Annotated in this window: 226 protein-coding genes, 3 tRNA genes, 1 other RNA gene and 1 pseudogene (2 of these 231 running past the window's edge); 114 read left to right on the plus strand and 117 right to left on the minus strand. The window is 66.8% G+C overall.

Going from position 1 to position 219561, the window contains the following annotated elements; all coding sequences use genetic code 11:
- The 7 genes in view from AQZ52_RS05650 to AQZ52_RS05680 are tightly spaced (at most 21 nt apart) and all read right to left on the minus strand, a layout consistent with a single transcriptional unit that may run on beyond the window.
- A protein-coding gene (locus tag AQZ52_RS05650) for a hypothetical protein (protein WP_067907150.1) crosses the window boundary here: on the minus strand, nucleotides 1-167 show its start. It extends 265 nt beyond the left edge of the window; the window shows 167 of its 432 coding nt (coding positions 1-167); its start codon is at nucleotides 165-167; its stop codon lies off the left edge, out of view.
- Nucleotides 164-1486: a FliI/YscN family ATPase gene (locus AQZ52_RS05655; protein ID WP_067907152.1), complete on the minus strand. Its 1323-nt coding sequence runs from the start codon at nucleotides 1484-1486 to the stop codon at nucleotides 164-166. Before AQZ52_RS05655 ends, AQZ52_RS05650 begins: the two co-directional genes overlap by 4 nt.
- 21 nt (nucleotides 1487-1507) lie before the next feature.
- Nucleotides 1508-2116, minus strand: coding sequence for a FliH/SctL family protein (locus AQZ52_RS05660; protein ID WP_067907154.1), 609 nt, complete (start codon nucleotides 2114-2116; stop codon nucleotides 1508-1510).
- Entirely contained in the window at nucleotides 2109-3125 is a 1017-nt protein-coding gene (gene fliG, locus AQZ52_RS05665; protein ID WP_067907157.1) for a flagellar motor switch protein FliG, read from the minus strand. The genes AQZ52_RS05660 and fliG overlap by 8 nt, the downstream gene beginning before the upstream one ends.
- On the minus strand, nucleotides 3122-4858 hold the full coding sequence (fliF, locus tag AQZ52_RS05670; protein WP_067907160.1) for a flagellar basal-body MS-ring/collar protein FliF: 1737 nt from the start codon (nucleotides 4856-4858) through the stop codon (nucleotides 3122-3124). Before fliF ends, fliG begins: the two co-directional genes overlap by 4 nt.
- Before the next feature lie 3 nt (nucleotides 4859-4861).
- Complete coding sequence (fliE, locus tag AQZ52_RS05675; protein ID WP_067907162.1) at nucleotides 4862-5227, minus strand: flagellar hook-basal body complex protein FliE; 366 nt, start codon at nucleotides 5225-5227, stop codon at nucleotides 4862-4864.
- Nucleotides 5224-6510 carry a sigma-54 interaction domain-containing protein gene (locus AQZ52_RS05680; protein ID WP_082697574.1) on the minus strand — a complete coding sequence of 429 codons (1287 nt, stop codon included), beginning with the start codon at nucleotides 6508-6510 and terminating at the stop codon, nucleotides 5224-5226. The genes fliE and AQZ52_RS05680 overlap by 4 nt, the downstream gene beginning before the upstream one ends.
- Before the next feature lie 232 nt (nucleotides 6511-6742).
- On the opposite strand from AQZ52_RS05680, the gene AQZ52_RS05685 reads away from it, so the two are divergent.
- A complete protein-coding gene (locus AQZ52_RS05685) occupies nucleotides 6743-7624 on the plus strand; it encodes a flagellin N-terminal helical domain-containing protein (RefSeq protein ID WP_067907164.1) in 882 nt (293 codons plus the stop codon).
- 139 nt (nucleotides 7625-7763) lie between these two features.
- Here the strand turns inward: AQZ52_RS05685 and alr are convergent, their stop codons facing one another.
- The 15 genes from alr to flgB form a co-directional block, all read right to left on the minus strand.
- Nucleotides 7764-9038, minus strand: a complete 1275-nt coding sequence (alr, locus tag AQZ52_RS05690) for an alanine racemase (RefSeq protein WP_067907166.1) — start codon at nucleotides 9036-9038, stop codon at nucleotides 7764-7766.
- A gap of 106 nt (nucleotides 9039-9144) precedes the next feature.
- A complete protein-coding gene (locus tag AQZ52_RS05695; protein ID WP_067907168.1) occupies nucleotides 9145-9858 on the minus strand; it encodes a CPBP family intramembrane glutamic endopeptidase, BDIM_20840 family in 714 nt (237 codons plus the stop codon).
- Between the two features lie 105 nt (nucleotides 9859-9963).
- Nucleotides 9964-10803 (minus strand): flagellar motor protein MotB, encoded by an 840-nt coding sequence (locus AQZ52_RS05700; RefSeq protein WP_067907170.1) that lies wholly within the window; start codon nucleotides 10801-10803, stop codon nucleotides 9964-9966.
- 140 nt (nucleotides 10804-10943) lie between these two features.
- Nucleotides 10944-11807 carry a flagellar motor stator protein MotA gene (gene motA / locus AQZ52_RS05705; protein WP_067907172.1) on the minus strand — a complete coding sequence of 288 codons (864 nt, stop codon included), beginning with the start codon at nucleotides 11805-11807 and terminating at the stop codon, nucleotides 10944-10946.
- Between the two features lie 29 nt (nucleotides 11808-11836).
- A complete protein-coding gene (locus tag AQZ52_RS05710) occupies nucleotides 11837-12763 on the minus strand; it encodes a flagellin N-terminal helical domain-containing protein (RefSeq protein WP_067907174.1) in 927 nt (308 codons plus the stop codon).
- Nucleotides 12764-12771: 8 nt separating this feature from the next.
- Complete coding sequence (gene flgK, locus AQZ52_RS05715) at nucleotides 12772-14112, minus strand: flagellar hook-associated protein FlgK (protein WP_067907176.1); 1341 nt, start codon at nucleotides 14110-14112, stop codon at nucleotides 12772-12774.
- 5 nt (nucleotides 14113-14117) lie between these two features.
- Nucleotides 14118-14432: a rod-binding protein gene (locus AQZ52_RS05720; RefSeq protein WP_067907178.1), complete on the minus strand. Its 315-nt coding sequence runs from the start codon at nucleotides 14430-14432 to the stop codon at nucleotides 14118-14120.
- Nucleotides 14429-15553, minus strand: a complete 1125-nt coding sequence (locus AQZ52_RS05725) for a flagellar basal body P-ring protein FlgI (RefSeq protein ID WP_067909517.1) — start codon at nucleotides 15551-15553, stop codon at nucleotides 14429-14431. Before AQZ52_RS05725 ends, AQZ52_RS05720 begins: the two co-directional genes overlap by 4 nt.
- 173 nt (nucleotides 15554-15726) lie before the next feature.
- Nucleotides 15727-16476: a flagellar basal body L-ring protein FlgH gene (locus AQZ52_RS05730; RefSeq protein ID WP_067907179.1), complete on the minus strand. Its 750-nt coding sequence runs from the start codon at nucleotides 16474-16476 to the stop codon at nucleotides 15727-15729.
- Nucleotides 16477-16490: 14 nt separating this feature from the next.
- Entirely contained in the window at nucleotides 16491-17279 is a 789-nt protein-coding gene (flgG, locus tag AQZ52_RS05735) for a flagellar basal-body rod protein FlgG (RefSeq protein ID WP_067907181.1), read from the minus strand.
- Between the two features lie 18 nt (nucleotides 17280-17297).
- Entirely contained in the window at nucleotides 17298-18038 is a 741-nt protein-coding gene (locus AQZ52_RS05740) for a flagellar basal body rod protein FlgF (protein ID WP_067907183.1), read from the minus strand.
- Between the two features lie 12 nt (nucleotides 18039-18050).
- Nucleotides 18051-18860 (minus strand): flagellar hook-basal body complex protein, encoded by an 810-nt coding sequence (locus AQZ52_RS05745; RefSeq protein WP_067907185.1) that lies wholly within the window; start codon nucleotides 18858-18860, stop codon nucleotides 18051-18053.
- Nucleotides 18861-18887: 27 nt separating this feature from the next.
- Entirely contained in the window at nucleotides 18888-19163 is a 276-nt protein-coding gene (locus tag AQZ52_RS05750; RefSeq protein WP_067907187.1) for a flagellar hook assembly protein FlgD, read from the minus strand.
- On the minus strand, nucleotides 19163-19576 hold the full coding sequence (flgC, locus tag AQZ52_RS05755) for a flagellar basal body rod protein FlgC (RefSeq protein ID WP_067907189.1): 414 nt from the start codon (nucleotides 19574-19576) through the stop codon (nucleotides 19163-19165). Before flgC ends, AQZ52_RS05750 begins: the two co-directional genes overlap by 1 nt.
- A 2-nt stretch (nucleotides 19577-19578) precedes the next feature.
- A complete protein-coding gene (flgB, locus tag AQZ52_RS05760; protein ID WP_067907191.1) occupies nucleotides 19579-19926 on the minus strand; it encodes a flagellar basal body rod protein FlgB in 348 nt (115 codons plus the stop codon).
- Nucleotides 19927-20141: 215 nt separating this feature from the next.
- On the opposite strand from flgB, the gene AQZ52_RS05765 reads away from it, so the two are divergent.
- The 10 genes from AQZ52_RS05765 (at nucleotide 20142) to AQZ52_RS05810 (ending at nucleotide 28210) form a co-directional block, all read left to right on the plus strand.
- Entirely contained in the window at nucleotides 20142-20795 is a 654-nt protein-coding gene (locus AQZ52_RS05765) for a MotA/TolQ/ExbB proton channel family protein (RefSeq protein WP_240481459.1), read from the plus strand.
- Entirely contained in the window at nucleotides 20795-21241 is a 447-nt protein-coding gene (locus AQZ52_RS05770; protein WP_082697577.1) for a hypothetical protein, read from the plus strand. Before AQZ52_RS05765 ends, AQZ52_RS05770 begins: the two co-directional genes overlap by 1 nt.
- A 71-nt stretch (nucleotides 21242-21312) precedes the next feature.
- Nucleotides 21313-21819, plus strand: coding sequence for a flagella basal body P-ring formation protein FlgA (locus AQZ52_RS05775; RefSeq protein ID WP_067907195.1), 507 nt, complete (start codon nucleotides 21313-21315; stop codon nucleotides 21817-21819).
- A gap of 117 nt (nucleotides 21820-21936) precedes the next feature.
- On the plus strand, nucleotides 21937-22254 hold the full coding sequence (flgM, locus tag AQZ52_RS05780) for a flagellar biosynthesis anti-sigma factor FlgM (RefSeq protein ID WP_067907197.1): 318 nt from the start codon (nucleotides 21937-21939) through the stop codon (nucleotides 22252-22254).
- Nucleotides 22251-22628 (plus strand): flagellar protein FlgN, encoded by a 378-nt coding sequence (locus AQZ52_RS05785; RefSeq protein WP_240481460.1) that lies wholly within the window; start codon nucleotides 22251-22253, stop codon nucleotides 22626-22628. Before flgM ends, AQZ52_RS05785 begins: the two co-directional genes overlap by 4 nt.
- A 65-nt stretch (nucleotides 22629-22693) precedes the next feature.
- Complete coding sequence (locus AQZ52_RS05790; protein ID WP_240481461.1) at nucleotides 22694-23500, plus strand: lysozyme family protein; 807 nt, start codon at nucleotides 22694-22696, stop codon at nucleotides 23498-23500.
- Nucleotides 23501-23506: 6 nt separating this feature from the next.
- Complete coding sequence (locus AQZ52_RS05795; protein ID WP_067907201.1) at nucleotides 23507-25603, plus strand: flagellar biosynthesis protein FlhA; 2097 nt, start codon at nucleotides 23507-23509, stop codon at nucleotides 25601-25603.
- Complete coding sequence (locus AQZ52_RS05800; protein ID WP_067907203.1) at nucleotides 25600-26331, plus strand: sigma-70 family RNA polymerase sigma factor; 732 nt, start codon at nucleotides 25600-25602, stop codon at nucleotides 26329-26331. Before AQZ52_RS05795 ends, AQZ52_RS05800 begins: the two co-directional genes overlap by 4 nt.
- Before the next feature lie 90 nt (nucleotides 26332-26421).
- Complete coding sequence (locus AQZ52_RS05805; protein WP_067907204.1) at nucleotides 26422-27225, plus strand: COG4705 family protein; 804 nt, start codon at nucleotides 26422-26424, stop codon at nucleotides 27223-27225.
- Nucleotides 27226-27424: 199 nt separating this feature from the next.
- Complete coding sequence (locus AQZ52_RS05810) at nucleotides 27425-28210, plus strand: SDR family oxidoreductase (RefSeq protein WP_067907206.1); 786 nt, start codon at nucleotides 27425-27427, stop codon at nucleotides 28208-28210.
- A 146-nt stretch (nucleotides 28211-28356) separates the two neighbouring features.
- Here AQZ52_RS05810 and AQZ52_RS05815 read toward each other — a convergent pair whose 3' ends face one another.
- The 3 genes from AQZ52_RS05815 to AQZ52_RS05825 all read right to left on the minus strand — a co-directional run bounded on the left by AQZ52_RS05815 (nucleotide 28357) and on the right by AQZ52_RS05825 (nucleotide 30459).
- A complete protein-coding gene (locus tag AQZ52_RS05815) occupies nucleotides 28357-28965 on the minus strand; it encodes a LysE family translocator (protein WP_240481462.1) in 609 nt (202 codons plus the stop codon).
- The gene (locus AQZ52_RS05820; protein WP_067907208.1) at nucleotides 28966-29658 is read right to left on the minus strand and encodes a VIT1/CCC1 transporter family protein; all 693 of its coding nucleotides are present in this window, start codon (nucleotides 29656-29658) and stop codon (nucleotides 28966-28968) included.
- A gap of 66 nt (nucleotides 29659-29724) precedes the next feature.
- Nucleotides 29725-30459 carry a L,D-transpeptidase family protein gene (locus AQZ52_RS05825; RefSeq protein ID WP_067907210.1) on the minus strand — a complete coding sequence of 245 codons (735 nt, stop codon included), beginning with the start codon at nucleotides 30457-30459 and terminating at the stop codon, nucleotides 29725-29727.
- 200 nt (nucleotides 30460-30659) lie between these two features.
- On the opposite strand from AQZ52_RS05825, the gene AQZ52_RS05830 reads away from it, so the two are divergent.
- Nucleotides 30660-31346, plus strand: coding sequence for a retropepsin-like aspartic protease family protein (locus AQZ52_RS05830; RefSeq protein WP_082697578.1), 687 nt, complete (start codon nucleotides 30660-30662; stop codon nucleotides 31344-31346).
- Here the strand turns inward: AQZ52_RS05830 and AQZ52_RS05835 are convergent.
- Together AQZ52_RS05835 and AQZ52_RS05840 are read right to left on the minus strand one after the other, a co-directional pair.
- Entirely contained in the window at nucleotides 31288-32526 is a 1239-nt protein-coding gene (locus AQZ52_RS05835) for a DUF418 domain-containing protein (protein WP_067907212.1), read from the minus strand. The genes AQZ52_RS05830 and AQZ52_RS05835 overlap by 59 nt on opposite strands.
- A 6-nt stretch (nucleotides 32527-32532) precedes the next feature.
- The gene (locus AQZ52_RS05840) at nucleotides 32533-33723 is read right to left on the minus strand and encodes an SPOR domain-containing protein (protein ID WP_067907214.1); all 1191 of its coding nucleotides are present in this window, start codon (nucleotides 33721-33723) and stop codon (nucleotides 32533-32535) included.
- A 296-nt stretch (nucleotides 33724-34019) separates the two neighbouring features.
- Here AQZ52_RS05840 and AQZ52_RS05845 point away from each other — a divergent pair, with 296 nt between their 5' ends.
- Genes AQZ52_RS05845 through AQZ52_RS05855 form a run of 3 tightly spaced genes read left to right on the plus strand, consistent with a single transcriptional unit; the run spans nucleotide 34020 to nucleotide 36712 of the window.
- On the plus strand, nucleotides 34020-34748 hold the full coding sequence (locus tag AQZ52_RS05845) for a ParA family protein (protein WP_067909527.1): 729 nt from the start codon (nucleotides 34020-34022) through the stop codon (nucleotides 34746-34748).
- 16 nt (nucleotides 34749-34764) lie between these two features.
- Nucleotides 34765-35319 (plus strand): hypothetical protein, encoded by a 555-nt coding sequence (locus AQZ52_RS05850; protein WP_067907216.1) that lies wholly within the window; start codon nucleotides 34765-34767, stop codon nucleotides 35317-35319.
- A gap of 28 nt (nucleotides 35320-35347) precedes the next feature.
- Nucleotides 35348-36712: an SPOR domain-containing protein gene (locus tag AQZ52_RS05855; RefSeq protein WP_169793718.1), complete on the plus strand. Its 1365-nt coding sequence runs from the start codon at nucleotides 35348-35350 to the stop codon at nucleotides 36710-36712.
- A 97-nt stretch (nucleotides 36713-36809) separates the two neighbouring features.
- Here AQZ52_RS05855 and AQZ52_RS05860 read toward each other — a convergent pair whose 3' ends face one another.
- Nucleotides 36810-38039, minus strand: a complete 1230-nt coding sequence (locus tag AQZ52_RS05860) for a dihydroorotase (RefSeq protein WP_067907219.1) — start codon at nucleotides 38037-38039, stop codon at nucleotides 36810-36812.
- On the minus strand, nucleotides 38036-39076 hold the full coding sequence (locus AQZ52_RS05865) for an aspartate carbamoyltransferase catalytic subunit (RefSeq protein ID WP_067909529.1): 1041 nt from the start codon (nucleotides 39074-39076) through the stop codon (nucleotides 38036-38038). The genes AQZ52_RS05860 and AQZ52_RS05865 overlap by 4 nt, the downstream gene beginning before the upstream one ends.
- An 84-nt stretch (nucleotides 39077-39160) precedes the next feature.
- On the opposite strand from AQZ52_RS05865, the gene sppA reads away from it, so the two are divergent.
- The 4 genes from sppA (at nucleotide 39161) to AQZ52_RS05885 (ending at nucleotide 44071) form a co-directional block, all read left to right on the plus strand.
- Nucleotides 39161-41062 (plus strand): signal peptide peptidase SppA, encoded by a 1902-nt coding sequence (gene sppA, locus AQZ52_RS05870; RefSeq protein WP_067907221.1) that lies wholly within the window; start codon nucleotides 39161-39163, stop codon nucleotides 41060-41062.
- 87 nt (nucleotides 41063-41149) lie between these two features.
- A tRNA-Leu gene (locus AQZ52_RS05875) sits at nucleotides 41150-41234 on the plus strand.
- A 96-nt stretch (nucleotides 41235-41330) separates the two neighbouring features.
- Nucleotides 41331-42902 (plus strand): trigger factor, encoded by a 1572-nt coding sequence (gene tig / locus AQZ52_RS05880; RefSeq protein WP_067907223.1) that lies wholly within the window; start codon nucleotides 41331-41333, stop codon nucleotides 42900-42902.
- A gap of 263 nt (nucleotides 42903-43165) precedes the next feature.
- Nucleotides 43166-44071 carry a hypothetical protein gene (locus AQZ52_RS05885; RefSeq protein WP_169793719.1) on the plus strand — a complete coding sequence of 302 codons (906 nt, stop codon included), beginning with the start codon at nucleotides 43166-43168 and terminating at the stop codon, nucleotides 44069-44071.
- Here the strand turns inward: AQZ52_RS05885 and AQZ52_RS05890 are convergent.
- The gene (locus tag AQZ52_RS05890) at nucleotides 44052-45548 is read right to left on the minus strand and encodes an amidase (RefSeq protein WP_067907227.1); all 1497 of its coding nucleotides are present in this window, start codon (nucleotides 45546-45548) and stop codon (nucleotides 44052-44054) included. The two genes, AQZ52_RS05885 and AQZ52_RS05890, sit on opposite strands and share 20 nt — an antisense overlap.
- Before the next feature lie 196 nt (nucleotides 45549-45744).
- On the opposite strand from AQZ52_RS05890, the gene clpP reads away from it, so the two are divergent.
- Nucleotides 45745-46455, plus strand: coding sequence for an ATP-dependent Clp endopeptidase proteolytic subunit ClpP (gene clpP / locus AQZ52_RS05895; protein WP_067907229.1), 711 nt, complete (start codon nucleotides 45745-45747; stop codon nucleotides 46453-46455).
- Nucleotides 46456-46613: 158 nt separating this feature from the next.
- Nucleotides 46614-47870, plus strand: a complete 1257-nt coding sequence (gene clpX / locus AQZ52_RS05900) for an ATP-dependent Clp protease ATP-binding subunit ClpX (protein ID WP_067907231.1) — start codon at nucleotides 46614-46616, stop codon at nucleotides 47868-47870.
- 41 nt (nucleotides 47871-47911) lie between these two features.
- On the opposite strand, the gene AQZ52_RS05905 is transcribed toward clpX, so the two are convergent.
- From AQZ52_RS05905 to AQZ52_RS05930, 7 genes are all read right to left on the minus strand, one after another.
- Complete coding sequence (locus tag AQZ52_RS05905) at nucleotides 47912-48613, minus strand: superoxide dismutase (RefSeq protein ID WP_082697579.1); 702 nt, start codon at nucleotides 48611-48613, stop codon at nucleotides 47912-47914.
- A 155-nt stretch (nucleotides 48614-48768) separates the two neighbouring features.
- The gene (locus AQZ52_RS18430) at nucleotides 48769-48921 is read right to left on the minus strand and encodes a hypothetical protein (RefSeq protein WP_156424788.1); all 153 of its coding nucleotides are present in this window, start codon (nucleotides 48919-48921) and stop codon (nucleotides 48769-48771) included.
- 99 nt (nucleotides 48922-49020) lie between these two features.
- Nucleotides 49021-50004: a cation diffusion facilitator family transporter gene (locus AQZ52_RS05910; protein ID WP_067907233.1), complete on the minus strand. Its 984-nt coding sequence runs from the start codon at nucleotides 50002-50004 to the stop codon at nucleotides 49021-49023.
- 58 nt (nucleotides 50005-50062) lie between these two features.
- Nucleotides 50063-50493, minus strand: an RNA gene (gene rnpB / locus AQZ52_RS05915) — RNase P RNA component class A.
- Between the two features lie 8 nt (nucleotides 50494-50501).
- Complete coding sequence (locus tag AQZ52_RS05920; protein ID WP_067907235.1) at nucleotides 50502-51206, minus strand: N-acetylmuramoyl-L-alanine amidase; 705 nt, start codon at nucleotides 51204-51206, stop codon at nucleotides 50502-50504.
- Nucleotides 51207-51222: 16 nt separating this feature from the next.
- Nucleotides 51223-51879, minus strand: a complete 657-nt coding sequence (locus AQZ52_RS05925; RefSeq protein ID WP_067907237.1) for a histidine phosphotransferase family protein — start codon at nucleotides 51877-51879, stop codon at nucleotides 51223-51225.
- Nucleotides 51880-52022: 143 nt separating this feature from the next.
- Nucleotides 52023-52418, minus strand: coding sequence for a Mov34/MPN/PAD-1 family protein (locus AQZ52_RS05930; protein ID WP_082697580.1), 396 nt, complete (start codon nucleotides 52416-52418; stop codon nucleotides 52023-52025).
- Between the two features lie 87 nt (nucleotides 52419-52505).
- Between AQZ52_RS05930 and AQZ52_RS05935 the strand changes: the two genes are divergently transcribed.
- The gene (locus AQZ52_RS05935; protein ID WP_067907241.1) at nucleotides 52506-53459 is read left to right on the plus strand and encodes an RluA family pseudouridine synthase; all 954 of its coding nucleotides are present in this window, start codon (nucleotides 52506-52508) and stop codon (nucleotides 53457-53459) included.
- 224 nt (nucleotides 53460-53683) lie between these two features.
- Nucleotides 53684-54586: an RNA polymerase sigma factor RpoH gene (gene rpoH, locus AQZ52_RS05940; RefSeq protein ID WP_067907243.1), complete on the plus strand. Its 903-nt coding sequence runs from the start codon at nucleotides 53684-53686 to the stop codon at nucleotides 54584-54586.
- Between the two features lie 73 nt (nucleotides 54587-54659).
- Here the strand turns inward: rpoH and AQZ52_RS05945 are convergent, their stop codons facing one another.
- On the minus strand, nucleotides 54660-55436 hold the full coding sequence (locus AQZ52_RS05945; protein ID WP_067907245.1) for a transporter: 777 nt from the start codon (nucleotides 55434-55436) through the stop codon (nucleotides 54660-54662).
- A 72-nt stretch (nucleotides 55437-55508) separates the two neighbouring features.
- Between AQZ52_RS05945 and mtgA the strand changes: the two genes are divergently transcribed.
- The gene (gene mtgA, locus AQZ52_RS05950) at nucleotides 55509-56237 is read left to right on the plus strand and encodes a monofunctional biosynthetic peptidoglycan transglycosylase (protein ID WP_067907247.1); all 729 of its coding nucleotides are present in this window, start codon (nucleotides 55509-55511) and stop codon (nucleotides 56235-56237) included.
- Nucleotides 56238-56289: 52 nt separating this feature from the next.
- On the plus strand, nucleotides 56290-56646 hold the full coding sequence (locus tag AQZ52_RS05955) for a putative quinol monooxygenase (protein WP_067907249.1): 357 nt from the start codon (nucleotides 56290-56292) through the stop codon (nucleotides 56644-56646).
- On the opposite strand, the gene AQZ52_RS05960 is transcribed toward AQZ52_RS05955, so the two are convergent.
- Nucleotides 56643-57773, minus strand: coding sequence for a hypothetical protein (locus tag AQZ52_RS05960; protein WP_156424789.1), 1131 nt, complete (start codon nucleotides 57771-57773; stop codon nucleotides 56643-56645). The two genes, AQZ52_RS05955 and AQZ52_RS05960, sit on opposite strands and share 4 nt — an antisense overlap.
- 142 nt (nucleotides 57774-57915) lie before the next feature.
- Nucleotides 57916-58701 (minus strand): metallophosphoesterase family protein, encoded by a 786-nt coding sequence (locus tag AQZ52_RS05965; RefSeq protein ID WP_067907254.1) that lies wholly within the window; start codon nucleotides 58699-58701, stop codon nucleotides 57916-57918.
- A 239-nt stretch (nucleotides 58702-58940) separates the two neighbouring features.
- On the opposite strand from AQZ52_RS05965, the gene AQZ52_RS05970 reads away from it, so the two are divergent.
- Nucleotides 58941-59762 carry a TorF family putative porin gene (locus AQZ52_RS05970; protein ID WP_067907256.1) on the plus strand — a complete coding sequence of 274 codons (822 nt, stop codon included), beginning with the start codon at nucleotides 58941-58943 and terminating at the stop codon, nucleotides 59760-59762.
- 78 nt (nucleotides 59763-59840) lie between these two features.
- Here the strand turns inward: AQZ52_RS05970 and AQZ52_RS05975 are convergent, their stop codons facing one another.
- Nucleotides 59841-60563, minus strand: a complete 723-nt coding sequence (locus AQZ52_RS05975; RefSeq protein ID WP_067907258.1) for an SIMPL domain-containing protein — start codon at nucleotides 60561-60563, stop codon at nucleotides 59841-59843.
- 165 nt (nucleotides 60564-60728) lie between these two features.
- Between AQZ52_RS05975 and AQZ52_RS05980 the strand changes: the two genes are divergently transcribed.
- Nucleotides 60729-61166: a VOC family protein gene (locus AQZ52_RS05980; RefSeq protein WP_067909535.1), complete on the plus strand. Its 438-nt coding sequence runs from the start codon at nucleotides 60729-60731 to the stop codon at nucleotides 61164-61166.
- 9 nt (nucleotides 61167-61175) lie between these two features.
- Here the strand turns inward: AQZ52_RS05980 and AQZ52_RS05985 are convergent, their stop codons facing one another.
- The 3 genes from AQZ52_RS05985 to AQZ52_RS05995 form a co-directional block, all read right to left on the minus strand.
- A complete protein-coding gene (locus AQZ52_RS05985) occupies nucleotides 61176-64247 on the minus strand; it encodes an efflux RND transporter permease subunit (protein ID WP_067907261.1) in 3072 nt (1023 codons plus the stop codon).
- The gene (locus tag AQZ52_RS05990; RefSeq protein WP_067907263.1) at nucleotides 64244-65326 is read right to left on the minus strand and encodes an efflux RND transporter periplasmic adaptor subunit; all 1083 of its coding nucleotides are present in this window, start codon (nucleotides 65324-65326) and stop codon (nucleotides 64244-64246) included. Before AQZ52_RS05990 ends, AQZ52_RS05985 begins: the two co-directional genes overlap by 4 nt.
- A gap of 86 nt (nucleotides 65327-65412) precedes the next feature.
- Complete coding sequence (locus AQZ52_RS05995; protein WP_067907264.1) at nucleotides 65413-66045, minus strand: TetR/AcrR family transcriptional regulator; 633 nt, start codon at nucleotides 66043-66045, stop codon at nucleotides 65413-65415.
- A gap of 47 nt (nucleotides 66046-66092) precedes the next feature.
- Between AQZ52_RS05995 and AQZ52_RS06000 the strand changes: the two genes are divergently transcribed.
- Both AQZ52_RS06000 and AQZ52_RS06005 read left to right on the plus strand, forming a co-directional pair.
- Nucleotides 66093-67556 carry an efflux transporter outer membrane subunit gene (locus AQZ52_RS06000; RefSeq protein ID WP_067907266.1) on the plus strand — a complete coding sequence of 488 codons (1464 nt, stop codon included), beginning with the start codon at nucleotides 66093-66095 and terminating at the stop codon, nucleotides 67554-67556.
- 73 nt (nucleotides 67557-67629) lie between these two features.
- The gene (locus AQZ52_RS06005) at nucleotides 67630-68559 is read left to right on the plus strand and encodes a L,D-transpeptidase family protein (RefSeq protein WP_082697583.1); all 930 of its coding nucleotides are present in this window, start codon (nucleotides 67630-67632) and stop codon (nucleotides 68557-68559) included.
- On the opposite strand, the gene AQZ52_RS06010 is transcribed toward AQZ52_RS06005, so the two are convergent.
- The gene (locus tag AQZ52_RS06010; protein ID WP_067907269.1) at nucleotides 68556-69446 is read right to left on the minus strand and encodes a LysR family transcriptional regulator; all 891 of its coding nucleotides are present in this window, start codon (nucleotides 69444-69446) and stop codon (nucleotides 68556-68558) included. The two genes, AQZ52_RS06005 and AQZ52_RS06010, sit on opposite strands and share 4 nt — an antisense overlap.
- Nucleotides 69447-69543: 97 nt before the next feature.
- Here AQZ52_RS06010 and AQZ52_RS06015 point away from each other — a divergent pair, with 97 nt between their 5' ends.
- Genes AQZ52_RS06015 through AQZ52_RS06035 form a run of 5 tightly spaced genes read left to right on the plus strand, consistent with a single transcriptional unit; the run spans nucleotide 69544 to nucleotide 75999 of the window.
- The gene (locus AQZ52_RS06015) at nucleotides 69544-71640 is read left to right on the plus strand and encodes a malate synthase G (protein WP_067907271.1); all 2097 of its coding nucleotides are present in this window, start codon (nucleotides 69544-69546) and stop codon (nucleotides 71638-71640) included.
- A 16-nt stretch (nucleotides 71641-71656) separates the two neighbouring features.
- A complete protein-coding gene (locus AQZ52_RS06020) occupies nucleotides 71657-73150 on the plus strand; it encodes an FAD-linked oxidase C-terminal domain-containing protein (protein ID WP_067907273.1) in 1494 nt (497 codons plus the stop codon).
- A complete protein-coding gene (locus tag AQZ52_RS06025) occupies nucleotides 73150-74277 on the plus strand; it encodes an FAD-binding protein (protein WP_067907275.1) in 1128 nt (375 codons plus the stop codon). Before AQZ52_RS06020 ends, AQZ52_RS06025 begins: the two co-directional genes overlap by 1 nt.
- On the plus strand, nucleotides 74255-75571 hold the full coding sequence (glcF, locus tag AQZ52_RS06030) for a glycolate oxidase subunit GlcF (protein WP_067907276.1): 1317 nt from the start codon (nucleotides 74255-74257) through the stop codon (nucleotides 75569-75571). The genes AQZ52_RS06025 and glcF overlap by 23 nt, the downstream gene beginning before the upstream one ends.
- A gap of 5 nt (nucleotides 75572-75576) precedes the next feature.
- Entirely contained in the window at nucleotides 75577-75999 is a 423-nt protein-coding gene (locus tag AQZ52_RS06035; RefSeq protein WP_067909538.1) for a GlcG/HbpS family heme-binding protein, read from the plus strand.
- A 4-nt stretch (nucleotides 76000-76003) separates the two neighbouring features.
- Here the strand turns inward: AQZ52_RS06035 and AQZ52_RS06040 are convergent, their stop codons facing one another.
- Together AQZ52_RS06040 and AQZ52_RS19040 are read right to left on the minus strand one after the other, a co-directional pair.
- On the minus strand, nucleotides 76004-77731 hold the full coding sequence (locus AQZ52_RS06040) for a PQQ-dependent sugar dehydrogenase (protein ID WP_067907278.1): 1728 nt from the start codon (nucleotides 77729-77731) through the stop codon (nucleotides 76004-76006).
- A 215-nt stretch (nucleotides 77732-77946) separates the two neighbouring features.
- Complete coding sequence (locus tag AQZ52_RS19040; RefSeq protein WP_240481463.1) at nucleotides 77947-78441, minus strand: hypothetical protein; 495 nt, start codon at nucleotides 78439-78441, stop codon at nucleotides 77947-77949.
- 55 nt (nucleotides 78442-78496) lie between these two features.
- Between AQZ52_RS19040 and AQZ52_RS19045 the strand changes: the two genes are divergently transcribed.
- The gene (locus tag AQZ52_RS19045; RefSeq protein ID WP_240481464.1) at nucleotides 78497-78799 is read left to right on the plus strand and encodes a VOC family protein; all 303 of its coding nucleotides are present in this window, start codon (nucleotides 78497-78499) and stop codon (nucleotides 78797-78799) included.
- Nucleotides 78800-78819: 20 nt separating this feature from the next.
- Here the strand turns inward: AQZ52_RS19045 and AQZ52_RS06055 are convergent, their stop codons facing one another.
- Genes AQZ52_RS06055 through AQZ52_RS06065 form a run of 3 tightly spaced genes read right to left on the minus strand, consistent with a single transcriptional unit; the run spans nucleotide 78820 to nucleotide 82293 of the window.
- Nucleotides 78820-79185 carry a response regulator gene (locus AQZ52_RS06055; protein ID WP_067907284.1) on the minus strand — a complete coding sequence of 122 codons (366 nt, stop codon included), beginning with the start codon at nucleotides 79183-79185 and terminating at the stop codon, nucleotides 78820-78822.
- Complete coding sequence (locus AQZ52_RS06060) at nucleotides 79182-81062, minus strand: ATP-binding protein (protein WP_082697584.1); 1881 nt, start codon at nucleotides 81060-81062, stop codon at nucleotides 79182-79184. The genes AQZ52_RS06055 and AQZ52_RS06060 overlap by 4 nt, the downstream gene beginning before the upstream one ends.
- A 16-nt stretch (nucleotides 81063-81078) precedes the next feature.
- Nucleotides 81079-82293 (minus strand): PP2C family protein-serine/threonine phosphatase, encoded by a 1215-nt coding sequence (locus AQZ52_RS06065; RefSeq protein WP_082697702.1) that lies wholly within the window; start codon nucleotides 82291-82293, stop codon nucleotides 81079-81081.
- Nucleotides 82294-82489: 196 nt separating this feature from the next.
- Between AQZ52_RS06065 and AQZ52_RS18115 the strand changes: the two genes are divergently transcribed.
- Complete coding sequence (locus tag AQZ52_RS18115) at nucleotides 82490-82897, plus strand: STAS domain-containing protein (protein WP_169793720.1); 408 nt, start codon at nucleotides 82490-82492, stop codon at nucleotides 82895-82897.
- A 13-nt stretch (nucleotides 82898-82910) separates the two neighbouring features.
- Nucleotides 82911-83369 carry an ATP-binding protein gene (locus tag AQZ52_RS18120; protein ID WP_082697586.1) on the plus strand — a complete coding sequence of 153 codons (459 nt, stop codon included), beginning with the start codon at nucleotides 82911-82913 and terminating at the stop codon, nucleotides 83367-83369.
- Here AQZ52_RS18120 and AQZ52_RS06070 read toward each other — a convergent pair.
- The 6 genes and pseudogenes from AQZ52_RS06070 to AQZ52_RS06095 form a co-directional block, all read right to left on the minus strand.
- Nucleotides 83366-83689, minus strand: coding sequence for an STAS domain-containing protein (locus AQZ52_RS06070; protein WP_082697587.1), 324 nt, complete (start codon nucleotides 83687-83689; stop codon nucleotides 83366-83368). The two genes, AQZ52_RS18120 and AQZ52_RS06070, sit on opposite strands and share 4 nt — an antisense overlap.
- A 14-nt stretch (nucleotides 83690-83703) precedes the next feature.
- Complete coding sequence (locus AQZ52_RS06075; RefSeq protein WP_067907292.1) at nucleotides 83704-84366, minus strand: GOLPH3/VPS74 family protein; 663 nt, start codon at nucleotides 84364-84366, stop codon at nucleotides 83704-83706.
- A 222-nt stretch (nucleotides 84367-84588) separates the two neighbouring features.
- Nucleotides 84589-84744 (minus strand): annotated as a pseudogene (locus AQZ52_RS06080) (IS5/IS1182 family transposase); the annotation flags it as partial.
- A 235-nt stretch (nucleotides 84745-84979) separates the two neighbouring features.
- Nucleotides 84980-85321, minus strand: a complete 342-nt coding sequence (locus tag AQZ52_RS06085) for a cupin domain-containing protein (protein ID WP_067907296.1) — start codon at nucleotides 85319-85321, stop codon at nucleotides 84980-84982.
- A complete protein-coding gene (locus tag AQZ52_RS06090; protein WP_082697588.1) occupies nucleotides 85288-86565 on the minus strand; it encodes a tyrosine-type recombinase/integrase in 1278 nt (425 codons plus the stop codon). The genes AQZ52_RS06085 and AQZ52_RS06090 overlap by 34 nt, the downstream gene beginning before the upstream one ends.
- 198 nt (nucleotides 86566-86763) lie before the next feature.
- Nucleotides 86764-86837, minus strand: a tRNA-Gly gene (locus AQZ52_RS06095).
- 138 nt (nucleotides 86838-86975) lie between these two features.
- On the opposite strand from AQZ52_RS06095, the gene AQZ52_RS06100 reads away from it, so the two are divergent.
- The 7 genes from AQZ52_RS06100 to AQZ52_RS06130 all read left to right on the plus strand — a co-directional run bounded on the left by AQZ52_RS06100 (nucleotide 86976) and on the right by AQZ52_RS06130 (nucleotide 94207).
- A complete protein-coding gene (locus tag AQZ52_RS06100; protein WP_067907298.1) occupies nucleotides 86976-87677 on the plus strand; it encodes a glutathione binding-like protein in 702 nt (233 codons plus the stop codon).
- Nucleotides 87674-88294: a 2-hydroxychromene-2-carboxylate isomerase gene (locus AQZ52_RS06105; RefSeq protein ID WP_067907300.1), complete on the plus strand. Its 621-nt coding sequence runs from the start codon at nucleotides 87674-87676 to the stop codon at nucleotides 88292-88294. The genes AQZ52_RS06100 and AQZ52_RS06105 overlap by 4 nt, the downstream gene beginning before the upstream one ends.
- Nucleotides 88295-88371: 77 nt before the next feature.
- Entirely contained in the window at nucleotides 88372-90069 is a 1698-nt protein-coding gene (gene bchE, locus AQZ52_RS06110) for a magnesium-protoporphyrin IX monomethyl ester anaerobic oxidative cyclase (protein WP_067907302.1), read from the plus strand.
- A complete protein-coding gene (gene bchJ / locus AQZ52_RS06115) occupies nucleotides 90066-90650 on the plus strand; it encodes a bacteriochlorophyll 4-vinyl reductase (RefSeq protein WP_067907304.1) in 585 nt (194 codons plus the stop codon). Before bchE ends, bchJ begins: the two co-directional genes overlap by 4 nt.
- An 83-nt stretch (nucleotides 90651-90733) precedes the next feature.
- Nucleotides 90734-91909: an iron-containing alcohol dehydrogenase gene (locus AQZ52_RS06120; protein WP_067907306.1), complete on the plus strand. Its 1176-nt coding sequence runs from the start codon at nucleotides 90734-90736 to the stop codon at nucleotides 91907-91909.
- The gene (locus AQZ52_RS06125) at nucleotides 91909-92583 is read left to right on the plus strand and encodes a TetR/AcrR family transcriptional regulator (RefSeq protein ID WP_067907308.1); all 675 of its coding nucleotides are present in this window, start codon (nucleotides 91909-91911) and stop codon (nucleotides 92581-92583) included. Before AQZ52_RS06120 ends, AQZ52_RS06125 begins: the two co-directional genes overlap by 1 nt.
- Complete coding sequence (locus AQZ52_RS06130; protein WP_067907311.1) at nucleotides 92576-94207, plus strand: AMP-binding protein; 1632 nt, start codon at nucleotides 92576-92578, stop codon at nucleotides 94205-94207. The genes AQZ52_RS06125 and AQZ52_RS06130 overlap by 8 nt, the downstream gene beginning before the upstream one ends.
- On the opposite strand, the gene AQZ52_RS06135 is transcribed toward AQZ52_RS06130, so the two are convergent.
- Both AQZ52_RS06135 and AQZ52_RS06140 read right to left on the minus strand, forming a co-directional pair.
- Nucleotides 94208-95440, minus strand: coding sequence for a cytochrome P450 (locus tag AQZ52_RS06135; RefSeq protein WP_067907313.1), 1233 nt, complete (start codon nucleotides 95438-95440; stop codon nucleotides 94208-94210).
- Between the two features lie 28 nt (nucleotides 95441-95468).
- Nucleotides 95469-97736 carry a TonB-dependent receptor gene (locus AQZ52_RS06140; RefSeq protein WP_082697589.1) on the minus strand — a complete coding sequence of 756 codons (2268 nt, stop codon included), beginning with the start codon at nucleotides 97734-97736 and terminating at the stop codon, nucleotides 95469-95471.
- A gap of 111 nt (nucleotides 97737-97847) precedes the next feature.
- Here AQZ52_RS06140 and AQZ52_RS06145 point away from each other — a divergent pair, with 111 nt between their 5' ends.
- The 3 genes from AQZ52_RS06145 to AQZ52_RS18435 all read left to right on the plus strand — a co-directional run bounded on the left by AQZ52_RS06145 (nucleotide 97848) and on the right by AQZ52_RS18435 (nucleotide 101302).
- On the plus strand, nucleotides 97848-99809 hold the full coding sequence (locus AQZ52_RS06145; protein ID WP_082697590.1) for a flavin-containing monooxygenase: 1962 nt from the start codon (nucleotides 97848-97850) through the stop codon (nucleotides 99807-99809).
- Complete coding sequence (locus tag AQZ52_RS06150) at nucleotides 99806-101023, plus strand: serine hydrolase domain-containing protein (RefSeq protein ID WP_067907316.1); 1218 nt, start codon at nucleotides 99806-99808, stop codon at nucleotides 101021-101023. The genes AQZ52_RS06145 and AQZ52_RS06150 overlap by 4 nt, the downstream gene beginning before the upstream one ends.
- Before the next feature lie 105 nt (nucleotides 101024-101128).
- Entirely contained in the window at nucleotides 101129-101302 is a 174-nt protein-coding gene (locus tag AQZ52_RS18435; RefSeq protein WP_156424792.1) for a hypothetical protein, read from the plus strand.
- 114 nt (nucleotides 101303-101416) lie between these two features.
- Here AQZ52_RS18435 and AQZ52_RS18855 read toward each other — a convergent pair whose 3' ends face one another.
- The 4 genes from AQZ52_RS18855 to AQZ52_RS06170 all read right to left on the minus strand — a co-directional run bounded on the left by AQZ52_RS18855 (nucleotide 101417) and on the right by AQZ52_RS06170 (nucleotide 106392).
- A complete protein-coding gene (locus AQZ52_RS18855) occupies nucleotides 101417-101902 on the minus strand; it encodes a hypothetical protein (protein WP_205626415.1) in 486 nt (161 codons plus the stop codon).
- A gap of 320 nt (nucleotides 101903-102222) precedes the next feature.
- On the minus strand, nucleotides 102223-103746 hold the full coding sequence (locus AQZ52_RS06160; protein WP_067907321.1) for a DHA2 family efflux MFS transporter permease subunit: 1524 nt from the start codon (nucleotides 103744-103746) through the stop codon (nucleotides 102223-102225).
- Nucleotide 103747: 1 nt separating this feature from the next.
- Nucleotides 103748-104920: an HlyD family efflux transporter periplasmic adaptor subunit gene (locus AQZ52_RS06165; protein ID WP_082697591.1), complete on the minus strand. Its 1173-nt coding sequence runs from the start codon at nucleotides 104918-104920 to the stop codon at nucleotides 103748-103750.
- Nucleotides 104921-104934: 14 nt separating this feature from the next.
- Nucleotides 104935-106392 carry an efflux transporter outer membrane subunit gene (locus AQZ52_RS06170; RefSeq protein ID WP_067907324.1) on the minus strand — a complete coding sequence of 486 codons (1458 nt, stop codon included), beginning with the start codon at nucleotides 106390-106392 and terminating at the stop codon, nucleotides 104935-104937.
- A gap of 84 nt (nucleotides 106393-106476) precedes the next feature.
- On the opposite strand from AQZ52_RS06170, the gene AQZ52_RS06175 reads away from it, so the two are divergent.
- The 3 genes from AQZ52_RS06175 (at nucleotide 106477) to fghA (ending at nucleotide 108491) form a co-directional block, all read left to right on the plus strand.
- Nucleotides 106477-107130, plus strand: a complete 654-nt coding sequence (locus AQZ52_RS06175) for a TetR/AcrR family transcriptional regulator (RefSeq protein ID WP_067907327.1) — start codon at nucleotides 106477-106479, stop codon at nucleotides 107128-107130.
- Between the two features lie 116 nt (nucleotides 107131-107246).
- A complete protein-coding gene (locus tag AQZ52_RS06180) occupies nucleotides 107247-107621 on the plus strand; it encodes a VOC family protein (RefSeq protein ID WP_067907329.1) in 375 nt (124 codons plus the stop codon).
- Nucleotides 107622-107633: 12 nt separating this feature from the next.
- On the plus strand, nucleotides 107634-108491 hold the full coding sequence (gene fghA, locus AQZ52_RS06185) for an S-formylglutathione hydrolase (protein ID WP_067907333.1): 858 nt from the start codon (nucleotides 107634-107636) through the stop codon (nucleotides 108489-108491).
- A gap of 135 nt (nucleotides 108492-108626) precedes the next feature.
- Here the strand turns inward: fghA and nusB are convergent, their stop codons facing one another.
- From nusB to hisG, 3 genes are read right to left on the minus strand one after another with little or no spacing between them, the layout of a single operon-like run.
- Nucleotides 108627-109079 (minus strand): transcription antitermination factor NusB, encoded by a 453-nt coding sequence (nusB, locus tag AQZ52_RS06190; protein WP_067907336.1) that lies wholly within the window; start codon nucleotides 109077-109079, stop codon nucleotides 108627-108629.
- Complete coding sequence (hisD, locus tag AQZ52_RS06195; protein ID WP_067907339.1) at nucleotides 109076-110362, minus strand: histidinol dehydrogenase; 1287 nt, start codon at nucleotides 110360-110362, stop codon at nucleotides 109076-109078. Before hisD ends, nusB begins: the two co-directional genes overlap by 4 nt.
- Complete coding sequence (gene hisG, locus AQZ52_RS06200; RefSeq protein ID WP_067907342.1) at nucleotides 110362-111033, minus strand: ATP phosphoribosyltransferase; 672 nt, start codon at nucleotides 111031-111033, stop codon at nucleotides 110362-110364. The genes hisD and hisG overlap by 1 nt, the downstream gene beginning before the upstream one ends.
- Before the next feature lie 54 nt (nucleotides 111034-111087).
- Here hisG and AQZ52_RS06205 point away from each other — a divergent pair, with 54 nt between their 5' ends.
- From AQZ52_RS06205 to AQZ52_RS06215, 3 genes are all read left to right on the plus strand, one after another.
- The gene (locus tag AQZ52_RS06205; RefSeq protein WP_240481466.1) at nucleotides 111088-112128 is read left to right on the plus strand and encodes a DUF2332 domain-containing protein; all 1041 of its coding nucleotides are present in this window, start codon (nucleotides 111088-111090) and stop codon (nucleotides 112126-112128) included.
- Nucleotides 112129-112203: 75 nt separating this feature from the next.
- Entirely contained in the window at nucleotides 112204-112875 is a 672-nt protein-coding gene (locus tag AQZ52_RS06210) for an HD domain-containing protein (RefSeq protein WP_067907348.1), read from the plus strand.
- A 2-nt stretch (nucleotides 112876-112877) separates the two neighbouring features.
- Complete coding sequence (locus tag AQZ52_RS06215; protein ID WP_067907352.1) at nucleotides 112878-113369, plus strand: GNAT family N-acetyltransferase; 492 nt, start codon at nucleotides 112878-112880, stop codon at nucleotides 113367-113369.
- 134 nt (nucleotides 113370-113503) lie between these two features.
- On the opposite strand, the gene AQZ52_RS06220 is transcribed toward AQZ52_RS06215, so the two are convergent.
- From AQZ52_RS06220 to AQZ52_RS06240, 5 genes are read right to left on the minus strand one after another with little or no spacing between them, the layout of a single operon-like run.
- The gene (locus AQZ52_RS06220) at nucleotides 113504-114397 is read right to left on the minus strand and encodes an alpha/beta fold hydrolase (protein WP_067907355.1); all 894 of its coding nucleotides are present in this window, start codon (nucleotides 114395-114397) and stop codon (nucleotides 113504-113506) included.
- Complete coding sequence (locus AQZ52_RS06225) at nucleotides 114394-115245, minus strand: SDR family NAD(P)-dependent oxidoreductase (protein ID WP_067907357.1); 852 nt, start codon at nucleotides 115243-115245, stop codon at nucleotides 114394-114396. The genes AQZ52_RS06220 and AQZ52_RS06225 overlap by 4 nt, the downstream gene beginning before the upstream one ends.
- Before the next feature lie 26 nt (nucleotides 115246-115271).
- Nucleotides 115272-116177: a pirin family protein gene (locus tag AQZ52_RS06230; RefSeq protein ID WP_067907360.1), complete on the minus strand. Its 906-nt coding sequence runs from the start codon at nucleotides 116175-116177 to the stop codon at nucleotides 115272-115274.
- Nucleotides 116178-116182: 5 nt separating this feature from the next.
- Nucleotides 116183-116635, minus strand: a complete 453-nt coding sequence (locus AQZ52_RS06235; RefSeq protein WP_067909552.1) for an NUDIX hydrolase — start codon at nucleotides 116633-116635, stop codon at nucleotides 116183-116185.
- The gene (locus AQZ52_RS06240; protein ID WP_205626416.1) at nucleotides 116628-116900 is read right to left on the minus strand and encodes a BolA family protein; all 273 of its coding nucleotides are present in this window, start codon (nucleotides 116898-116900) and stop codon (nucleotides 116628-116630) included. The genes AQZ52_RS06235 and AQZ52_RS06240 overlap by 8 nt, the downstream gene beginning before the upstream one ends.
- Nucleotides 116901-116941: 41 nt before the next feature.
- On the opposite strand from AQZ52_RS06240, the gene AQZ52_RS06245 reads away from it, so the two are divergent.
- Together AQZ52_RS06245 and AQZ52_RS06250 are read left to right on the plus strand one after the other, a co-directional pair.
- Nucleotides 116942-117547: a J domain-containing protein gene (locus AQZ52_RS06245; protein ID WP_082697592.1), complete on the plus strand. Its 606-nt coding sequence runs from the start codon at nucleotides 116942-116944 to the stop codon at nucleotides 117545-117547.
- Nucleotides 117548-117679: 132 nt separating this feature from the next.
- Entirely contained in the window at nucleotides 117680-119674 is a 1995-nt protein-coding gene (locus AQZ52_RS06250) for an NAD(P)-binding protein (protein WP_240481467.1), read from the plus strand.
- A 77-nt stretch (nucleotides 119675-119751) separates the two neighbouring features.
- Here the strand turns inward: AQZ52_RS06250 and AQZ52_RS06255 are convergent, their stop codons facing one another.
- Together AQZ52_RS06255 and AQZ52_RS06260 are read right to left on the minus strand one after the other, a co-directional pair.
- Entirely contained in the window at nucleotides 119752-120201 is a 450-nt protein-coding gene (locus AQZ52_RS06255) for a hypothetical protein (protein WP_240481468.1), read from the minus strand.
- An 80-nt stretch (nucleotides 120202-120281) separates the two neighbouring features.
- Entirely contained in the window at nucleotides 120282-121886 is a 1605-nt protein-coding gene (locus AQZ52_RS06260; protein ID WP_067907365.1) for a phosphoenolpyruvate carboxykinase, read from the minus strand.
- A 403-nt stretch (nucleotides 121887-122289) separates the two neighbouring features.
- Here AQZ52_RS06260 and AQZ52_RS06265 point away from each other — a divergent pair, with 403 nt between their 5' ends.
- The 7 genes from AQZ52_RS06265 (at nucleotide 122290) to AQZ52_RS06295 (ending at nucleotide 127777) form a co-directional block, all read left to right on the plus strand.
- On the plus strand, nucleotides 122290-123006 hold the full coding sequence (locus tag AQZ52_RS06265; protein WP_067907368.1) for a response regulator transcription factor: 717 nt from the start codon (nucleotides 122290-122292) through the stop codon (nucleotides 123004-123006).
- Nucleotides 122975-124591: a sensor histidine kinase gene (locus AQZ52_RS06270; protein WP_082697594.1), complete on the plus strand. Its 1617-nt coding sequence runs from the start codon at nucleotides 122975-122977 to the stop codon at nucleotides 124589-124591. Before AQZ52_RS06265 ends, AQZ52_RS06270 begins: the two co-directional genes overlap by 32 nt.
- Nucleotides 124588-125016 carry an HPr kinase/phosphorylase gene (locus tag AQZ52_RS06275; RefSeq protein WP_082697595.1) on the plus strand — a complete coding sequence of 143 codons (429 nt, stop codon included), beginning with the start codon at nucleotides 124588-124590 and terminating at the stop codon, nucleotides 125014-125016. Before AQZ52_RS06270 ends, AQZ52_RS06275 begins: the two co-directional genes overlap by 4 nt.
- Nucleotides 125017-125127: 111 nt before the next feature.
- Entirely contained in the window at nucleotides 125128-126057 is a 930-nt protein-coding gene (rapZ, locus tag AQZ52_RS06280; protein ID WP_067907371.1) for an RNase adapter RapZ, read from the plus strand.
- Nucleotides 126058-126235: 178 nt separating this feature from the next.
- Nucleotides 126236-126640: a PTS sugar transporter subunit IIA gene (locus AQZ52_RS06285; RefSeq protein ID WP_067907374.1), complete on the plus strand. Its 405-nt coding sequence runs from the start codon at nucleotides 126236-126238 to the stop codon at nucleotides 126638-126640.
- 2 nt (nucleotides 126641-126642) lie between these two features.
- Nucleotides 126643-126960: an HPr family phosphocarrier protein gene (locus tag AQZ52_RS06290; protein WP_067907377.1), complete on the plus strand. Its 318-nt coding sequence runs from the start codon at nucleotides 126643-126645 to the stop codon at nucleotides 126958-126960.
- Nucleotides 126961-126973: 13 nt separating this feature from the next.
- Complete coding sequence (locus AQZ52_RS06295; protein WP_067907379.1) at nucleotides 126974-127777, plus strand: TrmH family RNA methyltransferase; 804 nt, start codon at nucleotides 126974-126976, stop codon at nucleotides 127775-127777.
- A gap of 123 nt (nucleotides 127778-127900) precedes the next feature.
- Here the strand turns inward: AQZ52_RS06295 and AQZ52_RS06300 are convergent, their stop codons facing one another.
- The 3 genes from AQZ52_RS06300 to recR form a co-directional block, all read right to left on the minus strand.
- Nucleotides 127901-129421 (minus strand): DNA recombination protein RmuC, encoded by a 1521-nt coding sequence (locus tag AQZ52_RS06300; protein WP_067907383.1) that lies wholly within the window; start codon nucleotides 129419-129421, stop codon nucleotides 127901-127903.
- A 70-nt stretch (nucleotides 129422-129491) separates the two neighbouring features.
- Nucleotides 129492-130058, minus strand: coding sequence for a peptide deformylase (gene def, locus AQZ52_RS06305; protein ID WP_067907386.1), 567 nt, complete (start codon nucleotides 130056-130058; stop codon nucleotides 129492-129494).
- Nucleotides 130059-130097: 39 nt separating this feature from the next.
- Nucleotides 130098-130694 carry a recombination mediator RecR gene (recR, locus tag AQZ52_RS06310; protein WP_067907389.1) on the minus strand — a complete coding sequence of 199 codons (597 nt, stop codon included), beginning with the start codon at nucleotides 130692-130694 and terminating at the stop codon, nucleotides 130098-130100.
- 51 nt (nucleotides 130695-130745) lie between these two features.
- Between recR and fmt the strand changes: the two genes are divergently transcribed.
- From fmt to AQZ52_RS06325, 3 genes are read left to right on the plus strand one after another with little or no spacing between them, the layout of a single operon-like run.
- A complete protein-coding gene (gene fmt, locus AQZ52_RS06315) occupies nucleotides 130746-131651 on the plus strand; it encodes a methionyl-tRNA formyltransferase (RefSeq protein ID WP_067907392.1) in 906 nt (301 codons plus the stop codon).
- A gap of 4 nt (nucleotides 131652-131655) precedes the next feature.
- Nucleotides 131656-132408, plus strand: coding sequence for a tRNA pseudouridine(38-40) synthase TruA (gene truA / locus AQZ52_RS06320; protein WP_067907395.1), 753 nt, complete (start codon nucleotides 131656-131658; stop codon nucleotides 132406-132408).
- Nucleotides 132409-132457: 49 nt separating this feature from the next.
- Nucleotides 132458-133585 carry a zinc-binding dehydrogenase gene (locus tag AQZ52_RS06325; protein ID WP_240481470.1) on the plus strand — a complete coding sequence of 376 codons (1128 nt, stop codon included), beginning with the start codon at nucleotides 132458-132460 and terminating at the stop codon, nucleotides 133583-133585.
- A gap of 42 nt (nucleotides 133586-133627) precedes the next feature.
- Here AQZ52_RS06325 and AQZ52_RS06330 read toward each other — a convergent pair whose 3' ends face one another.
- The gene (locus AQZ52_RS06330; RefSeq protein WP_067907401.1) at nucleotides 133628-134620 is read right to left on the minus strand and encodes an AAA family ATPase; all 993 of its coding nucleotides are present in this window, start codon (nucleotides 134618-134620) and stop codon (nucleotides 133628-133630) included.
- Between the two features lie 88 nt (nucleotides 134621-134708).
- On the opposite strand from AQZ52_RS06330, the gene AQZ52_RS06335 reads away from it, so the two are divergent.
- From AQZ52_RS06335 to AQZ52_RS06350, 4 genes are all read left to right on the plus strand, one after another.
- Entirely contained in the window at nucleotides 134709-135368 is a 660-nt protein-coding gene (locus tag AQZ52_RS06335) for a glutathione S-transferase family protein (protein WP_067907404.1), read from the plus strand.
- A 78-nt stretch (nucleotides 135369-135446) separates the two neighbouring features.
- Nucleotides 135447-136241 (plus strand): VOC family protein, encoded by a 795-nt coding sequence (locus AQZ52_RS06340; RefSeq protein WP_067907406.1) that lies wholly within the window; start codon nucleotides 135447-135449, stop codon nucleotides 136239-136241.
- 3 nt (nucleotides 136242-136244) lie between these two features.
- On the plus strand, nucleotides 136245-136883 hold the full coding sequence (locus tag AQZ52_RS06345; protein WP_067907409.1) for a glutathione S-transferase family protein: 639 nt from the start codon (nucleotides 136245-136247) through the stop codon (nucleotides 136881-136883).
- A complete protein-coding gene (locus tag AQZ52_RS06350) occupies nucleotides 136880-137335 on the plus strand; it encodes an SRPBCC domain-containing protein (RefSeq protein ID WP_067907412.1) in 456 nt (151 codons plus the stop codon). Before AQZ52_RS06345 ends, AQZ52_RS06350 begins: the two co-directional genes overlap by 4 nt.
- A gap of 10 nt (nucleotides 137336-137345) precedes the next feature.
- Here AQZ52_RS06350 and AQZ52_RS06355 read toward each other — a convergent pair whose 3' ends face one another.
- Nucleotides 137346-139202: a DUF885 domain-containing protein gene (locus AQZ52_RS06355; RefSeq protein ID WP_067907415.1), complete on the minus strand. Its 1857-nt coding sequence runs from the start codon at nucleotides 139200-139202 to the stop codon at nucleotides 137346-137348.
- 149 nt (nucleotides 139203-139351) lie between these two features.
- On the opposite strand from AQZ52_RS06355, the gene AQZ52_RS06360 reads away from it, so the two are divergent.
- The 6 genes from AQZ52_RS06360 to AQZ52_RS06385 all read left to right on the plus strand — a co-directional run bounded on the left by AQZ52_RS06360 (nucleotide 139352) and on the right by AQZ52_RS06385 (nucleotide 144437).
- Complete coding sequence (locus tag AQZ52_RS06360; protein WP_067907418.1) at nucleotides 139352-140488, plus strand: acyltransferase family protein; 1137 nt, start codon at nucleotides 139352-139354, stop codon at nucleotides 140486-140488.
- Between the two features lie 235 nt (nucleotides 140489-140723).
- On the plus strand, nucleotides 140724-141320 hold the full coding sequence (locus AQZ52_RS19205; RefSeq protein WP_067907421.1) for a calcium-binding protein: 597 nt from the start codon (nucleotides 140724-140726) through the stop codon (nucleotides 141318-141320).
- Nucleotides 141321-141461: 141 nt separating this feature from the next.
- Entirely contained in the window at nucleotides 141462-141821 is a 360-nt protein-coding gene (locus AQZ52_RS06370; protein WP_067907424.1) for a hypothetical protein, read from the plus strand.
- A gap of 43 nt (nucleotides 141822-141864) precedes the next feature.
- On the plus strand, nucleotides 141865-142077 hold the full coding sequence (locus AQZ52_RS06375; RefSeq protein WP_205626417.1) for a hypothetical protein: 213 nt from the start codon (nucleotides 141865-141867) through the stop codon (nucleotides 142075-142077).
- Nucleotides 142074-142910: an SDR family oxidoreductase gene (locus AQZ52_RS06380; RefSeq protein WP_067907426.1), complete on the plus strand. Its 837-nt coding sequence runs from the start codon at nucleotides 142074-142076 to the stop codon at nucleotides 142908-142910. Before AQZ52_RS06375 ends, AQZ52_RS06380 begins: the two co-directional genes overlap by 4 nt.
- A 765-nt stretch (nucleotides 142911-143675) precedes the next feature.
- Complete coding sequence (locus AQZ52_RS06385) at nucleotides 143676-144437, plus strand: SDR family NAD(P)-dependent oxidoreductase (RefSeq protein WP_067909569.1); 762 nt, start codon at nucleotides 143676-143678, stop codon at nucleotides 144435-144437.
- Nucleotides 144438-144480: 43 nt separating this feature from the next.
- On the opposite strand, the gene AQZ52_RS06390 is transcribed toward AQZ52_RS06385, so the two are convergent.
- Nucleotides 144481-145137, minus strand: coding sequence for an alpha/beta hydrolase (locus tag AQZ52_RS06390; RefSeq protein ID WP_067907429.1), 657 nt, complete (start codon nucleotides 145135-145137; stop codon nucleotides 144481-144483).
- 133 nt (nucleotides 145138-145270) lie between these two features.
- Between AQZ52_RS06390 and AQZ52_RS06395 the strand changes: the two genes are divergently transcribed.
- The 6 genes from AQZ52_RS06395 to AQZ52_RS06420 all read left to right on the plus strand — a co-directional run bounded on the left by AQZ52_RS06395 (nucleotide 145271) and on the right by AQZ52_RS06420 (nucleotide 152570).
- Entirely contained in the window at nucleotides 145271-146320 is a 1050-nt protein-coding gene (locus AQZ52_RS06395; RefSeq protein WP_067907431.1) for a cysteine desulfurase family protein, read from the plus strand.
- Nucleotides 146317-147390: a cysteine desulfurase family protein gene (locus AQZ52_RS06400; RefSeq protein ID WP_067907434.1), complete on the plus strand. Its 1074-nt coding sequence runs from the start codon at nucleotides 146317-146319 to the stop codon at nucleotides 147388-147390. The genes AQZ52_RS06395 and AQZ52_RS06400 overlap by 4 nt, the downstream gene beginning before the upstream one ends.
- 2 nt (nucleotides 147391-147392) lie before the next feature.
- Nucleotides 147393-147725 carry a 2Fe-2S iron-sulfur cluster-binding protein gene (locus AQZ52_RS06405; RefSeq protein ID WP_067907436.1) on the plus strand — a complete coding sequence of 111 codons (333 nt, stop codon included), beginning with the start codon at nucleotides 147393-147395 and terminating at the stop codon, nucleotides 147723-147725.
- A gap of 56 nt (nucleotides 147726-147781) precedes the next feature.
- Nucleotides 147782-149425, plus strand: a complete 1644-nt coding sequence (locus AQZ52_RS06410) for a DUF11 domain-containing protein (RefSeq protein ID WP_156424793.1) — start codon at nucleotides 147782-147784, stop codon at nucleotides 149423-149425.
- Between the two features lie 86 nt (nucleotides 149426-149511).
- Complete coding sequence (parC, locus tag AQZ52_RS06415) at nucleotides 149512-151806, plus strand: DNA topoisomerase IV subunit A (protein WP_067907442.1); 2295 nt, start codon at nucleotides 149512-149514, stop codon at nucleotides 151804-151806.
- Nucleotides 151806-152570, plus strand: coding sequence for an SDR family NAD(P)-dependent oxidoreductase (locus AQZ52_RS06420; RefSeq protein ID WP_067907445.1), 765 nt, complete (start codon nucleotides 151806-151808; stop codon nucleotides 152568-152570). Before parC ends, AQZ52_RS06420 begins: the two co-directional genes overlap by 1 nt.
- 397 nt (nucleotides 152571-152967) lie before the next feature.
- On the opposite strand, the gene AQZ52_RS06425 is transcribed toward AQZ52_RS06420, so the two are convergent.
- On the minus strand, nucleotides 152968-155055 hold the full coding sequence (locus AQZ52_RS06425) for a protein-disulfide reductase DsbD family protein (protein WP_067907448.1): 2088 nt from the start codon (nucleotides 155053-155055) through the stop codon (nucleotides 152968-152970).
- 195 nt (nucleotides 155056-155250) lie between these two features.
- Between AQZ52_RS06425 and AQZ52_RS06430 the strand changes: the two genes are divergently transcribed.
- Nucleotides 155251-156954, plus strand: coding sequence for an alkaline phosphatase family protein (locus tag AQZ52_RS06430; protein WP_067907451.1), 1704 nt, complete (start codon nucleotides 155251-155253; stop codon nucleotides 156952-156954).
- Nucleotides 156951-158174 (plus strand): UbiH/UbiF/VisC/COQ6 family ubiquinone biosynthesis hydroxylase, encoded by a 1224-nt coding sequence (locus AQZ52_RS06435; protein WP_067907454.1) that lies wholly within the window; start codon nucleotides 156951-156953, stop codon nucleotides 158172-158174. Before AQZ52_RS06430 ends, AQZ52_RS06435 begins: the two co-directional genes overlap by 4 nt.
- Here the strand turns inward: AQZ52_RS06435 and AQZ52_RS06440 are convergent.
- The 3 genes from AQZ52_RS06440 to hemC all read right to left on the minus strand — a co-directional run bounded on the left by AQZ52_RS06440 (nucleotide 158171) and on the right by hemC (nucleotide 160776).
- A complete protein-coding gene (locus AQZ52_RS06440) occupies nucleotides 158171-159010 on the minus strand; it encodes a hypothetical protein (RefSeq protein WP_156424794.1) in 840 nt (279 codons plus the stop codon). The two genes, AQZ52_RS06435 and AQZ52_RS06440, sit on opposite strands and share 4 nt — an antisense overlap.
- Before the next feature lie 105 nt (nucleotides 159011-159115).
- Nucleotides 159116-159817 (minus strand): uroporphyrinogen-III synthase, encoded by a 702-nt coding sequence (locus AQZ52_RS06445; protein WP_067907457.1) that lies wholly within the window; start codon nucleotides 159815-159817, stop codon nucleotides 159116-159118.
- 2 nt (nucleotides 159818-159819) lie between these two features.
- The gene (gene hemC / locus AQZ52_RS06450) at nucleotides 159820-160776 is read right to left on the minus strand and encodes a hydroxymethylbilane synthase (protein ID WP_082697598.1); all 957 of its coding nucleotides are present in this window, start codon (nucleotides 160774-160776) and stop codon (nucleotides 159820-159822) included.
- Between the two features lie 45 nt (nucleotides 160777-160821).
- Here hemC and tsaD point away from each other — a divergent pair, with 45 nt between their 5' ends.
- From tsaD to AQZ52_RS06470, 4 genes are all read left to right on the plus strand, one after another.
- Nucleotides 160822-161871 carry a tRNA (adenosine(37)-N6)-threonylcarbamoyltransferase complex transferase subunit TsaD gene (tsaD, locus tag AQZ52_RS06455; RefSeq protein ID WP_067907460.1) on the plus strand — a complete coding sequence of 350 codons (1050 nt, stop codon included), beginning with the start codon at nucleotides 160822-160824 and terminating at the stop codon, nucleotides 161869-161871.
- Nucleotides 161868-162908 (plus strand): NAD(P)H-dependent glycerol-3-phosphate dehydrogenase, encoded by a 1041-nt coding sequence (locus tag AQZ52_RS06460; RefSeq protein WP_067907464.1) that lies wholly within the window; start codon nucleotides 161868-161870, stop codon nucleotides 162906-162908. Before tsaD ends, AQZ52_RS06460 begins: the two co-directional genes overlap by 4 nt.
- A complete protein-coding gene (locus AQZ52_RS06465) occupies nucleotides 162901-164436 on the plus strand; it encodes a lipopolysaccharide biosynthesis protein (RefSeq protein ID WP_420806442.1) in 1536 nt (511 codons plus the stop codon). The genes AQZ52_RS06460 and AQZ52_RS06465 overlap by 8 nt, the downstream gene beginning before the upstream one ends.
- Nucleotides 164437-164510: 74 nt before the next feature.
- Complete coding sequence (locus AQZ52_RS06470; RefSeq protein WP_067907470.1) at nucleotides 164511-164987, plus strand: hypothetical protein; 477 nt, start codon at nucleotides 164511-164513, stop codon at nucleotides 164985-164987.
- 18 nt (nucleotides 164988-165005) lie between these two features.
- On the opposite strand, the gene AQZ52_RS06475 is transcribed toward AQZ52_RS06470, so the two are convergent.
- Both AQZ52_RS06475 and uvrB read right to left on the minus strand, forming a co-directional pair.
- The gene (locus AQZ52_RS06475; protein WP_156424796.1) at nucleotides 165006-165575 is read right to left on the minus strand and encodes a hypothetical protein; all 570 of its coding nucleotides are present in this window, start codon (nucleotides 165573-165575) and stop codon (nucleotides 165006-165008) included.
- Nucleotides 165576-165659: 84 nt separating this feature from the next.
- On the minus strand, nucleotides 165660-167849 hold the full coding sequence (gene uvrB / locus AQZ52_RS06480) for an excinuclease ABC subunit UvrB (RefSeq protein ID WP_067907476.1): 2190 nt from the start codon (nucleotides 167847-167849) through the stop codon (nucleotides 165660-165662).
- Between the two features lie 101 nt (nucleotides 167850-167950).
- Between uvrB and AQZ52_RS06485 the strand changes: the two genes are divergently transcribed.
- The 3 genes from AQZ52_RS06485 (at nucleotide 167951) to AQZ52_RS18445 (ending at nucleotide 170160) form a co-directional block, all read left to right on the plus strand.
- Entirely contained in the window at nucleotides 167951-169018 is a 1068-nt protein-coding gene (locus AQZ52_RS06485; RefSeq protein WP_067907479.1) for a DUF481 domain-containing protein, read from the plus strand.
- 76 nt (nucleotides 169019-169094) lie between these two features.
- Nucleotides 169095-169661 (plus strand): DUF3617 domain-containing protein, encoded by a 567-nt coding sequence (locus AQZ52_RS06490; RefSeq protein ID WP_067907482.1) that lies wholly within the window; start codon nucleotides 169095-169097, stop codon nucleotides 169659-169661.
- 184 nt (nucleotides 169662-169845) lie between these two features.
- A complete protein-coding gene (locus AQZ52_RS18445; protein ID WP_156424797.1) occupies nucleotides 169846-170160 on the plus strand; it encodes a hypothetical protein in 315 nt (104 codons plus the stop codon).
- Between the two features lie 80 nt (nucleotides 170161-170240).
- On the opposite strand, the gene AQZ52_RS06495 is transcribed toward AQZ52_RS18445, so the two are convergent.
- The gene (locus AQZ52_RS06495; protein ID WP_067907485.1) at nucleotides 170241-172307 is read right to left on the minus strand and encodes a molybdopterin-dependent oxidoreductase; all 2067 of its coding nucleotides are present in this window, start codon (nucleotides 172305-172307) and stop codon (nucleotides 170241-170243) included.
- A gap of 183 nt (nucleotides 172308-172490) precedes the next feature.
- On the opposite strand from AQZ52_RS06495, the gene AQZ52_RS06500 reads away from it, so the two are divergent.
- The 5 genes from AQZ52_RS06500 (at nucleotide 172491) to AQZ52_RS06520 (ending at nucleotide 177424) form a co-directional block, all read left to right on the plus strand.
- On the plus strand, nucleotides 172491-173924 hold the full coding sequence (locus AQZ52_RS06500) for a circularly permuted type 2 ATP-grasp protein (protein WP_067909578.1): 1434 nt from the start codon (nucleotides 172491-172493) through the stop codon (nucleotides 173922-173924).
- 16 nt (nucleotides 173925-173940) lie between these two features.
- A complete protein-coding gene (locus AQZ52_RS06505) occupies nucleotides 173941-174888 on the plus strand; it encodes an alpha-E domain-containing protein (protein WP_067907487.1) in 948 nt (315 codons plus the stop codon).
- A gap of 29 nt (nucleotides 174889-174917) precedes the next feature.
- Nucleotides 174918-175730 (plus strand): transglutaminase family protein, encoded by an 813-nt coding sequence (locus AQZ52_RS06510; protein WP_067907489.1) that lies wholly within the window; start codon nucleotides 174918-174920, stop codon nucleotides 175728-175730.
- Nucleotides 175731-175780: 50 nt separating this feature from the next.
- Complete coding sequence (locus AQZ52_RS06515) at nucleotides 175781-176545, plus strand: proteasome-type protease (protein WP_067907492.1); 765 nt, start codon at nucleotides 175781-175783, stop codon at nucleotides 176543-176545.
- A gap of 258 nt (nucleotides 176546-176803) precedes the next feature.
- Nucleotides 176804-177424 (plus strand): response regulator transcription factor, encoded by a 621-nt coding sequence (locus AQZ52_RS06520; protein ID WP_067907495.1) that lies wholly within the window; start codon nucleotides 176804-176806, stop codon nucleotides 177422-177424.
- 84 nt (nucleotides 177425-177508) lie between these two features.
- Here the strand turns inward: AQZ52_RS06520 and AQZ52_RS06525 are convergent, their stop codons facing one another.
- The 4 genes from AQZ52_RS06525 to AQZ52_RS06540 form a co-directional block, all read right to left on the minus strand.
- On the minus strand, nucleotides 177509-178717 hold the full coding sequence (locus AQZ52_RS06525) for a hypothetical protein (RefSeq protein WP_067907498.1): 1209 nt from the start codon (nucleotides 178715-178717) through the stop codon (nucleotides 177509-177511).
- Nucleotides 178718-179533, minus strand: coding sequence for a phosphate/phosphite/phosphonate ABC transporter substrate-binding protein (locus AQZ52_RS06530; RefSeq protein ID WP_156424798.1), 816 nt, complete (start codon nucleotides 179531-179533; stop codon nucleotides 178718-178720).
- On the minus strand, nucleotides 179530-180459 hold the full coding sequence (locus AQZ52_RS06535; RefSeq protein WP_067907504.1) for a fatty acid desaturase: 930 nt from the start codon (nucleotides 180457-180459) through the stop codon (nucleotides 179530-179532). The genes AQZ52_RS06530 and AQZ52_RS06535 overlap by 4 nt, the downstream gene beginning before the upstream one ends.
- 233 nt (nucleotides 180460-180692) lie before the next feature.
- The gene (locus tag AQZ52_RS06540; protein ID WP_205626418.1) at nucleotides 180693-181376 is read right to left on the minus strand and encodes an extensin family protein; all 684 of its coding nucleotides are present in this window, start codon (nucleotides 181374-181376) and stop codon (nucleotides 180693-180695) included.
- A 159-nt stretch (nucleotides 181377-181535) separates the two neighbouring features.
- On the opposite strand from AQZ52_RS06540, the gene AQZ52_RS06545 reads away from it, so the two are divergent.
- The 5 genes from AQZ52_RS06545 (at nucleotide 181536) to AQZ52_RS06565 (ending at nucleotide 186601) form a co-directional block, all read left to right on the plus strand.
- Complete coding sequence (locus AQZ52_RS06545) at nucleotides 181536-182672, plus strand: phosphoserine transaminase (protein ID WP_067907510.1); 1137 nt, start codon at nucleotides 181536-181538, stop codon at nucleotides 182670-182672.
- A gap of 68 nt (nucleotides 182673-182740) precedes the next feature.
- Nucleotides 182741-184327, plus strand: a complete 1587-nt coding sequence (gene serA, locus AQZ52_RS06550; protein WP_067907513.1) for a phosphoglycerate dehydrogenase — start codon at nucleotides 182741-182743, stop codon at nucleotides 184325-184327.
- Between the two features lie 160 nt (nucleotides 184328-184487).
- The gene (locus tag AQZ52_RS06555; RefSeq protein ID WP_067907516.1) at nucleotides 184488-184904 is read left to right on the plus strand and encodes a nuclear transport factor 2 family protein; all 417 of its coding nucleotides are present in this window, start codon (nucleotides 184488-184490) and stop codon (nucleotides 184902-184904) included.
- Between the two features lie 64 nt (nucleotides 184905-184968).
- Nucleotides 184969-186279: an NAD(P)/FAD-dependent oxidoreductase gene (locus AQZ52_RS06560; protein WP_067907519.1), complete on the plus strand. Its 1311-nt coding sequence runs from the start codon at nucleotides 184969-184971 to the stop codon at nucleotides 186277-186279.
- A 103-nt stretch (nucleotides 186280-186382) separates the two neighbouring features.
- On the plus strand, nucleotides 186383-186601 hold the full coding sequence (locus AQZ52_RS06565) for a hypothetical protein (protein WP_067907521.1): 219 nt from the start codon (nucleotides 186383-186385) through the stop codon (nucleotides 186599-186601).
- A gap of 18 nt (nucleotides 186602-186619) precedes the next feature.
- On the opposite strand, the gene AQZ52_RS06570 is transcribed toward AQZ52_RS06565, so the two are convergent.
- Nucleotides 186620-186850, minus strand: coding sequence for a hypothetical protein (locus AQZ52_RS06570; RefSeq protein WP_240481471.1), 231 nt, complete (start codon nucleotides 186848-186850; stop codon nucleotides 186620-186622).
- 355 nt (nucleotides 186851-187205) lie between these two features.
- Here AQZ52_RS06570 and AQZ52_RS06575 point away from each other — a divergent pair, with 355 nt between their 5' ends.
- On the plus strand, nucleotides 187206-188336 hold the full coding sequence (locus tag AQZ52_RS06575; protein WP_067907528.1) for an ATP phosphoribosyltransferase regulatory subunit: 1131 nt from the start codon (nucleotides 187206-187208) through the stop codon (nucleotides 188334-188336).
- Here AQZ52_RS06575 and arsC read toward each other — a convergent pair.
- From arsC to AQZ52_RS06595, 4 genes are all read right to left on the minus strand, one after another.
- Nucleotides 188333-188743 carry an arsenate reductase (glutaredoxin) gene (gene arsC, locus AQZ52_RS06580; protein WP_067907531.1) on the minus strand — a complete coding sequence of 137 codons (411 nt, stop codon included), beginning with the start codon at nucleotides 188741-188743 and terminating at the stop codon, nucleotides 188333-188335. The genes AQZ52_RS06575 and arsC overlap by 4 nt on opposite strands.
- A complete protein-coding gene (locus tag AQZ52_RS06585; protein WP_205626451.1) occupies nucleotides 188740-189396 on the minus strand; it encodes an aquaporin in 657 nt (218 codons plus the stop codon). The genes arsC and AQZ52_RS06585 overlap by 4 nt, the downstream gene beginning before the upstream one ends.
- A gap of 5 nt (nucleotides 189397-189401) precedes the next feature.
- Complete coding sequence (locus AQZ52_RS06590) at nucleotides 189402-189752, minus strand: ArsR/SmtB family transcription factor (protein WP_240481472.1); 351 nt, start codon at nucleotides 189750-189752, stop codon at nucleotides 189402-189404.
- A 95-nt stretch (nucleotides 189753-189847) separates the two neighbouring features.
- Complete coding sequence (locus tag AQZ52_RS06595; RefSeq protein ID WP_156424799.1) at nucleotides 189848-190960, minus strand: hypothetical protein; 1113 nt, start codon at nucleotides 190958-190960, stop codon at nucleotides 189848-189850.
- 91 nt (nucleotides 190961-191051) lie between these two features.
- On the opposite strand from AQZ52_RS06595, the gene AQZ52_RS06600 reads away from it, so the two are divergent.
- Both AQZ52_RS06600 and AQZ52_RS06605 read left to right on the plus strand, forming a co-directional pair.
- Nucleotides 191052-192341, plus strand: a complete 1290-nt coding sequence (locus AQZ52_RS06600) for an adenylosuccinate synthase (protein ID WP_067907540.1) — start codon at nucleotides 191052-191054, stop codon at nucleotides 192339-192341.
- A 269-nt stretch (nucleotides 192342-192610) separates the two neighbouring features.
- Nucleotides 192611-193657 carry a winged helix DNA-binding protein gene (locus AQZ52_RS06605; RefSeq protein WP_082697599.1) on the plus strand — a complete coding sequence of 349 codons (1047 nt, stop codon included), beginning with the start codon at nucleotides 192611-192613 and terminating at the stop codon, nucleotides 193655-193657.
- Between the two features lie 14 nt (nucleotides 193658-193671).
- Here AQZ52_RS06605 and AQZ52_RS06610 read toward each other — a convergent pair whose 3' ends face one another.
- The 4 genes from AQZ52_RS06610 to folE form a co-directional block, all read right to left on the minus strand.
- Nucleotides 193672-194079, minus strand: a complete 408-nt coding sequence (locus tag AQZ52_RS06610; RefSeq protein ID WP_067907543.1) for a winged helix-turn-helix domain-containing protein — start codon at nucleotides 194077-194079, stop codon at nucleotides 193672-193674.
- A gap of 439 nt (nucleotides 194080-194518) precedes the next feature.
- Entirely contained in the window at nucleotides 194519-195802 is a 1284-nt protein-coding gene (locus tag AQZ52_RS06615; protein WP_067907546.1) for a calcium-binding protein, read from the minus strand.
- A gap of 193 nt (nucleotides 195803-195995) precedes the next feature.
- Entirely contained in the window at nucleotides 195996-196952 is a 957-nt protein-coding gene (locus tag AQZ52_RS06620) for an NAD(P)/FAD-dependent oxidoreductase (RefSeq protein ID WP_067907549.1), read from the minus strand.
- 13 nt (nucleotides 196953-196965) lie between these two features.
- Nucleotides 196966-197580 (minus strand): GTP cyclohydrolase I FolE, encoded by a 615-nt coding sequence (folE, locus tag AQZ52_RS06625; protein ID WP_067907552.1) that lies wholly within the window; start codon nucleotides 197578-197580, stop codon nucleotides 196966-196968.
- Between the two features lie 220 nt (nucleotides 197581-197800).
- Here folE and AQZ52_RS06630 point away from each other — a divergent pair, with 220 nt between their 5' ends.
- Nucleotides 197801-198391 (plus strand): LuxR C-terminal-related transcriptional regulator, encoded by a 591-nt coding sequence (locus AQZ52_RS06630; RefSeq protein WP_067907555.1) that lies wholly within the window; start codon nucleotides 197801-197803, stop codon nucleotides 198389-198391.
- Nucleotides 198392-198856: 465 nt separating this feature from the next.
- Here the strand turns inward: AQZ52_RS06630 and AQZ52_RS06635 are convergent, their stop codons facing one another.
- The 4 genes from AQZ52_RS06635 to AQZ52_RS06650 form a co-directional block, all read right to left on the minus strand.
- Nucleotides 198857-200011: an outer membrane beta-barrel protein gene (locus AQZ52_RS06635; RefSeq protein ID WP_067907558.1), complete on the minus strand. Its 1155-nt coding sequence runs from the start codon at nucleotides 200009-200011 to the stop codon at nucleotides 198857-198859.
- A gap of 219 nt (nucleotides 200012-200230) precedes the next feature.
- Nucleotides 200231-201547 (minus strand): ATP-binding protein, encoded by a 1317-nt coding sequence (locus AQZ52_RS06640; protein WP_240481473.1) that lies wholly within the window; start codon nucleotides 201545-201547, stop codon nucleotides 200231-200233.
- 35 nt (nucleotides 201548-201582) lie between these two features.
- Nucleotides 201583-202296, minus strand: coding sequence for a response regulator transcription factor (locus tag AQZ52_RS06645; protein ID WP_067907561.1), 714 nt, complete (start codon nucleotides 202294-202296; stop codon nucleotides 201583-201585).
- A gap of 76 nt (nucleotides 202297-202372) precedes the next feature.
- Nucleotides 202373-202663, minus strand: coding sequence for a hypothetical protein (locus AQZ52_RS06650; RefSeq protein ID WP_067907564.1), 291 nt, complete (start codon nucleotides 202661-202663; stop codon nucleotides 202373-202375).
- A gap of 479 nt (nucleotides 202664-203142) precedes the next feature.
- Between AQZ52_RS06650 and AQZ52_RS06655 the strand changes: the two genes are divergently transcribed.
- The 4 genes from AQZ52_RS06655 (at nucleotide 203143) to AQZ52_RS06670 (ending at nucleotide 204295) form a co-directional block, all read left to right on the plus strand.
- On the plus strand, nucleotides 203143-203322 hold the full coding sequence (locus AQZ52_RS06655; protein WP_067907567.1) for a Flp family type IVb pilin: 180 nt from the start codon (nucleotides 203143-203145) through the stop codon (nucleotides 203320-203322).
- Nucleotides 203323-203408: 86 nt separating this feature from the next.
- On the plus strand, nucleotides 203409-203702 hold the full coding sequence (locus AQZ52_RS06660; RefSeq protein WP_156424800.1) for a hypothetical protein: 294 nt from the start codon (nucleotides 203409-203411) through the stop codon (nucleotides 203700-203702).
- Nucleotides 203699-204046, plus strand: a complete 348-nt coding sequence (locus AQZ52_RS06665) for a PilZ domain-containing protein (protein ID WP_082697600.1) — start codon at nucleotides 203699-203701, stop codon at nucleotides 204044-204046. Before AQZ52_RS06660 ends, AQZ52_RS06665 begins: the two co-directional genes overlap by 4 nt.
- Nucleotides 204047-204219: 173 nt before the next feature.
- Nucleotides 204220-204295, plus strand: a tRNA-Val gene (locus AQZ52_RS06670).
- Nucleotides 204296-204373: 78 nt separating this feature from the next.
- Here the strand turns inward: AQZ52_RS06670 and AQZ52_RS06675 are convergent.
- Nucleotides 204374-204967: a TlpA family protein disulfide reductase gene (locus AQZ52_RS06675; RefSeq protein ID WP_067909590.1), complete on the minus strand. Its 594-nt coding sequence runs from the start codon at nucleotides 204965-204967 to the stop codon at nucleotides 204374-204376.
- On the opposite strand from AQZ52_RS06675, the gene argH reads away from it, so the two are divergent.
- The 4 genes from argH to AQZ52_RS06695 are packed head-to-tail and all read left to right on the plus strand — an operon-like array spanning nucleotide 204966 to nucleotide 208718.
- On the plus strand, nucleotides 204966-206381 hold the full coding sequence (gene argH / locus AQZ52_RS06680) for an argininosuccinate lyase (RefSeq protein ID WP_240481474.1): 1416 nt from the start codon (nucleotides 204966-204968) through the stop codon (nucleotides 206379-206381). The two genes, AQZ52_RS06675 and argH, sit on opposite strands and share 2 nt — an antisense overlap.
- Entirely contained in the window at nucleotides 206381-206623 is a 243-nt protein-coding gene (locus tag AQZ52_RS06685; protein WP_067907579.1) for an argininosuccinate lyase, read from the plus strand. Before argH ends, AQZ52_RS06685 begins: the two co-directional genes overlap by 1 nt.
- Nucleotides 206624-206671: 48 nt before the next feature.
- Nucleotides 206672-207931, plus strand: coding sequence for a diaminopimelate decarboxylase (lysA, locus tag AQZ52_RS06690; protein WP_067907583.1), 1260 nt, complete (start codon nucleotides 206672-206674; stop codon nucleotides 207929-207931).
- Between the two features lie 10 nt (nucleotides 207932-207941).
- Complete coding sequence (locus AQZ52_RS06695) at nucleotides 207942-208718, plus strand: precorrin-2 dehydrogenase/sirohydrochlorin ferrochelatase family protein (protein ID WP_067907586.1); 777 nt, start codon at nucleotides 207942-207944, stop codon at nucleotides 208716-208718.
- Here the strand turns inward: AQZ52_RS06695 and AQZ52_RS06700 are convergent.
- The 14 genes from AQZ52_RS06700 to pyrE form a co-directional block, all read right to left on the minus strand.
- The gene (locus AQZ52_RS06700; protein WP_067907588.1) at nucleotides 208715-208972 is read right to left on the minus strand and encodes a hypothetical protein; all 258 of its coding nucleotides are present in this window, start codon (nucleotides 208970-208972) and stop codon (nucleotides 208715-208717) included. The two genes, AQZ52_RS06695 and AQZ52_RS06700, sit on opposite strands and share 4 nt — an antisense overlap.
- Entirely contained in the window at nucleotides 208973-209176 is a 204-nt protein-coding gene (locus tag AQZ52_RS06705; protein ID WP_067907591.1) for a hypothetical protein, read from the minus strand.
- 96 nt (nucleotides 209177-209272) lie between these two features.
- Nucleotides 209273-209482 carry a cold-shock protein gene (locus AQZ52_RS06710; protein WP_067907594.1) on the minus strand — a complete coding sequence of 70 codons (210 nt, stop codon included), beginning with the start codon at nucleotides 209480-209482 and terminating at the stop codon, nucleotides 209273-209275.
- Nucleotides 209483-209846: 364 nt separating this feature from the next.
- On the minus strand, nucleotides 209847-210254 hold the full coding sequence (locus AQZ52_RS06715; protein ID WP_156424801.1) for a PaaI family thioesterase: 408 nt from the start codon (nucleotides 210252-210254) through the stop codon (nucleotides 209847-209849).
- A complete protein-coding gene (locus AQZ52_RS06720) occupies nucleotides 210251-210742 on the minus strand; it encodes a PaaI family thioesterase (RefSeq protein WP_067907599.1) in 492 nt (163 codons plus the stop codon). Before AQZ52_RS06720 ends, AQZ52_RS06715 begins: the two co-directional genes overlap by 4 nt.
- Nucleotides 210743-210798: 56 nt before the next feature.
- Nucleotides 210799-211266: a Holliday junction resolvase RuvX gene (gene ruvX, locus AQZ52_RS06725; RefSeq protein WP_067907602.1), complete on the minus strand. Its 468-nt coding sequence runs from the start codon at nucleotides 211264-211266 to the stop codon at nucleotides 210799-210801.
- Nucleotides 211263-212387 carry a DUF3089 domain-containing protein gene (locus AQZ52_RS06730; RefSeq protein ID WP_067907604.1) on the minus strand — a complete coding sequence of 375 codons (1125 nt, stop codon included), beginning with the start codon at nucleotides 212385-212387 and terminating at the stop codon, nucleotides 211263-211265. Before AQZ52_RS06730 ends, ruvX begins: the two co-directional genes overlap by 4 nt.
- A gap of 5 nt (nucleotides 212388-212392) precedes the next feature.
- Nucleotides 212393-213505: an AI-2E family transporter gene (locus tag AQZ52_RS06735; protein ID WP_082697602.1), complete on the minus strand. Its 1113-nt coding sequence runs from the start codon at nucleotides 213503-213505 to the stop codon at nucleotides 212393-212395.
- A complete protein-coding gene (lepB, locus tag AQZ52_RS06740; RefSeq protein ID WP_067909596.1) occupies nucleotides 213502-214371 on the minus strand; it encodes a signal peptidase I in 870 nt (289 codons plus the stop codon). The genes AQZ52_RS06735 and lepB overlap by 4 nt, the downstream gene beginning before the upstream one ends.
- A 41-nt stretch (nucleotides 214372-214412) precedes the next feature.
- The gene (gene acpS / locus AQZ52_RS06745; RefSeq protein WP_067907605.1) at nucleotides 214413-214829 is read right to left on the minus strand and encodes a holo-ACP synthase; all 417 of its coding nucleotides are present in this window, start codon (nucleotides 214827-214829) and stop codon (nucleotides 214413-214415) included.
- Nucleotides 214826-215101: a hypothetical protein gene (locus AQZ52_RS06750; protein WP_156424802.1), complete on the minus strand. Its 276-nt coding sequence runs from the start codon at nucleotides 215099-215101 to the stop codon at nucleotides 214826-214828. Before AQZ52_RS06750 ends, acpS begins: the two co-directional genes overlap by 4 nt.
- Complete coding sequence (locus AQZ52_RS06755; RefSeq protein ID WP_067907611.1) at nucleotides 215098-215853, minus strand: pyridoxine 5'-phosphate synthase; 756 nt, start codon at nucleotides 215851-215853, stop codon at nucleotides 215098-215100. The genes AQZ52_RS06750 and AQZ52_RS06755 overlap by 4 nt, the downstream gene beginning before the upstream one ends.
- Complete coding sequence (locus AQZ52_RS06760) at nucleotides 215850-216941, minus strand: serine hydrolase domain-containing protein (protein ID WP_169793721.1); 1092 nt, start codon at nucleotides 216939-216941, stop codon at nucleotides 215850-215852. The genes AQZ52_RS06755 and AQZ52_RS06760 overlap by 4 nt, the downstream gene beginning before the upstream one ends.
- A 62-nt stretch (nucleotides 216942-217003) precedes the next feature.
- Nucleotides 217004-217585, minus strand: a complete 582-nt coding sequence (pyrE, locus tag AQZ52_RS06765) for an orotate phosphoribosyltransferase (protein WP_067909599.1) — start codon at nucleotides 217583-217585, stop codon at nucleotides 217004-217006.
- A gap of 293 nt (nucleotides 217586-217878) precedes the next feature.
- Here pyrE and coxB point away from each other — a divergent pair, with 293 nt between their 5' ends.
- Complete coding sequence (coxB, locus tag AQZ52_RS06770; protein WP_067907617.1) at nucleotides 217879-218922, plus strand: cytochrome c oxidase subunit II; 1044 nt, start codon at nucleotides 217879-217881, stop codon at nucleotides 218920-218922.
- 27 nt (nucleotides 218923-218949) lie between these two features.
- Nucleotides 218950-219561 carry the 5' end (the start) of a cytochrome c oxidase subunit I gene (gene ctaD, locus AQZ52_RS06775; protein ID WP_067907620.1) on the plus strand. It continues 1074 nt past the right edge of the window, so only the first 612 of its 1686 coding nucleotides appear in the window; the start codon lies at nucleotides 218950-218952; its stop codon lies off the right edge, out of view.

The raw sequence follows: 219561 nt of genomic DNA on the forward strand, positions 1-219561 counted from the left end.
CGCTGGCGATAGGCTTCGATCAGGGCGGCGGTGCGCGCTTCGAGATTGGTGACCTGGGCCAGCGTCGCTTCGGCGCGGGCGGCTTCGGCGAGCGCGGACTGGCGGGCAATGCCGCGCAGCCGTTCGAGGCGGCGCAGGCGCTTGAGCCTGGTCTTTTCGTTGGTCATGCGGCCATCAGGGCGGCCAGTTCAGCCACGCTGCGCTCCATCGGCACGACCTCGCGCTGGGGCTGGCTGAGAAACGCGGTGAGCGCGCCGTGCATCGCGATGGCGCGGTCGAGCTGCGGATCGGCCCCGGCCCGGTAGGCGCCCATGAGCACGAGATCGCGGTTGGCTTCATAAGTGGCGATGAGGGCGCGGAAAGCGCGGGCATCGGCCTGGTGCAGCGGATCGACGATATCGTTCATCACGCGGCTGAGCGAGGCGGCGATGTCGATCGCCGGGTACTGCCCGCGCTGGGCCAGATCGCGGCTGAGGACGACGTGGCCATCGAGAATGGCGCGGGCGGTATCGACGACGGGGTCGTCCTGGTTGTCGCCATCGGCGAGCACGGTGTAGAGCCCGGTGACCGAGCCGCCGCTCGCCGCGGAATTGCCGGCGCGTTCGACGAGCTTGGTGATCGTGGCAAGCGCGGAAGGGGGATAGCCGCGCGCCGCGCCGGGTTCGCCGAGCAGCAGCGCGATTTCGCGGCCCGCGTGGGCAACGCGGGTGAGGCTGTCCATGATGAGCAGGACCTGATGCCCGGCGGCGCGGAAATATTCGGCCATCGAGGTGGCCAGCATCGCGCCGCGGATGCGCAGGTTGGGGGCGTGATCGGCAGGGACAGCCACGACGACCGAGCGCGCCCGGCGCGGACCGGACATATGCTTCTCGACGAAATCCGAAACTTCGCGGGCGCGCTCGCCGATCAGGCCGACGATCACGATTTCGGCTTCGGTGCCGTGAGCGATCATGTCGAGCAGCACCGACTTGCCGACGCCCGAGCCGGCCATGACGCCGATCCGCTGACCGACGCCGAACGTGGTGAGCGCGTTGAGCGCGCGGACGCCGACGTCGAAGGGTTCGCGCACCGGGGCACGGTCCAGCGCGCCCGAGCGCACGCCACCCGAGGGCCATTCGGCGCGGGCGGCGATGGGTAGTCCGCCGTCGATGGGCAGGCCCTCGCCATCGACCGCGCGGCCAAGGAACGCCTCCCCGACGGGGAGCATTCCGGGGCGGCCCTCGGGGCGGACCCGTGCGCCGGGGCGCAAGAGGACGGTATCGCCGAGCAGCATCATCAGCATCCGCCCGGCGCGAAAGCCGATGGTTTCGGCCAACAGCGAACCGCTTCCGTGGGCGATGCGGCACTGCGCGCCGATGGGAAGCGAGAGGCCGCTGACTTCGAGCAGGCCGCCATCGCAGGCGGTGACGAGGCCGTAGCGGCGTGGGGCGAAATCGGGCTGGGCTTCCTCGCAGCGGGCGAGGAGGGGGAGGGCGCCATTCAGCATGATGGGGTCAGCATGATGGGGTCAGCACGCGGCGAGCGCATCGGCGAGGGCGCGGGTCCAGGTGGCGGGGCCATCCTCGACCCCGCCAGCGCTGCCTTCGATCCGCAAACCGCCGCGTTCGAGCGCGGGGTCGGGTTCGAAGTGCCAGTCCTCGGGTAGACGGGCGGCGAGGAGCGCAAGGTCTTCGGGGTGGAGGCGGATCACGCGTTCATCGGCCGCGCGGGCGAGCATGCCGGCGGCGACCTTGACGCGGGCGGCCAGCGCGTCCTCGTTCGCGGCATATTCGCCGAACAGCGGGGCGCACAGGGCAAGCACGGTATCGCGCAGGCGGGCTTCGAGTTCGCGCATGAGGTCCGCATCGAGACGGGCGAAGGCGAGCTCGATCTTCGTCCGGGCGGCGTCTGCCTCCGCGATGGCAGCGGCAAAGGCGGCTTCGGCATCGGCGGCCCCTTGCGCATAGCCGGCGGCGAAAGCGCGGGTTTCGGGGGCCTCCTCCGGCTCGGGCGGCGGCGGAGGCGGTTCGGACGCGGCTTCGCGCAGGAAGCGCTGATCCTCGCGGAAGCCGCCGGGGACGAGGCCGAGTTCGGCGAGCGAGAGCGCGCGCATGGTGGCGGCGACCGGATCAGACATAGTCGTCGTCGCCCGCCCCGAAGACGATCACGCCTTCTGCGGCGAGTCGGCGGGCGGCGGTGACCACGGCCTTTTGTGCCTCGACCACTTCGGCCATCTTCATGCGGCCGCGCGCCTCGATCTCGTCGCGCACGCCTTCGGCGGCCCGGCTCGACATCGCGCGGAAGAAGCATTCGCGGGTATCGGGCGCGATGCCCTTGAGCGCGGCGATGAGCGTATCGGAATCGACCTCGCGCAGCAGCGAGCCCATCGACTTCTCGTCGAGCACGAAAAGGTGCTCGAACTTGAACATCTCGTTCTCGATCGCCTTGGCGAGCTGTTTGTCCTGCTTGGCGATCTCGGGCATGACGCGCTTCTCGACCGCGCGGACCGAGGCGTTGATGATATCGGCCGCCTCGCGCGGGCCGCCCATGGTGAGCGCGGCACCGCCGTGGCATTCGGTGATGCGCTGTGCGAGGAGATCCTCGAGCATGGCGATGGCTTCGGGCGCGACGGGGCCGAGCGTGGCGATGCGCTGGATGACTTGCGGCTGGAGCGCCTCGGGCAGGGCATGGAGCACGCCGGCGGCGACATCCGGATCGAGCTGGACGAGCAGGACGGCCAGCGCCTGCGGATGCTCGCCCTGGACCAGCGGCACCAAGGCATGGGGCGTGAGCCAGCGCGCGAGTTCGAGACTGGAGCCGGGGCGCGGCGCATCCGGGGCTATGCGCTGCATGAGGTTGTCCGCCTTGAAATCGCCCACGGCGCTCGTCATCAGCTGGCGGACCTGACCGACGCGGTCGGTGGCGCCGATGGTGACAGTCGCGGCGTTGTCGACGAAGCCCTGCAAGGCTTGCGTGATGGCATCGGCGTCGATCTCGCCGATCTCGCACATCTTTGCGCCGAGCAGGCGCAGTTCGGCAGGTTCGAGCTGGGCGAGCAGCGACGCCGCGTGATCATCGTCGAGCAGCATCATCATGACAGCCGCGCGGACGGGGCCGGGAATGTCGGCAGAGGCTTCGGCGCTCATTCGGTTCCCTCGGGCGCGGGTTCGTTGAGGAGCTGGCGCAAGGCATTCAAGGCATTGTCGGGCTGTTCGACGACGATGCGCTGCGCGACCCCGACCTGGCGGCTCAGGGCATCAGGGTCGATCTCGCCGGTTTCCGGATCGATGATCGGCTCGATCTGCTGGATCTTCTTGCGGCGGCGGCGGGCCGGGGCGTCCTCGCCGCCCTCGCCGCCTTCGCCCTCTGCACCGGCCTCGCCCGCTTCGCCTTCGGCCGTGCCTTCGCTCTTTTCCGCGCTGTCCTTGGCGATGGCCGGGGCCGGATCGCGCTTCAAGGCCTTGATCAGCGGGCGAACACCGAGGAGCAGGGTGAGGAGCACCGCGAGGAGCGCCACGACATTGCGCACGACCATCGCGAACCACGGGGTTTCATAAAAGGCAGGCGGGGTGACGGTGACGGGGCTGAAATTGCGCACGACAACCGCGACCTGATCGCCGCGTGCGGGATCTGCGCCCACAGCCGCGGTGACGAGCTGCTTGATCTGGTCGATCTCGGCAGGCTTGGCCTTGGCCATGATCGCGCCCGACAGCGCAACGGCCACGGACAGCCGCTTGATCTTGCCGGGGGTGGCATTGGTGACGGCGACTTCGCGGCCGAGTTCGTAAGTGCGTGCGGAGGAGCTTTCGCCGCCAGCGGGGGCGCTGGGGGTGGCGGCCGGGGACGGCGACGCACCGGGCGTGGGGGCGGCACCGGGCGCGCCGGGCTGGGCCGTGGTGGGCGGCGGCGGCGTATTGGAGAGAACGCCCGGAACGCCCGAGGCCGTGCCCGGACCCGGTGTCTGGCTGGCGGACTGGGTTTCGGAGCGCACGACGCCCTGCTTGTCATAGCTTTCGCGCGCGGAGGTGAGCTGGTCCATATCGAGATCAACCTGGATCTCGCTGGAGAAGTTGCCCTCGCCGAGCATCGGGGTGAGCAGCTGCGCGACCTGGGTGCGCAGCTTCTCTTCCATGCGCGATTGCAGATCGAGCCGGTCGGTATCACCGTCCTTGCCCGAGGAGAGCAGGCGGCCGTGCTGGTCGATCACCTTGACCGCATCGACGGAGAGCGACGGCACCGAGCCCGCGACGAGGTTGACGATGGCGCTGACCTGGCTGTCCGCCAGCTGGCGCCCGCGCGCGAGCTTGACCATGACCGAGGCGGTGGGGGCGGCGTTTTCCCGCACGAAGACGGACTTTTCCGGCTCGGCGAGGTGGACGCGCACGGCCTCGACGCCGTCGATCTGCATGATGGTGAGTTCAAGCTCGCGTTCGCGCGCGGCGAGGAGGCGTTCGCCTTCAAGGGTGCGGCTGGCGCCCATCGGCAGCTTGTCGAGCATCTGCGCGCCGGTTTCGGGCGTGGCGAGCGCGCCATCGGAGGCGGCGACCATGCGCGCCTTGTAAAGGTCGTTCTCGCCCACCGAGACCGCGCCGGTGGCATTGTCGATGGAATAGGTGATCGACGCCTTGTCGAGCGCGGCGACGACCTGCGCGCGTTCGCTGTCGCTGAGATCGCTGTAGAGGATGCGCTGCGGCGCGGGAGCCATCGTCATCCAGAGCAGCGCGGTAAGGCCCGCGGCGGAGACCCCGGCAAACCAGGGAAGCGCGCGGCGCACCGGCGGCTGGCCGAGGAAGGCGCCGGTGCGCGCGAGCATCGAGCCGCCCGCCGGATCGGTGAGCGGGGCGAAGACCGACAGGGTGGGTGTTGCGGGATCGGCCATCTATCAGACCCCCATCCTCATGATGTCCTGGTAGGCCGTGAGCAGCTTGTTGCGCACCTGCAGGGTTGCCTCGAAGGCGACGCCGGCTTCCTGCCGGGCGAGCATGACCTTGGCGATATCGGTGACCTCGCCCTTGTCGTACCCTTCGCTCAGGCTATCGGCCTTGCCCTGCACAGCGTTCACGTTGTCGAGCGCGGATTTGAGCGCGGAGGTGAAGCCGTTCGCCGGCGCTTCCGGTGTGGCTTCGGGCGCACTGGCGGCCGGCGTGCGGACCTGCTGGAGCAGCTGCGAGCGATCGATGATCTGCTGGCGCAGCGCCATGATCTGCTGGAGCCCCCCGGCTCCGGAAATTCCCCCGATCCCGCTCATCGCCGGCTACCGGCCACGGCGATGCCGTTCTCGCGGAATTCGGCGAGGCGGTAGCGCAAGGTGCGTTCCGAAATGCCGAGCTTGCGCGCGGCGGCGACGCGGCTGCCGCCGCAGCTGTCGAGCGCGGCCAGGATCGCGCGGGTTTCGGAGAGCTGGACGATGTTGGAGAGCTTTCCGCCGGGGACGGACGAGGCGGCGGCCTGGGCCGGATCGACCGGTTCGCCCGCCGCCCGCACGGCGCGGTCGAACACAACATGCTGTACACCGATTTCGGCGGCGGGGCCGGCGAGGAGAAGCGCGCGGCGCATGACGTTTTCAAGCTCGCGCACGTTGCCGGGCCAGGCGTGGGCTTCGAGCATGGCGAGCGCGCCCTCGCCGATCCACGGCACCGGCTGGCCCTGGGGAACATGGCGGAGCACCATGGCGAAGGCGAGCGGGGCGATGTCTGCAGGGCGATCACGCAGCGCGGACAATTCGAGCGGGAAAACATTGAGGCGGTAGTAGAGGTCGGCGCGGAAGCGGCCTTCCTCGACTTCGCTGGGCAGATCGCGGTTGGCGCAGGCGATGATGCGTACGTCGACCTTGACCGGCCTGGTGGCACCCAAGGGCACGACTTCGCCTTCCTGCAGCACGCGAAGCAGCTTGGCCTGGAGCGCGAGGGGCATTTCGGCGATCTCGTCGAGCAGCAGCGTGCCGCCATGCGCGGCGCGGAAAAAGCCCTCGGCAGCGGCATTGGCCCCGGTGAACGCGCCCTTCTGGTGGCCGAACAGCATCGCCTCGAGCATCGTTTCGGGCATGGCCGCGCAGTTGATCGCGATGAACGGGGCGGCAGCGCGCGGCGAGCGCAGGTGGATGAAGCGGCTCAGCACTTCCTTGCCGGTGCCGGTGGGGCCGTTGATGAGCACGGGGATCTCGGCCTGGGCGAGGCGTTCGGCGAGGGCGAGGACGGAAAGCGTTTCGGGATCGGCGGCGACGGGGCTGCCGGCCGGCGCGGCGCAGGCGATCAGCGCGGCGAGGACGGCGGGATCGGCGCTGTCGGCATAGGAAAGCGCGTGGCGGCCGCCGTGGCTGCGCGTGATGCCGCAGGTTGCGGCGCGCGAGAGCAGCACGGTGCGGTCGAACAGGCCGGGGGCGGCAGGCTCTTCGGCTCCGCGCAGCGTGACAGTTCCGGCGGGGTTGAAGCTGCCCAGAACCGAGCGCGCCTGTGCCAGCAGCGCGGCATGCGCTGCCGGTGTGGTGGGGGCGCTTCCTCCTGCCGTGCGCCCTGCCTGATCCGTGTTCATGTTTCCAAACCCTGTCTTAACCATCGAGACAGGCTGTTTTTCGCGCGAAAACGTCAAGCGGTGCGAAACTTTAAGCTCCGCGCACGCCCTAAGCGTAACTACGTGTATCCGGCAGATCGCTGCCGAGGCCCCCCTTAAACCCGGCAGGCTTTTGCCGGTCTTTGCCGTGGCTGCCGCGTCGATCCCCGACCGGCGTCAAACGGGGAACGACCCCTCTCACTGGAGACAAACCATGGCGGTTATCAATACCAACATCAGCGCGATCAAGGCGGCCAACGCCTCGAACAGCGCAGCCAAGATGGCCAGCACGGCGATGGAACGCCTGTCGACCGGCAAGCGCATCAACGGCGCGAAGGACGATGCTGCGGGCCTCGCCATTGCGACCACGATGACTTCGCAGATCAAGGGCATGAGCCAGGGCGTGCGCAACGCCAACGACGGCATCAGCCTCGCGCAGACTGCGGAAGGTGCGCTCAACGAAGTGACCAACATGCTGCAGCGCGTCCGCGAACTGGCCGTGCAGTCGAAGTCGGGCACCTACCAGCAGACCGACCGCGATGCGATGCAGTCCGAAGTCGGCAACCTCAACGCCCAGATCTCGGACGTGCTCAACAACACCAAGTTCAACGGCAACGCGGTGTTTTCGGTGGTCGGCGCGGCGCCGGCGACCGACGGTTCGGACGACAAGAAGTTCTCGATCCAGACCGGCGCGAACACCAGCGACACCGTCGACATCGTGTCGAAGGCGTTCGATGGCACCAAGCTGTTCGGCGGCACGCTGACAGCCTATGACTCGACCTCGACGACGCAGGCTCTTGACGTTTCGTCGGACACGGCTGCCTCGACGACGATCACCAACGTCGACGACGCGCTCGCCAACGTCAACTCGACCCGTGCGACGCTCGGTGCCGGCCAGAACCGTCTGGAATCGGCCGTCAACAACCTGAACGACAACATCACCAACCTGTCGGACGCACGTTCGCGTATTCAGGACACCGACTACTCGGCCGAAACGACCGCGATGGCGAAGGCCCAGATCCTGAGCCAGGCCTCGACCGCGATGATCGCGCAGGCCAACCAGAGCCAGCAGAACGTGCTGTCGCTGCTGCGCTAAGGTCAGGTCCCCCCGCAAGCCCGCTCTCCACCGGGTATGCACCTTGCCCGGCGATCCTTCCACGGATCGCCGGGTTTTTGGTTTTTTGTTCGCTAGCGCAGCTGGTGCCGCCTCTGTTTCGGCCAGACCGAAACAGGTATCAGCGCGGTTTCAGAACTCTGGGGAGGGTCGCGCCCAGCACGGCGAGCATTTCGGGGGCATAAGCGCTGGAGTTGGCCTCGAACTCCGCCTGCGTGATCCGGTCCGTGCCCTGCGCGCCGAAGAGCACGACCTCGTCATCGAGGCGGACGTCGCGGTGATCGGTGACGTCGACCATCAGCGTGTTCATGGTGACACGGCCAACAATGGGAGCGCGGCGGCCGCGGATGAGGACTTCGGTGTGGTTCTTGCCCTCCGCCGGAAACTCGGGCCGGTTGGCGTGGCTGAAGCCGCGCCGGATGCCATCGGAATAGCCGATGGGCACGTTCGCCAGAAAGCTCTCGCGCTCCAGCCGGAACGTGCGATCATAGGCGACAGTCTGCCCGGCGGGGTAGTGATTGACCGCCGCGACGCGCGACAGAATCGTGGGCACGGGGATGAAGACGCTGGTCTTGACCGAGCCGGGATCGCCATAGAGCGCGCCGCCGACGCGGACCATGTCGAGCCGGGTATCGGGCTGGGTCAGCGTGGCGAACGTGTTGGCGGTGTGGCGGGTGAAGCCTTCCGTGCTCAGGCCTTCCCCGGCGAGCCAGGCGAGATCCGCCTTGTAGCGCGCGAGTTGGTCGAGAATGTCGGGCGCTTCCTCGCTGGGGTAATGCGTCATCGCCCCGGCAATGCGAAGGCCTTTCAGCGCCAGCATCGCGCGGGCATCGGCCTTGCCGTAGTCGGTCGAAAGCTCGACCCCGTTGCGCGACATGCCGCCCGCATTGAGCGCGAGGTGTACGGGGAGCGCAAAGCGCGGGCGGCGCTGGCGCCAGAGCGCCTCGAGCCGGGCGGCGGCCTCAGGGTTGCCGATCAGCTCGACGAGCCCTGTGCCCATGGCGTCTTCCATTTCCTCAGGTGCGGCAAGGCGGATGCGGTAGAGCCGGCCGCGATAGCCCAGCTGGCGGGCGACGCGGGCTTCATCGTTGGAGGTGATCGCGACATCGGTGATCCCGGCCTTGATCACCGAGGGGATGAGCAGCGCGATGCCGTTGCCATAGGCGTCGGCCTTCATCACCGCGCAGATGCGGGACGGCGTGACGATCTGGCGCAGCGTGGCGATATTGGCCTCGAACGCGGCGGTATCGACTTCGATCCACCCGTTGCGGCGCTGCGCCTGCGCGAGGGTGAGGCCGAAATTGCTGGCGGAAAGGATCGGCGCGGCGGAAGCGCGGGTGGCGGCGAGAGCTGCGCCTGCCGCCGCTGCACCCAGAAATGCGCGCCTGTGGATCATGCCTGTGCCCTCTTTACCCCGTGTCTGGCGCGAGGCTAGGCGGGGCAGGGGTGCGAGGGCAAGGTCTGACGTGCTGTGCGTGATGCCGTTTTGAGAGGTCTCGAGCCTAAAGCAGCATAGGCAGGGTATTGCCGAAATTGTGCAGCGCCACCGGCAGAACAAGGCTTCCCGTCCTCTGCCGCAACCACACGGCGAGCAGCGCTGGGATAGCGGTTAGCGCCATGGTGAGTGGGTCAAAGGTGAACGACCCGTCCGAGAAGCCGAACGCATGGGCAAGGCCAAACAGAGCGCAAGTCAGGATGGCTCCCCAACTCCAATCGACGCCGACAAACCGCCAACGGCCTGCAAACGCTCGGTCGAGAGCCGCCAGTAGTAGTCCGCGGTAGAACAATTCTTCTTCTAGCCCCGGCATCGATATCTGGAATGCGATATCTTCCGCTCGCGCTGGTTCGTTGGGAAAAAGCAGCGCGATGCCAAGGAAGAAAGCGCAGTAGGCTGCCACAACCGGCATTGCAGCGCTCAGGCTGCCTGGTTTCTGAGCCAGCTTGAACCCGCATTCGGCCCATCCAAAGATTGGCAGGCCAGCGATCAGCAGTGTCACAAACAGCGCGCCAACCTTGCCTTGCCAGTTCCATGACCCGCCGATGAGATCAGGGATCAGGCCATATCCGCTTGTCAGCAATGCGTCGTTGAGCAGAACCAGCAATGCCGCAAGCACCAACCAGCCAAGCGAACATCGCTCTCGGTCAGACAACCCAATAGCGAAGCCGAAGACCAGCAGCAGCGAAATCACGCCACTGATGCCGAAGATAGCGTCCAAATCGTACCCTGCTGTTCCGTCGACAAAACTGACCTGAGCTTACCATATCATGACCTGCCGCCCCAACCATTTCAGCGTCTCATTTGGTCCACGTCGAACGACAAATCAGTTCATCAGCAGGATGCTCATCCGCCGGTTGCGCGGGTCGGTCGGGCTGTCCGGGATCAGGGGTTCCTGATCGGCGACGCCCTCGATGCGGCGGAAGCGGTTTTCGGTGACGCCGCTTTTCATCAGGGCCTGGCGCGTCGCTTCGGCGCGGCCGGCGCTGAGAGACCAGTTGTTGGCAGCGTCTCCCGGCTTCCATTGCAGCGCATCGGTGTGGCCGCGCACGCTGAGGCCTGCGCTGTCGGGGCCGATCGCCTGGCCGATCGCGCGGACGAGTTCGGCCGCTTCGGGGGTGAGGATCGTGGTGCCGAGGCGGAACATCGAGAACTTGGCATCGTCCATGAGATCGAGGCGGATGCCCTCTGGCGTCTGCGTCACGCGGACCTGCTTGGCGAGTTTGCGCAGGGTCTCGCTGGCCGCGAGCTTCTGTTGCAGCCGCTGCTGGAGGCTGGCAGTGCGCTTGGCCTTGGTGCCGCCGTCCTTCGCGCCGCCGGTGGCATCGCGCGGGATCGTCAGCGTCTTGGTGCCGGTCTGCCCGGCGCGGTACTGGTAGTTGTCCGGATCGGTGAGCGAAGAGCCGCCGAGCAGGCCGTAGGAGCCGGCGCTGCCTTCCTTCATCTTTACGAGCGTGGGGGTGAAATAATCGGCAATGCCCTTGCGCTGCTTTTCGGTGGTGGCGCCCAGCAGCCACATGAGCAGGAAGAAGGCCATCATCGCAGTCACGAAGTCCGCATAGGCGACCTTCCACGCGCCGCCGTGGTGGCCGCCCGCGACGACGGTGACTTTCTTGACGATGATCGGGCGGACGGGTTCGTTCTTGCCCTTCGGAGCCTTGGCCATGGCTTAGTTCCTTTCCGCTTTTGCGGAAGCGGCACCGGCCCGCTCCCCCGCCCGGCCACCCACGAGAGTACCCTGAATGGGTGGCCGGGCGGGGGAGCGGGCCGGTGCCGCTTGCGTTTTCGTGCAACGGAAACGCACAATCAACGCCCGCGCAGCGCGTCGAGCAGTTCGGACAGGCCCGGGCGGAACGAGTGGCCAAGCCCGGAGCGCGCGCTTTCGACGACGAGGGGCTGGGGCCAGCCGTGGAGGCTGGCGATGATCACCTGCTTGACGGCCTGGAAGATCATCTCGTCCTGATCGAGCACCTGCTTGAGCCGGCCCGCAAGGGGCGCGACGATGCCATAGGCGAGCAGCACGCCCATGAACGTGCCGACGAGCGCCGAGCCGATCATCGCGCCCAGGATCGAGGGCGGCTTGTCGATCGAGCCCATCGTCTTGACCACGCCGAGCACGGCGGCGACGATGCCCAATGCGGGAAGCGCGTCGGCGAGGTTCTGGAGCGCGTGCTGCGGCTCGCTCATTTCGTGGAAGTGCGTCTTCATCGAATGATCCATCACGTCTTCGACGGCGTGGACTTCGAGCGTTCCGGAGGACACGACGATCAGCGTCAGCGTGTCGCAGATCAGCGAGACGAGCGGCTTGTTGGCGAGGATTTTCGGAAACTCGGCGAAGATCGGCGAGTTTGCCGGGTCGGTGACGTGGCTTTCGAGCGCCACCGGGCCGTCGCTGCGCAGGATTTTCATGAGCCGCGTGCAGAGCACAATGGCATCGACGTGGTCCTGCTTGCTATGCCGGGGGCCCTTGAAGACCTTGGCAAAACCGCCGCCGATCGCCTTCAGTTCGTGGAGCGAGTTGCCAGTGACGACGGCGCCGAGCGCGGCACCGCCGATGATCAGCATTTCGTGCGGAATGGCCTCCATCACCGGGCCGAGTGCGCCGCCGGTGATGGCGAAGCCCCCGAACACCATGACGAGGAGAATGACGATACCGATGGCAGCATACATGGTGGTTTACGGTCCCGGATGGCTGGAGATCAGCGCAGGAAATCAAACAGCGAGAGACCCGCAAGCTTGGAGAAGCTGGCCTGGCTCGCTTCGAGCACGGTGGAGAGCTGCTGCAGGCGGGCGATCGCGGAGCCCAGTTCGGGCGCACCGATATCCTGCTGCTGCGAGGCGCGGGCCTCGCCCATCGCCTGCTGTCGCTCTGTGGAAAGGTCGATCCAGCTGAGCCGCGAGCCGATCACGGTCTGCGCGGTGGTGATGGCATCGAGGCCATTGGCGAGCGAGCCCAGCGCCGCCTGTGCGGTGGCGGCTGTGCTGGCGGAACCCCCGGACAGCACGTCGGAGAGGTTCTTGATCACCGCCATCAGATCGGTGGAATTGCCCGCCGGGTCCTTGAAGCTGAGGAATTCGGGGCCGGTGAGGCTGCGGCCGACCGTCTGGCCATCGCCCAGCGAAAGCTGCCCGGAGCTGCCGCTGCCGATATATTTGGCGAGGCCGGTGGTGGAGTCGACCTCATAGGCATCGCCCGCGCTGTCTCCGCCGAAGAGGGCGTGGCCGGCGCTGTCGCGCGCGTTGGCAAGACCAACGAGGCCGGTGTGGATCTGCGCGAGTTCCGAGGCGATGCTGGCGCGCTGCGTAGCGGGAAGCAGCGCGGATGCGGCCTGGGTAGCGAGTTCCTGCGCGCGGCTCACATAGTTCGCGAACTGGCCCAGCGCCGTGTCGGTGAGGTTGAGGTCGGTCGTCGCGCGGTTCGTTGCGGCAGTGTCGATCGTGCCAAGGGCATCGGCGCGGGCCAGCGCGCGAAGCTGCGAGGCCGCCAGCGGATCGTCCGAGGACTTCGTCAGCTTGCTGTTCGTGCTGATCTGGTTCTGCAGCCCTTCGGCTTGCCCGCGCAGGGCAGACAGGCTCTGCGTCGAGCGATCGTAAAAGGCGGCAGTGCTGGTGGCGAAGATGCTCATGGCGGGACCTAGCGGATCTGGAGCAGGGAATCGAACAGACTGGCCGCTACCTGCATCACCCGGCCCGAAGCCTGGAACGCCTGCTGGTAACGCACGAGATTGACGCCTTCGGTATCGAGATCGACCCCGGTCTGGGCGGACAGCGCGGTCTTGGCAGCGCCGGAAATCGTGGCGAGCGCATCGCGGGTGACGGTGCGGCCCGAGACGGTGGCCGAGACATCGAACAGGATTGCGTCCATCTTGCCGGCGGGATCGGCGGTGGCGAGCGCGCCGCGGAGCGCTTCGAGGCCCGCTGGATCGCGGCTGTTCTTCGGCGCGTTCGCAGGCGCGGTGACGATCTTCGCCGGATCGCCGGTGGCCAGCGCGATGGTTTCGGCGGTGGAGCCGGTGAGGAGGTCCGCGCCCGGATTGCCATTGCGATCCGTCCCGGCGGCTTGTGCGGTGTTGACAGTGGTTACGATCGAGCCGGCCAGCGTATCGAGATCGGTGCCGAGTTGCGCCAGTTTGCCCAGCGCGAGCTGCTGCCCCGCGAGCGAGCCGCCGGCGAGGGTGAGCGCGCCGCTATCGAGCGTGTAGCTGACGGTGCCATCGCCGGCCGTGGTCATGGCAAGCGCCTTGGTATCACCCCCGCTGACGAGCGGGGTGCCCGCCGCCGACGTGCCGAGCGTGACGGTGACGCTGCCATCCTGCGCCATGGTCGTGGCAATGTCGCCATACTGGCTGAGATCGGCGAGCAGCTTGTCGCGTTGGTCAAGCAGGGCGGTCTGGTCCGAGCTCGCATCCGCCGCGCGGGCAAGGCGCAAGTTGGTGCGCGCCAGTTCGCCGGCGATGCGGTTTACCTGGGTGACGCCGTCGGCCGCCTCGAAGCGCAGGCCTTTGCCCACCGCGTCCATTTCCTTGGCCGCGATCTGGAAGGTGGCGCCCATCGTGCGCGCGGATTCGATCACCGAGGCGCGCAGCGAGGTATCGACCGGGTCTTCCTTCAGCTTCTGCAGCGATGCATCAAAGCCGGTGATCGCGGTGTAGATGCCGGACTGTTCGAGCGCGGCCTCGATGTTGCCAAGGCCGGTGACTTCCGCGTTGGCGCGCGCGGTGTCCGCGCCGGTGCGGCGCACTTCGCTCTGGCGGAAGGCGTCGGCGTTGCGCACGATCATGTCCACCCGCACGCCCGAAAGCGAGACGTCGCGCGTGTTCTGGTTGTAGCCGGTGGAGGCGACTTCGGTGAGCCCGACGCTGCGCCGGACATAGCCTTCGGTCGCCGCGTTGGAGATGTTCTGCGCGGTGACATCGAGCCCGATGCGCGCGGCCTTGGCACCCGAGAGGCCGATCGAGAGAAGGTCGGAGGCCATTGCGCTCAGTCCTTTCCGGCTGGCGGCATCAGCCGCGCGAGCTGGGCTTCAAGCTGCTTCGCGAGGCCGAAGGCACCGGTCTGGGCGGCGATCTCGGCAAAGCGCTCGTCGCGCATCGACGTGAAGGTCTCCTGCGCCTGGCCGCCGAACAGCTCGTCCTTGCCGGCAAGGCTGGCAGAGCGCGCGGCGGCGAGCATCTGGCGCACGAAGATCGCCTCGAAGCCCTGCGCCGCCTTCCTGAGTGCGGCGCGGTCCGTGGCGGAAGGGCCGGTCGAACTGTTCGCCAGTGTGGGCCGGGCGGAGGGGGTGAGCGGGCTCATATCACCTCCATCTCGGCGCGCAGCGCGCCCGCCTGCTTGAGCGCCTCGAGAATGGCGACAAGATCGGACGGTGTGACACCGAGCTTGTTCAGCGCATCGACAAGGCTGGAAAGCGAAGCGCCGGGCTTGAACAGCGCGACATGGGCCTGGCCTTCCTCGACGTTGATCTGGCTGTTGGGCGTGACCGCCGTCTGGCCGCGGCTGAGCGGGCCGGGCTGCGAGACCTGCGGCTTCTCGTCGATCTTCACGACGAGCTTGCCGTGGCTGATCGCGGCGGGGGAAAGGCGCACGGCGGAATTGATCACGACCGTGCCGGTGCGGCTGTTGACGATGACTTTGGCGGCGGTTTCGGCCGGCTGCACCTCGATCATCTCGATCGAGGCCATCATCGTGGCGCGGCTGTCGGTCGCCTGCGGCAGGCGGATGGCGAGCGTGATGCCGTCTTCCACCGTCGCGGCGCCGGGGAAACGCGCGTTGACCGCATCGCGCACGCGGCTGGCGGTGAGGAAATCGGCGGTGAACAGGTTCCAGCGCAAGGTCTCGTCGCGATCGAACCCGGTGGCGACCGCGCGTTCGACGCTGGCACCTTCGGCAATGCGGCCGACGGTGGGGACGTTGACGGTGAGCTGGCTGCCATCCTTGCCGGTGATGCCGAGCCCGCCGACGGCGAGGTTGCCCTGCGCCATCGCGTAGATCTGGCCGTCCGCGCCGTAGAGCGGGGCAAGGATCAGCGCACCGCCGCGCAAGGACTTGGCCTTGCCGATGGTGGAGACGGTGACATCGATGCGCTGCCCAGGCTTGGCAAAGGCGGGAAGATCGGCCGTGATCAGCACGGCGGCGGCATTCTTGAGCCCGGGCGAGACGCCCTGCGGCAACTGCACGCCAAGCCGCCCGGAGACCCCGCGCATCGCTTGCGTGATATAATCGAGATTGTCGTCACCCGTGCCGGGCAGGCCGACGACGACGCCGTAGCCGGTCAGCTGGTTGGTGCGCACGCCCTGGAACGCGCCAAGATCGCGCACGCGGTCGGCGTGGGCGGGCGTGGGGGCGAGGGCCAGCGCGGCGAGGAGCGGAGCGAGCAGCAGGAGGGAGCCGGGGATGGGCATCCTGATACGGGGCATGCAGCGCAGCATGCCCATCCCCGACCCTTCCCGCATGCGGGAAGTGCGCGAAACGGCTGAAATAGTCCGCAAAAGCAAGGGATTCGCGGCGAGCCGCGCCAGGTGCACGCTGCACGGGGCGAGTGCGGGGCCCAATCCGGAGCCGGATGGCAGGAGAGCGGGGCTGGTCATCATCAGAACGGCGAGATCGCGCCAAAGAACTTCGACAGCCAGCCTTCGCGACTGGCGCGCCCGACCGCGCCGTTGCCGGTGTAGGTGACGCGCGCATCGGCCACCTGCGTGGAGCGCACGCGGTTGTCGGCATCGATATCGCCGAGGCGGACGATGCCCGAAAGCTGCACCCATTCCTGGCCCTGGCTGAGCAGCAAGCGCTTTTCCCCTACAACGAGTGCCGTGCCGTTGGGACGCACCTCGGCAATGGTGACGGACACCTCGCCGCCGAGCGTGCTCGTCTGCGAGGCATTCCCCTGTCCGTTGAACGACGATCCGCCCGATGCTTTAAGGGCATTGGGATCGAGGAACGACAGCGGCCCGGCGGTGGGGGGAACCACGTTGAACGCGCCGGTCTTCTGCGTCTTGCCCGCGGCGCTTTTCGAGGCGTTGAGCTGTTCGGTGAGGATGATCGTCAGCGGATCGCCCACCGCATGGGCGCGGCGGCCTTCCGCGAGGCCGGTGTAGCCGGCGGCCACGTTGAAGATGGCCCCGTCTGCCGGGCGCTGTGCCGGTGCCTGCGGCAGCACCGGCGCGAAGCCTTCGGCCGGGCGCGCGGGGCGGCCATGGACCTCGCTGGCCGGCAGCGTTGCAGCGAGCACGATCGCGGGCGGCACAAGCAGGCAGGCCAGCAGGCGCAGCCCGAGCGGCTTGCCATCGACCGGCGAGGCGGCGGACGCGCGGAAGGCGGCTTCGAAAGGGGAATCCATCATGGGTCGGGTGTCCGTCAAAGGGTCTGGTTGGCGTTCTTGAGCATTTCGTCGACCGCAGAGATCATCTTGGAATTGACCTCGTAGGCGCGCTGGGTCTCGATCATGTCGACCAGCTCCTCGACGACGTTGACGTTGGAGCTTTCGAGGAAGCCCTGGCGGATTCGCCCGCGTCCGACTTCCCCTGCCACGCCGATCTGCGCCGCGCCGCTGGCAGCGGTTTCGGTGAGGAAGTTGTCGCCGCCCGCCGCAAGGCCCGCTGGATTGGCGAAGCTGGCCAGGGTGATCTGGCCGAGCTGCGAGGGCTCTGCCGTGCCGGGCAATGTGGCCGAAACGGTGCCGTCGGGCGCGATGGTGATCGAGGTGGCGCCTTCCGGGATCGTCACCGGCGGCTGCACGACATAGCCCTGCGCGGTGACAAGCTGGCCTTCCGCCGAGCGGCTGAAATTGCCGGCGCGGGTATAGGCCAGCTGGCCGCCTGGCAGGGCGACCTGGAAATAGCCTTCGCCATCGAGCGCGAGATCGAGCGCGTTGCCGGTGGTCTGCATCGGGCCTTGCGTGGCGATCCGCGTGGTCGACTGGATGCCGACGCCGGTGCCGAGATTGAGCCCGGTGGCATAGGCCGTCTCGCCCGAGGACTGCTGTCCGGCAGTGCGCGCGTCCTGATAGGCCATGGTCGCGAAGTTGGCGCGATCGCGCTTGAAACCGGTGGTGCCGACGTTGGCGAGGTTGTTGGCGATCACGCGCATCCGCGTGTCCTGCGCTTCGAGACCGGTGCGGGCGACGTGAAGGGCTGAGGAGGGCATGGGTCAGGATTCCTTTGTTCAGGTGAGGCGCATGAGGCCGGCACCGCCTTCATCGAGCTCGCGCGCGGTGGAGATGAGCTTGGTGCGCATGTCGAACAGGCGCTGCGCCTCGACCATCTCGACGAGCACGCGGGTGGGCTCGACGTTGGACTGTTCGAGGCTGCCGGGCTGGAGGCGGGCGTCCTCGTCCACCGGCAGCGCCCCGCCGCCGGGAACGCGGAAGAGGCCGTCGAGACCCTTCTCGATGGCCGATCCGGCGGTGCTGACGAGCTTGAGGCGGCCAACTTCCTGCGGCGGCTGGTCGGGGTTCTCGGGCTGGGCGGCGAGCACGCGGCCATCGGGAGCAATGGTGATCTTTGCGCCCGGCGGCACGGTGACCGGGCCGGCATCGCCCACCACCGGGCGGCCATCGCCGTTGGTGAGCAGGCCGGTGGCATCGACCGCCAGATCGCCGCGCCGGGTGTAGGCTTCCTCGCCGTCCTCGCCCTGCACCGCCAGCATGATCCGGCCGGTGAGCGCGACGTCGAGCGGATTGCCCGTCTCGATCAGTGCGCCCTGCTTCATGTTGGCGCCGCGCACTTCCCCGCGGGTCATCGCGCGGGCCTCGATGCTGGGGCCCTTGAGCGTCATCGGATCGGCGCTGAGCAGCTCGGCGCGAAAGCCGATGGTCTGCGCATTGGCCATGTTGCTGGCGATGACCTGCTGGGTCACCATCGAGCCGGTGAGGCCGGAATAGGCAGTGTAGATCAGGCGGTCCATTTCAGGTCAGCCTCAGGTGCGCAGGTTGATGATGGTCTGCGAGATCTGCGTGGCGGTATCGATCGCCTTGGCATTGGCCTGGAAATTGCGCTGCGCGGTGATCAGGCCGACCATTTCCTCGGAGAGATCGACGTTCGAGCGTTCGAGCGCGCCCGACAGGATGCCGCCGTAAAAGCCTGAATCCGGCTGGCCATAGGTGGCGGCGCCCGAGAGCCCGGTGGCGGTCCAGTTGGAGGAGCCCTCCTGGCGCAGCCCGCCCGGCGACAGGAACGTGGCGAGCGCGACCATGCCGACAGCGGTGTTGGTGCCATCGGCATAGGAGGCGGTGATCACGCCGTTCTTGCTGACGGCAACCCCGGCGAATTGCGCGCCGGCGGCGTTGGTGGCCGGGATCTGGACCGACTGCGGGGTGTTGCCGGTCACCGCGCCGGTCGTGTCGGTGGGGAAGACCTGCAGACGGTTGCCGCCACGCAGGAGATAGCCGCTGTCATCGATTTCGAAGGCGCCGTTGCGGGTATACAGCGTATCGCCGGTGACCGCCGACTTCGTGGTGAAGAAGCCGTCGCCGTTGACGACGAGATCGAGGGCGTTGCCGGTCTGCTCGATCGCGCCCTGCTTGAAGTTCTGGTTGATCGCCTCGACCGTGGCACCGATGCCGAGCAGCAGCTTGGGATTGGTGAAGGCGCTGCCCGCGATGATATCGGCGAAGGAGACGGTGCTCTTCTTGAAGCCGTTGGTTTCGGCGTTGGCGATGTTGTTGCTGATCACGCCGAGATCGGTCTGGGCGTTCTTGAGCCCGTTGAGCGAGGTGTAGAACGACATGTCTGGTGGGTCCTTTCGAGGAACGGTTCAGATCTTGAGGCCGGTGAGCTTGTCGAGCTTGCTCTCGATCGATTTCAGCGTGTCCGACGTGCTGTTCGCCGCCGAAAGGCTGGAGAACTGGGCGAGCTGGGCGATCATCTGGCTGTTGTCGACCGGTGTGGTCGGGTCCTGGTTCTGCAACTGCGCGGTGAGCAGCTTGATGAAATCGTTGGCGCCGAGAGAGCCCCACGAATTCTTGGCGGTTGTCGTCGCGGTGGCCGGAGTGGCACTGTTTGCGGCGGCATAGGGGTTGACGGTCGTCATCACTTCATCCTCATCGTTTCGAGCATCAGCTGCTTGGCGGTCTGCATGGCTTCCACCACGTTCTGGTACTGGCGGGCGCTCTCCATCATCTCGACCAGCTCGGCGTTCTCATCGACCGGGGCGGCCCAGACATCGCCATTGGCATCGGCGAGCGGGTGATCGGGATCGTGGGTGCGCACGGGCGCCGTATCGCTGCGGAAGACCCCCGTGACGCGCACCGTGGCAAGACCGCTCGAGCGGTCGAGTTCCTCGGCGAAGACCGGGCGCAAGGGGCGGTAGGCGGCCTCCTTGCTTGCCGCGACATTGCCGGCATTGGCGAGGTTGGAGGCCGAGGCGTTCATGCGCACCAGCTGCGCCGACATGGCGCGCGCGGTGACGTCGAACAGCGAGAGGGGCTGGCCGCTTCCTGCCATCGTCATTCGCCCTTGATCGCGCGGGTGAGGGTTTCGACCCGGCCGCGGATGAACGAGAGCGTGGCGGAGTAACCGACCGCGTTTTCGGCGAAGGCGGTCTGCTCGGTCGCCATTTCGACGGTGTTGCCATCGAGGCTGGGCATGACCGGCATGCGGTAGCGCGTGGCGGCGGTGAGGGCCTGGGTATCGCTCGCCCCCGACGTGCGGGCCTTCAATGCGGCTGCGAAGTCGATGTCCTTTGCCTTGTAGCCGGGGGTGCCCGCGTTCGCGAGGTTGGACGCGAGCAGCCCCATGCGCTGCGAGCGCAATTCGAGCGCCGCGCCGTGGATGCCGAAAAGTGTGTCGCTCATGGATCGAAGCCTTGAAGACGGATTGTCCTGCCATGGGATCAGCAAGGGGCGTGCCAGATGCGCAAATGCGGGCGGTTTGCCGTGGCGGCAGGCGGATGACCGGCAAGCCTTTGCCGGTTGGCGGCAGATTGCCTCCGCCCGCCCTGAAGCGCGGGCGCCTGCTGCCGTTCTTGTCTGGCGAGGCAGCGAGGCAGGCACGAATGGACTGGACGCACATGCTCGACCCTGTGGCGGCGAGCATTGTCATCGGCGGAACGCTGGGGGCAACCGCGCTGCGCAGCGGCTGGGCGGATTGCCGCGCGGCCGGTGCCGCGCTCGCGGCGCTGCTGCGGCCGCGCTTCCGCGCCGAACTCGTGCGCGGGGGCCTTGCGCCGTTGGTGGCGCAGGCCGGGCGCGACGGATTGCTGCGTGCCACCCCCCGGCCCTGTGGCGATGCGGCCATCGATGCCGCCGTCGCCGCGCTCGTCCAGACGCGTTCGCTCGCCGCCTTTACCGCGCGCGACGACGCGGCGCGCGAGGCCCGCGTGGCCTGCGCGATCCGCGCGGTGCGCACGCTGGCGCTGGGCGCCGAGCTTTCGCCGGTGTTCGGCCTTGCCGGAACGCTCATTTCGCTCAGCCAGCTACCGGCGGACGGCCTCGCCCGCGCCGCGTTCATGGGCGCGATCTCGATGGCGGTGCTCACCACGCTCTACGGCGTGCTGCTGGGCAATCTGGTGCTGGCGCCGCTGGCGCGGGCCGTGGAGCGCCGTGTGGAGGCCGAGGAAGCGGCGCGGCGCGAGGTGATGGATTGGCTGCTGGCACAGCTCGCGCCGACCTGCCCGCCGACGCGGAGCGTGGCGCAGCCGCGCGCGTGGCTGCGCGAGGCCTGATGTCCACCCCACCGCCGCACGGGCTCTACGGTGCGCCGATCGCGATGCCGTGGCAGACGATCCTCGCAGACCTCGCGCTGATCCTGTTCATGATGACGGCGGCGGCACTTTCAAATGCGCCCGATGGGCCGCTTCTGCCCTCGGCGCCGAAGCCTGCGCCGGTGGTGCGGCCACCGGCACCATCCGTTCGGGGCGAGCCGGTGGGGGTGTGGCGCGATGGCCCGGGATCGCCCGGCCTCGCCCAATGGCTGGCGCAGCAGGCGCGCGATCCGCGGCTCAGGGTCTCGATCCTCGTCCGCCATCTCGCGGGGCATGAGCGCGACGCGCTGGCGCGTGCCGAAGCACTGGTGGCCAAGGCCGGTGCGCGCGGCGCGGGCGCACGGATCGTGATTGAGCCAGGCCGCGAGAACGGCACGAGCGTGGTCCTGGCCTATGATGCCGAGTGACGTGCGGGAGCGAGGTGGCACGATGATTGCAGCGATACGGGCATTGCTCCCTCTTGCGAAAGCTCTCTGCCATGGCTGCCTTTCGTCATGCCTATACAGCCGCGCTGATGCTGGCACCGCTTCCGGCGCTGGCCGGGCCGCTGACCGACCTCGCGATGATCGACAATGCCGTCGCCGCCTTTACCGGACAGCAGATCGGCGTGCCGGGCGGCGCGGCGCAGCCGGTGGACCGGCGGCTGCGGCTGGCGGTGTGCAGCGCCCCGCTGGCGCTTTCGTGGTATGGCAATGCGCAGACGAGCGTGCTGGTGCGCTGCCCCGATGCGGGCGGCTGGCGGGTGTTCGTGCCGGTGAGCGCGGCACGCGTTGCGCCGGCTGCCGCGCCTGCCGTGATCGCGGTGGCGCGCGGCGAGGGCGTGACGGTGACCGTGGCGGGCGATGGCTTTTCGGTCTCGCAGCCGGGCGAAGCGCTCGATGCGGGTGCGGTGGGTGCCTGGATCCGCGTGCGGACCGCCGCCAAGGCCGATCCGCTGCGCGCGCGGGTGGTGCGACCGGGGCTGGTGGAACTGCCGGTCGATTGAGGCCAGAACCGGCGGCGATCTGCCGCCACATGCCGCCCCCGGCAAAATTTTTCCGCCCCGCCTTAAACTCTCCCTTGAGCGGCCGTTCTGGTTTGCAGGAAACGCGAGGAGCGGACCATGTCATCCTTTGAAATCGGTGCATCGCGGCCGGTCAGCGCGGTGCAGGTCAGTACTGTTGGTCAGGGCAGCAAGCCCGTCCAGACCGAAGCCACGGCTGAAACCGCCAAGGCGCAGGCCCCGGCCCCGGCTGCTGCGGCCGCCGCCGCGCCACAGGTGGAAACCAGCGACGCCGTCAAGGCGGGCGCGGCTCCGGTCGACCAGGAGCGGGTCCAGACGATCCGCCATGCCATCGAAACCGGCACCTACCCCGTGCTCCCGACCAAGATCGCCGATGCGATGATCGCGGCCGGGATGCTGCTGAGGAGCCCCAAGTGAGCGCACACATGAATGCGGCCATCGATACCGTGCAGCCGATCCGTCGTCCCACCCAGCTGCGCGATACCTTGCGGCAGATGCTGGCCGTTCTGGAAGACGAGCGGCAGGCGCTTGCCGGGCTGGACGTCGATGCGATCATGGGCTGCGCGGTCGACAAGAATGCCCTTTGCGGGCGTCTCGATACGACCGCGCCCGAAGCGATCGACGAGGAATGCCGCGGCCTTCTGGAAGCGGCGCGCCGCGTCAATGAGGCCAATCGCCGCGTTCGCAACCTGATCGCGGCCAATGTTTCGGCGCGTCTGGACGCGCTGACGGGCCAGCCCGCGCTTTATCGGGCCAATGCGCCCCATGCCCGGATCAGCCGCGCGCGCTGATTTGGCACGCTGCTTGCTGAAGCCTTTCCGACCGCCCGCTTGCGGCGGTCTGGAAAGGGACTTCAGTGAGCGAGCCGACACCCATCGCTGTTACCACGGTTCAACGCCCGGCGCCCGATGTGCGGGGGGCGATTGCGCGTGCGGCGGCGGCGACCGGGACCGACTTTTCCTACCTCATGGCGCAGGCGCGGCTCGAATCCGGGCTCAACCCGCATGCGCGCGCGGCAACATCGAGCGCGGCGGGGCTCTACCAGTTCACCGGGCAGACCTGGCTTTCGATGCTGGACAAGCATGGGGCGGAGCTCGGGATTGGCGGTGCGGGCGATCCGGCCGCGCGTTCGCAGTTGCTCGCGCTGCGCTCCGATCCGGAGCTATCCGCGTTGATGGCGGGAACCCTTGCAAACGACAACCGCGATTTCCTCTCGGGAATTCTCGGCCGCGATCCCGACGCGAGCGAGCTTTACCTTGCGCATTTCCTCGGTGCGGAAGGAGCCGGACGCTTCCTCGGCGCGCTGGGGAGCAACCCGGCGCAAAGCGCGGCGGCGCTGCTACCCCGCGCGGCGGCGGCGAACCGGGGGATCTTCTTCGGCCCCTCCGGCGCGCGCTCGGTGGGTGAAGTGATGGACCTGCTGCGCGGGCGGATGACGAGCGCGATGAACGCGCCGGATGCGCCGCTGCCGACGTATGCCGCCGCAGCGCCGCAGGGCGGACCGATCCAGCAGGCGTTCAACGCGGCGGCGAACGCGCCCGATGCGCCGCCTGCCCGCTCTATGGCCGATACTCTGCGCGACGCCTTTGCGCTCGCCCAGCCCGGCGCGGCCCCGGCGCATGTGCGCGCGGCCTATGGCCAGCTCCGCAGTCTGGGGATCTGACCGGCCATGCTGAAACGCTTCGGCTCTCCCGGCGCGCTGGCGCTGCCCGGCGGCATCCTGATCCTGATCGCGCTGATGATCATGCCGATCCCCTCGTTTCTGCTCGACGCGTTCTTCGTGCTCAATATCGCGCTTTCGGTCGCGATCCTGATGGCGGCGATGAATGCGCTGAAGCCGCTCGATTTCTCCTCGTTCCCCTCGGTCCTGCTGTTCGCCACGCTGCTGCGCCTCGCGCTCAACGTCGCCTCCACGCGCATCGTGCTGGTGAAGGGCCATGAAGGCGGCGCGGCGGCAGGGCATGTGATCGAGAGCTTCGGTGAATTCCTGATCGGCGGCAATTTTGCGGTCGGGCTGTTCGTGTTCATGATCCTGATGATCATCAACCTGATGGTCGTGACGAAGGGCGCGGGCCGCGTTTCGGAAGTCTCCGCGCGCTTCACCCTCGATGCCTTGCCCGGCAAGCAGATGGCCATCGACGCCGATCTCGCCGCAGGTCTGCTGACGGCGGACGAGGCCAAGGCGCGGCGGCGCGAGGTGGCGACCGAGGCCGATTTCTACGGCTCGATGGATGGTGCGAGCAAGTTCGTGAAGGGCGATGCGGTCGCCGCGCTGCTGATCCTTGGCGTCAATATCATCGCGGGCTTCTGCCTTGGCATGCTGAGCCATGGCCTCACCGCGCAGGAATCCGCGAGCCGCTATATCACGCTGGCGGTGGGCGATGCGCTGGTCGCGCAAGTGCCCTCGCTGCTGCTTTCCATCGCCGCCGCCGTGATCGTGACGCGCGTTTCGGATACGCGCGACCTTGCCGGGCAGATCGGCGGGCAGTTTGCCGCCCCCGGCACGTGGTTGCCGGTCGCGGTGATCCTCGGCGCCATCGGGATGATCCCGGCGATGCCGCAGATGGTGTTCCTGCCCGCCGCCGCCATGGCCGGGTGGATCTGGTGGAGCCTGAGGAAGCGCGAGGCGCGCCTTGCCGTGCCGCCGCCGGTGGTGGTGGAGCAGGTGGACCCCGCCCGGATCACGCTGGAGGAGGTTTCCGACCACACGCTCGTCACCATCGAGCTGGGCTATGGTCTGGTCCATCTGGTCGACGAAAAGCGCGGCGCGCCGCTTGTTGCCCGCATCACCGGCGTGCGCAAGCAGCTCTCGCAGAGCTTCGGCTTCGTGGTGCCGCAATTCCGCGTGCGCGACAGTCTGGACCTCATGCCCGATGCCTATCGCATCGTGCTGGGCGGCGTGGCGCTGGGCGGGGCGAGCATCAAGGCCGAGAAAGTGCTCGCTATCGATGCGGGTGAGGCCAATCCGCAGCACAGCTTGCGCGGCGAGGCGACCGTGGACCCGAGCTTCGGATGCCCCGCGCTGTGGATCGAGCCCGGCCAGCGCGACCATGCGATTGCCGAAGGGTTTCTCACGGTGGACGCCTCCACGGTTGTCGCGACGCATCTCAACCAGGTGCTGGGTGAACGCCCGCAGGCGCTGCTCGGGCCGGATGAAGTCCGTGCGATCCTCGATGGCGTGCGCGAGCGGGCGCCGGGGCTGGTGGAGACCGTCCATCCGCAGCCGATCACGCTGGGGGCGATGACGCGGCTGTTCCACGCGCTGCTCGGAGACGGGGTGAGCATTGCACATCCGCTGCCGATCCTTTCCGCGCTCGCCGAGGCGGTGCTGCAGACGACCGAGTTCGACAAGCTGGTCGATCTGGTGCGCGCTTCGCTGGGCGGGCTTCTCGTCTCGCGCATCTGCGGGCCCAGCGAACGGCTGGCGGTGCTGACGCTCGATGGTGCGCTGGAGCAGATGATCGTGGGCGGGATGCACGATCCCGTGACCGGCCAGCCGGTGATCGAGCCCGATCTCGCGCGCTCCATCGGTGAACGCATTGCCGCGATCATTGCGACACGCGGGCCTGCCGCGCCGCCCGTCGCGCTCATTGTCCAGCCCCGTGCCCGCCGCGCGCTGGCCGCGCTGTTGCGCGCCCGCGCGCCGCAATGCGCGGTGCTTTCGATTTCCGAACTGCCGCCCAGCCAGCCGATCGAAGTGATCGAGGTGGTGGGCGGCCAAGACCCCGACCCGACTGCAATTCCCCCACAGGATCTTGCCGCATGAACCATGACCACCGCAGCTTTGCCGCCGCGCGCGCCTATCAGGGCGGGACGGCGGACCGCATCCGCCGCTTCCTGCCGATGGTGCGCCGCCTTGCCTGGCACGTCCACGGATCGGGCCGGGCGGGCATCGAAGTCGAAGACCTCGTGCAGGCCGGGCTCGTCGCGCTCACCGAATGCGCGCAGAAGCACAATGCGCCGACCGAGGACGGCTTTGCCGCCTATGCCAAGCTGCGCGTGAGGGGCGCGATGGTCGATCTGGTGCGGCGCTCCACGCCCCTTTCGCGCGCGGCGAGCGACCGGCGGCGGCTGCTGGCGGGCGCCGCGCAGGCGCTGACGACGACGCTGGGCCGCGCGCCGAGCGAGGACGAACTCGCCGAAGCGATGGGCATGACCACCGCCGGCTTAAGCGAACTGCGCGCCTCGAGCGAGCCGATGCGCTTCGAGCCCATCGACGATACGTATTCCGACAGCGACATGGCCTTCGCCGACGACCGGCCGGACAGCTTCGAAATCCTTGCGGACGAACAATCGCGGACGCAAGTGGTGGCGGCGATCGCGAGCCTGCCGGAGCGGCTGCAGACCGTCATCCAGCTCTATTTCGTGGAGGAACTGAACCTTGCGGAAATCGCCGAGGTGCTGTCGGTCAGCGTGCCGCGCGTGCACCAGCTGAAAGCGCAGGCGCTGGACAAGCTGCGCAGCGCGCTGGGGGATGAGTTTGATGTGCTTTAGGGGGCCTGTAGCAGCAGGTTCGGCTGAAATTCATTCCCGGTTCGCTGCCTGAGGCTGCTAGGGTCTGCTTTCAGCAATGCGAGGTCGCCCATGAATGAGTCTCGGTCTGCGGACCTGTGCAAGGTGCCGGCGATTACGTTGGGCTTCTGGATCATCAAGATCCTTGCAACGACCTTCGGAGAAACGGCTGGCGATACCGTCAGCATGAGCTGGCTGGGTGAAACCACGGCCACGGCAGGCCAAGGCGGACTTGATGGCTACCTCGTCGGAACTGCGATCTTCCTGAGTTTGCTCGTGGGGCTGGTGATGGCGCAAATACGCGCGCGCACCTTTCATCCCCTGCTCTATTGGACCACGATCATCGCCTCGACGACAGCGGGCACCACGATGGCCGACTTTGCGACCCGGTCGATCGGTATCGGTTATCCGGGCGGTTCCCTGCTCCTCCTCGGCATGGTGCTGGCGAGCCTGTGGATCTGGTACCGGGCGATGGGCTCGATCAATGTTGCCGATATTCATGCGCCGCGCGCGGAACTGTTTTATTGGGTGACGATCACCATGTCGCAGACCTTGGGCACGGCGCTGGGCGATTGGCTGGCGGATGGTCCGCTCGGGTATCTTGGTGCCGCTGCCGTGTTTGGCGCGGCACTGTCGGTTCTGGCACTGCTCTACTGGCAAACCGCAATCAGCCGGGTGGCGCTGTTCTGGGCGGCCTTCATCCTCACACGTCCGCTCGGCGCGACCGTGGGCGACTTTCTCGACAAGCCGATGGCGAGTGGCGGTCTTGAACTCAGCCGCGCAATGGCCTCGGCAGTGCTCATCGCGGCGATCATCCTCCTGGTCCTTTTCACACCGCAACGGACATCATCGCGCGAAAGTCCATTGGCAGAGTGAGTGACCATGACGGGGTCGGTTCCCGGCATGGCGCCTGCACGGCGAACAGCCGCATTTCGGCCCCCCATTTCACCGATCCGCCGTGTTCCTATCAGTCCTTCGCCAAGCGCGGCATGAGCGCTGGGATGGGCTCTTAGCAATTGTGGCACTTGCACCTATTCCTCCTCCGGCTTAATCGCGCGGTTAAAGGAGAGATGCCATGAAGATCGAACAGGGTATGGCTGCCGTGGTGACCGGCGCGGCTTCGGGTCTGGGGCGGGCGACCGCTTGTGCGCTCGCGGCGGCGGGGGCGAAGGTTGCGATTTTCGATGTGAATGACGAGGCGGGTGAGGAAGTCGCCAAGGCGATTGGCGGGCTGTTCTGCCATGTCGATATCACCAGCGAGGAGTCGGTGGTCGAGGGCTTTGCCAAGGCGCGCGCCGCCCATGGGCAGGAGCGGATCACCGTCCACTGCGCGGTCGTGCACCGCAAGGGCAAGACCGTTGGCCGCAACAAGGAGACGGGCGAGTTCACCCGCCTTTCGACCGAGGACTATGCCTTTGCCGCGAACGGCGTGCTGATTGCGAGCTACCGCGTGGCGAGCCTTTCGGCGCTGGGCATGGCCCATGCCGAACCGCTCGAAGAGGACGGCGAGCGCGGGACGATCATCCTGACGGGTTCGGTCGCGGCGCAGGATGCGCAGATCGGGCAGGTGGCTTACGGTTCGCTGAAAGCGGGCGTGGTCGGCCTCGTGCTGCCGATGGCGCGCGATCTGATGGACCTTGGCATCCGCGTGAATGCGATCCTGCCGGGCATCTTCGATACGCCGCTCCTGGGCCGCGTGCCGGAAAAGGTGCGCGCGGGGCTCAATGCCTCGGTGCCGTTCCCCAAGCGGCTGGGCCTGCCGGAAGAGTTTGCCAGCCTGGCGATGGAACTGGTGCGCAATTCCTACTTCAACGCGCAGGCGATCCGCCTCGATGGCGGGATCAGGATGGCGCCGCGCTGAGGCGCTGACTTCCCTTCCGCCACTCCGTCGGCCCGTGCTTGACACGGGCCTTGGCTTCTTTTTGCGGCGTCGCGCTGGGAGAAAAGCCTAACCCCGGGGCAAGCCCGGGGTGACGGATAAGGGGGGCGGGAGGAGTCTTGCGGGCCTCAACCAGCCTTGATCGCCAGAAACGAGGCCGCAACCCCCAGCATCACCACGGCAAAACCACGGCGCACCCAGCGGGTGCGTCGGTCGTCGGCCAGCCATGCCTGCGCCTGGCTGCCGGCTAGCACGATGGCGAGGTGGATGATTGTGGCGATGCCGGTACTGATCACCGCGAGCGTCAGCGCCTCGCTGAGGCCAAGCGTGCGGCCCCCCATGAACTCCGGCGCGACGACCACGAAGAACAGGTAGGCCTTCGGGTTCAGCAGATTGAGCAGCGCGCCGGTCGCGAAGGCGCGGCGGGTGGCGGTGGGTGGCGGGGCTTTCTCCGCGCCGCGCCAGGCCTCTATGGCGAGCCAGACCATCATCGCCGCGCCTGCGATGCGCAGGCCGTGGAGCAGCGCGGGCATCGCGGTGAGCAAGGTCGCAAGGCCGAGTGCGGCAAGTACGCCATTGGCCAGCAGGCCTAACGCCACGCCCGCGACGGCGGAGAGGCCGCTGCGCTTGCCTTCCGTCGCGGCAAGGCCCGCCAGCCAGGCCATGTTGGGCCCGGGGGTCAGCTCGATCAGCAGGACCGCTGCGGCGAAACCGGCAATATCGAGCGCGCCCGCCACCTAGACGGCGGTTCCCACCAATCGGCCGATCCCCGCCGTGATGGCCATCGCGAGCGCGCCCCAGACGACGACACGCAGGACGGGTTTGCCCATCGCTGCCCCGCCCGCGCGCGCGCCGAAGGCGCCGAGGAGCGCGAGAAACAGGATCGAGCCGCCTGCCGTGCCGGCCACCATCAGGCCCATCGGCAGGATCGCGGCGAGCAGCAACGGCAGGAACGCGCCGCAGGTGAACATGAGCGCGGAGGCTATCGCTGCTAGTACGGGCTGGGCCTTTGTCGTCTCATTGAGATGCAGTTCATCGCGCGCATGGGCGCCGAGCGCGTCCTTGGCCATCATCTGGCGGGCGACTTCCTTCGCAGTCACCGGATCGACGCCGCGCGCCTCGTAGATCGCAGCAAGCTCTGCGTGTTCATGAACCGGATCGGCGGCGAGTTCGGCGCGTTCACGCGCGAGGTCGGCGGCTTCGGTATCGGACTGACTGGAGACCGAGACATATTCGCCCGCCGCCATCGACATCGCGCCCGCGACAAGACCTGCCGCACCTGCAACCAGCAGGGCCTGCCGCTCCGCGCCCGAGGCGGCGACGCCGAGGATCAGGCTGGCGGTGGAGACGATCCCGTCGTTGGCGCCGAGTACGGCGGCGCGCAGCCAGCCGATCCGGCTGACGAGGTGGCGTTCATCGTGGGGTCGCATCCGGAGTCTCCTTTCCCTGTCCATGGCCCTGATGCCACTGGAGGGACAGGAGAAAAACGACTCAGATCAATCCTGACGCGCGAGGACGGCGGGGCCGGTGGGAGCGGGGGCCGCGTTCTCGATGATCGGCTGGCCGACGGCGAGACGCTTGCCATCGGTGATGATCACCTTGTCGCCCAGACTGGCGACGCCGAACAGGCGCTTGGCGAAGGCATCGGGCACACCGATGCAGCCGTTGGTGGCATAGCCGCGTTCCACTTTGCTGCCGTGGATGGTGATGCCATCGCTGGTGAGGCGCAGCATCCAGGGCATCGGAGCGTCGTAGATGTTGGAGACGTGGTCGGCGTCCTTCTCGCTGATCGGGAACACGCCGGTCGGGGTGGGCTTGGTGCCATAGCCCTTGAGGATGGCGGCGGCGCCGATCTCATGCCCGTCGCGGAAGACCGAGATGGTGCGCGCCTCGAGATCGACGGTGACGACGATCGGGCCGGTCTTGGCCGCGCTTTCGTCCCAGAAATACTGGCCGAACTTGATGGGTTCATCGATCTTGAGGATCGACCTGACGACGAAGGCACTGTTCGCGGGGGCGGCAGCGGTAGCGGGGGGCGCGGTGACAGGCTTTGCCAGCGGAGCGGGTGCGGGCACGACACGGGCTTCGGCCTGCGAACCGCTGAACAGAACCTGCGCGACATCCCGGCCGACGTTGAACGCGAGCAGCGAGGCAAGGCCCAGCGCGATCAGGCCGAGCGGTGCGCTGACCCAGCGGGAGCGTACGAGATCGAGGGGGGACTGGCCGGACATTGCGGTGGGACACGCTCCTTTCGCCTTATAAATAGCGTAAACGGTGCCTTGTGCGAGCGTCTTTGCAGGCCCGTCCCGCCGGGGGACGCTGCGGGTTATGGGGCTTAACGGGCATGGTTAAGCCGCGCCGGGACGGGGGCGCTTCACCAAGAAGGCGATTTTCAGGGCGCGGACAGGATTGATGGGCTAACGGCAGCGCAATGACGCAGATTTACGCCTGGCTGGAACACGAAGCGCCCGTGCTGGGGCATCTCTCGCCGTTGTTTGCCGCGACTTGCGCGGCGTTGCTGCTGGTGGTGATTGGCGGCGCGCTGGCCGCACGCCGCGGGCGCCTCGGCGGCAGCATGAGGCTTGCCGGCAACCTGCTGCTGCTCACGGTGTTCGGCCTTGCGGTCATGCGCTTCGTGCGGATGGATCCGACATTCGATGCGGCGCTCCACCGCATGGGCGCGCCGGCGCAGACCGTCTCTGGCGGGGAAACGCGCATTCCGCTTTCCGCCGACGGGCACTTCTGGATCACTGCGCGGCTCAATGGCGTGGAGATGCGGCTGATGGTCGATACGGGCGCGACGGTGACCGCGCTTTCCAGCGATGTGGCGCAGGCCGCAGGGATCGAGCGCGATCCGCTGCGGCCCGATGCCACGGTGGAAACGGCGAACGGCACGGTGGAGGCCGCACCCGCGCGGATCGACGAGCTGCGGTTCGGTTGCGTGGTGGCGCGCGATCTCGATGCGATCGTGATGCCCGGCGAGGGCGGGCCGAACGTGGTGGGGATGAACTTCCTCGGGCGGCTCAAGGGCTGGCGGGTGGAAGACGGTGTGCTTATCCTTACGCCGCATCGGCCGCAGGTGGCCGGAGATGGTGCGGGGCAGGCCCCCACCAGGTAAGCCGCCGCCACAGCGCTTCGAGCGGGCCCTGCCCGAAGCGGGCGAGCCACCATTCGGGCCAGGCGAGCATCAGCGCCCAGCCGCCCAGCACCACCAGCGGGAGCGCCCCGCGTGGAAGCACGCCGCCAAGGCCAAGGCCCCAGCCGGCAAACAGCGCGCTCATCACCAGCGTGGTGCCGAGGTAGTTGGTGAAGGCGCAGCGGCCCGCAGCGGCGAGGCAGCGGCCAGCGGCACCTTCCTTCAGGCGCGGCCAGAGCAGGAGCAGGACGGCGAGATAGCCGAACGTCATCAGGAGGTGCGGGATTGCGGCGAGCGAGCCCATGACCGCGAACATCGCGCCGGCCGGGAAGCCCTGTGCGGCGGCCCAGCCGATCAGGCCGGCGCTCATCGCGCCGCCCGCGCCGATGCCGATCACGGCGATGCGCCGCAGGGTGCGCGCCTCCCACCCGCCGGTGAACAGGCCGAGCCGCACCAGCGCCATGCCGAGCAGCATGAGCGGGAACGTCTCGAAGAACGTGGCGCCGAGGTTCTCCAGCGGCAGGAGCGGGGCTGTCGTCAGGCGCAGGCGGACCGCTTCGAGGAAAGGCGCGTGGAGCACGCGGGCATCGGCCGCGACGGAGGCGGCGATGCGGCCCATCATCGCGCCGTGCTCGGCCGCTTCGGCGGGGGTGCCGTGCCCGGCCAGCACGCGGCTTTCGCTGCCGATGAAGGCAATATCGCCCGGTATTGCAAGGACATGGCTGGCGAGAAAGAGCAGGAGGGCGCTGGCGGCCAGCGGTTCGGGGGCGAGGCGGCGAAAGCAGAAGGCCAGCATGCCGCAGACGGCATAGGGAAACAGGATGTCGCCCCACCACAACAGGGCATAGTGGGCATAGCCAAAGGCCAGCAGCCAGAGCAGGCGGCGCGCCTGCAGGAGATCCGGATTGGCACCGCGCCGTTCGGCGGCATCGGCAAACAGCATCATGCTCGCGCCGAACAGGAGCGTGAAGAGCCCGCGCATCTTGCCCTCGAACAGCACGTAGGCGGCGACGAACCATAGCGCGCCTGCAGGATCCGGGCAGGGGATCGCAGGGCTGAAGGTGGCCAGCAGGGGGCCCCAGAAGCCGGTGACGTTGATCGCAAGGATGCCGAGCACGGCCAAGCCGCGTACGAAATCAAGCGTACCGATCCGTTCCGGCATCAGTGGTCAGGGAGCCACCACGAGGCAGGCGAGGCCCCCGGCCTTGAGCGCCGCGCAGGCGCGGGCGGCATCGCTTTGCGAATAGCCGGTGGCCAGCAGACGGGTGACCGTGCCTGGAATATCCTGGCGGGCATGGCCGGCCAGTTCGGGACGGCCGCGCACCCGCGCCCAGAGCGCGTCGGCATTGGCCTTGACCCCGAACGCGCCGAGCTGGATGCGGTAGGATCCGCTGGCCGGAAATGCGGTGTCCGGCTTTGGCGCGACCGGTTTCGGGGCTACCGGTTTCGGTGCTGCCGGCTGGGACGCGGCGGACTTGGGCATCGCCGGCTTGACGGGCACGGGCCGGGGCGGCGGCGGGGCTGGCGCTTCGAAGGATGGCGGCAGATAGCTGTTGGCCGGTTCGACCGATGCCGATGGCGGCAGATCGACCTTCTCGATCGCGCCGGGCGCGGGCTGTGCCGTCGGGGCCGGTGGAACCAGTTGGGGAGAGGGGCCTTGCGCGCCGAGATCGGCGGCGGCAAATTCGCGCCCGCGCGCCTCGGCAGCTTTCTGATCGAGCTCGCTGGCAAGGCTGACACCCATCTGGCGCTGCCCCAGCGGGATCGTCTGGTTCATCGTCGCAAGGCTGGCGGTCGCCTGCGGCAGGCCGGTGGCGGCCGCGCGGGTGATCAGGGCATAGGCACGCACCCAGTCCTTCGGCGCGAAATCGCCGTTGTAATGGGCAACGCCCAGGACATACATCGCGCGCGGTTCGCCGCGCTCGGCAGCCGACTGCAGCCACGGCAACGCCGCCGTCTGCCGGTTCGTCTGGAACAGCAGGATGCCGTAATTGTCGGCGGCGGAGATATGGCCGAGGCGTGCGGCCTTGCCATAGTAGGCTTCGGCCTTGACGAGATCCTTGGTGACGCCCCGGCCGAGCTTGTAGGCCTGGCCAAGGTTGAACAGGGCATCGGCATCCCCTTTGGCGGCAGGGCCCTGCCAGGCCTTCACCGCCGCCTCGTAGTTCCCCGCAGTCCACGCATCGACGCCTGCGCGCACGGCAGCAGCGTTTGCGGATGTCGGTGCCGAGGGCGTTGCCGGGGGCAGGGCAGGGGAAAGCACAGCGGGGTCCGCGTCTGCGGCGCGCGCTACAAGGGCCGGCATGGCGATGCCGAAGAGGCCCAGCGCTGCCGCCGTCTTGAGAGCTAATCCGCGCATGTCCGCTCGATTCTCCTTTTGCGAACCGGTGCCTTAGGAACGGGGTTAACGATGCCGTGCGCCGCCGCGCCGTGCAAGGTACCGCGCGAAGATGGCGCCGGACTTCGGTCTTACCACGTAGATTAGCGTAGATGGTTAATGCCTGAAAGACAGCATCTTGCTGGTCAATCTCTTGCCCGCTCCAGCAAAATACCGGTTCTCGGGCGACCTGGTGTTAACCAAAATTTGAGGGCTTTCTGCGATCTCCCGGCAAGAGACTGTTCAATCTTTCCGTCTTGCCCATGAGGGGGATCACGTTGCGCGTACTGGCTTTGGCATCGCAGAAGGGCGGCTCCGGCAAGACAACCTTGTCCGGTCACCTCGCCGTTCAGGCGCAGCGTGCAGGGGCTGGCCCGGTCGTTCTGATCGATATCGATCCGCAAGGCTCGCTGTCCGATTGGTGGAACGAGCGTGAGGCCGAGTATCCGGCCTTTGCGCAGACCACCGTGGCCCGGCTTGCCAGCGATCTGGCGGTGCTGCGCCAGCAGGGCTTCAAGCTGGCCGTGATCGATACGCCGCCGGCGATCACCATGGCGATCCAGTCGGTGATCTCGGTCGCCGAACTGATCGTGGTGCCGACCCGGCCCAGCCCGCACGACCTGCGCGCCGTGGGCGCGACAGTCGATCTGTGCGAACGTGCGGGCAAGCCGCTGATCTTCGTGGTCAATGCCGCCACGCCCAAGGCGCGGATCACCTCCGAAGCCGCCGTCGCGCTTTCGCAGCACGGCACGGTTGCGCCGATCACGCTGCACCACCGCACCGACTTTGCCGCCTCGATGATCGATGGCCGTACCGTTATGGAAGTCGATCCGAACAGCAAGTCCGCCGCCGAAGTGGCGCAGCTGTGGACCTATGTTTCGGAGCGGCTGGAAAAGAACTTCCGTCGCACCGTGTTCGCTGTGCCGCAACCCGGCCACAGCGCACCCCCGATGCCCGGTGCGGCGCGCCCCGCCGGCGGCTTCGGCCGCCGCGTGATCGGCTCCTGAGCGAAGGACGCCGACGATGAGCGAACCCAAGCCTTTCGCCTCGCTTAGCCCCAGCCTGCTGGCCCGCAAGGGCGCGGCCCGCCCGGCGATGCGCCCCCAGATCATGCCGCTGACAGCCGAGGACCGGCAACGCATGGGCTTCGGTTCTGCCGCGCTCGCGCCGGAATGGCCCGCCCCGGCGGAGGCCGATGACCTTGGCTGGAACGACCTTGGCGAGGATGCGGCCGCGGCCGCGCCAGTGGCCGAAGTGGTTGCCATCGCGGCCGAGCCGCTTCCCGCACCGGCCCAGATCGTGGAGCGGCCAGAAGTGCTGCGGCAGATTGAATCGCTTGCCGATGTGCTGAGCGCGCCGGCGGCATCTGCCCGCCGCCGCGAGCGCGGCACCGCGCTCAAGGAAGGGCGCAAGGCTGCCTTCACGCTGCGGCTCGATGCGGCGCGCCACTTGCGCCTGCGCCTTGCCTGCACGGTCGACAACCGCAGCGCCCAGCAGATCGTGGTCGAAGCCCTCGACCGTTTCCTCGAATCGAAGCCCGGTCTCGATGACCTTGCCCGCCGCGCGCTTCGCACCTGACGCCGACTTCCAACCGGGACACACCGCCATGACCACCGCACACGACAGCAAGAATGCCCGGAAGGCCGCTTATCGGCTGGCCCGGTTCTGCCTGACCACCGCGCTGGCGGCCGGTCTTCTTTCCGGCTGCGCCGCGGGCGGGCCGAACCATGCCAAGTTCGCCTCGAGCGCGCAGACGGCGCTGAGCAAGGGGAGCACCGAGAAGGCGATCGCGCTGGCCGAACAGGCCGTGCTGGCAGCCCCGCGCAACGCGGCCTACCGCACGCTGCTCGGCTCGGCCTATCTGCGCGCTGGCCGCTTCGAAGCCGCGCGACAGAGCTTTGACGAGGCGATGCAACTGGGCGAAGACAGCGGCAAGGCCGCGCTGAGCCTGGCGCTTGCCGATATCGCGCTGGGCCGCGGCAGCGAAGCCACCGATACGCTCAACACCTATCGCGACAGCATTCCCGCTTCGGACTACGGCCTTGCCATGGCCATGGCAGGGCAGACCCAAACCGGCATCGCCGCGCTGACCGATGCGCTGCGCCGCGGTGAAAACACGCCGAAGGTGCGCCAGAACCTCGCCTATGCCTATGCGCTCGATGGCAGCTGGAGCGATGCCAAGCTGATGGCGGCGCAGGACATTCCGGCCGACAAGCTGAATGAACGTCTCCAGACCTGGGCCTTCATGGCGCGTCCGGAAGACACCCGCCGCCGCGTGGCCACGCTGATCGGCGCCCCGGCAACGGCCGAGGGCGGCCAGCCCACCGCGCTGGCGCTGGCGAACTTCCCCGAACCGGCGAAGCTGGCCGAGGAAGCTGTCGCGATGGCGGTGACCGACAAGGCTTCGCCCACCGATGCGGCCGAGCTGGCCAAGGCTGCCGCGACCGCGATGCCCGCGCCGCAGGTCGATGCCGCCGCGCCCCAGCCCGCTCTTGCCGATGCCTCGAGCGCTCCGGCTGCCGCCAAGCTGGCCGCCATCGACGTTGCGCCGTCGGCGGTGGCTGCGCCGCAGCAGATGGTCTCGCACCCGGTGGTCCAGCCCTTGCGCGGCGCCCGTCTGGCGGCTGCCAGTGTGCCCGCTGCGGCCTCTGCTTCGGCCCCCGCCGGCGCGCGGGGCAGCCACCTTGTCCAGCTTGGCGCGTTCTCTTCGGCGGAAGGCGCGCAGCGCGCCTGGCGCCATTTCGCGACGCGCAACGCCCGTCTTTCCGGGTATCACAGCCAGATCACCCAGGTTGCGGTGAACGGCCACCAGTTCTGGCGTGTCCAGGCCGTCGGCTTCACCGGTTTCGCTTCGGCGCGGCAGATGTGCCAGTCGGTCAAGGCCAAGGGCGGGGCATGCCTCGTCATGGCCGAGCCGGGCACGGTGACGCCGCAGGGCCGTCCGGCAACGACGCGGATGGCGCAGCGCTGAGGCTTGCCTGACGAAGCGGGGCGGCCCCGGACCGGAGCCGCCTGCGTTTCAGCCCCACCGCAGCCGCGCCGCAGCGCAGCCGCGCCGCAGCGCAGCCTTACGCGATGCGTGCGCCGCCCTTGAACAGCGCGGTGACGCGGCCCTCCACCGGGCGGCGATCAAACGGGGTATTGCCTGCGGTTGCGGCCATCTTGCTGCGATCGACGATCCACGGCCGCTCGGGATCGACCAGCGCCAGATCGGCCTCCAGACCCACTTCGAGCCGCCCGGCAGGCACGCCCAGCAGCGACGCGGGATTGCCCGCGAGCAAGGTGAAGGCACGCGTGAGGTCCATCGCGCCATCGCGCACCAGCGTGAGCGTCAGAGGCAGCAGCGTTTCGGCACCGGCCATGCCGGGTTCGGCATCGGCGAAAGGCAGGCGCTTGTCTTCCGCGCCGCGCGGATCGTGGCCCGAGGCGATCACGTCGATCGTGCCATCGACGATGGCGGCGATCACGGCCTGCCGGTCCGCCTCGCTGCGCAGCGGCGGCGAGAGGCGGCAGAACGTGCGGAAATGGGCCAGCTCCAGATCGGATAGCATGAAGTGCGCCGGGGTGACGCCGGCGGTGACCATGACGCCGCGCGCCTTGGCCGCGCGGACCAGAGCGAGCGCCGCTGCCGTCGTCACCTGCCGGAAATGGAGCCGGCAGCCAGTCATTTCGGCGAGCGCAAGGTCGCGCGCCACGGCCAGCGCCTCGGCTTCGGCAGGGGCGGAGGGGAGGCCCAGCCGGGTCGCCATCTCGCCCGCCGTCGCCACCGCGCTTCCGGCAATCCCGGCATCCTCGGCATGGGTGACGAGGACGAGGCCGAGCATCGCGCAGTAGCTCATCAGGCGGTGGACCACCCCCGAATCGGCGATCCAGCGCCGCCCGGTCGCCACTGCCCTGGCCCCCGCGTCGCGCATCAGCGCCAGTTCGGCGAGTTCCGCGCCTTCGAGCCCGCGCGTCGCAGCGGCAAGCGGGTGGACCCACATGTCGGGCTTGCCCGATTGCGCGGCAAAGCGGACGCGTGCGGGGTGATCGAGCGGCGGACCTTGATCGGGCATCAGCGCCGCGCGGGTGATCCCGCCGAAATGGAACGCCGGCTTGTCGATGGCGAAGACGCCGAGATCGACGAGGCCTGGAGCGATCAGCGCACCCTTGGCGTCGAGCACGTCATCGCCGGGCTGGGGCGCGACATCGCCGAGCGCCGCAATGCGGCCTTGCTCCACGCGCAGGGCCCCCGGTTGCGGCGCGCCGTGGGCAAGGACCAGCCGGCCGCCGGTGATGGTGAGCGGACGCGGGGTCATGCTGCCGCTCCTTCGGATCCGGTCCAGCCGGGCACGCCTCTGGCGCGGCGGGTCAGCACGTCGAGGCAGGCCATGCGGATCGCTACACCGCTTTCCACCTGACGGGTGACGAGGCTGCGCGCTGGGTGATCGGCGACCTGGCTGTCGATCTCGATGCCGCGGTTCATCGGCCCGGGATGCATGACGAGAACATGGGGCGCCAGCTTCCCGAAGCGATCGAGCGTGAGGCCGTAGAGATGGCGGTATTCGCGCGGGGATGGGATGAACTGGCCGGACATGCGCTCCTGCTGGAGGCGCAGCATCATCACCACGTCCGCCCCCTGCAGCGCGGCATCGAAATCGTGGCTAGGGGTCACCCCCATCGCGGCGATTTCTGCGGGCATCAGCGCGGGCGGCGCACAGACCGTGACGACGGCCCCCAGCGCGGTGAGCGAGAGGATGTTGGAGCGGGCGACGCGGCTGTGGAGGATATCGCCGCAGATCGTGACCCGAAGCCCGTTGAGGTCGCTCCCCGGGGCAAGGCCGAGCGCATGGCGGATGGTGAGCGCATCGAGCAGTGCCTGCGTGGGGTGCTCGTGGCTGCCGTCGCCGGCGTTGAGCACCGGGCAATCGACCTTGTCGGCGATGAGCTGCACCGCGCCCGAACTGGCGTGGCGGATGACGATCGCATCGGCGCGCATGGCGTTGAGGGTCATCGCCGTGTCGATCAGCGTTTCGCCCTTCTTCACGCTGCTGGTGGCGGCGTGCATGTTGACGACGTCCGCGCCGAGGCGTTTGCCCGCGATTTCGAACGACAGCAGCGTGCGCGTCGAGTTTTCGAAGAACGCATTGATGATGGTGAGGCCCGAAAGCACCTCGGCACGTTTGTGGCGCTGGCGGTTGAGCGCGAGCCACTGTTCGGCTTCGTCCAGCAGGTAGAGGATCTCGTGCCGCGCGAGGTGCGCAATGCCGGTGAGATGGCGGTGCGGGAAGGCGAGGCCGCCTTCAGGGTACCGACCTGCGGCTCCCAAGTCTTCGTGATCGATCGGCTTCGTCATCGAAACCATGCCCCTAGTGCGCCTCTTGGGGCGGCTCAAGTGTTTCGGCTGGTATCGGTGGCCTGCGAGACCTAGATATCCCCCATGAAATTTGCCCGCTCGGTCTGGAAGATCCTCGTCGCCATCAAGGACGGCCTCGTGCTGCTCCTGCTGCTGCTGTTCTTCGGCGGGCTCTATGCCTTGCTGACCTTGCGGCCAAGCCCGGGCGTTGTGCAGGCGGGCGCGCTCTACATCGCGCTCGAAGGCCCGGTGGTGGAGGAACGCGCGCGGCTGCGGCCCACCCAGCTGCTGGCGGGTGGCGGGCGTTCAAAGGCGGTGCAGGAGCGCGATCTCGTCCGCGCGGTGGAAGCGGCGGCGCTCGACGACCGTATCAAGGCGGTCGTGCTCGATCTCGACAGCTTTGGCGGCGGCAGCCAGGTGGCGATGACCCGGATCGGCGCGGCGATGGACAAGGTGCGCAGCGCGAAGAAGCCGGTGCTGGTCCATGCGGGGCTTTATACCGATGACGGCGTGCAGCTGGCCGCCCATGCCAGTGAGGCCTGGGTCGATCCGCTTGGCGGCGCGATGGTGACGGGGCCGGGCGGCACCAACCTCTATTTCAAGGCGCTGCTCGACCGGCTCAAGGTCAAGGCGCACGTCTTCAAGGTCGGCACCTACAAGAGCGCGGTGGAGCCCTTCACCCGAGAAAACGCCTCTCCCGAGGCCAAGGCGGCACTGGGCGCGGTCTATGCCGCGCTGTGGGAGGCATGGCAGGCCGATGTGAAGAAGGCGCGGCCCAAGGCCGACATCAAGCTGGTGACGGGCGATCCGGTGAAGTGGATCGCGGCCTCCGGCGGCGATGCGGCCAAGGCGGCGGTGGCGGCCGGCCTTGTCGACCGCGTGGGCGACAAGGTCGCGTTCGGCAAGCGCGTCGCCGAGATTGTCGGCGAGGATCCCTCCGGCAGCGAGGGCGCGTTCAAGGGCACCGCGCTCGAACCTTATCTGGCCGACCGCGCGCCTTCGACCGCGGGCAAGGCCATCGCGGTGGTGACGGTGGCAGGCAACATCGTCGATGGCGATGCCGGGCCGGGCACCGCGGGCGGCGACCGCATTGCCGAGCTGGTCGACAAGGCGGCCGCGAGCGGGGACTACGCCGCGCTGGTCGTGCGGGTCGATTCGCCCGGCGGATCGGTGACCGGGGCGGAGCGCATCCGGGCGGCCATCGCGCGGATGAAGGCGAAGAAGATTCCGGTCGCGGTCTCGATGGCCGGGCTTGCCGCGAGCGGCGGGTACTGGGTGTCCACTCCGGCCGACCGCGTGTTTGCCGAACCGGCGACGATCACCGGCTCGATCGGCATCTTCGCGATCATCCCCAGCTTCGAGGACGCGCTGAGCCGGATCGGCGTGGGCACCGATGGGGTGAAGACCACGCCGCTTTCGGGTGAGCCCGACGTGTTCGGCGGCTTTTCGCCGACTGCCCAGGCGCTGATCCAGCAGCAGATCGATTCGGGCTATGCGCGCTTCGTCAGGCTGGTGGCCGACGCGCGCCGCAAGAGCCCGGCGGATATCGACAGAATCGCGCAAGGGCGCATCTGGGATGGCGGCACCGCGCGGCAGCTGGGCCTTGTCGACGAATTCGGCGGCATCGACGAGGCGCTGGCGTGGGCGGCGAAGCAAGCCGGCGCCGGCAGCTGGCACCCGGTCTACCTCGGCAACGAACCCGATCCGTTCGGCGCGCTGCTCGATCAGCTGGCGGACAGCGAAGGCGGCGCGGACCAGGGCCATGTGCTTGGCGCGCAAGGGGCAGCGCCCGATTTCGCGGCGCTGGCGGCGCAGCGGCAGGGCGCGTTGGCGGAGCGGCTGGCGGACGACCTGGCGCACCTCCTCGGCGGGGCCGGAGCGCAGGTGTACTGCCTCGAATGCGCCGGGATCGCACCTGCCGAGGCAGCAGCGGCGGGCCCGCCGGCACGCACATGGCTGGCCCTTATCGGGCGGCTGCTCGGCTAGGCGAAAGCATGCGCCGGGCTCTCCCGTTGGCAAGGCTTGCCCTTTGCCCGGCGCTGCGATAGGGGCGGCGCTCGTTTTTCGCCGGATGCGGGCGTGGCGGAACTGGTAGACGCGCTGGATTTAGGTTCCAGTATCGCAAGATGTGGGGGTTCGAGTCCCTTCGCCCGCACCAGAACCGCCCCGTCCCAGTCGGTAGCAATCGGCCTGACCCTTCCGGGCAGTCCGCGACCATCATGACGCGACGTCGTACGAGAAAGTTGGATCACAGATGCAGATCGTCGAAACCAGCAACGAGGGGCTCAAGCGGGCCTACGCCCTGACCATCGCCGCGAACGATATCGCCTCGCGTGTCGAGGGCGAGGTCAAGAAGATCGCGCCGCAGGTCCGCATGCCCGGCTTCCGCCCCGGCAAGGTTCCTGCCAACCTCGTGCGCAAGATGCACGGGCCCGCACTGCACCAGCAGGCGCTGGAAACCTCGATCCGCGAGGCGATGGACAAGCTCGTCGCCGAAAAGGGGCTGCGCCCCGCGACTCAGCCCGATGTCTCGCTCGCCGAGGGTTATGAGGAAGGCAAGGACGCCGAACTCACCGTCGCGCTCGAAGTCCTGCCCGAGATCACCGCGCCCGCCATCGACGGCCTGAAGCTCGAACGCCTGACGGTCGAAGTGAGCGACGAGCAGGTCGACGAGGCCATTGGCCGCATCGCGCAGGGCCAGAAGCGCTATAACGACGCGCCGGAAGGCACCGTGGCGGCTGACGGCGATCAGCTGGTCATCGATTTCGCCGGTTCGATCGATGGCGTCGCCTTCGATGGCGGCACCGCCGAAGACCAGCCGCTCGAGCTCGGCTCGGGCCGTTTCATCCCGGGCTTCGAAGAGCAGCTCGTGGGCGTGAAGGCCGGCGACGAGCGCACCATCACCGTGACCTTCCCGGCGGACTATCCGGCCGAGAACCTCGCCGGCAAGGACGCCCAGTTCGCCTGCAAGGTGAAGGCGGTGAAGCATGCTGCCGAATTCACCGCGGACGACGAGTTCGCCAAGTCGCTCGGCCTTGAAGGCATCGACCAGCTGCGCGGCCTGATCCGGGGCCAGCTCGAGCAGGAAACGGCCGGCCTGACCCGCACGGCGATGAAGCGCGCGCTGCTCGACCAGCTGGCTGCCGGCCATGACTTTGCCGTTCCGCCCTCGATGGTCGAGGCCGAATTCGCGCAGATCTGGCAGCAGCTGACCAGCGAAGCGGAAAAGGAAGAAGATCCCGCCGCCGCGATGGCCGAGATCGAAGGCGAGAAGGACGACTACCGCAAGATCGCCGAGCGCCGCGTGCGTCTGGGCCTGCTGCTTTCGGAAATCGGTCAGGCCAACGGCGTTGTCGTCACCGCGCAGGAAATGGAAATGCTGATGCGCCAGGCCGCGCAGCAGTACCGCGAGCAGGACCGCCAGCGCTTCATCGACTACATCCGTTCGGATGCGCTCGCCGCAGCCCAGCTGCGCGCGCCGCTTTATGAGGACAAGGTTGTCGACTTCCTGTTCGACAAGGCCGAAGTGACCGACCGCAGCGTGACCCGCGAGGAGCTGCAGGCAGCGATCGAGGCGGACGAGACCGGCAAGCCGGCCGAAGCGAAGCCCGCAAAGGCTGCGCCCAAGAAGGCTGCTAAAAAGGCGAAGGAAGAGGCCCCCGCCGAGGACGTGGCTCCGGCCGAAACCGAAGCCAAGCCTGCCAAGAAGGCGCCCGCCAAGAAGAAGGCCGCCGAGGAAGCACCGGCTGCGGAAGCGGCTGTGGCCGACGAAGCGCCTGCTCCCAAGAAGAAGGCCGCGCCCAAGAAGAAGGCTGCCGACGCCTGATTTCAGCCGCAAGGCTTTGAAATTCCAAGGGGCGCTCCGCTGGCGGGGCGCCCCTTTTGGTGTGTGCGCGGCATCCGTATTCGCCCGCAATTGACCCCGCGAATCAGTGCGTGAGAGACTCGGGCAGGATCGGCTCCTGGGAGGGACCCCCGATGCATACCGTTCGCAATCGCCTTGCTTCACGACCTCCGGCAAACTCTGGTTTTGCTGCGGGGAAAATGCCGCCTGGCCGGTCTGAGACCGGCTATGTTCCGCGCGGTTCGATGGCCATTCCGCTGGTGGTCGCGGAGGAATCCGGCCTCATCGAAACCCGCGCACAGCGCCGCCGCAATCCCAAGGGCAAGAAGGCCCGCAAGGCCGCGGCGCGGCTCGCCGCCCTGCGCGAGGCCGAGGGCGTGACGCCTCTGGCTGTTGCCGCCGAGCCGCCGGAAGCGCCGCTCGCCGCGCCGCGGATAGCGAGGAAGGGCAAGCCCAAGGGTCAGATGAAAGGCCAGAGGAAGGGTAGGCCACAGGACCAGGGCCATACGGACACGCGGGCCACGAGGGCTGCGGCCGTGCAGCCCGAGCAGCTGCCGGCCATCCCGGTTCGCCCGATCGCCGTTCGGCAGGTTGTCGTCGCATCTGATCCAGTCCCAGCTCCGCGCAAAGCGGCACCCCCGGCGCTCACCCTGCCGGAACGGGCCGAGCCGCTGGTCGTCACCGATGCGCCGCGGATGCCTTTGCTGGCGGAAACGCACGAACTTGCAGCGGCTGCGCGCCCCTTGGCCGAGGCTCAGCCGGCCGAGACCCCGCAGGCCGTCCTGCCGCTACCGGCGTTTCCGCTTCCGGAAGAAGCGCCGCTGGTGGACGCGCCGCCAGCCCCCGAACCGGCCGTGGTGCCCGAACCCGAGCGGGCCACCGCGCTCGCGGCGCTGGTCGATGCACCGCTTCCGCGCGCCCGTGCCCTTGTTCCCGCGCGGCGGCAGGGGCTGGTCGATGTGATCGCCTTTCTGCTTCGCGATTCCGGACGACGGCTGGCGCGCTGGTCGGCGCGGCGGCACAAGACCCGCGAGGAGCAGGCCGCACTGCGCCGCGCCGAGGCGCGTCAGCTCAACCTGCAGCGGGAGCTGGACGCGCTCGACGCATTGCGGCGGCACAAGGGCCAGGAACCTATTCCCCCCAGCGCTTGAGCGAGGGCTTGGGTACGGCCACCGTCCGCGCGCGTTCATAGGCCGCGCCGGCTTCGAGCACGCGTTTGTCATCCCACTTCGTGCCCATGAACGAGAGGCCCATTGGCAGCCCTTCGACCGCGCCCATTGGCACCGTGAGGTGCGGATAGCCGGCGATCGCGGCAAGGTTGCCCATGCCGACATCGATGCCGTGATCGCCGGTGACGAGGTCGATCGCCCAGGCCGGCGGCGCGGTGGGGGCGATCAGGAACGAGACGCGGTTGTCCGCCAGCAGCTTGTCGATCCCGTCCACCCCGGCAAGGCGCAGCGAATTCTCGCGTGCCTTCTTGTAGACGGCCGTGTCGGTCATCGCCTCGGCTTCCTCGAAGCTGTCCTGCCCGAACCATTTGAGTTCCTCGGGATGCGCCTTGTTGAAGGCGATGGCGTCGGCCAGTGTGCGGGCCGGCGGCATGTCCTTGAACGAGGAGGACGGGACCGACTGGAGATAGGCGGCGAGATCGGTGCGCAGTTCGTAGAGCAGCACGGTGTATTCATCGCGGCCCATCTCGGCGGGCGGGATGTAGTCGATATCGACGAGCACCGCGCCGGCGCCCTTGAGATCGGCGAGCGCCTTGTCGAACAGCGCGATCACCTTGGGGTTGCTCCCGACCGCCTTGCGCAGCACGCCGAGCCGCACGCCCTTGAGGCTGGATGCGGCGAGCCCGGCAGCAAAATCGGTCTTGTGCGCGTTGGCCTCCGCCGTGGCCGGATCAGCCGGATCGCTGCCGGCCATCGCGGTCAGCATCAGCGCGGCGTCGCGCACGCTGGTCGTCATCGGGCCGACAGTATCCTGGCTGTGGCTGATCGGCACGACATGGGTCCTGCTGATCATCCCCACCGTGGGCTTGAAGCCGACGATGCCGTTCAAGGAGGCGGGGCAGGTGATCGACCCATCGGTCTCGCTGCCGATCGCGGCCCAGGCCATGCCGGCGGCGATGGCGGCACCGCTGCCCGAGGAGGAACCGCAGGGCGACCGGTCCAGCGCATGGGGGTTGCGTGTCTGCCCGCCAACCGCGCTCCACCCGCTGGACGACTGGCCCGAGCGCATGTTGGCCCATTCTGAAAGGTTGGTCTTGCCGAGCACGACGACGCCCGCTGCGCGCAGGCCGAGCATGAAGGGCGCATCGCGGCCCGCGCGGTTGTCCTTGAGGAGCAGGCTGCCGGCGGTCGTCGGCATCGGATCGGCGGTTTCGACGTTGTCCTTGACGAGGATGACCTTGCCCGCGAGCGGACCGGTAACGGCCTTCGCGGCCGCTTCAGCCTTTGCGGCATCGGGATTGAGCGCGATCACGGCGTTGATTTTCGGCCCTGCCTTGTCGAGCGCCTTGATGCGGGCGAGATAGGTGGCAACGCTGTCCTGGGCATGGACAGCGCTGCTGCCAAGCGCTGTCGCGGCAAGCAGAATGGCGGAAACGGTCTTGGCGGCACGGCGGAACATGGATCACCCCCCTTGATGAGCGAGACGGGAAGCTGCGGCCAAGCCTGACGCCGTGCAAGCGCATCGAAGGGCAATTGCTGCGAATTTCCCCGGTCTTGCACCACTTTTCATGGTTGAAAGCGCGGATGCGCGGTTAACGCCCTTGAACATCCCGCCGTGGCACGCGACATAGACGAGGCTTAGCAAAGAGGACTCCATGCTCGATCTTTACGGCGCCCACGGCGCATCGGTTTACGGCAATCAGGGCAAGTTCGGCCGCGATCCCATCACCGGGGCGCTGGTGCCGGTCGTGGTCGAGCAGACCAGCCGCGGTGAACGCAGCTTCGATATCTTCTCCCGTCTTCTGCGCGAACGCATCGTGTTCGTGACGGGCGAGATCGAAGACCAGATGGCTTCGCTGATCGTGGCGCAGCTGCTGTTCCTCGAGAGCGAGAACCCCTCGAAGGACATCGCGATGTACATCAACTCGCCCGGCGGCGTGGTGACGGCGGGCCTCGCGATCTACGATACCATGCAGTACATCCGCCCGCGCGTCTCGACCGTGTGCATTGGCCAGGCCGCCTCGATGGGCAGCTTCCTGCTTGCTGCGGGTGAGCCGGGCATGCGCATCGCGCTCCCCAATGCACGGATCATGGTGCACCAGCCCTCGGGCGGCGCGCGCGGCATGGCGTCCGATATCGAGATCCAGGCGCGCGAGATCCTGCGCATGCGCTCGCGGATGAACGACCTCTACGTCAAGTTTACCGGCCGCACGCTCGAGGAAATCGAGAAGGCGATGGATCGCGACACGTTCCTTGAAGCTGATGAAGCGCTCAAGTTCGGACTCGTCGACAAGGTCTACGAATCGCGTCCTGAAGGCGATCAGATCGGCGGCGAGGAAGGTTCGGGCGGCGCGCCGAGCGCGTAATGCCCGCATGATTTCGGCCTGATCCCAACATCTTGCCTTAAAATAACAGGGTGTGGGATCAGGGATTGTTCGCTATTTTTGTGTCCGGTTGATTAATGCCCTCCGGGTAGTAGGATAATCGGGTCCGCCTCTCGTGGAGGGGCGTCTGGGATTGAAGAATGACCAAGCTTTCCGGATCGGATACCAAGAGCACGTTGTACTGCAGTTTCTGCGGCAAGTCGCAGCACGAGGTACGCAAGCTCATTGCCGGCCCCACCGTGTTCATCTGCGATGAATGCGTGGAGCTGTGCAACGACATCATCCGCGAGGAGACCAAGGCCGGTCTCGCCGGAAAGAAGGACGGCGGCGTCCCTACCCCGCGCGATATCTTCACGACGCTCAACGATTACGTGATTGGCCAGGACCGCGCGAAGCGTGTGCTCTCGGTGGCGGTGCACAACCACTACAAGCGCCTGAAGCACAGCGGCAAGGGCGGCGATGTCGAGCTGTCGAAGTCGAACATTCTGCTCGTCGGGCCGACCGGTTCGGGCAAGACGCTGTTGGCGCAGACGCTGGCGAAGACGTTCGACGTGCCCTTCACCATGGCCGATGCGACGACGCTGACCGAAGCGGGCTACGTGGGCGAGGACGTCGAGAACATCATCCTCAAGCTGCTGCAGGCCTCGGACTACAACGTCGAGAAGGCGCAGCACGGCATCGTCTACATCGACGAGATCGACAAGATCAGCCGCAAGGCCGAGAACCCCTCGATCACCCGCGATGTTTCGGGCGAGGGCGTGCAGCAGGCGCTGCTGAAGCTGATGGAAGGCACCACTGCCAGCGTGCCGCCGCAGGGCGGGCGCAAGCATCCGCAGCAGGAATTCCTGCAGGTGGACACGACCAACATCCTGTTCATCTGCGGCGGCGCTTTCGCGGGCCTCGAAAAGATCATCTCGGACCGCCTGCAGAAGCGTTCGATCGGCTTCGGCGCGCATGTCGCCGATCCGGACAAGCGCAAGGTGGGCGAACTGCTCCAGAAGGCGGAGCCGGAGGACCTCCTCAAGTTCGGGCTGATCCCCGAATTCGTCGGCCGTCTGCCGGTGATCGCGACGCTCAACGACCTCGACATCGAGGCGCTGGTCAAGATCCTGCGCGAGCCGAAGAACGCGCTGATCAAGCAGTACCAGAAGCTGTTCGACCTCGAGGACGTGCAACTGACCTTCACCGACGAGGCGCTCGAGGCGATCGCCAAGAAGGCCATCGAACGCAAGACCGGCGCGCGCGGCCTGCGCTCGATCGTCGAAGGGCTGCTGCTCGATACGATGTTCGACCTGCCGACGCTGGAAGGCGTGACGGAAGTCGTCGTCGACAAGGACGTCGTCGATGGCCGCAAGGAGCCGGTTCAGGTTCTGAAGGGTAAGGAAGAAGCGGCCTGATCCAAATCCTCCCCATCCCTGCGGGACGGGGAGGATCTTGATTACCCCGCAACCTTCGCAAAGCGTGCGTCCGCAGCGCCCCATGTCGCGGCGGCCATGAACGCGTCGACATAGGCGGCGGCCTTCGCGCCGTAGTCCATCGCGTAGGCGTGCTCGTACATGTCCATGGCCAGGATCGGGGTGCCGCCGGCGAGGGTCTGGGTGTGGTCGCTCGCCCACTGGTTGGTGAGGCGGCCATCGTGCGGGGACCATTGCAGCAGGACCCAGCCCGAGCCGCCGCCGAGCGCCTTGCCCATGGCGGCGAATTCAGCCGCCCAGCGGGTGAAGCTGCCGAAATCGCGCTCGATGGCCGCGCCCAGCTTGGCGCCGGGCTTGCCGCCCGAACCGAGGCACGAGAAGTAGACCTCGTGGAGCAGCATCGAGTTCCACGCGATGAGTTCCTCGCGCTTCAGGCCGTTGAGCAGGAAGCCCGGCGCGGTCGCCAAGTCGAGCTTGGCCAGTTCGCCCTTGATCGCGCCGATGCGCTTCACCGCGCCGACGTAGTTGTTGTCGTGGTGGCTGGTCAGGAGATTGGCAGACAGGCCGGGGATCGTGGCCGGGTCGAACGGCAGCGGGGCCGGGCCGGGGGCGAAGACCGGGCCCGAAGGCGCGGGGGCGGCTGCGGTCTGGCCGGCGGCGGGGATGGCGCCGGCGGCGGCGGCGGTCATGGCTGCGGTCAGGGCGGTGCGGCGATCGATCTGCATGGGATGCGACTCCTTGAGAGGACTGCGGTCATTGTGGTCAGGAAATCGGCGCTGTCCATCCGGCGGGAGGGCAGGCCGCAAAAAGGGGGCGGCCATGCCTGGCCGCCCCCCTGATGTCAGTCCCTTTGGCAAGCGAGGCCGGGAGACGGCGCTGATTACGCGGACTTCGCGCTGGCCACAGGGTAGCTTGCAGCATGGGCGGTGCCGGGGACGATGATTGCGGCGAGGCCGGAGGCAAGCGCGGTGGCGGCGAGCGCGGCGGCGGCGGCCATCGAAATGCTGGCAATCTTCAATTCCGTGCGAAGCATGTCGAATCTCCTCAAAAGCGCTCTTGGAAGCGCCATAGGGATCATTCGTGGTCGCGCGCAGGCCCCCCTAAGGGCCAAAGGACCGCTTGAAGAAACGGGTCAGTGCGCCTTGCCGCAGCCATGGTCGGCAAGATCGGCAAGATCGGTCGTCTCGATCTGCACCGTCGCGTGGCAGATCGCGAAGCGCTGGGCGAGCGTTCGGGAAAGATCGCCGAGGAATGCATCGCCGGGGTGACCGCCGGGCATCACGAGATGCGCTGTCATCGCGGTTTCGGTCGTGCTCATGGGCCAGATATGGAGATCATGCACGGCGCTCACGCCCGGAAGCGCCTCGAGATGATGTTCGACGGCGTGTCCATCGACCGAGGTCGGGACCCCGTGGAGGCCCATCTTCAGCGAATCCTTGGCAAGGCCCCAGGTGCCCCATGCGATCACGCCGACGATGACGAGGCTGGTGACAGGATCGATCCACCACGCGCCCGTCAGCGCGATCAGCGCGCCTGCGGCCACGACCCCGGCCGAAACAGCGGCATCCGAGGCCATGTGGAGGTAGGCGCCGCGAATGTTGATGTCGTGTTCCCGCCCGCGCAGGAAGAGGAGCGCGGTCGCCGTGTTGATCGCGATGCCGATCCCCGCGACGATCATCACCGGATCGGCCGCGACCGGTGCGGGCGCGATCAGGCGGTGAATGGTCTCGACGAGGATCGCGCCGAGCGCCAGCATCAGCAACGCGGCATTGAACAGCGCGGCAAGGATCGAGCTCGACTTGTAGCCATAAGTGAACCGCGCGGAAGGCGGGCGTGCGGCGAGCACGCTGGCGGCCCAGGCCACAGCAAGGCTGAGCACGTCGGAGAGGTTGTGCCCGGCATCGGCAACGAGCGCCATCGAGCCGGCGATAATGCCGTAAGTCGCCTCTACCGCGACGAAGGCGCTGTTGAGCGCGATGCCGATGGCGAAGGCCCGCCCGAAGCTGGCCGGGGCATGGTGGTGGTGCCCATGACCGTGCCCGTGCCCGTGACCATGGTCATGCCCATGGTGATGATCGTGGTCATGATCGTGATGATGATGGTGCGCGCCCGACATGCGGCGCTTCCTAGCGCCTTCCCGCCGGGTAGGAAAACGCTTTGATTGCAGGGGCCCGAATGCCAGGGGGCCTGTAAGCCGGGTTCTGTGGCGCGGACGGTATCCCCCAAGGTTGCCCTTGCAATGTGGACCGTATCCGCGTCGGCAGCCATTCCTCTAGGCGGCCCGTTGCCGGGCGCGCTCAAGCGACCAACCCGGACTGCTGGCCCGAAACAGGCCTGCTTCCCGAAAGAAGCGCGCAGTCCCTATTCGGTCTTGCTCCGGGTGGGGTTTGCCATGCCGCGTCCGTTGCCGGCCCGCGCGGTGCGCTCTTGCCGCACCCTTTCACCCTTGCTGCCCATTTCTGGGTTAGCGGTCTGCTCTCTGTGGCACTTTCCCTTGGCCAAGGACCGAAATCCTCCGCCCGGCGGGCGTTACCCGCCACCCTTGTTTCGTGGAGCCCGGACTTTCCTCGGGATCTTGCGATCACGCGGCTGCCCGGCCCCCTGGCACATCGGTCACCTAGCACGCCCGAGGTCGCGTTCCAACAAAAGCTCGAACAGCAGCGCGCCTATCTGGCCATCGATCTGGCCGTCGATGCGCGAGGGCCGCCAGCGGCGCTGGAAGGCGCGGACGGCGGCTTCGGGATCGGTGATGTCGTAGCCGAAACGTTCAAGCGCGAGGTAGAACGCGCCGGGGTTGTCATAGACAAGCTGGATGGCAAGTTTCGGCTTGGCGAGTGCCAGCCGGTAGCGCGCGAGCAGGTCCCACGGGAACAGCTCGCCCGGATCCTCCTTGCGCGCCGGGGCCACATCGGAATGACCGACGACGTTGGCGCGGGGCACGTTGTGGCGCTTCACGATATCGGCAAGGAGCGGGATCAGCGCTTCCATCTGCGCTTCCGGGAATGGGCGGTAGCCGAACTCGTGCCCCGGATTGACAAGCTCGATGCCGATGCTGGCCGAATTCACGTCGGTGATCCCGCGCCACGCGGAGCGTCCGGCATGCCAGGCGCGCTTGTGTTCCTCGACCAGGCGGATGACGGTGCCGTCCTCGTCGATCATGTAGTGGGCGGAGACTTCCGCCGCCGGATCGCAGAGCCGCTCGAGCGCCGCATCGGCGCTCTGCATGCCGGTGTAGTGCAGGACCACCATGGACACGGGCAATTTGCGCTCGTTCCAGTTGGGCGAGGGGACCTCGCGGTGGACCAGCCAGCGGTTCATGGCAGCCGGCGACGCCTCAGGCAGACACGGGCAGCATGGCCCCCATGACGAGCGCCTCGGGCGAGGCATGATATTGCAGCGTGCCTCCGAGCCCGGACACGAGCCGATGCAGCATCGTGGCCGGTGCGGTGCGGCTGGAGAGTTCCTCCGCTGGCAACTGTCCTTCGAGCGCGAGGCCGATGTTGCGATCGAACACCACGCGGGCGCCGCTGGCGCGGATCACGATCTCGCTGCAGGGCTTGGCGCCGTCTGTGCGCAGTTCGGCGGCGATATCGAGCGTGCCGCCGCGCACGAGCGCTTCGATCCCGATGAGCGCGAGGTTGAGCAGGGTCTTGACCGCCGGCTTGGGCAGGCTGCTACCCGATAACGCCCAGTTGGCCTGGATGCGCCCGTTGTTGCCGACCAGCGCATCGATCAGGGCGCGGGGCTCGTCGAGCGGGACCATTTCGCCGAAGCCGCCGGCCGCGCCGAAGGCGAGGCGGAAGAAGCGCAGCTTGTCCGCCGAGATGCGCGCGCTCTGTTCGAGCAGCTCGAAGCACTTCTGGCGCATGTCCGGGTCCTTCTCCTCGGCAAGGAGTTCAAGGCCGTTGGAGAGCGCGCCGACAGGCGAGAGCATATCGTGGCACAGGCGCGAGCAGAGCAGGCTGGCGAGTTCGAGCGAATCGGTGGTCATGTTCAGGTCTGGGGCCTTTTCGCTGAATAGGTTGACACGGTTGACACAGTCCTGAGCAAACTTCGCAAGGCCCCGGAAGGAACCGGATCGGGATGACCGCGAAGTGCGCGAGGGGAGACCGGGCGTGACGTCATCAATCTGCCTTAACCCTCCTTGACCTGGTAGGAAAGCGCTTCGAACCCGGATGGGCCATCGCGCCACAAGGTAACCATGCCGGAGGCAGCAATCGCCCAGATGCGCCCATCGCCCAAGGCCGAGGCGGCATCGGTGGCGGAGGGACGGGCAAGGCCATTGGGGTGGGAGTGAAAGTAGCCCAGAACCAGCGGCCCGCCAGCCCGCGCGGCCTTGTGTGCGGCAATGAGCGCGGCGGGATCGATTTCGAAATGGCGCAGCGGTTCGGGGTGGACGTTGGCGGCGGGGCGCGCGGTTTCGATATGGGCGGCGGTGCCGAAGAGGAGGCCGCAGGCTTCCTGCGGCGCGGCCTTGGCGGCGGCGGCAAGGATGGCGGCGTGGGCGGTGGAGGTGATGGTTGCGGGCATCGCCGGATGGTCTAGCGCAGGGCATCGCCATGGCAAGCCGCAGGCACCCTTGCCGCCTTGCCCACGGCTTCCCATATCGGCCCGACCATGGGGGCATGCGAGACCATCATTGAGGGGATCATTCCCACCGGCGGGCTGCGGCTCGACCGGGCGCTTGCTGATGCCTCCGGCCTCTCGCGTGAGCGGGTGAAGGCGCTGATGGACGAGGGGCGCGTGGCGCTGGCGGGGAAGCCGGCGGCGCAGGCCTCGCTCAAGCCCGCGCAAGGCACGCCCTTCACCATCCGCGTGCCCGAGGCCGTGCCGGCCGAGGCCGCGGCGCAGGATATTCCGCTCAGCGTGGTCTACGAGGACGCGCACCTCATCGTGGTGGACAAGCCGGCCGGGCTGGTGGTGCATCCGGCGGCGGGCAACCTCGATGGCACGCTGGTCAATGCGCTGCTCTACCATTGCCGGGGCCAGCTTTCGGGCATCGGCGGGGTGGCGCGGCCGGGGATCGTGCACCGCATCGACAAGGATACCTCGGGGCTGCTCGTGGTCGCCAAGACCGACGCGGCGCACGAGGGCCTTGCGCGGCAGTTTGCCGACCATTCGATCCACCGCGTCTATCAGGCGGTGACGAGCGGCGTGCCGGTGCCGGCATCGGGCACGGTGCGCGGGGCGATCGGGCGCAGCGAGCGGGATCGCAAGAAGATGGCGCTGGTGGCGGATGGCCGGGGCAAACACGCGGTGACGCATTACCGCACGATCGAGCTGCTGCAGGGCGCCGCGCTGGTCGAGTGCCGGCTCGAGACCGGGCGAACCCACCAGGTGCGCGTTCACCTTGCGTCAATTGGCCATGCGCTAATGGGCGATCCGGTCTATGGACGCCCATCTTCCCAGCACAAGCCCCTGCTTGCCCGGCTCGGCTTCCGCCGCCAGGCGCTGCATGCGGCCGAACTGGGTTTCATCCATCCCGCCAGCGGCGAATCGGTGCGGTTCACCAGCCCGACGCCCGTCGATCTCAGGACGCTCATCGTCGAACTGGGAGGGCGGGATGGCTGACCGGGCGTTACGGAACAAAGGTGCAATGCCCCAAAAACACGCTGTATCGAATGGCTCTACGTGGGCGAATAGTTTTGCTGTGTGGCCAGACTGGCGGCTCTCCGATATACCGGAACAAGCCGCGAACGTTTCGCGACACAGCCACAGCAGGGCCCGGCATAGCATGGTCGGGCCTGTGAGGTTCGCGCCCCCTCTTGCCGGGCGCGACGAAAGGATGTGTTCAGGTGTCTGAGAAGAAATCGAGCGCGCTGGTTCCTGCCCTTGGCGGCGGCGAGGCCGGGCTCAATCGCTATCTCGCAGAGATCCGCAAGTTCCCTGTGCTGGCGGCCGAGCAGGAATACATGCTCGCCAAGCGCTATCAGGAACATGGCGATCCGCAGGCGGCCGCGCAGCTGGTGACGAGCCATCTGCGTCTCGTGGCCAAGATCGCCATGGGTTATCGCGGCTATGGCCTGCCGGTCAGTGAGCTGATCTCGGAAGGCAACATCGGCCTGATGCAGGGTGTCAAGAAATTCGAGCCTGACCGGGGCTTCCGTCTCGCGACTTATGCGATGTGGTGGATCAAGGCCTCGATCCAGGAATATATCCTGCGCTCGTGGAGCCTGGTGAAGATGGGCACCACTGCGGCGCAGAAGAAGCTGTTCTTCAACTTGCGCCGGATGAAGAAAAACCTCGAGGCGTTCGAGGATTCGGACCTGCATCCGGAGGACGTGAAGAAGATCGCGACCGACCTCGGCGTGTCCGAGACCGAAGTCGTCAACATGAACCGGCGCATGATGATGGGCGGCGACGCCAGCCTGAACGTGTCGGTCCGCGAGGACGGCGAAGGTTCGTGGCAGGACTGGCTGGTTGATGACAGCCCGCTGCAGGACGAGACCGTGGCCGACGCCGAGGAAGCGCATCTGCGCCATGCCCTGCTGGTCGAGGCGATGGACAGCCTTTCGGAGCGCGAGCGCCACATCCTGACCGACCGGCGCCTGATCGATGAGCCCAAGACGCTCGAGGAACTGAGCCAGGTCTACAACGTCAGCCGCGAACGCGTGCGCCAGATCGAGGTGCGCGCCTTCGAGAAGCTGCAGAAGGCGATGCAGCGCATTGCCGGCGAGCGGCATCTGCTGCCGGCCTGAGATTTCGCCGCGCTCAGCATGAGCGGGTCGGAAATGCAAAGACGGCCGGGGGTGACCCCGGCCGTTTTCGCATTCAGAACTGGCGGGCGAAACCCAGCAGCAGTGCGTGATCGGGCGCGGCGCGGGTCAGCCCGGTATCGAACTCGATATCGATCTGCAGCGCTGGTGCGGCGTGCCACGCGGCTGAGAGCGCGAAGCGGCTTTCGGTGGACGCGCCGTCCGGATCGTCGTCGCGCAGGGCGGAGACTTCAGCGGAAGCGGAGACCCTGGCGGTCAGCGCGTGCGACAGGCCGACGACACCGCCCCAGGCGAGATGCCGGCCATGGCCCGAGCCGTTGACCGCGGCGTCGATCTCGGGCGTGGTGGCGAGCGTGAAGCCGGCGGGCAGGGGCAGCGCCACGGGCAGCAGCAGCCCCGCGCCCCAATCGCCCGCACCGCCCGGGGCGCGGCCTGTGGGAGCGGAGACGAAGGCCTGCACCGCAATCTTGGCGCCCGCTTCGCCGCCGAAGCCGTGGCGTATGGCAAGGGTCGCATCGCCAAGGCCGCGCGCGGTGCCGACGGCCGCGCCTTCGCGGCTGCGCGTGCGCGTCCAGCCGCCGAGGCCGAGCTCGATCTCGGTCGCGCCGCCGAGGCCGACGCGGGCCACCATATCGGCATAAGTCAGGCTGTCCTCGCGGCCGGCGGGGCCAGTGCTGAATTCCCAGCCCACCGCACCCGCTTCGACCATGACGCGGCCGGCAGGCAGCGTGCAGGGCGGGGTATCGAGGCCCGGGCGGTTGACGCACAGATCGGGCGCATCGTCTGCGCGGGCAGCGGCCGGTGCGAGGAGGGCGAGGGCGGCAAGGCCCATGCGGAAGGTCCGGTACAAAGCGTGCGCGCTCCCGATTGCCAGCGGCGATCTGCCGGGTAATATCGCCGGCTCATGGACGAAGACCTGCTCAAGCTCAAGAACCCCGGCTATTTCCGGGCCCGCCGACCCGGCCTGCTCTACCGAACGGGCTGGCTGCTCACGCGCATGGTCGCGGCATTCCTGTTCCTCAGCGTGGCCATGGTGGTGATCTACCGCTTCGTGCCGGTGCCGGTGACGCTGACGATGATCTTCGACCCCAACGGTATCACCCGGGAATGGGTGCCCTTGTCGAAAATCGACCGCAACATGGTGGATGCCGCGATCGCCGGCGAGGACGGCAAGTTCTGCCAGCATCACGGGTTCGATCAGGACGCGATCCTGAAGGCGTGGGAGCGCAACCAGGAAGGTGGGCGCATCCGCGGCGGCTCCACAATCAGCCAGCAGACCGCCAAGAACGTGTTCCTGTGGCAGGGTGGCGGCTATCTGCGCAAAGGCCTCGAGGCCTGGTTCACCGTGCTGATCGAGACGATCTGGGGCAAGCGGCGGATCATGGAGGTCTATCTCAACGTGGCCGAGACCGGGATCGGGACCTATGGCGTGGAGGCGGGGGCGCAGCGCTATTACCGCAAATCGGCGGCGCAACTGAGCCGGGTGGAAGCAGCGCGAATCGCGGCGGCCTTCCCCCAGCCCAAGGTCCGCGCGGTGACGGGGGCAACCGGCTTTACCCGCCGCCACGGCAATGTCATTGCCAAGCGCGTGACGACCGTGCGCGCCGACTACGACACCTGCGTTTATCAATAGGGGCGCCCCGGCGCGTGCTATGCTTGACTGGCGGGTGAAAGGAGATCCCGTCATGCCGCAGGTCATCATTCACGCCTGGATCGAATTCGCCGACGAAGCCACGCGCGACGAGGCGGTGAGACTGGCTGCGCCGATCCAGTGGCAGAGCCGCACCGAGGAGCCGGGCTGCCTCGAATATTGCTTCGCCGCCGATCCCTGCATTCCGAACCGGGTGACGATCCACGAATTGTGGGAGGACCACGCCTCGCTCGTCGCGCACTTCCAGCACCCCTGTTATGCCGCGATGCGCGATCTGATGACGGGATTTGCACCCACCGCGCTGTGGAACCGGATGTACGAAGCGGGGCAGGACGCGCCCGTCTACCGCGCGGACGGGGCCGTGCGCACCGTGCTGTTCGACGGGCGCTAGCGCCCGCTTTCCGTGAGGGTGAGGGTGAAGGCCGCGCCGCCTTCGAACGGGCCGACGGCGCGCACGCGGAGCAGCACGTGGCCGTCGCTTGCGGCGGTAAAGCCGGCCGTTTCGCCGCCGCTCCGCGCGGCATCAATGCTGCGCCGGACGCTGATCCCGCTGGCCGGCGCGCCGTCATCGCCTTCGAGCGGATCGGGCAGGCCCAGATCGAGCGCAAGATCGAACGGGGCGCTTGCCGCGACCTCGTAGCTGTGGCCCGCGCGCACGGCGATATCGTAGAGCGCGGTGTCCGTCGCGGTGCCCAGCGTGCCGCGCGCTGCCACGCCGGGCCTGAGCGCAGTGGCCGCGGGAGGCGGGGGTGCGGCGGGCAGATCGCGTACTTCGAGCGTGATGTCGTCCGCCGCATCGCCGAGCGATTGCACGTCGACACGCCAGGTGCCGCTTGCCGACAGCCGGCGCTGGAGCAGCGGCGTGCGGCCTTCGGCGGTCTCGTCGATGCCGCTCGTTCCGGCGGGGCCGACGAGCCGCAGCGCGAGGCCGCTTTCGGATGCGGCGGCGATGTGCACCCATTGCCCGGCCTTGCCTTCGAACGACCACGCGCGAACGGTGCGCGGGGCAAGGCGCGCAAAGACGGTGCGGCCAAGGACGAGCGGTGCAACCTCTGGTGCCGCGGCGCGAACGGTGCGCAAGGCGATCGTGCGCGGCACAGATGCCGGAGCGACGGCGACGACATAGCGCCCCGCAGCCGGAGCGATGAAGCGCAGCGTGACCATGCCGCGCGCGCCGGGCACGAGTTCGCCGGCAATGGGGACGCCGGCCGGATCGCAGATTTCCAGCACCGGGGGTGCGGCGGGATCGGCGGCAGCGACCGGTGTGCCGTCCAGATCGATCTCGATCCGCTCGATCTCGTCCAGCTCCATCGCAAGGCTGGCGGGCGCATCGGCGGCGAGCCGCAGCGTCTCACCCTGGGCGAGCGCGCCATCGGGCCGGACGCAATCGGGCAGGGCATAATCGGAACCGCGCGGAGAGACCCGAGCCAGCGCCGGGACTGCCATCGCGGCGGCGAGGAGCGCGAGCCCTGCCAACATTGCCGGACGCCGCGCGCCGATCCGATACCTTTGTGCCATGGTCCGTCCCCCGACGGGCCCCGTCACCACGACAGCGGTGGCAGGGCCTTTGCATGCCAAGGACGTGGCCATGCCGGGTAAAAATGAAAGATCGGCGACACATCCATGCCCTACGTATTAACCGCAGGGTAAGCGGGCCGGATCAGGCCGCTTCGGCGGCCGGTTCGCCCTGCACCGAGATGAGCCAGCGCGCCGTGCCTTCAAGGCCGATCGCGGTGAGCAGGCCGGAGGCATAGGCGCCGGTATCGAGGCTGATCCGCAAGGTCGAGACGTGTGGCGTCTCGAGGATGGTGTGGCCATGAACGACCGCGAAATCACGGTCTTCGCGCGATTCGATAAATTCCCCGCGGATCCAGCGCAGGTCCGAAACCTTCTGCTGTTCGAGCGGTACCCCCGGGCGCACGCCGGCATGGACGAAGACGTAATTGCCGATCTGGATGCGGTCTTCCATGCTCCGCATGAAGGCGACGTCTTCCGCCGGCACGATGTCGTGCATGATCGCACGCAGTTCCTCGAGCGTCGCGCGGCTGTAGACATCCGGGGAAATCGGATAGCTCAGCAGCGTTTCGCGCCCGCCATGGCGCAGGAAGTGACGCAGCGTCTCGTCCCGCTCGAAGCTGCCGAGGAACATTTCCTCGTGGTTGCCCGCAAGGATGCGCACGCGGCGGCGCTGGGCCCATTCGCGCGCCGTGGCGATGACGCCGGCACTGTCGGGTCCGCGGTCCACGAGATCGCCGAGCAGGATCACCGTGGTATCCGCCGGCTCGCGCGCTGCCTCGTCCGCCTCGATGCGCGCAATCATGCGGCAGAGCAGATCGCAGCGGCCATGGATGTCTCCGATGGCGTAGACCCGCTGACCTTCCGGCACCGCAGGACACACTTCGGGCACAGATCGGCTGTCGAAAAGGGAGCGAAAGAGTTTCAGCATGAAAGACGGGCCTGACGAAGGGGATATGGGCCTTGCAAGTGGCCATACAAGGCCCCCGCGCCGCCTGGTGCGCAATTGCAACAGAGCGTGGGAAAGCCGCGACCAGCCGTTTTCACGCTCTTGTGCGGCGCAGCATAATACGGCAACAAAAAGTTACAGAACGAAGGCTGGCCGCAGGAATCGAGTCGCCACGGTCTGTGCAGGTGGGACGACGCAAACCCAAGAACAAAGGATTTCCCATGCGTACGTCCAGCAAGGCCCTCGTGGCCGCAACTTTTGCCGCCCTGAGCTTCGCCGCTGCTGCACCCGCGTTTGCCGACGAAGCCGCCCCGCCGAGCGACATCACCGTGACCGGTGGCGCGACGATCGCCAGCCAGTACCGGTTCCGCGGCGTTGCCCAGTCGGACAACAAGCCTGTCGTGCAGGGCACTTTCACGATCGCGCACAAGTCGGGCTTCTATGTCTCGACCTGGGCCTCGAGCGCTTCGGCCGGCAACAGCCCCATCAACATCGGCGGCACCGAAATCGACGTTTACGGCGGCTATACCCACGGCATCGGCAGCACCGGCTTCACGATCGACGGCGGCCTTTATGGCTACATCTATCCGGGTGCGACCGCGGGCAACCTCTGGGAAGTCTATGGCTCGCTGGCCAAGACGCTGGGCCCGGTGTCGGCCAAGGTCGGCGCGAACTTCGCGCCGGCGCAGAAGGTGTTCAACTACAACTTCACCTCGACCCATCGCAGCAATCTCTATGTCTACGGCGAACTGGGCGGGGCGATCCCGGGCACTCCGCTGAGCATCCATTCGCACCTTGCCCACACCGGTGGCGGCTTCGATCTGCCGAAGCCGTTCTTTGACTACAACGTGGGTATTACCGCGAAGTATAAGAACCTCGCACTGGATGCCTCAGTTGTCGGCACGAACATGACCCGCAGCGATGTCGCATCGAGCGGCCTGTGCAGCGGCGCGGGTTCGCCGACTGCGGTCGATGTGTGCTCGAACTCGTTCTACCGCACCACCAAGCCGGTGGGCGTGGTTTCGCTGACCGCTTCGTTCTGAGCTGACCTATTGCAGGGGGGAAGGGGCGTGCCGCGCTGCGGTACGCCCTTTCTTTGTCTGCAAGGCCCGCAGAGAGCTCTACCGCAGGAAGAAATCGATCGTCGTGACGACGCGGACCTTCTTGTAGGGCGTATCCGAAACGCCCCAGCCGCCGCCGGAATCGCCATCGCGCGCGGTGACTTCGAAGTAGCCCTGCGTCGCGCTTCTGATCCCGCCGACGCCGGTGCCGCTGTCCTTGGCAAACTGTTCGGCCCCCTTGCGCGCATCGCGTGTGGCCTCGGCGATCATGTCGGGCTTGATCGTGTTGAGCCGGGTGAAGGTATAGGCCATGCCGGAGCCTTCCTCGAGCATCACCCCGCGCCGGACGAGATCGAACTGGCGGCGCACCGCGCTTTCCGCGCGTTTGATGTCGTTCGTGCGCAGCGCCATGCGCTGGTTCACCGTGAAGGTGGTGGCGACGACGGCACCGTTCGAATCGCGCTCCTTGTTGGTCGAGACGTTGACGCCGGTGGGCTGGAGCGCATCGGCGGGAAAGCCGAGCCCGGCGAAGAAGGCGCGGATTTCCTGGCTGTCGCGGTCGACGCTGGCCTGTGCGCTGGCGAGATCGGGCGCAGTGGCGGCATAGCTGATTGTCCAGGTCGCAAGATCGGCCACGACCTCGCGCTCGGCAACCCCGCGCACGGTGACCGAGGGATCGGCACCCTTGAGGCGGTGGAGCCCCTCGCCGAGCAGGTAGCTGCCACCGACAAACCCCACGGCGAGGATCGCCGCGACGCTGAGCGCGGAGGTGCGCGCTCCCACAGGCCAGCCTGAGGGGGCAAGGCGGGCAAGAAACGATTGGGAATTGGCGGCAGGCTCACTATCGGTAGCAGTCACGGCATGGTCTCCCTGTCGGGCGTCTCGCCCTGCGACGAACTGTGCGATTTTGTCGATGAACCGAATTTGAATGACGAAGGAGACACCACGGTGACCAAGTTTCTCCACGCGATGATCCGCGTGACTGACCCGGAGGCGACGATTGCCTTCTTCGAACTCTTCGGGGTGCAGGAGGTGCGCCGTTTTTCCAGCGAGAAGGGCCGTTTCACCCTGATCTTCCTGGCCGCACCCGGCGAGGAAGGCATCGCCGAAGTGGAACTGACCTACAACTGGCCGTCCGAGGATGGCAGCGCGGGCGAGGTCTACACCGGCGGGCGCAACTTCGGCCACCTCGCCTACAGGGTGAGCAACATCTACGAGACCTGCGCGAAGATCCAGGCTGCCGGGCACATCATCCACCGCCCCCCGCGCGATGGGCACATGGCTTTCGTGAAGAGCCCGGACGGCATTTCGATCGAACTGCTGCAGGACGGCCATCTCGAGCCCGCCGAGCCCTGGGCGAGCATGGAGAACACCGGGACCTGGTGAGCGGCTGCCTCAGGCAGCGCGCTCACGCCGGACCATCCACAGCGCGTAGAGCGCGGGCAGGAAGAACAGCGTGAGCGCGGTGCCGACGAGGGTGCCGCCGATCAGCACGACCGCGAGCGGGCCCCAGAAGCTGGAGAGTGTGAGCGGGAGGAAGGCGAGCACGGCGGCGAGCGCGGTGAGCAGCACGGGCCGGGCGCGGCGAACGGTTGCCTCGATCACCGCCGCTTCGAGCCCGAGCCCGCGCGCGCGTTCGCTGTCGATCTGATCGACGAGGATCAGCGTGTTGCGCATGAGGATGCCGGCGAGGCCGATAAGCCCGAGGATCGCGTTGAATCCGAACGGGAAACCGGTGATGAGCAGCGCCGGGATCGCGCCGAGCAGGCCGAGCGGCGCGGTCGCGAAGACGAGGCCGGTCATGCGGAACGAGCGGGTCTGCAGCATCAGGATGAGCAGCATCAGGCCGATCATGATGGGGAAGAGCGGGGCGAGTGCGGCGTTGGCTTTGCCCGCTTCCTCGACCGAGCCGGCGACGGTGACCGCGTAACCGGCCGGTAGCCTGGTGATCAGCGGCTGGAGCTTCGGCAGGATCGCGGCGGTCACGTCGGCGGGCTGGATGCCCCGGGTGATATCGGCGCGCACGGTCATCGTCGGCACGCGGCCCCGCCGCACGAGCAGCGGATCCTCGCTGGTGGGCACGATCTTTGCGACTTGCGAGAGCGTGACGCCGGTTCCGTTCGATGTGCCGATGACGAGGCTGCCGAGATCGCCAAGCGCATGGTGTTCGGCCCAGGGGGTGCGCACGACGACATCGGTGGTGCGGTCCCCATAGCGCGCCTGCGAGACGGTGGTGCCCGAGATCAGCGCATAGACCTGCCGCGCGACGCTGGCGGGATCGAGCCCGAGCAGGCGCAGGCGGTCGTTGTCGAACTGGAGCGTGACAGCAGGGGTGCGGTCGCCCCAGTCGGTGTTGACAGCCACCGCATTGGGGTTGGCGCGCACCACTTCGGCGACGTCGGCAGAGATGCGGCGCAGCTGGCCAGCATCGGGGCCGGTGACGCGGAAAGCCACGGGATAGGGCACCGGCGGACCGAACAGGAGGCTGATCGCGCGGACGCGGGCGCCGGGATAACGGCCTTCGGCAGCGAGCTTCTGGACCGCAAGGCGCAGCCGGTCGCGCGCTGCCGGGCTGTGGGTCAGCACCACGAGCTTGGCGAACGAGGGGTCTGCGGGCTCGGGGTTGAGCGAGAGGAAGAAGCGCGGGGCACCGCCGCCGAGGTAGCTGTCGACATAGCGGATCTCGGCCTTCGTCTCGGGCCGGGTAAGGAGGTCGTGCTCCAGCTTTTCGACGACGCCGCGCGTGGCGGCGAGGCTGGAGCCGTGGGGGTTGTAAACCTCGATCAGCAGTTCGGGTCGGTCGGACACCGGGAAGAACTGCTTGGGGATCGCGACAACAAGGAGCACGCCGGCAAGCGCCATGGCCAGCACTACGCCGATGGTGAGGCGGCCGCGCTGCGCCACGCTGCGGGTGATCCAGGCGCGCAGCTGCGCATAGCGCGGCGTGGCGTAGATCGCATCGTGGCCGCCCTGCACAGGCTTGATATCAGGCAGCAGCTTCACGCCGAGGTAGGGGGTGAAATAGACCGCAACGACCCATGACACGATCAGTGCGAAGCCGACGATCCAGAAGATGTTGCCGGCGTATTCGCCTGCGGTCGATTGCGCGAAGCCGACGGGAAGGAAGCCGACGATGGTGACGATGGTGCCCGCCAGCATCGGCCCGGCAGTCGCTCCCCACGCGAACGTGGCGGCCTCGGCGCGGCTCATGCCTTCCTCGAGTTTCACCACCATCATCTCGATCGCGATGATCGCATCGTCGACAAGGAGGCCGAGGCTGAGGATGAGGGCACCCAGCGTGATGCGGTCGAACTGGCGGCCTGTCATCAGCATGATCACGAAGACGGCCGCGAGCGTGAGCGGGACCGAGAGCGCGACGACGATGCCGACGCGCCAGCCCAGCGCGATCAGGCTGACGACCATGACGACGCTGAGCGCGACCGCGAACTTGAGCATGAATTCGCCGTAGGCCTCCTCGATATTCGCGGCCTGATCCGCGACTTCGGCGACGGTGATGCCTAGGGGAAGCCCGGCGCGCACGTCAGCGAGCTTGCTGCTGAGCGCATTGCCGAGCGCGAGGCCGTTGTACTTGTCCTGCATCACCACGCCGAGCATGACCGCCTCGCTGCCCTGATGGCGCACCTGATAGCTCGGCGGATCTTCATAGCCGCGCTTGACCTCGGCGATATCGCCCAGGCGCAGCACGCGCCCGCCCGCCGTGATGGGCGTGGCGCGCACGGCATCGAGATCGTCGAAGCCCCCGGTGACGCGCACCGGAACGAGGCGCGAGGCGGTCTCGAACTGGGCGGCGGGCTGGATGAGATTCTGGTTGGCGAGCGCGCCGAGCACGGCATCGGCGCCGACCCCGAGCGTGGCGAGCTTGCGGTTGGAGAGCTCGACATAGATGCGCGGGCGCTGCTCGCCGATCAGGGCGACTTTCTTGACCCCTTGGACCCGCTGCAGCTCGCTGCGGATGGCTTCCGCGCGCTGGATCAGGTCTCGGTGGGGCAGGCCTTTTGCCTGCACCGCGATGAGCGAGAAATAGACGTCGGAATACTCGTCGTTGACGATCGGGCCAATCACCCCGCGCGGCAGGTTGATGGCCTCGTCGCTCATCTTCTTGCGCGCCTGATAGAGCATGTCGGGCACGGCGCCGGGCGGCGTCTTGTCGCTGAGCACGACCGTAAGCGTGACGAGGCCGGGGCGGGCCTGGGTTTCGATCCGGTCGTTCCAGGGCAGTTCCTGGATGCGCTTCTCGAGCCGGTCGGCGATCTGGTCCTGCATCTCGCGGGCCGAGGCGCCGGGCCAGACGGCCGTGACGGTCAGCGCCTTCAGCGTGAAGCTCGGATCTTCGGCGCGGCCAAGCTGGAAGAAGGCGAAGACGCCGGCGGCCATCGCGGCCAGCAGCAGGAACAAGGTGACCGAGGGTTCCTTGACCGCGATGGCGGAGAGATTGGGGCCCTTCACAAGCCGGCGCCCGGCGCGAGGCGGACGGTCTGGCCGGCGTGGAGCAACTGGCCGCCCAGCGCGACGATGCGCGTGCCCGGGGGCAGCGCGGCGGCGGGCAGCAGGGCTTCCTCCTCGGTCAGTCGCAGCGGCTGCGCGCGCTGGAAGCGCACACGGCGGTCGGGCTGGATTACCCACACGCCTGGCCCCGCACCGAGATCGACGAGCGCGCCGAGCGGCACGCGCGTGGCACCCCCAGTGGCGGCAGGCAGGCGGACGGTGACAGTGGCGCCGAGCGGGGCGTCCTCGGGCGCGCCGGCCAGCACATAGCGCGCGGCGAACGTGCGGGTGTAGGGATCGGCCGCGCCGGCGACCTCGCGCAAGGTGGCGGTGACGGGGGCGCTGCGGCCATAGACCGTGGCCTGCGCCGTTTTCGGCAGGGCGGCGAGGGCGGTTTCGGGCACGGCGACCAGCGCCTCGCGCGCACCGCTGCGCGCAAGGCGCAGGACCGGCGTGCCGGCGGCAACGACCTGGCCCGCCTCGGCGAGGACTTCGGTCACCACGCCGTCGGCATCGGCGACCAGCGTGGCATAGCCGCGCTCGTTGGCGGCATGGGCGGCAGCGGCGCGCGCGGCGGACAGGTTGGCGGCGGCAGCATCGCGCAAGGCGCGGGCGCCATCATAGGCGGAGGGCGAGATCGCACCGGTCGCCACAAGCGGGCGCAGGCGGGCTTCATCCGCCGCGGTGCGCGCGGCATCGGCCTCGGCGGCGCGGACCTTTTCGGCGGCGGCGGAGGCAGCGAGGCCATAGTCCTGCGCATCGAGCCGGGCGAGCGGCTGGCCTGCGCGGACGTGCGCGCCGGCATCGACCAGACGCTGCACGATCTTGCCGGGGACGCGGAAGGCGAGCGTGCTTTCGGTGCGGGCGTGGACCGTGCCGGTATAGGCATCGCCGGTGCCGCCGCTTTCGGCCTGCGCGAGAGCAGTGGCGACCAGTGGCTGATCGGGCAGGTGGGTCGCGGACCCGGAGCAGCCGGCCAGCAGCGCGGTGCCGCTGAGCGCGGCGATCAGGGGCAAGCGGGAAATCGTGCGGCGTTGCATGAGAGCCTCCGAGCCCCTGAGGGCACTTTCGACTCACCTATAATCGCGACCAGCATTTAGGGAAAGATGAAAAATAATTTCTATTTTCAGTTTTTAATTCTGAGCGCCTCGAGCACGAGTCGTGTGATCCCCGCGGTCTCCTCCTCAAGAGTGGCGACACCGAAGGTATCGAGCATGACCGGGTGCCAGACTTTGGCCATGGCCGTGAAGGTGGCCGCCGTGGTTTCCTCGAGCGGGAGATCGGTGCGCATCACGCCCTGTCGCTGGCCTTCGGCGATGACATGGCGGATGAGCCCTCGCAGTGTATCCATGAACTGCTGTACTGGTGGCCAGTTGCCGCGCGTGGCGGCCAGGCACAGATCGCTGGAGCGCCCGCTTTTAAACAGAAGATCGCGCATTTTCAGAGCGATATCCATGCAGAGCACCTCGAAGGTGGCAATCGGATCGGCCGCCGCGCCGCGTGCGACCCGCCATGCGGCATCTTCCACGCCGGTCAAGGCGCGGCTGGTCACCGCTTCATCGATCGCCTGGCGGTTGGCGAAGCTGCGATAGAGATTGGCGGGTGACATGCCGAGCGCGCGGGCGACGTCGGTGACCGTGACTTTTTCGAACCCGAGTGCGTCATAGAGGCGTTCGGCGGCGTCGAGGATCTCGTCCCGCCGGTCTACGCTGGGCCGGCCTGCCCTTCGCTTTTCTGAAATGGCTGGGTTGATTTTCATGAAAAAGGATATATTCTTTCATCATTCATTGGTCAAGGATTCATCCTATGCGGACCCTTCTGGCTGGAGCCGCAGCCGTTATCCTGCTTGGCGGCGCGGTGCCCGCTGCGCCGGCTGCGTATACCTCGCCGCGGGCCCTGCCGGCGTCGCCGGTGCTCCCCGATGCGTTCCGCAATGCGCCGGATGCGGCCCCGGGCGAAGCCGTGCCGCTTGCCGAGGACTGGTGGAAGAGCTTTGGCGATCCGGTGCTGGACCGCATGGTGGAGACTGCGCTGGCCGGCAATCTCGATATCGCAGCAGCCGCAGCGCGGCTGGAGCAGGCGGCGGCGGGGCTGAAGGCCGCGCAGGGCGCACTGCTGCCGCAAGCCTCGCTCGACGGTTCGGGGGGCATCAAGCGGCAATCGACCGAGGATGTGCAGGGGCGTGCCTTCTCGAAGTTTCCCGGTTTTCAGCGCACTGTGGAGCAATACGGCCTGAACGGAGCGGCTTCGTGGGAGCTTGATCTGTTCGGCAAGCTCGCCGCAGATGCCCGCGCGGCGCGGGCCGAGGCGGGCGCGGCGGATGCGGGCCTTGCCGCCGCGCGGCTGACGATCGCGGCCGAAGTGGTCAACACCTACATCGATGTGCGGGCGATCGAGGCCCGGTTGGCCGTGGCGCGGGCGCGTGTTGCGGCTGCGCGCGAAACGGACACCCTGCTTCGCCAGCGCGCGGAGCGCGGCGTGGCAGCGCTGACCGAGACCGACCGCAGCGGGGCGGAACTCGCCGGAGCGCAGTCGGCGGTCCCCGCGCTCGAGACGGCGCTGGAGGTCATGCGCAACCGGCTCGACGTGCTGATGGGCCGCGCGCCGGGGCAGGCTGCGGCTGAGCTGGGTGCGGGCGGCATTCCGGCGGTGCGGGCACCGGCCGTGCCCGATGGCCCGGCAGCGCTGTTGGCGCGGCGGCCGGATGTGGTCGCGGCGGAGCGGCGTGTCGCCGCCAGCGACGCGCGCGTGGCCGAGGCGATCCGCGCGCGGTATCCGCGCTTCACCATTTCGGGGTTTGCGGGTTTCCTCGCCAATGGAATGAGCAACCTGTTTACGGGCGGGGCAGTGCAGACCGGCGCCAGCGGCGGGATCAGCCTGCCGCTGTTCACCGGCAGGCGGCTGCGCGCGCGGCAGGCTGCTGCAGAGGCTGAATTGAAGGAAGCGGTCGCGGACTGGCGGAAGACCGCGCTGCTGGCTGCGGCCGATGGCGAGAACGCGCTGCTGGCGCTGACCAAGCGCAGCGAGCAGGCCGCAGCGCTGGGACGTGTCGCGGTGCGGCTGGCGGACAGCCGCCAGCGGATCGAGACGGCTGTGCGAGCCGGTGCGGTCAGCCGGGTGGAGGCGCTTGGCGTGGAGCGCCAGATGCTCGATGCCGAGGACAACGCGATTGCCGCGCGGGCCGAGGCGGCACGGGCCGGGGTCGCCGCATTCCGCGCTCTGGGCGGCGGCTGGCAGGCGGCGGGGGCACGGCTCGCGGTGTCCCGTTAAGGGACGCTCAGCGGGGCCCATGACGGACCAAAAAGCGGTGTCACGTCTAGGTACTATTCGTTAACCATGCCGCATGGGCAGGGTTGGACGTCGAGTCTCGATCATCGCGGGTTTGCTGTTGGCGCTGCTGGGATGCGGCGTGGTGACGCGCGGCGCCTTGGCCGAGCGGATCGCGCCGCCGGCGCCGCCGGTGCAAACGGCATCGGCGGCTGTGCAATGCGGGCCTGATCCGGCGCTCGATGGCGCGCCGCAAGGGCCGCCGCCGCCCACGCCGGCCTCAGCCGCGCACAAGGGCGTGCTGATCGTGGTGAGCATTCCCTCGCAGCGGCTGTTCGTGTTCAGGGACGGGGCGGAGTGGGGTTCCACCACGGTTTCGACCGGGCGGCGCGGCCATGACACCCCGGCGGGCACGTTCACGATCCTGCAGAAGGCGGTGAAGCACCGCTCGCGCACCTATGGCAACGCGCCGATGCCTTACATGCAGAGGCTGACCTGGGGCGGCGTGGCGCTCCATGCCGGGCGCGTGACGGGTGCGCCCGCCTCGCATGGCTGCATCCGCCTGCCGGGTGACTTTGCGCGCCAGCTTTACGCACTGACCAATCCGGCTTCGACTTCGGTGGTGATCCTGCGCCAGCCACTGACTTATGCGGACGCAGCCAAGAGTGCGGCGCTGGGGATGCCCGCGCCGATGCGGACGCAGCCGATGCGGCAGGCCGATGCGCCGCCGCTCCCGTCATCGCCCCCGTCGCAGTTGGCTGCGCGCAGCCGAGGGCCCGTACAGACGATCCAGCTGGCTGCCGCCGCCAATGTCGCCGGGGCTGACGAGCTGTGGCAGACGCTTTCGGCGAGCGAGCCCGAATTGCAATCGCTGGAGCCGGTGATCATTCCGGCGGTGGTGCGCCAGGCGCAGGTCTACCGGTTGCGCGCTTCGGGGCCAGATGCCCATGCCATCTGCGGGCGGCTCGCGGCTCGCGGCATCGCCTGCATGCGGGTAACCGCCTAGGCGAGGCCGCTGCCGCCTTGGAGATGCGCGCCAAGGTGCGCGATGAACGCCGCGATCCGCGCCGGGATCGCCGGTGTGGGGGCGTGGACGGCATAGATGCCGACATCCTGCGAGCCCTGATACTGCGGGAGGACACGCGCGAGCGCGCCTGAGGCGAGCGCTTCGTGAACATCCCACAAGGAGCGCAGCGCGATGCCGCAGGCGCCCAGCGCGAGTTCGCGCACGACTTCGCTCGAATTGGTGCGCACGTGGCTCTGGCCCTGATGGGTGACCGTGCCCTCGGGCCCATCGAGTTGCCATGGGAGCTGGCTCACGGTGGCGAGGAGGCGGTGGTGCCTGAGGTCCGCCAGCGCCTCGGGCGTGCCGAACTGGGCAAGATAGGCCGGCGCGGCGCAAAGTACGCGGTGGCTGGTGCCGAGGCGGTGGCCGACAAGTCCGGTTCCGATCTTCGCGCCGATGCGGATGGCAAGGTCGCAGCTGCCATCGAGCAGATCGGCGAACTCGTCCGAGAGGTCGAGCTGGAGGCGCACATCGGGGTGGGCGGCGAGGAAGGTGGGGACGTGGGGGACGACATGCATGCGGCCGAACGAGGTGGGGGCGGTGAGGCGAAGCGGCCCGCGCACATGCGCGTGGCGGCCGCTGACGCGCTCCTCGGCGGCCTTGAGGGTGGAGCGCAGCGGGAGCAGCGCGTCGTGGAGATCCTGCCCGGCGGGGGTGAGCGCGAGGCGGCGCGTGGTGCGGTGGACGAGGCGGGCAGAGAGGCGCTCTTCCAGCCGGGCGAGACGCTTGGACAGTGCGGCGGTGGAGGCGCCCTGCGCCCGGGCCGCGGCGGAGATCGATCCGGCTTCGACGATGGCGAGGAAGAGATCGTAATCGGGGTCGAACATTGTTTCCCCACAGGAGAAGCTGCGTTGAATTATTTCCTTCTACCGGAAGACAGCAGCGCGGCCTAGGGAGAGCCATCGGATTTTGGGAGTGGTTGCGATGAGCAGATATGTCGAGCGTTCGGGGCTGCAGGTGGCGGGTGTCCTTGCGGACTTCATCGAGACGCGCGCGCTGCCAGGGACGGGGCTGACGGCGGACGCCTTCTGGGCCGGTGCGGCAGGCATTTTCGCGCAGTTCGCGCCGCGCAATGCCGCACTCTTGGCAAAGCGCGAGGACTTGCAGGCGAAGATCGATGCCTGGCACAAGGACCGCGCCGGGCAGCCGCAGGATATCGAGGCCTACAAGGCGTTCCTGACCGAGATCGGCTATCTGGTGCCCGAACCCGCGCCGTTCACTGTTGCGCCGCAGAATGTCGATGCCGAGCTGGCCGTGACCGCGGGGCCGCAGCTGGTGGTGCCGATCCTCAATGCGCGGTTCCTGCTCAATGCGGCCAATGCGCGCTGGGGCAGCCTTTACGACGCGCTGTACGGAACGGACGCCATTCCGGGTGCTGCCTCGGGCAAGGGCTATGACCCGGTGCGCGGCGCTGAGGTGATTGCCTGGGCCAAGGCGTTTCTGGATGAGGCGGTGCCGCTGGCCTCGGGTTCGTGGGCCGAGTGGACCGGCGGCGAGCCGGCGCTCAAGGACGCCTCGCAACTCGTTGGCCGCGCTGGCACGAGCCTGCTGTTCAAGCACAATGGCCTCCACATCGAAGTGGTGATCGATCCCGCGCATCCGATCGGCAAGGACGATCCGGCAGGCATCGCCGACGTCGTGATGGAAGCCGCGATCTCGACCATCTGCGACTGCGAGGATTCGGTCGCGGCGGTCGACGCCGAGGACAAGGTCGCAGCCTATGCCAACTGGCTGGGGCTGATGCAGGGCGATCTCGAGGACACCTTCGAGAAGGGCGGGCGGATGATGACGCGGCGGCTTAATCCGGACCGCGTCTATACCGCGCCCGATGGCAGCACGCTGACGCTGCATGGCCGCTCGCTGCTGCTGGTGCGCAATGTGGGCCACCTGATGACCAACCCTGCGGTGCTGCTGCCGGGCGGGGGCGAGGCGCCGGAGGGCATTCTCGACGGGATCGTCACCAGCCTGATCGCGATGCACGACATCAAGGGCGCGAGGGCCAACAGCCGGACGGGTTCGGTCTATATCGTGAAGCCCAAGATGCATGGGCCCGAAGAAGCCGCGTTTGCCAACGATCTGTTCGATGCGGTGGAAGACGTGCTGGGCCTCGCGCGCCATACGCTGAAGATCGGCGTGATGGATGAGGAGCGCCGCACGAGCGCGAACCTTGCCGCCTGCATCCACGCGGTGAAGGACCGCATCATGTTCATCAACACCGGCTTCCTTGATCGTACCGGTGACGAGATGCACACCTCGATGCAGGCCGGCGCGATGCTCCGCAAGGGCGACATGAAGACGACGCCGTGGATCACCTCCTACGAAGATCGCAACGTGCAGATCGGGCTTGCTTGCGGGCTTTCCGGCAAGGCGCAGATCGGCAAGGGCATGTGGGCGATGCCCGACCGCATGGCCGACATGCTGGTGCAGAAGGTGGGCCACCCCAAGACCGGCGCGAACACCGCCTGGGTGCCTTCGCCGACGGCGGCGGTGCTGCACGCGACGCATTACCATCAGGTCGACGTGTTCGCCCGGCAGGTGGAGCGCCGGGCGGAAGGGATTGCCAGCCTTGATGCGCTGCTCACCATTCCGGTTTCGGCGGGGCAGAACTGGTCTGCGGAGGACATTCAGGCCGAGATCGACAACAATGCGCAGGGCATCCTCGGCTATGTCGTCCGCTGGGTCGATCAGGGGATCGGGTGCTCGAAGGTGCCGGACATCAACGATGTCGGCCTGATGGAGGACCGCGCCACCTTGCGGATTTCGAGCCAGCATATTGCCAACTGGCTGCTGCATGGGGTGGTGACGCCGGAACAGGTCGATGCGGCGCTGCTGCGCATGGCGGCCAAGGTCGATGCGCAGAACGCGGGCGATCCGCTGTATCAGCCGATGGCGAACGATCCGGACGGCAGCTTCGCGTTTCAGGCGGCGCGGGCGCTGGTGTTCGATGGCGTATCGCAGCCGAGCGGCTATACCGAGCCGCTGCTCCACGCGTTCCGCCAACGCGTGAAGGCAGCTGGCTGAACCGGGGACCCCACTGATGTCGATTGCCATGCCGGTGCCCGATAGCGAGACGCTCGCCAAGCGCGCGCGGATCGCACAGGCGCTGCGGGCCATCGTGCCGGGAGAAGGCGTGATCGATGCGCCCGAGGCGCTGACCCCGTGGGAATCGGACGGGCTGACGGCCTATCGCCAGCCGCCGCTCATGGTCGTGCTGCCGGAGACGACGGCGCAGGTTTCCGCTGTGCTCAAGTGGTGCCATGCCGAGGGGGTGAAGGTCGTGCCGCGCGGGGCGGGAACTTCGCTTTCGGGCGGGGCGCTGCCGCTGGCGGATGCCGTGCTGCTGGGGCTCGGCAAGTTCAAGCGCGTGCTCGAGATCGACTACGAGGACCGCGTGGCGGTTGTGCAGCCCGGCGTCACCAATCTTGCGATCACGCAGGCGGTGGAGGGCCGGGGCTTCTATTACGCGCCTGATCCCTCGAGCCAGATTGCCTGCACCATCGGCGGCAATGTCGCGGAGAATTCGGGCGGGGTGCATTGCCTGAAATACGGGCTCACCACGAACAATGTGCTCGGCGTCGAGATCGTGATGATGGACGGTGAGATTGTGCGGCTGGGCGGGCGGCATCTCGATCCTTGCGGGCTCGATCTGCTGGGCGTGGTGGTGGGGTCCGAAGGGCTGCTGGGCGTGGTGACCGAAGTGACGGTGCGCATCCTGCCGAGGCCCGAGACGGCGCGCGCGGTGCTGGTGGGCTTTCCCGATGCCGAGCAGGCCGGGGCGTGTGTGGCGCAGGTGATTGCCGAAGGGATCATCCCCGCGGGCATGGAAATGATGGACCGGCCTGCGATCCATGCGGCGGAGGCTTTCGTCGAGGTGGGCTATCCGCTCGATGTGGGGGCGCTGCTGATCGTCGAGGTCGATGGGCCGGCAGCGGAGTGCGACTTCCTGATCGGCGAGATCGCGCGGATTGCGGATGCCAATGGGGCGGTGACGACGCGGGTTTCGCAAAACGAGGCCGAGCGCATGGCCTTCTGGGCCGGGCGCAAGGCGGCGTTTCCGGCGGTGGGGCGGATTTCGCCGGACTATCTCTGCATGGACGGGACGATCCCCCGGCGGCGGCTTCCCGATGTGCTGCGGCGCATGGAAGAGCTTTCGCAAGAGTATGGCCTGCGGGTCGCCAACGTGTTCCACGCGGGCGACGGCAACCTGCATCCGCTGATCCTCTACGATGCCAATGTGCCGGGGGAACTCGACAAGGCGGAGGCCTTTGGCGCGGATATCCTGCGGCTCTGCGTTGCGGTCGGCGGGGTGCTGACGGGCGAGCATGGCGTGGGGATCGAGAAGCGCGATCTGATGCCGGAGATGTTTTCGGACGCCGATCTGAAACAGCAGAGCCGCGTGAAGTGCGCGTTCGATCCGGAATTGCTGCTCAATCCGGGCAAGGTGTTTCCGGTGCTGCACCGCTGTGCGGAGCTGGGGCGGATGCATGTGCATCACGGCGCTTTGCCGCATCCTGACTTGCCGAGGTTCTGATGCTGGAGCCGAGGGATGCGGCGGATCTCGCCGGGATTGTCGCCGATGCGGCGGCGAGCGGGCGCAAGCTGGAGCTGCGCGGCGGCGGGACCAAGGCCGGGTTTGGCGCGCCGCGTGAGGCCGAGGTGGTCTCGCTGGCGGGGCTCGCAGGCGTCGTGGACTATGATCCCGCCGAACTGGTGCTGACAGTGCGTGCGGGAACGCCGCTGGCGCAGGTGCAGGCGCTGGTTGCGGCCGAAGGGCAGATGCTGGCGTTCGAACCGTGGGGCGATCCCGGCGCGACGATTGGCGGGACGGTGGCAGCGGGCGTGGCGGGTTCGCGCCGGGTGACGGCGGGGAGCGCGCGCGATCATCTGCTCGGGCTGACGGCGGTTTCCGGGCGCGGCGAGGTGTTTGTGGCAGGCGCAAAGGTCGTCAAGAACGTGACCGGTTATGATCTGCCCAAGCTGATGGCGGGCTCGTGGGGGCGGATCGGCGCAATGGCCGAGCTCACGCTGAAGGTGCTTCCGGCGCCGCGCGAGGTGGTGACCTTAGCGGCGCGCGGTCTGGAGCCTGCGGCGGCCCATGCGGCGATGGCGGCGGCGCTGGGGAGCAACGCCGAGGTTTCAGCGGCGGCAGCGCTCAGCGATGGCACGGTGCTGCTGCGGGTGGCCGGTTTTGCGCCTTCGGTTGCGGCGCGGTGTGCGGCCTTGCCGGGACTGCTTTCGGAGCATTGCGCTTTGGAGCGGTTGGAGGATGCCGCGCCGCTGTGGCACCGGGCGATGACCGGGGCGGGGCTGACGGGGGCGGTGCGCTGGGATGTGCATTTGCCGGCGCGCGCGGCTCCGGCGCTGATTGCGGCGCTGCCCGCTGGTGCGGAATGGGCGATGGATTGGGGCGGCGGGCGGCTCTGGGTCTGCTGCGAGGCAGAGGATGAGGCGGTCCGCCAGCATGCGGCCGGGCTTGGCGGCGAGGCGCGGCTGATCGCTGCGCCCGAAGCCATGCGGGCGCAGGTGCCAGCGTTCCAGCCGCGCGCAAAGGGCGTAATGGCGTTGGAAGCGCGGGTGCGGCGGGCGTTCGATCCAGAGGGCGTGTTCGCCACCGGACGATTTGCGGAGGATGCGGATGCAGACGCGGTTTCCGCCTGAGGCGCTCGCCGATCCGGCGATGGCGACGTCCGAGGGCGTGATCCGCAAGTGCGTGCACTGCGGGTTCTGCACCGCGACGTGCCCGACCTACGTGCTGTTGGGTGACGAAAACGATTCCCCTCGCGGGCGGATCTATCTGATCAAGGACATGCTGGAGAACGGCCGCGTGCCGGGGCCGGAGACGGTCAAGCACGTCGACCGCTGTCTTTCCTGCCTTGCCTGCATGACGACGTGTCCTTCGGGGGTGAACTACAGGCACCTCGTCGATCACGCGCGGGCCTACATCCACGAGAACTACCGGCGGCCCTGGCATGAACGCGCGGTGCGGCGGCTGCTGGCGTGGGTCTTGCCTTATCCGGGGCGGATGCGGCTGGCGCTCGACCTCGCGCCGCTCGGGCGGCCGCTGGTGCCGCTGATGAAGCGCGTGAAGGCGCTGCGGCCGCTGGCTGCGATGGTGGAGCTGGCGCCTGCACGCGTGCCCGCGCCGGTGCTGGTTCAGCCCGCGCGGATGGCGGCGGCGAAGGGCCGCGTGGCGCTGCTGCAGGGCTGCGCGGAGCCGGTACTGAGCCCTGCGGTGCGCGCGGCGACGGTGCGGCTGCTGGAGCGCGCTGGGCATGAGGTGGTGCTTGCTGCGGGCGAGGGCTGCTGCGGCGCGCTCGTGCATCACATCGGGCGCGAGGACGATGCGCTGGCGGCAGCGCGGCGCAATGTCGACGCATGGACGGCCGAAATCGAGGGCCCCAATGGTTCAGGGAGGGGCCTCGACGCGCTGATCGTGACCACTTCCGGCTGCGGCACGACGATCAAGGACTATGGCCACATGCTGCGCGCCGATCCGGCCTATGCCGAAAAGGCCGCGCGGGTGAGCGCGCTGGCGATGGATGTGAGCGAGTATCTGGCCAAGCATGGCTTGCCTGCCGCCACACCGCGCGGCCTGACCGTGGCTTATCACCCGCCCTGCTCGTTGCAGCACGGGCAGAAGGTGACCGAGGCGCCGAAGCAGTTGCTGGCGCAGGCGGGCTACACCGTGCGGTTGCCGGCGGAGGCGCATCTGTGCTGCGGTTCGGCGGGCACGTACAACATCCTCCAGAGCGAACTTGCGGGCCAGCTCGGCGCGCGCAAGGCCGAGCGGATCATGGCGCTTAAGGCCGATGTGATCGCCACCGGCAATGTGGGCTGCGCGGTGCAGATCGCGAAGCATACGGGCCTGGCCGTCGTTCACACCATCGAACTGCTCGACTGGGCGACCGGCGGGCCGGCCCCTCAAGCCTTGCAACACCTTCCCCAGGAGTAATGACCATGACCCGTATCTCGCTCGATCAGGCCCAGACCATCGTTTCCGGCGCGCTTGCCGAAGCGCGCGCGCTGAAACTCAAGCCGATCAGCGTTGCCGTGCTCGATGCCGGCGGCCACCTGATCGCCTTCGCGCGCGAGGACGGCTCGTCCAACTTGCGCCCGCAGATCGCGACGGCGAAGGCATCGGGCGCACTGGCGCTGGGCGTGTCCTCGCGCACGATCGGCGAGATGGCGGTGGAGCGGCCGACCTTCATCACTGCCGCAGCCGGGCTCAACCCCGCCGGGATTGTCCCTGCGGCGGGCGGCGTGCTGGTGCGCGGCAGCGACGGCGCGGTGATCGGCGCGGTCGGCGTGACCGGTGACACCAGCGACAACGACGAACTCGCCGCGCTGGCCGGGATCAAGGCGGCGGGCCTCTCCGCCTGACGCGTCAGCCCGGGCGGTGGCCCAGGGTCCACACGTAGGCGGCAACGGCTTTCACATCGGCTTCGTCCAGCGGCGCGCCGCCCATCGCGGGCATTCCGCCGCTGGCCTTCTTGGGCTTGGCGACGCCGGCGCGAATGGTCGCGGCAAGCCCGGCAGGCGAGCCATCGCTCCACTGGTACGTGGGGCCGGTGAGCGAACCGCCGGCAGAACTGCCGCGCCCGTCCGAGCCGTGGCAGCCGGCGCACGTCCCGCCCTTGGCCTCGCCGAAATAGATCCGCTGGCCCAGCGCGACTTCCTCTGCGCTGGAGCCGGGCGGGGCGACCGGGGGCTTGCCGGTGAAGGGATTGCCGGTGGTGAGCGCGCTCTTGACCGCGGCGCGCGGGGCGGCGGTGAGGGTCGCGTCCGCCGCCCCGTGGTAGGTCACGCGCCAGATCGTGCCGCGCACATCGTCGGCGATGTAGAGCGCGCCGTCTGGCCCGACGGCAAGGCCCGCCGGGCGGTGCGCGGCGCGGCCGGGTTCCCGGTAATCACCGGCAAAGCCATCGGCAAAGCGGATCCAGTTGCCGGCGGCCTTGCCGTCCTTGAGGGGCTGGAACGCCACGAGATAGCCGTCCTGCGGTGCGGGCGCGCGGTTCCATGAACCGTGGAAGGCGATGAACGCGCCTTCGGCATAGGCGGCGGGGAAGCGCTTTGCGGTGTAGATCGCGACGTCGTTGGGGGCCCAGTGCGCGGGATAGGCCGCGATGGGCGGCGTCTTGCCGGCGCAGCGCCCTTGGGTTTTGCCGCCATCGCCGCCATATTCCGGGGCAAGCACGTGGTGCTGGCCATCGTAATAGCAGGTCGGCCAGCCGAAATCGGCGCCCTTGAAGGGGGAGAACAGGATTTCGCTGGGCAGTTCGACGCCCTGCTCGCCGCTGTAGAGCGCCGGCCAGTTCTGCGAGAGCTGATCACGCCCATGCTGGGTTGCGAAGATGCGGCCCGCGCTGTCGAACGCGATGCCGCCGGTGTTGCGGATGCCGGTGGCCCAGCGTTCGGCGGGGCTGAACACCTGCCCGGTCCTGTCGGCACGGTAGGCCCAGATGCCGCCGCGGGTCAGCTGTTCGGTGCAGGGGGCAGCGCCCTTGGCACCGGGCTGGCGGTTGGGGCTTTCGCAGGTGTTGGAGGCAGAGCCCGAGTTGACGAGGAGAAGTCCCGCCTTGTCGATCGCGAAGGGGTGCATCGGGTGATCACCCTTCATGACGAGGCCTGCGACGATGACGTCGCCCGCCCCGCTCGGCGCGGCGCTGCCGGGGGTGAGCGGATAGCGCAGGATGCTGTCGCCTTCCTCGGCATAGAGCGCGCCGTTCCACAGCGCGATGCCGGTGCCGCCCTGTCCGCCCTTGCGCGGGTTCGAGCCGAAGCGCTCGGTCATGTCGGCCACGCCGTCACCGTCGCGATCCTTGAGCGCGACGATGTAACCGCCGGCCGGCACGGGGGCGCCGGGGAAATAGTCCGGATAGTTCCAGGTGTTGACGTAGACCGTGCCGTCCGCACTGATGGCGAGGTGGCGGGCATGGCCGAGGTGATCGGCAAAGACCGTGGCGCAGAAGCCCGGCGGCAGGCTGAGCCCGCCGTTGTCTGGCGCACAGTCTGCCGGTGCAGGTTCGGAAGCGGCGGCCAGCGGCGCGCGAGGGGCAAGGAAGGCGAGACCGAGCGCGGCAGTGCAGGCGGCGGCGAGGATGGGCTTGTTCATGGGCTGACTGTGGTGGGATGGGAATCCCGGGTCAATCCTGATCGAAGGGAAATGGCATGGATTGCGCTTTATCCGATGTCCGCATCCAGAGCCTGCGCCATACCCTCGCCAGCCATGGCGCGATGTGCGAGAAACCCTTCGCGCATGGTCTGGAGGCTGCTTGCCCCAGGCGCTGTGGCTGGGATTTCACCGCCGTTGCGGCGCTGCCCCTGAATTCAGAACAGTTCGATACGGACGGCTTCGTGGTGGGCAGGGTGTTCAGTGGTGTCGACACTGGCATGGACCAGCCGCTGGCTTTCCATGACATAACTGGTGCGCTGATCCTCAAGCAAATCGATCAGCGATTTCGTCCGCGGCGCACCCGAGCTGGAAAGCGAGAGGAGATCGCTGAGATCGCGCAGCGCGTCGAACACCTGGCCGAGGCGCTGCTTCATGACATCCTGAAATTGCAGATGGCCGAGGATATCCGAAAGCGACAGCACGATTTCGGAATGCCCTGCTTCAAGGGTCTGTACCATGCCGTCGAGATGCTGTCCGGCCCTGTCCGCCTCATGTTGCGCGGCTTCAAGCTCTTTGATGAGTGTATTGACCTCGTCGGCACCATTCCCCGAATGGTTTGGCATCGCCGCTGCCAGTTGGGCCTGCATCCGGTCGGCAAACGAGTTGATGCTCGCTCCCACGGTGCGCGCACCTCCCGCGGCGCCCAGCACTGCCGCGCCCGCTGCGCTGCCTGCGCTCGGTGATATCAGGACGGCCCACGGTTCAATGAATCACATCGCCTTTTCCGTGCCGGCGGAGCGGTTTGACGATTATGTAGCACGACTGCACGACCTCGGGGTCGAGACCTCACCGGTGCTGAATCACGACGATCCCGAAGGACAGGTTGCACCGCAAATGCACGACGGCGTGTTCGTGCGCTCGGTTTATTTTTTTGATCCCGACGGCGTTTGCCTTGAGTTCGCCGCCTGGACCGTCGAACTGGGCGGTGATGCGCATGTCCGCCATGATCCGATGCGCGCGGACGGCATCAAAGCGGTCGGCATGGTCATCACGGAATTGCGAGCATAGCTGCCCAGACTGGGATCAGTTCATTCGAGTAGCGACCTGATCTTTGCCAGCAGTCGATCAATATCGACCGGCTTGGTGTCATAATCGTCGGCTCCCGCAGCGAGTGCCTTTTCCCGATCACCGCTCATTGCGTGCGCGGTCAATGCAATGATCGGAATTGACCGTGTATCGGGCCCCTGCTTGATAATGGATATGGCCTGCCAACCATCAAGGACAGGGAGGCTGAGGTCCATCAAGATCAGGTCCGGTAGTTCGGACTTGCTGATATCCACCGCCGCTTGGCCATCTGCCGCAAATGCGATCTCGAACCCCCGTCGGATCAACCTTCGGCTCAACATGTCGCGGTTTTCGGCATTGTCCTCGACGAGCAAGATCCGATTGCTCATAGCTTCAGGGTCTCCAATGCCTTGAGCAGAGCAGATTGGGGGGCGATCCCTGGCGGGAGAACGACGGCACCTCTTTCCTTTAGAAATGCGGCCTCCGCCATGCTCAATTCTCCCGACGCACGAATGATGATCCTTAGATCCGCAAATGCCGGATGATCGCGAGTTTGCTCGAGTATGTCGAACGCGTCATGCTGACTAACCAGCATGACAGATGGTGTCGGCGGCGTGGCAAGCACACTGAGGGCTTCTATGTTTCCTGTCGCCTCGATGACATCATAACCATGCGCACTCAGCGTTGACGAAAGGAAGGGTTGATCGTCCTCGTTTTCGTGTACGATCAGGATCCTTGCGGATGAGCTTCCAACATAGTTTCGCACCACTGCGATCAGCTGGGACCGATCGACAGGCTTGGACATCACCTCATCAGCGCCAAGAGACAGGCTGAGGGGGCGCTCATCCAGCAGACTGACGACGACGACTGGGATCAGTTTCAGGGTGTCGCTTTCCTTCAGCTTGCCGAGAACCGTCCAGCCATCCATCTTCGGCATCATGATGTCGAGAAGGATCACTGCCGGCCGCAATTCTTCAGCTTTGAGAAGCGCGGCTTCGCCGCTGTGCGCATGCTCGACCTGATAACCCTCGCGCTCGAGCATTGTGCCGATCAAATGGTGAATTTGGGGATCATCGTCGACGAGGAGAATGCGTGCGCCCGTCTTAGAACTATTGATTGTCGGCATCTGAGGTTGGCTTGGCGAGGTGACGGCCTCCAACTTGACGGGAAGCCTGATTGTAAATGTGCTGCCGACACCCGGTGAGCTTTCGAGCGAAACATCGCCCCCCATATGCCGACACAGTCGTTGGGTGATCGCAAGGCCGAGGCCCGTTCCGCCAAATTGCCGGGTCGTGCTGGGGTCGGCCTGCGTGAAGGGCTGGAACAGCTTTTCTGTTTGGGCCTGCGTCATGCCGATCCCAGTGTCGGTAACGTCAAAGAAGATCTCGTCATCAGCAGCCCAGGCCCGGACCGCGATATCCCCCCCGTCCGTAAACTTGCACGCATTGCTGACGAGGTTGAGCAAGCATTGCTTCAACTTCACGAAGTCCGTGTGGAGGATCGGAAGATTGTCAGGTACCGAGAAGGTCAATCGGTTCGATCGCGTCGTGGCCAATGGTTTCGTCAGGGAGAAAACTTCGTCCATCAGGCGCGAGACGACGACGGCTTCCAGATAGAGATCCATTCGGCCGGAGTCGATCTTGCTTAGGTCCAGAACGTCATTAATCAGGCCGAGAAGATGCTTTCCGGCCGACTCAATGCGCTTGAGATCCTCAATATAATCGGAGTGCCCGGTTTCTTCAAAATCTTCCTGAAGAATCTGGGAGTAACCGATGATAGCATTAAGGGGAGTGCGAAGTTCATGGCTCATATTTGCTAAAAAGTCGGCCTTTGTTTTGCTTGCTTCCTCCGCAAGATCTCGAGCATGCTCAAGTGCAGCCTCAACCGATTTCTGATGAGTTATATCATAGCTCCAAACAACCATTGCGCGCTGACCATCGTATTCGATGTTCTGCCAGTTAACTAAGCACCAGATCTTGCTGCCGTTTGGGAGAAGATATTGAACTTCCTCTTCTCGAAGGCTTCCATCCCGCGCGAATTTTTTGACAAGCTCGTCGAAGCGATCGGGATCGGCATAGAGCGCCGCCCCGGATTCCAATGCGCTACCATGAGTGACGCCCATGAGTTCATACGTGCGGCGATTAGCAAAAAGGAACTTGCCCTTCAGGCTGGTAATCACCGCGGCAATCGGGCTGCTGTCGAGGAGCAATCGCGCGCGGTCCGGGCGGCCGACATTCGGCGAAACTGGAGAGGTCTCTTCAGGCACGCATCAACTCCCTAGATCAGTGGCTATGTCTGGTGAGGGTCAGTGCCGACAGGTCGTCCGTCGGAGGCATGCCGTTTTCAAAGTTTCTGACGCGCTTGACGAGATTGCCAAGGTCGTGCCGGCACTCTCCGAGCCAGCGAAAGATGTCCTCTTCCCCGAAAAACTCACCATGAGCGGATATTGCCTCGGTCACGCCATCACTGATCAGCAGGAGAGTTTCGCCCGGGTCCAGTCGGGTGCTGGCTGTCTGGTAAATGGTGTCAGAGACGAGCCCCAATGGCAGTCCACCAGCAAGCTCAAGTCGCTCGACCGCGCCGGTCCTGCGCCTAACAAACGGCGGAACATGGCCGCAGCGAAGATAGGACAGTTCTCCAGATCCTGTGTCGAAAAGTGCGAAGAAAGTCGTGACAAATGTGCAGCTGTCGTTGTCCTTGGACAGCGCTGCGTTGACCGCCATCGCAATGTTCTCGAGCTGCAACGCCTTGCCATCGGCCTGACCGAGCACTGCACAACTGCGAATGAGAGCGTGGGTTCTTGCCATCACCAGCGCGGCGCCGGCGCCCTTGCCCGAAACGTCCCCCAGAACCAGCAGATGTATGCCGTCATCGAGGGGTATGTGATCGACGAGGTCGCCTCCGATCTCTCGGGCAGGCTCAAGAATTATCCTCACCGCGATCTGCGGATCAGTATATTCATTTGGCACCAAGGCCATCTGGAGGCTGCGGGCTTCTAGCAATTCCATCTGGGCCTGAGCCAGAGCCTGGCGCTGCTGCGACCTGAGGTGCTGCTTCTCTAGCGTTGCAAGAACGCGGGCACGCAAAAGCGTCGGCTCGAAGGGCTTCAAAAGGAAATCCTCCGCTCCCAGCTCAATGCCACGGACGATGGCATCCATCTCATCTAACGCGGAAATGATGATGACCGGGACCTCGCTGAGGATTCCCTCGCGTGCAATAATTTCTAGGACCTCGAAGCCGTTCATAACCGGCATCATGATATCGAGTAGGACAAGGTCGATGTTGCTCGCGCGGATCAGCGCAAGACCTGATGCACCATCTTCGGCCTCAAGAATCTCTTCAATTCCCAACCGACGCAGCCGTCGACGAAGGAGGGTGCGATTTGCTTCAATGTCGTCAACGATGAGAACCCGGGCGGCAGCGCAGATCTGCGAAAGCCGCTGATGTGCTGGGGGGGCGGACTCGTTGGACGGAAGCGCATGAATAGAATCTTGCATGTTTTGTATCTCGAGCCAGGCCGCCAACCTCAATTCGTAGCGATTGTTTGGAAATTTTCCATTGCGAGTTATAATTATATCTTTAGTAATAGTCAGTGCATTTGCCAGATAAGTCTGGAAACAAACACTACGGTCGGCTATACCTTAGGCGCCTCGTAGCGAAATCATGTAATGTTTTATCAGATCGTATTATTATTTGCGTCCGTTTGAATATTTTTGTGATTTTGCTTCGGGCGGTTTGTTTTTATTTTTTCGAGAGGGTAGCTTGATGCAAATGTCCGTTGAGGATTTTGATTGCAACGGCGCGGTTATCAAGATGATAGGCCGACTTGATCTAGCCGGTGTGCAGGAAATCGACATGCCACTGAGCTTGATATCAGGTCGATATCGAAAAGTAATTATTGATATGTCTGAGGTTGATTTTATTGCCTCGCTCGGCTTGCGGATAATTATTACAACTGCCCGATCAGTTGCCAATAAAGGTGGTCAATTGGTCCTGGCCAGCCCACAGCCGGACGTGGCCAATGTCTTGCGGGTTTCTGGTTTCGACAAGCTCATACCGATCGAAAGCAATACTGATGTAGCACGGGCTTCGTTGGCTTAGTCGCGCAACAGTCATGACTGCTACCAACCATCGCTTCTCTGCCGACTATGGGGCGTTTCCTGCCGTCAACGAATGGCTGGGGGTGCAAGGTGGGGCCTTAGCAATCTCTCCCGACATTGCGTTCAAAATAGAGTTGTGTGTCGAAGAAATCGTGACGAATACGATCAAGTACGGGTTTGGCGACGATCCGGCTGCAGGCGGCTGGATTGAAATTGGTCTAGTCGTCGAGGAAGGGCGTGTTGAATTGCGCTTTACTGACAACGCCCCCCTTTTTAATCCTCTCGCGCAGGAGCAGCATGCACCGCCAGCATCCCTAGAAGGCGCTCCGATCGGTGGGCTGGGTATCCTTCTGGTCCGTGAACTCTCTCAGTCGGTGCGGTATGACTGTGCTGAAGGTCAGAATGTTCTTGCCATCTCCTTTTGTCCCCCTGCCCCCCGGGCTGGAGGGCAGAAGGCAGTTGGGTGCGATTAGACCAAGGCTGTTTCGCGATCAGGATCAATCCGCACAATCTTGTCGAACCCGCTAACCGTGAAGATTTCTTTCACGTGGGGCTTCAGGCTGCAAACGGCGAATTTCATACCCTTCGACTGCGCCGCCTTCGCGGCGACCAGAAGGGCGCGCAGCCCTGCGCTCGAAACATAGTCGACAGTTGCGCAATCTACGACGACATGATCCGACTTGGCAATGATTTCGACCAGCTGCTCCTGAAATGAAGTTGCAGTCATGCTGTCAATGCGAGCATCTGGAATGGCGATATTTACCGGTCCGGTATTTTCAATTCTGAGAATCATTAATAATTGGCCTCTTACATTATGGGACTGATGTAGACTGCAGCGAGTTGGGCTTGAATGGCCAAACTCATACGGCGCAACGCCTGCAAGCTGATATCGAGGCTTGCAACATCAATGATGCGGTCCATCAAGCGCTCAATTTCTCGGTCTGCCATGAACAGCTTGAGGATGTTATAGTCGTAGGCAAGCGCAATCAGGGCAACATCCCTGGGAGTGGGAATGCTCTTGCTCAACAGGGCGTCGAGTATCTTCTGCTTGGTTGCATTCTGCGCCGCGTCGTCTGTTTGTGGGTAGCGTCGCGACTTGATGACCCAGAGGAAAACCTGATCTTTGGGTTCGATGATCCCGCGATTGATCAAGCGCTTGAAGGCTAACTCGTATAGTTCCTCTGCGATCTGGAGAACGCAGGATACCGCACTGTCAAGTGTGTGTTTCTGACCACTCTGCGCAAGGCTCGCCAAGGCCAGATCAAGATGGCCCTCATTGGTTGGCGCCTGGTCAATCACGAAGAAGTGCTGGAGATCATTGTCGATCCGGTTCAGGAGTGCGAGGTCAATCAGGCACGCACCAGCGACTGCAGATTTTGCAGCCAGCCCGGAGGGCTCCCTGAGAAGTTTTCCCTCATCACTAATTGTCAGTAGAATAATCTCTTCGCAGAGCGTCAAATTTTCGGACATCAACGATCGCCTTCTGCTGCGGTTTGTCTTTATAGGTAAAAATGTTTAGGTAATTATTTCAATTCAATTGTTTAGCATGACAATTCATGGCCGAAAAGGTCTGAAAACTGTGGTCAGACTTGGCATCGAGATGCCCGCCGAGCTGCTGCAGAGCCGACTTATCCTGGGCAGAATAGCCAAGCGATCGTGGCTGCGAGCTGCGAGCAACAGTCAGTCCCAGCATTAGGCCGTAGATTCATATGCGCGGAGCCAAAGGCGCATCGAGCGGAGTTGGGGCATTGTGAGGAAGTTTTCAGCCAGCCTGTGTTTGCGCGTTGCGATCTTGCGGAAGGGCATCAGCTTGGAAGAGAAGATCTCGATGAGGTCTTTTTCGCGGTGCCGGTCGACCGTTCTCGCAGACTTCTTGCGCTGAGCCATCGCCTGGAGGATGTGCACCACCATGAAGGCTGCTGACGTTACCGATCCGCTGGACGTGGTCTTTGCTGCACCCGGCTGCGCCAGCGCTCAGGTCGCGCACAAACAGCGCCTATGGATCGGGTTGGATCGCAGGCGAAATGGCCTGACATATTGCGGCCCGGAAGATGAGATACTTGCGCTGCGCCCCGATCCTGCCTCAAGGCTTTGTAAACACAGCTAGCCATATCGTGATGGGATCAGCCGAAGTCCATTCAACCCGATGGCGACAATGTGCTGGCAGGCTGATCCAATCACCGGGTTTGAGCTCCACCGGTTGCTCGCGCCCGTCGATGGTCAGGATGGCACCCCCAGCCACCAACAGCACGAACTCATCTTCCTCCTGATCGTACCAGAAACCTGGTGGAGTGATCTGCCCAGCAGACACAATCCGTTCCACACGGCCGGTTCCATTCGTCACCAGCGGCAGGAACTCTTCGGTTTCCGTGTTGGCAGGTAGCTGATCCGTCAATCTGCCGTGCCGGAATGCGCTCTGGTCCATCTAACTAGCCTTGCTTTGCCACGCTTGAACCGTGGCGGTGTCATGTGTAGTCCGGCAAAGGTTTTGGCAACGGTTTGGGGATGGTGCCGTTGATTGAGCCTATCCTGAACAGGTCGATATGCCGTTGCTAAAGGAGGTGGCCGGGTGTCCTTGTCACCATGCGCCAGGGCGCGCTCGATGGCATCCGACGACCATATGCCCGATTCGTTGAGCAAGGTGCTCGCCATCGCGCGGAAGCCGTGGCCGGTCATTTCGTGGGTGGTGTAACCAAGCCGGCGCAGCCCGCCATTGAGCGTGTTCTCGCTCATCGGCCGCGCGCGGGTGCGGACCGAGGGGAAGACAAAGCCATTGGGGCCGGTCACGTATCGCAGATCCCTGAGCAGTTCGACGACCTGCCGGGACAGCGGCACGTGATGTGGTTTGCGCATCTTCATCTTCTCGGCCGGGATCGTCCAGACACATTCATCGAGATCGATCTCGCTCCACATGGCATGGCGCAGCTCGCCGGGCCGGACGAAGACATGGGCCGCCAGTAGCAGGGCCTGCTTGGTGATGCCAAACCCCTCGTAGGTGTCGATGGCGCGCAGGAGCTCGCCAACCTTTTCGGGCTCAGTGATGGCGCCATAGTGCGTGACCTTTGGCGTCAGCAGAGCGCCGCGCAGATCGCGCGTCGGATCGGATGTGATCCGCGCAGTTGCGACACCGTACCGGAAGACAGCACCTGCCAGCTGAAGTGTCCTGCGCGCGCTTTCGAGATTGCCCTTGCGCTCGATCCGGCGGACAGCCTCCAGCACGTCGATCGGGGCGATATCGGCAATCGGGAGTTTGCCGATCGAGCCATCGAGCAGGCTCAGCAGATACTCGCATCGCGCAGCCGTTGCAGGGGCCCAGGCGCCCGAGCCGTCACGCTCGCGCTTTGCGCAGTATTCCTCTGCGACCAGCGTGAAGGTGCAGCCAGCCACCGCTTCGGCGTGCTGGCGTGTCTTCACCTTCTCGCGCGAAGGATCGAGCCCGGCGTAGAGCTGCTCGCGCGCCGTGTCGCGCCGGCGACGCGCCTCGCTCAGGCTGATTTCGGGATAGGGTCCGATCGAGAGCTTCTTCTCGATCCCGAGGTGGCGGTACTTGTGCCGCCAGAGTTTGCTCCCGTTCGGCTGGACCTGAAGATCGAGCCCGCCGCTGTCGCCCATCTTGTAAGGCTTGGCTCCCGGCTTGGCATTGCGAACCGCAGCGTCTGAAGGCGGCATTGCGTCACGTCCTCGATCCGGGGCCCCCCAACCTGGGGGCCTTCCACCTTGACGCTGGGGGCCTTGTTTTCGCCGAGGCCCCCAAATGGGCTGGAAGCAGGCAGAAAACGATGGCGCTCAGCGACCCGATGAACGCAAAAATACCGCTGATTTCTGCGGGTTGTGGGCGATGTCGATGGATGCCGGTGGACGGAAAGGTGGAGCGGGTGAAGGGAATCGAACCCTCGTATTCAGCTTGGGAAGCTGCTGCTCTACCATTGAGCTACACCCGCCCGGGCGACATTGGCCATGGCCTGCGGCGAACGCGGCATATGGCGGGATCGCGGGCGCGCTTCAAGCCCCTTTCGCGTGGATGCGGCGTTGCATGTCGCGAGGCGGCATGGAATGTCTGCCCGCCGAGGAGAGGGGTGATGATCGAGCTGTTGAGCGCGCCGACGCCGAACGGATGGAAGGTTTCCATCATGCTCGAGGAATGCGGCCTGCCGTACGAGGTGAAGTGGATCAACCTCGGCAAGGGCGAACAGTTCGCGCCCGCGTTTCTCGCCGTGAGCCCCAACAACCGCATTCCGGCCGTCATCGATCATGCGCCGGCCGACGGAGGCGAGCCGGTGCCGGTGTTCGAGACGGGGGCGATCCTCGTCTATCTGGCGGAGAAGACGGGGCAATTTCTTCCAGCGGACATGCGCGGGCGCAAGGCGGTGCTGGAATGGCTGTTCTGGCAGGTCGGTGGCCTCGGGCCGATGCTGGGGCAGCATGGGCATTTCCGGCTCTATGCGCCCGATCGGATCACCTATGCGACCGAGCGCTACCGGGCGGAAGCGCTGCGGCTCTACGGCGTGCTCGACAAGCAGCTGGCGCGCCATGAACACGTGGCAGGGGCGGACTATTCGATTGCCGACATGGCCTGCTTCCCGTGGATCCAGACCTGGAAAGCGCAAGGGATACCGCTGGAGGCGTTCCCGGCGCTGAAAGCGTGGTACGACCGGCTGAAGGAGCGGCCCGGCCTGCGGCGCGGAATGGCGGTGGGGCGCGAGCGGATCAACAAGCGGCCGCAAGACGATGCCGAAGCGCGGCGGGTGCTGTTCGGGATCAAGGATGGGGAAGCCAAATGAGCGTGCGCGTCGAGTTTTTCTATGACCTCTCCTCGCCGTGGACGCGGCTGGCGTTTCACAACTTCCGTACCGGGATCGCGGGGCGCGATGTGGCGGTGACCTGGCGGCCGTTTCTGGTCGGCGGCGTGTTCAATGCGGTGAACCAGAGCGTCTATGAAAGCCGCGCCAATCCGGACAACCCAAAGTTCCGCCTGAGCTTCACGTGGCTCAAGGAATGGGCGCGGCTGGCGGGGCTGCGCATGAATTTCCCTTCGGAGTTCCATCCGGTGAAGTCGGTCAACGCGATGCGCTTCTGCTGCGCGCTGGAGGACCGGCCGGAAGACCTGCTCACCTTCAGCGAGGTGGCGTTCGAGACCTATTTCGGGGACGCGCGCAATATCGATGATCCCGATGTGCTCGAGGATATCGCCAATGCCTGCGGGCTCGATGGCGCGACGCTGCGGGCCGCTTCGGGGAGCGATGATGTGAAAGCCCGACTGCGTGCGAACACCGAGGAGGCGATCGCGCGCGGGGCCTTCGGCTCGCCGACGATCATTGTCGACGGGGCCTTCCTGTATTTCGGGAACGACCAGTTGCCGCTGGTGATGCAGCGCATCGATATGGTGGAAGCGGGCTGAAGCGCCAGTTGCGCTGGATCAATGATCCAGTGTCCAAAACCATGGAGACTTGATCTGTCCAGCGGGAGTGACAGGTCATGCGCATTCTTCTCGTTCATCCGAATTACCATTCCGGCGGCGCGGAGATTGCAGGGAACTGGCCGCCGGCGTGGGCGGCCTATCTCGCGGGGGCCTTGCGCGGGGCGGGCTACGACGACGTCCATTTCATCGATGCGATGACCGATCATGTCGATGATGCCGCCCTCGAGGCGCGCATACGCGAGCTGAAGCCCGATGTGGTGGGCACGACCGCGATTACGCCCTCGATCTACAAGGCCGAGGAAACGCTGAAGATCGCGAAGAAGGTCTCGCCCGCGATCATCACGATGCTGGGCGGCGTCCACGCGACCTTCATGTTCAAGCAGGTGCTGACCGAGGCACCGTGGATCGATGTGATCGTGCGCGGTGAGGGGGAGGAAATCCTCCTCGACCTCGTACGCGCCATCGACGACGGGCGCTGGCCGCTGGCGCGCCATGACATCGAGGGGCTGGCGTTTCTCGACGGGCACGACATCATCGCCACCAAGGCCGCGCCGACGGTGAAGGACCTTGAGAAGATCAAGCCCGACTGGGGCATTCTGGAGTGGGGCAAGTATATCTACATCCCGCTCGGCAAGCGGGTCGCCATTCCCAACATGGCGCGCGGCTGCCCGTTCACCTGCTCGTTCTGCTCGCAGTGGAAGTTCTGGCGGGATTACCGCATCCGCGATCCCAAGGCGGTGGTCGACGAGATCGAGACCCTCGTGAACGATCATGAGGTGGGCTTCTTCATCCTTGCCGACGAGGAACCCACGATCAACCGCAAGAAGTTCATCGCCTTTTGTGAAGAGCTGATCGCGCGGGGCCTGCCGGAGAAGATCCAGTGGGGGATCAATACTCGCGTCACCGATATTCTGCGCGACGAGGAATACCTCGCGCTCTATCGCCGCGCGGGGCTCGTCCACGTCTCGCTGGGCACCGAGGCGGCGGCGCAGCTCAAGCTCGATCTGTTCAACAAGGAAACCACGGTCGAGCAGAACAAGAAGGCGATCCGCCTGCTGCGCGAGGCGGACATTCTCGTCGAGGCGCAGTTCATCGTGGGGCTGGAGAACGAGACGGCGGAGACCCTGGAAGAGACCTACCGCATGGCGATGGACTGGAAGCCGGACCTTGCGAACTGGTCGATGTATACGCCGTGGCCGTTTTCCAACCTGTTCGAGGAACTGGGCGACAAGGTCGAGATCCACGATTTCGACAAGTACAATTTCGTGACCCCGATCATCAAGCCGGCGGCGATGGACCGGGCCGAGCTGCTCGACCGGGTGATGAACAACTATCGCCGGTTTTACATGAGGAAGGCGCTGTTCTCCTATCCGTGGCAGGGGACGGGGTATCGGCGTAAGTACCTGCTGGGGTGCCTCAAGGCGTTCCTCAAGGCCGGGTTCCAGCGCACGTTCTATGATCTGGGCCGGGTCAACTACTGGGGGCCGCAATCGAAGAAGGGCGTCGATTTCAAGTTCGACCGGACGCGCACCAACCACCGCGCCGAGACGGGGGACTGGAAGGCGGCGGCGGAGACGAGCCGCAAGGCGCTCAAGCGTGAGGCGGTGGTCCATGAAGCAGCCAAAGAGGTCAAAGGGGGCGTCATCAAGGCCTGCGGGGGCGGGACGCAGCAGCTGACCGACGAGGATGCCGACGAATTCAATGGCGCGCCCACGCGCGGTGATGCGCCGGGACGGAGCGGGGCGCATATATGAGCGCGGTGGGACTACCGGCCGGAAAGGTCGGCCCCAACGCGATCATCCAGCTGGCCGATGTCCTCGCCGACCGGATCGGGCTGGAGGAGCGGGCGAGGGCGCTGCAAGCGGCAGGGCTGGCGAAATACCTCGCCGCCGATCCCGAGCGGATGACCGACGAGCGCGAGGCGGCGGCTCTGCACCGGGCCGTGCAGGCGCAGCGCGCGGGCGATTGGGACGAGCTGTCGTGGGAAGCGGGGGAGCGGACGGCGAGGTATCTGCTGGCAAACCGCATCCCGAAACCTGCGCAGTGGCTGCTCCGCCGTTTGCCGGCGGCGCTTGCGGCGCGGCTGCTGCTGCGGGCTATCCGCGCGCATGCCTGGACCTTTGCAGGGTCGGGCGCGTTTTCGGCGCGGCAGGAGCGCGGTGCGGTGGTGATCGCCATCGCAGACAATCCCATCGCCATGCCGGACTGCCCGTGGCACCGGGGCGTCTTCACGCGGCTGTTCCGGGAACTGGTCAGCCCTCACGTGCTTGTGCGCCATGATCACTGCTGCGCGCGCGGCGATGAGGTCTGCACCTTCAGGATCGGGTGGCCCTGATCCGCGACTGATATTCGTCTGTTGACCGGCATTCCATAATTGCTACCCTGCAGTATAAACAAAGCAATCATGGGAGAGCAGCGATGGTAACAGCCTCACAGGTCATGCTCACGGCAACCGAACGCGTCACATTGGGCGTTCCGGCCGCCGAAGCCGTGGCGCAGGAAGCCGCGGCGCGCGGCGCTGCCCGCGTTTTCATTCTCGCCAGCAGCTACCTCAACCGCCAGACCGACGAGATCCGCCGCATCGAGGCCGCGCTGGGCGCGCGGCACGCCGCGACGCACGATGGCATCCAGCCCCACGCGCCGCGCAGCGACGTGCTGGCGGCCGCCAATGCCGCGCGGGCGGCAGGCGCCGATCTGGTCGTTACCGTGGGCGGCGGTTCGGTGACCGATGCGGGCAAGATCCTGCTGATCTGCCTCAAGCACAACATCACCACCATCGAAGGCTTCGACGATTACCGCGTCCGCGTGGACGATACCGGCGCGATGGTGATCCCCGAATTCGCCGGGCCGGACGTGCGCGCGATCTGCGTGCCGACGACGCTTTCGGGCGGCGAGTTCAACCCGCTTTCGGGCGCGACCGACGAGGCGATCAAGCTCAAGCAGGCCTATACCCAGCGCGAGATGGTGCCGGTTTGCGTCGTGCTCGATCCGGCGATCACGGTGCACACGCCCGAGTGGCTGTGGCTTTCGACCGGCGTGCGCGCTGTGGATCACGCGACCGAGACGCTCGCCTCGTTCCTCTCCAACGATTTCTGCGACGGCATTGCCGACAGCGCGCTGCGGCTGCTCGCGGCGGGGCTCCCGGCGGTGAAGGCGGACCCGGCCGATCTCGACGCGCGGCTCAAGTGCCAGATCGGCGCGTGGCAATCGATGATCCCGATCATCGGCGGCGTGCCGATGGGGGCGAGCCACGCCATCGGCCACGTGCTGGGCGGCACCTGCGATGTGCCGCACGGGCATACCAGCTGCGTGATGTCGCCCTATGTTCAGGCGTTCAACGCGAGCGTGAACGGCGAGCGGCAGAAGCGCATCAGCGCTTGCCTCGGCGATCCCTCGAAGCCGGCTTCGGAACTGCTCGACAAGCTCATCCGCGGGCTGGGCATGCCGCGCAGCCTGCGCGAGGTGGGCGTGAGTGAAAACCAGCTACAGCTCGTCTCCGAATACACGCTGGAGGACATCTGGGGCCGCACCAATCCCCGCCCGATCAAGACGGCGGCAGACGTGATGGAAATCTTGCGGACCGCGATGGGCTGATGCACACCCTTGCTCTTGCCACCGACAGTGCGGACCTCATGGACAAGCCGAAGAAGAAGCGCGCCGCCGCCCAGCTCAAGGATGAAATCACCGCCTACAAGCGGCGGCGGATCCTCGAGGAAGCGAGCCACTTCTTCTTCGCCAACGGCTATGAGGCGACGACGCTGGATTCGGTGGCCGAGCAGCTCAATGTGACGAAGCCGTTCATCTACTCCTACTACAAGAACAAGGGCGAGCTGCTCTACGAGATCTGCCAGACGGGCATCCAGCTTTCGCTGACCGCGCTGGAAGAGGCGCTCTCCGTCGAAGGCACGGCCAGCGAGCAGCTCAAGATCGTGGTCGAGCGGGTGGCGCGGATCATCATCGCGAACCAGCGCTACGTGACCGTCTACCTGCGCGAGGAAAAGAGCCTGCTGCCCGAAGACGCACGCCGCATCCGCGAACTGCGCCATGCCTTCGACACCAAGCTCGCCGCGCTGCTAGAGAAGGGCAAGGCCAGCGGCGAATTCGATGTGGCGCACCCCTCGCGCACGGCGATCTGGGTCTCGGGCCTGCTGAGCTGGATCGCGCTGTGGTACCACGAGGGCGGGCGCTGGTCGGCGACCGAAGTGGTGATGGACGCGATCGCCATGGTGCAGAAGATGGTCCAGCCGGCAGGGGGCAAGCATGGCTGAGGCTCCGGCGGCTCAGGACAAGGGGCACACCGATCCCCGCGTGCTGGATCGGCGCAAGTGCGTGCTGCGCTATTTGCTCGACGATTTTGCCGCCTCGCAGCCGGACGCGGTCTATGCCGTGTTCGAGGATGGCGGGCAGTGGACTTATGCGCAGCTGCGCGCGCTGGTCGTCAGCAAGGCGGCGGGCTTTGCCCGGCTGGGCGTCAAGCGCGGTGATCACGTCGCCGTGTGGCTGCCCAACGGGCGCGAGGCGCTGATCACGTTCTATGCGATCAACTACCTCGGCGGCGTTTTCGTGCCGTTCAACACCGCCTATCGCGGGTCGATCCTCGAGCATGTGCTGGCCAATTCGGATGCGACGGTGCTGGTGGCCCACGGCGGGCTGCTCGATCGGCTGGAAGGCGCGGATACGGCGGCGGTGACCACAATCGTCCAGCTGGGCCAGGGCACCGCGCCGGCGGGCTTTGCCGTCCATGCGTTCGAGGATGTGACCGGCGAGGAAGCCGAACTCGCCCCGCTGGACCGGCCCATCGAGCCGTGGGACACACAGTCGATCATCTACACCTCGGGCACCACCGGCCCTTCCAAGGGCGTGCTGTCGTCCTACCTCCACCTCTACACCAATGCGGGGCCCGAAAGCTGGCACTTCGTGGGGCGCGAGGACCGCTTCCTCGTCAACATGCCGATCTTCCATATCGGGGGGCTGGGCATTCCCTTCGTGATGCTGGCGCGCGGCGGCTCCATCGCGCTGATGGAGAACTTCTCGACCGACACGTTCTGGGACTTCGTGAAGCGCACCGGCTGCACCACGATCTTCCTGCTGGGCGTGATGGCGACCTTCCTGATCAAGCGTCCACCGGGGCCGGAAGATACCGGGCACGGCGTGAAGAAAGCCTTCATGGTGCCGCTGACCGAAGCGGCGGGACCGTTCCATGAACGCTTCGGGATCGACGTCTACACGATCTTCAACATGACCGAGATTTCCTCGCCCATCGTATCGGAGGCCAATCCGGTGAAGCTGGGCACCTGCGGCAAGGTCCGCCCCGGCGTGGACGTGCGGCTGGTCGATGGCAGCGATTGCGAAGTGCCCATCGGCACGGTGGGCGAGATGATCGTGCGCACCGACAGGCCCTGGGCGATGAACAGTGGCTATCACAAGAACCCGGAAGCGACCGCGAAGGCTTGGCGCAATGGCTGGTTCCACACCGGCGATGCTTTCCGCTGCGATGCGGAAGGCTATTTCTATTTCGTCGACCGGGTGAAGGACGCGATCCGCCGGCGCGGGGAAAACATCTCCTCGTTCGAGGTGGAAAGCGACGTCACCGCGCATCCCGACGTGCGCGAGGCGGCCGTGATCGGCGTGCCGAGCGAGTATTCGGAAGACGAGGTGATGGCCGTGATCGCCCCGGTCCCGGGCGCGACCATCGATCCGGTCGCGCTTTCGGAGTTCCTCGCCGCGCGCATGCCCTACTTCATGGTGCCGCGCTATATCCGCGTGCTGCCCGAACTGCCCAAGACGCCGACGGCCAAGGTGATGAAGGCCGAACTGCGCGCCGAGGGGATCACGCCCGATACCTGGGACCGCGAGAAGGCGGGAATGCGGCTGAAAAAGGAAAGGCTCTGACTACCAGCTGACGTCCAGCTTCGTCAGCCCGCGGAACATGAAGCCTTCCCGCCGCCACTGCGCGCTGGCCGCGTCGATCTGCAGCTGCGGGAAGCGCGTCACGAGCGACTTCAAGGCAATCTCGCCTTCCAGCCGCGCCAGTTCGGCGCCCACGCAGAAGTGGATGCCGCCGCCGAACGAAAGGTGCTTCGGCCCCTTGCGGGTCACGTCGAAGCGGTCCGGCTCCTCGAACACGGCGGGATCGCGATTGGCGGCCGCCACCAGGGTCAGCACGCGTTCGCCGGCGCGGATCAGCTGGCCCCCCACTTCCGTATCGCGGAAGGCGGTGCGGTTGGTGCCGACGAGCGAGCTTTCGTAGCGCAGGATTTCCTCGGTCGCGGCTTCGGCGAGGTCCGGGTCCGCAACCAGCTTCGCCCACTGATCCGGAAACTTGGCGAGGCTGAGCAGGCCGTTGCCGATCATGTGCGCGGTCGTCTCGAACCCCGCACCGAAGAGGCCGATGGCGACAGTGGCGATCTCGTGGTCGCTGAGCGGACCGGTCTCGTCGCGCGCGTTGCACAGCGCGGTCGCCAGATCATCGCGCGGGGCGCGGCGGCGATCCGCGATCACCGATCCGAAGAAATCCAGCAGGAAATCCATCTGCCGGTTGGCAAGGCCGAGCTCGGCATCCGAAAACGCGCGCATCTCGAAGACCACGAAGCTGTCGGCAATCGCCTGGTTGAGCGCGACGAGCACCTCGTCCGAGGCTTCCTCGGGCGAGAGGCCAAGCATGTCGCACATGACGAGGGTCGGGAAGCGATAGGCAAACGCGTGGATCACTTCCATGCGGCGCTGGTCCATCACCGCGTCGAGCAGCCGGTCCGCCACCGCCTGCACGCGCGGGCGCATTTCCATCACGCGCCGCGCGGTGAGCGCCTGCGTGACAAGGCCCCGCACGCGGGTGTGGCGCGGCGGGTCCTGATAGAGAAAGATCTCGGAGAGCCAGCGATAGGCCGAATGCGACAGGACATCGAAGTCCGGCCCATAGAACAGGCGGATATTCGAGAGGAAATCGCCCTGTCCAAAGTTCGTGCGGTCCATGAGGATGGCCCGCACGTCCTCGTAGCGCGTCGCGATCCAGAACCCGAGCGGGGAAAAATGCATCGGGTCTGCATCGCGCAGCGCCTTGAAGATCGGGTAGGGATCGCGCTTGAGCTGCGGATCCGTCAGATCAAACCGCAGCCCATCGCTCATCCCCTTGTCTCCGATCCGTCCGTTTGCGTCAGAAGTTCACCCCGAAGGTCACGCCATACGTGCGCGGCGGGGCGACCGAACCCACGCGGACGCTGCTGAACAGCGGCGCGGTGATGATGTTGTTGGTGATGACCAGCTTGTTGCCGAGGTTCCGGCCCCACACATCGATGAAATACCGGTCATCCGCCGAGGTGAACTTGAGACCGGCGTTGATCAGGGCATAGGCACCCTGCGTGGCATCGGCATTGTTGAACTCGGTGAAGTAGACGCGGTCCTGCCAGTTCACTTCGGCGCGGGCGTTGAGCTTGCCGATCGAACCGACGGGGATGTCGTAGTCGGCGCCTGCGCGGAACGAGAATTCCGGCGCGTTCGAGAGGCGGTTGCCGGCAACGCTGATCTGCTTGAACGCTTGACGGTAATCGCCCGTGACGAACTTGCGGTACTTCGCGTTGAGGTAGGTGCCGAACAGCTCGAGCGTGAGGCCCGGAACCGGCTTGGCGCGCAGTTCGGCCTCGAGGCCGTAGTTGCGCGCCGAAGCGGCGTTGACCGTGGTGACGACGCTGGTCGCATCGACGAAGCCGACCTGGAGATCGGTGTAGTCCATGTAGAACGCGGCGAGATTGGCCTGCAGCTTGCGGTCCGCCGTGGCGGTCTTGAGGCCGAGTTCGTAGCTCCACACGTATTCGGGGTTGATCACATCGTTGCGCGAGCCGACGTTGATCACGCCCGATTTGAAGCCGCGCGTGACCGAGGCGTAGAGCAGCGTGCTGTCATTCGCCTGATAGTTGAGCGTGACCGTGGGGGTGAAGGCGTTCCAGCTCTTCGCCTTGTCGGTGTTGACGCTGCCGAGGAAGTCGAACGTGCCGACGCCCTTGCGCTTTTCATGGCTGAAGCGGCCACCCGCAGTGATCTTGAACTTGTCGGACAGGGCATAGGTGCCCTGCGCGTAGAAGCCCAGCGCGTCGATCTTGACCGTGCCGTTCTGCAGGTAGTTGAGCCCGTCGAAGGCATTGTCGGGAACGCCCGGGGGCACCTGACCGCCGAGCTTGAGCAGCACGGCAAGGTTGGTCAGCGGCACGCGCACTTCGCCGTAGAGATTTTCGTGGAAGTAGTTCGCCCCGAGCAGCACATCGAGCTTCTCGTTCTTGTAGTTGGCGACGACTTCCTGGCTGAAGCTCTTGCTGTTCTCGATGTAGTTGTTCTGCCCGAACATGTTGGCATCGGACGCATCGAGATCGTCACGGTTGAAGCGCTTGAAGCGGTGGTAGGAGGTGATCGACTTCACGTCCCAATTGCCCGGGGTCCAGGCGATCGTGCCGGTGAAGCTGGTGCCGTCACGCTGGTTCAGGGGTTCCTGATCGGACCAGATGTTGCGGATATTGGCCGTCTTGCCGGCCGCTGCCGCCACCGTGAACAGCGACTTGCCGCCGAGGATCGAGCCGAGCAGGTTCTCCGGCTTCACCGTCGGGCCGAAGTAGTGGAACGCGTAGTTGCTGTCGTTCTCGTGGAAATACTCGCCCGAGAGCGTGATTTCGACATCGTCGGCAGGCTTGGCCAGGATCGTGCCGCGGAAGGCATAGGCATCGCGGTTGTCGATATCCTTCCCGGTGAACTCGTTCTTCCCGAAGCCGTCGCGGCGGTCGTACTTGCCGCTCACGCGCGCCATCAGCTTGTCGCCCGAGATCGGCCCGCCGATGGCGCCTTCGATGGCGGCGGCGTTGTAGTTGCCGTAGCTGGCACGCAGGTAGCCATCGAGGTGGTCGGTCGGCTTCTTGGTGATCAGGTTGATCGCGCCCGCCGTCGCGCCGCGGCCATAGAGCGTGCCCTGCGGCCCGCGCAGCACTTCGACCCGCTCCAGATCATAGAAGCCCGAAAGCTGGGCGGCGGGGCGGGCGATCTGCGCGCCGTCCTGCAGGAAGGCGACGCCGCCATCTGCGCCAAGGTCGATCGAGGTGAGGCCGATGCCGCGGATGAAGATGCGGTTCACGCCGAACTGGTCGCCCACCGAAAGGTTGGGGATCGCGGTGGCGAGCGAGGCGACGTCCTTGACCCCGCCGACGCCGAGATCGGCGGCCGAAATGGCGGAGACCGACGCGGCAACCTTGGACAGCGATTCCGAGCTGCGGGTCGCCGTCACGACGATATCGGCAAGGCCCTCGGTCGGCGGTGCGGCGTTCTGGGCAGCTTCCTGCGCCATGGCCGGCGCGGCGACCAGCGCGGTCCCGGCAAGCAGCAGCGCGAAAGCGCTGCGACGCGGCGTCGAATCGACAAACGTGGAAAGGCGGCGGCGAACCATGATTTTTCCCCTCATCCCGCGCAGCTTTGAAACTGCGTGCATTTTTTATCTACTGGTGCGTAGATACAGGTTCCGCTAGGTAGATGGCAAGTGATAATCAGGGAGAGTGGCTTGACCACGCTGAATTTGGAAAGCCCGACGCCGGCTGGCGAGCCTGTCGATCTATCCGCACTGGCGGCCGATCCCGCCGCCCTGCGCGCGGCGCTGGCCGAAGCCGACGCCGCAACGCTGATGCTGGTGCTGGTGCAGCTTACCGGCGATCAAGGCCTGCTCGAGCGCGCGCGGCCGCACATCACCGGCCCGATGAACTATCACGAGGCGATGCCCGAGGCGCTGCGCGCGGAAATCCGCGAGCGGCTGGCCGACACCCTGCTCGATTACGCGCGTGACCGCCGCCCGCTGCCGCCGCTGCCCGAAGGCGATTTCCTGCAGGAGATGCTCTCCACCGCAGTGGGTGAGCACGTGAGCGCCGATTACACCGCGATGATGCGCGAGGATCTGGAAGCGGCCCAACCCGATCCGCGCGGTCTGATCTGGCGTCAGCGCCCCGAACCCGGCGCGCTCGAACAGTTCCCGGTGGTTATCATCGGCGCGGGCATGTCGGGCGTGTGCGCGGCGATCCGGCTTGAGCAGGCAGGCATTCCCTACACGATCATCGAGAAGAACCCGGCCGTCGGCGGCAGCTGGTATGAAAATTTCTATCCCGGCTGCGGCGTCGATACGCCCAACCACTTCTATTCCTACTCGTTCGAACTGAACCACGAATGGTCGCACTTCTTCGCCAAGCGTGATGAGCTGTGGACCTATTTCGAGCGCGCGACCGACAAGTACGGCGTGCGCGAGCATATCCGCTTCGGGACCGAAGTGAGCGCCGCGACCTATGATGCCGCCACCGGAACCTGGGATGTGGCGACGCGCGATGCGGCGGGCGCGGTCACGCACCTCAAGGCGCGCGCGGTGATCTCGGCGGTCGGCGTGCTCAATCGGCCCAAGCTGCCCGATATCGAAGGGCGCGAGACCTTTGCCGGCACCGCGCTCCACACCGCGCAGTGGCAGGAAGGTCTCGACCTTGCCGGCAAGCGCGTGGTGATGATCGGCACCGGCGCATCGGGCCAGCAGGTCGGGCCGACGATTGCCCCTGATGTCGCCCGGCTCACCATCCTGCAGCGCTCGCCGCACTGGGTCGTGCCCAATCCCAACTACTTTGCCGAAGTTTCGCAAGGCATGAAGTGGGTGCTCGCCCACGTGCCCTTCTTCGCGCGGTGGTACCGGTTCCAGCTGTTCTGGGCCTTTGCCGACGGGCTCCATGCATCGCTGCAGGTCGATCCGGCGTGGGACGATGGCGGCAAGTCGATCAACCAGGTCAATGCCCGCCACCGCCAGTTCATGGAGCGCTATCTGCGCGGCAAGCTGGCAGGCCGCGATGATCTGATCGCCAAGTGCACGCCCAGCTATCCGCCTTATGGCAAGCGCATTCTCGTCGACAACAACTGGTACGACATGCTGCTCAGGCCCAATGTCGATCTGGTGACGGGTGGCATCGCCAGGATCGTGCCCGAAGGCGTGGTGATGGCGGACGGCACGCTGATCGAGGCTGACGTGATCATCTATGCCACCGGCTTCCAGGCCAGCAAGATGCTCGCCCCCATGACGATCACCGGCGAGGGCGGACGCGATCTGCATGACTTCTGGGGGCCGGATGACGCGACCGCCTATATCGGCACGATGGTTCCCGGTTTTCCCAACTTCTTCATGCTGATGGGCCCCAACACCGGGCTCGCGCACGGCGGGAACGTGATCTTCATCACCGAATGTCAGATGCGCCTGATCCTGACCGCCCTGCGCGAGGTTATGGAGACCGGCGCAACGGCCATCGACGTGAAGCCGGAAGCGCACGATGCCTATGTCGCCGATGTCGATCAACGACACGCCCGGATGGTCTGGACCCACAAGGGCCTCACCAACTGGTACCGCAACGATGCGGGCCGCGTCTTTGCACTGCTGCCTTACCGCCTCGTCGACTACTGGAAGATGACCAAGACCTTCAAGGCAGAGGATTTCAGCCTGACATGAGCGCGATTGCCCTCGACCTTGCGGATGGCCGCACGATTTCCGGCCACTGCGATCCACAGTTCACCGGCGTCCTCACCGAGTTCCGGCGCAATTTCGAGGAGCGCAAGGAGCAGGGCGCGAGCGTGGCCATCACGCATCACGGGCGCACCGTGGTCGATCTGTGGGGCGGGACCGCGAAGCCCGACACCGGGGAGGCCTGGGGCCGCGATACCGTCTCGATCGTCTATTCCTGCACCAAGGCGGCAACGGCGCTGTGCCTGCACATGCTCGTCGATCAGGGCAAGGTTTCCTACGACACACTGGTCGGCGATATCTGGCCTGCATTCGCCACCGGCGGCAAGGAAGCGACCACCGTGGGCATGATGCTGGCGCACACATCGCCCGTCCCGCACGTGGCCGAGCCGATCCGCAAGGGCGGCCTCGCCGACTGGGACTACATGACCGCACGCGTGGCGGCGGAGCCTGCGCATTGGGAACCGGGCACGCAGCAAGGCTATCACGGCGTGACTTATGCGTGGACGGTGGGACAGCTTGTCCGGCTCGTGTCGGGTATGCCGCTGGGGCAGTTCTTCCGGGAGCACGTGACGGGGCCGCTCGGGCTCGATTTCCATATCGGCCTGTCGGAAAGCGAGGAGCACCGCGTTGCGCCGATGATCGCGGCCGATCCGGCAGAGGTGAACTTCGCCTCGGCCTTCTTCCGCAAGGCAACCACGCAGCCGGGCAGCCTGCCCAACCTGTTCCTCACCAACCTCGGCGGAGCGGATTTCAACTCGCGCGAGATCCATGCCGCGGAGATCGGCAGCGCCAACGGTATCACCAATGCGCGCGGACTGGCCGGCATGTACGCACCGCTGGCGAACGGCGGCGGCGGCCTGCTCTCGGCAGACAGGGTCCATCGCATGGGCCGGGTGTCCGCCGCGACGCACAGCGATGCCGTGCTGTGCCAGCCGATGCGCTTTGCCATGGGCTTCATGGTGAGCACCGACAACCGGGCCACCGGCGGTGACAGCCTGATCCTGGGCGAGAGTGCGTTCGGCCATGTCGGCATGGGCGGCAGTGTGGGGTTCGCCGATCCGGCGCTCGGCCTCAGCATGGGCTACACCATGAACCGCATGGGCGCGGGCATTCTGGTGGGGCCGCGCGGGCAGGCGCTGATCGATGCGGCGTACCGTGCGCTCGGCCTGACATCTGACGCCAGCGGCGCCTGGCGCTAGTCAGGTCCTGCCCGGGAAAAACTTGCCTTCAAGCAGGCTTGCAGGAAACTGTCGCTGGGCCGGACCAAGGCGCATTACACGTACCTGGGTGCTCGGGCCGGGCGCATGGCTCGTATGGCTGCGGCGACCGGAGACTGCGGGCGGGTTGCGGCGGCGTATGCCCCACTGTTCGCGCCGCTGACTGGTCCGTTCCGCCTTGCCGGTCCCGACAGGACGGCGATTCCGATCCATGGCCACCGAACCCGCATGCTGCGCGTGACCCTGCTTCTCGCGCCGTAGCAGGATCGGCCGCGAACGGCTCGGCGGCCACACAGAAGCGGCCCGGCCTCGCTGGAAGGCCGGGCCGCTCCCGTAATTGGCTGTCATGGTCCTGCCAGACAGGTGCCGAAGCGATCAGCTGCCCGGGCTATCGTGCCCTTCGCTCGACCCGATGATCGCACCGATACCGCTGCCGAGCGCGAGACCACCGAGAATGAACCCGAGGTTCGGGTGATAGCCGGTCCGGGCCGCAGCAGCCGTCTGAGGCGGCGGCGGCGGGGGCGGGGGTGGAGGAGGCGGCGGCGGCGGGGGGGGCGGAGGAGGCGGCGGCGGCGGCGGGGGCGGCGGCGGAGCAGCCGGCGTCAGCGTCGTGTTTCTGATCGTGCGCGTCCGCGAGAGGTAGCCGGCCGAGCGCTTGCCCTTGCTGGTGTACCGGCTCGCGCCCTTGCCTTTGTACTTGCCCTTGCGAGCAATGCCCTTCTTCTTCCAGGCCTTCTTATGCACCTTGTGCTTGGCCGGCGCGCCTGCATCGGCGTTGACCAGGACAGGAGCGGCGATCAGCGACGCGGCAGCGATTGCGCACATCGCACGGGCGATAAAGCCAGCGGGGGGGTTAGCCATCAGTCTACTCCACAAAAAAGCTGCGCCTCGCGAGTGGCGATGGAAAATCAGCGAATGTTTTTCTTGGACCCCAAGCCCTCGTAAGAGCCCTCAGGAAGAATACTTAACATACCCGATATCGCTTCGCAAAGTGGGAATGTCCATTCGCCTCGCATTTGCAGTAAGATGCTGAAATACAGAGGTAAAAATCGTTCATTTTGGAGATGAACCCGATTTACCTTCGTTACTTGACGGTTTCATGCACCTGCAACATGTACGTAAAATCCACCCCGAATTGACCTGCAGGCGTGAGCAACCCGTTTTTCGTCAACAGGTTAGCTTTAGTGCGCCGCGCCCAGATCGACCCCGGGGCGCGGCTTCGGAGCGAGCCAGACCAGCAACGCTGCGATTGCGAACAAGCCCGTACAGGCCCAGAAAATCGCATTGGTGGCGAGGGTTACACTTTCGGTCTGGACGATTCGTTCGAGGATCAGGCGGCCCTGCTCGGGTGTGAATCCGGCGCCCGGGGGCAAGGGGTGGACGAGCCCGGCCAGATTCTCGTGCGCGATCTTGGCCTCGCGTTCCCACATGGTCGTCGCGAGCGAGGTGGCGAACGCGCCGGCCAGCGTGCGCACGAAGTTCTGCAGACCCGCGGCTGAAGCCGTCTGATCCGGCCGCACCGAACCGAGCGCCAGCGACGTCGTGCCGATGAAGAAGAACGGCATGCCGACGCCTTGCAGGAACTGCGGCAGCGAAATCGTGAAGAAGCCCATCTGCGTAACCCAGCCGGTGCGCAGCAGCGAGACGAGCCCGAGCCAGACCACGCCGAAGGTGATCAGGCGGCGCACGTCGTAGCGCGCCATCATGCCCGCGGCGACCGGCGAGAGGATGACCGCCATGACGCCGATAAACGCGGTCGCATAGCCGGCATAGGTCGCGGAGTAGCCGAGATTGGTCTGCAGGAAGAGCGGGATGACGACGATGGCGGAGAAAAAGGCGGCGTAGGTCACGCTCTGCGCGATGACGGCGGCCGTGTAGCCGCGCGAGGCGAAGACCGAAAGATCGACCACGGGATTGGCCTCGGTCAGTTCCCAGATCAGGAAGGACGCGAAGCCGATCACCGCGATCACCGCCAGCGTGCAGATGAACGGGCTGGCGAACCAATCGGCGTTGCGGCCCTCGTCGAGCAAGATCTGCAGCGCGCCGACCCAGATCACCAGCAGCGCGAGGCCCACGTAGTCGATCGGCCGCTTTACCGTCGGTGTCTCGAACCGCCGAACATAGCGCAGCGCGAAGATCAGGCAGAACGCGCTGACCGGCAGGTTAAGGAAGAAGATCCAGTGCCAGCTCCAGTCATCGGAAATCGTGCCGCCGAAGATCGGCCCGAGGATCGGCGCGACGACGACGGTCATGCTCCACAGGCCCAGCGCCATGCCGACCTTTGCAGGCGGGAAGATGCGCGTCATCAGGGTCTGCGACATGGGCATGATCGGCCCGCCGCTGAGGCCCTGGAAGATGCGGAAGATGATCAGCGCCTCAAGGCTGCGCGAAAGTCCGCAGAGCAGCGAAAACAGCGCAAAGCCGATGATCGCCGTGATGAAGACCCGCACCGCGCCGAACCGCGCCGCAAGCCAGCCTGACAGGGGCACGCAGATCGCCTCGGCCACCGAATAGGAGGTGATCACCCAGGTCCCCTGCGACGGCGACACGGCAAGGCTCCCGGCGATGTGCGGCACCGAGACATTGGCGATGGTGATATCGAGCACCACCACGAAATTGGCCAGCGCGAGGCTGAGCGCGGCCAGCAGCAGCGGAAAGCCCTTCAGCTCTGCCGGCTTTGCCTCCAGCGCGGGCGCGCCGCTCATCTCACTGCGCTCCGGTATCGATCGTCGCGGTCATCGAAAGGCCGACGCGCAGCGGGTGCGCCTGCAGTTCCTTCGGATCGAGCGTCACGCGCACGGGGAGCCGCTGGACCACCTTGATCCAGTTGCCGGTGGCGTTCTGCGCCGGGATCAGCGCCAGCGCAGAGCCGGTGCTGCCCGAAAAGCCCGCCACGCGCCCGTGATAGACCACGCCCGAACCATAGAGGTCGGAAGTGAGCTCGACCGGCTGGCCGGGTACGACACGGCGGAGCTGGCCTTCCTTGAAGTTGGCATCGACATGCGCCTCAGCGAGCGGCACGACTGTCATCAGCATCGTGCCGGCGGCGACGCGCTGGCCGACCTGCACGGCGCGCTGGGTCACCACGCCATCGACCGGCGCGCGGATCACGGTGCGCGCAAGATCGAGCCTTGCGCGTTCGAGGCGCGCCTTGGCGGCCAGCACGTCCGGGTTTTCGCCCGGTGCGGTGTCGCCCACCATCGCGGCGTTGGCGTTCGATTGGCCGGTGGCCGAACCGCGCGCGGCGCGGGCCTGCGCGAGATCGGCTTCCGCCACGGCCAGTTGGCCCTGCGCTGCGGCAAAGGCATTGCGCGCGCTGGACAGCTCCTCGCCAGAGACCGCGCCGCCCGAAACGAGGGCCTCACGCCGCGAAAGATCGAGCCGTGCACGCGCGAGGTTGGCCGAAGCCACGCCGACCAGTGCCTGCTTGCGGCGGATATCGGCATCGCTCGCCTGAACCTGCGCGGCGAGCGCCGTGCCCGTTTCCATCGTCTGGTTCACCCGCCGCAGCGCCTGCGCAACGGCCGCTTCGGCTTCCGCAACAGCGATCCGCGCATCGGAGGGATCGAGTTCGAGCAGCACATCGCCCTTCTTGACGGCCATTGTGTCGACCGCCGTGACGCGGATGATCGTGCCCGGCGAAAGCGCGGTGACGGGTGCAATCTCCGCCGCGACATAGGCATTGTCGGTTTCGATATAGCGGCCGCCAAACAGCAACTCATAGCCGCCGAAGCCGGCTGCGGCGGCAAGCACGACACCGCCGAGGATGGCAAAGCCGCGCTTGCGCTTCGCGCCGGCGTTGCTGGACGGCGGGGCGGGAGGGGGAGGGGTCATGGTTTCGGTCTCTTCCAGCATGATCTGGGGGTCGCGGTCGGCCATCGGGGTTTCCTCGGTCATGCGCTCGGGCCGAAACCGCCGCCAAGGGCGCGAATCAGCTCGATGTTGAGAGTGAGCGCGCGCGCATCGAGCACGGCCGCAAGCTGGCGGTTCCTGAGCAGCGCGTCCTGTGCGGTCAGCACCGCGAGATAGGGTGAGAGCCCGCCTTCATAGCGGCGGCGCGCGATACTGTAGGCTTCCTCGGATGCAGCCAGGGCGGCGTGCGCCTCGGTCTGCCGCTGGACCAGCGCGCGGCGCGAGGCGGCGGCATCGGCCACTTCGTTCAGCGCGCGCAGCAACGTCTGGTTGTACTGCGCCACGGCCTCGTCATAGTCGGCCCGCGCTGCGCGGTACTGGCCTTCGATCCGCCCGCCCGAGAAGATCGGCAGGCTGATCGCCGCACCCATCTGCGCGATATCGGAGCCCTTGGCGGTGAGGTTGCCGAGCCCGAGCGACTGAAGGCCGGCAAATGCCAGCAGGTTCACGTTCGGAAAGAAGCCGGCCCGTGCCACCGCGATCCGCGCGGCAGCTGCCTCGGTCCGCAGGCGCGCCGCGGCAATATCGGCGCGGCGGCCTATGAGATCGAGCGCGAGGTTGGCCGGCAGGGCCGGCGCCGGCAGCATACGCGGGGCGGGCAACGCGATGGCCGCGCCGCGTTCCGGCCCGGCGCCGAGCAGTGCGGCCAGACGATTGCGGGTGAGCGTGATTGCTTCGTCGGTCGCGGCCAGATCACCGCGCGCGAGTGGCACACCGGCATCGGCCTGGCGCTGCTCGCCGCGTGTGTCGAGCCCGCTGGCCACGCGGCGTGCGACGAGCGCGGCCACTTCCTCGCGCTGCTGCACGGCGGCCACCTGAACGGCGCGCTCGGCGGCGAGCCGGGCAAGATCGGCGTAGGCGGCGGCCACCGAGGTGGCGAGCGCGAGCCGAGCGGCGCGCGCCTCGAGCGCGGCAGCCTCGCGTTCGGAGGTGGCCGCGCGCAGCGCCGCGCGGTTTTTGCCGAAGAAGTCGAGTTCATAGCCCAGATCGAGGCTGGCGCGGCCGGTGTCGTTGAGCCCCTTGGGCACGAATTGCGCAGGGAAGCCGTTGTTGTAGCTCTGCTTGACGTCGGCGGCCTGCCCGTTCGCCGTGAGCGAGGGGCGCAGCGCGGCTCCGGCGCTGGTCGCATAGGCAGCGGCCTTGCGGGCGCGGGCATCTGCGGCGGCGAGGGTTGGGGACCCGGCGAGGGCTTCCTCGATCAGCGGCGCCAGCTGCCCATCGCCATAATCCTTCCACCAGCCATCGCCCGGCCAGGTGCCGGAGGGTGTTTGGGTTTCTGCCGCGCCAAACTTGGACGGATCACGCGCCGGATCAAGCAGGGCGGGCCGCGTGCCAAGATCGGGCATCGTGGCGCAGCCTGCCAGCAGGCAGCATCCTGCCAGCAGCAGGGCCGTGCGCAGCGCTCTGGCGGTATGCTTCAGCGGAATACCCAAATGCATCAATGACACCATAATGACAGTACGGTTCGGTCACTAACGCGATGAAGGCTTGCGTCTTCCGAGTCAAGTGAATAAGTGTACGGAATGGTCACTAACGCGACATTGGCCAGGGGGAGGCTGGGGCGACAAAGCCCTGACGAACGGCGGGAAAACATCCTCGCCGTGGCGGCGGAGGCCTTTGCCCTTGAGGGCTATGGCATCACCTCGATGTCCACTATCGCCGCGCGGCTGGGCGGATCGAAGGCGACACTCTACAAATACTTCGCCTCGAAGGAGGAGCTGTTCCAAGCGGTCATGCAGCGCAAATGCGAGGCCGTTATCGGTCCGCTGGAAGAGCTTGCCGACAGTTCGACCGATCCCGCCTCGCTGCTCACCGCTTTCGGCAAGATATTCCTCAGCCGCCTGTGCCAGCCCGATGCCATCGTGATACATCGCACCGTCCTTGCCGAGGCCGAGCGCTTTCCCGAAGTCGCCCGCACCTTCTTCGCCTTTGGGCCGGAGGCGGCCTATTCGGTGCTTGTGCCGGCTCTCGCCCGGTTCGATGCCGCTGGACTGATCGATTGCCCCGATCCGCGCCTCGCCGCCGAGCACTTCCTCGGCATGGTGCGGGGGGATATCCACCTGCGCGTCTCCAGCGGCCTGATCCCGCCGCCCGACGATGCCGAGATCGAGCGCCAGGTGAGCCACGCCGTGGGCATCTTCGTGCGCGGCATTTCGCGGCGCGGATCAGCCGCCTGAAATGTGCCGCGGGGCTCCGCTGGCCCCTTGACCGCATCCCCTCCAGGCGGGCACACCGCAACCGCGCTGTCCTCTATCGGAAGATGGACGCAAGGCTGACTACAAGAGGAGAGGCCATGTTTTCGCACGTCATGCTCGGCAGTAACGATATCGAGCGCTCGAAAAAGTTCTATGATGCCACGTTTGCGGCCTTCGGCGGCCCTGCCGGGATCATCGATCCGGCCGGCCGGCTGGTCTACATGCACAATGGCGGCATCTTCCTCCTGACCAAGCCGATCAATGGCGCGCCCGCTTGCGGTGCCAACGGCGGAACCATCGGCTTTGCCATGACCCCCGAGCAGGCCGACGCCTGGCACGACGCTGGCGTCGCCAATGGCGGTACCACCTGCGAAGACCCGCCGGGCCCGCGCGAAGGTTCGCCCTATTACCTTGCCTATCTGCGCGATCCGGACGGCAACAAGCTGTGCGCGCTGCACGTGATCGGCAGCTGAGGCAGGATACCCATGGCGCCTGATTCCACGTTCGAGACCGTTTCGACCAGCAAAGCCCATGGCGGCACGCTCGGCGTCTATCGGCACCAGTCCACCGCGACGGGGACGGGAATGACCTTTTCGGTCTTCCTGCCCCCGCAGGTGGAAGCCGGTGCGAAGCTGCCGGTGCTGTTCTACCTCTCGGGGCTCACCTGCACCCACGCCAATGTGACCGACAAGGGCGAGTACCGCCGCGCCTGCGCAGAGCGCGGGATCGTCTTCGTTGCGCCCGATACCAGCCCGCGCGGCGAGGGTGTGGCGGATGATGCGGAGGGGGCCTACGATTTCGGCCTCGGCGCGGGCTTCTATGTCAATGCCACCGAGGAGCCCTTCGCGACGCACTACCGCATGTGGGACTATGTGGCGCACGAACTGCCCGCGCTGATCGAGGATCATTTCCCGATCGATCCGGCGCGCATGGGCATCACCGGCCATTCGATGGGCGGCCACGGTGCGCTCACCATCGGCTTGACCTTCCCTGACACGTTCAAGTCGCTGTCAGCCTTCGCGCCGATCGTCGCGCCCGGGCAGGTGCCGTGGGGCCACAAGGCGCTCGGCGGCTATCTCGGGCAGGACCGCGCCGCATGGCGCGCGCATGATGCCACCGCGCTGGTGGAAGATGGCAAGCGGCCGGCCGGCGCGATCCTGATCGATCAGGGCGCGGCGGACAATTTCCTGGCCGAGCAGCTGCGCCCCGATCTGTTCGAGGCGGCGTGCAAGGCGGCGGGCGTGGATCTGACGCTGCGCCTGCAGGAAGGTTACGACCACAGCTACAACTTCATTTCGACCTTCATGGAAGATCACATCCGCTGGCACGCCGAGCGGCTTTGAATCCCGTGAGGTAAACACCCCGCCCGCTCATGCTGAGCCGCTCATGCTGAGCTTGTCGGATCATGCTGATGCAACTCTTGCGCCGGCACCCGTCGACAAGCTCAGGGTGAGCGGGGTCGGGATGGGAAGCGGAATTCAGCCCTTCCGCACGTCCTTCGCGACCGCATCGAGCAGGCCGTTGACGAACTTCGTCTCGCGCGCGTCGAAGAAGGCGTGGGCGACGTCGAGATATTCGCCGATCACGGTGCCGACGCTGATATCGGCGCGGGCCATGAGTTCATAGGCACCGGCGCGCAGGATCTGGAGCATGGTGCGGTCGAGCCGTGCGATCGACCAGCCATCGGCGAGGCGGGCGGACAGGACGCCGTCGATCTCGTCGCGCCGCGCCGCGACGCCGCGCACGACATCGTCGAAAAACGCGACATCGGCCTCGAGGTACTGGTCGTCCTCGATCTCCGCGCCGAGGCGGTGCATGTGAAACTCGTCGAGCAGCAGGTGCAGCTGGGGCTTTTCCATCTCCAGCTGGTAGAGCGCCTGCACGGCGGCGAGCCGTGCGGCCGAGCGATTGGGGGCCTTCGAGCGGGTCATATGCCAAGCCTCAGTTCGATGGAGCGCGCGTGGGCGGCAAGGCCTTCTGCTTCGGCCAGCGCCACGGCAGCGGGGCCCACTGCGCCGAGCGAGGCTTCGCTGACGCTGAGGAAGCTGGTGCGCTTCATGAAGTCGAGCACCGAAAGCCCGGAGGCAAAGCGCGCGCGGCGTCCGGTGGGGAGCACGTGGTTGGGCCCCGCGACATAATCGCCGATGGCCTCGGGCGTATGGCGGCCGAGGAACACCGAGCCGGCGTGGCGGATGCCGGCAAACAGTGCTTCGGGATCGTCCGTCGCGATCTCGACGTGTTCCGCCGCCAGCGCATTCGCGAGCGCGGGGGCCTCGTCCAGCGTATCGACCACGATGATCACCCCGTGCGCGTCCCAGCTCGCGCGGGCCACGGCTGCGGTGGGGAGCAGCGCGATCTCGGCCTCGACCGCAGCGGCCACCGCATCAGCAAAGGCACCATCGTCGGTGATCAGGATCGCCTGCGCGGCAGGATCGTGCTCGGCCTGGCTGAGCAGGTCGGCAGCGATCCATTGCGGATCGTTCTGGCCATCGGCGATCACGAGAATCTCGGACGGCCCCGCCACCATGTCGATGCCGACCACGCCGTAGAGCTGGCGCTTGGCTTCGGCGACCCAGGCATTGCCGGGGCCGGTGATCACGTCGACCGGCGCGATCCGCCCGGTGCCATAGGCGAGCGCGGCAATCGCCTGCGCCCCGCCCACGCGCCAGACTTCGTCGACGCCGGCAAGGTGCGCGGCGGCGAGAACCAGCGGATTGATTGCGCCCTTGGGGGTCGGCGTCGTCACCACCAGCCGGCCCACGCCCGCAACCTTGGCGGGGATCGCGTTCATCAGCAGCGAGGAGGGATAGGCCGCGCGCCCGCCGGGAACATAGAGCCCGGCGCCATCCACCGCGCGCCACTTCGCGCCGAGGCGGACGCCCGCCGCATCGATATAGTCGCGGTCTTCGGGAAGCTGCGCCTCATGGTAGGCGCGGATGCGCTCCGCCGCGAGCTCGAGCGCGGCGCGCAAGGTCGGATCGAGCGCGTCGAAGGCTTCGCGGCAGGTCTCCGCCGGGATGCGCCAGTCGTCTCCCAGCGCGTGGCCATCGAACTTCGCGGTGTAGTCTGCGAGCGCCGCATCGCCGCGCGCGCGCACGTCGGCGAGGATGGCTGACACATCGCGCGCCACGTCGGCATCGCTTTCGCGCCGGTCACTGACCACGGCGGCAAAGGCCTGGGCAAAGCCCGCGTCACGGCTGTGGAGGCGCTGCATCAGGCGGCTTTCCGGCGTGCGACGAGATCACGGAAGGCATCGATCAGCGCGCCCATCCGCGCCGGATCGGTCTTGAGCGCGGCACGGTTGACGATGAGGCGCGCCGAGACGGGCATGATGCGGCTGGTCTCGACCAGGCCGTTGTCCTTGAGCGTGCGGCCCGAAGAGACGAGATCGACGATCCGGCTGGCAAGCCCGAGCGAGGGGGCAAGCTCCATCGCGCCATTGAGCTTCACCACTTCGGCGGCGACGCCGAGCTTTTCGAAATGGCGGCGGGTGAGGCTGGGATACTTGGTCGCGACGCGGGCGTGGCTTTCGCGCGCAGTTGCGCCACTTTCGACCGCTGTGGCAGGTTCGGCCACCGAAAGGCGGCAGTGCCCGATATCGAGATCGACCGGCGCGTAGAGGTCGGCGTAGTCGAACTCGTCGATCACGTCCGACCCGACGATCCCGGCCTGCGCCGCGCCGTGGGCGACGAACGTCGCCACATCGAACGCGCGCACGCGGATGATCGTCATGTCGGCGCGGCTGGTGGCGAAGCTCAGCTTGCGCGAGGCCTTGTCGAAGAAGTCAGCCTCGGGCACCACACCGGCATCGGCCAGCAGCGGCAGCGCCTCGTCGAGGATGCGGCCCTTGGGCAGGGCGAAAACGATGGGAGCGGGGGCAGACATGGTCCGCCGCCCCTATGGCAAAGGGCCGGAAAGGGCAACCGTATGGAACGGGTCATGGAAGGCAGGGACGTCGCGGCGGCCATTGCATGGCAGGCGGACCATGCCGCAAACAATGGCGCGCCCTGCACCGCGCGGGTTGTGCGCGCGCAGCTTGCCTTGCTTGGCGGCGAGACCGAGACCGGGCGGCGCGTGGCCAACTGGCCCGGCATTCCGCTGGAAGACGCCCTGCCGCTGCGGCTGGCGGGGGGCTTCCACCATCTCGTGCTGACCGGCGCCGATACGCGCGTTTCCGCCGTTTATCGCGGGGACGTGACCGATCAGGTAGAGGTGGATGCGCTGATCGTGGACCTCACGCGCCGATACGACGGCGCCCTGCTGCCCTGGCTCGATGGCCCGCCGCAGACCAATGAGGCCGGCCGCTCCGCCTCGATCATGGCCGCGCTGCTCTGGCTTTCCCCCCGACTGGGGCCGCGCTTCGAGCTGAACGAACTGGGCGCCAGCGCGGGTGTCAACACGATGATGGAGCGCTATCGCTACGATCTGGGCGGCACTGCGGTCGGCCCGCAGGGCTCTCCCATGCAGATCAGGCCCGAATGGCGCGGACCTGCGCCGGTCCTCGCGCCGGTGGAGATCACCTCCATTCAGGGCTGCGATCGCGCGCCCGTCAATCTCGCCGATCCCGCGCAGGCGCTGCGCCTCAAGAGCTATGTCTGGGCGGAGGTGACCGAGCGCATGGCGCGGATCGACGCGGCGATCCGGCTCGCGATCGAGCATGCGCCCGACCTCGTGCAGATGGACGCGGGCGACTGGGTAGACCAGCGCCTTGCCGCGCCGCTGGAGGCGGGGACGACGCGCGTGTTCTACCACTCGATCGTCTGGCAATATCTGCCACCGGAAACCCGCGCGCGGATCACGCGTGCGATCACCAGCGCGGGCGAGGCAGGCCAGCGCCTCGCGTGGATCATGCTGGAGACCAACCGCGAAACCTTCCGGCATGAGCTGACGGTGCGCCACTGGCCCGGCGGCGGCGAGCCGGTGCGGCTGGGCGAGGCGCACGCCCACGGCGCATGGGTCGCGTGGCACGGGGCGACTTGATGGGCCGAAGGGACCGATTGCGCCCGCCGCCGCCCGTGCTAGGCTCCCCTTGAATTCGCCTCGAAAGCCCCGCCTATGCGCCCGATGAACCTGCTGCTTGCTGCGCTTGCCCTCGTTGCCATCCCGGCCGCCGCGCTCGCCGATTCCCCGCCGCTTGATTGGCGCGGCAAGGTCCGCGCGTTCAACATCGAGCATTGCAAGCACCCCGCCTGGGGCACCTCGCATTCGGACCGGGACTATGCACTGGCCAAGGCGATGGCCGCGACGGACAGGGTGGCGCTTGACGACGACGTGCTGTTCGCGGCTGCCTATCTGCACGATATCGCGGCGTTCAAGCCTTACGAGAAACCGGACCTCGATCACTCGGATGTCGCGGCGGATGTCGTCGGCGAAATCCTTGCCCCCACCGGCTTCCCGATGGCGAAGCTGCCGAAGGTGCAGGCCGCGATCCGCGAGCATATGTACTACCGCATGCCGACGGTCCCCGAATCGCTCTACCTCCACGATGCCGATGCGCTCGATTGGCTCGGCGCGATCGGCGCGGCGCGGATCATGGCGCTGGCCGATCCCAATGGCGGCCAGCCCGATGGCCCCGGCGTTCTCCCCATGCTCAAGGAAAATCTGCGCGATGTGCCCGCGCGGGTGCTTTCGCCGGCCGGCAAGGCGCTGATGCCCGCCAAGCGCGACCTGCTCGCCAAGTGGATGGAGACGCTGGCGGCGGAGACGGACGGGTACAAGACGCTCTGACTGTGCCTGACATCATTTATCGCTCCTACGCCAAGGCCGATGAAGACGCCGTCATCGCGCATATCGTCAGCATCCAGCAGGGCGAATTTGCCGTGCCCGTTACCGCCGCGGATCAGCCGGACCTCAGCGCAGTGGCCGAGGTCTACCAGTCCGGAGGCGGCGGTTTCTGGGTGGCGGAGCTTGCGGGCCGCATTGTCGGCACCATTGGCCTGATCAGTTACGGCGCGAACGAAGGCGCGCTGCGCAAGATGTTCGTCGCGGCGGACGTGCGCGGGCGCGAGCATGGGGTTGCGGCGCGGCTGCTCGAACTACTGGTAGACCACGCGCGCGCCGAGGGCATCGTCGGGGTCACGCTCGGCACCATCGAGCGGCTGCACGCTGCGATCCGCTTCTACGAGAAGAACGGTTTCGTGCCGGTCGCGCCCGAGGACCTCCCGGAGGGCTTCCCGCGCATGGCGGTGGACACGCACTTCTATCGGCTGGAGCTGGGCTAGCTTCACCATCCCCCTTTTCGTCATTGCGAGCGAAGCGAAGCAATCCAGAGTGTCAGAGCACAAACGCTCTGGATTGCTTCGTCGCTGCGCTCCTCGCAATGACGAGGCGGGTGTCCGGGGGGGGGGCGGTGCGCTCAGCCCAAGAACGCATCCAGCGCGGCGTTGACCTTGTCCGGCGCTTCCCACGGCACGAAGTGGCCGCAATCGGGCACTTGCACCAGCGTGAGGTTCGGGATCATGTCGCCCAGACCTTCCAGATTGGCGGGCGGCAGGGCCATGTCGTCCATCGCCCAGATCACCAGCGTCGGGATCATCAGCGGCGGCAGCGGGGGCGGGGTGTAGCCTTCGGGCAGTACGAAGGGCGCGTCCATGGTCGGCACATCCATCGGGCTCGCGCGGTACCAGTTGAGCATGGCGATCGCGCTGTCGCCGTTCGACCAGTCCTGAAGCAGCGCCGCGCGCTCGTCCTCTTCCATCACCGGCGCGCGGTCGCCCCAGTCCAGCGCCTGCATCAGCAGCGCGCCGAGGCCGTGCTCGCGCACCAGCGCATCGTTCGCGGTATCGCGGAAGGCGCGCATGTACTGGCTCGCGCCGCGCTGCACCGGATCAAGATAAAGCAGCTTCTGGAAGATGCCCGGATGCGGAGCATTGGCGACGACCGCGCGCGTCACCCGCGTGCCCTGTCCCAGTAGCGCCACGCCCCAGGCAATCGCGCCGCCCCAGTCGTGCCCCAGCACGGTGAACTGGCCGACGCCGAGCGCATCGGCGAGGAGGAAAATGTCGCCGATCAGCTTGTCCGGCGTGTAGTTCTCTGCGCCGTCGGGTTTCGACGAACCGCGATAGCCGCGCTGGTCCGGCGCGATGCAGCGGAAGCGGCCTGAAAGGTGCGCGATCTGGTGGCGCCAGGTGCGGTGCGATTCGGGAAAGCCGTGGAGGAACATGAGCGCCGGCGCATCGCGCGGGCCCACGTCCACCACATCGAGCTCGATCCCGTTGGCAAGCGTGACGCGGGTCAGGTCCAGGCTCATTCGGCGGTCTCCGCCTTGGGGCTTTCCATCTTGGTGGCGTAGCCATCGGCGACCATTTTCGCCATCCGGTCGAAGATTTCCTCGGGCGTGCGGCAGGCTTCGCCGATCATCTGCTCGAACCCGGTCGCGACGATGATCTCGCGCTTGCCTGCTGCCATTTCCGCCAGCATCTGCGCCGCGGCAACCTCGGGGTCCATGCCCCCGTCGATGCCCTTGTCGCTCACTCCGCGGCGGCTGCCATCGGCATTGAGCGCATTGCGCGAGACATTGGTGCGCACCGAACCCGGCGCGATGACGTGGACCTGCAATCCCTCGCCGGTCACTTCGGTGCGCAGCGCATCGGCATAACCGATCAGGCCGAACTTGGCGGCGCTGTAGGCCGTGCGCAGCGGCACGCCGACTTTGCCCGCCACGCTGGAGACCATCGCGATGCGGCCCTTGCCGCGCGCCACCATGCGCCCCACCAGCGCCTGCGTCAGCGCGATCGGGGCGAGGAGATCGACCGCGATGATCCGCTCATAGACGGCATAGTCGGTATCGACCGCGAGGCTGCGTTGCGAAATGCCGGCGTTGTTGAACAGGATGTCGATCCCGCCGCTGCGCTCCACCGCCCAGGCCCAGGCCTGCTCCGCCGCGGCCAGGCCGGCCGGATGGTCCGTCGCCTCGAACGGCAGGATAAAGGCCGTGGCATTGCCCTTCGCGCAGTCTGCCGCAACTTCGGCCAGTGCTTCGGCGTTGCGGCCCGAAAGGATCACATGCGCGCCCTCGGCCGCCAGCGCGCGGGCCACAGCGGCGCCGATTCCCGATGATGCCCCGGTGATCCATGCCACCTCTCCGGCAAATGCCATGCAGTCTCTCCCTCTTGTGTTCTGGTCTAAAGATTGGCGCGCGTGTTGGGCACCTTAGGTAAGGGGATGAAGTCGTCCTCGTCCCCCGGCACTTTGGGAAAGCGCCCTTCGTCCCAATCGCGCTTGGCCTCGCGTATCCGCTCGCAGCTGGAGCTCACGAAGTTCCACCACACGTGGCGCTGGGTGGTGAAGGCCTCGCCGCCGAGCAGCATCACGCGCCCGCCGCCTTCCGAGGTCAGCGAGAGCGCCGCGCCCGGTGCCAGCACAGCCAGCGCATAGGGCTCCAGCGCCGCGCCGCCGATGGCCGCATCGCCGCCCACCAGCATCACCGCGCGCTCGTCGGCGCTGGCATCGATGGGGATCACGCCACCTGCCTGCAGCATGATTTCGGCATAGATCGTGTGGCTGTGCTGCGTTGTCGGGGCAGTTTGCCCCCACAAGGTGCCCATGATGACGTGCGCGCGCACCCGGCCATCATCGATCACGGGCAGGTCCGCCTGCTGCTCGAACGCGGGGTCGATATCCTCGCGTCCGTCGGGCAGCGCCAGCCAGGTCTGCATGCCGTAAAGCCTCGGGCCTGCCGCGCGCTCTTCCGCCGGGCCGCGCTCCGAATGGACGATGCCGCGCCCCGCCGTCATCAGGTTGACCTGTCCGGGGCGGATCGTGGCAAACGTGCCGAGGCTGTCACGGTGATCGATCGCGCCCGCATACTTGCCGCCGAACAGCCAGGTGACGGTGGCAATGTTGATATGCGGGTGGGGCCGCACGTCCATCGCGGTGCCCGCCGGCAGCACGGCGGGGCCGAACTGGTCGACGAAGATGAACGGGCCGACCATCGTGCGTTCGCGCGCGGGCAGCACGCGCCGCACCTGAAAGGCGCCGAGGTCGTGCGTCACCGGGGTCAGCGTCTGGGTTACGGGCCGCTCTGCCATTTCACTCATCGCGCCGCCTCCGCTTGCATCAGTTCGACGATGTTCACCGGAAACACCGGCTCGTGCCAGTCTGCCAGTTCGGTGGCGGCAAACCAGCGGAATTCCTTGATCAGCGCGCGCTCGAGCGCGGTGTGTCCGGCGGGATCGGGCGTGAAACGGGCCGTGCGCACGCGGAAGAAGCGCTCGTCGGAGGTGACCGGTTCGCCTTCCAGCGTGATGAAGTCATCGGTGCGGCGCGCAATCTCCGGCCCGCAGCTTTCCACGCGAAGCCCGGTTTCCTCGAACAGTTCGCGCACGGCCGCTGCGTGGAAATCCTCGCCCGGATCGCACTCGCCGCCCACCCCGCACCAGAAGGCGCGGCGCGTGGGCGGGGCGAAGCGGATCAGCAGCAGATGATCGTGCTCGTCCAGCAGCAGGATGCGCGCGGCCCTGCGGACGCGGCGCGGTGCATCATTCACCGGGCGCACGCGCCTTGATCGCCAGCGCGTGGACACGCTGTCCCGGAATGTCACCCAGCGCCTGATTGACCATGCGCTGGCGCATCACACGCGAAACGCCGGCGAACGCGGCGCTCGTGATCTCCACGGTGAAGTGCGATTCGCCCGATCCGTCATCGCCCATATGGCCGCTGTGGCTGGCACTGTCGTTGATCACGGCAAGCTGTTCGGGGGCGAACGCCGCGGTGAGGAGCTGGGTGATTTCTTGGGCAAGGGGTCCGGTCATGGCTTCCATCTTGGCCCATCCATTGCCATGTGAAAAGCCGAATGAGACAGGCCAACAACCATAGCCGCTTTCATGGCCGGGTGCAGGGTACCGGGCAGGTCTGCGCCGCACCGGGCTGCAACGAGCCGGGCGAATTTCGTGCGCCCGGTGCGCGTGCGCCGGGTTTCGACGGGCCGGGCGATTACCGCTGGATGTGCCTTGAGCACGTGCGCGCGTTCAATGCCGGCTATGATTTCTTTGCCGGGATGACGCCCGAGGAAATCATGGCGGCACAGTCTCCGCTCGCCGGATGGGCGGCGGAAACCCGCGCCTTCCGCCCGACTGCCGGGATCGATCAGGCCCCGCGCTGGAACGATTTCGCCGATCCGCTCGATGCCATCGCACAGCGCGCCCGGGCACGGCGCGAGGATGCGCTCCACCGGCAGGAAGCGGCGCGGCGGGGCATCGGGCCTGAGGAGCGCAAGGCCTACGATGTCATGGGCCTCGGCTTCGATGCCGATCGGAAGGCGCTGCGCACGCGCTATTCCGAGCTGCTCCGCCGCTTCCACCCGGACAGGAACGGCGGCGACCGCGCCTACGAAGGCCGCCTCCAGGCGGTGATCGACGCCTACAACCTGCTGCGCAAGGCGCCCGCCTTCAACGCCTGATACTGGGCCTGATACTGGGTCTGAACTTGGGCCTGAATTGGGGCCTGAATTGGGGCCTGAATTGGGGCCTGACGCTGGACAAGTCCCCCGTCCGGCGCAAAGCTGCGCAATCGGATATTGGGGGCACGAGCCATGGAACGCGAAGACCTGCAACTGGGTATGGATCGGGCAATCAGCCGGCGCGATTTCGTGAACGGGGTTGCCGCCAGCGCGCTGGCGGGCGGGCTCCCGGCCGAGGCTTTGGCGGCTGCCGGGCGCGCTCAGGCGGTGGTCACGCCCGAGATCGACCCCAATCCCTATCCGCCTGCGCGGCAGGGCATGCGCGGCTCGCATGCCGGCACGTTCGAGGCGGCGCACATGCTGCGCGACGGGACGCTGAAGCTCGCGGACGCCGAGGACAGCGGGGAGGTCTATGACCTGATCGTGGTCGGTGGCGGGCTTTCGGGCCTTTCCGCCGCGCACTTCTTCCACAAGCGCGTGGGGCCGGGTGCCAAGGTGCTGGTGCTCGACAATCACGACGATTTCGGCGGCCATGCCAAGCGCAACGAATTCCGCGTGAACGGCAAGCTGCTCCTCTGCAACGGCGGCACGCTCAACATCGAAAGCCCCTCGCGCTACGACAAGTGGTCGCGCGTGCTGCTCGACGATATCGGCGTGGATATCGCGCGCTACGAGCGGGACAACACGATCAACGCCGGGCTCTACAAGTCGCTGGGCATGGGACACGGCATGGTCTTCGATGCCGAGACGTTTGGCGGCAAGGATGTGGTGCTGGCGATGGGCGGCAGCTGGCGCGGCGGGCCGATCGAGCTCGACAAGCTGGCCAACGCCCCGCTCTCGCCAAAGGCGCGCGCCGATCTTGCGCGGCTTCTGGCCAATACCCAGCCAGATTATCTCCCGGGCCTTGATCAGGCGGCGAAGAAGGACTGGCTCGCGCGCCATTCCTACAAGGCGTTCCTTACGGAAAAAGTGGGCGTCGATTCCCAAGTTTACTGGCTGTTCCAGGATATCGGCAAGGCGAGCTTCTGCGTCGGTGGCGATGCGGTGCCGGCGCTGTTCGCCTGGGTGCAGGGCTATCCCGGCTTTTCCGGCATGAACCTGGGCGACGTGCCCGCCGATCTCTTCGCCGATCTCCCCGGCGGGCAGCACGGCCGCCAGCGCGAGGGCGACAAGTCGATCCACTTCCCCGATGGCAACGCCACGCTGGCGCGGCTGCTGGTTTCCAGACTGGTGCCCGAGGCGACCGCAGGCCGCACGCAGGAAGACATGGGCACCGCGGTGATCGACTACGCCGCGCTCGACCGGCCCGGCGCGTCCACCCGAATCCGCCTGTCAAGCGTGGTCCTCAATGTGGCGCACAAGGGCGATCCGGCCAGCGCGGGCGAAGTCGCGGTGCACTATGCCAAGGCGGGCAGGCTCGTCGCGGTGCGCGGGCGTGCCGTGATCATGGCCTGCTGGAACATGGCGATCCCCTACCTGATGCCCGAACTGCCCGCCGCGCAGAAAGAAGCGCTGGCCTATGGGGTGAAGGGCCCGATGGTCTACACCAGCGTCGCCGTGACGAACTGGCGGCCCTTCGTGAAGCTGGGCGCGGCCAACTTCCACTGCCCGACGATGTTCCATCAGGAAGTCGGCCTTACCGAAGCCGTCAGCCTCGGGGACTTGAAGCACCCGCAGAGTCCGGACGAGCCGGTGGTGCTCCACCTCGTCAAATACATGAACAAGCCTGGCCTGCCGCGCCGCGACCAGCACCGGGTCGGCCGCGCCGAACTCCTCGCGATGAGCTTCGACACTTTCGAGCGTGAAACGCGGCGGCAATTGCAGCGCATGTTGGGCGGCGCAGGCTTCGACGCGGCGCGCGACATTGCCGGGATCACCGTCAACCGCTGGGGCCACGGCTATGCCTATACCTACAACTCGATCTACGATCCGGTCGAGTGGGTCTACAGCGAGAGCCCCAACCGCCCCTGCGTGATCGGCCGACAGCCCTTCGGTCTTGTCAGTATCGCCAACAGCGATGCGGCGGCCAGCCCGCACACCGATGCCGCGATCCAGGAAGCCCACCGGGCGGTGCAGGAAGTGATCGAGCGGCGGACCTATCCGTTCGTACCGCGGCGGACGGCGTGAGCTGCCACTCCGCCGCATGTCAATACGTGTCACCCTGAAACAAGTTCGGGGTGACGGCAAACCGGCTGGTAGGTCCCTCAGTCCGCGATGGCCGCCAGATCCGGCTCGATCCACATGCGCCGGGCTTCCACGCTGAACAGGCGTTCCTTCGAATAGAAGCACAGCGGCCAGCTTCGGTCGCCGATCTCGCTTTCCAGCAGCGCGTTGACGGCGCCGACCAGCGAGGTCCCTTCAGGCAGGGTCCCAGCAAAGGCGCGCGCGCCTTTGATATAGAGCTGGGTCAACGTTTCGTGATAGCCGCCACTGTCCGTATTCTCGGTGCCAACCGACTGATTGTAGGCGCTGATCGTGCCTGGCATGTCGCGCTCGGGCACGAAGTCCGGCCGTTCGCGCAGCAGCCAGAGACACGCGGCGAGATGGGCCTCGTGCGTCCACTCCGCCTTGGGCAGGCTGCGCGCGAGGAGGCCCTCGCCCACATGGCGCACCGCCGCATCATCGGCAAACATTCGGATCGGATGCGCGGCCATGGTCAGTCCTTGAAGCACAAAAAAAGAGGCCTCGCACAGGGCGAGGCCTCTTGCCAGACAGAGATTGTCGTCTTCTTGGCTTATGCCGCGATCGGCGCCGCGTTTCGCACGCTCTCGTCGACGTGGTCGGCGAACTGCGCGAAGTTGTCGATGAACTTGCGCACCAGTTCCCCGGCTGTGCGGTCATAGGCTTCCGGATCGGCCCAGGCACCGCGCGGATCGAGCAGCGCGGTATCGACACCCGGCACGGCCACCGGCACTTCAAAGCCGAAGTTGGGATCGATGCGGAAATCGGCGCTGTTGAGGCTGCCGTCGAGCGCGGCGTTGAGCAGCGCGCGGGTCGCCTTGATCGGCATGCGCTTGATACCGGGCATCGTGGCGAGACCGCCCGACCAGCCGGTGTTGACCAGCCAGCACTTCACCCCGCCCTTGGCGATGCGCTCCTTGAGGAGGTTGCCGTAGATCGAGGGGTGGCGCGGCATGAACGGCGCGCCGAAGCAGGTGGAGAAGGTGGCCTCAGGCTCGGTCACGCCGATTTCGGTGCCGGCCACGCGCGCGGTGTAGCCCGAAAGGAAGTGATACATCGCCTGATCGGGCGTGAGCCGCGCGATCGGGGGCAGCACGCCATAAGCATCCGCCGTCAGGAAGATGATGTTCGACGGCACGGGGCCGAGGTTCTTCTCGCTCGTGTTCGGGATGAAATCGATCGGGTAGGAACCACGACTGTTTTCGGCCAGCGAGGCATCGTCGAGATCGATGGTGCGGGTTTCGGGATCGATCACCACGTTCTCGAGGATCGTGCCGAACCGCTTGGTCGTCGCGAAGATTTCGGGCTCCGCTTCGGCCGAAAGGCGGATCATCTTGGCGTAGCAGCCGCCTTCGAAGTTGAACACCGCGGTATCGGACCAGCCGTGCTCGTCATCGCCGATCAGCGTGCGGCTGGCATCGGCCGAAAGCGTCGTCTTGCCGGTGCCCGAAAGACCGAAGAACACCGCCGTGGTGCCGTCCGCGCCGATGTTGGCCGAGCAGTGCATCGGCATAACGCCCTGCACCGGCAGCAGATAGTTGAGGATGCCGAAGACCGACTTCTTCATTTCGCCAGCATAGGCGGTGCCGCCGATGAGGATCAGCTTCTCGGTGAAGTTGACCGCGATCACCGTCTCGCTGCGGCAGCCGTGGCGTGCGGGATCGGCGCGGAAGCCGGGGATGTCGATGATCGTGTATTCAGGGGCGAAGGCAGCAAGTTCCTCGGCCGTCGGGCGGACCAGCAGGGTGCGGATGAACTGCGAGTGCCAGGCGTACTGGGTGATCACGCGCACCGAGACGCGATATTCCGGCTGCGAGCCGCCGAACAGGTCTGCCACATAGGCCTTGTCGAGCCCGCCCAGCGCGGCGAGGAAATCCGCCTTCAGCGTGGCGAACTGCTCGGGGGTCATGCTGACGTTCGTCTTGCCCCACCAGATCGTGTTCTCGGTCTCGGCATCGCGGACGAAGAACTTGTCCTTGGCGCTGCGGCCGGTGTGCTTGCCGGTGGCGACGACGAAGGGGCCGTCCGCCGAAAGCACGCCCTCGCCATTGCGGATCGCATGTTCCACCAGCGGCGCGGTGCCCAGGTTGGCAAAGATCTGCGCAGGCTCGGGAAGGCCCTGCTGAGCGAGAGTAACGTTCAATGTGGTATCAGACACAATCGGTCTCCCATGGCGGGCCAGCCGGTTGCCCGGGCCGGTTGGGGCTCCGGGCGAGGCCTGTCCCCGCGTTGCAATCACACCCAGAATGCTCTCGTTCGCCGGCGAATCCGTCACGTTACCGCATACGAATGCGCTGAGTCCGTTCTGGCGCATAGTCACCTCGCCATGCTGCGTCAAATGCTGTGCGGCAATGAAGAATTTTGCGCAGCAAGTTGCACCGCGTACAACTGCCCGATTATCCGAGGCCAATAGTCCGCGCGGTTGCCAGCGCCGCGCCGAGCCGGTAATCGACAAGGCCCCTGATCCGCCGCCAGCCCCACCGGAAACCGCCCTGTCCGACGCTTCGCAATCTCCGGTTCCCGCCCCGCGCTCACCGGCGCGTGACCGCGACGATCCTCGTGTGGTCGCACTGGTCGATGATGATCGCAACATCCTCACCACCGTGTCCATCGCGCTGCAGGCAGAAGGCTTTGCCACGCGTCTTTACTACGACGGCGCCGCCGCGCTGAAGGCATTGCTCGAAAACCCGCCGGACCTTGCCGTCTGCGATATCAAGATGCCCCGCATGGATGGGCTCGAACTGCTCCAGCGTCTGCGCGAGAAAAGCCAGCTGCCGATCATCTTCCTCACCAGCAAGGATGCCGAGGCGGACGAAGCGCTGGGCCTTGCGATGGGGGCGGACGACTACATCGCCAAGCCTTTCAGCCAGCGCCTGCTGATCGCGCGCATCCGGGCGATCCTGCGCCGGTCCGAACTGGTCAAGGCCGACAGCGCCGATCCCGCCGAAGCGCGCGCGGACGGCCAGCCGCTGCCTGAGCCGATCCGTCGCGGCCGCCTGCAGATGGATCCCGCGCGCCACACCGTGACGTGGGACGGCGCGCCCGTCTCGCTCACCGTCACCGAGTTCCTCATCCTCGAGGCGCTCGCGCTGCGGCCGGGCGTGGTCAAGACGCGCAACCAGCTCATGGATGCGGCCTATCACGACGATGTCTTCGTCGACGATCGCACCATCGACAGCCACATCAAGCGGCTGCGGCGCAAATTCCGCGCGGCGGACACCGAATTCGCCGCCATCGAGACGCTCTATGGCGCCGGATACAGCTTCACCGATTCCTGACCCTGCGCGCGAGCGGGCACCCGGGCCTCTCCGCGCGGGCCAGCGTCGCCGCTCGTGGCGCGTGCGCGGCGTTTCGCTCACCTCGCGCATCCTCGCGGTCAACGTCATTGCACTCGCCCTGCTGGCCGGCTCGTTCTTCTACCTCGACAGTTACCGCAAGCAGCTTCTCGCCGAACGCTTCAAGCTGGCGCGCGCCGAGGCGGAAATCGCGGCCATCGCGCTTACGGAGGCGCGGCCGGCCGAGGCCCGCGAAGTCCTCGCCGACATCGGCACCGCCCAGAAGCTGCGCCTCACGCTCTACGATGCCAGGGGCGGGCTCATTGCCGACAGTTTCCGCCTCGCCCCTCCGCCCTTCGCCTTCGCCGATCCGGAGCGGGAGGCCTGGTTCACCAGCGCCGCGCGTCTGCTGGATCGCGGCGTCGATTTCATCGTCGGCGCGCCGGCGATCGAGCGTTATCGCGAACCGCCCGAGCCCGGTGCGGCGAACTGGCCGGAGATCGCCCGCGCCCGCGCCGCGCAGGCCACCGAAGTCTACTTGCGCTACGCCCCCGATCGCACGCCGGTGATCACCGCCGCCACGCCCGTCGGCAGCAAGGGCGAAATGCTGCTCGCGCTGCGCAATGCCAAGGATGTCACCCAATCGGTGCGCGATGCGCGCCAGGCGCTGGGCATCATCATCGGTGTTGCCTTCATGCTGTCGATCCAGCTCTCGCTGTTCCTCGCGCGCACTATCGTCCAGCCGCTGCGCGCGTTGGTGCGGGCGGCGGTGCGGGTCCGGCTGGGGCGCGACCGGGCGGTTGTCGTCCCGCGACTGCCTGAACGCGGCGACGAGATCGGCCTCCTCGCCCGCGCCTTTTCGGATATGACCACCGCGCTCCGGCAGCGGATCGACGCGGTCGAAAGTTTTGCCGCCGATGTTGCGCACGAACTCAAGAACCCGCTCGCCTCGCTGTCCAGCGCGCTCGAGACCATGGAGAAGGTGGGCGATCCCGATCTGCGCCAGCAACTGGCCGCCATCGCCGCGCACGATGTCCAGCGGATCGACCGCCTGATCACCGAGATCGCCGACGCCAGCCGGATCGACGCGCAATTGAGCCGCGCCACCTTTGCGCCGCTCGATCTGGCGCGGCTCGCCGGCGACGTCGTCGGCGCGCGCGGAATCCGGCCGGACCGCGAGGCCTGTCCCATCCGCCTTGTCCGCGGCGGCGGCACCGCCATGGTGCGCGGCGATGCGCTGCAGCTGGAGCGCGTGCTTGACAACCTGCTCGACAACGCGGTCTCGTTCTCGCCGCCCGGCGGGACGGTCGAAGTCGTCGTCTGGGGCAGCGAGGGGCGCGTGTTTCTCGCCGTGACCGACGATGGCCCGGGCGTCGCGCCGGCGGAGCGGGAGAAGGTCTTCGAACGCTTCCATTCGGTCCGTCCGGCCAGCGAGGCCTTCGGCGCGCACAGTGGCCTCGGCCTTGCCATCGCGCGCACGATTGCCGAGGCGCACGAAGGCACGCTGACCATCACCGACCGCCCGGGCGGCGAACGCGGCGCGCAACTGGTGCTCGAACTGCCGATGGCCGGGGAAGACGAAGAGTGAGCCTGCCCTTCAAGCACCAGGCCACTTGCGTTGCCATCGAGGGCCGCGCGGTGCTGATCGAAGGCCCGCCGGGTTCGGGCAAATCCAGCCTCGCTCTGGCGCTTATCGATCGCGGCGCGGTGCTGGTCGGCGATGACGGGGTCACGCTGGAGCCGGATGGCACGCGGCTACTGGCCAGCCCGGTGCCGGCGACCGCGGGGCTTCTCGAAGTGCGCGGCCTTGGTCTGGTGCCCATGCCTGCCACGGCGGCCGTGCCCGTCGCGCTGGTCATCGTGCTGGACGCGGCGGCGCCGCGCTTTATCGAAGCGGCGGAGGCGGCCGGGCGCTGCGATGTCACGCTCCCTCTCGTCCGGCTCTGGCCCGGTAGCCCGGTCCTTGCGCTCCGGGCCGAACTCGCGCTGCGCACCTACGGCCTTGCGATCTGAGGTCGGCTGTTCCTTGGCGAAACCCTGCTGTTCCTTGGCGAAACATTGCGCAGGGCGCACTTGCCCCCTTGCGGTCTTTTATTCGCCGCGGGATCGGCGCACACCACGCGGATGGTCGCCGAATCGGAAAACGAACCTGCGCCGCAGCGCATCCTGCTAGTCACCGGCGTGCTCGGCGCGGGCAAGACGACCGCGCTGCGCACGCTGGAGGACATGGGCTGGGAGGCTATCGACAACTTCCCGATCCGCCTGCTCGATCGCCTGCTGGAGACCGAGCCCGGCTCGGCCCAGCTCGACGCGGGCTCGCCGCTCGCGATCGGCTTCGATACTCGCACGCGCGGCTTTGATCCCACGCGGACGATCGAGCGGGTGAAGCGCCTCGCGGCGCGCTCCGATCTTGCCGTTACCACCCTGTTTCTCGATTGCGGCGGGGCGGAGCTTGAACGCCGCTACAACGAGACCCGCCGCCGCCACCCGATGAGCGAGGGCAAGCCCGCCGCGACCGGCATCGCGGCCGAGCGCGAACTGCTCGAGCCGCTGCGCCGCTGGGCGGATGTCGTCATTTCCACCACCGACTTCTCCACCAATGATCTGCAGCAGGCGATTCGCGAACAGTTCAGCCGCCTCACACCGCAGCGCACCACGGTGACTATCTCGAGCTTCGGCTTTTCGCGCGGTACTCCGCCGCTGGCGGACCTGGTGTTCGACATGCGCTTTCTGGCCAACCCGCACTGGGACGATGCCTTGCGCCCGCAGACCGGACGCGACGCGCCCGTCGGCGACTATATCCGCCGAGATCCGGCATTTGGCGAGGCTTTCGGACGGATCCGCGATCTTCTCCTGCTGCTGCTTCCGCGCTTCGAGGCGCAGGGCAAGGCCTATGTGAACATCGCCTTCGGCTGCACCGGCGGGCGCCACCGTTCGGTGTTCATGGCCGAGCAGATCGCTTCTGCCTTGCGCGAGGCGGGATTTTCTCCCACATTGCTGCATCGCAACCTGGGGTCGCGCGCTGCCGATATGGTCGAAGGCGCGCAGACGTGAAAACAAGAGGCATCTGCCGTCCATCCGGGGAGACAGGCAGGGATCGGGGGAATGGGCATGCACTGGAAGATGGCGGGACCGATCGGGCGAGCAGCCGGATGCGGCACCAGCCTGAACCGAATTTGCCCAGCCTGAACGCGGCGCAGCGCCGCAACGCCCTTCGGAGCCATACCCCCAGATGATCGGTCTCATCCTCGTCACCCACGGCGCCCTTGCCGACGAATTCATTCACGCGATGGAGCATGTCGTCGGCCGGCAGCCGGATATCGTTGCTGTCTGCATCGGCCCGAACGATGATATGGAACGTCGCCGCAAGGAAATTGCCGAGGCGATCCGGAGGGTGGACAGCGGCGAAGGCGTGATCATCCTCACCGACCTGTTCGGCGGCACCCCCTCAAACCTCGCGATCTCGCTGATGGAAGCGGGCCGGATCGAAGTGATCGCGGGCATCAACCTGCCCATGCTGATCCGTCTGGCCAAGGCGCGCAGTGCCATGGGCGTGCGCGAGGCGACCGCTGCCGCGCGCGATGCCGGCCGCAACTACATCACCATCGCCTCCGAATTCCTGGGGCAGGACGCCTGAGCATGCCCGATCCGTCAAGCGAAAGCGCCGCCGATACATCCGCGACCACGGCGCGCGAGACGGTCCTGATCGTCAACCAGCGGGGCCTCCATGCGCGCGCCAGCGCCAAGTTCGTCAACGCCGTGGCCAAGCTGCCCGAAGGCCTCGACGTGCGCGTGATCAAGGACGGCACCGAAGCGCAGGGCGGCTCGATCCTCGGCCTCATGATGCTGGGGGCGGCCAAGGGCGATTCGGTCGAGATCGTCGTGACCGGGCCTGACGCGGACGGTGTGCTCATGAAAGTCGCCGGGCTCGTCAAGGACGGCTTCGGCGAAGATTGAGGCCGAGGGCCCGATGACCCGCCGCCAGATCACCGGGTTTTCCAACCCGACCATCAAGGCCGTGCGCGCGCTGCGCGAAAAGAAGCACCGCAAGCGCGAGGGGCGCTTCCTCGCCGAAGGGCTGCGCCTGCTGACCGATGCGCGCGAGTGCGGGCGTCTGCCCGAACTGCTGCTGATGGCCGAAGGGCGCGAGGGGCATCCGCTGCTGGACGCACTGGAAGCCGCAGTCATGCGCGCGGGCGGCGATGTGATCGAGATGCCCGAAGACTTGCTCGCCAAGGTTACGGGCAAGGACAACCCCCAGGCCGTGGCGGGCGTCTATGCCGAATGGGATACCCGGCTCGATGCGCTCGACCGGACGCGCGCCCCGCTCTGGCTGGTGGCGCAGGCGATGCGCGATCCGGGCAATCTGGGCACCATGCTGCGCACGGCGGATGCGGTGGGGGCAGGGGGCGTGATCCTGCTCGACGATTGCGCCGATCCGTTTTCGGTCGAAGCCGTGCGCGCGAGCATGGGCGCGGTTTTCACGGTGCCGTTGGCGCAGGCGCGGTGGGAGGATTTTGAGCGGTGGCTGCGGGCTGGTCCCGGCCAGTTGGTGGCGGCCAGCTTGCGCGAGGCGGTGCCCTATCGCGGCGCGGCCTATGTAGCGCCCTGCTTCGTGATGGTGGGCAACGAATCGCGCGGCCTGCCCGAGGACTATGAAATGGCCTGCGACCTGCGCGTGACGATGCCGATGAAGGGCCGCGCCGACAGCCTCAATGCGGCGGTGGCGGCGGCGGTGCTGGCCTACGAAGTGCTGGCCGCGCTGGGGGGCTGACGGCCCCTCATTCTCCCAATAGTCGTCATTCCTGCGAAGAGGGGAATTCAGAGCGGCTGGCGCGGCGCATGTGGCACTGGATTCCCGCCTTCGCGGGAATAACGAAGGGTTGGGCCGCGTGGCCTACTCCGCCGCTTCACCGTCCGGCTCCACCAGTGCCAGCTTCGGGCCGCCGTCCGCATCGCCATGGCGCGGCGCGGTTTCCACGAGCGGAACATCCTCGATCTCGCGCTTGCCGATCTCGATGTGCTTGTCGCGCAGGCGGCGCCCGGCGGAGAGCACGTTGCGCTCGAAGCTGCCGACGAACTTGTTGTAGTGCCCGACGGCACTGTCCAGCCCCGAGCCGACGCGCTTGAGGTGTTCCGCCGCCACCGCGAGCCGGTCATAGAGCTCGCCGCCCATCCGCCCGATCTCGCGCGCTTCGCGCGCCAGTCCGTCCTGCCGCCAGACCTGCGCGACCGTGCGCGCGATGGCGACGAGGTTGGTGGGGGAAGCCAGCAGCACGCGGCGTTCGAAGGCGAAGTCCCATAGCGTCGGATCGCGTTCGAGCGCGGCGGCGATGAAATGCTCGCCGGGCACGAACATCAGCACATAGTCCGGCGCTTCCTCGAACTGGCTCTGATAGCTCTTTGCGCCCAGCGTCTGGATATGGCCCCGCATCGACTGGACATGCGCGGTCAGCGCTACCGCACGGGCATCGTCGTCCGCGGCCTCGAAGGCATCCTGATAGGCGTTGAGCGAGACCTTGGCGTCGATCACGAGGATCTTGTTGCCCGGCACCTTGACGATGGCATCGGGGCGCAGCCGCCCGTCCTCGGTATCGACCGAGTGTTCGGTGACGAAATCGGTGTGTTCGGCAAGGCCGCACTGTTCGAGCACGTTGCGCAGCTGCAGTTCGCCCCAGCGCCCGCGCGTCTTGGGGCCATTGCGCAGGGAATTGCCCAGCTGCAATGCGGCGGTGCGCACGGCCTCCTGCCCCTGCCGCATCCCCTCGATCAGCCCGGTCAGCTGCCCGAAGGCATCCACACGTTTGGCCTCAAGCTCCTGCACCTGCTGTTCGTATTTCTCCAGCCGCGCGCCGACCGGTTCCAGCACCGCCTGCAGCCGCGCCTCGCTGGTCTTCTCGCTTTCGGCAAAGCGCGCGTTGGCGCGGGCGAGGAAGGCTTCCTGCGCGCGTTCGAGCACCTTGTGGCCGGCGTTCTCGAACTCCTTGCGCAACGTCTCCTGCGCCTCGATCAGCAGGCGCTTCTGCTCGGCGAAATTCTCGGCATCGGCCTTCATCCGCTCGAGTTCTGCGCGCAGGGCCTCGCGGTCCGCGCGCAGTGTGGCGAGCTCACCGCGCATCCGGTCCGCGTCGGCCGCGCGTTCCTGTGTGGCGGCGAACTGGGCGGCGAGCGTATCGCGTTCCTCGCGCACGGCAGCCACGTCAGCCGCAAGGGCATCGTGCTGCCCGGCCTTGACGCTGGCGGCGGCAAGCTCGGTGATCGCGCGGCGGAACTTCTCGTCGAGCTCCTTCGCTTCGGCATCCCGGGCGGCGAGCCGCGCCTGCAGTTCGGCCATCGGCCGCACTCCGAGGAACCAGCCGACGGCGAGGCCGGCCAGCAGAGCAACGATCAGAAAAACAAAGACAAGGGTGGTATCCACGCCGACTCCTGAACCGGAACGAAGCGTGAACTTATCCTGACTCTAGCGGCGGCGCAAGCGTGCGCGCCGATCACGCCGCGCGGCGCAGCTTTTCCAGTTTGCGCAGCACCATCTGCCGCTTGAGGCGCGAAAGGTGATCGATGAACAGGATGCCTTCGAGGTGGTCCATCTCGTGCTGCAAACAGGTGGCGAGAAGGTCGTCCATCTCTTCCTCGTGGACGGTGCCATCAAGGTCCTGCCAGCGGGCGCGGATGCGCGCGGGGCGCTCCACTTCGGCGTACATTTCGGGCACCGAGAGGCAGCCCTCGTTGTAGACGCGGCGTTCGGCCGAAGGATCGAGAATCTCGGGATTGATGAACACGCGCGGCTCGCGCTTCGTCGGCTGGTGATGGTGATGGTGGCCGTCGTGGGCACAAGGCACCGGCTCGGCATCCGGATCGTCGGGCTGCAGATCGATCACCAGCACGCGCAGCGGCACGCCGACCTGCACGGCGGCAAGGCCGATCCCCGGCGCATCGTACATCGTCTCGAACATGTCGGCGACGAGCGTCCTGAGCTCCTCGTCGAAAACGGTGACGGGCGCGGAGATCTGCTTGAGGCGCGGATCGGGGACTTCGAGGATTTCGCGGATAGCCATGAGACTCAGATAATCGCGGCAGGCGCGACTCGCAAGGTGCTACCCGACCGGCCTTCTTGCCCTGAGGGCCTGCGCCAAGGTCCCCTCGTCGAGATAGTCGAGCTCGCCGCCCACCGGCAGGCCGTGGGCCAGCTGGGTGACGCGCAAGGGCAGGGTGTCGATCCGCTCGGCGATATAGTGCGCGGTGGTCTGGCCCTCGAGCGTGGCGTTCATGGCGAGGACGACCTCGTCGATCCCGCCCGCTTCCAGCCGCGCGAGGAGCTTGCCGATGGAAAGATCCTCCGGCCCGACGCCTTCGAGCGCGGAAAGCCTCCCGCCGAGCACGTGATAGCGCCCGGTGAACAGCCGCGAGCGGTCCAGCGCCCACAAGTCCGCCACTTCCTCCACGACACACAGCGCGCGGGCATCGCGGCGGGGATCGGTGCAGATGGAGCAGGGATCGGCGGTATCGACATTGCCGCAGGTCTGGCATTCCACCAGCCGCGCGCGCACGCCCTCAAGCGCCTCGGCCAGCTGGACCAGGCTCGTCTCGCGCCGCTTGATCAGCCACAGCACCGCACGCCGCGCCGAACGCGGTCCAAGCCCGGGAAGCCGGGCCAGTGCGCTCGCCAGCGCCTCGATCTCTTGCGATGCCATGGGGGGAGAGATAGGGCCAGCCCACGCAAACGAAAGGCCTTTTGAAGCGTTATGCGCATCGTCTTTATGGGAACCCCGGATTTTGCCGTGCCGACGCTGACCGCGCTGGTGGGGGCGGGGCATGCGGTGGTCGCGGCCTACAGCCAGCCGCCGCGGGCCGCGGGGCGGGGCAAGCAGCTCCAGCCCTCGGCCGTGCACCGTGCGGCGGAGGCGCTGGGAATCGACGTGCGCACGCCGGTTTCGTTGAAGGGCGCGGAGGAACAGGCTGCGTTTGCCGCGCTGGAGGCCGATGTGGCGGTGGTGGCGGCCTATGGGCTGATCCTGCCACAGGCGATCCTCGATGCGCCGCGCCATGGGTGCCTCAATGTGCATGGTTCGCTGCTGCCGCGCTGGCGCGGCGCGGCGCCGGTGCAGCGCGCGATTCTGGCCGGAGACGAGATGACCGGCGTCACCATCATGCAGATGGAGCGCGGGCTCGATACCGGGCCCATGCTCGCCAGAGTGGAGACGCCGGTTGCGCGCAAGACCACAGGGGATCTGACTGCGGAGCTCGCGGAAAAGGGCGCGGCGCTGATGGCTGCTGTGCTCGCCGATCTTCCCGCGCATCTGCCGGTGGTGCAGCCGGAGGAAGGCGTGACTTACGCGCACAAGATCGAGAAGGCCGAAAGTCGCCTCGGTTTCACGCGGCCGGCGGTGGAGGTGGAGCGTCAGGTCCGCGCTTTCGCGCCTGCGCCGGGGGCCTTCTTCGAACTGGAGGGCGAGCGGTACCGGGTGCTGGCGGCGGACGTGGCGCAGGGCAGCGGCCTGCCCGGCACCACGCTCGATGACGCGCTCACGATTGCCTGCGGGGAGGGCGCGCTGCGCCCCACTTTGATCCAGCGCGCGGGCAAGCCGGCGATGGAAACGGCGGCGCTCCTGCGCGGACGCACAATCCCGGCGGGCACGCACCTTGCGTGAAGGCATGACCCGCTACGCCCTCACGCTCGAATACGATGGCCGCCCTTACATGGGCTTCCAGCGCCAGGCGCACGGGCCTTCGGTCCAGCAGGCATTCGAGGAAGCGGCGGAAAGCGTTGTCGGCCACCCGGTCACGCTCCATTCCGCCGGGCGCACGGATACCGGCGTCCATGCCCGGGCCATGCGCGCGCATTTCGACAGCGAGAAACCCCTGCCGCCCTTCCGCATGGGCGAGGCTGTGAATGCGCGGCTGCGGCTGGCGGAACAGGCTGTGGCCGTGCTCGATTGCGTCGAGGTGCCGGAGGACTGGCACGCGCGGTTCACCTGCATCGGCCGATCCTACGAATACGTCATCGCCAATCGGCGCGCGCCGCTGGTGCTGGAGGCGGGGCGGGCGTGGCGGATCGCACATGAACTGGATGCCGATGCCATGCACGAAGCGGCACAGGTGCTGGTGGGCCGCCACGATTTCACCACGTTCCGTTCGGCGCAATGCCAGTCCGCCAGCCCGGTCAAGACGCTGCGGCATCTGTCCGTCCGGCGGGAAGCGGACCATGTGATCATTGCAGCCGAGGCGCGCAGCTTCCTCCACCATCAGGTGCGCTCGATGGTCGGCTGCCTTGCCTTGGTGGGCGAGGGGCGCTGGACCGCCGCCGACATGCGCGCTGCGCTGGAGGCGGCTGACCGCCGCGCGCTCGGCCACAATGCGCCGCCGGATGGTCTCTATTTCATGCGCGCGCTTTACCCCGGCGAATGAGCCGTTAAGTAGCAGATTGAAACCTGCGCTGTCCGCCAAGGAGCCGCGCATGAGGGAGAGAATCATGGCATTCACCGGCAAGCAGCTCACCACACGTCTCGATGCCGACGGCACGCTGACCGTCCAGATCGTGCCGAAGACCTGGGACGCGCCCACCGGCAGCCAGGTGCTCGTGCAAGTCGAGGCGACGCCGATCAACCCCTCCGACCTTGGCCTCCTGTTTGCCTCCGCCGATACCGCGAACGCGGTCTACAGCCCCGGCAAGGTCGTGGCGAAGATGCCCGAGGGCGCCACCCGCGCCATGGCCGCGCGCCACGGGATGGACATGCCCGCCGGCAACGAAGCGGCCGGCGTGGTCGTCGCTGCCGGAGACAGCCCAGCCGCGCAGGCGTTGATGGGCAAGCGCGTCGCCTGCGTGCCGGGCACGGCCTACGCCAGCTATGCCTATGCCGAGGCGGGCATGTGCCTGCCCGTTGACGAGAGCGTCACCCCGGCTCAGGCCGCCTCCAGCTTCGTCAACCCGATGACCGCGCTGGGTTTTGTCGAGACGATGCGGCTGGAAGGCTTCACCGGCCTCGTCCACGCCGCCGCCGCTTCCAATCTCGGCCAGATGCTGGTGCGCATCTGTCAGGAAGACAACGTCCCGCTCGTCAACATCGTGCGCAGCGAAGAGCAAGTCGCGCTCCTCAAGGGCCTTGGCGCGACGCATGTGCTCAACATGACCGAGCCGGGTTTCCAGGCCGCGCTCACCGATGCGATCCACGAAACCGGCGCGATGCTGGGCTTCGACCCCATCGGCGGCGGCACGCTGGCGGGTCAGATCCTTGCCGCGATGGAAGCCTCAGCCAGCCGGGGTGCCGCGTTCAGCCGCTATGGCTCGTCCGTGGCCAAGAAGGTCTACATCTACGGCGCGCTCGATTTGGGGCCGACGATCCTCAATCGCGCTTTCGGCCTCACCTGGGACCTTGGCGGCTGGCTGCTCACGCCGTTCATGGCCAAGGCCGGCATGGAAACGGTGGGCCGTATGCGCGCCCGGGTCGCCCGCGATCTCACGACCACGTTCGCCAGCCACTACAAGGCCCAAGTCAGCCTCGAAGGTATGCTGGAAGCAGCCGCGGTGGCGGAATACAACGCGCGCCGCACCGGCGAGAAGTATCTGGTGGTGCCGACTGCCTGACAGGAAAAAGGGGCGCCCGGCAGGGCGCCCCTCGCTGTTTCCTCAGGCCTTCCCGACCACGCTTTCCGGCAGGTCCTTGCCGAACACGCGCTGGTAGTATTCGGCCACCAGCACCCGCTCGGTCTCGTCGCACTTGTTGAGGAACGAGAGGCGGAAGGCGAAGCCGGCATCGCCGAAGATGCCGGTGTTCTGCGCCCAGCTGATCACCGTACGAGGGCTCATCACGGTCGAGATGTCGCCGGCGATGAAGCCATTGCGGGTGAGGTCGGCCACGCGGACCATGTCCGCTGCCGTCTTGGCGTCGAGTCCGGGGACCTTCTTGGTCACGACGTCGATCTCGGTCGCGGCGGGCAGGTAGTTCAGCGCCACGACGATGTTCCAGCGGTCCATCTGGCCCTGGTTGATCGCCTGCGTGCCGTGATAGAGGCCGCTCGTATCGCCAAGACCCACCGTGTTCGCCGTGGCGAAGAGGCGGAAGTTGGGGTTCGGGCGGATCACGCGGTTCTGGTCGAGCAGCGTCAGCTTGCCTTCGGTTTCCAGCACGCGCTGGATCACGAACATCACGTCCGGACGGCCCGCATCGTATTCATCGAACACCAGCGCGGTCGGCGTCTGCAGCGCCCAGGGCAGAAGGCCTTCGCGGAACTCGGTCACCTGAAGGCCGTCGCGCAGCACGATCGCGTCACGCCCGATCAGGTCGATGCGGCTGATGTGCGCATCGAGGTTGATGCGGATGCACGGCCACTTGAGGCGCGCAGCCACCTGTTCGATGTGCGTCGATTTGCCGGTGCCGTGATAGCCCTGCACCATCACGCGGCGGTTGTGGGCAAAGCCCGCCAGGATCGCCAGGGTGGTATCGGGATCGAACACGTAGTTCGGATCGATGTCGGGCACGCGCTCGTCGGCCACGGAGAAGGCCGGCACGGTCATGTCGACGGGAATGCCGAAGGTCTCCCGCACGCTGAGCGTGATGTCGGGGGCGGCAAGGACGGTGGTGGCGCGCGTATCGGCCTGCAGGTTCGGGATATCGGTCATCACCCCATCGCCTATACGGGCCAGACAAAGGCTGCAATAATCTTTGCGTGCAGACTCGGCCGCAGAGCCGGAACAAGAGGCGGATGCTATGAAAATGTATGGGGCCCTGCTTTCACCCTTCGTGCGCAAGGTCGCGGTGGTGCTCGCCGAAAAGGGCGTGGACTATACCCCGGCGCGCGGCGGACCGGGCAACACGGACCCGGAATTTCTCGCCGTCAGCCCCTTCGCCAAGATCCCCGCGATCGACGATGAAGGCTTCTGCCTCGCCGATTCGTCGGCCATCGTCCACTACCTCGAGGCGAAATACCCCGCCCCGGCGCTGATCCCCAGCGAACCGCAGGCGCTTGGCCGCGCGGTGTGGTTCGACGAGTTCGGCGATACCATCTTCGCCGCCTCCGGCCTCAAGATCCTGTTCAACCGCGTCGTCGGCCCGCGCTTCCTCGGCCAGCCCGGCGACGAGACGATTGCCCTTGAAGGCGAGGCCGAACTGCCGCGAATCTTCGCTTATATCGAAAGCGTGGTGCCGGATGCAGGCTGGCTGCTCGGCGAAACCTTCACCATCGCCGACATCACGGTCGCCTCGATGCTTTGCACGCTGCGCTATGTCGGCCACGGGCCCAATCCAGAGGCTTATCCCAGGACCGCCGCGTGGCACGCGCGCGCACTGGCACGCCCCTCATGGGCTGCGGTGGAGGCGAAGGAAGCCGCCCTCATGCAGCGCATCCTGCCCGATCTCGTTCCCGTCTGATCGCAAACCCTGATCCGGCGCGGACCGAAGCGGGTAAGCTGGCTGGACACACCCGTTCGCAGCAGTGGGAGAACCTGCATGACCCGGCCCCAGGTCCCCTTCATCTGGTACGAGTTGATGACCACCGATGCCGAGGCCGCCGCCGCGTTCTACGGCAGCGTCGTCGGCTGGACAATCCACGCGCCTGAGCCCGGCTCGCCCATGGACTACCGCATGATCACGCGCCGCGATGGCGGTGGGCAGGGCGGGGTGCTCCAGCTCACGCGCGAAATGCAGGCCGAAGGCGCGCACCCGGCGTGGGTGCCCTATCTTCACGCCGCCGATCTCGACGCGGTGATCACGGCCATCCTCGCCGATGGCGGCCGGCAGCTTGCCCCGCGCATGGATATTGCCGAAGGCAGCTTCGCCATGGTGAGCGATCCGCTCGGCGCTCCGTTCTATCTCATGCAGCCGAATCCGCCGGAAGATCGCCCCGATGCCGGCAGCGATGTCTTCTCGGCGGACAAGCCCCAGCACGTGCGCTGGAACGAGCTGCCCAGCCCCGATCCCGAAGCGGCCAAGGCTTTTTATGCGCGCCACTTCGGCATCAGCTTCACCCGCACGATGCCAATGGGCGAGATGGGCGATTACGCGTTCATGGACCATGGCGATGTCGCGCTCGGCGCGGTCATGCGCCGTCAGAACCCGAACCAGCCGGCGATGTGGACGCTCTATTTCGGCGTGCCCGATATCGCCGCTGCAGCTGCCGCAATCGCCGCGGGCGGTGGTAGGATCCTGTTCGGTCCGCACGAAATTCCTGGCGGAGAGTACAACGTGATCGCGCTTGATCCCCAAGGCGCGGTCTTCGGGCTTGTCGGCCCCAAAGGAGCCTGAGCTATGGCAGACTATACGTTCTACACCGTCCCCATGTCGCGTGGCCAGATCGCCCGCTGGGCGCTGCACGAGGCAGGTGCGGACTACGAACAGGTGCTCGTCGACTGGGCCAGCCGCCCGCCGGAACTCGTCGCCGCCAACCCGATGAACAAGGTGCCCACTCTGATCCACCACGCGCCGGAGGGCGACCGCGTGATCACCGAATGCGCCGCGATCTGCGCCTATCTTGCCGATCTGCACGCAGAGGCTGATCTCTTCCCGCGCGATGAGGAAAAGGCCGATTACTATCGTTGGCTGTTCTTCGCGGCGGGGCCGCTTGAACAGGCGGTTGTCAGCCGCGCGATGGGCTGGGACGTGCCCGAGGGCAAATCCGGCATGGCGGGCTTCGGCACCTACGAGCGCACCATCGACGTGATGGAAGGCCTGCTTTCCGGCCGCGACTGGGTCTGCGGCGCGCGCTTCACCATGGCGGACGTCTATGTCGGCAGCCAGATCGACTGGGGCCTCAACTTCGGCTCGATCCCGCCGCTCCCTGCTTTCGCCGCCTATGCCGAACGCCTCCGCACCCGCGCGGGCTACCAGTCCGCCAAGGCCATCGACCGCGACCTGATCAAGGCGGCGCGCGCAGGAGAAAACGGATGAACGCGCTCACCATCACCCGCATCATTGCCGCACCCACCGAACGCGTATGGGACGTGCTGGTCAACCGGATGGAAGAATGGTGGTGCCCCAGGCCATGGCGCGCGGAGATCGTCCTTCAGGAGCGCCGCGCCGGCGGGGCTGCCAACATGGTGATGCATGGCCCGAACGGCGAAGTCATGCCGAACGAGGGGATGTACCTCGCGTGGGACGAGGGCCGCCGCTTCGTCGTGACCGATGCGGTCAGGCTTGATCCTGCTACCGGCACGTTCCTGCCTTCGGGGCCGTTCATGATCGGCACGTGGGAAGTGGCTGCTGAAGGGGATGGCACGCGCTACACCGCCAGCGCACGCCACTGGACCGAAGAGGCTATGAAGCAACACCGGGACATGGGTTTCGAGGCCGGCTGGAACGCCGCTGCCGATCAGCTCCAGGCGCTGTGCGAAGCAGGCTGAGCGGAGCTGCTCAGCCCTTCTTCCCCGCAATATACCGGTCGATATTCGCCGCCAGCACGTCGAGCGGCACATTGCCGCCCTCGACCACCGCGTTGTTGTAGTCGCGCAGGTCATAGGCCTTGCCAAGCGCCGCCTGCGCCCGCGCGCGCTGGCGCAGGATCTCGCTGCGGCCGATGAAATAGCCGCAGGCCTGCCCCGGCCAGCTGCAATAGCGCTCGACCTCGCTCGTCACCTCGTCGCGGCCCGAGCCGTTTGTATTGGCAAACCAGTCGATCGCCTGCTCGCGGGTCCATTCGCGCGCATGGAGCCCGGTGTCGACCACCAGACGGCAGGCGCGGAAGGCGATCGACTGCAGATAGCCGAGCTTGCCGACGGGATCGTCGTCATAGGCGCCCAGTTCGTCGCCCAACGTTTCTGAATAGAGTGCCCAGCCTTCCGAATAGGCGTTGAACGCCAGCATCGCGCGGATCGTCGGCAACTGGTTGGAATACTCGCCCTGCCATACGTGGCCTGGGATCGCCTCGTGATGTACCAGCGTCGGCAGGCTGTAGGTGCTGTGCAGCCGCGTGGTGCCAAGGTTGATCCACATCTTGCCGGGGATCGAACCGTCGATCGAGCCCGGCCCGCCATAGGCGCCGGGTGCGCCGGGCTCTTCCGCCAGAGGCAGGCGCCGCACTTCCAGATTGCCGCGTACCAGCCGGGAAAACGCGCGCGGCATCTGCGCGCGGATATAGGTCAGGCGTTTCTGGATGAAGGCGATGATCTGCGCGCGGCCCTCGTCGTTGTCGGGGAACTGGAAGCGCGGGTCCTTGCCCAGCGCGGTCATCCGCTCGCCCACCGTGCCGCTGGTATAGCCCAGCTTTCGCAGGATCGGGTCCATCCGCCCCTGCAGCTCGGCCAGCGATTCGAGGCCGAGCTTGTGGATCTCGTCGGGCGTCATCCGCGTCGTCGTGCTGGCGTGCAGCGCCCACGCATAGAACGCATCGCCGCCCGGGCGCTGGTGCATGCCGGCTGCCGGCACCGCCAGTTTGCGCTGCGCAATCAGCTCGGCGAGCTGCCGCTCCAGCGTCGGGGCGACCTGCCTGGTCACGATCTCGCGCGCGCGGCCCGCCCAGTCTCCGGCAATGCCCTGCTCGCGCGTGCGCCGTTCGACCGATTCGACAAGGCCGCCGCCCGATCCCATAGCCGAGAGGCTTGCGCCCATCTGCCGGATCGCTTTGTCGAGCAGGAACGAGGGAGCGATCACGCCCTGTGCGGCGGTGGCCTTGAGCCGCGCCGTCTCACCTTCCAGCACCGCCGGGAACTGCGCCAGCCGCGCCAGATAGGCTTCCGCGTCGGCCGCCGTGTGGATCGGATGATCCGAATCGAGGAAGCGCGGCACGTCGATGTAGGCACCCACATTCTGGATCACGACATAGGGCGTGTTGCGCCATCCTCCCACCGCCACATCGCCGTAGGGCAGGGCAAATCCGTCCAGCGCGGTGCGATAGGCACTCTTCACCACGGCCAGGCTGGTGCGGGTCACGGGATCGAGCCCGGCCTCGGACATGGCCTCGACCCGCGCCAGATCGGCCCGCACCTGCGCGGCGACCGCCGCCTGGCCTGCGGCAGAGCGATCCTCCAGCGCGCCGCGCAAGGCCGCATGCGCGCCGGTATCGAGCCCCAGCGACGTGGCCGATTCGGGCTTGAGCGCCAGCAGCCGCCATGCCGCATCATCAAGCAGCGCTGCGGCTGGCGTGGATGCGGCAGGCGTCTGGCCATGGGCGGGCAGCGCGAGGGCGGCGGCCCCTGCGGCCATGCCGGCCAGAGCCTCGCGGCGGCTCAAGGAAGGGGAGGGGGCGATCGGGTCGATGTGGAGTGCTTTCATCGACCGGACACTGTCGCACCCGCGCCCCGCTGTCAAAGCCCGGCCCACGGTGATCCCCGGAGCAGGGAATGCTTCCGTTATGGAGCAACCGTTCGTGGACTCGGCAGGGCTTTCGCCGCCTTCCTCGCGGCGGAAGGAGAACCCGGCCGATGCCAGGTCATGATCGCTATCGGCTGCTTGATGAGCTGCGCGGGATTGCCGCGCTGGTGGTGCTGGTGTTCCACATCGGCACCCGCGGGGGCGGCCCGGTGCTGCTGCCCAACGGCTTTCTGGCAGTGGATTTCTTCTTCATGCTCAGTGGCTTCGTCATTGCCGAGGCTTATGAGGCGCGGATTCTCGCCGGCATGCGCTTCAGCGGTTTCGCCGCGCGGCGGTTGATCCGCATGGCGCCTATTGCCATGCTCGGTGCGGCGCTCGGCGGTGCCTATCTGCTCGCCCGGGCCTTTGCCGCACCGCTCCGGTCCGACACGCTGGGTGAAGTCCTGGCGGGCAACCTGCTCAACCTCTTGATTCTCCCCAAGTTCTGGCAAGGCCGGGCGACGGGGTGGGAAATGTTTCCGGCCAATGGCCCGCTGTGGTCGCTGTTCTTCGAGATCGCGATGAACCTCGTTTGGGCGGCCTTTCTCGCTGGCCGGGGCACGCGGGTGATCGCGCTCGTCGTGGCCGCCAGCGCTGCGTTGCTGCTGGTCTGCGGGCTGCGCGCGGGCACGCTGCATCTGGGCTGGGAAATCACCTCGCTGGCTGGCGGCACCGCGCGCGTCGGGTTCGGTTTCGGGGTGGGGCTGCTGCTCCACCGGCTGCGCGGCCAGCTCCCCGTGATGGACTGGCGGGCGGCTGCCATCGCCTTGATTGCGCTACTTTATTTCCTCATGCTGCCAGTTGCCGCAGTGCTGTGGGAACTGGCGGTCGTGCTTGTCTGCCTGCCTGCGATCATGGCGCTCGCCATTGCCGCGGGGCACGCGGCGGTCCTGCCCGGCGGTGCCCTGCTGGGCCGCCTGTCCTACCCGCTCTATGGATTGCACCTGCCGCTGATCGCGATGGCAAGCGGCATGCTCAAGTACGGCGGCACGGTGGGCGGTGGGCACTGGTCGAGCATGCTCCTCGTCCTGCCGCTGCTCGCCGCTGCCTGGGCTGCCCTGACGTGGTTCGACGAGCCGCTGCGCGCCCGGCTTGCCGCTCGCTGGCTTCCCGGGATCGATTCGACGCGGCCGGCCGAACGGAGCCCGTTCAGCCGCGCCGAGCGCCTGCTGGGCCACGGGCCGCGCACTGAACTGGTTCGGAACTGAACCTGTTTGTGCGGGCATGATCGCGAAAGCCCGGTTAAGCTCGCGTCTGCGAAAAAGTGGTACTGACGTGTGAGAATTCGGCGCAGCATCTCACGAATACCTAGTGGGTTTGCACGTATAGGTGCACTGCACAAGATCATGATAGTATAAATGTGGAATTAACTCGCAAGAAATTCAGCCTTAATTCCTGATGAGAGTGTTCCTCTCACTATCAATTGGCGTATTGGAGACTATCATGGCGACGATCAACGGGACGAAGAGCAACAATTCCATCATTGGTACTACGGGTGCCGATACTATTTCAGGCGGCGCCGGCAAGGATATCATCAAGGGCGGCTCCGGCGATGACATGCTCTATGGCGGTGCGGGCAAGGACTTCCTCTATGGCGGCGATGGCAACGACGTTCTCAAGGGCGGCGGTGGCCAGGATTCGCTGACCGGCGGCGCCGGCGCGGACCAGTTCGTGTTCCGTTCGGCAGAAGGTTTCGCGCCGATGAGCTTCAGCGGCGGCCACGGCGTTGCCGAAGTCTGGCAGTGGGTGATCGTCACCGATCTCACCTTCGTCGATGGCGACAACGTGCGCATCACCGGCTTCGACGACATCTTCGGCGGCCTCAACATGGCGCGCAAGGGCACCGGCTCGTATTTCATCGACGGCAAGGAGGATATCAACGCGATGGTCGACTTCCTCAAGGCGAACCCCACCAAGGGCAGCTACTACGAGATCATCGGTGGCCAGAACGATGGCATCACCTTCTTGCTGAATGACGCCGCGGGCCACACCCAGGCGCTCACGCTTAACGGGATCCACCCCGATACGATCCTGGTCTGATCGCGGATGGCGCTTCGCGCCGGAGCAGGCTGCGGGTCACCACCCGCAGCCTGCTCCGGCAAAAAGCATCATCTGCCCAGTGGCGCCGCGTCGCCGCGCGCGCTAGGCTCCGCTCGGCACATCAGCCACGGGAGCAGGCGCATGAGCATTTTTGACCAGATTCTGGGCCAGATCAGCAGCAACGTCGACGTCAAGAACCTAGCCGCCAAAGTCGGCATCGATCCGACCATGGTCGAAACCGCCATCGCCGGCCTCGCTGCCGGCCACGCCGCGCCGACCGACACAGTCGAGACTGCCGCGGCCAACACCGGGATCGACGCCGGCATCCTGCAGCAAATCGTCGGCCACATCGGCGGCGAAGGCTCGCTCGCCAGCTTCGCCACCGCCCTCGGCCAGCATCCCGATGCTGCGAACATGCTCGGCGGCCTGCTCGGGGGCAAGGATGGCGAAAATCCCCTCGGCAACCTCGGTGGCCTCGCCTCCGGACTGTTCAAGTCCTGACCGGCGAGACAGCGCGACGAGTCAGACCGCCAGACCGCATAGCGTGACCGACGCGGCCCTCTCGCTTGCCATGCTCACCGCGCTCGCGCTCGTCGCGGGCGCGGCGTTTCTGTGGCGCAAGGGCGCGCGCCAGCGGCCCGCGCTCATGGCCATCCTCGCCGCCGTGATGGTCACCAACGTGATCATCTGGTCGCTGCCGACCACTGACGGCAAGACGCTGGCCACGGCGGCCACATCCAGCGAAAGTCCCCGATGACCAACCATATTGCCGGCAAATCGATCGTCATCACCGGCGCGGGCGGCGGCTTTGGCCGCCTCGTCGCGCAGAAGGCCGCCGCGCTCGGCGCGCATGTCACCTGCGGCGATATCGATCTTGCCGCCGCCGAGGCGACGGCCGCGCTGGTCACTGGTGCCGGCGGCAGCGCGCTGGCTGTCGAGACCGACGTGCGCGATCTCGCCGCCGTCAAGGCGCTGGTCGCCGCCGCCATCGCGGCCCACGGTGGCATCGACGTGATGATCAACAATGCCGGGATCATGCCGCTGGCGTTCTTCTCCGATCACGAGGCGGCCTATCCGGCGTGGGAGCGCTGCATCGATATCAACATCAAGGGCGTGCTCAACGGCATGGTCGCCGCCTACGATCCGATGATCGCCGCCGGGCGCGGGCAGATCGTCAACCTTTCGTCGATCTACGGCAATTTCCCGGTGATCGGCGCGGCGGTCTATGGCGCCTCCAAGTCGGCGGTGAACTTCCTCTCGGAATCGCTGCGCGTCGAAAGCCGTGGCAAGATCAAGGTGACGACGATCAAGCCGACCGGGGTTCCCACCACCGGCCTTTCCGGCACGGTGATCAACCCGGCCGCCGGCGTCGGCATCGTGGCGCACAACATGCCCGATTTCATGGATATGGTGCAGCAGATGGGTGCGGGCACCTTTCCGGCCGAACGCCTTAGCCCCGAGTCTATCGACTACGCCAGCCTTGCGCCCGATCACATCGCCGATGCGGTGATCCACGCGATCAACCAGCCGTGGGGCGTCTCGATTTCCGAAGTCACCGTCCGCGCGGCGGGGGATCACTTCGTGCTCTGAATGCCTGGCCAGCCTCACCTTGCGGGGCAGGGGGCGGGCGGTCGGCCTTGCCGGGGTCCTGCGTCGTCCGGCTCGCAGGGGTTGCCTCGCGGGCAACCCCGTTGGTGGTGCTCCGGATGGATGTCAGCAAGGCACCCAGTGCGGGAAAGGAACCGTGATCAGGCGGTGGCCGTTCAGACACGACAAGTTGGGGTTCAGCGTGGGTCGGGCGGCGGCGGGCGCAACGCACAGAAGTATGAGCGCGGCAACAAGTAGCTTCTTCATGGCGGTCCCTCTTGTTTTGTTCTCAGGCCTTTCACCGTTTCGGTTAAAGACTATGGTTAATGGTCATGACCGCGACTCGGTGGCAAGGGAATCTTCAAACTTATCCACAGGTTTGACGAACGAAAAATGGCCCGCCAGGAAAAGAAAAAAAGAATTTAAAACCAATATTTTAAAAGGTTCTGCGGAATAGCTGCGGTCTAGATATAAGTATATAGACTTAATTAAAAGGGCGTGTCTTACTCCCTACTTTGGTTAATGTATTTTCGCTGATCGGCGATGCGCTCGGCGCTGTGTGCAGGCCATCGGCTTGCGGCGTTGGAATGCCCGGGCGGCAACCTTCTTGTCCCGTCTCTTGCTGAACGGTCAGGCTGGCCGTAGCGTCTGCAAACTGGCAGCGTCTTTGTGGCAGTGACGCGGCGTCACTGCCCAAATCGGGAGTGGCCGGGGCGGCGCGGCTTACCCATGGTTGCGCATCACATCATCGAACAAAAGGAACGCGCAATGGATCTGGGGCTCAAGGACAGGAAGGCCATTCTCGTCGGCGCCAATGGCGGAATCGGGCGGCAGGTGGCGCTCGCGCTTGCGGCGGAGGGCTGCCACGTCGCGGTCTGCGGGCGCACGCAGGTCAAGGTCGACAAGATCGTGGGCGAACTCGCGCCCAGCGGGGTCACGGTCTATTCCGAAGCCCTCAACGTGACCGATGCCGAAGCGGTTCCCGCCTTCGTTGACCGCGCGGCCGCAGCGCTCGGCGGTTGCGATATCTTCATCAGCTTCACCTCGGCCAATCTGGGTGAGGACAGCGATGCCGGCTGGGATGCGGTGATGCAGGCCGATATCCTGCCCATGCGCCGCGGCGTTGCGGCGGCGAAGCCCCACCTCCTCAAGTCGGATGCCGGCTCGATCATCTGCATGAGCTCGACCGGCGCGGTCGAGGAATTCATGGGCGTGCAGCCCTACAATGCGCTGAAGGCGGCGGTCATGGTCTATTCGTCGGACCTGTCGCAGGCGCTTGCGCCCGATGGCATCCGCGTCAACTGCATCACGCCGGGTCCGATCATGACCGAGGACGGCCCGTGGGCCTACATCAAGGAAAAGATGACGCCGTTCTACGATGCCACCCTCGCCAAGATTCCGATCGGCCGCATGGCCACGGGCGAGGAACTGGCCCGCGCGATCGTGTTCGTCGCCTCGCCGGCCTGTCTGGCGATGACGGGCGCGAACATCGTCGTCGATGGCGGCTATACCAAGCGCGTCCAGTTCTGAGCGGAATACCCCCTCTTCCGCCGGGGGAGGGGGCCTTGCCGTCTCAGCGGATCGGGCAATCCGGCGAGAGGCGCATGTCGAGATAGTTGTCCACCGCGCGCATCATGTCGTCGAGTTCGTTCTCGAAGAAGTGGTTGGCGCGGGGGATCTCGTCGTGGTGGATGGTGATGTGCTTCTGCGTGCGCAGCTTGTCGACCAGCTTCTGCACCGCGTTGGGCGTCACCACCGTATCCGCCGCGCCCTGCACGATGATGCCGCTGGCGGGGCAGGGGGCGAGGAAGCTGAAATCATACATGTTGGCCGGCGGCGCGACCGAGATGAAGCCGCGGATTTCCGGGCGGCGCATCAGGAGCTGCATGCCGATCAGCGCCCCGAACGAATAGCCCGCGATCCACGTCGTGCTCGCCTCGGGGTGGATCGACTGCACCCAGTCGAGCGCGGCGGCGGCGTCCGACAGTTCGCCGATGCCGTTGTCGAAGCTGCCCTGGCTGCGGCCCACGCCGCGGAAGTTGAAGCGCAGCACCGCAAAGCCGCGCTGCACGAAGGTCTTGTACATCGCCTGCGTGATGCGGTCGTTCATCGTGCCGCCGGCCTGCGGGTGCGGGTGCAGGATCATGGCGACAGGCGCACGCGGACGGCTGGCGGGCTGGAACCGGCCTTCGAGGCGACCATCGGGACCGGGAAAGATGACTGCGGGCATGGACTGTCCTGATCTGCCCACCCTCATGTGCGGGCCATTGGGCCGCGCGGCACGCCGGGGCTGGGAAAAGCGAGAAGCCGCTATATAGAAATGGTTGCCTCAAAAGCAATCATTCCCGCCAGAGCGATCCTTCATGCCTCCGATCTACCTCGATCATGCCGCCACCACGCCGCTGCTGCCCGCAGCGCGCGAGGCCATGCTCGAAGGCTTTGCGCTCTGGGCCAACCCCTCCAGCCCACACAAGGCGGGCCGCGCCGCACGGGCGGCGCTGGAGGACGCGCGCATCCGGGTGAAGGCGGCGCTGGGCTGGCCGGGCGAGGTGATCTTCACCTCCGGCGCGAGCGAGGCGCTGGCGATCGGCCTTGGCCGGGCTCACGCGGATCGGCGGATCGTCACGGCGGTGGAGCATGATGCTGTCTTTCGCGCGGCGCCTGATGCCGTCGTGCTGCCCATCCGCGAGGGCGAACCCGATGCCGAGGCGCTTGCCGCCATGCTCGCGCAGCCCGGCCGGGCGGTGGTCGCCGTGCAGTCGGTCAATTCGGAAACGGGCACTGTCCTGATGCCTTTCCTGCGCAATCCTCTTTTGGAGCAGGTGCGCGCGGCGGGCGGGCTGCTGCTGGCGGATTGTTCGCAATCGGCGGGCAAGGGGGCCTTGCCGGATGCGGACATGGTGGTGGTCTCCGCGCACAAGCTGGGCGGGCCGATTGGCGTGGGCGCGCTGCTGGTGCGCGATTGGGCGATGCTGGAGCCTAGCGGCGGGCAGGAGCGCGGCTATCGCCAAGGCACCGAAAACCTCCCCGGCGCGCTTGGCCTTGCCGCCGCGCTCGAGGCGGGAGACATCGAAAGCTGGCAGACAACCGCCGAGCAGCGGTTCGATTTCAGGAACGCGCTGCTGCGCCACGGCGAAGTGCTCACACCCGGCCACCAGTGCTCGCACATCTTTGCCGTTGCTGCGCCGCGCCTGGCGGCCACGGCCATGCTGATCCGCATGGATTCGCTGGGCTTTGCGATTTCCGCCGGGAGCGCCTGTTCCTCCGGCACGCTGAAGCCGAGCCGCGTGCTGCAGGGCTTCGGGATCGATCCCGATGTGGCGCGCCGCACGATCCGGGTGAGCCTTGGTTGGAGCACAACGCCCGCCGAACTCGATGCCTTTGCTCAGGCTTGGGCCGAGGTGAACGCATGATCTATCTGGACTACCAGGCCACCACGCCGCTCGCCCCCGAAGCGCGCGAGGCGATGCTGCGCTGGCTGGCGGAAGACGGTTTCGCCAATCCCCACAGCCCGCACCGCCCGGGCCGCGCCGCCGCTGCTGCGGTCGAACTGGCGCGCGAACAGGTCGCCGACCTGTTCCCCGCAGGTGGCCGCGTGATCTTCACCTCGGGCGCAACCGAGGCGCTCAACCTCGCGATCCTTGGCTGCGGCGCAAAACGCGTGGCCGTCTCGGCCATCGAACACGCCGCCGTGCTCGATACCGCGCGTTTTGCCGATCCCGCTTGCGCGGTGCTGCCCGTCACCTCCGGCGGGCTGGTCGATACCGCTGCGCCCATCCCGGCAGGCACCGGCCTCGTCGCCGTCATGCAGGTCAACAACGAGATCGGCACCATCCAGCCGGTCGATGCGCTGGCCGATGCGGCCCATGCGGCGGGCGCGCTGTTTCTGTGCGATGCGGTGCAGGGCGCAGGCAAGCTCGCCCCGCCCGCCCAGGCCGACATGATCGCGATCTCCGCGCACAAGCTCCACGGCCCCAAGGGCATCGGCGCGCTGTGGGTGCGCGATGGCATTGCCCTTGCGCCGCTGATCCATGGTGGCGGGCAGGAGCAGGGCTTGCGCTCGGGCACGCTCAGCCCCGCGCTCTGTGCCGGGTTCGGCGCGGCGGCAAGGCTGTGCACAAGTCTGCGCGAAAGCGATGGACAGCATGTGGAGCGCCTGTGGCAGCAGGCCCGCGCGCTGTTTTCGGGCTGGACGCTGAACGGGGACGCGCAGGCACGCTGGCATGGCAATCTCAACATCCGCCGCGATGGCCTCGATGTGGCCCGACTGATGTCGGATTGCCGCACTCTCGCCTTTTCCGCTGGTTCCGCCTGCGCCAGTGGCTCTGGCCGCCCCAGCCATGTCTTGCGCGCGCTCGGACTTTCGGACAGGGAAGCAAAAACCGCGATCCGGATCGGCTTCGGACGCTATACCGGGGTTGAGGAGCTTGAACGGGCGGCGGCCGCGATCACCGCGGCTGTGGAAGCTCAGGGAGCGTTGTAGCCATGGTCAAGGTCACCTTCATCACCGCGCAGGATCAGCAGATCAGCGCCGAAGCGGCGGCTGGCACGCGGCTGCTCGAAGTGGGCCAGAACGCCGGGATGCCGCTCGAAGGCACGTGCGAGGGGCAGATGGCCTGCTCGACCTGCCATGTCGTCGTCGCCGCCGAATGGTTCGACAGGCTCCCCCCCGCCAGCGAGGACGAGGAGGACATGCTCGACCTCGCCGCCGGGGTGACACGCACCAGCCGCCTTGCGTGCCAGATCGTGCTGACCGACGCGCTCGATGGGATCGAAGTGCGCGTGCCGGAAGAAGCGCGGGATATGCAGGGGCGCTGAGGCGCGCTACGGGAATACCCCTAGGCCTGGATCAAGGGCCGCTTCGGGGAGCGAATTTGCGCCAGTCCTTGCTGCAGCGGTTGTCACGCGCCGTGCTCTGCGCGCTGGCTCTGTTCGGGGCGGCCCCGGCTCATGCCCAGCTCCGCGCACTGCAGAACCCTTCGTTCGAGGCGAACGATCCGGCGGGGCCCGGCGCGCCCAATTTCGAGATCCTGCCGATCGCGTCGGTGCCGGGGTGGAGTTCGACCACTGGCGAGATCGAACTGTGGGACACCGACTTCAATGGTGTGCCGGCTTTTGCGGGCAACGTGTTTGCGGAAATGAACGCCAACACCAACGGCACGCTGTTTCAGAACATCTGCCTGATCAACGGCGAGCCGTTCGGCTGGACCTTCGCGCACCGTGCGCGCGTCGGTGGCCCGGCCACGCAGACCGCGCGGTTCCAGGTGGCCAATAGTTCCGGCACGGTGATCCAGACGCTGGCGACGCAGGCCTCCACCACTGCAAACCAGGTTTGGAACGTCAACACCGGGACGGCGACCTATTCCGGCGCCTCGGGCATGCAGCGCGTGCAATTCACCACCAACGACGCCGGTTCGTTCGGCAACTTCCTCGATGCGATCCAGCTTACCTTGCGGCCCTTCGTGCAGATATCGGCCGCGAGCAGCACGGGCGCGGAGAGCGTGCCGAACGCCAACATGGCGACCCTGCTGGTCACCGGGGCCACAACCAGCGCGATCAACGTCATCGTCAACATCACCGGGGGCACCGCCACGCTCGGCACCGATTACACCACCCCGGGCAACGCCTCGACCTTCACCGTGACGATCCCTGCGGGCACCTACTACAACAGCCCGGTGGCGCTCGGCATCAATGTGGTCGACGACACGGCCGTGGAATCGGCTGAGACCATCGCCTTCTCGATCAGCGCCGGCACCGGCTACACCATTGCCAACACCACGACCTGCGGTGCCGCGGTGCAGACGACCGGCACCTACACGATCACCGACAACGATGGCCGCGTCACCCTGCGCAAGCAGTGGGCCGATGCCACGGTGGGCGACAAGGCCGATGTCACGCTCTCGCGCGGGACCACCGCGATCGGCACGCTGTCCGCCACCGCCACGACGGCCGGCGCACTGGTGACGAGCCCGACGCCCACGCCGGTCGTGCTGGGCGAGACGGTCATGCTGGCCGAAACCTTAGGGAGTGCCAATGTCAGCCGGTATTTCGGTACGGTAGCCTGCACGGGGGCGGCGGATACCAATTTGTCCGATGGCCTCACCATCGGCGCTGCAGAAACGGCCATCGTGTGCACCTACACGAACACGCGCGTGCCGGCGCTGGTGGTGACGAAGACATCCGCGGTGCTGTCCGACCCCATCAATGCCAGCAATCCCAAGGCAATCCCCGGCGCTGCGCTGCGCTACTGCATTCTTGTCACCAATCCCGGCACGCTCGCAGGCACCTATGTCGCCGCGACCGATCTGCTGCCCGCCGGCATCACCTATACGCCCGGCTCCGCGCGCAGCGGCAATACCTGCGCGACCGCGACCACCGTGGAGGACGACGATGCGACCGGCGCGGACGAGACCGATCCCTATGGCGTCTCGTTCCTTGCCGGCACGCTGACCGCGACGGCGACGACGCTGACGGCGGGGGCCAGTTTTGCGATCACCTTCGATGCCATGCTGAAATGAGCGGGGATCCCGAGGCTAAAACTTCCGGGTAAACCGGGCACACCCCCTGTTCCCCTGCGCCCGCCCGGGTTGCTATGGCAGGTGTCATGACCGCACCCACCGCCGAAGCCGAACCCGATCCCTTCGACGCCATCGTCGATGCGCCCTTCGATGCCGCGCTGTCCGAGCGCTACCTTGTCTACGCGCTCTCCACGATCACCGCGCGCTCGCTGCCTGATCTGCGCGACGGGCTGAAACCGGTCCACCGCCGCCTGCTCTGGGCGATGCAGCAGCTGAAACTCGATCCCGCCGGCGCGTTCAAGAAATCCGCCCGCGTGGTGGGCGATGTCATCGGCAAGTATCACCCGCACGGCGATGCCTCGGTCTATGATGCGATGGTGCGCTTGGCCCAGGATTTCGCGCTGCGCTATCCCTTGGTCGAGGGGCAGGGCAATTTCGGCAATATCGACGGGGATAATGCCGCAGCCTACCGCTACACCGAAGCGCGGCTGACGCGCACGGCGATGCGGCTCATGGCGGGGCTCGAGGAAGGCACCGTCACCTTCCACCCCACGTATAACGGCGAGGAGGAAGAGCCCGAAATCTTCCCCGGCCTGTTCCCCAATCTCCTTGCCAACGGCTCCAGCGGCATCGCGGTGGGCATGGCGACCAATATCCCGAGCCACAACGTGGCCGAGATCGTCGACGCCACGTTGATGCTGATCGACAATCCCGCAGCCACCCATGCCGAGCTCATGGAGGTGTTCCACGGCCCCGATTTCCCGACAGGCGGCCTCGTGGTCGATAGCAAGGCCGCGATCAGCGCCGCCTATGAAAGCGGCAAGGGCGCGATCCGCGTGCGCGGGCGCTTCTCCACCGGAAGGCAGGAGAATGGCAGCTGGGAAGAAACCGGCATCGAGAAGCTGGGTGGCGGCCAGTGGCAACTCGTGCTCTCCGAAATCCCCTACCAGGTGCAGAAAGGCAAGCTGATCGAGCAGATCGCCGCGCTGATCGCCGACAAGAAGCTGCCGATCCTGGAGGACGTGCGCGATGAGAGCGACGCGCAGATCCGTATCGTGCTCGTGCCCAAGAGCCGCAATGTCGATCCCGATCTGCTCAAGGAATCGCTGTTCCGCCTGACCGATCTCGAAGTGCGCTTCGGGCTCAACCTCAACGTACTCGATGCGCACCGCACCCCCGGCGTGCTGGGGCTGAAGCTGCTTCTGCAGGAATGGGTGATCGCGCAGATCGACATCCTGCTGCGCCGCTCGCGCCACCGGCTGGAGAAGATCGCCAACCGGCTGGAGCTCTTGGACGGCTACATCATCGCTTACCTCAATCTTGATCGGGTGATCGAGATCATCCGCACCGAGGACGAGCCCAAGCCGATCATGATGGCCGAGTTCGGCCTGACCGACCGGCAGACCGAGGCGATCCTCAACATGCGGCTGCGCAGTTTGCGCAAGCTGGAGGAAATGGAACTGCGCAAGGAGCGCGACGGGCTGATCGCCGAGCAGACCGATCTCCAGGCGCTGCTCGATGATCCCAAGCTCCAGAAGAAGCGCCTCAAGAACGACCTCAAGGCCCTGCGCAAGGAATATGCCGAGACGACTGCGCTGGGCGCGCGCCGCACCACCTTGCTGGAGGCGGCGCCCACGCGCGAATTCAGCATGGACGCGATGATCGAGAAGGAGCCGGTGACGGTGATCCTCTCCGCTCGCGGCTGGATCCGCGCCGCCAAGGGGCACCTGGCTCTCGATACGGATTTCAAGTTCAAGGAAGGCGACGGCCCGGCCTTCGCGCTCCACTGCCAGACGACCGACAAGCTGCTGTTCGCCATCGACAACGGGCGGTTCTATACGCTGGGGGCAGACAAGCTCCCCGGCGCGCGCGGGTTCGGCGAGCCGGTGCGCACGATGCTCGATATAGATCCCGAGGCGCAGATCATGGCGCTGGTGGTGCACAAGGCCAAGGGCCAGCTGCTGCTCGCCGCCAATACCGGCCGCGGCTTCGCGGCCGAGATGGACGAGCTCCTCGCCGAAACCCGCAAGGGCCGCGGCGTCGTCTCGACCAAGCCGGGCGTGAAGCTCACCGTGGTGCGCGAGATCGCGGCCGAGCATGATCACGTCGCCGTGGTGGGCGAGAACCGCAAGCTGGTGATCTTCCCGCTGAGCGAGGTGCCGGTGCTCGCCAAGGGTCAGGGCGTCACCCTCCAGCGCTACAAGGATGGCGGACTTGCCGATGCCGTCACGCTCACTTTTGCGGATGGCCTTTCGTGGGCCATGGGCGGAGAAAGCGGGCGCACGCGCACCGAGAAAGACCTTCTGCCGTGGAAGGTCGCGCGCGGGGCGGCGGGGCGCTTGCCGCCAACGGGCTTTCCAAGGGACAACAGGTTCGGATGATGGGTAACAGACTGGCAGGACGCATCGCGCTGATCACCGGCGCTTCCTCGGGCCTCGGCGCGCATTTCGCCCGGCTCTATGCGGGCGAGGGCGCCGCGGTGGTGATCGGCGCGCGCCGCGTGGACCGCATTGCGGCGCTGGCGGACGAAATCAAGGCCGCTGGCGGCAAGGCTCTGGCCGTGGCGCTCGACGTGACGGACGAAGCCTCGATCATCGCGGCGTACGATGCGGCGGAAGCCTCGATCGGCGTGCCGGACGTGGTCGTCGCCAATGCCGGCATCGTCGTGCCGGGCCGCGCGATCGATGTGCCCGCTGCGGGCATCCGTTCCGTCGTCGATACCAATTTCACCGGCGTCTACCTGACCGCGCGCGAGGGGGCCCGTCGGATGATCAAGGCAGGCTCGAAACAGAGCGAGAAGGGCCGCGTGATCCTGCTCGGCTCGATCACCTCGCACATGACCGGGCAGGGCGATGCCGCCTATGCCGCGACCAAGCTCGCCGTGCAGCACCTCGGCCGCCAGTTCGCGCAGGAATGGGTGCGGCAAGGCATTTGCGTCAACACGATCCAGCCGGGCTACATCCGCACCGAGATAGACGGCGAATGGTTCGATACCGAAGGCGGCAGGGCGCAGATCGCCTCATGGCCTCGCCGCCGTCTGACCGAGATCACCGCACTCGACGAACCGATGGTGTTCTTTGCTAGCGATGCTTCGCGGCAGGTAACCGGCTCGCATATCACGGTGGATGACGGGCAGAGCTTGTAGGCGAAAGTTTGCATCCAGCAGGTGCAAGGGCCAAAGCACTTGCACCTGCCTTGGTCGTTGACGAGCGGCTAGCTGTTTCTCGGATCAAGGAAACTGTAGCGAGGCTTGTCGCCGTAGCGATCTCGCGCAGCCAGGAAAACACCGCTCGCTATCCAGAACCCTGTAAGTGAAATCGCGCCAGCCAGCACGACAAGAGCAATCCTGATTGGCGCTTCCAAATTTAGTTCGTAACTTAGGATTCCTACAAGCGCGATAGGGGAAAACCAACGCAGGGTGTGCGGACGACCGGTGATCGCAATATAGTTTCGCGATAAAATTTCGCGTGCAAGTCGTCGTCGATATCGACGTATCCAGCCCCGGATTATCGCACCGAAATGCAGAGTGCCCAACACCTGCTTCACCCCTTGGCCGGCAGCCCCGCCATGAAATCCGCGCTCAGCACTTGCGGCAGCTTTTGCGGCGCGGGCGCCTTGGCCGGATACCACAAGTAGAGCGGCACGCCCGCCGCGCCCTGCTGCGAGAGGAAGCTCGTGATCTTGGGATCGCGCCGCGTCCAATCGCCCACCAGCACCACAACGCCGGCCTTGCGGAAGGCATCGCGCGTGGTCTCGCGCTCGATCGCGACGTTCTCGTTGACCTTGCAGGACAGGCACCAGTCGGCGGTAAAATAGGCAAAGACGGGCTTGCCCTGCGCGCGTGCCTCGGCAAGCGCGGCCTCGCTGAAGGGCTTGGCATCGAGCAGCCCGGCTTCGACTTCACCGGGACCAGCCGTCGCCAGACGCGGCGTGGCCGCGAGCGCCAGCGCGGCGAGTAGGATACCGCCAGGCATGGCCCAGCGCGCCGATCCCAGACCCTGCCGCTGCGACCGGCCAATGGCGATCAGCAGCACCACGACGAGCACGGCAAGCGCAATCGCGCCCGCGGCATAGACCGGGCCGCCCAGACGCCACGCCAGCCAGCACAGCGCCAGCACGGTCAGCCCCATCGGCACCGCCATCGCGCGGCGGAACCGCTCCATCCATGCGCCGGGGCGCGGCAGCAACCGCCGCAGTGCGGGCACGAAGCCCAGCAGCAGGAACGGCAAGGCAAGGCCGAATCCCAGCGCCGCGAACACGGCCATAGCCGCCCATGCGGGCAGCACCAGCGCCGCACCGACAGCCGCAGCCATGAACGGGCCGGTGCAGGGCGTTGCGACAAAGGCGGCCAGCAGCCCGGTCCCGAACGCGCCGACCCAGCCGCTCTTGGCGGTGCCCGAACCGCTTTCGATCGAAAGCCCGGGCAGCTCATAAAGCCCGGCAAAGTTGGCGGTGATGGCCACCGCCAGCAGCAGCAGCAGCGCCACCACGCCCGGGTCCTGCAACTGGAACGCCCAGCCGACTTGCGTGCCCGCCGCGCGCAGCGCCAGCATGGCCGCGCCCAGCCCCATACAGGCGAGCATGACGCCGGCGGTATAGGCAACGCCTTCCGCCTTGGCGTGATCGCTGCCGGAGCGGGCCAGCGCCATGGCCTTGAGGCTGAGGATGGGGAACACGCAAGGCATCACGTTCAGGATCAGGCCGCCCGCCAGCGCGCCGAGGATTGCGAGGACGAGTGTGGTGGCCGAGAACGGCGCCGGGGCAGCGCCCTTGCCCAGCGGGGTGCCGCCGGCGGGCACCGGGCCGGGCCGGGCGGTAAAGGTTATGCCGCCCAGCGCCTCGCCTTTACCGCCGGTGCCGAGCGAAAGCACGCCGCTGATCGCCAGCGGCGCTTCGGGCGCGGGGAAGGCGGCCCGGGCAAGTTCGATCACCAGCGTATCGCCCACGCGGCTGAACGCCTGCGGCTTGGCGTAGTCCGCGATGCCCTCGCCCGCGATGAAGAAGTGGGGCTCGCCGATCGCGGCGCTGGCCGGGAAAGGCATGGCGATGCGCCACCCGGTGGGGGACGCGGTGAACGTGCCCTGCCGGTCGAGCGGGGCGGGCAGCGCGGCGCGCCAGCTGTCAAAGCGCGCGTCGGCGGCACCGCTTCCCACCGTCACGGTGCCTTGCAGGGTGGCGCTTTCGGGCACGCAGATCGCTTCGGTGCAGGCCAGCCAGTTGGCCTTGGCCGAAATCGGCAGCGCGCTGCCCGGCTTGGCGTCCTTCGGCACGGTCAGGGGCACGAGCACGGCGTAGTCATGCTCGTAGACGTGGTTCATCAGGCCCTGCACCAGCAGCGTTTGCGGCACCGGAAACGCAAGCGGCCCGGCACTGACGCCGGAAGGCAAGGTCCACTCGAGCGAGATCGGCAGGCCCGCGTCGCCCGGATTGGTCCAATATCCATGCCAGCCCTTGTCGGGCTGCATCAGCACGGCCAGCGTGACCGTCTCGCCAGGCCGCGCGGGCCGTTCAGCCAGCAGCGTGGCGCGGATATGGGCCGGGCCTTGCGCCAGTTGGGCCGCCGCGGGGAGCCCCGCAAGTGCCAGCCAGCAGGCGGCGAGGAACGCGAAAAGGTGACGCAGGAATGCCATGGGATTTGTCTAACCCAGTCCCATCGCTTTGGCCACCTGCCCGCCCACCTGTGCAGACCCCTGTCATGCCTCTTCCGGGCAGATGCCGATGCGAGGCCCCTTGCGCGCGCCCGCCGCCGGGGCCATCACGCAGCGGGTCGGAGCGCGAGGGCAGACGAGTCCGCTTCGGCCAAGGTCCGAGAAAGGTTACCCTATATGGCGCTTCGCACGTTCCGGTCCGTCACCTTGGGGGCGGCTGCCCTTGCCGCCGTGATGGCCTTGCCGCCCGCGGTTCTGGCGCGCCCGTCGGCAAAGCCCGCGCCCGCCCCTGCTGCCGCGGTCCAGCCTGCGGCGGGCGCGCCGAAGCTGATCGTGGCGATTTCCATCGACCAGTTCTCTGCCGATCTCTTCGCGCAATACCGTTCGCATTTCACCGGCGGCCTCGCCCGGCTCGCCTCGGGCGCGGTGTTCCCGGCAGGCTATCAGAGCCATGCCGCGACCGAGACCTGCCCTGGCCACTCGACGATCCTGACGGGCGTGCACCCTGCGCGCACCGGGATCATCGCCAATACCTGGATCGACCAGACCGTCGCCCGCGCCAAGAAGACGGTCTACTGCGCGGAGGACGAGGGCCGCGCGGCGGCAGACCCCAAGGACTACATCGCCTCGGTCGGCCACCTTCTCGTTCCCACCCTGGGTGAACGCATCAAGGCGCTCTGGCCCGCCAGCCGCAACGTCGCCGTCTCGGGCAAGGACCGCGCGGCCCTGATGATGGGCGGCCACGTGATCGACAGTGTCTACTGGTGGAAGGGTGCGGGCTTCACCTCGCTCGATGGCCGCCCGCTGACGCCGGCGGCGGTGAACGAGAACAAGGCACTCGGCGAAGTGCTGGCACAGGGCGCACCGGAATTCCCGCTGCCCGAGTGGTGCAGCGCCAAGGCCCGCGCGGTGCCGCTCAGCAGCACCTTTTCGGTCGGCACCGGCCGCTTTGCGCTGGCGGCGGGTGACAAGACCGCCTTCCGCACCTCGCCGCGTCTCGACCGCGCCACCATCGATCTCGCGACCGAGCTGGTCGACGAGAACAAGCTGGGCAAGGGCGCCACGCCCGATGTGCTGTCGGTGAGCCTCTCGGCGACGGACTACGTCGGCCATGGCTATGGCACCGAAGGCAGCGAGATGTGCATCCAGCTCCAGCAACTCGATCTCGCGCTGGGCGATTTCTTTGTGGCGCTCGATCAGCGCGGCATCGATTATGCCGTGGTGCTGACCGCCGATCACGGCGGTTTCGACATGCCCGAGCGGCTCGGCGAGCAGGCGCTGCCCGCATCGCACCGCGTCAACAAGGCCCTCCTGCCCGAGGCGCTGAGCGCGGCGGTGGCGGCGAAGACCGGGCTCGATGCAAGCGGCCTTGTCCTCTCCGACGGGGCTTCGGGCGATATCTGGCTCCGCCGCGATCTCGCGCCGGCCGACAAGGCCCGGGCGCTGGACGCGCTGAAGGCGGAATTGCTTGCCAATCCCGATGTGGCGGCGGCCTTCACCGCCGATGAAATTGCCGCCGCGCCCGCCGGCACCGGTTCGCCCGAGACATGGTCCCTCATCGCGCGGGCGAAGGCTTCGTTCTACAAGCCGCGTTCGGGTGACGTGGTGCTGATGCTGAAGCGCGGCGTTGTGCCGATCCCGACGCCGGGGCCCGGCTTCGTCGCGACACACGGCTCGCCGTGGGACTACGACCGGCGCGTGCCCATCCTGTTCTGGCGCAAGGGGATGACCGGGTTCGAACAGCCCAGCCCGGTCGAAACGGTGGACATCGCCCCCACGCTGGCGGCACTGATCGGGCTGCCCGTGCCCGCAGGGGCATTTGACGGGCGCTGCCTCGATCTCGATGGCGGCACGGGCGATACCTGCGGAGCAAGGCCATGAGCGAAACCCTCAATTCGGACATCGTCATCCTTGGCGGCGGGCTGGTCGGCATGACGTTGGCCATCGGCCTCGCCAAGGCCGGCATCCCCAGCTGCGTGATCGACAGTTCCGATCCTGCCGCGCAGACCGCCGAAGGTTTCGACGGGCGCGCCTCGGCGATCTCGACCGCGAGCTGGAACCTCTACAGCCATCTCGGTCTGACCGAGGCGCTGGAGCCGCTGGGGTGCCCGATCGATTCGATCGCGGTGACCGACGGCATGAAGCCCGGGCGGATCGATTTCCAGCCTGCACCGGGCGATGGCTCGCTTGGCCGCATGTTCGCCAACCGCGATCTGCGCGTCACGATGTATGCGGCGGCGGCGAAGGAAAGCCTGATCACCTTCCTGCCCAACGCGCACGTCGCCGAGCGCGCGCGCGATGCGCACGGCGTCACGGTGACGCTGGCCGATGGCCGCGAGGTCAAGGGCCGCCTCCTGGTGGGCGCCGAGGGCCGCGCTTCCCCCACGCGCGATGAGGCCGGGTTCACCCCGGCGCGCTGGAGCTATGGCCACCGCGCGATGATCGTGGGGCTGGCGCACGAGAAGCCGCATAACAACGTCGCGTGGGAAATCTTCTATCCCGCCGGGCCCTTCGCGCTGCTGCCGCTGCGCGATGATGCCGAGGGCAATCACCGCTCGGCACTGGTGTGGACGGTGAGCGAGAAGGATGCGCCGGGCGCGCTGGCGCTGCCCGATGGCGCGTTCCGCAGCGCGGTGCAGGAACGGATGGGCGATGTGCTCGGCACGGTGCGGCTGATGGGGCCCCGGTCCTCGTGGCCGCTCAATTTCCACCACACAGCGAAGATGGTTTCGGACCGGCTCGCGCTGGTCGGCGATGCCGCGCACGGGATGCACCCGATTGCCGGGCAGGGGCTCAACCTTGGCCTGCGCGATGTCGCGGCGCTGGTCGAGGTGCTCACCGAAGGTATGCGTCTCGGGCTCGATCCGGGCGATGCGCAAGTCCTCGCGCGGTATGAGCGCTGGCGGGCGGCGGATACCTTCATGGTCTCTGCGGCGACCGACGTGCTCACACGGCTGTTCGGCGTGCCGGGGCGGATCCCGTCCGCGATCCGGCGCCTCGGCATGGCCGGGGTGCAGCGCCTGCCTGCCCTCAAGCGCTTCTTCATGGACGAGGCGCGCGGGATGAGCGGCGCGCTGCCGAGCCTGCTGCAGCCGGCTTAAGCGGCGGGGGAAGCTGCGGGCGAGGCTGCGGGGGCCGGCGCCGCCGCCGCCGGCGCGGCGGGCGCTGCGGGCTTTGCCACTGGCGGTGTCGGCGGGAACGAAAGCGCCGCCGTTTCAAGCTGATCGAGCGCGCGCTCCACGGTCAGGAAATCGCGCGCATGGGCGAGCCATTCGGTCGCGACCTCCTTGCCCGGCATGCGTTCCACTTCGGCAATGGCGATATCGATGCGGTTGCCCGCCAGCGCTTCCCGCACGCGGGCGGCGCGGCTTTCGGCGGTGGGGGAGGGGCTGTCGGCGTGACGGATGACGAAGAGCTCGCCCATCTCGCGGGTCAGCCAGTCCCAGGTGCCTTCGCTGGTCGCGCCGCCGATCAGCTGGGGGCTCAGCTTCTCGAAGGTCTCGCTCAGCATCGCCAGCGTGACCGGCTTCGGCGCGGCGGCGATCACACGGTCCACCGCAGCCTGCTGGGTGCTGCCGAAGCGCACGCGCAGCTGCGCTTCGAGGTAGCCCAGCGGCTGGCCGCGTTCGATCGCGCGGCGGGCGGCGAAGGCCACGAGCAGCGCTTCGGCCTGTCCGGCCTGCCCGGCTGCGGCCATGGCCTGCTGATTGAGCTCGGCAAGGCGTTGTTCCAGCGCGGAAACTTTGGCAGCGGCGGCGGTGAGGGCGGCATCGGTTGCGGCCAGGTTGGCCGTGGTCTGCGCCGCGGCTTGCGACATCGAGGCCGAGGGCGACGGCACGGGCACGGCTGGCAGGCCGGACACGTGCACTTCAAGCCAGCCGGTTTTCCAGCCATACCAGGCACCACCGGCTAGCCCCGCAAGGATCAGAAGGACCACAAGAACCACGCGCCCGCGACTCGAACCGCCGCGCCCGGTCGGGGCGCGTTGCAAGTTGAGGGGCGAACCAAAGGTCATGTCCTGCATAGGATCATTTTTCAGTTGTCAGTGTCCTCTTGGTGACACTTTCTTGCACATTTGGACGGCGAGTGCCAGCACTGCTTCGTCGCTACGTGTCTCTGCAATTTCAATACGTTGCCAATCTTCGCCAGCCATTGATCCGATTCGCGGCGCAAGACAGGCCAGCGCGATCCCCCCGCGCTGGACGCCGATCCGGGCCGATTCTGCGGCGAAATGAGCCGCAGCCTCTCCGGAATGGAGGAGGACCACGGCGGGCCCCGCCAGCACGTCGGCGAGGGCTGGCGGCATCGGCAGACCGGCGGCGGCATAGACCACCACATCGTCCACCACGACGCCGTCCGGCAGGGCGAGCGGCACGCGCTTTTCGCCGGCAAGCCGCAGATAGCGCCCCGGCGGCAGGGCCGAGACCACCGGCTGCAACCCGCCTTCGCCAACGGCTTCGACCGCAAAGCCGGCTGCGCGCGCGGCCTCCGCCGTGACCGCGCCGACCGCGCGGACGGGGAGGTGTCGGACGCCCGCCAGCCCCCCGCCGCCGAGGCGGAACACGTTGGCGCTGCCGGCAAGCAGCCCGCAATACGGTGCCGGATCGGGCGGTGTCCACGCCGCGGGGGCCATGTCGAACAGCGGGAAAGGCCGCGCATCGAGGCCATTTGCCCGGGCGGCGGCCACCGTGGCGGCATTGCCCGGTTCGGGGCGGATGACGATGACCGGGATCGCGCCCGGCACGCTCAACTGCCGGTGAAGTGGCGGCGGATCGCCTCGGGCGCGCCGGACAGCAGGCTGTGGGCAAGCGCGGCAGGGCCGGCCGTGTCGCCAGCCGGGAACGTGGCGCTTGCTTCCACGCGCTCGGCGCCATCGGGGCTGAACAGCGCGGCGCGCAGGGTCAGGGTGTCACCCTCCGCCGTGGTGAGCAGTGCGATCGGGCTGTGGCACGTGCCGCCAAGGCCGCGCAGCAGGCCACGCTCGGCCATCACGGCGGCACGGCTGGGCTTGTGGTCGATGGCATCGAGCAGGGCCACCAGATCGCTGCGCGCGGCGAGGCATTCGATGCCGATGGCGCCCTGCGCCGGTGCGGGCAGCCATGTGTCCGCCGCCAGCGGGGTGCCGATTCCGGTCTGGCCGAGCCGGTTGAGCCCGGCTGCCGCGAGCAGCGTCACGTCGGCCTCGCCCGCTTCGAGCTTGCCGAGCCGGGTGGCGACATTGCCGCGAAAGCCGACCACGGTGAGGTCGGGCCGGGCGTGGAGCATCTGCGCCGCGCGCCGCGGTGCGCTGGTCCCGACGCGCGCGCCTGCCGGAATGGTGGCCACGCTGTCAGCGCCGACCAGCACGTCGCGCACGTCCTCACGCGGGAGCACGGCGGCGATCATCAGCGTTTCGGGCCGTTCGGTCTCGACGTCCTTCATCGAATGGACGGCGAAGTCGATGCTGCCATCGGCCAGCCATGCGTCGAGTTCCTTGGTCCACAGCGCCTTGCCGCCGATCTCGGCGAGCGGGCGGTCGAGCACCTGATCGCCGCTCGCTACCACGGTCACGAGTTCGACCGCGGCCTCCTCCCAGCCGTGCGCTTCGCAGAGCCTTCGGCGGGTTTCCTCGGCTTGGGCCAAGGCGAGGGGCGAACGGCGCGTACCCAGCTTGAGCGGGTTGGCGGCGGATGGTCCGAGGGCGGATGTCGTGGACGTGTTCATGCGTGACTTGCCGTAACGGGGAATGTCTCTAAGGGAAAGTCTCCCATGGCCCTGATCCTCGGTATCGAATCCTCTTGCGACGAAACTGCCGTCGCCGTGATCGACGGGGCAGCCGCCACGCTCGCCGCGCGCATCGTTGCGCAGCGCATTGCCTCGCAGGATGACGAACACCGGCCCTATGGCGGCGTCGTGCCGGAGATTGCCGCGCGCGCCCACGCCGAAACCCTCGCGCCGATGGTCGGCGCGGTGCTCCGTGATGCGGGGCTCCGGCTCGACCAGATCGACGCGATTGCCGCCACCGCCGGGCCTGGTCTGATTGGCGGAGTGATGGTCGGCCTTGTCACGGCCAAGGCGCTGGCGATGGCGGCGGACAAGCCCCTGCTGGCGGTGAACCACCTGGAAGGCCATGCGCTTTCTGCCCGGCTGGCCGAGCCGGGGCTCGCCTTTCCCTATCTGCTGCTGCTGGCCTCTGGCGGGCATTGCCAGATCCTCGAAGTGCGCGGCCTCGGCCAATACCGCCGCCTTGCCACGACCATCGACGATGCGCTGGGCGAGGCTTTCGACAAGACGGCCAAGCTGCTCGGGCTGGGTTTTCCCGGCGGCCCGGCGGTCGAGCGGCTGGCGCGCGAGGGCGATGCCAGGGCCGTGCCGCTGCCGCGCCCGCTGATGGGCAGCGCGGAGCCGCATTTCTCCTTCGCCGGCCTCAAGAGCGCGGTGATGCGCGCGCGCGATGCGGGCCTTCATCGGCCTGCCGATATCGCCGCCTCGTTCCAGCAGGCCGCGATCGATTGCGTGATCGACCGCACCCGCCGCGCCATGGCGGCGGCTGGCCCGGTGAACGCGCTCGTCGTGGCCGGCGGCGTTGCCGCCAATGCGGCGCTGCGCGGCGCGCTCACCGCACTGGCGGCTGAGGCCGGCCTCCCGCTCGTCGCGCCGCCGCCCAAGCTGTGCACCGATAATGCCGCGATGATCGGCTGGGCCGGTGCCGAGCGCTTCGCCGCAGGGCTCACTGATCCGCTCGATGCGCTCGCCCGCCCGCGCTGGCCGCTCGATCCCGATGCCGAGCCAGTGCGCGGCGCGGGGGTGAAGGCATGAGCGCGCCCCTCGCTTTCGGCCCGCAGGTCGGCGTCGTCGGGGGCGGCGCATGGGGCACCGCGCTCGCGCAGATGCTGGCGAGCGATGGGCGCGAAGTCCTCCTCTGGGCGCGCGAGGCAGACGTCGTCGCCGCGATCAACCGCGAGCACCGCAATCCGCAATTCCTGCCCGGCACCTCGCTCCATCCCTCGATCCGCGCGACGGAAAGCCTCGCCGATCTCGCCGCGCTGCCTGTGCTGCTGATGGTGACCCCGGCGCAGCATCTCGGCAGCGTGCTTGGCGCGCTGGCGCCGCAGGGCAGCGATATCGTGCTCTGCGCCAAGGGCATCGAGCAGGGCACAGGCCGCCTGATGAGCGAAGTTGCCGCCGCCGCCGCGCCCGGCGCCGCGCTTGCGGTCCTCTCCGGTCCCACCTTCGCGCATGAAGTGGCGGATGGCCTGCCCACCGCCGTCACGCTCGCCTGCGCCGGCGGCGCGGCGCAGTGGGCGAGGCTCGCACCCGTCATCGCGCGGCCGGCGTTCCGGCCCTATTATTCGGCGGACGTGATCGGGGCTTCCATCGGCGGTGCGGTGAAGAACGTGCTCGCGATTGCCTGCGGCGTGGTCGAGGGCCTCGCCCTCGGGGCCAATGCCCGCGCGGCGCTGATCAGCCGGGGCTTTGCCGAAATGCAGCGGCTGGGGCTGGTGATGGGTGCGGAGGCGGAAACGCTGGCTGGTCTGTCCGGCCTCGGCGATCTCGTGCTCACCTGCTCCTCGCCGGACAGCCGCAATTTCGCGCTCGGCATGGCGCTCGGCGCGAACGGCGATCACACCGGCGGCGCTGCGGCGCTGCTGGCAGAGCGCAGCACGGTGGCCGAGGGCGCATTCACCGCGCCGGTGCTGGCAAGCCTTGCTACGCAGCGCGGCATCGCCATGCCGATCGCGCAAGGCGTCGCGGCCCTGCTCGATGGCACCCTGTCGCCGCGCGCCCTGGTGGCGCAGTTGCTGGCCCGTCCGCTGCGTCCCGAAGCCGCGCTTCCGGAGGCTATGCTTGGCTGAGCCGGCCGCCCCTTCTCCCGTGGATCTTCATGCAGACCGGCAGACCGCCGAGCAGCAGGATATTGCCGCGCTGGCCAAGGGCGGGCGGACGAACTTCTTCGGGTTCCTGCTGCGGCTGGCCGCGCGCATCCCGTTCCTGTTCATCGCCGGGCGGCTCTATGGCGCGGAAGACCTCGGCCGCTTTGCCTCCGCCACCATCGCGGTCGAACTGGCGGCGCAGCTCGCCACGCTCGGCCAGAAGCGCGGCCTTGCCCAGCAGCTCGCGCGGGGCGACCGCGACGGCGCCGAAGTGGTGGCCGATGCGCTGCTGCTCTCGGGCTTCGTCTCGGCGGTGCTTGCCGCGCTGCTCTATATTTTCCCCGCGCCGATGTTCCCGAGCGGGCACTACACGCACCTGCAGCGCCTGCTGCCTTTGACGGTGGTCCCGATGGCGCTGGGCGACATTGCGCTCGCGGCACTGGCCTATCGCTTCGATGTCGGCGCCACGGTGCGCGCGCGCTCCGTCGTGGAGCCGTGGACGCTCTCGATCGTTGCGGGCTTTGTCTGGCTCGTTGGCCTGTGGATGCTGCCGATCCGCGAGAGCGGGCTGATCCTGGCCTATGTCGCCTCGATCTTCGCCGCGACGATGACGGCGTTCGTGCCGCTGGTGCGAAGCTACGGCCTGCCCCGCCAGTGGTCGCCGCGCCCGATCGATCTGCTGCGGCTCGCCGGGAGCAACCTGCCGCTGGCCGGGGCAGACGCGATCGAATGGGGCACGCGCAAGCTCGATCTGTTCCTGCTCGGCCTGTTCCATGCGCCGCCGGCGGTGGTCGGCGTCTACTACGTCGCGCAGCAGGTCGCGACCTTGCCGCAGAAGCTGAAGACCAGTTTCGAACCGATCCTCGGCCCCGTGATCACCCGCAACCTCCAGAGCGGGAACTACCCGGCGGTGGCGCGGCAGGTGTGCCAGGTCGGGTTCTGGATCACGGCAGCGCAGGCGGGCGTCGCGCTCGCGCTCGGCATACCCGGTGCGGCGGTGATGGGGCTCGTCGGGCCCGGTTTCGTGGCGGGCACGGCGGCGCTGGCGCTGCTCCTCACAGCCGAAGTCGCTGCGGCCCCGGCGGTGGTGAGCGAGGCCGCGCTCATCTACGTCGCGCGGCTGCGCAACTTGTGGATCAGCCTTGGCATGATCGCGCTGCAGGGCGTGCTGACCGTCGGTTTCATGCTGGCGGCGCGCCGGGCCGGGCTCGATCCGCTGGTGCAGGCCGCAGGGGCGGCGGCGGCGCTGGCCATCGCGCTCGCCTGTGCCTCGGTGGTCAAGTCGTGGCTGCTCGGCACCCTGCTCGGCGATACGATCACCAACTGGCGCTGGGCGCTGATATGGGCGGCGGCACCGGCGGTGCTGGTGGGCGCGCTGATGAAGCTGGCGCCGGAATGGGTGGAGCTGGCCATCGGCATTCCGGCGATCCTCGGCGTCTATGGTGCGGTGATCTGGCGGCGCGGCTTCGGCCCGGAAGATCGCATCCTGTTTCGCAAGCAGACACTGTAGCGCGCCGGCCCCTTGGCTTGGGGCGGCATGCGTGGGAAAGCGCCGGGCAGATCCGGCAAATCGTGGGGTGAACGATGATGGAATGGCTTCAGGCAAACGCGGTTCTGGCGGGCGCCATCGTGGCGGTGCTCGTGCTGGCGCTGGTGTTCCTGCTGCGCGGGCGCAAGACGGCGGCCCCGAAGCGTGAGTACCGCGATGTCCTGTCGGACGGCGCGGCGCCCGCCGCGCGCAACAGCGCGCTGATCGATGCGCCGCCCGCCGCGGCGATCGTGCCGCCCCCGGTCATGGCCGAAGCGCCGCCGCCGGCAAGCGATGGCGACGACCTGACCCGCATCAAGGGCCTCGGTCCCAAGATCAGCGCGGCGCTGCGCGCGCTGGGCGTGACCCGCTTTTCCGAGATCGCGGCGTGGACGGACGAGGATGTCGCGCGGATCGACGCGCAGCTCGGCGCATTTGCCGGGCGGGCGACGCGGGACAACTGGATCGAGCAGGCCAAGCTCCTGTCGAGCGGTGATACCGCCGCCTACGAAGCGAAGTTCGGGAAGCTCTAGGATCAGGCCTCTGGGCCCTCAGGCTTCCCGTGCGGCACAGCGTTTGATCAGGGTGCCGGGAACCTCGCTGGCGGGTACTTCGATATGCCCCCCGCCGGGAAGGGTGCCGGCAAACTTGCCCTTGAACAGCGTCAGCCGCTTGTCGTTCGGGGCAATTGCGCCCTGCCATACATAGCCGCGCTGGCCGGGAATGGCCGTCGCATCGACCGGCAGGCGCAGGATATATCCGCTGCCCTGCAGCGCGAAGAGCGCGGCGGCACCAACGGGGGCCGCGACATTGCGCGTCACCACCAGCGAGCCTTTGCGGCATTCGAGGCTGAGGGCGGGAGCCTCACCCGCATAGCCGAAGCGGGCGGTGTCCGGCGTGGCCGTCCATTTGCCATCGGCCACCCCGGCGCGCGTGGCCGGAGGGGCGGGGCTGTCCGCGGGCATGGCGACCCGCACCGCATCCACCGGTGCATCCACTGGGCCGTCCTTGCCCGTCGCCGCGGTGGTCGCGGAAGACGCCGAACAGGCTGTCAGCAATAGGGCCAGCAGGGGAGGCGCGAAACGCGAAATCAAGGCTTCATCCTTTTCGGGCCCGGTCATGTCTTCGGACCACATCGGACTCAACCAGCCCAATTTCAAGGCGAGCGCAAGATAGTGAAAGGCGCAGGGCGACACCCTTGCCGTCTACTTCCCCCACTTCTTCTGGCTCTTCCCGAAGCGCGTCTTCCTTGTCCCCGGCTTGCCCTCGTTGCTCCGCCCCACGATCGGCGCTTTCTTTTCGCCGTCGGGCAGGCCCAGCTCGGTTGCCTCGAGCGCGCGGATCTCGTCGCGCAGGCGTCCGGCCGTCTCGAACTCGAGGTCCGCCGCCGCCGCGCGCATCTTGCGTTCCAGTTCCTCGATATAGGCGCGCAGGTTGTGGCCGACGAGGTTGTTGGCCCCGCCTTCCGCCTCGATCTCCACCAGCACGCCGTCGCGGCTCGCGGTGTCGGCCACGATGTCGTGGATGTCGCGCTTGATCGATTCGGGGGTGATCCCGTGGAGCTCGTTGTAGGCGCGCTGCTTCTCGCGGCGGCGGTCGGTTTCGGCAATCGCGCGTTCCATGCTGCCGGTCATGCGGTCGGCATAGAGGATCACCCGCCCATCCACGTTGCGCGCGGCGCGCCCGATGGTCTGGATCAGCGAGGTTTCGGAGCGCAGGAACCCTTCCTTGTCCGCGTCGAGAATGGTCACCAGCCCGCATTCGGGAATATCGAGCCCCTCGCGCAGCAGGTTGATGCCCACGAGCACATCATAGACCCCAAGCCGCAGGTCGCGGATCAGCTCGATGCGCTCCAGCGTCTCGACATCCGAATGCATGTAGCGCACGCGCAGGCCCGCCTCGTGCATGAACTCTGTGAGGTCCTCGGCCATGCGCTTGGTCAGCGTGGTGACGAGCGTGCGATAGCCGGCCTCGGCGGTCTTGCGGCATTCATTGATGCAGTCCTGCACCTGGTCCTCGACCGGGCGGATCTCCACCGGCGGATCGATCAACCCTGTCGGGCGGATCACCTGCTCGGCAAACACGCCGCCCGCCTGCTCCATTTCCCAGCCGCCCGGGGTTGCCGAAACCGCGATGGTCTGCGGCCGCATCGCGTCCCATTCGTTGAAGCGCAAGGGCCGGTTGTCGATGCAGCTCGGCAGGCGGAAGCCGTATTCGGCCAGCGTGATCTTGCGGCGGTGGTCGCCTTTGCTCATCGCGCCGATCTGCGGCACGGTCTGGTGGCTTTCATCCACGAACAGCAGCGCGTTGTCGGGCAGATATTCGAACAGCGTCGGCGGCGGCTCGCCCGGCAGGCGCCCCGTCAGAAAACGCGAATAGTTCTCGATCCCGGCGCAGCTGCCCGTTGCGTGGATCATTTCCAGATCGAAGTTGGTGCGCTGCTCCAGCCGCTGCGCTTCCAGGAGCTTGCCCTCCGCCTCCAGCTCCTTGAGCCGCTCGGTCAGCTCGAAGCGGATCGCATCCGCCGCCTGCTTCATCGTCGGCCCCGGCGTCACATAGTGCGAATTGGCATAGACCCGCACCTTGGAGAGCTTGGTCCCGGCCTTGCCCGTAAGCGGATCGAACTCGGCGATTTCCTCGATCTCGTCGCCGAAGAACGAGACACGCCAGGCCATGTCCTCATAGTGCGAGGGGTAGATTTCCAGATTGTCCCCCCGCACGCGGAAATTGCCGCGCTGGAAGGCGGCATCGTTGCGCTTGTACTGCAGCGCCACCAGCTTGCGGATGATCTCGTGATTGTCGACCGTGTCGCCCACCTTGAGGTCGAACACCATCGCCGAATAGGTTTCGACCGAACCAATGCCGTAGAGGCACGAGACCGAAGCGACGATGATCACGTCATCGCGCTCCAGCAGGGCGCGCGTGGCGGAATGGCGCATCCGGTCGATCGCCTCGTTCACCGAGCTTTCCTTCTCGATGTAGGTGTCGGACCGGGGAACGTAGGCCTCGGGCTGGTAGTAGTCGTAGTAGGAAACGAAATACTCGACCGCGTTCTCCGGAAAGAAGCTCTTCATCTCGCCATAGAGCTGCGCGGCAAGGATCTTGTTGGGCGCGAGGATGAGGGCGGGGCGCTGCAGCTCCTCGATCACCTTGGCCATCGTGAAGGTCTTGCCGCTGCCCGTCACGCCGAGCAGCACCTGCGTTGCCTCGCCGTCCTTCGCGGCAGCGACGAGATCGGCAATCGCGGTCGGCTGGTCGCCCGCCGGCTGGTATTCGGAGACGACCTTGAACGCCTTGCCGCCTTCCGATTTTTCCGGCCGCGCGGGCTTGTGCGGCACGAAGCCTGCGGAAGTGTCGGGCTCTTCCAAGCCCCTGCGGATCACGAGTTCGGCCATGCGCCCGATATGGGGAACAAACCGCGCACGGGCAAGCGGCAGTGGGTGCAGCGCCGCGCAAGACGGTTTGCATTGTCGCAACGTCACGATAGCGTTGGCCGGTGAAGCCTGCGGGCGGCAGCGGAAGGACCAGAGACCTGCATCTCTTTCAGCCCATCATCGCGGCGGCACTGCTCGCGGCCGTGCTGCCGGCGGCTCCTGCGGCGGCGCAGCAGACGGCGTCTGCTGCCCCCGCGCAAGACGATGACCAGTTGCCCGCGGACATGGCGGAGGTGCTGACGGCGGTCCAGGCCACGCGCGATCCGCGCGCGCTCGATGCGCTGGTGCAGTATCTGCTGCGCACGCATCCCGAATCGCAGGCCGCCATCACGGCATGGGTGGAGCGCAGCGCGCAGCTTGCCTCGCTCGCCAGCGCCGCGCCGCCAGCGAACGCCGCGCCGCAGCCGGCCTCGGGCGCGCCGGCGTCCGCATCTTCGCCCCCGCCGGATCAGGCCAAACCGCAGCCAGCGGCCTCCGCCAACGCCGACGTCGCGAAGTGGACGGGCGAGGGCGAGCTGGGGGCCTTCGTCAGCACCGGCAGCACGCCGGGATCGGGCTTTGTCGGGCGGCTCAGCGTGATCACCGAAAACCGCCGCTGGCGCATCGCGGCCTCGGGCCGGATCGACTACCAGAAGGCCCTCGGCGCGGTCACGCGCAACCAGCTCAGGCTGACGTTCGAGCCCAACTACAAGTTCGACGCGCGCGGCTACATCTTCGGCCTCGGCCAGTACGAGAAGGACCGCTTCCAGGGCTTCACTGACCGCTACAGCCTCTCGGGCGGGCTCGGCTACAATCTGCTGGAGGGCGAGGGCCGCAAACTCAGCATCAAGGCGGGCCCTGCCATGCGCGTGACGCAGCAGGTGGAGGGGCCGACCGAGCGCACCCTGTCCGCCGTCGCGCTCGCCGATCTCAAGCTGAAGCTCACCCCCTCGCTGAACTACAGCCAGGAAATGAGCGCCTATTTCGATGCGGTGCGGCGCACCTTCTACACGCTGGCCGCCATCGATTCGCAGCTTACCGGCAAGCTCAGGGCGCGCGTGTCCTACACGCTGCAGCATGAGGCCGGCGAAGGCGATATCCGCACGCTGACCGACACGACCAGCCGGCTGACCCTGATCTACGGGTTCTAGGGGTGTGATGCGGATCATTGGAAATACGGATGGCAGGTGTTAGCCCTGCCTTCAGACAACCGAGAGGACCACGCCCATGCGCCTGCCCCTGCTTCCCCTGCTCGCCCTTTCCACCGCGCTGGCGCTTGCCGGGTGCGGCAGCGAAAAGACCGTGACGGCCTCCAACGAAAGCGTCTCGAACGTGGCGAAGAAGGTTGCCGATGCAGGGCTCAAGTTCAATCCGGGCCGCTGGGAATCGACGATGAAGTTCGTCAAGCTCGAGATGGAAGGGATGCCGCCCGAGGCGCAGGCGATGATGGCCAAGATGATGGGCAAGGGCCGCACCTTCGCCAGCTGCCTCACCAGGGAAGAGGCCGAAAAGCCCGACGCCAAGTTCTTCGGCCAGGCCGACGAGCGCTGCAAATACGATTCGTTCGCGATGGGCGGCGGCAAGATCGATGCGAAGATGACCTGCAAGTCCGAACACGGCGCGCAGACGATGACGATGGTCGGCGCCTACACCCCCGATACCTACCAGATGACGATGTCGATCAATGGCAAGGGACCCGAGGGCAAGGCCATGTCGATGCAGATGGAAATGAGCGCCAAGCACAACGGCGAATGCACCGGCAAGGAAGAGGGCAAGGCCGGCGCGCCGGGCTGAGGTATCGCCCGCCGGTTGGGTGAGCTGGTTCGAAGGCCACGTTCCTTCTGCTCGCAATGACGACTGAGGTCTTGGGCAACAGGTCTTTTGTCGCTTTGCGGACGGCACCATGCCGCGTGGAAATGGTTGAACGGCAGTCCGCGTCCAGTTGTGGCCGTTGCGGGCGTGCGTTATGCACCACGAAATGATCACGTGGCTTTTTTTAGCAACCCTTGTCGGTGCGATGTTTACCTGCACATACGCGACAGTTGCATATGCCCTGATGACATTGACGCGTGGAGCAGCAGGGATAGCAGCAACAGGTAGCACTTTCGCTACTTTTTCGGCAATATCTTACATGATCCTGTCGTCATCGAAGCAAATAGATGCAGGGGGAATGCTTATGCACTTGCTCTTCATTCTCGTTGCGTCGCTTCTGGGAGGGCCAATCGGCTCACTGCTGTTCGTTTCGGCCGTCAACAAAATCGAAAGACGTAAATCAGCCACGTTCGAGAGTTGAGCGACCGCAGAATGAAGCAGTCCGTGCGCTTTCCACCAATCCTGGTCACTTAGCCAACCTCTGCGTTCCTTCCGCGCCGCCTAGGCCACTGAGGCCGCCGCCACCTCCACCTGCACGCCCGAAAGCGCGGCGTTGCCCGAGAGGGGGTCGAGAGCGCCCGATTCCGTCAGCGCATTGGCGCTCACCCCGGCGCGGGCGCGGGCCACCTGCATGGCCATGCCGGGCAGATCGTGCCCCCAGCCGTGCGGGATCGAAACCGTGCCGGGCATCATGTCGTCGGTCACTTCGGCGGGAAGGGTGATCGCGCCCGAAGCCGATTGCACCTTGGCCATGTCCCCGTCCGCAAGGCCTGCCGCTGCGGCATCGTGCGGATGGATCATCAGCGTGCAGCGGTTGGGCCCCTTGGTCAGGCGGTGGCTGTTGGCAAGCCACGAATTGTTGGTGCGCAAGTGCCGCCGCCCGATCAGGGTGAGCTTGCCGGTCTCGGGCACGCCCACGTCCAGCGCCGCCAGCGCCTCCATGAAGGCGGGCACGGCGCAGGCGATCGTCTGGCCATCGCTGCGCAGGCGGTCTGGCAGCACGCCGGTGCGCGGCGGCCCGAAATCGAGGCCCGAGGGCGCGGCTTCCACTTCCGCGAGCGAGACCTTGTAGGGCCCGCGCTGCAGCAGGTTGTCGAGCGCCTCGCGCGGGGTCGGCTCCTGCACCGGCTGGCCGCTGATCGCTTGCGCCAGCCCGCGCAGGATCTCCCAGTCATGCAGGCTGTCCGGGTCCTCGCGCTCCAGCGTCGGCTTTGAATAGACCGCCACGTTGCGCACCGCCATCGGCAGCAGGAACAGGCCGTAATGGTCGCGCTCCAAAGGCCCCGTCGGCGGCAGGATATAGTGCGCGCGGCGGCTGGTCGCGTTGCGGTACATGTCGACCGAGACCATCAGCTCGAGGCTTTCCAGCGCCTTGTCGAGCCGGGGGCCGTTGGGGGTCGAGAGGACCGGGTTGCCCGCCACCACGAACAGCGCCTTGATCTGCCCTTCACCCGGCGTTTCGATTTCCTCGGCGAGCGCGGCGGCGGGAAACTCGCCCAGCGCGGACTTGTAGCCCGAGACGCGCGAGGTGAACTTGCCGAGCGAGCCGCGCGGCAGCATCGAAATCGTATCGAGCGCGGGGATCGGGAACACCGTCCCGCCCTCGCGGTCGAGCTGCCCCGCCGCAATGTTGATCAGCGCGATCAGCCAGGCGTTGAGCGTGCCATGCCGCTGCGTGGCGATGCCGAGCCGGCCATAGAGCGCGGCGGGCCCGGCGGTGAGCCGCTCGGCGAGGAACGCCACGTCCTCTGCCGCAACACCCGCCGCCGCAAGGCACGCCGCATCGTCGAACCGCGTGAGCAGCGCCGCCACCTGATCCAGCCCGGTCACGAACGTCTGCACCGGCTGGAAAGTCCGCCGCGCCATCACGGCTTTCAGGAGCGCGACGAGCAGGAATACGTCGCTTGCCGGTTTCACGAACACGTGCCGGTCGGCAATCTTCGCGGTTTCGGTGCGGCGCGGGTCGATCACCACCAGCTGTCCGCCCCGGGCCTTCAAGGCGCGCACGCGGTTCCGGAAATCGGGCACCGTCCAGACCGATCCGTTGGAGGCCATCGGGTTGCCGCCGATCACGATGAGCGTTTCGGTGCGGTCGATATCCGGAATGCCGAACAGGCTGGCGTGGCCATACATCAGCAGGTTCGCCACCTGGTGCGGCATCTGGTCCACCGTGCTGGCGGAGAACTGGTTCTTCGTCCCCAGCGCCTTGGTCAGGTGATGCGCGTTGAGCGCATTGCCATAGGAATGCGCGTTGGGATTGCCGACATACGTCGCGGTGCTGGCGGGATCGCGCGCGAGGATGGCGCGGGTCCTTTCGCCGATTTCGCGGAAGGCCTGCTCCCAGCTGATCTCGTGCCAGTCCTCGCCCACGCGCTTGATCGGGCGGCGCAGGCGGTCGGGATCGTTCTGAAGGTCTTCCAGCGCGGTCGCCTTGGGGCAGATGTGCCCGCGCGAGAGCGGGTTGCCGGGATCACCCTTGATCGAGACGACGCGGCGGCCCTCCACCTCCACCAGCACGCCGCAATTCGCTTCGCAGATATGGCAGGTGCGGTGATGGATCTCGCCCATGGCTTGCTCTCTCCCGGAAATTAGCCGTTCGGTTAAACGTGTCACCATGCCGCCGCCAAGGCAAGTGCGAAGCCGCGCAACGCTTTCCCCGGCAATTCGGTTACATTTTTGTCTCGCAGGTGCAGCATGACGCTTGGCAAAGGCTGCGGGCTGTGCGAGCTTTGGCGCTATCGGGATGATCGCATGAACAACGCCTCGCCCTCGTCGTATGATGAGATGTTTGCCGCCGATGGCTCGGTGCGCCCGGCCTATCGCGGCTACAGCGAGTGGTATTCGGAACAGCCGGCAGATCACTTGCGCCGCAAGGGGACCGAGGCGGAGGCCTTCTTCCGCCGCACCGGCATCACCTTCAACGTCTACGGCAACGAGGACGCCGAGGAGCGGCTGATCCCGTTCGACATGGTGCCGCGCATCATCACCGCGCACCAGTGGCGGCGGTTGTCGCGCGGGATCGAGCAGCGCGTGCGCGCGCTCAATGCCTTCCTCCATGATCTTTACCACCGGCAGGAAATCGTCCGCGCCGGTCGCCTGCCCGCGCGCCTGCTGGAAAAGAACCCGGCGTTTCTCCCCCAGATGGTCGGCTTCACGCCGCCGGGCGGGGTCTACACGCACATCGTCGGCATCGATCTCGTCCGCACCGGCGAGGACGAGTTCATGGTGCTCGAAGACAACGCGCGTACCCCCTCGGGCGTCTCCTACATGCTGGAGAACCGCGAGACGATGATGGCGATGTTCCCGGAACTGTTCACGCGGGTGCGCGTGCGCGAGGTTTCGGACTATCCGCGCCGTCTCGCCCGCAGCCTTGCCGCCTGTCTGCCGCCTGCGGCCAAGGGCCACCAGCCGGTCGTCGCAGTGCTCACGCCGGGCATCTACAATTCGGCCTATTTCGAGCACGCTTTCCTGGCGGACCAGATGGGCGCCGAACTCGTCGAGGGCAGCGACTTGCGCGTCGAGAACGGCCGCATCGCCATGCGCACCACGCAAGGCTACCAGCCGATCGATGTGCTCTACCGCCGCGTGGATGACGAATACCTCGATCCGCTGACGTTCAATCCGGATTCGATGCTTGGCGTCTCGGGCATCATGGATGTCTACCGCGCGGGCGGGATCACCATCGCCAATGCGCCCGGCACCGGCATCGCCGACGACAAGGCGATCTATTCGTTCATGCCGGAAATCGTCGAGTTCTACACCGGCGAGAAGCCGATCCTGCCCAACGTGCCCACCTGGCGCTGTTCGGAACCCGATGCGCTCAAGTATGTGCTCGAACACCTCTCCGAACTCGTCGTGAAGGAAGTCCACGGCTCGGGCGGCTACGGCATGCTGATCGGGCCGACTTCGTCGAAGAAGGAAATCGCGGCCTTTGCCGCCAAGCTCGCCGCGCGTCCGCACAACTATATCGCGCAGCCCACGCTGTCGCTGTCCACCGTGCCGATCCTCAGCCGCAGCGGGCTCACACCGCGCCATGTGGACCTCCGGCCCTTCGTGCTCGTCTCGCCCGGCGGGATCGACATCACCCCGGGCGGCCTCACCCGCGTCGCGCTCAAGAAGGGCTCGCTGGTGGTGAACTCGTCGCAGGGCGGGGGCACCAAGGACAGCTGGGTGCTGGACGACTGATGCCCGAGGTTTTCCCATGCTAGGCCGGTCCGCCAACGGCATCTTCTGGCTGTTCCGCAACCTTGAGCGGGCGGAGAACACCGCGCGCCTGATCGAGGCGGGCTTCCGCATGGCGCTCACCCGCGATGCGCGCGATGCCAGCGACGAATGGCGCTCGGTGATCGTCACGCTGGGGCTGCGCGCGGCATACGAGGCGAAGTTCGGCGGCGACTATGCCGGGCCGAACGTGATCAACTTCATCCTGCGCGACCGCGACAACCCCGGCAATGTGCTCGCCATGTGCGAGCTTGCCCGCACCAATGCGCGTATGGTCCGCGCCGGGATCACGCGCGAGGTGTGGGAATCGGTCAACGACAGCTGGATGCGGATGCGCGACCTGCTGGCGCGGCCGGTGACCGAAACGCGGCTGGGCGATGTGCTCGATACCCTCCGCCGCCAGTCCACGCAGGTGCGCGGCGCGATGGAAGGCACCATGCTGCGCAACGAGATCTACAATTTCGCGCGGCTCGGCAGTTTCATCGAACGGGCGGACAACACCGCACGCATCCTCGATGTGAAGTACTATGTGCTGCTGCCTTCGATCTCCTATGTCGGCTCCAGCCTCGACAACGTGCAGTGGGAAAACGTGCTGCGCAGCCTCGCGGGCGAACGCGCCTACCGCTGGCTCAACGCAGGGCGGATGGAAGCGCGCGGCATCGCCGAGTTTCTCATCCTCGACAGCCGGTTCCCGCGCAGCCTTGCCTTCTGCTACGGCAAGCTGCGGTCCAACCTCGAACACCTCGCGCGCGAATACGGCGGCGAGACCGAGGCCCACGCGATCCTGCGCGAGGCGGATTGCGATCTGCACCACACCACGATCGACGCGATCTTCGAGCAGGGGCTGCACGAATACATTGCGCAGTTCATCAACCGCAACACGCGGCTCGCCAACCAGATCCAGTACGACTACCGGTTCATCGACTAGGCGCTTTATCGATCAAGGGAATTGGGTGCTTGCGGCTCTGGGTTGATCATACCACGCACTATACCTTCTCCGCCCCCGCCGCGCGCGGGTTGCAGCGGCTGCGCCTCACGCCCAAGACCAGCGCGGGGCAGGCCATCGTCGCGTGGAAGATCGGGCTCCAGGGGGCGCGGCTGGAAGTCGAATATGACGACGAGAACGCCAACCACGTCACGCTGATCGCGTTCGAGCCGGGTGTCACCGAAGTGACGATCCGCTGCGAGGGCGTGGTCGATACGAGCGACAAGGCCGGCATTGTGGGCCACCACGCGGGCTATCTCCCGCTGTGGCACTTCCGCCAGCCGACGGATCTCACCGCCACCGGCCCGCGGGTGCGGGCGCTGGTCGGCGGCCTGTCGGGCAAGCAGGATACGCTGGAAAAGCTCCACACCCTGTCCGCCCTCGTGCGCGGTGCGGTTGAATATGCGTCCGGCCACACCGATACGGCCAGCAGCGCCGAAGCCGTCCTCGCGGCGGGGCACGGCGTCTGCCAGGACCATGCCCACGTGTTCATCGCCGCCGCGCGCGCGCTGGGTGTTCCCGCGCGCTACGTCAGTGGCTACCTGATGATGAAGGACCGGGTGGAGCAGGATGCCGGCCACGCCTGGGCGGAAGCCATGGTCGAAGGGCTCGGTTGGGTGGGTTTCGATGTTTCCAACGGGATATCACCCGATCCGCACTATGTGCGCGTTGCAACGGGCCGCGATTATCGCGATGCCGCTCCGGTCACCGGCATCCGCTACGGGGCCTATGACGAAACCCTGCACGTGACGCTTGCCGTAGCGCAGCAGCGTGTGGAACAGTGAACCCGCACGCAAGTCCGGATGCTTATGATCGCTTGGGGGAGCCAGGACCGATGACCTATTGCGTGGGGATGGTGCTCGACAAGGGCCTCGTGCTGATGAGCGATACCCGAACCAATTCGGGCGTCGACAATATCTCCACGTTCCGCAAGATGTTCTCCTGGTCGGTGCCGGGCGAACGGATCATCTCGATCATGACGGCAGGCAACCTCGCCACCACGCAATCGGTGATCAGCCAGCTCGAGGAACGCAACAAGGCGCCGGGTGAACGGCGGCCATCTCTGCTCGATGCGCCGACGATGTTCCAGGTCGCGACCATCGTCGGCCGCCTGCTGAGCGACGTGATCGAGGGACGGCAGGACGCCGGAATGCAGGGAGCCGGTGGTCAGACAGAGGGGCCCCGCTTCACCGCCTCGATGATCGTCGCGGGCCAGATCAAGGACATGGAGCCGCGCCTCTTTCTGATCTATCCCGAAGGCAATTTCATCGAGGCCTCGTTCGATACGCCCTTTTTCCAGATCGGCGAGACGAAGTACGGCCGCCCGATCCTCGTGCGCGGTTATGACAAAGGGATGAGCTTCGAGGATGCGGTCAAGCTCCTCATGGTCTCGTTCGATTCGACGCTCGCGGCCAATCTTTCGGTCGGCCTCCCCTTCGATCTCATGGTGATCGAGCGCGACCGGTTCGAGCCGCTGCACCACAAGCGGATCACCGCGGAGGATCCCTTCTTCAAGCTGATCTCGTCGAGCTGGGGCGAGGCGCTGCGCTCCGCGTTTTACTCTCTGCCGGACTACAGCTTCGACGATCAGGTGCCCTGAGCGCACCCACGCCCCAGACCCGGCCCCGTATCGTTAACGCAGGGGTTTGCCTGAGGGAAACTACTTAGCCATATCGGTTCGTGCTGCGGGCTGCGCCGAAGGAGCGCTACTAAGCACCAATGCGGGCCGATTGTGTCCATTCCCGAGTATAATTCCCTTAGGAAGCGGGCCATGCAACGCTGGATAGCGGTGCTTGTGGGTTCAGAACGAAACTAACCGCGTTGGCGTGAGAGGGGCAGGTCATGGTTTGGTTAACCCATGATCGAACGTGTCACACTCCATGTCCTCGATAGCGACTCAGCCCGCCGGGCACAGCTCGCTCGTCTCGCATTTGCCGCCGGGCATCATGCGGAAATCTATGCCCACGCGGAGGAGCTGCTCAGTCATGCGCCGGCGGGTGGTCTTGTCCTCGCGCAGGATGAGCCGGTGGGGGAGGGGATCTCGAACCTCGTCGCCGCCATGATGCGGGCAGGCCAGTGGCTGCCCATCATCGCAATCGCAGAAGCGCCGACGATCGACGCGGTCGTCTCCGCGATCAAGGCCGGTGCGCTGGACTACCTCACCGTGCCCGAACAGATCGCCCCGCTAAACGAAGCGGTCGCCCGCTGCGCACGGGAAGCCGATGCCCAGCGCCAGCAGCGCGCCCGCGCGGCCGAGGCACGCCAGCGCATTTCCCGGCTTTCCATGCGTGAGCGCGAAGTGCTTGATCGGCTCGCCGAAGGGTGCAGCAACAAGGCCATCGCGCGTGAGCTCGAAATCAGCCCGCGCACGGTCGAAATCCACCGCATGAAGATGATGGGCAAGCTGGGGGCCCGCCACGCGGCGGAGGCCGTGCGGCTGCGCATCGAGGCGAGCGGTCTCGACAACGTCGCGGCCTGAGCGCCGAGGCCATGCTCTGAACAAAGCCCGCGCAGCTCCGCAGGAACCACGCCCCGGACCGCAGGAACCCCGTTCAGCAGTGCGCTAATTTTCGAGGTCGGACGGGATCAGCCAGCGCACCGAGGTGCTCCAATAGCGCGTGCCGCTCAGCGGCGGTGTGCCCGGTGCGAAATCGAAATGCAGGCGCGTCATCGCCAGGGCGCAGGTCTGGTTGTCGAGGTAGGCGGTGCCCGATGATGTCAGGGGCCGGCAACTCACCGGTACGCCTTCGCGTTCGAACCCCACCATGATCTGCACTGCCCCACCCACCTCCTCGATCAGCGCAAGGCGCGGATAGTCCCGCATGTCGAACTTCGAGCGCAGCGTGCCGTCCACCTTCGAAAGCCAGGTGATCCCGCGGTAGGAAAGCGGCGGATAGGCGATATCGACGTTTTTCCAGATCATCCGCTCGTTGAGCTTCACCTCGCTCCGGTTGGCGGTGAGGGGCACCGCAACCATCGCGATATCCCCGCCCGGACCAATTCGGGGCCTGCTGGCGGGTAGCCCACGGGTCGCCGCGCGCGCGGGGCGGGCGGCGCGCCTGCCCGGCCCCGCAGCGCGCCTTGCGCCTGACTGCGCCGCGCCCGGTTTGCCAAGGCCCGGTTTGCCAAGGCCGGGCTTGCCCGCCGCGATCCACGCCTTGCACACGGCCGCGCCATCGGCCTCGCTGAACCCGTTGTCGAGGATCGAACAGCCGGCAAGGCCCGGCTTGCCTGTGTCGAGGATGGCCAGCGAACGGCCTTTGCCGGCGGGCACGAAGCGGATCGGCTGTGCGGGGGCCATCACCCGGCGCACGCGCACAGCAAAGGCCAGCCGCCCCACGTCAAACGGCAAGGCATAGCCGGGTGCCAATTCGAACCGGGCGCGGGCCATGATCTGCCGGCACAGCTCGTCCTCGGCCTTCCCGGCAGCGCCTTCGTGCTCTGCGGTGCAGGCAATGGCCTTGCCCGCCCGGTTGAACACGATCTCGCCGCCAACACCGTCATCGCCCAGGATGCCGGTGCCAGGAAGGCCGGGCAGCAGCTTGATTACCGCAGCCGAATCCGCCGCGAAGTCGAGCCGCCCGGCACCGGCGAGATCGACATTGTCGCGCCCGATCTCGATCCGCTTGCGCGGCGGCGCTTCGGGCGGCGGTGCGTTCTCGGTCACGGTAACACCGGGCTTGTCGGTTGCGGCAGCCGGCGGGGCGGTTTTGGGCGGAGCGGATGCGGGCGGGTCCGCCGCAAGGGCAAGCAGAATCAGCAGCATACGCATTCAGTCCTCCGGTGCCAGAATGCCCGCGGCGTCGGCCAGCCGTTCCAGTTCGAGCACTTCGTCATAGGCGGCGGGGGCCACGGCTTCTGCGCCCAGCAGAAAGAGGCTCGCCCGCGCCTCCGCCAGTTCGGGGGCCGCCATGGCCGCCAGCAGCGCCTCCTGCACCAGCGCGGCGACCGGCTCGGGCGTGGCCATCGCGGTCACGAAGGGAAGCGCGGGCACGCGGCGCGAGACGGCGATCACCTTCAGGCTTTCGGCAAGGCCGGGATAGCTCGCCTCCGCCGCCGCAAACGTCACCGCATCGATGGCGGCCAGATCGGCCTCACCCGCGCTCACGGCGCGCATGCTGCCGACATGGCTGCCGGTACGCACCAGCGCGGCGAAGAACGGGCCCGCGCCGCCCTGCTCGGCGGCGGTGTGGCGCAGCAGGTTGGTGCCCGTGTTCGAGGCGGGCTCGTTGATCGCGGCGGCGGCCCCGCGAAATGCGGCCAGTGCGGTGCGCGGGTCAGCCATGCGGGCGACGATCACGCTGCAATGGCGCGTCTCCTCGCAATGCGGCGCGCCGTAGCGCGGCACGGCGATCAGGCGCAGCCGCTCCTTGTGAAACCGCGCATAAGGATAGCCGCAGGCCTGCCCGAGCAGCAGCGCAGGATCCTGCCACAGCACATCGGGCGTGCGGCCCCGGTCGAGCGCGGGCGGCACGCCTTCCACCCCGGCTGCGACAAGGCGGCCTGCGATCCACGACCACAAGGCATCGTTGGCGGCGCGCTGGGCGGGATGGTCATACATGCCCAGCGAGGCGATGTACCCGCTCACCCCTGCGCAGACGGTTCGGGCCGGCGGTGGTCAGGATGCAGCAGATCGTCGTGCGCGCGCAGGGCAAAGCGGCGCAGCAGCGCGCCGTAGGAGGGGTAGACCGGCCCCCCGGTTCCGGCCTTCTGTCCAGCGAGCGTCTCCTGCCGCTCCGCCTGGAAACGCGGCAGGCGGTACCACGCCAGCTCCGGCCGGGCATGGTGCGCGGCATGCAGGTTGTTGTTGAGGTAGAGCAGGGCCAGCAGCCCGCCGCGCTCGACAGTGGCCGCCCGTCGCGCCGGATCGGGATCGGCGCGGTGCTCGGCATAGCTGCGCAGCAGCGAAAGCGCGGTGCCCGGATAGACGAAGCACAGGAAGTAGGTGCCAAGGCCAAGGCCGCACCAGTGGAGCCAGCCGAGGATCACCGCGACGCCGAGGCCATGCGGCACCCAGTCGCGCGCGAACAGGGCGGGCTCCTTCGGCAGGCGAGCCAGCTCTTCGATCAGGAACCGCACGACAGCGATCGGCGGGCCGAGCACGAGCCGCCCGAGCAGCGTCTGCTGCACCCGCTCCGACCACCACAGCCACGTGCCTTCCTGCGCGACGTACTTCGATTCCGGATCGTCGAAGGGATCGGTGATCGTCCGCGCGGAATGGTGCGCCACATGGCTGCGGTAGTAGATGCCATAGGGTAGCCAGAGGTTGATCGGCGGCCAGCCGATCGCCGTGTTGATCGCGCGGCTGCGGGTCGGGTGGCCGTGGATCGTCTCGTGCTGCAAGGAATTGTGCCAGGCGCTGAGCCAGCCGCCGGCCACGGCCAGCACCGCGACAGGCAGCGCCGCATGCCAGGCCGTGAGCGCCAGCCACCCGCCATAAATGACGGCCGTCAGCACCAGGGTGGGAAGTTCGATTGTCCGCGCCCAGGGCCGGGCCGCACCGCGCACGCGCATCAGGCCGTGCCTCGCGGCAAGGCAGCGCTCACCCGCGCGATCCCGCATGGCGGACACGAAAAAGCACGCGCAAACCGGTCAGTGAACACATCACGAATCATGGCAATCCCACCTGGCCCGGCGTGCAACTCAACAAATCCGGTTGAGAACGGCAAGTGAGGAAATCTTGATAGGTGTACAGGGTTGCTTCGGGCGGGCGGCCCCGCGGCCCATCCTTGCCGTAGCGGGGCCGCTCAGCGGCAGAAGGGCCGTCCGCCGCCGACTTCGAGGTGGAAATGATCGTGGTGGGCCGCATTGTAGTCTGGGCTCAGCACCGTGCCGAAGCGCTTGCAGGCGCTGCCTCTGATCGTGGCGAGGAAGGCGCGGACTTGCGGGTCCGGGCTGTCCCAGTCGCGCAGGACGGTGATGCGGCGGCCGTCGGCCAGCACGAAACCGCTGACGTCGACCGCGTTGGCGCTGGCGTGGGCCGAAAGGCGGCTGCTCCCCGCCACGTTGCGGCAGGCATAGCTGCCCATCGTCTCGATCCGCATCAGCGGGCTGCCGAGGATGGCCCGGGCCGCGCGGTCCACGCCGAAGCGGGCCCAGCCGGACAGCGTGTTCGCCAGCGGGCAGGTGACGGGGCCAAGGTTCGAAAGCTGGAGCATCCCCGAGTCGCTGCGCAACGAAGCCAGCCGGACGGCCCCCACCGCCGAGCAGCCTGCGCCATAATATTGATCGGGCAGCGGCGTGAAATTGGCATAGGTCCGGCTGAGGCCGGCAAGGCACATGCGGCTTTCGGGGGCGGCCGGCACCTGCCAGTTGGTGCTCGTCCGAACCGGGCGGCGCACCGGTTCGGGCGCGCCGACGCAGCCTGCCAGCAGCACCGGCAGGGCCAGCGCGAGCACGGCGGCAGGCAGCGAAGCGGGACGGCGGACCATGGCGGCACTTTGCATCCGTCATGGTTAAGTTTGGCTTATTCCGGCCCCTAAGGGGAGCCCGCCCCCCGACGCAGGTTGACAGGCTGCGCCCCGCCACTATGAGCGACCTCGGGCCACGCGGTCCCAACGCCGCGCGAGCTCTCTGCAAGGAGAGACTACATGACTGCTTCGCTTCCCGCGCGCAAACCTGCGCGTCCGCACTTTTCGTCCGGCCCATGCGCCAAGCCGCCCGGATACGATCCCGCAAAACTCGCCACCGAAGTGCTCGGGCGTTCGCATCGCTCGAAGATCGGCAAGACGCGCCTCCAGCTCTGCATCGATCTGATGCGCGAAGTGCTGGGCCTGCCCGATACGCACCGCATCGGCGTGGTGCCGGGCTCCGATACCGGTGCCTTTGAAATGGCGATGTGGACCATGCTGGGCGCCCGCGGCGTCACCACGCTGGCGTGGGAAAGTTTCGGCGAAGGCTGGGTGACCGACGCCGCCAAGCAGCTCAAGCTCGATCCCACGGTGATCCGCGCCGATTACGGGCAGCTTCCCGATCTTGCCGCTGTCGATTTTTCGACCGACGTGCTGTTCACCTGGAACGGCACCACCTCGGGCGTGCGCGTCCCGAACGGCGACTGGATCCCCGACGACCGCGAAGGCCTGACTTTCGCTGACGCCACAAGCGCCGTCTTTGCCTACGACATTCCGTGGGACAAGATCGATGTCGCCACCTTCTCCTGGCAGAAAGTGCTGGGCGGCGAGGGCGGCCACGGCGTGCTGATCCTCGGCCCCCGCGCCGTTGAACGCCTTGAAACCTATACCCCCGCCTGGCCGCTGCCCAAGGTGTTCCGTCTCGTTTCCAAGGGCAAGCTCACCGAGGGCGTGTTCAAGGGCGAGACGATCAACACCCCCTCGATGCTCGCGGTCGAAGACGCGATCTTCGCGCTGGAATGGGCCAAGTCGGTCGGCGGCCTCGAAGGCCTCAAGGCGCGCTGCGCTGCCAATGCCGCCGCGCTTGACGCGCTTGTGCAGGAGCGCAGCTGGCTCGGCCACCTCGCTGCCGACCCTGCCTCGCGCTCGATGACCTCGGTGTGCCTCACCGTCGAAGGCGCGGACGAGGCGCTGATCAAGGCGTTTGCCGGCCTGCTCGAAAAGGCGGGCGCGGCCTATGATATCGCCGGCTACCGCGATGCCCCTCCGGGTCTGCGCATCTGGTGCGGCGCCACGGTCGATGCGGCCGATATCGCCGATCTCGGCCCCTGGCTCGATTGGGCCTGGGCCGAAGTCCAGGCCACCGCCGCCGCCTGATCTCCCGGCTACCCTCGCTGCGGCGAGGGGCTTGGCCGCTCGCACCCCGATTTCCAAGGACATTTCCCATGACCAAGCCACGCGTTCTCATTTCCGACAAGATGGACCCCAACGCCGCCCGCATTTTCGAGGAAAAGGGCTGCCAGGTCGATGTCATCACCGGCGAAACCCCGGAACAGCTGATCGCCCGCATCGGTGAGTATGATGGCCTCGCCATCCGCTCCTCGACCAAGGTGACCAAGGCGATCCTCGATGCCGCGACGAACCTCAAGGTCATCGGCCGCGCCGGCATCGGCGTCGACAACGTCGATATCCCCTATGCCTCGGGCCGCGGCGTGGTGGTGATGAACACCCCGTTCGGCAACTCGATCACCACCGCCGAACACGCCATCGCGCTCATGTTCGCGCTCGCCCGCCAGATTCCCGAAGCCAACGCGCAGACGCAGGCGGGCCTCTGGCCGAAGAACGGCTTCATGGGCGTCGAAGTCACCGGCAAGACATTGGGTCTCATCGGCGCGGGCAACATCGGCTCCATCGTCGCCAGCCGCGCCCTCGGCCTCAAGATGAAGGTCGTCGCCTACGATCCCTTCCTCACGCCGGAACGCGCGATCGAGATGGGCGTCGAAAAGGCCGATCTCGAAACGTTGCTCGCCAAGGTGGACTTCATCACGCTGCACACGCCGCTGACCAGCGAAACGAAGAACATCCTCAGCCGCGAAAACCTCGGCAAGACCAAGAAGGGCGTGCGCATCATCAACTGCGCGCGCGGCGGCCTGATCGATGAAGCCGCGCTCAAGGACCTGATGGATGCCGGCCACATCGCCGGCGCCGCGCTCGACGTGTTCGAGACCGAACCGGCCAAGGAATCGCCGCTCTTCGGCACGCCGAACTTCATCTGCACCCCGCACCTCGGCGCCAGCACGACCGAAGCGCAGGTCAACGTCGCGCTGCAGGTGGCCGAGCAGATGGCCGAGTTCCTCACCACCGGCGGCGTCACCAACGCGCTCAACATGCCGAGCCTCTCCGCCGAGGAAGCGCCCAAGCTCAAGCCCTACATGGCGCTGGCCGAACGTCTCGGCAGCCTCGTCGGCCAGCTGGCGCACGACAACCTCACCAAGATCGCCATCGAAGTGGAAGGCGCCGCCGCGCAGCTCAACCAGAAGCCGATCACCGGCGCGGTGCTGGCCGGCCTGATGAAGCAGTATTCGCAGACCGTGAACATGGTCAACGCGCCCTTCCTCGCCAAGGAGCGCGGGCTCGATGTGCGCGAAGTCCGTCACGACCGCGAGGGCATCTACCACACCCTCGTGCGCGTCACCGTCGGCACCGCGCAGGGCGATCGCTCGGTTGCGGGCACGCTCTTCGGCAACGGCGATCCGCGCCTTGTCGAGATCTTCGGCATCGGGATCGAGGCGGACCTTGCGGGCGACATGCTCTACATCGTCAACACCGACGCGCCGGGCTTCATCGGCTCGATCGGTACGCTGCTCGGCAAGTCGGGCATCAACATCGGCACCTTCCACCTTGGCCGCCGCGAGGCTGGCGGCGAGGCGGTGCTGCTGCTCTCGGTCGACAGCCCCGTCAGCGAGGCTGTCCTTGCCGAAGCCCGCACCGTGCCGGGCGTGCGCACCGTACGCGCGCTGAAGTTCAGCTGAGCATCCTTCGACAGGCTCAGGATGAGCGGGGCCGGGGAAATCTCCTCCAACCGCTCGTTCTGAGCCGGTCGAAGCACACTGACACAACTCGCCGGATTTGACGCCGCCGGCAAAGCCAAATAGCCTCCTCCATCGGGGACCAATCCCAAGGGGGCTTTTCATGCGCACACCACTTCTCGCCGCAGCCGCACTCGTGTTCACGGCAACACCTGCGCTCGCCAACGACAACGCGATGATCCAGGCCGCCGACGACGCGCTCGCCGCCGCGTTCAACAAGGGTGACGGCGCCGCCGTCGGCGCGATGTATGCGCCGGATGCCACGATGCTCCCCGGCGATAACAAGCTCTACAAGGGCGCTGACATCACCGCTTTCTGGACCGGCGCAACCGGCGCGCTCACCAACCTCAAGCTGACGGTCCTCGAAACCGAGCGCCTCTCGCCCACCTACATCCGCGAAATCTCGCGCGTGGAATACGATACCAAGGGCGCCAATCCGGTCCACGCCAACGTCACCGCCGTGGTCGTCTACAAGCTGGTGAACGGCAAGTGGATGCTCTGGACCGATATCTTCCACTGATCCCCAAAGCCCTCTCTCCGTCAGGGGAGAGGGCCCGCGAGAGGGGGAAAGGACCCAGTCAATAATGCCTGAAAACAACGCCTACGACGCCGTCATCATCGGCGCCGGCGTGATCGGCTGTGCCATCGCGCTCGATCTGGCGCGGCGCGGTTTCCGCACCCTCAATGTGGATCGCGGTCCTGCGCCCGGGCACGGCTCCACATCCTGGTCCGCCGCGATCATCCGGCCCTACTATTCGACCATCGACGGCACCGCGCTCGCCTATGAAGCGCACTTTGCGTGGCAGAACTGGACCGACTACCTCGGCTTCCGCCCCGAGTCCGCGCTGCACTACAACGAATGCGGCTGCCTCGTGCTCGAGGCGGCGGAAAACCGCCAGCTCGCGGGCACACGCGCGGTTCTGCGCGAGGTCGGCGTGCCCTTTACCGACGTTTCGGCAAACGACCTGCCCGAATGGCTCCCCGGAGCGGACCTCCGCCAATTCAGCCCCGCCCGCCGGATCGATGATCCCCGGTTCGGCGAAACCGGCGGAGAGGCGATCACCGGCGCGATATTCTGCCCCACCGGCGGCTACATCAGCGATCCCCAGCTCGCCACCGCCCAGATCGCAGGAGCGGTGGAGCGCGCCGGCGGCCAGTTCCGCTTCCACGATACCGTTCTCGCCATCCACCAGTCCGCCGGCAGGATCACCGGCCTGACCTGCGCCAAAAGCGGCCTGATCCACGCGCCCATCGTCATCAACGCCGCCGGCCCCGGCTCGCGTGCGGTGAACAGCCTCGTTCCCGCCGCGCACCAGCCCGAGCATATCAGCACCCGTCCGTTGCGGCAGGAAGTGGCCCATGTCCCGATGCCGCAAAGCCCGCAAGGCCCCGGCCTGCGTTTCGTCATGACTGACGCGGACTGCGGTATCTACATGCGGCCGGAGCAATCGGGCCACCTGCTTGTCGGCTCGCTCGAACCGGCGTGCGACATCCTCGAATATCTCGACAGCGAGGACTACGAGACCAGCCTGACCGACCAATGGACCAACCAGGTCTGGCGCGCCGCCCTGCGCTTCCCCGGCCTCGGCATCCCCAACACCGCCACCGGCTTCGCGGCGCTCTACGACGTGAGCGAGGATTGGATCCCGGTCTACGACAGGAGCGATGTGGACGGCTATTTCACCGCCGTCGGCACCAGCGGCAACCAGTTCAAGAACGCCCCGCTTGTCGGCGGCCTGATGGGCCATCTGATCGAAAGCGTGATGAACGGCGCCGATCACGACGCCGCCCCCCTGCAGTTTCGCCTGCCCGCAACCGGCCGGGATGTGGGCCTCGCCGCGTTCTCGCGCCGCAGGCCCATCAACCGCGCGAGCAGCTTTTCGGTGCTGGGCTGAGGGAGCGCCGCGCTGTTTGTCCCGCGCGGCCCAGACCCGCACGCCCGGTCCAGACGGCAGACCTCCGCCACGCCCCCTGCCAAGCCGACGCAAGGATAGCGCCATGACCGAGGAAACCGATCAGGCCCTGGGCCGGGCGCAACGGCGTCTGCTGCGCCGCATCTTCAATGGCCGCACCGCACCGGTCTTCGCGGAGGGCCGCCCGTTCCTGACCTACAAGGAAGCCAGCCGCTATCTGCTGTCGCTCGCGCCCGAAGCGCGCGATCAGGCCTTCCTGGCGATCAGGAGCAGCGTGGCCAAGGGCACCGACGCAGCGTCCTAGCGCCGCACCCGCGTGCCATCAGGGCTGCGAAGGCACCGCAGCATCGATCACGCCCGCCGCGGCAATCGCCTCGTCCCCGATCGCGCGCAGCGCGGCTGCGGTGTCGCGCATCAGCCCGTCGCTGATCGGCCGCTCGCCGTTGATGAACCGCCGGATCGCACGCTCGTCGATCCTGAGCCGCCGCGCAAAGGCAGTCGTGCCGCCCAGCAGCTGCACACAGTAGGCGAAATGATCCTGTCGTTCCTGCATCCGCGCTCCCATACGCCGTGCCGAGGCAAACGCAATGCTGCCCCTGACCGGCGCGCCCCTGCGCGGTGGCCCGGTTCGGTCCCTCGGCGGGGTCGCCAGACTTTCCTACACCGCGCAGATCTGCAAGGCTTCCGGCTGCTCTCAACCCTGCCGCCGAGCCGCCCCGCCCATGCCGCAAGCCCGCACCCGCGTCCGCACCCCGGTAATCGCTCCAGTCGATCAATCGCGCCCCACTGATCGAATGCAATTATTCCCCGGGACAGTGTCAACTGTGTCAACCGTAAGGAATCCCGACAGGTGGCGCCGCGCAATTGGGGTTCGATTTTTGCGCGCGGTGGTCTAGGGCGCGGCTGTCATGACCGAACCGAACCCCGATCTCCTGCCCGAGGGCCTTGAAGACCGCCTGCCGCGCGAAGCCGCTGCAACCACGCGGGTTATGCGCGCGATCCAGGATGTGATGCACGGCCACGGCTATGACCGCGTGCTGCCGCCGATGATCGAGTTCGAGCGCAGCCTTGCCGCGCGGATGGACGGGATCAACCAGCGCCGCATGTTCCGCTTCGTCGATCCGGCGTCCTTGCGGATGATGGGCCTGCGCAGCGATCATACGCCGCAGATCGGCCGCATCGCCGGCACCCGCCTCGCCGGGGCGGCGCGGCCCTTGCGGCTGTGCTATGCGGGGCAGGTGCTCACGATCAAGGGCGATGCGCTCGATCCGGCGCGCGAGCGGTTGCAGTGCGGGGCGGAGCTGATCGGCGCGGACAATGTCGCCGCCGCCTCGGAGGTTGTCGCCATCGCCATCGAGGCGTTGCAGGCGGCGGGTGCGCAGGGCGTCAGTGTCGATTTCACGCTGCCCGATCTCGTCGATACGCTGGCCGCCAAGGCCTTCCCGCTGGCCGCCGATCAGATCGAGGCGGTGCGGCGCGAGCTTGATACCAAGGATGCCGGCGGCCTCGTCGATGCGGGCGGGGCGGCCTATGTGCCGCTGCTCTATGCCACGGGCGATTTCGACGCGGCGATCGCAAAGCTCGCCGCGATCGATGCGGGCGGCGCGCTCGCCAGCCGCATTGCCGCGCTGCGCGCCATTGCCGCCGCGCTGGGCGGTGCGGCACGGCTGACGCTCGATCCCTCGGAGCGACACGGCTTCGAATACCAGTCGTGGCTGGGCTTCACGCTCTATGCCGATGGGGTGCGCGGCGCGCTCGGGCGGGGCGGCACCTACCGGATCGCCGGCAGCGGGGCCAGGGAGCAGGGGGGCGAGGTCGCCACCGGCTTCTCGCTTTATCCCGATGCACTGATCGGCCTTGTCGCCGGTGAGGAAGCCGCGCCGGACTGCGTGTTCCTGCCGCTCGGCCATGATCGCGACGTGGCCGCCCGCCTGCGCAGCATCGGCTGGCGCACGGTGGCGGCGCTGAGCGAGGCAGACACAGCCGAAGCGCTTGGCTGCAGCCACGTCCTCGAAGGCGATGAGCCGGTGAAGCGCTAGAGCTTCACGACCTCGCCGTCTTCCTTGGTGAAGCTCTCGGGCCGGTGCTCCAGCAGATCGAGCACGGCCTCCGAAGGCCGGCACAGCCGGGTGCCCTTGGGGCTGACCACGATGGGCCGGTTCACCAGGATCGGGTGCTCCACCATCGCGCCGAGGATCGCCTCGTCGCTCGCGCCGGGATCGGTGAGGCCGAGTTCCTCCGCCGGGGTGCCCTTGGTGCGCATGATCTCGCGCGGGCCCGTGCCCATGTCGGTGAGAATCCGGTCGAGCCGCGGGCGTGTCCAGCCGGCCTTGACGTATTCGACAACGGTGGGCGCGTAGCCCGCCGCCTCGATCATCGCGAGGGCGTTGCGCGAGGTGCCGCACTTGGGGTTGTGGTAGATGGTGATGGGGAAGGTATCGGTCATGCCGGGTCCTCTGCCAGAAGCCAGCCGAACACGGCAAGAGCGATGAGCGCCCCGGCCAGCTGCCCGGCGATGAACAAGGGAATCGAAGCGGGTGCTATCCCCGCGAACGTATCGGTCAGGCCGCGCGCCAGCGTCACCGCCGGATTGGCGAACGAGGTCGACGCGGTGAACCAGTAGGCCGACGTGATGTAGAGCCCCACCGCCACGGGCGTGAACTCGCCGCGATGCTTCGAGACGGCGAGGATCGTGCCGATGAGCCCGAAGGTCGCGACAAGTTCGGCCAGGCCCTGTCCCCACCCGCCCCGCACGTGGGCGGATACCTGCAGCACCGGTTCGGCGAACATCGCATGCGCGAGCCAGACGCCGAGGACCGCGCCGATGACTTGCGCCGCGCCATAACCGAGCGCGTCCGCCGCGCCGAGCTCCCGCCGCAGCACGGCAACCAGCGTCACGGCCGGATTGAAATGCGCGCCGGAAATCGGGCCGAACACATGGATCAGCACCACCAGCCCCGCGCCGGTCGAGAGCGTGTTGCCGAGCAGCGCGATGGCATCATTTCCGCCCGCCAGCCGCGCCCCCATCACGCCCGAGCCGACCACAACCACCAGCAGCAGCAGCGTGCCGAGCCCTTCTGCCACGATCCGCCGCGCCATGGTCATCAGCAGGCTCCGCAATCGGCGGCGAGGTCTGCCAGCGGCGCACAGATTTCGGGCCTGCCGCCGCAGCAGTCCTCGACCAGAAAGCCCAGCAAAGCCCGCATTGCGCCGTAATCTGCCGCATAGATCACCGAGCGCCCCTCGCGCCGCGCCGTGACGAGGCCGGCGTGATCCAGGATCGCCAGATGCGTCGAGAGCGTGTTGGGCCTGACCCCCACTTCGCATGCGATGGTGCCGGCGGGCAGCCCCTCCGGCCCAGCCTTCACCAGCAGGCGGAACACCGCGAGCCGGTGCTTCTGCGCCAGCGCCGAAAGCAGATCCACCGCACGGGGCAGGGCAAGCGCATCAGTCACGGCAATCTCCCGATTCGATATTTCGGCGATAATCGAATTATGAGGCTCTTGCCAACCCCTGTCCGGTCCGCGCGCGGCCTACCTTCGCACCAGGCCTATCCCCGCAGCAGGTCTGCCGTACGCTGCCAATAGCCCAGTTCGTTGATCGTCAGCCGCGCGGTCGGCAGCGTCCGTGCCGCAGCCAGTTGCAGCCGCGCCAGCCGCTGGCCCGCGGCGCCGCGCCGTGCCGCCACCGCGGCGAGCAGCAGCCAGGGGTAGCTGTCGTAGGCCAGCGCCGGCCATTGCGGCGCGATCCGCCCGAGCGCCGCCCATCCAGCATCGTACTGCGCCTGGCCAAGGCCCGGCGCGACCACGCCGTGGAGTTCGGGAAAGACCTGGGCGGTCGCATCCGGGTAGAACGCGGTGCCGACCGCGGCATTGCTGTCCGAGGGGCGGAAGGCGCCGGCTGCAGGATCGAACAGCCCGGCGATCCCTGCGGCGACTTTCTCCGCCGCGCGCGTGTGGACGGCCGCACCAGACCTGTCGCCCCGTGCGGCAAGGCGCGCCGCAAAGGCTGTAAGTCCCGACCATACTTCGCAATTGTCCATCAGATAGGCCACGTCCGCCCCAGGCCGGGCATGGCTGCGAAAGGTGCGGGTCAGCCCCGATGGCTTTTGCAGCGCGCGGATGCCGCTACGTGCGATACCTTTAAGCGCGTCGACATTCGCGTTCCACCAGCCGTCGTCCGCTCCGAGCGCGTCGTGCCGCGCCGCCAGCGCAAGCAGCGTGCCAGCATAGGCGTCATCCGAATCAGAGAGCAACAACCGCTTGATTCCCGGGGACGCGCCCGCGCTCGCATAGTCCGGCTCCACATCCGCGATCGTCCCGCGCGGGATATCATAGCGGGCGATCTGCAGATCGAGCCAGGCACGGACTTCACTCGGAAGGCGCGCGGCTAAGGGCAGAAGGCCGAGGTTGCCGAAATACCAGTTCACCACGCCGAGCGGCGCGACAGTGAAGGCTCCGGCCAGCGGCCCTGCCGTGATGCGCAGCGCGCGCACTGCCGCGAGTGGCGAGAAGCCGGCGCCGAGAGCACCGACCGGTCGTGCTGCGAGGCAGGCACCCATCCCTGCCAGCAGGATGCGGCGCGAGAAGGAGCTCGGGGCGGCAGAACAAGGCATCATCGCTGTCTGCCGCGCGGAGACGGCCATGCCAAGCCTCGTCTTCACCTGCCCCGGGCCGCTCCCGCCTTGCTCTCGCCGCCGCTCTCCCCTACGGCGCCAGCCGACTTCGAACTGCAACAGAAAGAGTGCGCGAGCCGTGGCCAACGTGACCGTGATCGGCGCCCAGTGGGGCGATGAGGGCAAGGGCAAGATCGTCGACTGGCTTGCCAGCCGCGCGGATGCCGTGGTGCGCTTCCAGGGGGGGCATAACGCCGGGCACACGCTGGTCGTGGGGGATCAGGTCTACAAGCTCTCGCTGCTCCCGTCAGGCATCGTGACGGGCACGCTGTCGATTATCGGCAATGGCGTGGTGCTCGATCCGTGGGCGCTGAAGGCGGAGATCGAGAAGCTGACCGGGCAGGGGGTGAGCATCCATGCCGAAAACTTCGCAATTGCCGACAATTGCCCGCTGATCCTGCCGCTCCACCGCGATCTCGATGGTCTGCGCGAGGCGGCCGCTGGTTCGGGCAAGATCGGCACCACCGGGCGCGGCATCGGGCCCGCCTATGAAGACAAGGTCGGCCGCCGCGCGATCCGCGTCTGCGATCTGGCCCACCTTGATGCGCTGGATTCGCAGCTCGATCGGCTCTGCGCCCATCATGATGCCTTGCGCGCCGGATTCGGCCAGCCGCCAGTAGATCGCGCCGCACTGCTGGAAGAGCTTGCGGAAATCGCGCCGTTCGTGCTGCAATATGCCCAGCCGGTGTGGAAGCGCCTGAAAAAGGTGAAGAAAGCCGGCGCACGCATCTTGTTTGAAGGCGCGCAGGGCGTGCTGCTCGATGTCGATCACGGCACTTACCCGTTCGTCACGTCGTCCAACACCGTATCGGGCACGGCGGCATCGGGTTCGGGGCTCGGCCCCAATTCAACGGGCTTCGTGCTCGGCATCGTGAAGGCCTATACCACCCGGGTCGGTTCTGGCCCGTTCCCGACCGAACTGGAAGACGAAGTGGGCCAGCGCCTAGGTGAGCGCGGCCATGAATTCGGCACCGTCACGGGACGCAAGCGGCGCTGCGGCTGGTTCGATGCGGTGCTGGTCCGCCAGTCGTGCGCGATTTCAGGCGTCACCGGCATCGCGCTCACCAAGCTCGACGTGCTCGACGGGTTCGACAAGGTGAAGATCTGCACCGGATACCGGCTGCGCGGTAAGGTGCTCGATTACTTCCCCAGCCATGCCGCCGATCAGGCTTCGGTCGAACCGATCTACGAGGAAATGGATGGTTGGCAGGGCACGACCGCCGGTGCGCGTTCGTGGGCAGACCTCCCGGCACAGGCGATCAAGTACATCCAGCGCGTTCAGGAACTGATCGAAACACCGGTCGCGCTGGTCTCGACCAGCCCCGAGCGCGAGGACACGATCCTCGTGCGCGATCCCTTCATCGACTGACCCGGACCAGTTCCGAATCGGGTGAAGTTTGCCGGCGGGTCAGGTTCCGACCCCGGCCAAGGATGCGTGTTCCCGCGCCAGGGGTCTTCGCCGCACCGCGGAATGCATCCCCGCAAATCCAACACAACCTGTTGGATTTGCGGGCGTTGGCCGAGGCGAGCCGCCTTGCGTTTTGGCATCTAAATCCAGTTTGGAGGAATATGATCTTGACCTGATCTCATTTTGTTCCACTCTTGTTCGCATACGGACATTTACGGAGTGTGGTTTCGATGGGACAGGCTGCCAAGCAGTTCGATTATGGCAACGGCGACGCGCAGTCCTCGCGCGTGGTCGAGATGCGGGGCCAGGGCCGGGTGCAGGATCGTGGAACATCGGCGCTGGCAGTCTCGATCTTCGCTGATCGCAGCTATCTGCGCGCGGAGATGGAGGAGGATGCTCTCGCGGCCGGGCTGCGCATCGCGCAGACGGCCGATCTCGGCAACCTGCTCGCGTCCGATGCGGGCCCTGCCGGGCACGAAGGCGTACTGGGCGATCTCGTGCTGGTCGATTGCCCGGTGATCGACGGGGCCGAACTCGCGGCCTTGGCGCGGCTCGATCTGCGTGCTGCCAAGAGCGGGTCGCAACTCGTCGTTTCCACGAGCATCGGCTCGCTCGACGATGTGTTTGGCTGCCTCGACCAGAGCGAGGCGCAGATCCTCGTCACGCCGAGCCGGGCCGACCGGGTCATCGCGCTCGGCCGCACACTGGCCCGCGCGGGAAACCGCGTGCGCGAACTGTCGGAGGAAGATCGCCTTGCCCTGCTGCGCCTGACCGAGCAGGTCGGCCAGATCGCCCAGAAGCTGGAAGCCCTGTCGTCCGGTTCAGGCACGGCTTCGGCCACGTCTTCGGCCTTTCGCTTCGATGGCGCCGGAGACGAGGCACGGCTGGATGAAGGCACCGATCGTCTTGTGCGCGCCGCCCGTCCGCCGCTTCCCGATCCGCGCCTCGTGCGCAAGATCATCCGGCAGCGCCAGCTGCGCGCGCGCTTCTTCGAAGGCGATCTCTTTGCCGATCCCGCATGGGACATGCTGCTCGATCTGACCGCGGCAAGGGCCGAACATGTGCGCGTCTCGGTCACGTCGCTGTGCATCGCTTCGGGCGTGCCGCCGACAACGGCACTGCGCTGGATCGGCCAGATGACCGACGCCGGCCTCCTCCAGCGAGTGGACGACGAGACTGACCGCCGCCGCGCCTTCATCACGCTCACCGACAAGGCTGCGGATGCCATGGCGCGCTACTTTGCCGAACTCGGCGCGGCTGCGACGACCCTGGTCTGAAGCGGAAAGCCGCCTCAATCCTCGGCGACGGTGTCCTGCCGTTCGGCCTGGCTGCGCAAGGGGCGGCTGCGGAGCCGCGCTTCCAGAGCGGCCAGTTCCGGCCCTGCCGCGCGGGCTTCCAGAACGTCTTGCAGCGCACGATAGGCGGCCAATACCGCGATGCCCTCGGCGGTCAGCCTTGCCCCGCCACCGCGCGCACTGCCGGGTGAGGTTTCGACAAGCGGCGCGCTCCAGCAGCGGTTCATCAGGTCGACGAGTTGCCAGGCCCGGCGATAGCTCATTCCCAAGCGCCGACCCGCGCCGGAGATTGAACCTTCCGCCGCGATCGCATCGAGCAGGTCCGCCTTGCCGGGCCCCATCGCGATGGCATCGCCGCACAGGATCTGCAGCTTGAGCTTGAGATGCGTTGGAGCTGTCGCCATGCGGCTCCGTTTAAAGTCTTTTAGGCTGATGGGGAAGCGACTGCCGCGTTCCAGCAAGGCCTTGTTTATTCCGCGCGGACACGATGTCCGCTTGGAGAGGCGCCACATGAGCAGGTGCCACCACCACAGTGCCGAATGGGGCAAAGCCCAAGGGGAGCGAACGCGTCCAGCCATGCTGCGTAAGGCCTCGCAGCAGCGGGGATGCACGGCTCCGACATGGCGGGGTGGTGTCAAGTCCTGTGCCGCTTGCAAAGGTGGGTTGCAGCGGAGGTCGGCTCAAGCCAGTCTGCCGGGCAAGAGGTGGCCGGCGATCCGCGCCGATTGCCTGCAGTTGCAGCGGAGCGGCGCTACCGCCAAGGCGAACGCAAGCGGGGGGCAGTCCCACTTCCAGGACCTGCCCCCCGCCGCGCATCCCCTCCCGGGATCGGTCAGTGCGTGTTCAGAGCACGAAGTCCGTCACGTCGAGGCTGGTCACGTCGGCCAGGCGGATGGTGAAGTCGGCCACGCCATCGCCGTTCTGGTCGCCCGAAACGAAGGCATGGTCGCCCTTCACTTCGTAGCGCAGTTCGCCCGCGGTGTTGCTGAAGTCGGCCGTACCGATGAAGCTGAAGGCCTGATCGCCGTCAGTGCCGAGATCGGCATCGACCGCGGAGAGATCGATGTGATCGCCCTGTGCGTGGCTGAAATCGAGGATAAGGTCGGCGCCCTTGCCCGTGGCGCTGGCAAAGCTGTCGGCCGTGAACACGAAGGTGTCCGCGCCGAGACCACCGTGCATCACGTCGCGGCCCGCGCCGCCGTCAAGCGTATCGTTGCCTGCACCGCCATCGAGCTTGTCGTTGCCGGCATCGCCCGCAAGGTGATCGTCGCCGATGCCGCCCTGCTCACGGTCGTTGCCGTCGCCGCCCGAAAGGGTGTCGCTGCCATCGCGGCCGAGGAGCAGGTCGTTGCCCGCGTCGCCCGAAACCTGATCGTCACCAAGGCCGCCGTCGACCTTGTCGTTGCCGGCACCGCCGCTGGCGACGTCGTTGCCCGCACCGCCGGCGACCTTGTCGTTGCCATCGTCGCCGGAGACGGTGTCAGCGCCGCTGCCGCCGCCGACCACGTCATTGCCCGCGCCGCCCGACACGTGGTCGGTGCCCGCGCCACCCTGCTCGGTGTCGTTGCCGTCGTCGCCCGAAAGGGTATCGTTGCCAGTACCGCCCTGCAGGCTGTCGTTGCCGATGCCGCCGTTCAGGTCATCGTCGCCACGGCCACCCGAAAGATGGTCGTTGCCGTCATCGCCGAACAGATTGTCGTTGCCACGGCCGCCTTCGACCTGATCGTCGCCGCCACCGCCGTGGTGGTCGCCGCCCTGGTCGCCCGCCCGGATGACGTCGTTCGGATTGCCATCAAGGTCCTGATCGTCGGAAACGCTGCCGGGCGTGTCGCCACCGGGGCCGCCATGCGCGCCATCGCCGGGACGAACCGGCGTGCCGTCGAGCGTGGTGAACGAGAGACCGGCCCCGACGTAAAGCGAGGCATCATCCGTCGTGTCCGGGGTCTGCTGAAACAGGCCAAGCGCGATGTGATCGGCAAAGGTGGACTTTAGCGTGATGTCGCCGGTTGCAGCGTCGAACGTCAGCGCCTGGTTCTGGCGCAGATGCACCGGTTCGGTGCCATCGTCCTCCACCTTGAACATCGAAATGCTGTCGCCGTTGATCACGAACTGGAAGAGATCAGACATCGGGAAGGCCCTTGCGGTTGGATGGCGTCCACCTCGCGCAAAGTTCCTGCCAACGCGTAAACGTTCCTCGGCCGCTTTTACCTAGGCAAAGGCTAGAAAAGCGGCATTCCGACAACGTTAACCGTCGTATGGCGCGGCATCCCTAACCCGCGCCAGAAGCCGCCTTCCCAGACAAGTACGACGAAATTTTTCTTCAGGCAGCGGCTTCGCGTGCCGCGCCGAGCATGCGGTCGGCAAGCATGCGGCCGGAGATCCACGCACATTCAACGCGCGGACCAAGCAGCCAGTCCCCGCAGGCGCCGATTCGCTGCTTGTCGTTCCATAAGCAGCCAAGCCCGGTTCCCGCCGAAAGGGCATAACGCCACCGGTGGATGGAATGCGCCAGCGGCTGCAATGCGCCAGCGCCGGTTGCCTCGGCCAGTGCGGTCAGGAGGTGCGGGGCGATATCTTCCGGCTGGCGTTCAAGATGGGCAGTGGACCACTGCGGCGTGGCCTGGACGACCCAGCTTTCCGGGCCGGCCCGCCCGGGTTTGGCGCTATCACGCGCAGCCCAGGCAAGGATGCCGGAATCCCGCAGAATATCTTCGCGATGGGGCAAGGGGGCGTCGAACGCAAACATGCCGCTCCAGCACGGCTGGGACCGCGCGAACAGCGCGGTGCGCGCGAGCTCGAAATCGTGGAGCGTGAGGATCGGCGCGGCTTGTTCGGCAGGCAGTGCAAGCACCGCCGCATCAAACTGCTCGCCCGGCATCCCTTCGCCGAGCAGACGCCAATGGCTGCCTTCATGGGCAAGACCGCTGACATGGTGCCCAAAGCGCACATCATGCCGCGCCGCCATGTCGCGCACGACAGCGTTCATGGCGGGAACGCCGATCCACGCATCGGCACCCGCTTTCGGCCAGCGCACGGCAAGCCCTGCCTGTTCCCAGTGCGCGACTTGAGCAGCAAAGCCCGTGTCGCGCACAGTGAAATATTGCGCGCCGAAATCGAAGCTGGCTTCGCCTTTGGACGTTTCAACACGGCGCGATGCCATGCGTCCGCCGGCCTTACGACCTTTATCGAACAGGGTGACCTGCCAGCCTTTGGCCGCAAGACCATCGGCGCAGGAGAGGCCGGCAATTCCGGCCCCGACAATGGCAACGCTGGGCATCTTCTGGGCGCCGTTACTTGCGACCCATCAGCGACAGCACTTCCTTGCGGCTGCTGTCATCCTCGAGGAAGCAGCCCAGCATGCGGCTGGTGACCATGCCGACGCCCGGGGTGCGCACGCCGCGTCCGGTCATGCAACCGTGCTGGGCTTCGATCACCACAGCAACGCCGTGGGGCTGGAGGTTGTCCCAGATGCAGGTGGCGACTTCGCTGGTAAGCCGCTCCTGGATCTGCAGACGGCGTGCATAGCCGTGCAGCACGCGTGCCAGCTTTGAAATGCCGACGACGCGGTTACGCGGCAGATACGCAATAGAAGCAGTGCCCGTGATCGGTGCCAAGTGATGTTCGCAATGCGACTGGAAGGGAATATCGCGCAGCAGGACCACCTCATCATAGCCGGCCACTTCGCTGAAAGTGCGGCGCAGATGCTGGCCGGGATCCTCATCATATCCCGCGCAATACTCGCGCCACGCGCGGCCGACGCGGCTAGGCGTATCGGCAAGCCCCTCGCGTTCCGGATCGTCACCCGCCCAGCGCAGCAAAGTGCGGATCGCTTCCTGAACAGGTTCGGGAACGATCAGTTTGCCATCCTCATCGCGCGCCTCGAACTCGTGATTTACGTAATTCATGCGTGCGCTCCATCGGCGAGTGGTGTGGTGCGCGCCAAGTCGGGCAACGCATGTACTGCGCAAAAAGGGCAGAAATCCGCGCGGCGCATCTTGCAGCACCGTCACAAATGGGTTTACCCATGCAGCTATCTTGGGTCTAAGGATCGGGACAGGGCCGGTTTTTGGGAACATGGACCTAAGGGCAATTGCGCAAGGCGCGCCGGAGCCGAAGGGAAGACATATGGCAATTGGCGCAATGATTGAGAACAGCCTCGTGGCTGCGGTGGTGAGCAACCCCCGTCTGCCTGACAATCCTATCGTGGATTGCAACCAGGCGTTCATGGACCTGACCGGATACGGTCGTGAGGAGATCATCGGGCGCAACTGCCGCTTCTTGCGCGGGCCGGGCACCGAGCCGGAGCTGACCCAGCAGCTGCGCGACGGCATTGCAGCCAAAGTGCCGGTTATGGTCGAACTTCTCAACTACAAGCGTGATGGGACGCCATTCCGCAACGCAGTGATGATCGCGCCGATTTTCGATGCGGCAGGCGAGCTGGAATGGTTCCTCGGGAGCCAGGTGGAAATTGCCGGCGCGGCAGACAGCGTGCCGAGCGCCCGCGCGGTCGAGGCGCGCGAGAAGGTCGCCTCGCTTTCGCGCCGCCAGCGCGAGATTCTCGAATGTATCGCGGCAGGCCGGCTCAACAAGCAGATCGCCTACGAACTGGGCCTCAGCGAACGCACAGTGAAGCTGCACCGCGCCGCAGTGCTGCGGGCGCTGGGTGTGCGCACCAGCGCGGATGCCATTCGCATGGCTATCGAAGCGGGGCTTTGAGGGCCTCGCCGGAACGGATGGGATTGCCCTCCCGGACAGGTTGAGAGCCGGGGGACCCGAGCCCACTTCTGAGCCATCGGGTCGATGGAGCAAAGCTCCTCTTCGCGGTCGCAAATGGGTGCGAGCCTTCTGGTCCCCCCCGCTTCACCGGGAGGTTCGCACCTTTACCCACGGCAGATGGCAATTCCTTGGCTTCTGCGGAAAAATTGTGTTCCGCACTGCGGATACCTCATAAATATGCTCCGCTCGCTGCGCGCACCTATCATGGCTTGCCTAGCTGGGTGCACGCGGCATTTGCCGTTCACGCCGGCGGCCGGGGCTTGGCCTGCTGGCCGCTGCGGGGGAGCTCATCCTAGCGACTGTGGTGCTGGGCAGCGCAGTTGAGCGACTGCCTTGCTTGATCGCCAATAAAAAGGCCCCCCCGGCGCTGGCCGGGGGGACAGGTTGCGTACATCGTGAATGCGATCAGAACATCACGCCCATCTCCAGCCGCCCGCGCACCTGTTCCTTGTTAAGGCCCGCGGCACCAAAGGCAGCGCCCGGGGCGATGTCGCCGGCGCGGACATAGGAGAATTCCGGCCGGATAAAGAAGCGGTCCCATGTGTAGGTGGGTGTCACGGTGAAGCTGTAGGCCTTGGAACCCGGACCGTAGAGGAAGTTCGCTGCTGTGGCGCTCGGACGGTTGCTATCGATGTATTCGAAGCGCACCGGAAGGCTCCAGTGATCGTCGATCTTGTACTTGGCGAGCAGGCCGACGGCGAAATTCTGAGCCTTGGTGGTGCCTGCGTGCGGCAGGTCCGGCACCCAGGCATATTGGAAATACGGCTGCAGCAGCCACTTGCTGCCTGAGTAGCTGTAGATCACGTTGAGCATGGTGCTGTTGTTCTGCACCATGGGTGTGTTGAAGGTGGAGCGATAGTTCTTGCTGAGCGCGCCGCCCAGCACCACCGAGAGGGTGTGCGGCCCGTCGACATAACTGGCAATACCCGACAACCAGTTGAGCTTGCCGGAGAAGAAGCCATCGGTGTAGGCGAGGCTGAAGCTCAGCTTGCCGGCCGTCAGATTGGCCTGCACACCGCGGGTCATCACGTTTTCCTGGCCCCACAGGATACCGCGTTCGATATTGGTGTTCTGGAAAGTGAAGGGCGCTTCCAGCCCGATCAGTGTGGGCAGGATACCGGCCTGCACGTTGAACGTGGACGAGGGCGCGATCTTTACCCAGGCCTGTGGCACCACGCCATAGCTGTTGCTGGTGTAGTCGGTGGATTTGACGAAGGCAGCACCCAGTGTTTCCTGGTTGTAGAGGCCGGCCTGCACGAGGAACTGGAAAACGCCTTCCGGCTTCTGCACGATCACCTGCGCGTTCGAGAGATCGGCAAAGCTGCTGTCCACACCCGGCGTGGTGTTGGACTGCGTGCCGAGATAGCCGCTGCCAATGGCGGTGACATAGACTTTGGAGCCTGCCAGATCGACGCTGATCGGCTCGGGGTTATAGCTGAGCGGGCCGGAAAGGGCTGGGAGGAGCGCCGGGGGAGGAGCGGTTTCCTCGGCGTGCGCCGCGGTTGCGGAGAGCGCGGAAACGGCGGGTATAAGTGCCATGGTGGCAAGACGGAACTTCATGTGGAACGACCTCCCTGGGACCGAGCCCGAGCTAAGGATACCATTCCTGCCTGCGCCCCACCGGCATGACCTCTCGCCGAGCGGTGTCACGTCCTGTGCGGTGCCGTAATACTTACGGCACCGGCTTTGCTGGTTGATTGCTGCAATGTATCTGAATGTTGCTCGATGTGCTGCAATGCAAAAAACTCTGCCTGCGGCGTTTTGGCAACAGCTTCCGCCTTACGCAGGCTTGGCTCCTGCGGGAAGCGGCAGGCGGATGATGGCGGCAAGCCCCGTCCCCGCGCCATCGGCCCGGCTTTTGTTGTGCAGCGTCAGTGTGCCGCCCTCGAGCTTGACCGCTGCCTGCACGATGGACAGCCCGAGCCCCATCCCAGGCGTATCGCGCGTACGCGCCGTATCCAGGCGGAAGAACGGCTGAAACACCTCTTCCAGGCGGTCTTGCGGAATGCCGGGGCCATCATCCTCGACCCGGATCTCGACCGCATCGCCTGCGCGCGCAAGCGTGACGCGGACATTACCGGCATAATGCAGCGCATTGTCGATGAGGTTCGACATCGCGCGCCGGATCGAGACCGCGCGGGCCATGATCTCGAAACTGTCCGGCCCGTCGTAGCGCGCATCGAGGCCCTGATCGGCGGCGCTGTCGACGAGGGTTGCCGCCATGATCGCGATATCGATGCGCTGCGGCGGAATCTGGGTGCCGCCCGCCTCGACGAAGGCCTGAAGCGATTCGAGAAGGTGGCGCATCTCGCCAATATCGTGCTCAAGCTCGGCGCGGGTTTCTTCTTCCAGGGCAGCGCCGTCCAACCGCAGCTGCAGCCTCGCCAGTGGCGTTCGCAAATCGTGGCCGATTGCCAGCATCGACTGGGTGCGTTCCGCCTGTTGGCGCTGGATGCGGCGCTGCATCTGATTGAAAGCCCGGATCAGACGGCGCACTTCATCGGGGCCCTGCTCGGGTAGACCGCCGGGGCTCGGCGTTTCGATATGGCGCAGCGCTTTCACCAGGGTCTGCAGCGACCGCATTGTTGCGCGGAACATCAGCCACGCTAACGCGCCGAGCAGCAGCGTGGGGAGCAGCATTGGCAGGATCTGCCAGAAGGACAGCTGCAGGCTGATCTCCCCCGCATAGGTGCGGAAGCCCAAGGCACTGCCGTCGGCCAGCACGACGATGCCGGTCACATCGCGGCTGCCATGCGTGTGGCGCACGATGAGCCTCTGGCCCTCTGCCGCCAACTCCGGTCCTGCAGCCAGAATGCGCGTGGCGAGTGCGGGATCAGGCGAGCGCAGTTCGCCCGGCGCGGCGCTTGGTTTCCATTCGAGTTCGAAATGGCGGGTCGCGAGCGCCCGTGCTGCTTCCGTCCGCCGCGCCGGCACCTCACGCGAGACAGCGCGCGCGGCCAGCGCGAGAAGCTCGCCGATGCGGGCGGCATCATCGCGCTGCACCGCCGTCGTGGTCGCCGAATCAAACAGGTACGTGTTGGCGAGAAAATCGACGGCCGCCACCAGCAGCAGGATCGCCAGCAGGCGTTCGGTCAAGCCGAGGCGCCGGAAACCCAGGCGGTTCTGGCGTCTCACCCCCGCCGGACTTCCGCCTTGAACATGTAGCCGACACCGCGCACCGTCACGATCGGCGGCTCGCCGCCACTGGCGGAGAGCTTGCGGCGCAGGCGGCTGACCAGCACGTCGATGCTGCGGTCCGAGCTGTCGCCCAGCCGCGTGCGTGACAGTTCGATCAGCCTTTCGCGGCCAAGCACACGCTGGCGGTGGCTGACGAAGGTGGCGAGCAGATCGAACTCGGCGCCGGTCAGATCCACCATCGCGCCGCTGGGCGAGCGCAGTTCGCGGCGGGATAGCGACAACGTCCACCCTTCGAAGTGGACTTCGCTCGTGCGCTCATCGCCTTTCGTCGCGCCCTCGCCGCCGCCGCGGCGCAGCACGGCGCCGATGCGGGCGATGAGCTCGCGTGCGCTGTAGGGTTTGGCGATGTAGTCGTCCGCGCCAAGCTCAAGCCCGAGGACGCGGTCCTCCTCGCTGCCGCGCGCCGAGGCAAAGATGATCGGCACTTCACTCTGGCGGCGCAACTTGCGGAACAGTTCGATGCCGTTGGCGCCGGGCAGCATGATATCCAGCACGACGAGTTCGGCGGGCTCGGCCTCCAGCATCACCCACATTTCCGCACCCGTCGCTGCCGTGCGAACGGCATAGCCGTTCTCCCGCAGGGCCCGCGCGGTCAGCATGCGCAGCGAGACGTCGTCTTCAACCAGCAGAATGGAAGGTGCAGTCATGGCCTGATCCCAAGCCTAGAGAGGGGTGGGGGAGGCGGCAAGCCCCCCCCGATGGCAGAGGGTGGACGCGTGCGGCTCAATCGGCGGCGGCGAGTTCCTCGTCGCGCACGGGCTTGGTGCGGGCCTCGGCGCGGGCGAGCGCGACGCGGTGATGGCAAGCTGCCCCCTTCAGCGGATCGGGGTTGCAGGCGATGGGGGCCGAAGCTGCGGTCGGACGCGGCGACGGCGTGTGGCGCTGCGCAGCGCAGCCGATGCTCTTCATGGGATCAGGATTGCACGGTGCGGACACGGCGCGCGTGGGCGCAGCGGCAAGCAGGCCGGGGGAGGCAGGCAGGGCGACGGACAGAGCAAGCGAGGCAAGCAGCATGGAACGACTCCGTTGTTCGAGCTGTCCCTGCGATGATGTCTTTTGATTGCCTGACGTCGTCCGCTCCGTGACGAATTGTGTCTGTCTGCTGTCAGCCCCGGCTTCGGGCGGCCTAAGTGGAGCTACGCAGATTCCCAGCGGCAGAACCAGGGGGCGATTGCTTGCAAGGGCCCTCTGGATCACGGCCTGCATCGTCCCAGGTTCGGTTGGCAGCTGCTGGCATGTGCGAAATCTCCGATAAACAAGGATAAATCGGCGCGCTGCCATGGGCGGACGGGTGTTCACCGGCGGCCTGAAAAATATCGGCAGAATCAGCCCTTCTGGTGATCGCCGCCAAAGGCCCGGATTAACGGCCAGTTCCTAGATTCAGCCCAACGATGGGGGGCTTTCATGGAAGAAATCCAACAGGGAAGCGGAGCAATATTCGCCGCAGGCAAGGCAGCCGGCCGTTCCGGTGACACTGCGCCGGGGCCGCGGACATGATGGTGCGCTTCCTGCAGCGTTTGCTGGTCCAAGACCGCAGCGGCGCAACCATGGTCGAGATGGGCTTCCTTGCGGCCCTGATCGCCGTCGCGATGATCGCATCGCTCCACGCTTTCAGCAATTCGCTGAACAACACTTTCAATGTCTCGACAAAAAGCCTGCTGATCAATCCTTGAGTTCGAGTGAGGTTCGAATGGAGTTCGTTTGGACTCGGCTTCAGCGCGACATAGCGCAACAAATCGAAAAGTATGACGCTGTGCTCGTGGCACTGGAAGATGCGTTCAACAAGTATGAGGCTGGTCGCATTTCGATCAACGGCTATTTCGAGACCCTCTGCGCGATCGACGAGGCCGTTCGCCGCGGGCGTCCCTTCTGGCTGCGGCTGTGCGACAGTTCCGGGGCGCTGCGCGGCTTCAACCGGACCGAGCGGCGTGCGTTCATCGGTGCGATCGATGCGCTCGACTGGTGCCGCAACTGGGCTCTTCGCCAGCGCGGCGTGGACATGAGCACCTGTGACCTGCTTGCGCAACCTGCCGGACGGGCTCCCGCGCGATGACAATTTTGACTGGTCGACCGAGCGGGTTCGGCAATCGCCGTCGCTATCCACGCATCGAGACGGAACGTCCGTTGCAGTTGATTTCAGTGGCGAGCCGGATCGACGGCGTGCTGCAGGACCTTTCCCAAACGGGCGCGCGGATCAGTCTGTGCAGTCCACCGCCGCGTCAAGGCCGCGATGTGTTGCTGCGCTGGCCGGGGCAGGAGCTGTTCGGGCAGATCGTGTGGAGCAATGGGCTCGACGTTGGCGTCGCGTTCCACTCGCCGATCTCACACGAGGAACTGGTCGAGACCGTGGGCCGCGATCTGCCGCCGCCGCTGACGACGAGCCACTCGGTGCTCTAAGGCTTCAAGCGCTCGGCCCTTGGCGTGGCAGCTTGAGGCAAGTCGGGCGGCTTGCTCCGAGATGTCCGGCCAACCGGCCTTCTCGATGGCATGCTAGACACGGTTTCAGCCTCGCACGCGGCTGATTGACGCGGAGCGCAAAACCCAGCATGAGCGCGGCTTCCGGCATGCCGGGGCGGTTAGCTCAGTTGGTAGAGCATCTCGTTTACACCGAGAGGGTCGGGGGTTCGAGCCCCTCACCGCCCACCAGTTTTCGGATCAAGAGGACGCCCGGGGGACGTCTTGCCAAAAGGCTCGCGGGGCGCAAGCAGGTTTAGCCCAAGCAGCTCAAGGCAGCGTGTCAGCCAGCATCGCGTCGGTGCGCGGGCCGGACCAGTCATGCGACCCGATCATCCGCCAGACCTCCTTGCCGTTCGAATCGTAGAGCACGGTCGTGGGCAGGACGCCGGTGTTGTAGTGCTGGCTGAGCGCGTTTTCGGGATCAAGCCAGGGCGCGAGATGGGCGAGCTTGCGCTGTTTGAAGAAGGCATCGACAGCGGCGGCCTGATCGAGATCCTGCGAGACGGTGAGGACCGTTAGCTTGCCTGCCTTTGCCGCGGCGAGCGCGTCGAGTGTCGGCATTTCCAGCACGCAAGGCCCGCACCAGGTGGCCCAGAGGTTGATCAGCAGCGGCTTGCCCTTGAGATCCAGCGTGCGGACTTTCTTGCCGGCAGGATCGGTGAAGGTGAAATCGGGCAGCGCTGCGCCGCGATTGCTGATGTCGAGCGTGCCGTTGAACGAACCTTTGCCTTCTGCCGGCGCTGATGCCGGCGCCGCAGTACTGCTCTGCGGTTGCGCGTCCGCCGGGGTTTGCCTATCGCACCCGGCAAGAAGGACCGCGGCGACGAGCGGGACCAGAGAGCAAAGCGGACGCGGCGACATGAGCGGCAATTCAGGCTCCAACCAGATGTGGGGCGGGCGCTTCGCGGCGGGCCCTTCGGCCGTCATGCGCGAGATCAACGCTTCGATTCCCTTCGACAAGGCCTTGTGGCGGCAGGATATCGCCGCGTCAAAGGCCCATGTGGCCATGCTGGGCGAGGCTGGGATCGTAACGGCGGAAGATGCCGCGCTCATTGCCGGCGGTCTCGATCAGGTGGCGGCCGAGTATGAAGCGAGCGGGGTTCCCGAGAACTGGGACCTCGAGGACATCCACATGACGACCGAAAACCGGCTCGCCGAACTGATCGGTGCGGCGGCGGGACGGCTGCACACCGCGCGCAGCCGGAACGATCAGGTAGCGACCGATTTTCGCCTCTGGGTGCGTGATACGGTGGACCAGACCGAGGCGGCGCTCCAGGCGTTGCAGGTGGCGTTGGTGGCGCGCGCGGGCGAACATGCCGCCAGCATCATGCCGGGCTTCACCCATCTGCAGACCGCGCAGCCCGTCACGCTCGGCCATCACCTCATGGCCTATTACGAGATGATCGGGCGCGACCGTTCGCGTTTTGCCGATGCGCGGCGGCGGATGAACCAGTGCCCGCTGGGGGCGGCGGCGCTGGCCGGAACGGGTTTTCCGATCGACCGCCATGCGACGGCCAGGGCACTCGGGTTCGACGGGCCGACCGCCAACAGCCTCGATTCGGTTTCGGACCGCGATTTCGCGCTCGATTTCCTGATGGCAGCGGCGCAGTGCTCGCTGCATCTTTCGCGCCTTGCGGAGGAATTCGTGATCTGGGCGAGCCAGCCGTTCGGCTTCGTCACGCTGCCGGACAGCCTTTCGACCGGCAGTTCGATCATGCCGCAGAAGAAGAACCCCGATGCGGCGGAGCTGGTGCGCGGCCATTCGGGGCGGATTGTCGGCTGCCTCACCGCGCTGATGATCACCATGAAGGGCCTGCCGCTCGCCTATTCGAAGGACATGCAGGACGACAAGCCGCCCGTGTTCGAAGCGGCCTCGCTGCTTGCGCTGTCCATCGCGGCGATGACCGGGATGGTGGCGGAGGCGACGTTCCGCACGGAGCGGATGCGCGGCGCGGCCGAGTTGGGCTACGCGACCGCGACCGACCTTGCCGACTGGCTGGTGCGGCAGGCGAACATTCCCTTCCGGGAAGCGCACCACATCACTGGCGCTGCGGTGAAGCTGGCGGAAAGCCGCGGCGCAGCGCTCGATCAGCTGGCGCTGGCGGACCTCAAGGCGATCGACCCGCGCGTGGATGAACGTGTGTTTGCCGCGCTTTCGGTGGAAGCGAGCGTGGCCGCCCGCGCGAGCCATGGCGGAACCGCGCCGGTTGAGGTATTGAAACGCGTGGCGGAAGCGCGTGAAGCGCTGGGTCTGCCAAAGGACACCGCCTCCTGATGCGCAAGGTTCTGCCCGTTCTGCTGCTGGCTCTCGCGCTCGCCGGATGCGGTGCGCGGCGCGAGTTGCTGCCGCTCAAGGATCATGCGCTGCCGCCCGCACCCTATGGCCGCGCGGACAAGCCGAGTGCGGACGTGTTGCTGACCCCGCCGGTCCAGGCCAAACCGCAGCGCAACATCGAGCTGCGTAGCCGGTCCGAGGACCGCGAGGACGATCCGTTCGACCTCCCCCCCGAAGACTGACAGGTATTTCCCGGCCATCGGCCGGTCCCCAATTTCCAGGAATTTCCGATGGATCATTTCGAATATCGCGGCGGCGTGCTTCATGCCGAGGACGTGCCCTTGCCCGTGATCGCCGCCGAAGTCGGCACGCCTGTCTATGTCTATTCGCGTGCGACGCTGACGCGCCATGCCCGCGTGTTCCGCGATGCGCTGAAGGTGCTGCCCAAGGTCCACCTCGCCTTCGCGGTCAAGTCGAACCCTAACCTCGCCGTGCTCAAGGTGCTGGCGGCAGAAGGCTATGGCGCCGATGTCGTCTCGGCGGGCGAGATGGAGCGCGCGCTGGCCGCAGGCATTCCGGCGGCGGACGTGGTGTTTTCAGGCGTGGGCAAGACGGCGGCGGAAATGCGCCGGGCGCTGGCTGTGGGCTGCGGGCAATTCAACCTCGAAAGCGAGGAAGAGGGTATCGAGCTGGCCGAAATCGCCGCCAGCATGGGCCTTGTCGCGACCGCCACGCTGCGCATCAATCCCGATGTCGATGCGGGCACACACGCCAAGATCTCGACCGGCAAGGCGGAGAACAAGTTCGGGGTGCCGTTTGACCGGGCGGGCGGCATCTATGCGCGCCTCTCGGCGCTGCCGGGGCTCAACCTGCGCGGTCTGGCGCTCCATATCGGCAGCCAGCTGGCGAAGCTCGACCCGCTGGAGGCTGCGTTCACCAAGGCCGGGGCGCTGATGCAGGCGATCCGGGGCGAAGGTTTTGCGGTGACGCACATGGACCTCGGCGGCGGGGTGGGCGTACCCTACAAGGCAGGGGACGTTTTCCCGCAGCCGGCCGAATATGCCGCGATGGTGGCGCGTGTGACGGCAGGCTGGGACGCTACACTCATGTTCGAGCCGGGCCGGGTAATCACTGGCAACACCGGCGTGCTGCTCACAGAAGTCGTGCGGGTGAAGCAGGGGGCGCTGCATCCGTGGGTCGTGGTCGATGCGGCGATGAACGATCTGGCGCGCCCGGCGATGTACGATGCCTGGCATGATTTCAGCGCGGTGGCGCCCACGGGGCCGACCATGACGGCCAACATCGTCGGCCCGATCTGCGAATCGAGCGATACTTTCGCGATGGCGCGCGAAATCGACGTGGTGGCGCGCGGCGATCTGGCGGTGTTCCGCACCGCTGGCGCGTATGGCGCGACAATGGCCAACACCTACAACTCGCGCCCGATGGTGCCCGAGGTTATGGTGGACGGCGGCAAGTGGGCCGTTGTGGCGGACAGGATCGAACCGGCAACCATCCTTTCCGCCGAGCGCGTGCCGGACTGGCTGGCGTGAGGCTGCCGGCATGAGCCTCCCCAGCCTCCCGCTGTTTCATCGCCTTGCCGGGCAGCCGGTGGTGGTGCTGGGGCATGGCGAGGCGGCCGAGGCCAAGCGGCGGCTGGTGCTGCGCGCGGGCGGCAAGGTGATCGAGGACCTGGCCGAGGGAATCGATATCGGCGCGCGGCTCGCGTTCATTGCACACGAGGATGAGGGGGCCTGTCAGGCCGACGCGATCCGCGCACGCGGGGCGGGTCTGCTGGTCAATGTCGTCGACAAGCCCGCGCTGTGCGATTTCACCACGCCTTCGATCATCGACCGTGATCCGGTGATCGTGGCGGTGGGGACGGGCGGGGCTTCGGCGGGCCTCGCCAAGGCGCTGCGGCTGCGGTTGGAGCGGATGCTGCCGCAAGGACTGGGGGCGCTGGCAGAGGCGCTTTATGCCGCGCGCGGTGCCATGCGCACGCGTTGGCCGACCGGGCCCGAACGCCGGCGGGCACTGGATGCGGCGCTGGAGGACGGCGGCGCGCTCGATCCGCTGCGCGAAGGCCGGGATGTGGCAGGCTGGCTTGCGGGCGCGGCTGACGGTGCATCGGGTCGGTTCGTCATCGCCCTGCGGTCCGACGATCCGGACGACCTGACGCTGCGCGAGGCGCGACTGTTGGGGCAGGCCGATGCGGTGGTTGCGGGGCCCCGTGTGGCAGCTGCCGTGCTGGCACGGGTGCGCGCGGATGCCATGCGCCTTGCGCCCGGCGACGCCGAGCCGCACGGCGGGATTGTGGTGGTGATCGAGGCTGCCGCTTAGTCCGGCGCGACGATGTGCGCGAAGAGCTGGTCGAGATGCTGCTGGATTTCCTGCACCGCCAGGTTGTCGGCGTGGCGCGGCAGGCTGAGCGGAAGGCTCATGCTCTGATGCAGTGCAGAGGCCTCGGTGATGCTGAGAAGGCCGCGCAGGCGCAGGATATTGGCAAGGCTGGCGATGCCGTTGATCGCGGCAATGTCTGAAACCTCCAGCGCCGCGAAAAGCTGGGGTAGATCGAGACCGGGCGGGGTCTTCATTCAGGTGGTCGCGACTGCGGCAGCGAGCCGTTCCAGACGCGCGCGCTCCCGCCCCTCGGCCACTTCACGCAGGTCTGTCGCCATGGTCCGCCAGGCCTTTTCGGCACGCAGCGCGCGGTCACGCACGTTGTCGAGCAGGGCACCAGCCGCTTCGGAGGCGGACTGTTCGGCGCGTTCGATGAGGAATTCGTAGGACAGTGCCATCAACATCGACTCCGGACAGGGGGCAGCTCAAAAGTAGGTGCCCGAAGCAACCGGCCGACAGATTGCCGATGGCCGGTTGCTGCGGGCTTGCCTCGATCAGTTCGCGCTGGCGAGATTGATCGCGGATTCCTTGCCGTTGCGGCCGGTCTCGACGTCATAGCTCACGCGCTGGTCCTTGCTCAGCGTGGCGAGGCCAGCGGCCTGCACGGCGGAGATGTGGACGAAGCTGTCCTTGCCGCCGTCATCCGGCTGGATGAAGCCATAGCCCTTGTCTTCGTTGAAGAATTTTACGGTTCCGATAGTCATGGTCGCTTCCTTTCAAGAAACGGGAGTGACCGCCGGCGCGAATGCCGACGGGGTCGTGCGTCAGGTCGTCACTTGAAAGGAAATCGAGGGTCGTTCGAGGAGAGGGAACACAGTTCCCGCAACCTGGGAGAAATCGTCGATGCCCGTCTCACTTCAACGAGAGCAGCATTGGAAGACCGGCGCTTGCCGGTTGAAAAAGCCAAGCATCATGAAAAGGAAAGGACGCTGACCAAGCAGACGTCAAATTCCGTCGCAATCGACGTAAGGCACCTTTTCTTTAAAACGCTGTGCAAAAATTGCAAGATAATTCGGTTGAAACCGCGTCGGATCGGGTTCCTACTGATCGCAATCAAGCTCTTTTTGTTCAATTTTCCTTCGGTGGAGCAAGCAGGAAATTCATCCAGCTGCTCGCCACCAGCCTGGTTCTGTCACCCTGCCAGGCTTCTACCCGCACATTGGCGACGCGGCGGCCGGCGCGGATCACTTCACCGCGGGCAAAGGTCCTTTCCTCCACCCCGCCGCGCAGATATTCGATACTGATGTTGATCGGTTTGATGCGGAAAGCGCTGCCCTGCCGATCAAGCTCGGCGCGCAGCGCGGCATGGGCGGCCATTTCGAGCAGGCCGCCGATCGCGCCGCCGTGGAGGAACCCCGGGCGGCCCTGCACGCGCCCGGCGAAATCCATCGCGATTACGGGGACGCCGCCGTCTTCGACATGATCGACTTCCATGCCCATGGTGCGGGCATAGGGGGGGAGATGAAATCCGTTCATGGTTTGGCCCACCCCTCGCTGCTCACCAGCATGAAGATGCCGGCGGTGTGCGCGACCGGATCGCTGATGTCGCCATCGTGGGCGATCCCGCGCACGAAGGCCATCGAGCGCCGCACCTGATAACATTCGGCGCGGGCGATCACCGTTTTCCCGGGGGTGGCGGCACGCACATAGTCGATGCGCAGATCGAGCGTGACTTGCGGATTGAACGTGCCCTGCCGCGTCCAGACAGACATCGAGGTGGCGTTGTCGAGCAGGCTGATGATCGGGCCGGAAGCGAGCACGCCGGTCTCCTCGACACCGACGAGATCCTCGCGCCAGGGGAGCGCGAGCTCGATCCAGTCCTCGCCGTGGTCGTGGTATTCCATGCCCAGAAAGCCGGTGTGGCCGGCGCGGGTGAACCAGCGCGCACCGCGTTCGGGATCGAACACGAACCCTTCGGGCATGATGGTCTTCATCAGGCCGGCAGCCTTTTCATCCTTGCTCATGGCAAGCGTAGTGCCGGTGTGCCGCAGGCCTGACAACCATCATTTGTCATGCCGGATCAGAACGCGGCGCCCACCATCGCATCGATGGCGCCTTGCAGGATCAGTGCGGCGGCATGCGAATCGATCCGCTCGGCGCGGCGGGCGCGGCTGAAATCCTGCTCGATCATTGCGCGTTCGGCGGCCTGGGTGGTCCAGCGTTCGTCCCACAGCAGGATCGGCAGGCCAAGATCGGCAAGGTTGCGGGCCATGGCGCGCGCAGCCTGGCTGCGCGGACTCTCGCTGCCATCCATGTGGAGCGGGAGGCCGATGACGAGGCCCCTCACGCTGCGCGCCGAGACGAGTGTCAGCAGTTCGGCCTTGTCCTGGCTGAACTTGCGGCGGCGGATCGTCTGTCCGGCGGTGGCAAAGCGCCAGTCGCGGTCGCACAGCGCGACGCCGATAGTCTTGGTGCCTGGATCGAGGCCCATCAGCGCGCCGCCATCCGGCAAGGCGCTGCGCAGCTCGGCGGCGCTGGTGGTGATCACTTCGGAGCCCGGTGCTGGGCCAGCCACGCAGCCTCGCGTTTCGCGACATCGGCGCGGACGTTGGTCCAGAACAGCGGCACATCGTAGACATGGTAGTTGTTGCCGGGCAGCACATAGGGGCCGAGATCGGGCGGATCGCCGATCATCAGCAGGCCGGAGCGCGCGTCGCAGCGCGCCGGTATACCGAGCTTCGTCAGCTTGCCCGTGGAAAGATCCTGCGAAGGGACCATCGTGCCGAGGTTGGCAGTACCGGGCGCGCTCTGCAAGCTGCCGCCGGTAAGCGGATTGGTGCACAGGATCGGCTCGGGGCCCTTGGGCTTGCCGTCAAGCCCAGGCTCGGCGCGGTAGGTATCGAGCATCAGCCGGGCATCGGGCGGATCGGCAAAGCTCAGCCAGCTCAGCGCGCAGCCGGTCTGGGCGGGTGCGGTGCAGGCGGGCATCCCGGCCTCGCCAAGGTCGTGCAGCGGCGAGACCGGCCAGCCGATCATGTAGGCCGCCACGATCCGCTCGGCGAGCGCAGTGCCCTTCACATCATCCTTGAGGAGGTGGAGGAGATGCAGCGCGCCCTGGCTGTGCCCTGCCAGCACGATCGGCGCATCGGCGGGCGCGGCGGCAACGAAGGCCCGGAACGCGGCGCGGACGTCGCCATAGGCGAGGCTGCGGGCCTTGAGCGTTTCGGGCCGGTTGACAAGGAAGCTGCCGAACGCGGCCTGCCGGTAATAGGGGACGAAAACCGCCGCCTCGCCGTTGAAGGCGCTTGCCATGCCGCGCACGAACAGGGCGGTGCGGTTGCGGGTGTCCTTGTCGTCAACCGGGCCGTTCCAGTGTTCGCGCGCGAGGTAGCTTGTCGGGTGGATGAAGAAGACCCAGGCCTTGCCATGCGGGGCAGAGGGTGTGCCCTCCGGGCGATACTGCGCAGGATCATCGGCGGTGCCGGGGCGCGAAACCCACATCGCGGGATCATCATAGGCGCCCGCGCGCAAGGGCTGCTGCGCTTCGAACGCGCCGCGCGGCACGAAGGCGAAGCGGGTGAGCTCGGCAGACCAGATGCGCAGAGCCAGCAGTGCCGCAATCACCATGACGATGAGCAGCGCGACGAAATAGAGGAACTTGCGGGCCATGGCGGCTACTCCGTCGCTTCGTCGCGGCGGGTGTTGTGCTCTGCCTGCCGCTCAAGCGCGATCTTGAGCATGACCACGAGCGGATCGGCCAGAGCAAGGCCGAGAATGCCGAACAATACCCCGAAGATGAGCTGCGCGCCCAGCACGAGCGCGGGGGCGAGATCGGCAGTGCGCTTGGCCACCATTGGCACGATCACGTTGCCATCCACGGTCTGCACCACGACATAGACGATGATGCAGTAGATCCCCATGGCGGTGCCGCCCGAGAAGCCGACGAGGATCATCAGCAGGCCCGAGATCGGCGCGCCGATATTGGGCAGGAAGACGAGAAGGCCGGTGAGCAGGCCGAGCAGCGCGGCCATTGGCACCCCGTAGACCGCGAGCGCGATCCAGGTGCAGACGCCTTCGACCACCATGCCCAGCATGCGGCCCGCCAGCAGCATGCGCAGCGTGCGGCCCATGCGGTGCGTGGTGCCGTGGAAGTATTCGCGGCTTTCGGCCGGCAGCAGCCAGGCGAGACCGCGCTGGTAGAGATCGGGCTCGAGCACGAAATAGATGCCAAGGATCACGATGATCAGCAGCGTGGTGACGCCGCCGAACAGGCCGCCGAGCGCCTGCGTGACCTGGCCGACGCCGCCGAGCAGTTGCTGCAGGAGGCTGCTGACATCGCTGCGGCCCATCGTGAGGCCATGGGCGGAAGCCCAATCGAGCGCGCGCTGCGCCTGCGCCGTCACCAGCGGGGGCATTTCCGCGGCTTGCGACATGATCTGGCTGCCGGCGAATTCGACCACCCAGGCGAGGAACGCGACCGTGAGCAGCAGAACCACGGCAATGCGCCAGGTGCGGCGGATGGGCAGGACGCGGCCGAGCAGGCGCTGCCCGCCATCGATCAGCATGGCAAAGACGAAGCCGCCAAAGATCACCAGCAGCGGATGCGCCAGATAGACAGCGAGCGCGGCAAGGCCGGCCATGCCGATCCACACCGCCGCGCGCTTGATTTCCTGCCGGACGAGATCGTCGCGAATATCGCTCGGGCCGGCCCCGTTGTGCGAGGCCCTGCCAGAATTGGAAGAAGGGCCAGGGGCGGAAGCAGGAGCCGGATCGGTCGTGTCGCTCATGGTCTGGTTGCGGCTTTCGGCTGCACGATCATCGGGCGCAGTTTGAGCGAGGCGCGGTATCCTCGCAAGGCACCATACCACGTCAGCGGGTTCCACGTTTCGGTGCCGCTCAGCGAATAGGTGATGAATTCCGCACGCCCGCCGATATCGGCGAGCGGCACCGGCCCGCCGAGCCCCTTTTCGATCACCGGTGCACGGCTGTCCGCGGAATGGTCGCGGTTGTCGCCCATCAGGAAGGCGTATCCCTTCGGGATCTTGGTTTCGGGATAGTTGTCGAGCGGCTGCTGGCGGTGGTCGATGATCCGGTAGGTCGCGCCGTTGGGCAGCGTCTCGCGAAAGATCGGCAGCTCGCACACCTGCTTGCCATCGGCGGCACGGTAGCGCAGGCCCGGGAAATCGTCGGGATCGCAGGGCTGGTTGGGATCGACCGGCAACTCCAGCGGGGGTTCGGCCACTTGCGGCACCGGCTTGCCATTGAGAATGATCTGGCCGTTCACCACCGCGATCCGATCCCCGGGCAGGCCGACGACGCGCTTGATATAGTCCTCGTCCCGGTCTGGCGGGACGACGATGACAATATCGCCATAGGCCGGCGTTGCGGGCAGGATCCGCGTCTTCGAGCGCGGCAGGAAGTGCAGCGAGGCGGACACCCACGACCAGCCGTAGGGGTACTTCGAGACAACCAGCTGATCGCCGACGAGCAGGTTGGGCATCATCGAGATCGAAGGGATGTAGAACGGCTTGGCGACGAAGCTGTGGAAGCCGATCACCGCAAGCAGCATGAGTAGGAGGCCGCGCATCTCGGCCAGCCAGTTGGTGCCCTCGGGCTCGGTGGGCTGGACCCTGGGCTGCTGGACGTCCGCCACGGAGGCGGCTTCTTCGGGCGCGGCAGTATCGGAAACGTCGTTCAATCGGCACCTGAGGATAGGGGACGCGCTTCGATCACGACGAAGGCCTGCGCCCATGGGTGATCGTCGGTGAGCGTGAGGTGGACCACTGCTTCATGGCCCGAAGGCGTGATCGCGGCAAGCCGCGCGGCGGCGCCGCCGGTGAGCGCAAGGGTGGGGGCGCCGGAGGGCGCATTGACCACGCCGATGTCCTTCATGAACACACCCGCCTTGAAGCCCGTACCGACGGCCTTGGAAAAAGCCTCCTTGGCCGCGAAGCGCTTCGCCAGCGTGCCCGCCTTGGTATAGGGGCGCCGGGCCGCCTTGGCCTGTTCCAGCGGGGTGAACACGCGCTGTTCAAAACGCTCGCCGAAACGGTCGAGCGAAGCCTGAATGCGCTCGATGTTGCAGAGATCGGAGCCCATGCCGATGATCATTGCGGCAGCAACATCTTGATAAGCCAAATAGCGGAAGCGGCGCCGCCGGCTGCGCATCCGAGTGCGAGCTTTGGTTTGAAGCTGAAGGTGGCAAGCGATATCGCCGAGAGCACAAGTCCGGTCGCGATTGGCCAAAACTCGGCAATTGCTTCGCCAAGACTGGGGCCGCTGCGACTCATGCTTATGGTCATCAGGACTGCGAGTGAAATTATCCCGCAGGCAAAAAAAGTTGCCGCCGCAACCGTTGCGCTGAGAACTTTCAGGTAGATCACCGCGCCGCGTCCATCAACTCGCGCATCTTCAGCACCGCCGGGGCGAGCCCGGTAAATATTGCCTCGCCGATCAGGTAGTGGCCGATGTTGAGTTCGGCCAGCTGGGGAATCGCGGCGATGGCGCTCACGTTGTCATAGGTCAGCCCATGCCCCGCATGCGGCTCGATGCCGTTCTTGGCGGCCAGCGCGGCCATATCGGCGATGCGGCGCAGCTCCACTGCACGCGCTTCACCTTCGGCATGGGCATATTCGCCGGTGTGCAGTTCCACCACCGGCGCGCCGAGCTTCATCGCCGCTTCGATCTGGCGCGGCTCGGGGGCGATGAACAGGCTGACGCGGATGCCGGCATCGGCAAGCCGGCTGACGATGGGGGCGAGGCGGTTGTGCTGGCCCGCGGCATCGAGCCCGCCTTCGGTCGTGCGCTCCTCGCGCCGTTCGGGCACGATGCAGGCGGCATGGGGTTTGTGCTTCAAGGCAAAGGCGACCATTTCCTCGGTCGCGGCCATTTCGAAGTTGAGCGGCAGATTGGTCGCGGCCTGGATTCGCGCGATATCCTCGTCGCGGATATGGCGGCGATCTTCGCGGAGGTGCGCGGTTATGCCGTCGCCGCCGACTTCGGCAACGATCTGCGCCGCGCGCACGGGATCGGGATGATCGCCGCCGCGCGCGTTGCGGATCGTGGCAACGTGATCGATGTTGACGCCCAGACGCAAACGGGGGCGCAGATGAGGGGGTGGGCTGCTCTGGGTCATGATGCCTTGCACAGGGTTGCGGCCAGCACGTCATGCGCCAGACCAGCTTGCTGCCACACTTCGCCGAAGCCCTCTTCAGCACCGCCACGGTTCCAGGTCATGATCACCACCATGTCATGCTCGGGCAGAATGATATTGCGCAAGGATACCCCGCCGATGTGGCCACGCCGCTCGACAAGGTGCAGGCCCGCACCTTCGCACCCCTTGATCGCCGCGTCATAGGACCATTGCCCGAGCGCGGTATAGCCGTAGCGTGGCTGGCCGTCCCACATCTGGGCGCGCAGGGCGGAGGGGATCAGCTTGCCGGTCATCAGGGCGCGATCGAATGCGAAAAGATCGTGGGTCGTGCCGTAAAGCGCACCAGCGGGCCCGAAGTTTTCGAGATGGAAGGCGCGCGATTCGGGTTTGCCGCTTTCGAAGCCGGGCACTGTCGTCTTGCGCGTGGGAAACACGCCGACGCTGCGCAGTCCCAGCGGCTTGGCGATGCGCTCCCGGATCAGCTGCGCATAGGTCTTGCCGGTGATCGCCTCAAGCACGGCGCCCATCAAGATGAAGTCGCAGTCGCCATAGCGGAACGCCGCTGGCGGCGGACTGTCCGGTTTTCCGGTTGGTCCTTCGCACCAGGGGACGCCGGTTTCCAGGCTGCCGAGCGGTGCGGAATAGAACGGGTTCCAGCCATCCGTGCCCAGCGGGCCATCATCGGTGCTGCGCAGGCCCGAAACGTGCTGCATGAGCATGCGCGAGGTCAGAATGTCGGCGTGGGGTGCCTTGCTGCGCGGCAGATAGCGTGTGATCGGCTGGTCGAGATCGAGTCGCCCGGCCGCAGCCTCCTGCATCGCCAGCGTTGCCGTGATCTGCTTGCTCACCGAAGCCCAGCGCCAGATCCGGCCGAGGCGGTGGGGTGCGGTGCCCCCCGGCTCTACGGTGCCATAGGCGCGTTCGAAGACGATCCTGTCGCCTTTCGCGATGAGCAGCGTGCCCGCAAAGTCTGCCGCCTGCATGGCAGCCGCAAGGCGCGCCTCGTCAATTGCGAGCGCCGTGGGAGTGGCCTGCGTCTGCGCCGATGCCGCCGGGGCCAAAATCGACACGAACAGCGCGCCCAGAATGCGCAATGGCAAGGCTTTTGCGGTGGCTCTCGTTCGCGCAATCATCAGGCCGCGCGACTTCCGGGTTTGATCGCGGGGGTGGCGGCGAGTTCGGGTGGCAATTCGTCCGGCGCATAGGTCGGGAAATTGAGGCTGACGAGCGGGTAGAACGGCACGCCGAGGTCCACCGTGCCCGCCGAGCGGTCGACCAGCGCTGCCCCGGCGACAACCACGCCGCCCGCCGCCTCGATCGCGGCAATCGCCTCGCGGCTGGAAAGGCCGGTGGTGACGACGTCTTCGACCATCAACACCTTCTCGCCTTCCTTCAACGAGAAACCGCGGCGCAGTTCGAACGTGCCGGTGGGCCGCTCGACGAACATCGCCTCGACGCCAAGCGCACGGCCCATTTCGTGGCCGATGATAACTCCGCCCATCGCGGGCGAGATCACCTTGCCAATCGTCATGCGCAGATCACGCGGCAGTGTGGCGGCAAGCGCGGATGCGAGGCGCGAGGCGCGCATCGGATCCATCAGCACGCGCGCGCATTGAAGATAATGCGCACTGTGGCGACCGGAGGAGAGCAGAAAGTGCCCTTCAAGCAGCGCTTCACTGGCGCGGAATTCGGAAAGAATCTCGTCTTCGAGCATGGTTGTTCCATCGTGGGCGGGCAGCAGGGCCCGCTGGCGTGCGTCAAGGCCCGCGTCCATAGCGAACGCGCGGGCGCGGCGCTACGCCGGACTGCAGGCAATCGCGCCCGATTCCCCTTATTCGCATTGTGCCTTAGAGCTTTAGGGCAAGCCCTATTGCCCCAAAAATATAGTCTCAGGCGCTTGAGGCTTGCGGCGAGCGAGCGTATAGGCCCGTGGAATCAAGGGTATCGGGGTGTGGAGTGACGGGGCAAACGCCCGGCACGGAAGCAAAAAAGCGAGAGCGGTAGATCATGAGTGTTTCCCATGTTGCCCGCGCCGTGACGGGCGCGATCCGGACAATCAGCCTTGCGGCAGCGCTTGCTTTCGCGCCCCAGGCGATGGCGGCCGCCGCAGCTCCGGCTCCGGCCGCTGCTGCAGAACCCGCCGCCGTGGCCGCTCCGGCTCCCGCAGTGGGTGCGCCCGATGCGGCAACTGTCGGCACGGCTCCTGCCGCTGCCGCACCTGCCGACAAGGGTTCCTACGTCCCGATGAAGCCGGTTGCCGGTAAGGGTCAGCCGGTTGCCAAGGGCTGGACGTTCCAGGATCAGTACTCGCCCAACGGCGAGGAAGCGCTGCGCATGCACGACTACATCCTGATGCCGGTGATCACCGTGATCGCGCTGTTCGTGCTCCTGCTCCTTCTGCTGGTCATGGTTCGCTTCCGCCGCGCCGCTAATCCGGTCGCCTCGAAGACGAGCCACAACACCTTCATCGAGATCATCTGGACGGTCATTCCGGTCCTTATCCTCGTCGGCATCGCGGTCCCCTCCATCCGTCTGTTGGCCCACCAGTATGCCCCGGCGCCCAAGGGTGCGCTGACGGTCAAGGCCACCGGTTATCAGTGGTACTGGGGCTACACCTATCCGGACAACGGCGGGTTCGAAGTGATCTCGAACATTCTGCCCGATGCCGAAGCGCTGAAGCGTGGCGAACAGCCGCAGCTGGCGGCCGACAATCGCATGGTTGTTCCCGCCGGTGAGCCGATCCGCCTGCAGACCACCGGTTCGGACGTGATCCACGCCTTCGCGGTGCCCTCGCTCTGGTTCAAGCTCGACGCCGTTCCGGGCCGCATCAACGAGAAGGTGCTCTTCATCAAGGAGCCGGGCGTTTACTACGGCCAGTGCTCCGAACTGTGCGGCGCCCGTCACGGCTACATGCCGATTGTGGTCGAGGCACTGCCCCGGCCCAAGTTCGAAGAGTGGGTGAAGGCCCAGGGTGGCACGGTCGGCGCTCCGACGGCCGGCGCCACCACCACGGCGGCCGCTGCGCCTGCCAAGACCACGCCCGCGGCGTAAAAGATTTCGAAGGACAAGGTTAGAACCATGGCCAGCATTCCAGCCCACGAAGGCTTCGATGCCCATCACGACGATGCGCACGAGCACGACCACAAGCCCGCGTTTTTCCAGCGCTGGTTCATGTCGACCAACCACAAGGACATCGGCACGCTTTACCTGATCTTCGCGATCTTCGCGGGGATCATCGGTGGCGGCGTTTCGGGCATCATGCGCGCCGAACTCGCGCACCCGGGCATCCAGTACCTTGGCTGGTGGACGCACTTCCTCGGCGGCAACGACCAGGACTTCAACGCCACGCTCCACATGTGGAACGTGCTGATCACGGCCCACGGTCTGATCATGGTGTTCTTCATGGTCATGCCCGCCCTGATCGGCGGCTTCGGGAACTGGTTCGTGCCGCTGATGATCGGCGCGCCGGACATGGCCTTCCCGCGCATGAACAACATCTCGTTCTGGCTGACTTTCACGGGCTTCTGCTCGCTGATGATCTCGGCCTTCATGCCCGGTGGTACCGGCATGGGCGCTGGCACCGGCTGGACTGTCTACGCACCGCTCTCGACGACCGGCTCGGTCGGACCGGCGGTCGACTTCGCGATCTTCGCGCTCCACCTTGCGGGCGCAGGCTCCATCCTCGGTGCG

The organism is Novosphingobium fuchskuhlense (assembly GCF_001519075.1).
Lineage (GTDB): Bacteria > Pseudomonadota > Alphaproteobacteria > Sphingomonadales > Sphingomonadaceae > Novosphingobium > Novosphingobium fuchskuhlense.

Coding starts and splice junctions, on each gene's coding strand:
- AQZ52_RS06250 (WP_240481467.1), top strand. CDS start 117,680: ATGGAACGCGAAGACCTGCAACTGGGTATGGATCGGGCAATCAGCCGG.
- AQZ52_RS05840 (WP_067907214.1), bottom strand. CDS start 33,723: ATGCGCGGATTAGCTCTCAAGACGGCGGCAGCGCTGGGCCTCTTCGGC.
- AQZ52_RS06065 (WP_082697702.1), bottom strand. CDS start 82,293: ATGCAAGATTCTATTCATGCGCTTCCGTCCAACGAGTCCGCCCCCCCA.
- AQZ52_RS06490 (WP_067907482.1), top strand. CDS start 169,095: ATGCGCCTGCCCCTGCTTCCCCTGCTCGCCCTTTCCACCGCGCTGGCG.
- fghA (WP_067907333.1), top strand. CDS start 107,634: ATGGCGCCTGATTCCACGTTCGAGACCGTTTCGACCAGCAAAGCCCAT.
- AQZ52_RS06545 (WP_067907510.1), top strand. CDS start 181,536: ATGACTGCTTCGCTTCCCGCGCGCAAACCTGCGCGTCCGCACTTTTCG.
- parC (WP_067907442.1), top strand. CDS start 149,512: ATGACCGCACCCACCGCCGAAGCCGAACCCGATCCCTTCGACGCCATC.
- AQZ52_RS05910 (WP_067907233.1), bottom strand. CDS start 50,004: ATGTCGGGCGCGCACCATCATCATCACGATCATGACCACGATCATCAC.
- AQZ52_RS06700 (WP_067907588.1), bottom strand. CDS start 208,972: ATGAAGACCCCGCCCGGTCTCGATCTACCCCAGCTTTTCGCGGCGCTG.
- AQZ52_RS06575 (WP_067907528.1), top strand. CDS start 187,206: ATGACCGAACCGAACCCCGATCTCCTGCCCGAGGGCCTTGAAGACCGC.
- mtgA (WP_067907247.1), top strand. CDS start 55,509: ATGGACGAAGACCTGCTCAAGCTCAAGAACCCCGGCTATTTCCGGGCC.
- AQZ52_RS06425 (WP_067907448.1), bottom strand. CDS start 155,055: ATGGCATTCCTGCGTCACCTTTTCGCGTTCCTCGCCGCCTGCTGGCTG.
- AQZ52_RS05930 (WP_082697580.1), bottom strand. CDS start 52,418: ATGCCCGCAACCATCACCTCCACCGCCCACGCCGCCATCCTTGCCGCC.
- AQZ52_RS05700 (WP_067907170.1), bottom strand. CDS start 10,803: ATGGCCAAGGCTCCGAAGGGCAAGAACGAACCCGTCCGCCCGATCATC.
- AQZ52_RS05850 (WP_067907216.1), top strand. CDS start 34,765: ATGAGCGAACCCAAGCCTTTCGCCTCGCTTAGCCCCAGCCTGCTGGCC.
- AQZ52_RS06025 (WP_067907275.1), top strand. CDS start 73,150: ATGCTGGAGCCGAGGGATGCGGCGGATCTCGCCGGGATTGTCGCCGAT.
- AQZ52_RS05795 (WP_067907201.1), top strand. CDS start 23,507: ATGCTGAAACGCTTCGGCTCTCCCGGCGCGCTGGCGCTGCCCGGCGGC.
- AQZ52_RS05920 (WP_067907235.1), bottom strand. CDS start 51,206: ATGAACCGCTGGCTGGTCCACCGCGAGGTCCCCTCGCCCAACTGGAAC.
- AQZ52_RS05955 (WP_067907249.1), top strand. CDS start 56,290: ATGCCGCAGGTCATCATTCACGCCTGGATCGAATTCGCCGACGAAGCC.
- def (WP_067907386.1), bottom strand. CDS start 130,058: ATGGCTATCCGCGAAATCCTCGAAGTCCCCGATCCGCGCCTCAAGCAG.
- lysA (WP_067907583.1), top strand. CDS start 206,672: ATGGATCATTTCGAATATCGCGGCGGCGTGCTTCATGCCGAGGACGTG.
- AQZ52_RS05970 (WP_067907256.1), top strand. CDS start 58,941: ATGCGTACGTCCAGCAAGGCCCTCGTGGCCGCAACTTTTGCCGCCCTG.
- AQZ52_RS06395 (WP_067907431.1), top strand. CDS start 145,271: ATGCCTCCGATCTACCTCGATCATGCCGCCACCACGCCGCTGCTGCCC.
- clpP (WP_067907229.1), top strand. CDS start 45,745: ATGCTCGATCTTTACGGCGCCCACGGCGCATCGGTTTACGGCAATCAG.
- AQZ52_RS18855 (WP_205626415.1), bottom strand. CDS start 101,902: ATGGCTAACCCCCCCGCTGGCTTTATCGCCCGTGCGATGTGCGCAATC.
- AQZ52_RS06405 (WP_067907436.1), top strand. CDS start 147,393: ATGGTCAAGGTCACCTTCATCACCGCGCAGGATCAGCAGATCAGCGCC.
- AQZ52_RS06075 (WP_067907292.1), bottom strand. CDS start 84,366: ATGTCCGAAAATTTGACGCTCTGCGAAGAGATTATTCTACTGACAATT.
- bchJ (WP_067907304.1), top strand. CDS start 90,066: ATGAGCGCGGTGGGACTACCGGCCGGAAAGGTCGGCCCCAACGCGATC.
- AQZ52_RS06370 (WP_067907424.1), top strand. CDS start 141,462: ATGAGCATTTTTGACCAGATTCTGGGCCAGATCAGCAGCAACGTCGAC.
- AQZ52_RS06560 (WP_067907519.1), top strand. CDS start 184,969: ATGCCTGAAAACAACGCCTACGACGCCGTCATCATCGGCGCCGGCGTG.
- AQZ52_RS05775 (WP_067907195.1), top strand. CDS start 21,313: ATGGCTGCCTTTCGTCATGCCTATACAGCCGCGCTGATGCTGGCACCG.
- AQZ52_RS06240 (WP_205626416.1), bottom strand. CDS start 116,900: ATGACCGGACCCCTTGCCCAAGAAATCACCCAGCTCCTCACCGCGGCG.
- AQZ52_RS06515 (WP_067907492.1), top strand. CDS start 175,781: ATGACCTATTGCGTGGGGATGGTGCTCGACAAGGGCCTCGTGCTGATG.
- AQZ52_RS06695 (WP_067907586.1), top strand. CDS start 207,942: ATGAGCCTCCCCAGCCTCCCGCTGTTTCATCGCCTTGCCGGGCAGCCG.
- AQZ52_RS05835 (WP_067907212.1), bottom strand. CDS start 32,526: ATGCCGGAACGGATCGGTACGCTTGATTTCGTACGCGGCTTGGCCGTG.
- AQZ52_RS06435 (WP_067907454.1), top strand. CDS start 156,951: ATGAGCGAAACCCTCAATTCGGACATCGTCATCCTTGGCGGCGGGCTG.
- AQZ52_RS05995 (WP_067907264.1), bottom strand. CDS start 66,045: ATGAAAATCAACCCAGCCATTTCAGAAAAGCGAAGGGCAGGCCGGCCC.
- AQZ52_RS18445 (WP_156424797.1), top strand. CDS start 169,846: ATGATCACGTGGCTTTTTTTAGCAACCCTTGTCGGTGCGATGTTTACC.
- tig (WP_067907223.1), top strand. CDS start 41,331: ATGCAGATCGTCGAAACCAGCAACGAGGGGCTCAAGCGGGCCTACGCC.
- AQZ52_RS06000 (WP_067907266.1), top strand. CDS start 66,093: ATGCGGACCCTTCTGGCTGGAGCCGCAGCCGTTATCCTGCTTGGCGGC.
- AQZ52_RS06390 (WP_067907429.1), bottom strand. CDS start 145,137: ATGCCCGCAGTCATCTTTCCCGGTCCCGATGGTCGCCTCGAAGGCCGG.
- AQZ52_RS06470 (WP_067907470.1), top strand. CDS start 164,511: ATGATGGAATGGCTTCAGGCAAACGCGGTTCTGGCGGGCGCCATCGTG.
- coxB (WP_067907617.1), top strand. CDS start 217,879: ATGAGTGTTTCCCATGTTGCCCGCGCCGTGACGGGCGCGATCCGGACA.
- AQZ52_RS06040 (WP_067907278.1), bottom strand. CDS start 77,731: ATGAACAAGCCCATCCTCGCCGCCGCCTGCACTGCCGCGCTCGGTCTC.
- AQZ52_RS06175 (WP_067907327.1), top strand. CDS start 106,477: ATGGTCACTAACGCGACATTGGCCAGGGGGAGGCTGGGGCGACAAAGC.
- AQZ52_RS06475 (WP_156424796.1), bottom strand. CDS start 165,575: ATGACCGGGCCCGAAAAGGATGAAGCCTTGATTTCGCGTTTCGCGCCT.
- AQZ52_RS05830 (WP_082697578.1), top strand. CDS start 30,660: ATGACGCAGATTTACGCCTGGCTGGAACACGAAGCGCCCGTGCTGGGG.
- AQZ52_RS05855 (WP_169793718.1), top strand. CDS start 35,348: ATGACCACCGCACACGACAGCAAGAATGCCCGGAAGGCCGCTTATCGG.
- sppA (WP_067907221.1), top strand. CDS start 39,161: ATGAAATTTGCCCGCTCGGTCTGGAAGATCCTCGTCGCCATCAAGGAC.
- AQZ52_RS05960 (WP_156424789.1), bottom strand. CDS start 57,773: ATGGCACAAAGGTATCGGATCGGCGCGCGGCGTCCGGCAATGTTGGCA.
- AQZ52_RS05945 (WP_067907245.1), bottom strand. CDS start 55,436: ATGGGCCTTGCCGCCCTCGCCCTCCTCGCACCGGCCGCTGCCCGCGCA.
- uvrB (WP_067907476.1), bottom strand. CDS start 167,849: ATGGCCGAACTCGTGATCCGCAGGGGCTTGGAAGAGCCCGACACTTCC.
- AQZ52_RS06170 (WP_067907324.1), bottom strand. CDS start 106,392: ATGCATTTGGGTATTCCGCTGAAGCATACCGCCAGAGCGCTGCGCACG.
- AQZ52_RS06665 (WP_082697600.1), top strand. CDS start 203,699: ATGACAATTTTGACTGGTCGACCGAGCGGGTTCGGCAATCGCCGTCGC.
- AQZ52_RS06345 (WP_067907409.1), top strand. CDS start 136,245: ATGGCAGACTATACGTTCTACACCGTCCCCATGTCGCGTGGCCAGATC.
- AQZ52_RS06650 (WP_067907564.1), bottom strand. CDS start 202,663: ATGCTGCTTGCCTCGCTTGCTCTGTCCGTCGCCCTGCCTGCCTCCCCC.
- AQZ52_RS06615 (WP_067907546.1), bottom strand. CDS start 195,802: ATGTCTGATCTCTTCCAGTTCGTGATCAACGGCGACAGCATTTCGATG.
- AQZ52_RS05860 (WP_067907219.1), bottom strand. CDS start 38,039: ATGACCCCGCGTCCGCTCACCATCACCGGCGGCCGGCTGGTCCTTGCC.
- AQZ52_RS06180 (WP_067907329.1), top strand. CDS start 107,247: ATGTTTTCGCACGTCATGCTCGGCAGTAACGATATCGAGCGCTCGAAA.
- AQZ52_RS05965 (WP_067907254.1), bottom strand. CDS start 58,701: ATGCTGAAACTCTTTCGCTCCCTTTTCGACAGCCGATCTGTGCCCGAA.
- nusB (WP_067907336.1), bottom strand. CDS start 109,079: ATGACCCGCTCGAAGGCCCCCAATCGCTCGGCCGCACGGCTCGCCGCC.
- AQZ52_RS05905 (WP_082697579.1), bottom strand. CDS start 48,613: ATGCAGATCGATCGCCGCACCGCCCTGACCGCAGCCATGACCGCCGCC.
- AQZ52_RS06130 (WP_067907311.1), top strand. CDS start 92,576: ATGGCTGAGGCTCCGGCGGCTCAGGACAAGGGGCACACCGATCCCCGC.
- AQZ52_RS18120 (WP_082697586.1), top strand. CDS start 82,911: ATGACTGCTACCAACCATCGCTTCTCTGCCGACTATGGGGCGTTTCCT.
- bchE (WP_067907302.1), top strand. CDS start 88,372: ATGCGCATTCTTCTCGTTCATCCGAATTACCATTCCGGCGGCGCGGAG.
- AQZ52_RS06720 (WP_067907599.1), bottom strand. CDS start 210,742: ATGAGCAAGGATGAAAAGGCTGCCGGCCTGATGAAGACCATCATGCCC.
- AQZ52_RS05765 (WP_240481459.1), top strand. CDS start 20,142: ATGCTCGACCCTGTGGCGGCGAGCATTGTCATCGGCGGAACGCTGGGG.
- AQZ52_RS05660 (WP_067907154.1), bottom strand. CDS start 2,116: ATGTCTGATCCGGTCGCCGCCACCATGCGCGCGCTCTCGCTCGCCGAA.
- AQZ52_RS05935 (WP_067907241.1), top strand. CDS start 52,506: ATGGGGGCATGCGAGACCATCATTGAGGGGATCATTCCCACCGGCGGG.
- AQZ52_RS06525 (WP_067907498.1), bottom strand. CDS start 178,717: ATGCGTATGCTGCTGATTCTGCTTGCCCTTGCGGCGGACCCGCCCGCA.
- AQZ52_RS06010 (WP_067907269.1), bottom strand. CDS start 69,446: ATGTTCGACCCCGATTACGATCTCTTCCTCGCCATCGTCGAAGCCGGA.
- AQZ52_RS06230 (WP_067907360.1), bottom strand. CDS start 116,177: ATGGCAGAGCGGCCCGTAACCCAGACGCTGACCCCGGTGACGCACGAC.
- AQZ52_RS06295 (WP_067907379.1), top strand. CDS start 126,974: ATGACCCGCCGCCAGATCACCGGGTTTTCCAACCCGACCATCAAGGCC.
- AQZ52_RS06755 (WP_067907611.1), bottom strand. CDS start 215,853: ATGACCCAGAGCAGCCCACCCCCTCATCTGCGCCCCCGTTTGCGTCTG.
- AQZ52_RS06520 (WP_067907495.1), top strand. CDS start 176,804: ATGATCGAACGTGTCACACTCCATGTCCTCGATAGCGACTCAGCCCGC.
- recR (WP_067907389.1), bottom strand. CDS start 130,694: ATGGCATCGCAAGAGATCGAGGCGCTGGCGAGCGCACTGGCCCGGCTT.
- AQZ52_RS06350 (WP_067907412.1), top strand. CDS start 136,880: ATGAACGCGCTCACCATCACCCGCATCATTGCCGCACCCACCGAACGC.
- AQZ52_RS05990 (WP_067907263.1), bottom strand. CDS start 65,326: ATGCAACGCCGCACGATTTCCCGCTTGCCCCTGATCGCCGCGCTCAGC.
- AQZ52_RS06085 (WP_067907296.1), bottom strand. CDS start 85,321: ATGGACCAGAGCGCATTCCGGCACGGCAGATTGACGGATCAGCTACCT.
- AQZ52_RS05680 (WP_082697574.1), bottom strand. CDS start 6,510: ATGAACACGGATCAGGCAGGGCGCACGGCAGGAGGAAGCGCCCCCACC.
- AQZ52_RS06705 (WP_067907591.1), bottom strand. CDS start 209,176: ATGGCACTGTCCTACGAATTCCTCATCGAACGCGCCGAACAGTCCGCC.
- AQZ52_RS06205 (WP_240481466.1), top strand. CDS start 111,088: ATGGAAGGCAGGGACGTCGCGGCGGCCATTGCATGGCAGGCGGACCAT.
- AQZ52_RS06385 (WP_067909569.1), top strand. CDS start 143,676: ATGGATCTGGGGCTCAAGGACAGGAAGGCCATTCTCGTCGGCGCCAAT.
- hisG (WP_067907342.1), bottom strand. CDS start 111,033: ATGTCTGCCCCCGCTCCCATCGTTTTCGCCCTGCCCAAGGGCCGCATC.
- AQZ52_RS18430 (WP_156424788.1), bottom strand. CDS start 48,921: ATGCTTCGCACGGAATTGAAGATTGCCAGCATTTCGATGGCCGCCGCC.
- AQZ52_RS06675 (WP_067909590.1), bottom strand. CDS start 204,967: ATGTCGCCGCGTCCGCTTTGCTCTCTGGTCCCGCTCGTCGCCGCGGTC.
- AQZ52_RS05810 (WP_067907206.1), top strand. CDS start 27,425: ATGAAGATCGAACAGGGTATGGCTGCCGTGGTGACCGGCGCGGCTTCG.
- AQZ52_RS06325 (WP_240481470.1), top strand. CDS start 132,458: ATGAGGGAGAGAATCATGGCATTCACCGGCAAGCAGCTCACCACACGT.
- AQZ52_RS06125 (WP_067907308.1), top strand. CDS start 91,909: ATGCACACCCTTGCTCTTGCCACCGACAGTGCGGACCTCATGGACAAG.
- AQZ52_RS05685 (WP_067907164.1), top strand. CDS start 6,743: ATGGCGGTTATCAATACCAACATCAGCGCGATCAAGGCGGCCAACGCC.
- pyrE (WP_067909599.1), bottom strand. CDS start 217,585: ATGCTCGAAGACGAGATTCTTTCCGAATTCCGCGCCAGTGAAGCGCTG.
- AQZ52_RS06340 (WP_067907406.1), top strand. CDS start 135,447: ATGACCCGGCCCCAGGTCCCCTTCATCTGGTACGAGTTGATGACCACC.
- AQZ52_RS06715 (WP_156424801.1), bottom strand. CDS start 210,254: ATGAACGGATTTCATCTCCCCCCCTATGCCCGCACCATGGGCATGGAA.
- AQZ52_RS06620 (WP_067907549.1), bottom strand. CDS start 196,952: ATGCCCAGCGTTGCCATTGTCGGGGCCGGAATTGCCGGCCTCTCCTGC.
- AQZ52_RS06380 (WP_067907426.1), top strand. CDS start 142,074: ATGACCAACCATATTGCCGGCAAATCGATCGTCATCACCGGCGCGGGC.
- AQZ52_RS06500 (WP_067909578.1), top strand. CDS start 172,491: ATGAACAACGCCTCGCCCTCGTCGTATGATGAGATGTTTGCCGCCGAT.
- clpX (WP_067907231.1), top strand. CDS start 46,614: ATGACCAAGCTTTCCGGATCGGATACCAAGAGCACGTTGTACTGCAGT.
- AQZ52_RS06355 (WP_067907415.1), bottom strand. CDS start 139,202: ATGAAAGCACTCCACATCGACCCGATCGCCCCCTCCCCTTCCTTGAGC.
- AQZ52_RS06105 (WP_067907300.1), top strand. CDS start 87,674: ATGAGCGTGCGCGTCGAGTTTTTCTATGACCTCTCCTCGCCGTGGACG.
- AQZ52_RS05890 (WP_067907227.1), bottom strand. CDS start 45,548: ATGTTCCGCCGTGCCGCCAAGACCGTTTCCGCCATTCTGCTTGCCGCG.
- AQZ52_RS06290 (WP_067907377.1), top strand. CDS start 126,643: ATGCCCGATCCGTCAAGCGAAAGCGCCGCCGATACATCCGCGACCACG.
- flgG (WP_067907181.1), bottom strand. CDS start 17,279: ATGCCCTCCTCAGCCCTTCACGTCGCCCGCACCGGTCTCGAAGCGCAG.
- serA (WP_067907513.1), top strand. CDS start 182,741: ATGACCAAGCCACGCGTTCTCATTTCCGACAAGATGGACCCCAACGCC.
- rapZ (WP_067907371.1), top strand. CDS start 125,128: ATGGTCGCCGAATCGGAAAACGAACCTGCGCCGCAGCGCATCCTGCTA.
- AQZ52_RS06070 (WP_082697587.1), bottom strand. CDS start 83,689: ATGATTCTCAGAATTGAAAATACCGGACCGGTAAATATCGCCATTCCA.
- AQZ52_RS06330 (WP_067907401.1), bottom strand. CDS start 134,620: ATGACCGATATCCCGAACCTGCAGGCCGATACGCGCGCCACCACCGTC.
- AQZ52_RS05865 (WP_067909529.1), bottom strand. CDS start 39,076: ATGACGAAGCCGATCGATCACGAAGACTTGGGAGCCGCAGGTCGGTAC.
- AQZ52_RS05750 (WP_067907187.1), bottom strand. CDS start 19,163: ATGACGACCGTCAACCCCTATGCCGCCGCAAACAGTGCCACTCCGGCC.
- AQZ52_RS06430 (WP_067907451.1), top strand. CDS start 155,251: ATGGCGCTTCGCACGTTCCGGTCCGTCACCTTGGGGGCGGCTGCCCTT.
- AQZ52_RS06020 (WP_067907273.1), top strand. CDS start 71,657: ATGTCGATTGCCATGCCGGTGCCCGATAGCGAGACGCTCGCCAAGCGC.
- AQZ52_RS05805 (WP_067907204.1), top strand. CDS start 26,422: ATGAATGAGTCTCGGTCTGCGGACCTGTGCAAGGTGCCGGCGATTACG.
- AQZ52_RS06505 (WP_067907487.1), top strand. CDS start 173,941: ATGCTAGGCCGGTCCGCCAACGGCATCTTCTGGCTGTTCCGCAACCTT.
- fliE (WP_067907162.1), bottom strand. CDS start 5,227: ATGAGCGGGATCGGGGGAATTTCCGGAGCCGGGGGGCTCCAGCAGATC.
- AQZ52_RS06135 (WP_067907313.1), bottom strand. CDS start 95,440: ATGAGCGATGGGCTGCGGTTTGATCTGACGGATCCGCAGCTCAAGCGC.
- AQZ52_RS06685 (WP_067907579.1), top strand. CDS start 206,381: ATGCGCAAGGTTCTGCCCGTTCTGCTGCTGGCTCTCGCGCTCGCCGGA.
- alr (WP_067907166.1), bottom strand. CDS start 9,038: ATGATCCACAGGCGCGCATTTCTGGGTGCAGCGGCGGCAGGCGCAGCT.
- AQZ52_RS05720 (WP_067907178.1), bottom strand. CDS start 14,432: ATGAGCCCGCTCACCCCCTCCGCCCGGCCCACACTGGCGAACAGTTCG.
- AQZ52_RS06120 (WP_067907306.1), top strand. CDS start 90,734: ATGGTAACAGCCTCACAGGTCATGCTCACGGCAACCGAACGCGTCACA.
- AQZ52_RS06210 (WP_067907348.1), top strand. CDS start 112,204: ATGCGCCCGATGAACCTGCTGCTTGCTGCGCTTGCCCTCGTTGCCATC.
- AQZ52_RS06605 (WP_082697599.1), top strand. CDS start 192,611: ATGGGACAGGCTGCCAAGCAGTTCGATTATGGCAACGGCGACGCGCAG.
- arsC (WP_067907531.1), bottom strand. CDS start 188,743: ATGACCGATACCTTCCCCATCACCATCTACCACAACCCCAAGTGCGGC.
- AQZ52_RS06270 (WP_082697594.1), top strand. CDS start 122,975: ATGGCGCCGGATACAGCTTCACCGATTCCTGACCCTGCGCGCGAGCGG.
- flgC (WP_067907189.1), bottom strand. CDS start 19,576: ATGGCAGGAAGCGGCCAGCCCCTCTCGCTGTTCGACGTCACCGCGCGC.
- hemC (WP_082697598.1), bottom strand. CDS start 160,776: ATGAACACGTCCACGACATCCGCCCTCGGACCATCCGCCGCCAACCCG.
- AQZ52_RS06635 (WP_067907558.1), bottom strand. CDS start 200,011: ATGAAGTTCCGTCTTGCCACCATGGCACTTATACCCGCCGTTTCCGCG.
- flgB (WP_067907191.1), bottom strand. CDS start 19,926: ATGAGCGACACACTTTTCGGCATCCACGGCGCGGCGCTCGAATTGCGC.
- AQZ52_RS05655 (WP_067907152.1), bottom strand. CDS start 1,486: ATGCTGAATGGCGCCCTCCCCCTCCTCGCCCGCTGCGAGGAAGCCCAG.
- AQZ52_RS05710 (WP_067907174.1), bottom strand. CDS start 12,763: ATGAGCATCTTCGCCACCAGCACTGCCGCCTTTTACGATCGCTCGACG.
- fliF (WP_067907160.1), bottom strand. CDS start 4,858: ATGGCCGATCCCGCAACACCCACCCTGTCGGTCTTCGCCCCGCTCACC.
- AQZ52_RS06570 (WP_240481471.1), bottom strand. CDS start 186,850: ATGCAGGAACGACAGGATCATTTCGCCTACTGTGTGCAGCTGCTGGGC.
- AQZ52_RS06585 (WP_205626451.1), bottom strand. CDS start 189,396: ATGGCGCGGCGGATCGTGGCAGAAGGGCTCGGCACGCTGCTGCTGCTG.
- AQZ52_RS06150 (WP_067907316.1), top strand. CDS start 99,806: ATGAGCGCGATTGCCCTCGACCTTGCGGATGGCCGCACGATTTCCGGC.
- acpS (WP_067907605.1), bottom strand. CDS start 214,829: ATGATCATCGGCATGGGCTCCGATCTCTGCAACATCGAGCGCATTCAG.
- AQZ52_RS05740 (WP_067907183.1), bottom strand. CDS start 18,038: ATGGACCGCCTGATCTACACTGCCTATTCCGGCCTCACCGGCTCGATG.
- AQZ52_RS06245 (WP_082697592.1), top strand. CDS start 116,942: ATGAGACAGGCCAACAACCATAGCCGCTTTCATGGCCGGGTGCAGGGT.
- fliG (WP_067907157.1), bottom strand. CDS start 3,125: ATGAGCGCCGAAGCCTCTGCCGACATTCCCGGCCCCGTCCGCGCGGCT.
- AQZ52_RS06055 (WP_067907284.1), bottom strand. CDS start 79,185: ATGAGCAATCGGATCTTGCTCGTCGAGGACAATGCCGAAAACCGCGAC.
- AQZ52_RS06090 (WP_082697588.1), bottom strand. CDS start 86,565: ATGCCGCCTTCAGACGCTGCGGTTCGCAATGCCAAGCCGGGAGCCAAG.
- AQZ52_RS05885 (WP_169793719.1), top strand. CDS start 43,166: ATGGCCATTCCGCTGGTGGTCGCGGAGGAATCCGGCCTCATCGAAACC.
- AQZ52_RS06140 (WP_082697589.1), bottom strand. CDS start 97,736: ATGGTTCGCCGCCGCCTTTCCACGTTTGTCGATTCGACGCCGCGTCGC.
- AQZ52_RS06220 (WP_067907355.1), bottom strand. CDS start 114,397: ATGAGCCTGGACCTGACCCGCGTCACGCTTGCCAACGGGATCGAGCTC.
- flgM (WP_067907197.1), top strand. CDS start 21,937: ATGTCATCCTTTGAAATCGGTGCATCGCGGCCGGTCAGCGCGGTGCAG.
- AQZ52_RS06165 (WP_082697591.1), bottom strand. CDS start 104,920: ATGGCCGACCGCGACCCCCAGATCATGCTGGAAGAGACCGAAACCATG.
- AQZ52_RS06655 (WP_067907567.1), top strand. CDS start 203,143: ATGATGGTGCGCTTCCTGCAGCGTTTGCTGGTCCAAGACCGCAGCGGC.
- flgK (WP_067907176.1), bottom strand. CDS start 14,112: ATGGCCTCCGACCTTCTCTCGATCGGCCTCTCGGGTGCCAAGGCCGCG.
- AQZ52_RS06035 (WP_067909538.1), top strand. CDS start 75,577: ATGACCCGTATCTCGCTCGATCAGGCCCAGACCATCGTTTCCGGCGCG.
- AQZ52_RS06360 (WP_067907418.1), top strand. CDS start 139,352: ATGCCAGGTCATGATCGCTATCGGCTGCTTGATGAGCTGCGCGGGATT.
- AQZ52_RS06565 (WP_067907521.1), top strand. CDS start 186,383: ATGACCGAGGAAACCGATCAGGCCCTGGGCCGGGCGCAACGGCGTCTG.
- fmt (WP_067907392.1), top strand. CDS start 130,746: ATGCGCATCGTCTTTATGGGAACCCCGGATTTTGCCGTGCCGACGCTG.
- AQZ52_RS05820 (WP_067907208.1), bottom strand. CDS start 29,658: ATGCGACCCCACGATGAACGCCACCTCGTCAGCCGGATCGGCTGGCTG.
- AQZ52_RS19205 (WP_067907421.1), top strand. CDS start 140,724: ATGGCGACGATCAACGGGACGAAGAGCAACAATTCCATCATTGGTACT.
- AQZ52_RS06420 (WP_067907445.1), top strand. CDS start 151,806: ATGGGTAACAGACTGGCAGGACGCATCGCGCTGATCACCGGCGCTTCC.
- AQZ52_RS05925 (WP_067907237.1), bottom strand. CDS start 51,879: ATGACCACCGATTCGCTCGAACTCGCCAGCCTGCTCTGCTCGCGCCTG.
- AQZ52_RS05800 (WP_067907203.1), top strand. CDS start 25,600: ATGAACCATGACCACCGCAGCTTTGCCGCCGCGCGCGCCTATCAGGGC.
- AQZ52_RS06460 (WP_067907464.1), top strand. CDS start 161,868: ATGAGCGCGCCCCTCGCTTTCGGCCCGCAGGTCGGCGTCGTCGGGGGC.
- AQZ52_RS05770 (WP_082697577.1), top strand. CDS start 20,795: ATGTCCACCCCACCGCCGCACGGGCTCTACGGTGCGCCGATCGCGATG.
- AQZ52_RS06160 (WP_067907321.1), bottom strand. CDS start 103,746: ATGAGCGGCGCGCCCGCGCTGGAGGCAAAGCCGGCAGAGCTGAAGGGC.
- glcF (WP_067907276.1), top strand. CDS start 74,255: ATGCAGACGCGGTTTCCGCCTGAGGCGCTCGCCGATCCGGCGATGGCG.
- AQZ52_RS06100 (WP_067907298.1), top strand. CDS start 86,976: ATGATCGAGCTGTTGAGCGCGCCGACGCCGAACGGATGGAAGGTTTCC.
- AQZ52_RS05725 (WP_067909517.1), bottom strand. CDS start 15,553: ATGCCCCGTATCAGGATGCCCATCCCCGGCTCCCTCCTGCTGCTCGCT.
- AQZ52_RS06015 (WP_067907271.1), top strand. CDS start 69,544: ATGAGCAGATATGTCGAGCGTTCGGGGCTGCAGGTGGCGGGTGTCCTT.
- AQZ52_RS06285 (WP_067907374.1), top strand. CDS start 126,236: ATGATCGGTCTCATCCTCGTCACCCACGGCGCCCTTGCCGACGAATTC.
- AQZ52_RS06630 (WP_067907555.1), top strand. CDS start 197,801: ATGGCAATTGGCGCAATGATTGAGAACAGCCTCGTGGCTGCGGTGGTG.
- AQZ52_RS06710 (WP_067907594.1), bottom strand. CDS start 209,482: ATGACTATCGGAACCGTAAAATTCTTCAACGAAGACAAGGGCTATGGC.
- AQZ52_RS06555 (WP_067907516.1), top strand. CDS start 184,488: ATGCGCACACCACTTCTCGCCGCAGCCGCACTCGTGTTCACGGCAACA.
- truA (WP_067907395.1), top strand. CDS start 131,656: ATGACCCGCTACGCCCTCACGCTCGAATACGATGGCCGCCCTTACATG.
- AQZ52_RS06005 (WP_082697583.1), top strand. CDS start 67,630: ATGGGCAGGGTTGGACGTCGAGTCTCGATCATCGCGGGTTTGCTGTTG.
- AQZ52_RS06255 (WP_240481468.1), bottom strand. CDS start 120,201: ATGGCCGCGCATCCGATCCGAATGTTTGCCGATGATGCGGCGGTGCGC.
- AQZ52_RS06730 (WP_067907604.1), bottom strand. CDS start 212,387: ATGGCCCGCAAGTTCCTCTATTTCGTCGCGCTGCTCATCGTCATGGTG.
- AQZ52_RS06400 (WP_067907434.1), top strand. CDS start 146,317: ATGATCTATCTGGACTACCAGGCCACCACGCCGCTCGCCCCCGAAGCG.
- AQZ52_RS06335 (WP_067907404.1), top strand. CDS start 134,709: ATGAAAATGTATGGGGCCCTGCTTTCACCCTTCGTGCGCAAGGTCGCG.
- AQZ52_RS05730 (WP_067907179.1), bottom strand. CDS start 16,476: ATGATGGATTCCCCTTTCGAAGCCGCCTTCCGCGCGTCCGCCGCCTCG.
- AQZ52_RS06225 (WP_067907357.1), bottom strand. CDS start 115,245: ATGGCATTTGCCGGAGAGGTGGCATGGATCACCGGGGCATCATCGGGA.
- AQZ52_RS06540 (WP_205626418.1), bottom strand. CDS start 181,376: ATGGTCCGCCGTCCCGCTTCGCTGCCTGCCGCCGTGCTCGCGCTGGCC.
- AQZ52_RS18435 (WP_156424792.1), top strand. CDS start 101,129: ATGGCTCGTATGGCTGCGGCGACCGGAGACTGCGGGCGGGTTGCGGCG.
- hisD (WP_067907339.1), bottom strand. CDS start 110,362: ATGCAGCGCCTCCACAGCCGTGACGCGGGCTTTGCCCAGGCCTTTGCC.
- folE (WP_067907552.1), bottom strand. CDS start 197,580: ATGAATTACGTAAATCACGAGTTCGAGGCGCGCGATGAGGATGGCAAA.
- motA (WP_067907172.1), bottom strand. CDS start 11,807: ATGTATGCTGCCATCGGTATCGTCATTCTCCTCGTCATGGTGTTCGGG.
- AQZ52_RS06535 (WP_067907504.1), bottom strand. CDS start 180,459: ATGCGCGTGCGCGGTGCGGCCCGGCCCTGGGCGCGGACAATCGAACTT.
- AQZ52_RS06495 (WP_067907485.1), bottom strand. CDS start 172,307: ATGGGCGAGATCCATCACCGCACCTGCCATATCTGCGAAGCGAATTGC.
- AQZ52_RS19045 (WP_240481464.1), top strand. CDS start 78,497: ATGAATCACATCGCCTTTTCCGTGCCGGCGGAGCGGTTTGACGATTAT.
- AQZ52_RS06610 (WP_067907543.1), bottom strand. CDS start 194,079: ATGGCGACAGCTCCAACGCATCTCAAGCTCAAGCTGCAGATCCTGTGC.
- argH (WP_240481474.1), top strand. CDS start 204,966: ATGAGCGGCAATTCAGGCTCCAACCAGATGTGGGGCGGGCGCTTCGCG.
- AQZ52_RS06735 (WP_082697602.1), bottom strand. CDS start 213,505: ATGAGCGACACGACCGATCCGGCTCCTGCTTCCGCCCCTGGCCCTTCT.
- AQZ52_RS06645 (WP_067907561.1), bottom strand. CDS start 202,296: ATGACTGCACCTTCCATTCTGCTGGTTGAAGACGACGTCTCGCTGCGC.
- AQZ52_RS05825 (WP_067907210.1), bottom strand. CDS start 30,459: ATGTCCGGCCAGTCCCCCCTCGATCTCGTACGCTCCCGCTGGGTCAGC.
- tsaD (WP_067907460.1), top strand. CDS start 160,822: ATGGCCCTGATCCTCGGTATCGAATCCTCTTGCGACGAAACTGCCGTC.
- AQZ52_RS05745 (WP_067907185.1), bottom strand. CDS start 18,860: ATGTCGTTCTACACCTCGCTCAACGGGCTCAAGAACGCCCAGACCGAT.